Raw genomic sequence first — 182,117 nt, 5'->3', positions numbered from 1 at the left:
GCATCGGTAGGGTCGTTAGATTGGATAATATCAAGGTTCTCAAATTCAGTCTGAGAGATGATAAGCTCAGGCGTTACCACACGCTGAGTGAGAAACTCAAATAATCCCTGCGGTGCAGTATAGTTAAGATGATAATAAGAAGATAAAGTAGGCTGCGAATCCGTATCGATCATTAAAGTCCGAATACCATGATCTGCACAAAATGCGCCAATATTTGCAACGTTAGTTGACTTTGTTACGCCACCTTTAGTGGACATGCCAGTAACAATAAAAGAATGGTCTTGATGGGTCATAATTAATATCCTATTCGTTAAGAATGAATATCAAACATCTTATTACCTATCAAAAATCACACAGAATAGAAGATTTGAAATGGTGCCCGAGGCCAGACTTGAACTGGCACGCCCCGAAAGGCGAGGGATTTTAAATCCCTTGCGTCTACCGATTCCGCCACTCGGGCACAACGCATTTTTTATTTAAGATTGGAGCGGGAAACGAGGCTCGAACTCGCGACCCCGACCTTGGCAAGGTCGTGCTCTACCAACTGAGCTATTCCCGCATTGTTTTCAACTTTTTGCTTTTGCTTCATGTCGTCAACGAGTGCGCATTTTACGGATTTAAATCCCGCTGTCAAATAGAAATTTAAAAAAAATATTCATTTGCCTAAAAATGGTGCAATTAGTTCAATTTAACGTCAAATTTAGTACATAAAATTCTTTAATTACAATATTCTGAAATTCGCGTATAATGCGCGTACTCTCAAAGTGCGGTAAAAAATGTCTGTTTTTGACCGCACCTTATTGATTAAATAGGAACATAAAATGACATTATCAACAAAACAAAAACAATATTTAAAAGGCTTGGCGCATCACTTAAATCCCGTTGTGATGTTAGGGGGCAATGGATTAACTGAAGGCGTATTAGCTGAAATTGATAACGCGCTGTCTCATCATGAACTTATCAAAGTAAAAGTAGCTGGTGCAGATCGTGAGACAAAACAATTGATTATTGATGCGATTATTCGTGAAACACAGGCAGAAGCGGTACAAACCATTGGACATGTAGTTGTGTTATACCGCGAAAGCGAAGAAAAGAAAATCACGCTTCCGCGTAAATAATACAGTCTTAAAAACTCACACTTTTCTGTGAGTTTTTATATTTATTGAGCGGATATTATGCAACAAAACGATCAAACTCACACATTAGAAGATATTATTTCAATCTTTAATGCCTGTTTTGCCGATGAATTTAACACACGCTTAATCAAAGGCGGTGATGAACCCATTTATATTCCGGCCAACCACAAATCAGAAGGCTATGAGGTTTTGCCCTACAATGCCATTTATTTTGCCCGCGGTTTTTATAGTAGTGCCTTGCACGAAATTGCCCATTGGCTGGTTGCGGGAGAAGAACGCCGTAAGTTAGAAGATTTTGGTTATTGGTATGAACCCGATGGTCGCTCAGCTGAACGCCAACGGGATTTTGAAAAAGTGGAAGTGAAACCGCAAGCTATAGAATGGGTGTTAGCAACCGCAGCAGGTTTTCGCTATTTTGCCAGTGCAGATAATCTAAATGGTCAGCCTGGTGATTCAACGCCCTTTAAACAAGCCGTGTATGCACAAGTAAAAGAATATGCTGAACGTGGTTATTTACCTAAACGGGCAGAAAAATTACGCAAAGCCTTAGCAGAATTTTATGGTACAGAAAATACCATTAATTTAGCGCAATTTGATATCACAAAAATTTAATTAAGAGGGACACATGAAAAAAACAACATTAGCCATTGCAATTATTGCCGGACTAGGGATCCTTTGGACCGGTGGCGCTTACTATACGGGGCAAAAAGCAGAAACTGAACTGCAAGCGTTATTTGAGAAAGACAACCAAGAAATTCGAAAAGTATTGGCAACAAGCGGCATTCCCTTACAAATTGCCAATACCAATTTGAAATTTGAGCGCGGTATCTTTAGCTCTGATATTTCTTATGATTTGGAAATTACCGCAGAAAATGGTGAAAAAACCGTATTACCGTTTTCAGGCATATTCTACCATGGCCCATTGCCTTTAAATTTAGTGAAAAAATTCAATTTTGTGCCAGCCATGTTTTCTGCTGACGCTGCATTATTGAAAAATGCACAAACAGAAAAATGGTTTGCCAATAACAGCCATCCATTTACCACAGAATTAACGTTCGGTTACGACAAAAATTTTAAAGGGAAATTTATCTCAAAATTAAATGGGGTAATACATGAAAAAGCTAAATTAACCCTAGATATGCAAGCGGTCTCTGAAGGTAATTATAAACAGGCAGGAAAAATCAAATTAAATATCAAAGACTTTAACATTCAAAATACCGAGCTAAATGATACGGATGTATTAACCCTAAATGACGCAAAAGTAGAAATTAATGGCGAAAAACCGGCAGGCAATCTCAAATATTTAGCAAATAGTTCTATTGTATTTAATGCTGAAAAAATTGCGCTTAATGCAATTGATGCTGAAGGTGAAAAAATTAGCTTCAATACTCAAAATGCAGAGTTTAAATATCAATTAGCCGTAAAAGATCAATTTGTTGATTATGCGTTAGCTTATAAACTCGATAAGATTAATGTTAATGGTATTGATATTGGCAAATTACAAAGTGATACGGAAGCCAATCATATTGACGCCAATGCGGCAGAAAAATCACTGGATAATTATTTAAATTACCATGGTGAAGTGCCACCGTCAGTTTCGCAAGAAATCGGTTTAGCGGTAATTTCTAATGAACCGCAGTTAAAAGAAAAAGGCTTTAAATTTGAACGTGAAAGCGGTCAATTTACTGCAGATTTAGATATTCATCTCGCTAAATTAGATCTCGCAAAACTTAATCAAAATGCCAATTTATTAGGTTTATTTAAAAATTTCACCATTAATGCTTCTTTAGATAAAGCATTATTCCTTGATGTGATTTCTCAAGTTGCACAACAGGAAGAACAACTCACGAAAGAAGAGGCAGATAAACAAGCACAAGCTATGTTAGATAACTTGATTCATGATGGTGTTAAAAATAATATTATTGTAGAAGATGGTAATAAATTGAAATTAAATGCGAAGCTTGAAGGGGAATATCTAAACTTCAATGGTCAGAAAATTTCAAACCAAGAATTACAAGGAATGTTATTCTTATTAATGTTAGGAATGGGGAATTTCTAATTTTATATAAAATAGCGCGGTCAAAAATCATTGTGTTTTTGACCGCACTTTCTTAGATATTGTTTATTGTTCTGCAATCACATTCAACACGCGTTTATCCGAAATCGGGTATTTTGTTCCCAGCTGTTGTGCAAACAAACTGACGCGCAATTCTTCAATCATATAGCGAATTTCCAGCACATCTGCGCTCTGTGGTTTGGATTTTGGCAGTTTTGCCAAAAGCTGTTGATACGCCTGTTGGCACTGCTCTACGCGAAGCATGGCAGCGCGATCTCGGTTTACATCTTGCGCTAATTTATCGATACGTTTATCAATCGCTTGCAAATAACGATGAATATCAGGCAAACGTGCGTAGCCCGTTTTGGCGACAAAATTCGGGTAAATCAATCCGGCTAATTGGGATTTAATATCCGACAAGGCAAACGCCATGGTAAAATCCATTTTGCCTTTCAGTCGCTTATTAATCTCAAAGGTCAGGGTAAGCAGTTTTTCTACTTGTTGCGCAATATCCACCGTGATGTCATTTAGATTTTCTCGCACGTAATCACGCAATTTTTCAAAATCCTGTTCGTTCCAAACAAAACCGCCAAAATCCGCAATCAGTTTGTCCACCGCACACGCGATACAATCATCAATTAAATCCAACACTTTGCCAAAGGGCGTAAAATACAGCCCTAACTTGGATTTATTCGGTAATTTTTCGTGCAAATATTTGATGGGCGATGGCACATTGAGCAAAATCAAACGGCGCAAACCCTGTTGCATTGCTACGGATTGCTCATACTCGGTCTCAAATAATTTAATGCCCACCGCTTCTTTTTCATCGGTAATGGCTGGAAAGGCTTTGACGGTAAAGCCTTGTTTTTTCTGCTCAAACACCTGCGGCAGCGCATCGAAATTCCAAATATGAATGCCCGATTGCTCAATGCCGTCATCTGCCACCGCGGAAATGCTTTGTTGAACTTGGTCTTTTAAGCTAAATTTCAACTCATCCAAATCCATACTTTCCGCAATTTTTTTGCCTTTTTCATCAATCACACGAAACGTCATTCGCAAGTGCGGTGCAATTTCCGCTAATTTCCACTCTTCCACTTCTACGCTCACGCCTGTCATGCGGCGAAATTCATAGCTTAAGGTTTCCGCCAGTGGCTTATCAAAATTTGTCACGCGCCCTAAAAAAGCCTCCGCATAATTCGGCGCGGGCACAAAGTTACGGCGCAAAGATTTTGGTAAGGCTTTAATTAAGGCAACGATCAATTCGTGGCGCAAACCCGGGATTTGCCAGTCAAAACCTTGCATTTCAATTTGATTGAGCAACGGCAAGGGAATATGCACCGTCACACCGTCCGCGTCTGTGCCCGGTTCAAATTGATAGGTTAATTTTAATTTCAAATTCCCCTGATGCCACCAATTTGGGAAATCTAATTGGCTGACTTTTTGCGCATCATCATTGATTAAAAAGGATTTTTCAAAATTCAATAATTCAGGATCTTTCGCACTCGCCTTTTTCCACCAGCTATCAAAATGTTTTTGCGATACTACATCCGTGCCAATTCGCTCATCATAAAATTCAAACAAAGTGCGGTCGTCCACCAAAATATCGCGGCGGCGAGATTTATGTTCCAAATCTTCCACTTCGCGAATGAGCTTTTGATTTTCAAAGAAGAATTTATGGCGCGTGTTCCAATCCCCTTCCACTAACGCAGATTGAATAAAGATCTCGCGACTGGTTTTCGGATCAAGGGAACCGTAATTCACCGCTCGCCCATTCACAATCGGCACGCCATACAAACTCACTTTTTCATCAGCCACCACTTGCCCACGAGATTTTGACCAACGAGGTTCCGCATAGGATTTTTTCACCAAATGCTCTGCCAGCGGCTCAATCCATTCAGGCTCGATTTCCGCCACCATTCTCCCCCAAAGTTTGCTGGTTTCCACCAATTCCGCTGCCATTACCCATTTAGGCTGTTTTTTGAAAAGGGCTGAATTAGGGAAAATCGCAAAATGGGCATTGCGCGCGCCAAGGTAACTTTGTTTTTCGCTTTCTTTCAAACCAATGTGCGAGAGCAAACCGCTTAAAAGTGCGGTGTGAATTTGTTGATATTCTGCAGGCTCCGAATTAATCGGCAAGCCCATTTCGCGCACAGTCAGGCGAATTTGATGATAAATATCTTGCCATTCACGAATACGCAAATAGTTCAAATAATCTTTCCGGCATTGACGGCGGAATTGATTTTTACTCAAGGCTTTTTGTTGCTCTTGAATGTAATGCCATAAATTTAAAAACGCCAAGAAGTCAGATTTTTTATCGGCAAAACGGCGATGTTTTTCATCGCTGGCTTGTTGTTTCTCTTGCGGACGTTCACGCGGATCTTGAATGGACAATGCCGCCACAATAATCATCACTTCATAAACTGCCCCTAAATTGACCGCACTTAGCAACATTTTGGCAAGGCGCGGATCAACTGGCAATTGAGCGAGTAGCTTACCTTCCGCCGTTAATTGTCGTTTTTCGCCAAATTTAGTTGATTTAAATTCAAACGCCCCCAATTCTTCCAATAATTTTATTCCGTCTTGAATATGACGCTTATCAGGCGCATCCACAAAAGGAAATGCCTCAATATCATCCAACCCGAGTGCCGTCATTTGCAAAATGACGGATGCTAAATTGGTACGCAAAATTTCAGGATCGGTAAACTCAGGGCGGTTGTTAAAATCGTCTTCCGAATATAAACGAATACAAATCCCTTCCGACACACGTCCGCAACGCCCTTTGCGCTGGTTGGCTGAAGCTTGGGAAATGGGCTCGATAGGCAAACGCTGCACTTTGGTACGGTAACTGTAACGAGAAATTCGTGCCGTTCCAGGATCGATAACATATTTAATTCCCGGGACGGTTAAAGAAGTTTCCGCCACGTTGGTGGCAAGAACAATGCGATTTAGCCCACTTGGATGGAAAATTTTATTTTGTTCTTGTGCCGATAAGCGCGCAAAGAGCGGTAAAATTTCCGTGTGTTTTAAATTCTGTTTTTCTAAGGCTTCAGCAGTATCGCGAATTTCGCGTTCACCACTTAAGAAAATCAAAATATCGCCACGCCCTTCTGCTTGTAGTTCATCTACCGCATTGAGAATGCCTTGCAGTTGATCCTGTTCGCCTTCTTCGTCATTCAACTCCACAATGGGGCGATAACGCACTTCCACAGGATAAATTCGCCCTGAAACTTCGATAATCGGCGCGTTATTAAAATGGCGCGAGAAACGTTCTACATCAATGGTTGCTGATGTAATAATCACTTTAAGATCGGGACGGCGCGGTAAAAGTTGTTTCAGATAACCTAAGATAAAATCGTTGTTGAGACTGCGTTCATGAGCTTCGTCAATAATTAAGGTGTCATATTGATTTAAAAAACGATCTGTCTGAATTTCAGCCAATAAAATACCGTCAGTCATCAATTTAACTTGGGTCTGTTCGCTGATTTGATCGTTAAAACGTACTTTATAACCCACAACGCCGCCCGGTTCCGTATTCAGTTCTTCCGCAATACGCATTGCCACTGAACGTGCGGCAATTCGGCGTGGTTGGGTATGACCAATCAGCCCTTTTGTGCCTAGCCCTAATTCCAAACACATTTTGGGCAGTTGGGTCGTTTTACCTGAGCCCGTTTCCCCCGCAATCACCACCACTTGATTTTCAGCAATCAACTTTTGAATTTCGGCTTTACGTTGACTAACAGGCAAATTCTCAGGAAATTCGATATTTTTCACCGCACTTTTACGCTGCGCCAAGCGCGCTTGCGCTAATTGAATTTGCGCTTGAATTTCTGCCGCTACCGCTTGTTGATTTTCCGCTTTTTTAATATTGCCAATGCCTTTAATGCGTGCAGACAAACGGCGGTAGTCGATATTCATTACGTCCGTCAGTTGGGTTAAAAGTTGTTTTTGAATAGGATTTAAAGGCTGTTTATGCTGAAACTTTGCCATATTATTTGACTCCCAACATCAACGACAAAATCCCCGCCGCAATTAATGGCCCTACAGGAATACCGCCTAAAAACGCCACACCGAGTACCGTTCCGATCATTAAACCTGTCAGCAAAATAGGTTGTGATCCCATTAAATTAACACCACGACCGGCAAACCAAGCCACTAACATTCCAACCCCTAAAGCAAGAAACATTTTCCAATGAAACAAAGACGCTAAACTTGGGATTTGTACTTTTCCTGTCACAATGGGTGCCAACACACCGATGGTTAAAATAATAATGCCAATATTCAGTCCATTCTTCTCAAAAAACGGAATGTATTTCGACAAAAAAGTTTGTTGCATTAACAGCAAAACAGCGGCTGAAATGGTAATTGAGCTGTTTTGGCTAAGCACACCGAGTAAAATAAGCACAACCAATAATAAGGCAATAGAATTAAACTGAATTGACATAAAATCTCCAAAGTGCGGTGAATTTTGTGAAAATTTTTGAAGAATTATAGCAAATTTTGCCATTCAGCGATTTTTTTATTTGGTCAGAATGACTAGAATAGAGACAGAAATCATTCATTGGACAATATTATGGACATTGCGCTTATTCTTGCCAGTAAAATCACCGAACTCACGCTCATTGTCTTGCTTGGCTATGCTTTAGTGAAAAGCAAATTATTAACCTCAAAAGACAGTTATCCCCTTTCCATTATTGGGCTTTATATTATTAGCCCCGCGGTCATGATCAAAGCCTTCCAAATTGATTACACCCCTGAATTATTGCGCGGTTTGCTGCTTTCTTTTTCGATGGCGGTCATTTTGCATATTATTTTGATTATTATCGGCGTCATCCTGAAAAAAACGTTAAAACTCGATCCTATTGAACACGCCGCCTCTATTTATTCCAATTCAGGGAATTTGATTATCCCGTTGGTAATGTCGATGTTTGGGCAGGAATGGGTAATTTATGCGACCTGCTTTATTGTGGTGCAGACTTTTTTATTTTGGACGCACTGTCGCAGTATTCTGTGTGGTAAAGGCGAATTATCTTTAAGTAAGATTATTAAAAATATCAATATCTTATCTATTGTTATTGGCGCAACCTTATTTGCCTTTCAAATTAAATTGCCCCCAATTATGATTGGCACAATGACTGCCGTAGGTTCCTTTATTGGCCCAAATGCCATGTTGATTGCAGGTATGTTAATTGCTTCTATCCCTATTCGTTCGATTTTGTCTTCCCGCCGAATTTATTTGGTTACCTTGTTACGGTTATTAATTATCCCTGTTTGTTTAATGGGAATTATTAAACTTTGTGGTTTCGCCCATTATGCTGAAAACGGCGAAACCATTGCAATGATTAGCTTTTTAGCTACCATTAGCCCTGCCGCAGCAACGGTCACACAAATGGCATTGGTTTACGGTAAAAATGCACAAAAAGCCAGCGCCATTTATGGTGTGACAACCCTACTTTGCGTCATTACTATGCCGCTGATTATTGCGTTGTATCAAGTGATTTAATTTGCAATATAAAAATCCCAGTGCCATGACTGGGATTTTGTTATTCAAAATAAGTTTGTTTTCAACCGCACTTTAGGCAAGTAAACCAAGCTGGTTCACAATAAAGAGCAAGGCAAAACCGGTTAAGAAAATTAAACCCGCAATTGAAAGCCAGAATAAAGCCCCACGTACACGATGCTCGCCTTTTAAAACAAGAGATAGATTTAAGTAGGCAAATAATGGTGCAGAGACGAATGAAGCAATCATTGCAAAATTGAGCATAGGTTTTACTGCATTATTGAAATAGAAAATTAACGCTAGACCTGATAATGCTGCAACAACAAAAGCCATATTTAAGTAGCGCGGTGTACTTTCTTTGCGTTTTAATAATAAACGTAAGCTTTCCACATTGGTACGAGAATACCCGTCAATCACCGTAATGGTTGTGCCAAACATACACATAAAGGCAATGAAAGCAATTAAGCCACGCGCCCAATCACCGATTGTGCTGGCATACATATTGATAAGCTGTGCGATATATTTGCCACCATTTGCCATTTCTACAGCTTCGCCTGAGCCATATTGAACCAGCGCACCCAAAGCAACGAAAACAAGTGCTAAAATTGCCGTCCCAATAAAGCCTACGTTAAAGTCAAATACACCATCTTCGTGAGAAATTTTGGTAAAACGGCGTTTCGCTTGAACCCACATGGAATTGATTGCCGAGATCTCAATTGGCGCAGGCATCCATCCCATTAATGCCACGATAAAGCCTAAACCTAAAGGTCCTAAGTTCCAAGGTGATGGCGCAACAAAATCCGGTTGTACTACGCCGCTTGTCCCATTACGCATAAAGGCGATGAGAACCGCTACAACGGTAGTGACCGTGAGCGAAATCATAATGAGCTTAGAAAGGCTATCTAAAATACGATATTTCCCAAGTAATAGAATCGCTGTCGTCACAATAATCACGATTAAGCTTAAATTAGGAACCGGAATAGGTTCGGGTAATACAAAGGTTAAAATTGCCGCTGTTAATAGCCCTACCGCAGCCGTGTTAATGATTGTTGCGATCACGTTAAGAATAAAGAACAACCATAAATAAAAACGCCCTTTTTCTTGATAACCCTCAAGTAAAGTTTTGCCGCTATCAAGTGTATATTGTGCGCCAAAACGGAAAAATGGGTATTTAAATAGATTGGCTAGGATAATCAAGCCAACAAGTTGCCAACCGTACATAGCACCCGCTTGCGTTGACATAATGATATGGGAGCCACCAACGGCTGCAGACGCCATTAAAATACCAGGTCCTAGGGCTGATAACTTAGAACGCCATGAAGAAGTTTGAGTGTTCATAAATCTTTCCACTAAAAGTTTACAGTTATAAAGAAATAGGATTTTACTAATTTGGAAAAAATTTACAAATAAAATTTATAACAATTCAAAAGAATCTTAGGAAATTTTTGCTTTGCATGATATTGGAAATATGGCTGGGGTACTAGGATTCGAACCTAGGGATGCCGAGATCAAAACCCGGTGCCTTACCGCTTGGCGATACCCCAGTAGAGATGCATTTTGTATATGACTTGATGATATTGAATATATGGCTGGGGTACTAGGATTCGAACCTAGGGATGCCGAGATCAAAACCCGGTGCCTTACCGCTTGGCGATACCCCAATTATGAATTAACCACTATTTTGACTGCAAGCTGATAAATGGTGCGGAAGGAGGGACTTGAACCCACACGCACAGGCGCCAGAACCTAAATCTGGTGCGTCTACCAATTTCGCCACTTCCGCAACAAATAAAAATAAATATGGTGGCTACAGCGAGATTCGAACTTGCGACCCCAACATTATGAGTGTTGTGCTCTAACCGGCTGAGCTATGTAGCCACGTTTATTTTCATTTTTTATTTTGCGTTACCGTCATCGGCTTTGCGGAGCGTATTATGCTGATTACGCCCCGACTCGTCAACTCTTTTTTTCAAATTTTTATGATTTTCTATTTGTTCGCATAGAGATTAAACAATTTGATTTAATTCTAAACACTTAAACTCTTCTAATCTTAACGCACAAATGGATTGTGGGCTTTTTCTTGACCAATTGTGGTGGCAGGCCCATGCCCCGCAATCACAATCATATCATCGGGCAAGGTATATAATTTAGAACGAATGGAATGCAACAATTCTTCATGATTGCCACCCGGAAAATCGGTACGTCCAATGCTTTGTTTAAATAACACATCTCCTGCAAAAATAACTTTTTGGCTATGTTCAACAAATCCCACATGGCCGGGGGTATGGCCCGGTAAATGTTTTACTTCAAATTGATAACCTGCTACAGCCAAAATTTCGCCATCTTGATCTAGCCAACGATCGGGTAAAAAACTATCTATTTCAAATAACCCAAATTGGCGAGATTGTTGCGGTAATGCTTGGAACCAATATTCATCCGCATGATGAGGCCCTATAATTTCAACCCCAAAATGGGCTTTTAGCTGTGGTGCTGCGCCCACATGATCTAAATGTCCATGGGTCAATAAAATCGCTTGCAAATTCAGTTCTAATTCCTCGATTCGCTTAATGAGTTTTTGCGCTTCACCGCCCGGATCAATAATTGCGGCATTTTTCTCATCATCCCAAATCAAAGAACAATTTTGCTGAAACGCGGTTACAGGAATAATTTCAATGTTCATCATTTAACCTTTTGACTCTTCTTATAAACAAAAACCGCACCGAAAGTGCGGTCTAACTTAATTCAATTTTTAACTTCCCGCCCAAGTTCGAACAGGACCTGTATCAATATGTACAAAATTACTTTGCGGATAAAATCCCACGCCACCGTTATTCAAACTTTGTGCAGCATGGCGGACCTTAGCTAAGGATACGCCATCAATACGAAAATCAATAGCTTGTCCTTTCATATGATAACTATTGCTCGCCACCCCACGACTACGGCGATGCATCGCGGCATTGCTTATCGGAGAACGATAACCACAAATAATTTGAATTTCCGTATTACGCACGCCTAACAGACCTTGAAGACGGTAAAATTTATGGAATAAGCGCGGATCCATTCTGTGAACTTGATTATTTCGTTTATCGCGCATAAACCAATCTAATTTGCGTAATGCGGATGAAGCAAAGCCCTTTTCTTCATGAAATTCAGAACTAAAATATTCACCCGTATTGATATTACGCATACGTAAAATACGAGGTTTAGGCGTTGAAACCGCCGCTAAAAGTTGCGAGGGAAGCATAGCACCCACACCGAGTGCAATCCCCCCCAAAGCAAGCCATTTACGGCGGCTATGATTAATTTCTGTCATAAAAATTCCTATTTACAGTTTTGTGTTAACTGAGACATCTTAACCTAATAGGTCTCAGTATATCATTAAAGATATTTTCGGATTGTGTTCCAGTTCACAAAATCAGGATTAAATCCTGAATCATAACCGTAAATATCAGGTAAAGTCTGTACTTTACCATTCTCAACCCAAGTCGTCACATAATAAAGATAAACCGGGTTATTTGATTTAATCGTCACCGAAGTCGTTTTCTTGCTGCTTAAAACTTGCTGCTTTTTATCCGCACTCCAGCCGGCTTCTTTCAATAAAATGGTGGCAAGTTCATCCGATTTATCCACACGCACACATCCCGAACTTAACGCACGATCTTTTTTATTAAATAAACCATGGTTAGGGGTGTCATGTAAATAAATAGCATCTGAACTTGGCATATTAAATTTAAAACGACCTAAAGCACTTTGATCCCCTGCAGCTTGACGAATACGATATGGAAACTTCGCCCCTACAGTTACCCAATTGATATTATATGGATTAACCGTATTTCCTTTACCGTCAAGAATAGTATAGCCATTACGCTCAAGATAACCCGGATCACGTTTAACCTTCGGCACAATGTCTTCATTAATTAAACGAGTTGGTGCGTTCCAAGGTGGATTAACCACAACATTGCTTAATTTACTTGACATCACAGGCGTTCGGCGTGCGTTTTTCCCTACAATAACACGCGAATTTAATACTAAATGCCCATCGCGATAATAATTCACCTGATAACTTGGAATATTAACAAATAACCCATTATGGAAATCAGGAATCACCCGTAAACGCTGAGCATTAATCGCAAGTTTAACTAACGTAGTGTTATTGCTGCCACCTTGTTTCAGACTTTCCGCAAGGCGATTCAAGGTTTGAATATACAGCGTATTTGTATTTGCCAGACTTTTAACAAAAGCAAAATGTTGATTATTTTTAACCGCACTTAACCACGCATTAATTTGAGATTGCTCAGGTAACTGGGCTTTATATGAATTCATTGCATAAAGCCAGCCTTGTGCTGCATTAGCCACATGGTTGCTATAATACATATAGTCTAAAAAAGCATCGGTTAACAAAATATCATGTGCTAAGCTTTCGGGTGTTGCTACCGTTTCACTAATTGCTTCTAATGAACGGGCTGAGCGAATTGACACACCGGCCGCTACCATCGCAGCATATTCACGTAAAAATTGTTGCTCTGCCGCGTTGTCTTGCCATAATAGTTTAAATTCATTATCTGCATAGATTTTTGCTACAACAGACTTAAATTGCAGCTCATGCTGACCAACCATTTCGGTTAGTTTGGCTTCTGCTTTTTCTTGTTTTTGACGTTCAATTTCTTGATTTGCCGCAGCAATATCAATATTTTCACGGTTACCCATTTGTGGAAAATAATCGGAAATCGTACAACTTGTACACAACCCCGACACTAAAACCATCAAAGGCGTAATTTTATTTAATGAGCGTTTAGAATGTATCATCTTAATCGTTCTAAATATAACTAAAAAACACACCGCACTTTAAACAAAAGTGCGGTTAATCTTTATCATTTTTTATCCGTTGCAACGGCATTTTCAGATTGCTGCATTTTCGCGAAATCTGCTGCAATTTTTTCTGCTTCTTTCAAGAAGAAATCAGGCGCTTCATAGTCTTTCGGTAAATCATTAATATTTTTCAACGCTTTTTTCCCTTCTCGTTTAAAGCGTTCATTAATATTTTGTAGATGACGCGCCTCATCGGCATCATTTTCCGCCTTACGTTTCGCAAAATTTAAAGACTCAAATTTACGATCTCGACGGGCATCTCGGATTTTCAAATCTTTATTTAAGGCAATAAATTCAGGATCTTTTGCCATACGTTCTATATGATTTTGTGTTAATGTATCAATCACATTACGTGCATCGCCCGCCGAAGAATAATTTGCCGCCGGAATTTTATCCCAAGGTAATGCATTATCTTCTTTTTCTTCACCCGTTTCTTTCGGATCAATGGTTTCAGGGAAATTAATGTCCGCCGCCACACCTTTCATTTGCGTGCTACCACCATTAATACGATAGAATTTTTGGATGGTATATTGGATAAAACCAAGAGGATCCTGATCCAAATCATACACAAAATTCAAAGAACGACTTTGCTGCACCGTCCCTTTACCAAAGGTATTTTGACCAATCACAATACCACGATTGTAATCTTGGATAGCGGCAGAGAAAATTTCGGAAGCTGACGCACTATGACGATTGACCATAACAAGCAATGGACCGGAATAAACCTGTTTGTTATCAGGATCTTCGTGAACACGAATACGATTATAAGCATCACGAACTTGAACTACCGGCCCTTCTGCAATAAATAATCCACTTAATTCAACGGCTTCCGTTAATGCGCCACCACCATTTTCACGTAAATCAATAATCAACGCCGTGGCTTTTTTCGCTTTCATTTCATCTAGCAACTTGCGCACATCAACAGTTAAACCAATATAGAAAGTTGGGATTTTTATCGTTGCGACCATTTCCCCATCAACCTTCTCTACCGTTAATTTTGCCGCGCTGTCTTCGATACGCACCTTATCACGCACAAGGGTAATAATTCGGCTTTTTCCGCCTTTTGCCCCTTCCACTTCTAAGCGGACTTTCGAACCTTTTTTACCCTTAATTTTATCGACAACATCTTCCAAACGCCAACCGATAACATCTTCAATTTCACCTGTTGCTTGCCCTACGCCAATAATTTTATCGCCTGCTTTTAATTTTTTACTGCGATCTGCCGGTGCCCCCGGAACAAGAGATTGAATAATGGTTTCATCATCTTCCTGACGTAAAGTCGCACCAATACCTTCCAAAGATAAGTTCATACTTTCATTGAAACTTTTCGCCGTGCGCGGTGCAAGATAACTAGTATGCGGATCAATTTCTCGTGCAAACGCATTTAAGAACATTTGAGTCACATCATCTGATTTTGCTTGAGTCAAACGACGAATGGCAAGGTTATAACGCTTGGTCAATTTTTTCTTCACTTCAGCCCAAGATTTACCTTTTAACTTCAGCGCAATAACATCATTTTCTACACGCTGTTTCCAAAGCACGTTTGCTTCTTCAATGTTTTTAGGATAAGCCGCTTTTTTACGATCAATTTCAATTTGCTCATCATCAGATAAATTAGGCTCTTTATCCAATAAACTTAACGCATATTCATAACGTTCATAACGGCGTTTGGTCAGTAAATCATAAATCGCAAAAGCCGCATCCAACTTGCCTTCGTTGAGTTCATCATCCAATAAAGAACCATACTTACTACGCAATTCGTCCACGTCTGATTGTAAAAAAGTATTATGACTATAATCCAAGAAATCTAAATAACGATCAAAGATCTTCTGCGAAAAAGCATCATCTAACTGAAATTTACGATAGTGAGATTGGGTTAAACGTGTTGTTACACGTTTAGTCGCCAAAGCATTTTCCTCAGTGGGTTGTAATGAAACAATCTCATTGGCTTTAATAGTCGGTTTAACCGCTACTGCATAAGAACTTAAGACAATACTTGCAATCGCAAGATAAGTTTTGGTCAATTTGAACGTCATTGCGTTTCCTTATAATTGGACTTTCCTAATAAAGAAAAACATCGTCGAGCCCGAGACAACCACGATGTGAGAAGATATGCCCTATAATGACCTGCATCATAGAGCAATTATTTCTAAGCAAATAAGCGATCAGCACTCACGCTAATCACCAAGCCATTTTCCAATTGCACACGAGCCGTTTCTTTTAACACATCAAGCACCACCGCTTTTTGCGTATGCTCGCCAGCTTTTACTTTAACATTAGCACCTTTTTCAAGGGTTGAAAAATCAAGTGCGGTTAATTCTGCTCTTGGTTTTGGCGTACGTGCCGGTTTATCGCTTTCCGCTTTTTTATGTACCGGTTTACGTGCACGTTTTTTCTGCGTAACTTTCGCTGCTTTTTTCTCTGCTGCTCGTTTTTCTGCAACTTTCGCTTTGGCTTCTGCAAGCTGTTGCGCAGCATGTTCTGCATGTTCTTGCTCTAACACACCTGCCGGATTGCCTTGTAAATCCACGCGCTCCGCACCTAAACGGCAACCGTGTAAATAACGCCAGTTTGACGTATATTGACGCAAGGCATGACGTAACTGTGTTTTACTCACATGTTCATCATCCTTTAACGCTTCAGCTAAATCTTGAAATAAACCGATTTTTAACGGTTTTGCTTCCCCTTCAACAGAGAAACATAATGGGAATTTTTCTGCCAAATATTCAATAACGGCTTTATTATTGGTTAACTTTGCACTTTCAGCAGATTGAGCTTCCGGCACTTGAACTTCGTTTTGAACGTCAGTCATTTCTGATCCTATTTAATGGTAAATCTTGCGCGTATTCTATCCCACTTCCCCAAAGGTCGCAACGGATTATTATTGATCAACCAAGCTCATCAAATCCCACAAATATTTAACCGCACTTTTGCATTTCACCTGAGAACTATTATAAAATGCTCAGCGTTCTAATTCAGGCTGAGCACATAAAACAATATAAAACATCCATGGCAAAATATATCCAACCCACCACCCAAATTCAGCACATTGCTCGCTGTGGCGAATGCGATGAATTGGTGGCTATATCAGGATTAGAAAAAGGGCAACATGCCGAATGTCCACGCTGCCACCACAATTTACAATCCAAAGATCGTTGGTCGCTTAAACGCTGTTCAATTATTGCGATTTCCATTCTGATCTTGATGCCATTTTCACTCAACTACCCACTTCTGAGTGTCGATTTAATTGGCGATAAAGTAGACGCTTCTATTTGGGGTGGTATATGGAAAATGGCTATCGAAGGTTATCCTGTGACGGCCTTTATGGTCTTTTTAACCGCCGTATTTGCGCCTATTAGTTTTTGTCTTGCGGTCATTATTTTGCGTGGGTGCCAAATTATCAAACGCAAACCACGTAACCTTTTAATTGCCATTGATTATTTAAAACCTTGGGTGATGTTTGATATTTATCTTGTGGCACTTGGTGTAACGGCTTTTAAAGTGCGTGATTATGCGTCTTTATCCATTGACAGTTATCTTATCGCGTTTATCGCAACCGCTATTTTAATGACATTGCTTTTTGCCAAAATTAATCCAAGGGAACTGTGGAATGATTTTTATCCACAACATTTACGCCTTAGCCCTGAACAAACAGAAAAACTCAGGGAAAATCCACCGCACTTTTGTTATAGCTGTGATTACACCTTTATTCGCCCATTACATGATCACAAGGGACGAGATATTTGCCCCCGTTGCAACAGCCTATTAAATCGAACTGCAAGCATGAGTCTGCAACAAACTTGGGCACCTTTACTGGCGGGTATTGTGATGTTATTCCCAGCCAATTTTTATCCAATTTCTTATACATTTATGAATAACATCCCCACAGGCGACACTCTGATTTCAGGTGTAATCAGCTTTATCAATATGGGCAGCTATTTTGTTGCTTTTATTGTTTTTGCCGCCAGTATATTTGTCCCTATCAGTAAAGCGGTCATTATGCTTTATTTACTCGCCAGTATTCATTTTAACTGGCAACATTCGATAAAATGGCAAATGCGCTTGTTCCACATTATTCATTTTGTGGGGCGTTGGTCGATGTTAGATTTATTTGTATTAGCTCTCATGATGTCTTTAGTGACACGCGGACAAATTATCAGCTTCTCTGTAGGCCCTGCCGCAGTTTACTTTGGTGCATCCGTATTTTTGACCATGATAGCTACCACCAATTTTGATAGTCGTTTACTTTGGAAAATTTATGACAAACCAGCAAAATAAGTTACCCGAACACATTCAAACTGCAAAAGTGCGTCAATCTCGCCGCATTTCCCCGTTTTGGCTGTTGCCTATTATCGCCTTAATTATTGGTGCAACGCTCTTTTTTCAGATTATAAAAGAGCAAGGGGACACCATTACCATTACCTTTGCTCATGGCGATGGTCTTGTTGCGAATAAAACCCAAATTCGCTATCAAGGGTTACAAATCGGCGTAGTCAAAAAAGTGAGTTTTACTGAAGATCTCAAAAAAGTCGAAGTGCAAGCCAATATTTACCCGGAAGCGAAAACGGTTTTGCGTGAAAATACCAAATTTTGGCTCGTACAACCTAACGCTTCTCTCGCAGGAATTTCAGGTTTAGATACCCTCATTTCGGGCAACTATATCACCTTGCAACCCGGCGATGGCAGTTATCAAGATGAATTTACCGCAGAAACCGAAGGACCGATTGCGCAAATCAATGAAGGCGACCTACTCATTCGTTTAATCAGCAATGATCTTGGTTCAATATCCGTAGGTTCCTCTGTTTTTTATAAAAAAATGCCGGTAGGAAAGGTAATGAATTACCGCTTTACCAAAGATCAGAAAGCGATTGAAATCGATATCGTGATTGAAAAAGCCTATACCAACTTAGTCAAAAAAGACAGTCACTTTTGGAACATTAGCGGTGTAAAAGCAGATATTGGAATGAATGGAATCCAATTAGATATGGATAGCCTTGCTGCTGTCGTACAAGGTGCTGTTGCCTTTGACTCACCTGAACAAAGTGAAACAGCTGTTCAAAATGAAAAATTTACACTTTACCCGAATTTACAAGCAGCACAACGAGGAATAGAAATCGATGTTGTATTACCTAATGTGGCCGGATTACGGGCAGGAAGTACCAGTGTATTTTACCAAAATATTCAAATCGGTACGCTTTCACAACTGGAAGATGCTGAAGCGTCAAAACCAACAATCAAAGGAATACTTTTAATTAATCCAAGTAATCGAGATTTATTAAAAACAAATACTCAATTTGTATTACGCAAACCGAATATTAATTTAGGCAAATTAGGGAATTTGCCTGAGTTATTGCGCGGACAATATATTGATGTGATCGCAGGTGATGGCGATAACACAACAACATTTACAGTAATTAACGAAAAAGAATTATTACTGAACCAACCCGATACATTAGTCATAAATTTAACCGCCCCTGAAACCTATGGAATCAGCGAAGGACAAGAAATTTACTACAATAGTTTAAGCATTGGTCAATTAGTGGAGCAACAAATTAATACCGATGGTGTTACCTTTAAAGCCGCAATATCTCATCAATACCGCCACTTAATTCATGGGGATACGCAATTTATTGCGGCATCTAATCTTGATGTAAATGTTGGTATAGAAGGGGTTCGCTTTGAAGCGGCTTCCCCTGAAAAATGGCTACAAGGCGGTGTGCGCATTATTAACAACAAAAACCAAGGTGAAGCCAAAACAAGTTACCCGCTTTATCAAAATATGAGTAATGCGGAAGCGGGCATTACCACCAACCAGCTTACACCAAGCATTACACTTACCACGAATAATTTACCAAGTATTAGCCAACATTCCGTGGTTCTATATCGTCAATATGAAGTCGGTAAAATTCTAGATATTCGTCCGATGAAATCACACTTTGATGTAGATGTGTATATTTACCCGAAATATCGCCATCTCTTAACCGATAAAAGTCTGTTTTGGGTAGAAAGTGCAGCGCAAATTGATATTACACCCAAAGGTATCAGTATTCAGGCAACGCCTATTTCCCGTTCATTAAAAGGCGCGATTAGTTTTGATAATTCAGGCTCAAGCAAAAATACTACGCTTTATGAGAATGAACTACGCGCCAAATCTGCGGGGCAAGTGATCACCCTAACCGCCAATGACGCGAAAAATCTAAGTAAAGGGATGAGCCTGCGCTATATGGGGCTCTCTGTTGGTGAGATCGAAAGTATTACTTTAGATACGAAAGCCAATAAAATCATTGCCAAAGCCTTAATGAACCCGAGTTATATGAATATCGTGGCAAAAGAAGGATCGCAGTTCCAAGTGATTTCACCTAAAATTTCAGCCGGCGGTATTGATAATTTAGATAGCTTATTACAGCCCTATATTGATATTGATGTAGGAAATGGCGCACGCAAAACCCAATTCCCGCTAAATGACAGTAATAACGAGCAACAATTCAAAGTCTCGAGCGGTTTTCCTATTACCTTGGAAGCCGGTGACGCCTCTAATTTAAGTGTAGGCGCACCGGTCATGTACCGTGGTGTCGATGTGGGAAAAATCAAAAATATAGAATTAAATAGCCTAGGCGATCGTGTATTAATTCATATTTTGATCACCCATAAATATGCCCACTTGGTACGTCAAAATTCAGAATTCTGGGTGTCATCAGGCTACTCAGCGGGTTTAGGTTGGTCGGGTATTGAAGTCAATACAGGCTCAATGCAACAGCTACTTAAAGGCGGTATCGCCTTTTCTACTCCATCCGGCACGGTAGTTCAACCGCAAGCCAAGGCGAATCAACGCTTCTTGCTACAAGAACGCCGCCCGAATGACGCTAAACAATGGAATTCAGGGGCAATGCCAACAAATTAAGCTAAAAAATGACCGCACTTTTTTCAGAAGTGCGGTCAAATTATTATGGATTTTCCACGGCTAATTCCGCTATTTTTACGATCACATTCACCGCGCTTTCCATGCCTTCAAGGGTAATTAACTCATGCTTACTATGGAAATTATAACCCCCCGTGAAAATATTCGGACAAGCTAGCCCTTTCTCTGCTAACCAAGCCCCATCTGTGCCGCCACGAATTGGTTTATGTAAAGGTTCTATGCCACATTCACGCATGGCACGATCCGCCAATTCAATGGATTGTGGGACTCTTTGAACTGTCTGATACATATTTTTATAGCTATCTGTGATTTCCAACTCGACTTTCTGACGTAAGCCTTTCGTTTGATTAAACTGTGCCACTGCCTTTTCCATAAACGCTTTGCGCTGTTCAAATTTTTGTGCCTCAAAATCACGAATTAAATAATGCAATTCGACTTTTTCCACATCCCCCACAAAGCGACTTAAATGAAAAAAGCCCTCTTTCTCCGAAGTTTTCTCTGGCGTTTCATCACTAGGAAAAGCTTGTTGAAACTCACAAGCTAAGGTTAATGCATTAATCATTTTCCCAGTGGCGTAACCTGTATGCATATTACGCCCATAAATCGTCACTTTCGCACTCGCGCCATTAAAATTTTCGTATTCCAGCTCGCCAACTTCCCCCCCATCTATGGTGTAAGCCCAATCGCAAACAAAATCCTCCATCGAAAAGAATTTCATCCCCAATCCAATTTCTTCATCGGGGGTAAATGCCACTCGAATATGACAATGGGGAAGATTTTGTTGTTTCAACACAGAAAGTGCGGTCATAATTTCGGCAATTCCCGCTTTATTATCCGCGCCCAACAGCGTAGTGCCATCAGCAACGATTAAGGTTTTGCCGATATGCTGATGTAAAAATGAATAAAATACAGGGCTAATAAATTCATCCCCAACGCCCAAAGCAATATCACCGCCGCGGTAATTTTCAATCACTTCAGCACGAACATGCTTCCCGCTACATTCAGGGGATGTATCAAGATGTGCAAGCAAACCAATGGTTGGCGCGTTCGGCACATTGGCAGGCAATAATGCGGTTAACACCCCATGTTTCGTTAATTTAACATTTTCAAGCCCAAGGGTACGTAGTTCTTGTTCAAGTTGCTTGGCTAATTTTAATTGCCCTGATGTGGTCGGTGAAGATTTTCCATTTAGTTTAGATTGCGTATCAAATTCGGTATAACTTAAAAATCGTCCTAATAAGGCGTTACGAAATGACATAGATATTCCCTTTTACTCAACGTTAATGACGAGTAAATTTACCAATTTTTTCACCGCACTTTTTTGATATATAACAAAGATTTTTACTAAATCTAGAAAAAATGGCTTTTTTATACGCGAGATCAATCTTTTTTCATAAAAAAATGCCCCAAAAGGTAATAATGGCTTTCATTTATCCCCCTTTGCCTTTATCATTAGCATTCAAATTGTATCTTGGTGTCTGCAAGGATTTGCAGATGTATTTCTTTCATCTTTTCTCAATCACATTACAGTGAATTAATGTTATTGACTAGGAGAAACCAAAGCTAGTGGAAACAACGACTAAAAAGCCTATCGTTGAGCTTCGTGCATTGAAAAAAGCTTACGGCGATAACACAATTATTAATGATTTCAACTTAACGATTAATAATGGTGAATTCGTGACAATTCTTGGTCCGTCAGGTTGCGGTAAAACAACGGTTTTACGCTTAATTGCGGGGTTTGAAGAAGCGAATGGTGGCCAAATTATTATTGATGGTGAAGATGTGACAAACATTCCTGCCGAGCATCGTCATGTTAACACGGTGTTCCAAAGTTATGCGCTATTCCCGCATATGACCATCTTTGATAATGTGGCGTTTGGTTTACGTATGCAAAAAGTACCGGAAAACGAAATCAAAACACGTGTACTTGAAGCATTACGTATGGTTCAATTGGAAGAAATGGCTGATCGTAAGCCAACCCAACTTTCAGGCGGTCAACAACAACGTATCGCTATCGCGCGCGCGGTGGTTAATAAGCCGAAAGTATTGTTATTAGACGAATCTTTATCTGCATTAGATTACAAATTACGTAAACAAATGCAAAATGAGTTGAAATCCCTTCAACGTAAACTGGGTATTACCTTTATCTTCGTTACACACGATCAAGAAGAAGCATTAACTATGTCTGACCGTATTATCGTGTTACGCAAAGGTAATATTGAACAAGACGGCTCACCACGTGAAATTTACGAAGAACCACGCAATTTATTCGTGGCAAAATTTATCGGTGAAATCAATATTTTTGATGCAACAGTGATTGAACGTGTTGATGCACAACGTGTTCGTGCCAATGTGGAAGGGCGTATTTGTGACATTTACGTTGAACAAGAAGTTAAACCTAATCAAAAACTTAAAGTATTGTTACGCCCTGAAGACGTATTACTTGAAGAATTGGATGATGATGAGCAATCCAGCAAAATCATCGGTCATATTCGCGAACGTAACTATAAAGGAATGACCCTTGAATCCACCGTTGAATTAGATCACAACGGTAAAATGGTGCTAGTTAGCGAATTCTTTAATGAAGACGATCCAAATATCGATCACTCGTTAGATCAAAAAGTGGGCGTAACTTGGATTGAAAAATGGGAAGTGGTCTTAAACGATGAAGACGAATAAATTTCAAAAAATTGTCGTTGCTATCATCTTTGCGTGGCTGATCTTCTTTGTTTTTGCACCAAACTTTTTGGTGTTTTTGGTCAGCTTCTTAACGAAAGATACCAGCAACTTTTACGCGCTGCCATTTACCTTTGAGAACTACACCCGCCTATTTGAGCCGCTTTATGGTACAGTGGTGTGGAACTCATTGTATATGTCAGTCATCGCAACGCTACTTTGCCTTGTCATTGGTTATCCCTTTGCCTTTATGATGACCAAAATCAATGCAAAATATCGCCCGATTTTAATGTTTTTGCTCGTGCTTCCATTTTGGACAAACTCATTAATTCGTATTTATGGCATGAAAGTCTTCTTAGGCGTAAAAGGCATTCTTAACTCATTCTTACTTTCAATCGGTTTAATTAGCGAGCCTATTCGTATTTTGAATACAGAAGTAGCGGTCATTATTGGCTTAGTTTATTTATTATTGCCATTTATGATTTTACCGCTCTACTCTGCCATTGAAAAATTAGACTTACGCCTATTAGAAGCGGCAAAAGACTTGGGTGCAAACGCGTTCCAACGCTTTGTGAAAATTATTATTCCACTCACCATGCCGGGCATCGTTTCAGGCTGCTTGCTTGTTTTACTTCCTGCCATGGGGATGTTCTATGTTGCCGACTTATTGGGTGGCGCAAAAGTATTGCTTGTGGGTAATGTGATTAAGAGTGAATTCTTAGTATCACGCAACTGGCCATTTGGTGCCGCAATCAGTATCGGCTTAACCATTTTAATGGCGTTATTAATCTTCGTTTACTACAAAGCGAATAAATTACTGAATAAGAAAGTGGAGTTAGAATAATGGGTCGCATACTACGTAGTTTCTTTATGTTGGTTGTGTACGCCTATTTGTACATTCCAATTGTGATTTTAGTCGGCAATTCTTTCAATGAAGACCGTTATGGCTTGAGTTGGAAAGGATTTAGCTGGAACTGGTACGAGCGTTTATTTAATAACGACACACTCATTCAAGCGGCAATCCATTCTGTTGTTATCGCGTTTGTAGGCGCAACCTTAGCCACGATTATTGGCGGTTTAACAGCAATTGCCCTTTACCGTTACAAATTCCGCGGTAAACAGGCGGTAAGTGGAATGTTATTTGTGGTCATGATGTCACCTGATATTGTTATGGCAGTATCCTTATTGGCATTATTTATGATGGTCGGTATCTCGCTTGGCTTCTGGTCATTATTACTGGCACACATTACATTCTGTTTACCTTATGTCGTTGTCAGCGTGTATTCTCGCTTAAAAGGCTTTGATGTACGTATGTTAGAAGCCGCGCGCGACTTAGGTGCAAGTGAAATCACCATTTTACGTAAAATCATTCTGCCACTTGCCTTACCGGCAATTGTGTCAGGTTGGTTATTAAGCTTCACGCTTTCTCTTGATGACGTTGTGGTTTCATCTTTTGTTAGTGGTGCAAGCTATGAAATTTTACCGCTGAAAATTTACTCTTTGGTAAAAACAGGTGTGACCCCTGAAGTGAACGCCTTAGCAACCATTATGATCGTTTTATCACTGGCTTTAGTGTTAATTGGTCAACTCATTGGTAGAAAAGGAAAAGAGTAAAAACTCCGGCTAGACAGACCGTACTTTTAGCCTTACAATAGCGCCCGACCGTTAAGCTAGCTATTAGCCTAAAGTCAGGCGTTTTTTTATGTATTCTTTTTAAGAATACGGGTACTAAAATAGACTCATTGGAGAAAATCTAAATGAAAAAATTAGCAGGTCTTTTCGCGGCTAGCTTAGTAGCAGTTGCGGTGACAGGTTGTAATGACAAGGAAAGCAAAACTGACGCTGCAAACAATGCGCAAGCACAAGCTTCAGAAGAAAAAGTGGTAAATCTGTACACTTGGACTGAATATGTTCCGGACGGTTTATTAGATGAATTCACCAAAGAAACCGGCATCAAAGTAAATGCTTCCAGCCTTGAATCCAACGAAACCATGTACGCAAAAGTAAAATTACAAGGTGCAGGTGATGACGGCTATGACGTGATTGCACCATCAAACTACTTTGTGTCAAAAATGGCTCGTGAAGGGATGTTAAAAGAATTAGATCACAGCAAATTACCAGTTATCGCAGAGCTTGATCCTGATTGGTTAGACAAACCTTATGACAAAGGCAACAAATACAGCTTACCACAATTATTAGGTGCACCGGGTATCGCTTATAACGTGAAAACTTACAAAGGTTCTGATTTCACGTCTTGGGCTGATTTATGGAAACCTGAATTTGCCGGTAAAGTACAATTATTAGATGACGCACGCGAAGTCTTCAACATTGCGTTATTAAAATTAGGCTTAGATCCAAACACTACCAAACCTGAAGAAATCAAAGCCGCTTACGAAGAATTATTGAAATTACGCCCAAATGTACTTTCATTTAACTCTGACAACCCGGCAAACTCATTTATTTCAGGTGAAGTAGAAGTGGGTCAATTGTGGAACGGCTCTGTTCGCATTGCGAAAAAAGAAGCCCCGGGTACCATTGATATGGTGTTCCCAAAAGAAGGTCCGGTTTTATGGGTTGATACATTGGCAATCCCTGCGAATGCCAAACACCCGGAAGCAGCACACAAACTTATCAACTATTTGTTAAGTGAAAATGTGTCTGAAAAATTAACTTTAGAAATTGGCTACCCAACTTCTAACTTAAAAGCGAAAGCGAAATTACCGGCTGAAATCACCAACGATCCGGCAATTTACCCAACAGCGGAAGTATTGCAAAAATCACATTGGCAAGATGACGTAGGCGAAGCTGTTGAGCTTTACGAAAAATACTATCAAGAATTAAAAGCAGCAAAATAATGTTGGCTTAATCCAAACAAAACCCCGAAAGCAATTTCGGGGTTTCTTTTTGGTGTTGCAGACAAAGTGCGGTCAAAAATTTACGTGTTTTTTACCACCCAACAATTATGAATTTGCTTATTACGTTCAAAATCAAGAGGTAAGGTTTTGGCTGAAATTTCCACTGCACTTAATCCCAATTCGGATAAGCCATCAAAATCCATTTTGAACCCACGTTTATTATTGGAAAAAATAATCGTGCCGTCTTGGCGTAAAATACGTTTTAGGTTTTTCATTAATTTAATATGATCACGTTGTACATCCCAGCTATCTTCCATTCGTTTAGAATTTGAAAAGGTAGGCGGATCCACAAAAATAAAATCAAACTGACGATCACAACGTTCAAGCCATTGCAAGCAATCCGCTTGAATAAGTTTATGTTGCTTACCATCCACATCATTTAAAATTAAATTCTGCTCAGCCCAATTCAAATAAGTATTTGACATATCAACGGTTGTTGTAGATTTTGCACCGCCTAATGCCGCATGAACTGTCGCCGATCCTGTATAAGCAAAAAGGTTTAGAAAGTCTTTGCCTTTTGCCATTTCACCGACCATTTTTCGTGTTAAACGGTGATCCAAAAATAACCCGGTATCCAAATAATCCGTTAAATTAACCCACAATTTTGCGCCGTATTCATTCACATAAAAATACTCGCCTTTATTGGCTAATTTTTCATATTGATTAGTGCCTTTTTGTTTTTGACGCACTTTTAAAATCAATTTATTGGTTTCGACACCTGTTACCGACAGTGTTGCCGTTACTGCGTCTAACAAACGTTGACGCGCTTTATTTTCGTCAATATTTTTCGGCGCCACGTATTCTTGCACCACAATATGATCGCCATAGCGATCTACCGCTAAATTATATTCAGGCAAATCGGCATCGTATAAACGATACGCATCAATTCCCTGCTGTTTTGCCCATTTTTCAATTTTCTTACTATTTTTTTGCAAGCGATTAGCAAAATCCACCGCTACATTTGCAGATGGTGAAAAAGCTAAATTTTCTACCGCACTTTCTTGCGAATTTTGCGTCAAAGCGCGGTCAGAAATTTGATAGTTTTTTTGAATACAATCCAAAGGGCCATTTTTCGCTTTAAATTGACGGAATGAACGCATACGCAAACAATCCAACAAGCCTTCTTCGCTACTAAAAATTGACGCATTCCAACCGCCAAATTGCTGTTTGATCCGTTGCCCAAACACAGAATATAACGCAATTAAAGCTGGCGTTGTGCCTAGACGTTCCCCATAAGGCGGATTACAAACCAAGGTACCTTTATCTCCGGTTTCAACAGGATTTTTCAACGCCGCCACATCCCCTTGTTTAAATTGAATAAGATGGGCAACACCTGCATTCTTCGCGTTACGTTGCGCTTTTTGCAACACACGATGATCTAAGTCGAAGCCATAGAAATGGGGCTGTGGATTTTTATTAAATTCAGTCTCTGCCATTTCCACGGCGTCCGCTTTCACCTTATCCCAAGCTGCTTGATTATGATCTTTCCAAAAATCAAAGCCCCAATGCATACGATGTAATTGCGGTGCGATCTTCGCTTCCATTTGCGCTGCTTCAATTAACAAGGTTCCCGAACCACACATCGGATCCACCAACGGTGTGCCCTGTTGCCAACCTGAACGTAAAACGATAGCTGCCGCTAAAGTTTCACGTAATGGTGCTGCCCCTGTATCTTCACGATAACCACGAAAATGCAATGCTTCACCGCTTAAATCCAACGAAATAATCAAAGTTTCACGGTTTAAATAGGCGTGAATACGAACATCAGGATTGTCTTTATCTACGCTCGGGCGTGATAATCCTTGACGTTCAAAATAATCCACAATACCATCTTTAACGCGCATTGCGCCAAATTGACTGTGGCGAATTTCACGGTTTGTGCCGTTAAAATCCACGAAAAAATGCACTTTTTCGTCAAATTGTGCTAACCAATGGTAACTCACTACCGCGCCATATAAATCCAAATCACTGTAAATTTTGGTTTCAATTAAGGGCAACAGTACGCGCGAAGCTAAACGCGACCACATCAACACACGGTATTGTGTTTCATCATCGGCAAGAAAATGCACGCCACCTTGTGCAACCTTACATTCTGTCGCACCCAGTTCAGTTAACTCCACTTTTAATAATTCTTCAAAACCACGAGACGTGGTCGCAAAAAGTGCTTTCATTCGATTTCTCTCAACTAGAAAATTTGGCGAATTATAGCAAATATGCGTTAAAATGACCGCACTTTCATTGAGTATTCATTTATTTTTTGCTTGCATAGGATTAAAAATGCATATATATTCAAAATAAATGAATAATTATCTAAAAAGGAATAGCTATGCGCAGCACGGAATTAGTTCAATGGTTTAGACAATCCACGCCTTATGTGAATATGCACCGTGGTAAAACCTTTGTGATTATGCTTGATGGCGACACCATTGCCAGCGATAATTTTATTAATATTATCAGTGACATACGATTACTACATAGCCTAGGCATTAAATTAATCATTGTTTTCGGCGCGCGCTTCCAAATTAATGAATTGTTGCTCAAACATAATATTCAACCGCAATATCACAAAAACATTCGTGTCACCGATTTACGCACGTTAGAGCTTGTTAAACAAGCGGCGGGTATGTTGAATTACGACATCACATCGCGTCTTTCCATGCGACTTCCCCATTCACCGCTTTTAAATGTAGTGAGTAGCAACTTTATTCTTGCGCAACCTATCGGTGTTGACGATGGTGTGGATTATATGCTGAGTGGCAAATTGCGCCGTATTGAAGTAGAAAATATTAAGCAACAATTAGAAAAAGATGCCATTGTGCTTATCGGCCCTGTTGCCCCATCTGTAACGGGTGAAAGTTTTAATTTACCTTTTGAAGAAATCGCCACGCAAGTGGCTATTAAACTCAAAGCGGAAAAATTAATCGGTTTTAGTTCAACCCAAGGGATTTTAGATGATAACGGCATTTCAATTCCTGATTTAAAACCGCAAGATGCCGCCATTTATTTGCAAAAATTCATCGAACAAGATCAATATCACAGCTCTCAAGCCCGATTCTTGCAGGCGGCAATTGATGTATGTCGCGCCGGCGTACACCGTTCGCATTTATTAAGCTACGAAGAAGACGGCTCCTTATTGCAAGAATTGTTTACCCGTGATGGTGTGGGCACGCAGCTTTCCATGGAAAATTCTGAAGATATTCGTATTGCCACCGCGCGCGATATTCCAAGTCTGCTCGAACTTATTCATCCGTTGGAACAGCAAGGTATTTTGGTCAAACGGTCACGCGAACAGTTGGAAATGGAAATCAGCCGTTACACCATTATCGATCGCGATGGCGTGATTATTGCTTGCGCTGCGCTGAATGTCTATGAAGAAGAGAAAATGGCGGAAATGGCATGCGTTGCGGTTCATCCGGACTACCGCAGCTCATCTCGCGGCGATATTTTGCTCGAGGAAATCCAAAAACGCGCGCGAGATTTAGGCATTGAAAAATTGTTCGTCTTAACCACACGTACCGTACATTGGTTCCAAGAACGGGGTTTTAGAATGGCAAATGTGGAGGATCTGCCAAAAGACAAACGCGATCATTATAACTATCAACGCCGTTCAAAAATTCTCATTCAGGATTTGGTGGACGAGAAGTTGTAAGAAAATATCTGGATTAGAGAGATACAATCCCAGAGAACTGATTAGTTCATCTTTGTGAATCACCTAGCACGAGCTGTGCTAGGTTCGTTAAGCCTAGCCCCGCCGGGGCTGAAAGGAAGAGCCGCAGAGCTGCTCAGATTAAAGAGCCCTATACGGCTCGTATAGGGCTATGTTCACCTATCTACAACTTCCGTCTTAAGGACACTTCTCCACCATTAAAGGTCAAACATTGTTCACCATTGTTGCGTATTAATTGTAAATATCCCCGTTCATCAATACCCTGCTCAATCCCTGAAATCACTTCTTTCTCCGTAATCACATTTACTTCTTCGCCAAAGAATTCATCACATAACAACCATTTTTGCTGAAATTCAGCGGTAATGCCTTGCTGCTCAAAATATTCCAGCGCAGTAACGACTTCTTGAATCACCGTGCAAAGCAACAAAGTGCGGTCAATTTTAGGCAAAATTTCATTCAAATTTGCCCAAGGCTGATCAATTTGGTTGCTGTCTTTGGGAATCGCCACATTAATGCCCACGCCAATAACCAAATTCAATTTTCCATTTTCACTATTGGCAATTTCAATCAAAATCCCGGCCAACTTCTTCCCATTCAGCAAAACATCATTAGGCCATTTCAACATTGCCCCACATCCGCCTAATTTTTTGATGGCATCCACAATCGCCATGCCCACAACCAAACTTAAGCCATCAATAGGCTTACGCGCGTCCACTTGCCAAATTAAACTAAAAATAGCTTGGCTCCCAAATGGCGATTGCCATTGGCGACCACGGCGACCTCGCCCTGCGGTTTGGTGTTCCGTCAAACAAATATCCCCTTTATTCAGCCGTCCTTGATTGGCTAGCATAAATTGGTTGGTGGAATTAATGATAGGATGATAAATCACCTTATAATGAGGAAAAGTTTGTTGAATTTTCTCCGCACTTATCAGTGCCGTTTGGGCGATAAGTTTCACTTCGCCAAAACGCGTATCAATTTGAATACCCTGTTCTTGCAAGGCTGAAATTTCTGCTAAAAGCTGTGCGTCATTTAGGGATAAAAGTGCGGTCAATTTTTCAAAAGAATGGGGCTGACAATCCGCCAACAGGTTTAATAGCTGAACCATAAAATTTCTCATAGGAAAACGTTTGGCTTATTTTTGCATATTCTGCAAAAAAGATAAAATTTTCCGTTCACAACCGCATTGAAAATCTGTATAATCCCGCCGCAATATTTAACTTACAACTTAAAAGAGAGAATATTGCAATGGCACTTCGAATCAAATCTGAGGCATTAACGTTTGACGATGTTTTACTCGTCCCGGCCCATTCAACCGTGTTACCTAACACTGCGGATCTTTCCACTCAATTAACTAAAACTATTCGTTTAAATATCCCAATGCTTTCCGCAGCGATGGATACCGTAACCGAAACCAAATTAGCGATCTCTTTAGCGCAAGAAGGTGGTATCGGTTTTATTCACAAAAATATGTCTATCGAGCGCCAAGCAGATCGTGTACGTAAAGTGAAAAAATTTGAAAGCGGTATCGTTACCGAACCTGTAACCGTTTCGCCTGAATTAACGTTAGGTGAACTGGCTGAATTAGTGAAGAAAAATGGTTTTGCCGGCTACCCTGTTGTAGATAAAGAAGGCAATTTAGTCGGTATTATTACAGGTCGTGATACCCGTTTCGTGCGTGACTTAAGCAAGCCGGTATCGAAAGTGATGACGCCAAAAGAACGCCTTGTTACCGTTAAAGAAAATGCGACACGTGAAGAAATCTTAGATTTAATGCACGAACACCGCGTGGAAAAAGTGTTAATGGTTGATGACAGCTTTAAATTAAAAGGGATGATTACCGTTAAAGATTTCCAAAAAGCAGAACAAAAACCAAACGCTTGTAAAGACGAATTTGGTCGTTTACGCGTTGGGGCGGCAGTGGGCGCAGGTCCGGGCAATGAAGAACGTATTGAAGCTTTAGTGCAAGCCGGTGTGGACGTGCTTTTAATTGACTCTTCACACGGTCATTCTGAAGGTGTGTTACAACGTGTGCGTGAAACCCGTGCGAAATACCCGAACTTACCAATCGTGGCAGGAAACGTAGCGACCGCAGAAGGGGCTATCGCCCTTGCTGATGCGGGCGCAAGTGCGGTGAAAGTGGGTATCGGTCCGGGTTCAATTTGTACCACACGTATCGTAACCGGCGTGGGTGTTCCACAAATTACTGCCATTGCAGAAGCCGCAGCGGCATTAGAAGGTCGTGGTATTCCTGTAATTGCAGACGGCGGTATCCGCTACTCAGGCGATATTTCAAAAGCCATTGCTGCCGGTGCAAGCTGTGTAATGGTAGGTTCAATGTTTGCAGGAACAGAAGAAGCACCGGGCGAAATCGAGCTTTACCAAGGTCGTGCCTTCAAGTCTTACCGTGGTATGGGTTCATTAGGTGCGATGAGTAAAGGTTCTTCAGACCGTTACTTCCAATCAGATAATGCAGCGGACAAACTCGTGCCTGAAGGTATCGAAGGTCGTATTCCGTACAAAGGTTTCTTAAAAGAAATCATCCACCAACAAATGGGCGGTTTACGTTCTTGTATGGGCTTAACTGGTTCTGCGACTATCGAAGATTTACGTACAAAAGCACAGTTCGTACGCATTAGTGGTGCAGGTATTAAAGAAAGCCACGTTCACGATGTAACCATTACGAAAGAAGCGCCTAACTATCGTATGGGCTAATCTTTAAATCAACTCGTAGGGTGGGCATCCTTGCCCACCTTTTCTAGTTTTTTATTATTTTGCAAAATTTTCTGAAAATTTAACCGCTTGAAATCTAATATGGACATTAAACTTTTTGAACACAAAGAAGTCCGTTCCGTTTGGGACGAAGAGCAAGAAAAATGGTATTTTTCGATTATTGATGTCATCGAAGTTTTGACAGAAAGCCCTAATCCAAGAAAATACTGGAGTGTATTGAAAACAAGGCTTAAGAAGGAAGGAAGTCAGTTGGCTACAAATTGTAGTCAACTGAAATTGAAAGCTGCCGATGGTAAATTTTATAAAAGCGATGTAGCCGATGTACCGCAACTACTGCGCTTAATTCAATCCATTCCGTCCCCGAAAGCTGAGCCATTTAAACTTTGGTTAGCACAAGTGGGAAGTGAGCGTTTAGATGAATTGCAAGATCCGGAACTTACTATCAACCGAGCAATGCAGGATTACTTGCGATTAGGCTATTCGGAAAATTGGATTAACCAGCGTTTAAAAAGCATTGAAATTCGTAAGGAATTAACGGACGAATGGAAACGTGTCGGTGTGAAAGAAGGGCAACAATTTGCCGTTTTAACCGATATTATTACCAAAGCGTGGAGTGGAAAAACCACTAAAGAATATAAGCAATTCAAAGGGTTAAAGAAAGAAAACTTACGCGATAATATGACGAACACAGAGCTCATTCTCAATATGTTAGCCGAAGCCTCAGTCAAAGATATTTCGCAAGCGGTAAACCCTGAAACCTTTGAAGAAAATCAAAAAGTCGCTGAACAAGGCGGAAATGTCGCCAAAGTCGCTTTACAAGAGTTAGAGAGCAAAACGGGAAAAAAAGTGGTGAGCGATTTATCTGCGAAGAAAATGATTGCGGAAAGTAAGAAGAAGTTGAAATAAAATGAGGTTGAAAATTGTAAAATATTACACAAGTTACTCTAGCTATTTTCCGTTTTTATAGCCAGTTTTATTAGATACAGATGAACAAGAACTATGAATATGACAAAGGAAAAAATATTAAATCAAGCTAGCAAAAAACGCCATCATTATTTACCTATTGTATATTCTAAGCAATGGATAGATAAAAAGGGTAAACTGACGATAGAACCTAAAAATGGGAAACAGTATAAATCCAAACCCGAAAGGTGCTTTTTTGAAAACGATCTTCATTTATTAACATTTATTACAGGACAGCAAATTCACACGATAGAAAATTTATATAAAGATTTTTTAGAATCTGAATATGGTTTAGAAACTAAAAATTTTCTAAAAAATTTATATGAAACATCTAGGTGGTTAGAGCTACTTACTCAAGATGACTTAACAATCTATATTAAAAAACATAACCTGATTCATTTTATTGAAGCAAGGTTAACAGAATCTGAATTAAAAGATATAAATAAAATAAAGCAAATACTTTTATCAAACCTTATTGAAGATGAGTTTTCAGCAATTGAGACTAATTACGGAGAATTTATAAATAATCTACCAAAGATTATTCAGGAACATAAAATTAGTCAAACAGACATTCAGTTCATGTTATTATTTGCCATTTTACAAAAATTCAGAAGTAATTATTTTTTAGGTAAAAAACTAAAGAATCTTAATGATAATAATATTCCATTAATATTATTAGCCTATATTGAATATAAAAAATTCATACTAGATCTATTTAAGTTCGAAATTCATGTGGATATAGCTTATAATGATTCTGGGGAATATATTTTGACTTCTGATTCCCCTTTTATTACAAGTACTAAAGAATTTAATAAAAACGCTCAGATATGCAGTGATTATATTTTTCCTATATCACCTTTACATCTGGCAATAATATCTAAAAGAAAAGAAGTGAATATCCAAAATAACCCGAACAAAGGTATTCATATTTGTATTGGTAAATTAATTTGTAAATCTCTGATTAAAGAAGTTAATAAATTAATATCAACTTCTGTTCATAATCAGTTAATAATTCCTAATGTAACATAAGAGACAAAAATGACAAACATCCACAACCACAAAATCTTAATCCTTGACTTTGGTTCACAATATACCCAACTGATCGCACGTCGTGTGCGTGAAATCGGGGTTTACTGTGAGCTTTGGGCTTGGGACGTGACGGAAGAACAGATCCGTGAATTTAACCCGACAGGGATTATTCTTTCAGGTGGTCCTGAAAGTACCACTGAAGAAAATAGCCCACGTGCACCTGAATATGTGTTTAACGCTGGCGTGCCAGTGCTTGGCATTTGCTACGGTATGCAAACTATGGCGATGCAGTTAGGCGGTTTAACGGAAACTTCAGATCGCCGTGAATTTGGCTATGCATCTGTTGAGTTAAAAGCAACTGATAGCTTATTTGCAAAATTGAACGATGATTTGACCGCTTCTCAACCAAAATTAGACGTTTGGATGAGCCACGGCGATAAAGTTACCCGTTTACCGTCAAACTTCCAAGTGACAGGCGTCACCCCAACTTGCCCAATTGCGGCAATGTCGGACGAAAGTCGCCGTTTCTATGGTGTGCAGTTCCACCCAGAAGTGACCCATACAAAAAGCGGTTTAGAACTACTGAAAAATTTCGTGGTCGGCATTTGTGGCTGCGAAACCAAATGGACAGCGGAAAATATCATTGAAGATGCCGTGGCTCGCATTAAAGCGCAAGTTGGCGATGATGAAGTGATTTTAGGCTTATCCGGCGGCGTGGACTCGTCTGTGACCGCTCTACTTTTACACCGTGCGATCGGCAAAAACTTGCACTGCGTATTCGTGGATAACGGCTTATTACGCTTAAACGAAGGCGATCAAGTGATGGAAATGTTCGGCGATAAATTTGGTTTGAACATTGTCCGTGTAAACGCCGAAGATCGTTTCTTAGATGCCCTTAAAGGCATTGATGAACCTGAAGCGAAACGCAAAACCATCGGTAAAGTGTTCGTTGATGTGTTTGATGATGAGTCGAAAAAATTGACTTCAGTAAAATGGCTAGCACAAGGCACAATCTACCCAGATGTGATCGAATCCGCTGCCAGCAAAACAGGCAAAGCACACGTGATCAAATCACACCATAACGTAGGTGGCTTACCAGATTATATGAAATTAGGCTTAGTTGAGCCATTGCGTGAATTGTTCAAAGACGAAGTGCGTAAAATCGGCTTGGCACTAGGCTTGCCGGCAGAAATGCTCAACCGCCACCCATTCCCAGGCCCAGGCTTAGGCGTGCGTGTGTTGGGTGAAATCAAAAAAGAATACTGCGATTTAGTCCGCCGTGCCGATGCGATCTTTATGGAAGAACTCCACGCATCAGGCTGGTACTACAAAGTCAGCCAAGCCTTTACCGTGTTCCTACCGGTCAAATCTGTGGGCGTAATGGGCGATGGGCGTAAATATGATTGGGTTGTTTCATTGCGTGCAGTAGAAACTATCGACTTTATGACCGCACATTGGGCGCACTTACCATACGATTTACTCGGCAAAATCTCCAACCGTATTATCAACGAAGTGAATGGCATTTCTCGTGTGGTGTATGACGTTTCAGGTAAACCACCTGCAACGATTGAATGGGAATAAAAACTCCGCTTTTCATACCTTTTCAATTCATTTCAAAATCAACCAAAAGCCTTGTGGAAACAAGGCTTTTCTATTTCATACCATTTCATAGCATTTCACATTAGTTCATTTTTCTGACGGTGTTTTTGACGGTATAGTATTGTCAATATCGACAAAAAGATTGAAAATACCGTCAAATCAATGACGGTAAAAATGACGTAAAATGCTAACAGATACAAAAATCAAATCTCTTAAACCTAAAGACAAAGTTTATAAAGTCGCTGATCGTGATGGGCTGTATGTTTCTGTCTCTACGGCTGGCACGGTAACATTTCGCTATGACTAATCACAAATTGCATTAAGTATATCAATCACAATGAACAATCATAATATCTTGGAATGATTTGCCGATGTCATCTTTTGACATTGGTGCGGTCATAATGTTCATAGCTTGCTATGAATCAAGATATTTGTACTCTGTGATGAGCGGGTTGAACTCGGTGACTTCGCCATCATCTTCAGTTCCTGTCCCGATCGCATAGGTAACATTCATTGAGCCGTCTTGGTTCATTGAGAAACCTGAGATAGTTGAATACACTGAGGTTAAGATTTTATTAAAAGTTGTCATAATGGACTCCTTGTTAGTTTGTTTAGATAAAAGAAAACCCCGAGAGCTTTCACTTTCGGGGTAGGTTGATAAAATTAAACCGCCACGTGTGCGGTTTTCGATTGCGGATCGATTAAATCAACAAGCTTCATAATCACTTCATCAATTAAATCATCTTCCGCTTTTGTGGCTTAAAGGACAAATTTAATGGTCAAAACCTCGTTAAAATCTTAACGTAAAAGGATTTAACGACAAATTTGTCTATTACACCAACGTAAGTCTTGTGTAAAAAAACGCTGAAATGCCTTATGGTTCGACAAGCTCACCAATCGCCATTTCAGCTTTATACAATTTCGGAAACTAATTTAAGTGCGGTTTAATTTATTTCCGAATTAACACTATTTGCTTTGTCCAATTCTTATCTCAAATTAAAAAATTGAAACAGCTAAAACAATAATCAAGGCTAATGATAATAATGTCATCATCATTGAATAACCAAAATCGCTCATTTATTTTCTCCATTTGTTATTGTTAAACGATTGCATTCTAGCAGTTATCTGCAATTTTTCCATATTAATTTTACTGTATTGCCGATATAATAGCGCAAATTTCAAAGGAGAATGCGATGGCTACGATTAAAGATGTTGCAAAATTAGCGGGGGTTTCAACCACCACGGTCTCACATGTCATTAATGAAACTCGCCATGTGGCAGATGAAACCAAACAAATTGTCTTAAAAGCAATCGAAGAACTGCATTATTCACCCAGTGCTGTGGCACGTAGTTTAAAAGTAAATACCACAAAATCCATTGGGATGATTGTCACTACCAGCGAAGCCCCTTACTTTGCTGAGATTATTCATGCGGTGGAAGATCAATGTTATCGTCAAGGTTATTCCCTGTTTTTATGTAATACCCAAAATAACCCTGAAAAGATTAAAAATCACGTGGATATGCTTGCTAAAAAGCGTGTGGACGGTATTTTGGTGATGTGTTCCGAATACAAAGCAGATAGCTTGGATTTACTCAAAGGATTTAATGCGATTCCGATGGTGGTGATGGATTGGGGTCCTTTAAATCCTAATACGGATCGCATTTTAGATAACAGTTTTGAAGGGGGCTATTTAGCCGGGAAACATTTGGTTGATAACGGTCACACTGAAATTGGTTATTTAAGCGCAGAATTAACCAAAACAACGGCAAGAAAACGGTACGAAGGCTTTTTAAAAGCGTTACATGAAGCGGGGTTACAAATGAACCCTGATTGGTTATTAGAAGGATCCTTTGAGCCTGAAGATGGCTATGAATGCATGAACCGTTTGCTTGCACAACCTAAATGCCCCACTGCGGTCTTCTGTTGTAACGATATTATGGCGTTCGGCGCGATTTCCGCGATTACCGAAAAAGGCTTGCGTGTTCCTGATGATATTTCAATCATTGGTTATGATAATGTGCATATTTCCCGTTTCTGCGCACCGCCTTTAACCACCATTCACCAATCTAAAGCACGTTTAGGGGAACAGGCGTTAAAACTCTTATTTGACCGCATTAACACCAAATCCGATGAACGCAGTACCATTGAAATTCATCCTGAATTGGTGATTCGTAAATCGGTGAAAAAACGGAATTAAATATAAAAAACTATCGGTTTGCAAATAGTTCTAGATTGCTGGCAAAGTTTATCTTTGAGAAACCACCTAGCACGAGCCGTGCTAGGTTCGTTAAACCTAGCCCCGCTGGGGCTGAACAGCGCGGCTCAGATTAAATAACCCTATACGGCTTGATCAGCTTTGTATAGGGTGTACGGCGGTCTGAACAAATTTCTCTATTACACCAGTGCGGTTAATTTTTAGCTATTTTCTGGCATTTCTTTTCTGAAAATATCCTCTTCTTCCAAGGTTTGCAAACGAGCAATCGCTTCGCGGTAAGAAATTTCAAGGCTTTCGCGGCTTGTGGCTAGCACACCTTGGTCAATTAAATAACCGTCATTGACGTCATAAACCCAACCGTGTAATGATAATTTAGCCCCACGCGCCCAAGCATCTTGCACAATAGAAGAGCGGCCTAAGTTGTAAACCTGTTCGGCAACATTGAGCTTGGTGAGCATATCCGCGCGTTTTTCAGGGGATAATTTGCCGATTAAACTACTGTGTTTAAACCAAATATCGCGAATATGTAGCAACCAGTTATTCGCCAGCCCCACATCTTGCTTTGTGATCGCTGCTTTGATCCCCCCACAATTGGTATGACCGCAAATAATAATATGCTCAATATTTAGCACATCCACCGCATATTGCACCACAGATAAACAGTTTAAATCCGTATGGATCACTTGGTTGGCAATATTTCGGTGAACAAATAATTCCCCCGGCCCTAGATTGGTTAATTTTTCCGCAGGAACGCGGCTGTCCGAACAACCGATCCAAAGAAAATCCGGTGTTTGACGTTCAGCAAGCTCGCGAAAATAATCGTCATTTTCTTCGCGCATTCGGATTGCCCAACTGTGGTTGTTGGCAAAAAGTTGTTCAATTTTTTTCATAAGCTTTCCTTTAAAGTGACAGCAAATTAGAGATTACGAAATTTCATAGCAAGGCACATAGGCATCGCCTGTTGGCAATTTCATTCGATGTTGTTCAACAAAACTTTGCAATAAAATATCCATTTTTTTCATTAGATTTTCATCGCCGCGTAATTGAAATTTTCCGTATTTTTCAATGTTATCTTGGGTTTCCGACTTAATATTTCCCGCAACAATACCTGAAAAGGCACGGCGTAAATTTGCCGCTAAATCCACCGCACTTTGGTTTAAGTGCAGGTTTAAATTTGCCATATTTTCATGGGTTGGAATAAACGGATGTTGAAATGCAGGATCGATTTTTAATGACCAGTTAAATCCATAGCTGTCCGCATTATCGTAACGTTGTTTTTTCACATCAATCATCGCCTTACGCATATGGCGTGCCACCGCAGCAGGATCATCAATGATAATTTCATATAACTTTTGCGCTTCTTTTCCCAACGTTTCTCCCACAAAACGGTCAATCGCGGCAAAATAATCGGCACATTCTTTGGGGCCGGTGAGAATTAACGGCAAATGTTGGGTTTGATTTTCAGGGTTCAGTTTAATGCCCAAAATAAACATAAATTCTTCAAAGGTGCCCGGGCCGCCGGGGAAAATAATAATACCATGTCCCATGCGCACAAAGGCTTCAAGGCGTTTTTCAATATCGGGCATAATAATCAATTCATTGACAATCGGGTTAGGCGGCTCGGAGGCAATAATCGATGGCTCGGTAATACCAATAAAACGCCCATTTTTGAAGCGTTGATTAGCATGCCCGATTGCCGCCCCTTTCATTGGTGCTTCCATCACGCCCGTCCCACAACCTGTAATAATATTAAGCTCACGATGCCCAAGCTCTAAACCGACCGCGCGGCAATATTGATATTCTGTTTGGCTGATAGAATGTCCGCCCCAACACACCACCAAATTCGGTTCTTCGCCTACGATCAGGGCTTTCGCGTTGCGCAAAATACTAAAAACCTGATTTGTGATGGCTTCGCCTGTTTGTGCGTCGTTTAAGCCAAAACGTTGCATCATTGCGTTTACAAATAAAATATCCCGCAACACCGCAAAAAGATGATATTGAATATTACGAATCATCACATCATCCACAAACGCCGTTTCGGGTGGATTGTGTAATTCCAACGCCACACCACGTTCACGAGCAAGCAGCTGAATATCAAAATCAGCATATTTGCCCAACAATGCACGGCTATCGTCTGTGACTGCGCCCGAGTTTAATACGGCGAGAGAGCAGTTTCGGTAGAGCTGATAAAGCGGCGATTGTGCTTGTTTGGTTAATTGTTCCACTTCAGCATGGGACAGCAAATCCATACTGCCTTTCGGGTTAACGTAGTGAATATGGCTCATATTTAAAATCCTTTTAAATTGTTTTCATTACTGACGTGCAAGGCGATTGTTTTGCGGCACGGTTTCAAAATTGGAGCGGAAAGGATTAATATCCAAACCACCGCGGCGCGTGTAGCGCGCGTAAACGCTGAGTTTTTCGGGCTTAGCAAAGGTCATTAAATCGCAAAAAATCCGTTCTACACATTGTTCGTGGAATTCATTATGCTGGCGGAAAGACACGAGATAACGCAACAATTTTTCCCGATCAATTTGTTTGCCTACATAATGAATTTGTACCGAACCCCAATCGGGTTGGCTGGTAATTAAGCAGTTTGATTTTAGTAAGTGGCTAACGAGCGTTTCTTCCACCGTATTTTCATTTACGCTATTTTCCAAAAGAGTGGCATCAAAACCATAATCGTCAATTTCAATATCCTGCTCATCAATACATTCGCCCTGTAATTGAGCAATCGGTTGCGCATTATAAAACGCCAGCGGATTTAACCGCACTTTGACATCCCCTTTGGCACATTCACTTAAATCTTGCTGCATAATGCGTTGAACTTCGTCAAATGTGCTAAATTTGGTTTGGTTAAAGCTATTTAAATACAATTTAAAACTTTTCGACTCAATCAAATTTTCAGAGCGAAAATCAATTTCAACATCGGCGATCGCCACTTGCGGCAACCCTTTAGGATTGAGCCAAGAAATTTCATACGCCGTCCAAATATCGCTACCTTGCGTAAAGGGCTGTTGCGCGGTAATCCCTAATCCATCGCGGTTTAAGGCGCGCGGCACAGGTTGTAATAATGTGCGGTCATATTCCGCTTTATATTCGGTTTTTTGTCCCAATTTGAGATTGTTTAATTGGCTTTCGTAATTCATAAAAAGTTCCAAGAGAGATTTGATACTAAACGGCAATCATCGCATTTAAAATGGAAAAGGTCAAAAAGTGGTTGTGCTAATGTCCAATCGCCGCCACATTTAGGACATTTTCGTTGTTGCTCGCTCTGTAAATTCTTGCCGCCCACGCGGTATAAATAATAGAAAGTCGGAATCTGTGTTTCTTGTTCAATTTCTCGGGCAAGGTAATAACCATGCTTGAAGGTGTTGCTTTGAATATCGGAAATTTCTGTTAATGCTTGATTTTCCAGCACCGATCCGTTCATTTGCAATTGATCACAAGCCTGCCAGTTTTCTTGCCATTTGATTACATCCATACTTAAGTGCGGTTGATTTTTGAGTTGTTTGTACAAGGGAATAGGCGCCAAACTATCACCGCTATGCAAGGGTGAACAAACCTGCAAATGGGTAGTATAAAGCACTTGCCATTCGGGTTTTTCTTGTTCAAACGTTACATCGGAATTTAAATCTTCGCCCACAATGTGAAAACTATCTAAAAATAAACCGCGCTTTTCCGCTTGCGCCAAGGCTTGATCGACTTCAACATTGTTATTTTCAAGTAAAAGGCTGGATTGCTCTGGGCAAATCACACGGGTTGCCAGCCCCATTTCCCCTTCTTGCTCAGCCATAAAAACAGGAATTTCGCGCCCGATAATTTGCCCATTATATCGCCACTGATCAATTACACGATTGATAAAAGGGACTTGCGCTAAAAGGGGAGCGGAGTGTTTATTTTGGAAAAATACTTCAACCAGATACATTTTCTTTCTTAATTTCGTTAGAATACGTCAACGTTTAACATCTTAACCTATTGAGAGAATTTATGCCAATTCGACAAAAAACACGTCAACATTTAACCGCGCTTCAAACGGTCATGAATGAACTGGATTTATGGCAAATTGAAGCGCCTAGTGAAGAAGCTTTTGCCAGCACCGAGCCGTTCGCCATTGATCGCATGAGTGCCACCGAATGGTTGCAATGGATTTTTATTCCGCGTATGCACGCCCTTTGCGAAAGCCAACATCCATTGCCAAGCCAAATCGCCATTTCGCCTTATATTGAAGAAGCCCTAAAGAAACACGAGCGTTTACAAGATTTGCTCAAACCCTTGCTTGAACTGGAAGAATTACTGAAAAATCAATGATGTTAGAAATTCTGTATCAAGATGCGTATTTGGTGGCAGTCAATAAACCCGCCGGAATGTTGGTGCATCGCAGTTGGTTGGATCGTCATGAAACACAGTTTGTTATGCAAACGCTGCGCGATCAAATCGGGCAGTATGTTTTTCCTATTCATCGTTTAGATCGCCCAACCTCGGGCGTGTTGTTATTTGCCTTGAATAGCGAAATGGCTAACTTGCTTTGTCTGCAATTTGAAGAAAAAACCGTAGAAAAAAGCTATCTTGCCGTAGTGCGTGGTTATTTAACAGGTTCGGCACAGATTGATTATCCCCTTAAAATTCAATTGGATAAAATTGCAGATAAATTTGCGCAAGAGGATAAAGAACCACAAAGTGCGGTGACAAATTACACCGGTTTGCAAACCGTAGAAATGCCTTGGGCAATCGGCAAATATCAAACGGCGCGTTATTCTTTAGTACGATTAATGCCACAAACAGGGCGGAAACACCAATTACGCCGTCATATGAAGCATATTTTTCACCCTATCCTTGGCGACACGCAATATGGCGATTTACACCAAAATCGCGGATTGAGCGAGAAAACAGGGGTATCAAGATTAATGCTACATGCAGAGACATTAAGCTTTGATCACCCGATTACACAGGAAAGAATCGAAATCCGCGCAGGATTGGATGAACAATGGAAAAAACTAATGACGGAATTTGGCTGGTAAACAGTTGAAATATCCGGTACATTTCGGCAGAATAAATAAGCATAACGGATTAAATAAAAGACGTAAGGTATTGTTTATACAGGATTTTCTAAATAGAAAAAGTTGCTAACATTTAAAGAAAATAAACATTAGCAACTGTTTTGTCTATTTGAGCTGTTTTTGGTGTAATAGCAACAAATTTACCTATTACACCAAACCTATCAGCTATCCGATAGTTTTTTAGTTACTTATTTCACCATACTTTCCAAAAGCTTCACCGCTAAACAAGCTAAATTAAAACGCTGTTCATCTGCTACAGACCAAAATTCAAGCCCGTTTTCCACCGCACTTAAGCCGCTCAAATGCAATTTAACGTTGTCTTCACTGCTCTCTTGTTCGCCATTCAACACCGGTGTAATGAGGTTTTCTTCCACCTGAATCAAGGCATTTTCCTGCCATTGGCTACGCAATGCATCTACATCTAATTCATACGCCGAAAGTGCGGTGACTTTTTGCGCCATTCCGTAAAATACGGGCACTTGAATCGAATGGAATACCACAGGGGTTGCCGGGAAGATTTTTTGCCATTGTTGGCTTAAATTCACCGCACTTTGTGGGAAAACATCAAAGGCCAAACGTTGTTCGTTTTCATCCAATGGGATACCGTTTAATAAACGTGCTGTTTGCCCGGCTAATTTGGATACGGTTTCACTGTCCGTATAAGATGCCGGCAACATGGATGTCGCTACAATTTGATCTAATTGAATTTGTTCAATCAGCGGTGACAAACTCAATGCTAATTGAGCTACTTGTGGATCCGGCATGGCTACGATGTTACGTTGTTGAATAGACGCAATGTCCTCATCATTTACCGTTGGCACCACAACAGGTACACCGGCAATATTTGCAGTTACGCCTTTCATATCAATCACGACACAACCGGATTCCGCGGCATTGGCAATATGTGCGGCTTGTTGTGCATGACCGGCAAAAAGCAAATAATCAAAATCCGACCAATCAACCTCGTCAGTAGTCAGCTGTGCAACCGCTTTATTATTAAAGCGTACGCCTTGTTCTTCGTTAAACGGAATGATTTCAACAATGGCTAACTTATTGATATTTAAATCACTTTGTGCCAAATACTCACTGAGTTTTTCACAAAGTTCAAATTCTGCGGCAATGGCAATATTTAATGCTGTCATTTTTATTATCTCGATTATAAATGGGCGGCTATTTTACTGATATTTCAGCCGATGTTCTAGCAAAAGCGCATGTATTATGGCTCTGAGCGCGTATCTTCTTCCGGATATTCTTCTATGGTCACAGGGATAGTCAGTTGTTTGTCACCACGTAAAATCAACAAGGGTACCGTGGTATTCGGTCTGGTATTACTGATTAAATCCATTAACTGCGAAGGCGATCCAATCGCTTGTTCACCATATTTTAAAATCACATCATTTTCTTTTAATCCCGCTTTTTGTGCCGGACCATTAGGTTTAAGGGCATCGATCATGATCCCTTCCCCATAATCACGCTCTTGCCCATTGCTGTATAAAATATTGGTACTCACGCCCAAATAACCACGAATAACGCGCCCATCTCTTAAAATGCGTTGTACCACATCATTAACCACACTAATGGGAATCGCAAATCCTAAACCTTCAGCCGTCTCTACTTCATTTTTTCCGATCGTCAAGGTATTGATTCCAATTAATTCCCCTAATGAATTAATTAACGCGCCCCCTGAATTTCCTTTATTAATCGATGCATCTGTTTGAATAAAATTTTGACGTCCTACGGTTTCACCAATGGCATTACGACCTGTGCCGCTAATAATCCCTTGTGATACGCTCTGCCCTAAGTTATAAGGATTACCAATGGCTAAGGCAATATCCCCCACATGAACAAGGCGTTTAGGATTTTGTAGAATAGTGGGCAAATTTTCCCCATAAATACGTAACACCGCAAGATCGGTCAAGCTATCCACCCCCACTAAGGTCGCTTCATAGGCACGGCCATCTTGCAAAAGAATAATCACCTGATCCGCCATTTGGATCACATGCTTATTCGTCACCACCAACCCATCTGCCGACATAATCACCCCTGAACCTAATTCACTGGTGATCACATCCCCTGCATCTAAGTTATTTTCGCTCACAAAAGACTGATTATAAACATTCACCACTGCCGGCGCGGCTAAACGTACCGCCTGTTTAAAAGACATCACTTCATTCGTTAAGGGCAACAAGGAATTCCCCATAAAACGCGGGGCAACAAATAAAATCAGTGCGGCACAAACTAACCCAATTAAAGCAGATTGTAGTAATTTCTTAATCATTATCTTCCCTTATATAAACCGTTTTTAAATCTGCCCCAATTTTAACCGCACTTTGTAAAGCCCATTTTGGCGCATCTTTCAACTCCGTTACATTCGGTAAGCGACACAATCCTCGCGCTTTATCACCTAACAATTTTGGTGCAATATAGACAATTAACTCATCCACTAAATTTTCTTCAATCAACGCACCGGCTAAAGTAGCCCCTGCTTCACCCCAAACCGTATTAATTTGACGTTGCCCTAAAATGCGCATCACATTAAACAGCGTGGTCGGATTATCCGTAATCTCCACGATAATTTCTTCACAAAAATCAGGAAAATCCGTTAAATCACGCGCTCTATCGCTCACTAACCAAACGGGCGAATTCGTTTCAAATAATTTATGCTGCGGTTGGACACGATGTTGAAAATCTAAAATTACTCGCACAGGTTGGCGTAGATTTTCTGCCGGATATTCCCTTTTTATCTCTTCAGGCAGTTCATTCCAACGCACCGTTAAACTCGGGTTATCCATTTCAACAGTAACGCCGGTGGAAAGAATCGCGGAAGCCTGCGCACGCCCAACCTGCACATCAGCACGCGCTTGACATCCTGTAATCCATTGGCTTTCACCATTTTCCATCGCAGTACGTCCATCTAAACTCATCGCCAATTTCAATTGCACAAAAGGCAAACCTGTACGCATACGTTTTAAAAAGCCCTTATTCAAGCCTTCTGCCTTTTCTGCCAATAAACCGACCGCACTTTCAACACCGGCATCATAAAGCATTTTCAACCCACGCCCTGCCACTTCAGGGTTAGGATCTCGCATAGCGGCAATGACTTTCGTCACACCGGCATTGATCAAACCTAAGGCACAAGGCGGTGTACGCCCATAATGAGAACAAGGCTCAAGAGTCACATAAGCCGTTGCCCCTTTTGCTTGCTCTCCTGCGGCACCTAATGCCATCACTTCCGCATGCGGTTCCCCTGCTTTATAGTGAAAACCTTCCCCCACAATTTCACCGTGTTTAACCAATACACAGCCGACTGAAGGGTTGGGTGTTGTCGTAAAACGTCCTTGCTTAGCTAACTCAATAGCACGTTGCATAAATTGTTCGTCTTGTGGGGTAAATTGGCTCATCATTAATCCTTTAATTTCTCGATTTCTTTGGTGAACTCGTTGATATTATCAAAACTTAAATACACAGATGCAAAGCGTATATAAGCGACTTTATCCAGTTTTTTCAGCTCAGCCATCACTAAATTGCCCACCAGTTTACTTGGCACTTCTCTCTCACCGGTGGCTTGTAAATAATGAATAATATGACCAATAGATTTCTCAAGGTCATCTTCACTCACAGGGCGTTTGCCCACGGCATGCTGCATACTGCGGCGTAATTTGTCTTCATTAAATGGCTCGCGAGAACCGTCTGTTTTCACAATTTTGGGCACAACAAGCTCTGCGGTCTCAAATGTCGTAAAGCGTTCACGACAATGAGTACATTCACGCCGCCGCCTTACTTGATAACCTTCTGACACCAAACGGCTATCAATCACTTTCGTTTCTTCTGTTGAACAAAATGGACAATGCATAATTTTCCTTCACTTCTTTGCAAAGAGTTTGATTTAGTCTAGCAAAATTTAGCTTCAAATTCGATATAATCCCAACACTAATCACATTAAAGAAGGAAAAAACAATGAAAGTAACCAGCTCTGCCATTGTCAATGGTGCATTTGAAGATAAATACGGCAAACGTGGAACCCAATTTACTCCAAACGGCATGCCTAGTTATTCCATTCCGTTCCAAATTGAAGACGCGCCAGAAGGAACAAAATCCTTTGCGGTGGTGCTCGAAGATAAAGATGCCATTACCGCCAGCGGTTTTGTTTGGATCCATTGGCTTATCGCCAACCTTGCGCGTACATCTGTTGCTGAAAATGAAAGCCAAAGCGCGGTGGATTTTGTGCAAGGTGCCAATACTTGGGCAAGTAAACTCGGTAATTTCAGCATTGAAGAAGCTTCTGCTTACGGTGGTATGGCACCACCAAATTGCTTACACCGTTATGAATTAATTGTGTATGCCCTTGATACTAAATTAGATTTAGCTCAAGGTTTCCGTTTTAACGATCTCCATTTTGCCATGCAAGGTCATATTTTGGATCAAGCAGTTGTGATGGGGACTTATGATGTGTAAGTCAAAATAGCGTCTAATGCCACGAGTTTTTTCGTGGCTTTTTTCTTTTTGGTTTTGCATTTAGTAAAAAAATACCTTACCATTTAACTCGGCTTTAAACACAAACTCACACATAAGGATTTTATTATGTCATTTGCAAATCAAAAAATAGGCGAAATTGCCGTTGCAATTCCAAGTTCAACAAAACTGTTCCGCGAATATGGTTTAGATTTTTGTTGTGGTGGCGCAGTTGAACTGGCTCAAGCCGCAAAACAAAAAGGCATTGAGCTCGCTGAATTAGAAGCTCGTTTATTGGAATTACAACAAACGGATACAAGAGAGACAACAGATTGGACACAGGCAAGTTATACGGATTTTACGGCGCATTTAGTCAAACGTTTCCACGATACTCACCGTACGCAATTGCCGGAACTCATTGAATTAGCAGAAAAAGTTGAACGTGTACACGGCGATCGTGACGATGCACCTATTGGCTTAACGGCAGCCTTACAAGCAATTTATGACGAACTGCGTCAACATATGATGAAAGAAGAGCAAATTCTTTTCCCGATGATTTGTGCAGGCAATTATGCCATGGCTTGTATGCCAATTCGTGTAATGGAAATGGAACACGAAGGAATGGGCGAACAACTGGAAGTATTAACGTCTCTAACCCATCATTTTACCCCGCCTACTGACGCCTGTTCATCTTGGTTGGCACTTTATGCCGGTGTAGCAAAATTTGCGGAAGATTTAATTGAGCATACCCATTTGGAAAATAATATTTTATTCCCACACGTCCGTGCTGAGGTTTAAATAACAAACAAAAAAGTGCGGTGAAATTAACCGCACTTTTGTTAGCAATGATATTAATGCTCTCTTGTTTTAAAGAACGTCACATCAGGATAGCGTTCTTGCGCAAGGTTGAGATTGACCATGGTTGGGGCGATGTAGGTTAAATTATCCCCACCGTCTAACGCCAAATTTTGCTCATTTTTACGCTTAAATTCTTCAAATTTCTTCGCGTCAGTACATTCCACCCAACGAGCGGTTGCCACGTTCACGTTTTCATAAATCGCTTCCACGTTGTATTCCGATTTCAAACGCGAAACCACCACATCAAACTGCAACACACCGACTGCGCCAACGATTAAATCGTTGTTCATTAGCGGACGGAAAACCTGTACGGCACCTTCTTCTGAAAGTTGTACCAAACCTTTAAGCAATTGTTTTTGCTTCAATGGATCTTTTAAACGAATACGGCGGAATAATTCAGGTGCGAAGTTTGGAATACCTGTAAATTTCATTTCTTCGCCTTGGGTGAACGTGTCGCCGATTTGGATGGTACCGTGATTATGTAAACCGATAATATCGCCGGCATAGGCTTCTTCCGCATGGGAACGGTCGCCCGCCATAAAGGTTAAGGCATCAGAAATCACCACATCTTTGCCAATGCGCACATGTTTTAATTTCATCCCTTTTTCATATTTACCCGAGACGACACGCATAAACGCCACGCGGTCGCGATGTTTCGGATCCATATTGGCTTGGATTTTAAACACAAAGCCACTGAATTTTTCTTCTGAACTTTCCACTAAACGCACGTCCGTTTGGCGCGGTTGCGGTTTTGGCGCCCATTGGGTTAAACCGTCTAAAAAATGATCTACCCCAAAGTTACCCAAAGCGGTTCCAAAGAAAACCGGGGTTAATTCACCACTGATAAATAAATCGTGGTCAAATTCATTGGACGCGCCTTTCACCAACTCTAATTCATCGCGCAGTTGTTGCGCTAAATCATCGCCCACCGCCGCGTCTAAATCCGGATTATTTAAACCTTTAACAATGCGTACTTCTTGAATGGTGGAGCCTTGTCCTGTTTGGTATAAATAGGTTTCATCTTTATATAAATGATAAACCCCTTTAAATAATTTACCGCAACCAATCGGCCAAGTAATAGGCGCACAATGAATATTCAACACGCTTTCAACTTCGTCCAATAATTCCATTGGATCACGAATATCGCGGTCGAGTTTGTTCATAAAGGTTAAAATTGGCGTGTCGCGCAAACGCGTAACTTCCATTAATTTGATGGTGCGCTCTTCTACCCCTTTTGCCGCATCAATCACCATTAAGCAGCTGTCAACGGCGGTCAATGTGCGATAGGTATCTTCCGAGAAGTCTTCGTGCCCCGGGGTATCCAGTAAATTTACTAAGCAGTCGTTATAAGGGAATTGCATCACAGAAGTGGTAATTGAAATACCCCGTTGTTTCTCCATTTCCATCCAGTCTGATTTTGCGTGGGCAGTGGAACCTTTGCCTTTTACGGAACCGGCCGTTTGAATGGCATTTCCGTATAACAATACTTTTTCTGTAATGGTGGTTTTACCCGCATCGGGGTGAGAAATAATCGCGAATGTGCGACGTTTATCAACTTGTTGTGGATAGGTCATTGTTATTCTTTTTCCGTTATAAAAATCGGGGCGTATTGTCGGCTATTTTAGCTTGAAGTGCAAGCTAAAACCGTATAGCAAACGTTTGCAAAGTGCGGTATACTTTTGGGCAGTTTTTAAAATACAATATCAACAAGGACAAACACAATGACCGAATTAAGTTTAAAAAAAATCTACTCCGGAAAAGTACGTGATCTTTATGAAATTGATGATAAACGTATGTTGATGGTGGCGACAGATCGCCTTTCTGCTTTCGATGTAATTTTAGATGATCCTATTCCGCGTAAAGGCGAAATTTTGACCCAAATTTCTAATTTTTGGTTTAAGAAATTAGAACACATTATGCCAAATCATTTTACCGGTGACAGTGTTTATGATGTGTTACCCAAAGAAGAAGCGGATTTAGTCAAAGATCGCGCGGTGGTTTGTAAACGTCTTACGCCGGTTAAAATTGAGAGTATTGTGCGCGGTTATTTGACCGGTTCAGGTTTAAAAGACTATAACAAAACAGGGACGATTTGTGGCTTAAAATTACCTGAGGGTTTGGTTGAAGCGAGCAAATTACCACAACCGATTTTTACGCCATCCAGCAAAGCAGAAGTGGGCGATCACGATATTAATATTTCTTATGAAGAATGTGAGCGTCAAATTGGTGCCGAACTTGCTGCCAAAGTACGTGATGCTGCGATTGCGCTTTATACGGAAGCGGCAAATTTTGCCTTAACCAAAGGCATTATTATTTGCGACACCAAATTTGAATTCGGTTTAGATGAAAACGGCACATTGACGTTAATGGATGAAGTGTTAACCCCTGATTCAAGCCGTTTTTGGTCAGTGGAAACCTATAAAGAAGGCACCAATCCACCGTCTTTTGACAAACAATTTGTGCGCGATTGGTTAGAAAATAGCGGTTGGAACAAACAAGCCCCGGCGCCGAAAGTACCGGCGGATGTGATTGAAAAAACCGTAGCGAAATACCAAGAAGCGTTGGATTTGTTGTCCAAATAACCCCAAAGAACTGTAGGGGCGAAATATTTTTCGCCCTGACATTCCACGATATTTTGGGGCAAAAAATGTTTTGCCCCTACAAGGAACATTATGCGATCAGTAGCCATTGTTGGATTAGGTTGGTTTGGTTTACCTTTAGCCCGTGATTTGCGTAATCTGGGTTGGGATGTAAAAGGCAGTAAACGCACGCCTGAAGGGGTGGAAGAAATGCGTTTATGGCGACTTGAAACCTATCAGCTTGAACTCACCCCTGACATCAATGCCGATCCTGACGACCTTTATGCGCTCTTGTCTGTGGACAGCCTTGTGATTAATTTACCGCCTAGCTCACATTTCTTCGATCCTGATGTTTATATGCGAAGTATTGAGAATTTGGTGAATGAAGCCTTATTGTATGGGGTGCAGCATATTATCTTTATCAGCACGACATCCGTTTTTCCCCAAGCACATGGCGAATTTACGGAATTGAGCGCGGCAGATGAAAACTCTGTTTTCTATCAAATCGAACAAATGCTTTTTCAGTTTGAAGATTTGGATATTGATATTTTACGCTTTGGCGGATTAATTGGTGATGATCGTCATCCTGTCCATACGATGAGCGGAAAATCCTATGAACAAGGCAACAGCCCTGTGAATTTGGTGCATTTAGAAGACTGTTCACGCGCCGTTCAAAGTTTACTCGAAACCCCAAGTGGTCATCGTTTATATCATTTGGTCGCGCCACAACATCCTACGCGTGCCGAATATTATACCGCCATGGCGGAAAAACTTGCCATAAATCCACCGCACTTTGACTGCCAAGACTCGGATTTACAGCGCATTGTCCACGGCAATAAAATCTGTGATGAGTTAGAATTTGTCTATCAATATCCTGATCCTTACTTGATGATAAAATCGCCCTGTTGATTTTCATCCCAAACTCAAAGGGGAATGGATGAGAAAAAGACCAACAAAATTGGGGGCGCGATGTTGGTGACAAAACCAAAACTAATAGCAAGTGGCACCACTTCCATTCCGCCTGAACGTTGGATAATCGGAAGTGTACAGTCTAAGGCTGTGGCGCCGGCTAGTCCGACCGCCGTTGAACGATAGTGAAACATAAATAACGGAATCACAAACAGGCTTACAATTTCACGCATCAAATCGTTAAAAAAGGCAATGCTTCCAAATATCGGGCCCCAAGCATCATTAATCACCACGCTGGATAAAGAATACCAGCCTAATCCTGATGAAATCGCCAAACCTTGCGTTAACGGTAAATTCAGCGCGTAAGCAGAAAATACGCCGCCCACTAACGAGGTCATAATCATGATCAACCCTGTGTAAATGCCGCGTTTATTAAACAACACTTCACGCAAAGAAATGCCATTATTCCGCAATTGAATCCCCACAAAGAAAATCAAAGTGACTAACACATAAGTGCTCGCATGTAATGGCAATGCAAAATATCCATAACTCAAAAAACCAAACACAAAGCCCAACACAACCATTGAGCAAAGTTTGGCACTATCTAAAAGCAATTTCCAACGCGGCGGTAAATTGGAACCGAGATGCTTTAATGGCGCCGGTTTAAGCTTATCAAAAATAACCAGCCCAATAATATTGCAGCTCATAATAATCAAAGCAAAGGTCAAGGCAGAGAAACCAATATTAGGCAGTTTGCTGAAGACATCTTCAATTTGCCCTAAAGACACGCCCATCACAAATAAAATCGCATAAAGTAATATCATCACCATCCGATTAATGCGGCTCAGTAATTTTTCATTGTGAGTTTTGATTAAATAGCCCAACAACATGGGGGCTAAAACAATTAATAATCCTTCAAACATCTTTTTTATCTCTTGAAAATAAAGTGTGGTCTGTTTATGCTTATTCTAACTTAAAACGAATGGAACTCAACGAATGTATTTACGCCAACTGGAAATTATGGGCTTTCGCGGCATTAATCGCCTTTCTATTCACTTACGTCCCAACATGCTCTTAATCGGGGAAAATGCTTGGGGAAAATCGAGCTTATTGGCGGCATTAAGTTTAATTCTAAACGGTAAAAATACGCTCTATCAGTTTACTGCTGAAGATTTTCACCAATCGCAAGAACCGCAAAATATTACCTTGCTCTTTACCTTTTCTGAACGTGATGCTCAAGAAAATGATGCGCCACAAAATGAAGCATTGCAGCATGTTTTTGTGCCCCACGATGATGGTTTAGATCGCATTTATTTACGCGTCACCGGTGAACAACAAGGAACGCAAATTGAAACCCATTATTCTTTTTTAAATGCGCAAGGTGAAACCATCGAGCTGAAAAGTGCGGTGAATATTGCTCTTATTTTGATTAACCGCTACCCGATTTATCGCCTGCGCGATGCTCGTCTTCATGCACAAAGTGCCCAACAAGCCGCGACTTTCTGCAATAGAGTTGAACAACATTCTTGTCGTGAATTACGGGCTGTTGGCGTCTTGCTACAACATTACTTTATGCGAACGCCTTTAGAAGATCCGGTCTTTGATTCCACCAATTTATGGAATGATCTCAAAGCCTTATGCGCTAAATTAAAGCAAGATGGTCAACGTCAGTTACAACACCAATTGTTGCATTTTTTAACCTCATTACTCATGCTTGAACGCCATGCCGAAACAACGCATGCGGTTCACCCTATTCTTATTTTTGAAGATCCTGAAGCCCGCTTACACCCAAGAATGGTAACCATCTTGTGGGAACTCACCCAATATCTGCCCATTCAACGTATTACCACAACCAATTCAGTCGAACTGATTTCTCAAGCGTCATTACGCGATATTTGCCGACTGGTTCGTTATACAGATCGCACACGCGCTTATCAGCTTGACCGCCGCGATCTGAGCAAAGAAGATTTACGCCGTTTAACCTTTCATATTCATCATAATCGCAGTCTCGCCTTATTTTCTCGCACCTGGATTTTAGTGGAAGGCGAAACTGAAGTGTGGCTTTTATCTGAAATCGCCGCATTACTCGGCATCAATCTTGCCATGGAAGGGATTCGCATTGTGGAATTTGCCCAATCCGGTTTACGCCCTTTAATTAAGTATGCGCAAGCCATGGGCATTGAATGGTACGCCTTGACGGATGGCGATGAAGCAGGACGAAAATACGCGGAAATCGTGAAATCCATGCTTAATGAGCAGGAAAAATTGGATGATCGCTTAACCCTTTTACCGCGTAGTGATATTGAGCATTTCTTTTATGTGGAAGGATTTAATCAGGTTTTTGTTCGTCTTGCCCATTGGATTCCGCAAAATAATGCCTACCCGATGAATAAAATTATTCAGCGCGCCATTCAACGGACGTCTAAACCTGATTTAGCGATAGCCATTTCTAATGAAATCGAAAAACGGGGAACACAATCCATCCCATTATTGTTTAAACGATTATTTTCCAAGGTATTAAATCTCACCAGAACCCAGTAAATAAAGCCTATTTATTTATACAGCGAATTATGATAAAGTGCGGTCAATAAAAACTATGTTTAAATTGACCGCGCTTTGATGAAAAAGGCTACTCGAAAGATTATTCATATTGATATGGACTGTTTCTACGCTGCTGTAGAAATGCGTGAAGATCCAACCCTTGTTGGCAAACCTGTTGCTGTAGGCGGAACCAGTCGCCAACGGGGCGTTCTGACCACCTGTAACTACGAAGCGCGCAAATTTGGTTGTCGTAGCGCGATGCCTACGGCGCAGGCGGTTAAACTTTGTCCTAACCTTATTTTGCTTCCTGTCAGAATGGAATTATACAAAGCGGTTTCCGCACAAATTCATGCCATCTTTCGCCGTTATACGGATATTATTGAGCCCCTTTCTCTGGATGAAGCCTATTTGGATGTGACAGATTGCCCGCAATGCTCAGGATCCGCAACGTGGATCGCGCAAGAAATCCGCCAAGCGATTTTTGATGAGTTGCATCTCACCGCTTCTGCCGGCATTGCGCCATTAAAATTTCTTGCCAAAATTGCTTCAGACCAAAATAAACCCAATGGGCAATGCGTGGTTCGCCCTAATGATGTTGAACAATTTGTTGCTACCCTGCCCTTACATAAAATTCCAGGGGTTGGAAAAATAACATCTGAACATTTGCGAAAAATGGGATTAGAAACCTGTCGTGACGTTCAAAAATTAAGCTTGCCTATTCTGGTCAATCAATTCGGCAAAATGGGCAAACGCATTTGGGATTTTAGTCATGGTATTGATGAACGGGAAGTACAACCCCATCGCGAACGAAAATCCGTGGGCGTTGAACGAACCTTATCTTATAACATTTCAACCCTTGAAGAAGCACAAGATATTTTAACCGCACTTTATCCTGAATTAGAACGCCGCACATTGCGCGCTAAACCTGATATTCCTTTACACCATTATCGAAAAATGGGGGTAAAACTCAAATTTGAGGATTTCCATGTCACCACCCTTGAAAAAAGTGCGGTGGAATTTAGCCTTGAAACCTTTCGGCAATTATTAGAAAAAATATGGGAAAGATGTCATGGACGAGCGGTTCGGTTGGTGGGGGTTCATGTTATTGTACCTGAAGAATCTAATGAAATTCAGTTAGGGTTGCTTTAAGCAAAAGTTCATAAATTCAACATTGAAGACATCACTTTTTCTTGCCGAAAGAAATAAATTGTATAAAATTTTATACATTATGAATAAAAAAAATAATCGAAAACCAATCCATTGGGTTGGCTCTGCTCTCGATGATATTCGAGAATTTCCCGATAACATTAAGCGTGAAAGCATTACAGGAGCAAGCAAAATGATTGATACTCAAATTCGCCATACCACAGACGCTAACGGTAATGTCTTTGCTGATTTAGGTTTTGCGCCACAAGAAGCTCAACAATTAAAATCTGCTAGTGAACAACTTAAATTTCTGTTTATTTCGTAGCTGTGTTAAAGGATAAGAAATCACCCAAAATCAACATTAATTCACGTTGTGAGAATTGATGGCGATATTGCACCGCTTGCTCTTTGGTTTTACAGCCATAACAAGAGGCGTACACAAAACCGTTGAGCTTTTGCGCTACCGTTAATAATTCCGTGGTGACCTCTTGAGTGTCGTATTTCGGCACAATAAAAATGCGCGGCTTAACACCGGTTACCGCTTGCGCCACTAAAAAGGCTTTCAAGCCGGTGTATTGACCGTTTTCATCTACACCACCAATCACATTCGCTTTCTTCCACGCGAACCACAATCACTTTAGTGTTGGTGATATCCACAATACCGTCAAGGGCGCGCGCAAGGGTGCCGGTTTTGCCCGCTTTGGCAATCACACTTGACGTAATGCCTGTGAGTAAGGTGGGTTTGTTTAAAGGAAAGGTTTCCGCGTCCGCCAACGATTTCCACGGTTCTTTGCGCCAAGAGCGTTTCTGTTTGTAAAACGCCAAATAAATTTGAGTTGGATTAACCATTTTGATACGTCTCCACCAACTGGTTCATTTGTTGAATAATGTCATCAAAATTGGTCTGTATTGCGGTTTCGCTCAAACCGTCTTTTTTCAACTCATATTTACGCATGCGTTGATTGGCAAGCTCAACCTGCAATCTTTCCAAACCTGCCGCCTGTTGCAAAATCAGTTGTGTTGCCGCTTGGTTGGTAATACCGGCTTTTTCTGCAAAATCCGTAATATAACGACTGGCTTCGCCTTGATAATTTGCCACTTGAAAGGCTATAAATATCATGCATTGACCGCATCGCCTTTGGTGAAAGACGTCAATATCACCAGTCCCCCCCAGGAAAGGTGCAAGTGACGTTGCTTTCTACGGTGGATAAAGGCGTTGCGGATCAAACGCTTATTAACACCGTTAAAACCACGCTCAATGCGGAAGATGTGCGACCGTTAACGGATAGTGCAAGAAGTCATTCGGTTTGAACCCTATAAACTTCTTGAAAGTTAACCGCACTTTTGAAGCGCAAAGCACACTATATAAATGGTGTGCTTTTTATTTTGATGTAATAAAAATTATTCTAAATAAATAAGGTATTGTTTTTCCTTAAATTATTAATTATTCCCTAATTGTATTATATCAACTTACTAGATAATACAAAGGTAGAAATTTTATTTTTCGCCATTTTTCACGCATTCCACGTCTGAAAAATCGCAGTCAAAGCCTCGCCTCGCCCGCACAGTAAAAGTGCATGTTTTTACGCAAATCTTAAAAGGCGATCCAACCAAGCGAGATCTAGCGCGATTTAGATCTTTACATTCAGATCTTTTTACGCAGATTTATGCAAAATTATGCATTTTTTTATTGATTAAAATCAAAAAACTTTCAAAAAGTTTACCACGCTCAAATTTGCGTTTTTAGTGAACCGAATTTCTATTACTTATTGAATTATACTAAATAACAATGCCGACCCTAGGCACCACCGGTAAGTATCATGAATAAAAAGCCACTTGAAAAAGTGGCTTTTTTATTTGGCAAGAGCAACTAAAAATCAATAACTTACGTGCAGAATATTGCAATTATGTATATTTAATCACTCATATTGTTTACATGTCTTTACTGTTCATTTATGATCTGTTTAGATCATAAATGAAGATAATTTACACCCAAAAAACAGGAATAAGAAATGGCAACAATCATCAAGAGAAACGGCGCATGGCGCGCTAACATCTGTTCAAGCGCGGTGAGTTTTTCTAAAATTTCTTGATTTATCGTTTCCATAATAACCTCTACTTTATGTCATTAAATGACTAAATTTAAGATAATAAAAAATACACACAATACATATAAACTTATTGGCAAATTCTTAAAGGTAAGTACAATACGCACAAAAGCAGCAAGGGAGCATAAAGATGTGGATAGTAAAACCATAATTAAAATGATTGAAGCGGATGGTTGGTTCTTAGTTTCAACAAGTGGAAACCATCATCAATTCAAACATCAACTAAACAAGGTCGAGTAACAGCGCCACATCCTAAAAAGGATTTAAAAAAAGGACTGAACTTTCAATACTTAAACAAGCCGGGCTAAAATAGCCCTGCTATACCTAAAAGGACAAAATATGTTATATCCAATTGCAATTGAACCCGGTGACGAAACTCACGCTTACGGCGTTATTGTCCCTGACATTCCCGGGTGCTTCTCTGCCGGTGATACTCTCGAAGAAGCATATAAAAATGTCAAAGAAGCCATCGTATTTCACCTTGAAGGATTAGTTGAAGATGGCGAAGAGATTCCATTGCCAACCAGTATCGAAAATCATCGTAATAACCCTGATTTTACCGATTACGGTATGTTTTTTGGGGTTGTTGACGTTGATATTAGCCATTTTCTCGGCAAAGCTGAACGTATCAATATCACGCTTCCTAGTTATTTAATTAAACGCATTGATGATTTTGTTGCGGTTCATAAAGAATATAAAAACCGCAGTAATTTTTTAGCTAAAATCGCTTCAGATAAAATTTTAAACCCCTAAACATAGGGGCTTATACACCGCGCGCACCGTCAGGAAAATCAATCACATTTTCGTCAGGCGCATGGCTTGGTGCATTTTGGGTATAAATGCCCACCAAAATAACCGCGGTAGTCAGTTCACCGCTTGACGCCAAAATCGCGCATTGTTCGCCCACGCTAGGCGCAGACCACGTGCGCACATTGCCCGCGCGAGCGGTCACCCAAGGCAACCAATCCGTTAAAATCCCACCGGATTTTACTTTGGCTTTAGCATGGGCAAAATCCACTTCGGCAATGGTACCCAAGCGGACGATGTTTTCTATTCTGCGGTTTAAATCTGCGGTCATAAATGCCTAAAGTGCGGTTAAATTTAAGGGCATTTTGGCAAGGTTGGGAAAATGGTGCGAGCGTGGGGGAATGTGAAAGAGAGAAAGACAAAAGCAAGATACGTTTATTGGGGATATAAAAATCCCCTGATAAAATCAGGGGATGCGCTTTAAGATTTAACAGGCTTTTGAGTTCCTTCAGCCTTGGCTTTTTGGTAGGCTTGACGAAATTCATTTAATTTTTTTCGTTTTAATTCAGCGGCAGTCATTTTTTTCATCATTCATTCCTTAATAGTTTGGGGTTTTCACGATAAAACAATCTTGCTCATCGCCTAAGTCCATTATTGGTACAAAGTCTGCCATAAGCACACTAGGTTTGCAACACATTTTCCGATACATTCGCGCTAAGGATGGGCGTTCTGCAATAAATACATAACCATTTGGCTTAAACAATAAATAATGTTCTAACATTAATCTTTCAAGATGTTCTTTTAGCTCTTTAATTTCATTTTTTCCAAAATCATGATCTATAGGTGGTGCATATAAATCATCATGACCTAGTTCAATGTAACTTTTTACGGCAAATTTGAAAGAATATATTTTTTTATTTTGAATAATTGGGGCAATTTCTTGATTTTCTGTTAAAAAATCCAAGGTGTCTTTATCATCAGAAAAAATTGCTATATAGGTGACATCACCTACTTTGAAATCAGCGGATACATAAGATATGCCACTGTCAGTATCTTGGGTTGTTATAAAATCATATTTAAACATGTTGTCGTCATTTTTCCTTTTTCGCTGATCCTAGCAATTATCGTTAAAATAGACAACAAAAAAGGGCAAACGCCCTTTTCCTGTTATTCACGGTCTCGGTAAGATGACCGTGCTTTGGCTTGTTGTTGATATTGAATTTGTGCCAGTTGACGGGCGATTTCGCGCGCGATGGCTTTTTCATCTTGCCCTTGTGCCGCGTTCACTTCGATAGTGATGTTCATCGGTTGGGTCACTTGCACCGCTTGGGTTTGCGTTGGGCGCAATGGCGCGCGGTCGTCCACTTTTATAGGTTGTGCCATTGCCACGCTGACCCCTAACCCTGTGGCAAGTACGGCATTTTTACCATAATTCAACGCGTTCAATAATGGCGTACCAAGGCGCGATGTGGCTGCTTTGGTCATTACATATTCCCCACCGTGCACAATGCCTTTGGGTTCATATTTGCCACCGTCACCGGTATAACCACCGTTGGCGTAGCCTTTGACGAGACCGCCCACCTATTTATTTTCTAGTTTAGGCTTAGGTTGGCTTAATGTGTCATAGGCTTGATCTGTCGCCACCTGTGCAATAGTGGTTGCACTATTCACGCTAACTTCTTTAATATACTTGTCAAGTAAGTCCGAAAATGTGATGTTAGGGGTTCTGTTGTAATAGTCGTTGGACAGTATTTTGTTTTCTATGTCATAGGCCCATGCTTGCGCTTCGGCTTTTGTGCGAAAATATGCCGACTTAGTGATGCCTTTTTTTCTTACTTGAACGCGCCATTTACCATTAACTTTATTGAATGTTGCCATGTTTCTTTACCTTAAATTTTTGGAACAATTTTGGAACAAATTAACTTCATTTATGATCTAAACAGATCATAAATGAACAGTAAAGACATGTAAACAATATTAGTGATTAAATATACATAATTGCAGTATTCTGCACGTAACTTATTGAGTTTTAGTTTCTTTTGCCAAATAAAAAAGCCACTTTTTCAAGTGACTTTTTATTCATGATACTTACCGGTGGTGCCTAGGGTCGGACTCGAACCGACACGCTTTTAAGGGCGGCGGATTTTGAATCCGCTGCGTCTACCAATTTCGCCACCCAGGCTTCACTGGTAAGTATCAAGTGTGTTGAATTGGTATGCATTATACGAAGATTCAAAAACCTTGCAAGCATTAATTTTAGATTTGTGATTGTTCGCTTTAAAATTCACCAAATTTAACCGCACTTTCGATGTGAATCTCAAAAGTGCGGTTTGTTTTTGTTGAGTTTTACGCTTTTTGTTTCATCGCTGGGAATAGGATGACATCGCGAATTGAAGGGGCGTTAGCAAAAATCATAGCTAAACGGTCGATACCTAAACCTTCGCCTGCTGTTGGTGGTAAGCCGTGTTCAAGGGCAACCACAAAGTCTTCGTCTTTAAACATTGCTTCATCATCGCCGGCGTCTTTAGCCGCAACTTGTGCGTCAAAACGTTCTGCTTGATCTTCGGCGTCATTTAATTCAGAGAAACCGTTACCAATTTCACGTCCACCGATGAATAATTCAAAACGGTCTGTTACTTCAGGGTTTTCATCATTACGGCGTGCAAGTGGTGAAATTTCTGCCGGGTGTGCCATTAAGAACGTTGGTTGAATTAATTGGTGTTCAGCCACTTCTTCAAAAATGGCGTTCACCACAGAGCCTAATCCCCAAGATTTTTGGATTTCAATACCTAAACCTTTGGCAATTTCTACCGATTTTTCAAAGTTATCTAAGTCTGCACGTGTAATGCCGTTGCCGTATTTTACGATAGCATCGTGCATCGTAATACGCTCAAACGGTTTGCCGAAATCAAACACGTATTCGCCATAAGGCACGGTTGTTGTACCTAAAATATCTAAGGCTAATTTACGTAGTAATTCTTCCGTATTGTCCATTAAATCGTGGTAATCCGCATAAGCTTGGTAGTATTCGATCATGGTAAATTCAGGGTTGTGACGAACAGAAACCCCTTCGTTACGGAAGTTACGGTTTAATTCAAAAACGCGCTCAAAACCACCCACCACTAAGCGTTTTAAATAAAGCTCCGGTGCGATACGTAAATACATATCCACGTCTAAGGCGTTGTGGTGCGTAATGAACGGTTTTGCCGCTGCGCCGCCCGGAATCACTTGAAGCATTGGGGTTTCTACTTCGATAAAGTTTTTCTCTAAGAAGAATTGACGAATGCCTGAAACCACTTGAGAGCGGATCATAAAAGTGCGGCGTGATTCTTCGTTAGAAATTAAATCTAAATAGCGTTGGCGATAGCGGGTTTCTTGGTCCGTTAAACCTTGCACTTTGTTGGGTAATGGGCGAAGGGATTTGGTTAATAATTCCACTTCTGAAGCGCGAACAGTTAATTCACCTGTTTTTGTTTTAAATAACGCACCAGACACACCAACAATGTCCCCTAAATCCCATAAGCTGACGTAATCGCTATAAACGCCTTCAGCCAGGTTATCGCGTGCAACGTAAAGTTGGATTTGACCGGTCACATCTTGAATAGTGAAAAAGGACGCTTTGCCCATCACGCGTTTGAGCATAATACGCCCGGCGACTTTAACCTGATTATCTTGCTCTTTTAAGGTTTCAGCATCAATTTCATCATATTGCTGATGTAAATCTTTAGCATAAGCATCGCGGCGGAATGTATTAGGGAAAGCATTACCGCGTGCACGTAATGTGGCTAATTTTTCGCGGCGAGCGATCATTTCGCCATTAAGATCTAATTCTTGAGTTTGTTGTTCTGACATTATGGTTTCCTTTCTTTACTATAAACCGGCTTTTAAGCTGGCTTCGATAAATTTATCTAAATCGCCGTCTAATACCGCTTGCGTATTACGGTTTTCGACACCTGTGCGAAGATCTTTAATGCGACTATCATCAAGCACATAAGAACGAATTTGGCTTCCCCAGCCAATATCCGATTTATTTTCTTCCATGGCTTGTTTTTCCGCATTTTTCTTCATCATTTCCATTTCAAACAATTTCGCTTTCAGTTGTTTCATGGCTTGATCTTTATTCTGATGTTGCGAACGACCGTTTTGGCATTGCACCACGATACCACTTGGAATATGCGTAATTCGCACCGCACTTTCGGTTTTGTTTACATGCTGACCGCCTGCGCCTGAAGCACGATAAACATCAATGCGCAAATCCGCAGGGTTAATATCAATTTCAATATTGTCATCAATTTCAGGATAAACGAACGCAGCGGCAAAAGATGTATGACGGCGGTTGTTGCTGTCAAAAGGGCTTTTACGCACTAAGCGATGGATACCGGTTTCCGTACGTAACCAACCGAAGGCATATTCGCCTGAAACTTTGATAGTTGCTGATTTTAATCCCGCCACATCCCCATCAGACACTTCGATAAGTTCCGCCTTGAAGCCTTTACTTTCCGCCCAGCGCAAATACATCCGCAATAGCATTTCCGTCCAATCTTGTGCTTCTGTACCGCCAGAACCCGCCTGCAGATCCACATAACAATCCGCTGCATCATGTTCACCGCTAAACATACGGCGAAACTCCAACATGGCAAGACGTTGTTCTAATTCATCAAGTTCCGCCACAGCTTCATTAAAGGTTTGTTCGTCTTCGCCTTCAATCGCAAGTTCAAGCAAACCGTCCACATCTTCTAATCCTTGATCGAGTTTTTTAATGGTATCGACCACGATTTCTAAGGCGGAACGTTCTTTTCCTAAAGCTTGTGCTTTTTCAGGTTCATTCCAAATATCAGGTTGTTCGAGTTCGGCATTGACTTCTTCCAATCGTTCTACTTTGGCATCGAAGTCAAAGATACCCCCTAAGCACCGCTGTGCGTTCAGCGAGATCGGCAATTTTGTTTTTTACTGGATTAATTTCAAACATTTTGGTTTGTTTACCGTCAAAATTAAGTCAAAAATAAGGCGTGATTATAGGTGTTTTCCGCTTTTTTTTCTACTAGAAAATCGGTTATCAGTTGCACTCTCCATGAATCTCTCTATAATTTCAACTTTCTGACTTATTTTAGGAACGCAAAATGAAAAAATTATTAACCGCACTTTCAGTGGCAATGATTTCCATGAACAGCATTGCGGATGACGCAGCGATTATTAAAAATTTAAAACAACTTGGTGCAGAACAGGTTGAAGTTAAATCATCACCGATTAAGGGGTTAAAAACTGCGGTGACAGATCAAGGCATTTTATATGTCTCAGAAGACGGTAAATATGTTTTGCAAGGCAAATTGTTTGAATTAAACGGCAATAAGATTGTAGATGTTTCCGCTAAAGCGTTGATGGCAACCTTAGAAAGCTATGAAAATGAAATGATTGTTTATCCGGCAAAAAATGAAAAACACGTTGTGACCGTTTTTATGGATATTACCTGCGGTTATTGCCATAAATTGCACTCGCAAATTAAGGAATACAACGATTTAGGCATTACCTTGCGTTATTTAGCTTTTCCACGCAAAGGAATGGATAAAACAGCAGAACAAATGGAAGCTATTTTTACGGCTAAAGATAAAGCTTATGCCTTAAATGAAGCAGAAAAAGGCAACTTACCGACACAATTAAAAACACCTAATATCGTGAAAAAACATTACGACTTAGGCGTACAATTTGGGGTACGCGGCACGCCAAGTATTGTCACATCAACAGGCGAACTTATCGGCGGCTATCTTGCACCAAAAGAATTGCTAGCGGCACTTGAAGGATAAACAGTTTCTTATTTTCAACTTGAAAAAAAGAAAGAGAGTTTTATAATACGAAGAAAGGGGCAGTTGCCTACCCCTTGTTGTAGTCGGAAATGCTTAATATGCTGGCGGGCAAAAAAGCATAAACAACACAAAAATTAGGATAAAAATCCATAATTTAGGCATCGTCAAATGTCCTTAGCTGACACAAAAAGTTGGACTTAATGGTCAGAAGGTGCTTTTAACCCCTGTCAGCATCAGGGTTAAAAGCCCTGACCGACCAACGAAAATTATAGATAAAAGAGCTGTTGATTTCAACAGCTTTTTTCTTTATCCCTTTGTTGTAGAGCCGCTTTTAACCGGCTCATTTAATTCGGAATGAAGCTAGAAATTTTTTCTGCTTCTATAAATTATTATGAATAAAATCATCCAACGCCGTGATATTCCCAAGGGAACGCCTGTTTGTGAAGATATTTTGCTCGATCGCATTTATCGTTCTCGTCATATTCAACACAGCCAAGAATTAGATCATCGATTGCAATCTATGCATTCTCCCTTTTTGTTAAAAGGGATGAAAAGTGCGGTAGAAATGTTGGCAATTTCTCGCGATAAGAAGATTATTATTGTAGGTGATTTTGATGCGGATGGCGCAACCAGCACTGCGCTAATGGTCACCGCTTTGCGCCAGCTAGGTTTTACCAATGTCCATTTTCTGATTCCTAATCGTTTTGAACAAGGTTATGGTTTGAGTATTCCTGTGGCGGAAATGGCCATTGAGCAGGGCGTTGAGTTGCTAATTACGGTTGATAATGGTGTGTCATCTTTAGACGGCGTGGCTTTTCTCAAATCGCATGCTGTGCAAGTTATTGTGACAGATCATCATTTACCGCCGGAAACCCTACCTGATGCAGACGCGATTGTTAACCCGAATTTAACGGGTTGTGAATTTCCGTCTAAATCTTTGGCAGGCGTTGGGGTCGCCTTTTATGTGATGCTGGCGTTGCGCGCAAAATTTCGTGAAATGGGGATTTTTGATGAAAAAACGCAGCCTAATTTTAGTGATTTATTAGATCTTGTGGCATTGGGAACCATTGCCGATGTGGTGCCGTTGGATCAAAATAACCGTATTTTAGCCCATCAAGGGTTAGCGCGCATTAAAGCCTCTCGCTGTCGTTATGGTATTCGCGCTTTGGTTGAAGTAGCGAATAAAGATCTAACCCGGCTGACCGCCAGTGATCTTGGTTTTTCCATTGCGCCACGTTTAAATGCCGCCGGGCGGTTGGACAATATGTCTGTCGGTGTAGAATTATTGTTGGCGGAAAGTATGGAAACCGCGCGCGCCTTGGCGTTAGAGTTGGATAGCTTAAATCAAACGCGTAAAGAAATTGAGCAAGGCATGAAGCAAGAAGCCCTTGAAATTTGCCGAAAATTAACCGCACTTCAAGGCAAGACAAACCAACTTCCGCTTGGGGTGGCCTTATATCAATCGGACTGGCATCAAGGCGTATTAGGCATTTTAGCCTCTCGAATTAAAGATCAATTTCATCGCCCGGTGGTGGCTTTTGCGCAAGATAGCGCAGGGATTCTCAAAGGCTCTGCGCGTTCTGTGGAAGGTTTGCATATGCGCGATGCGTTAGAGCAGGTGCATCAACGCCATCCAGATATGATCCTGAAATTTGGCGGGCATGCAATGGCGGCAGGATTGAGTATTCGGGAAGAATTATTCGAGCAATTCCAATCTGCCTTTGATCATGTGGTGACGGAATGGTTAGGCGATGATGAACTCAAGGGAACCTTGTGGACGGACGGTGAATTAGAACCCGCGTTAATGAATGTGCAAACGGCGGAAAAACTGCGCGCGGCTGGGCCTTGGGGGCAAGCTTTCCCTGAACCTGTTTTTGATGGCGAGTTTAAATTGTTGCAGCAGCGATTGGTTGGCGAGCGGCATTTGAAAATGTTGCTAGAACCAATGCAAGGGGGACAATTATTAGATGCCATTGCTTTCAATGTAGATACGCGCTATTATCCCGACCTTTCTATTCGTCACGCCAGATTGGTCTATAAACTGGATATTAATGAATTTCGTGGTAATCGCGATGTGCAGTTGTTAGTGGATTATATTGAGCCTTTAGCATAATGAGATTTTGGCATTTTTTGATTTTCTTCTGTTGCGTTTCTCAATCTTTTGCCATTGAGTCGTTGTCGCCCCCTGAAGAAAATCAATTTGAAGAAGGCAAAGATTATTTTACTTATGATAAAGCGATTGAGATAGATGAAAAACGGGATGGGAAAATCATTATCCAGTCGTTTTTTGACTACGATTGCCGCAATTGTTCGAGTGTGCAAGATATTTTAGAACTTTATGCGCAAATTAATGCAAGTCATGTGATTTATCGAGAATATCCTGTCGCCCTTGAAAATAATGAATTTTCTGCCCGCACTTTTTATGCGTTACAAGCCGTTGGGCGCACGGATGTGTCTGATAAACTGCTGTTTGAAACCATGGATAAAGCGCAATTTATTGCTTTGTCTCAATTTGAGAACTTGCTGGTATGGTTAGAAAAGCAAGGGGTAGATGGGCAAACATTTAAAGAAATGTATTTATCGCCTGAAATTTCAGAAGCGGCACAACAAAGTATTGCAATGACGGAAAAATATGGCGTGTTTACCTATCCTTATGTGGTGATTAATGGCGAATATGTGTTAACCAGCAGCACGCTTTATAATGATGATTATACTTTCGCGGTATTGGATTTTTTAACGAACAAAATTGGATTAAAGAGTAAACGGTAACAAAAGATGAAAATAGCTATTGTTGGCGCGATGGCGCAAGAAGTGGAAATTTTAGCGGGATTAATGACGGATAAAACGGAACAGAAAGTGGGAAGTGCGGTCATTTTTGAAGGGAAAATTAACGGCAAACCTGTAGCGTTGTTACAATCGGGAATCGGTAAAGTAGCGGCAGCGATGGGGACGACAGCATTATTGCAATTGGCTAAACCTGATGTAGTGATTAACACGGGATCTGCAGGCGGCGTGGCGCAAGGGTTAAGTGTTGGCGACATCGTTATTTCCACAGAAACCGCTTATCATGATGCCGATGTGACAGCCTTTGGTTACGCCAAAGGTCAGTTGCCGGCTTGCCCACCGACCTTTAAATCGGCAGAAAATTTAACCGCACTTGCGGAGAAAATTGCCACAGCACAAGGGCATCATGTGAAATTTGGTTTAATTTGTTCGGGGGATAGTTTTATTGCCGGTGGCGAGCGTTTAGCGCAAATTAAATCGGATTTCCCAACGGTTACCGCCGTTGAAATGGAAGCGGCGGCAATTGCCCATGTATGCCATGCTTTTAATGTGCCTTTTGTGGTGGTTCGTGCCATTTCAGATGCTGGCGATGGGCAAGCAAGTATGTCCTTTGAAGAATTCTTACCCCTTGCCGCGAAAATGTCATCAGAGATGGTATTAGGACTGTTAGAGCAGCTTTAGTTTTATTTTTTCTAACCCTGTATTCGTACAGGGTTTATTTTTGATAGGTGTTTAAATGAGCTTTTTTCGTTTTATTAAGCAAGGGCAAAAATACGCGGATACTTGGCTGATGCATCCCACCTTAGGCGCAATTTTCCCGGAAAACCGCATTATTCGAGCCACAAAATTTGCGCAAAAATTTATGCCGTTTTTGGCGGTATTTTCCGTGGTTTGGCAGCAAATTTACGCAAAAACCAATAATACCGCTTTTTCTATTGCCATTTTAACCGCGCTTTTTGCCCTTTGTATTCCTTTTCAAGGGCTTTATTGGTTGGGAAAACGGGCTCAAACCGCGTTACCCACTCAAAGTGCGGTTAAATTTCAGCAAATTTCACAGCAATTGCAGCAAAAACATGTCGTTATAAAAAAGGTAGAGAATCCTACCTATCAAGATTTAGCGGAATTATTGCGTCTCGCAGAAAAACATCTAGGGGCGGAATTTTGGCAGGAACTATGATGTAAAATTATTTTATTTTCCTACTACGCAAACGATTACTTTTTTTGTAAAATAGCGCCTGTTTCTTTTTCCTTATATTGGGATTATTTGAATGATTGATTATATTATCATCGCAATTATTGCCTTTTCTTTGATTGTCAGCTTGTTTCGAGGCTTTGTTCGTGAAGTGACATCCTTAGCCAGTTGGACCTGTGCTTTTATCGTAGCAAGCCAGTTTTATCCAAATCTCGCTAGTTTCTTAACGCAAATTGAGTCTGAATATATTCGCAACGGGGCGGCGATTGCTATTTTATTCGTGTCAACGCTCATCGTTGGCGCGGTGGTGAATTACGTTGTTGGTCAACTTGTGGATAAAACAGGACTTTCCGGCACCGATCGCGTGTTAGGCGCCTGTTTTGGATTTTTACGTGGTGTGTTGATTGTGGCGGCATTGTTATTTTTTGCGGATATCTTTACCAATCTTAATCAACAAGAGATGTGGAAAGCATCAAAATTAATTCCGCATTTTGCTTTTATTGAACAATGGTTCTTCGAGCAAATGCAAGCAAATTCAAGTTTTTTAAATTTACCTACGATTAAATAAGAGGATTGCCAAATGTGTGGTATTGTTGGGATTGTGAGTCAAACTCCGGTAAATCAGTCAATTTATGATGCCTTGATGGTGTTGCAGCATCGTGGTCAAGATGCGGCAGGCATTGTGACCGTAGATGAAACGCATTGCTTTCATTTACGAAAAGCGAATGGCTTAGTGGCAGATGTGTTCCAACAAGTCCATATGGAACGCTTAAAAGGCAATGCAGGTTTAGGGCATGTTCGTTATCCGACCGCGGGAAGTTCCAGTGAATTTGAAGCGCAGCCTTTTTATGTGAACTCACCTTACGGTTTAACCTTGGTTCACAATGGTAACTTAACCAATTCGGAAGAACTGAAAGAAAAGCTGTTCCACGAAGCACGCCGTCATATTAATACCAAATCTGATTCAGAAGCCTTACTCAATATTTTGGCTTATCACATTGACCAAATTCATAAACAAGAATTAGAACCGACCGATATTTTTGCCGCTATTAAAGCCACCAATAAAGATATTCGTGGTGCTTATGCTTGTGTGGCAATGATTATTGATCACGGTTTAGTGGCATTCCGCGATCCAAATGGCATTCGCCCATTGGTTTTAGGTCAACGCGAAGAAAATGGCAAAATGGAATATATGTTTGCTTCCGAAACGGTTGCTTTAGATACCGTGGGTTTTGAATTTGTGCGTGATATTAAACCCGGTGAAGCGGTGTACGTGACCTTTGATGGCGAGATTTATTCTGAAATCTGTGCTGAAAACACCAAATTGACTCCTTGTATTTTCGAGTACGTTTACTTTGCCCGTCCGGATTCAACCATTGACGGCGTGTCTGTTTATGCGGCACGTGTCCATATGGGCGAACGTTTGGGACAAAAAATTGCCCGCGAATGGAAAGATTTAGATATTGATGTGGTGATTCCGGTGCCTGAAACCTCTAACGATATTGCGTTACGTATCGCTACGATATTAGGGGTTCCATATCGTCAAGGCTTCGTGAAAAACCGTTACGTGGGACGCACATTTATTATGCCGGGGCAAACACAACGCGTTAGCGCGGTACGTCGTAAACTCAATACCATTTCATCTGAATTTAAAGGCAAAAATGTTTTACTGGTGGACGATTCGATTGTTCGTGGTACCACGTCAGAGCAAATTGTGGATATGGCTCGCGCCGCGGGGGCGAATAAAATTTATTTTGCTTCAGCCGCCCCTGAAATTCGCTATCCGAATGTGTATGGTATTGATATGCCAACGAAACATGAGCTGATTGCTTACGGGCGTGATGTAGATGAAATCGCGAAATTAATTGGTGTAGATAAATTGATTTTCCAAGATTTAGCCTCGCTTGAAATTTCTGTTCAACAGGAAAATCCACATATTCGCGAATTTGATGCGTCAGTCTTTACAGGGAAATATGTGACAGGTGATATTACATTAGAATATCTCGATAGCATTGCCACCCAACGTAATGACAAAGCGAAAACCAAATCAAAATAAAGACGAAAACGCGCTGCAATGGCGCGTTTCAGACCGCTGACAAACATCTAGACATCTTGCTAGAGATTTGATCTAATAGGCATATCGAAAAAGGAAGGTGTAATAGCAACAAATTTGTCTATTACACCGTATTTTTATCAGTCACGTTTACGGCTTAACAACCACCAAGTGATTAATAAAAACATTAGGCTTGGTAATAATGCGCCTATCAATGGCGTCACATTATAAACTAATGTCAGCGGGCCAAATATTTCATTGACCACGTAGAAAAAGAAACCAAAACAAATACCCGTAACAATTCGCGCACCTGCTGTCACACTTCTTAATGGACCAAAAATAAAAGAAAGTGCCAACATCATCATCACGCCCACAGAAATCGGCTGAAATAATTTACGCCAATACGTGAGTTCAAATTTTTTACTGTCCTGCCCTGTTTGTTTTAAAAATGCAATATATTCGGACAGTCCTGAAATAGAAAGTGAGGTTGGACGAATGGAAACAATTCCTAATTTGTCCGGTGTTAATGAAGTTTTCCATTCTTTGGTGAGATAATTTTTCGTTTCAATTTTTTCTTTTGAAATTTCCGAAACATTTAATTGTTTAAAAGACCAAGCCTCGCCAGTATAGTTTGCAGTATTAGCATGGCTGACACTTTGCAACTGACGCGCATCATCGAAATGGTAAATATAGACATTTTGTAAACTTGTATTATCCGTTACGCGCTGGATATAAATAAAATCATTGCCATCTTTTGCCCAAATTCCATTTTTTATGGACATCATTGAACCGCCAGATACCGCTCTAGCGCGCATATCACGTGCATATTGTTCTGTTTGTGGAATACCCCACTCGCCAATCACCATGGTCAGGAGAACCAATGGTAAGGCAGTTTTCATCACAGCAAGACCGATTTTTAAACGAGAAAATCCTGCCGATTGCATGACAACTAGCTCACTACGACTGGCTAGATTACCTAGCGCGATCAATGCCCCCAATAATGCTGCCATCGGGAAAAAGGTTTCAATATCTTTCGGCATGGTTAACACAGTATAAGCGATGGCTTGTAGCATATCGTATGTACCGCGTCCAATACTGCGAAATTGTTCCACAAATTTAATGATGGCAGATAAACCGACTAACACCAACAGAGTAGCAAAAATTGTCCCTAAAATACTTTTACCGATATAACGCTCTAACGTATTCATTTGTTATCCTTATGCTACTTTGCGGCGAAACAAATTGCGAATTTTATACATAAACGCACTTTCCCAGCTGTTTAAGATAATCCCAATCATCAAAAATAAAATGCTGACTAATGGCATAAAAATACTTGCATCTAATTTATCAGCTCCACCCGCTGATTTTAATGAACTTTGAGCGAGAAAATAAATGAGATATAACATTAATGCCGGTAACATCTTGGCAAAACGACCTTGGCGTGGATTAACTCGGCTTAATGGGACGGCAATTAACGCCATTAATGGCACGGCAATCACCAACACAATACGCCAATGAAACTCTGCTTTCATCGCCGGCGTATCTCCCTTTAACAGCTCGTTAAACGTTAAGGTTTCTGCTTCTGAATTTTCATTATTTGTGGCTTGATAGCCTAAGTAAGCTTGATATTCTTCAAAATGCGTAATACGAAAATCCGGCAATGCCACCGAACCTTCCACGCGCTGGCTATTTTGTAGATTTAAAATTTGATCCCCGTTCGGCAACGATTTTAATTCACCTTTTTCCGCTGTAATCACAGAAGGTTTTGAATTGGCTTTTTCTTTGGTTTGAAACAAATAGATATCTTTAATTTGATTATTTTCGATATGGTTGATAAATAAAACAAAGTCATTGTTATTTGATGTCATAAATTGACCCGCTGAAAGCGCGGACATTTTAGGATTAGCTTTGGCATCATCAATGATTTCAGCTTGTTTTTTAATCGCCCAAGGCGAGAGCCAAAAGGCATTATAAGCCGCCAATGCCCCTGTAAAGAATGAAAGCATTAGGGCAACTTTCACCAAAATACGAGAACCTACCCCACAGGCGCGCATCACCGTGATTTCGCTTTCTGCATATAAGCGACCTAAGGTGAGCAACAGTGCAATAAACAAACACAATGGCAACATCAATTGCGCCATCGTAGGCATACCAAGTCCTAATAATGACATGACCAAATCCGCGGGCACATTGCCACTTGCCGCCGAACCCAACACGCGTACAAGTTGCTGACAAAAGAAAATCAGCAATAAAATAAATAAAATAGCGATCTGTGTTTTGAGCACTTCTTTGGTTAAATACTTGGTTAAAATCACGTTATCTCTTTTTCCGCTTGCAATTTAATTCAATTTCATTCATTTTATGACCGCTTCATAAGCGATGAAGTTCAGTCAAATTTAGCCGCTTATAATAGCTTATTTTCAAATGTAAAAATAGTAGGAAACAACATGAAATATTCAGCAAATTTAACCGCACTTCATACTGCTGATGCGGTATGGGTTGCCATTTTTGAAGACGGTGTTTTATCAGAAACCGCGCAACAATTTGATACGCAAGGCGAAATTAGCGCACTGATTAAGTGCGGTGAAATTTCAGGGAAAATCGGTGAAACCTCACTCTTGCGTCAAGGTTCACAACGCATTTTCTTAGTGGGCGCAGGTAAACCGCAAGAAATCACTGAACGCCAATTCAAACAAATGGTACAAAAAGCCTTCCAAGCAACCAAAGCAACGTCCGCGAAAAACTTATTCAATGGGTTAACAGATGTAAAAATTAAGGGACGCGATCTCTATTGGAATGTGCGTTTTGCCATTGAAACCTTGGAAGCGGAAAGTTACGTGTTTGATCAATTTAAAAGCCAAAAAGCGGAGACTTTCGCCTTAGAAAACGTATTTTTTGCCATCGAAACCGAAGAAGTACAACGCGCTATCCAACAGGCTTGCGCCGTAGCATTAGGGGTAAAATTGGCTCGTGATGTAGCAAATTGTCCGCCGAATGTGTGCAATCCGAAATATTTAGCCGACCAAGCCGAAACCTTAGAAAAACGCACCGCACTTGTTAAAACAACGGTGTTAGGTGAAAAAGAAATGGCGGAATTGGGGATGAATGCTTACTTGGGTGTGTCGCAAGGTGCTAAAAATGAAGCTCAACTTGCCATTATGGAATATCGTAATCACCCAAATCCTAACGCCAAACCTATTGTGTTGGTGGGCAAAGGCTTAACTTTTGATGCGGGCGGTATTTCTCTCAAACCTGCGGCGGAAATGGATGAGATGAAATACGATATGTGCGGCGCAGCATCGGTTTATGGGGTGATGAATGCTCTCGTGGAATTACAGTTGCCATTAAATGTCATTGGCGTATTGGCCGGCTGCGAAAACTTGCCTGATGGCAATGCTTACCGTCCGGGGGATATTTTGACCACCATGAATGGGCTAACCGTTGAAGTGTTAAATACCGATGCGGAAGGGCGTTTGGTTTTATGCGATACCTTAACCTATGTGGAACGCTTTGAACCTGAATGTGTGATTGATGTCGCTACCTTAACGGGGGCTTGTGTGGTCGCCTTAGGTCAACACAATAGCGGCTTAGTGTCCACCGATGATACGCTCGCTGAAGCCTTATTCAACGCATCACAACAAACCCAAGATAAAGCTTGGCGTTTACCGTTAAGCGAAGAATATCAAGAACAGCTTAAATCACCGTTTGCGGATCTTGCCAATATTGGCGGACGCTGGGGCGGCGCGATTACGGCAGGGGCATTTTTATCGAACTTCACGAAAAAATACCCTTGGGCGCATTTAGATATTGCCGGAACAGCGTGGTTACAAGGTGCCAATAAAGGCGCAACAGGACGACCGGTGGGGTTATTGACGCAATTCTTAATGAATCAATGCCAATAAAGCGGCACAAAAAAGGGCAAGTCATCTTGCCCTTTAATTCGCCCTAAACCGCGGTCAAATTTTTCACCGTTTTTTCCGCCACATCATCCAACATAGCTTGACGTTCTGCATCAGTAATACCATATAAGCGACCGAATAAACGATGTTCAATCTCTGTAATGCCGCAAAAATTAAACAAACCATTAACCAAACAAATATCTAAGGCTTTGGCATAACCATTGGCTTGATATTCGGCTTCATTGCTGCCCATATTAATAAATTGCTGAATTTTTTTGCTTTGAAGCAATCCCACCGAACCCTTTGCATCCGTTTTATAAGCAAATCCATGACTTAACACGCGATCAAGATAGCCCTTTAAAATCGCCGGAAAGCCCATCCACCATAAAGGATAAATCAAAGTGATAAAATCGGCGTCACGAATATATTGCTGCTCCTGCAAGATTTCAGAGGACAATTCACCGTTCATTTCCACCGCGCTTAACACCGGGTTGAAATTCATCGCGTAAAGATCTCGAATCACCACTTTCGCCCCAACTTGCCGGCTTGCCGCGACAACGCGCTCTACCATCGCGGAAGTAAAACTCGTAGGGTTGGGATGGGCAAAAATAATTAAATGATTTTTCATAAAGGATTCCTAAAAAATTTAATGAGATGAGCATTGAACAACATCAAAGCGCATCTCATAGAAAAAGTATGTTCAATATATTAAAACTTATCTACCGTCAACGTAATGCCTTGTACGTGTTTTACTTCTACGCGATCACCGACCTGTAAATCTTCGCCTTGAATACGCCACGTAGTGTCGCCAAAGCGTCCACGTCCGATACCGTTTGCCGCCATTTCTTCAACCACACCTTTTGCACCGATTAACGCATGATCCCGTTGATTTAGCACAGATTGTTGATCATCCGCTTTATCTCGGCTGTGTTGGTATTTCCACCAAATCACACTTAAAATCGTGGCTAAAACCGCGTAAAGCACACCTAAGGTTGTTAACGACAAGGCGGGAACTAATGCCATCAGCCCAGCCACCACAATAGCGGCAAGTCCCCACCAAAGAAGGAAAATCCCTGGGACAACAATTTCAGCAATCAGCAATAGAAAGCCTAAAATCAACCAATGCCATTCTGTCCACGTGGAAAACCATTGTGCAGAAAACATGTCCATAAACAATCCTTATTTTTTATCGCCTTTCAACAGCTCTGCAATGCCCGCCACGGAGCCCATTAAATTGCTCGCTTCAAGCGGCATTAGCACCACTTTACTATTCTCCGAACCACCAATTTCTTTTAATGCTTCTGTATATTTTTGTGCAATAAAGTAATTAATGGCTTTGGTATCACCATTCGCAATGGCGTCAGATACCATTTGGGTCGCTTTAGCTTCCGCTTCTGCTGCACGTTCACGGGCTTCCGCTTGCAAAATGGCTTCTTGTTTTTCCCCTTCGGCTTTTAAAATGCGCGATTGTTTTTCCCCTTCCGCGCGTAAAATTTGCGCTTGGCGAACCCCTTCCGCTTCCAAAATTTCGGCGCGTTTATTACGTTCCGCTTTCATTTGTGCGTTCATCGCTTCGCTTAATTCACGTGGTGGACGCACATCGCGGATTTCAATACGCGTGACTTTAATCCCCCAAGGATTGGTGGCTTCATCCACAATAGAAAGTAAACGACCGTTAATGCTGTCTCGTTGTGATAGCATTTCGTCTAATTCCATTCCCCCTAACACTGTACGAATATTCGTCATAACAAGGTTGATAATGGCTTGCTCAAGGTGATTCACTTCATAAGCCGCGCTACGCGCATCAATTACTTGCACGAAACACACCGCGTCAATCGACACGTTCGCATTATCCTTTGAAATCACTTCTTGCGATGGAATATCTAACACCTGTTCCATCATATTGATCTTACGCCCAACACGATCCACAAATGGCACCACAAAATTTAACCCCGGGGTTAAGGTTTTGGTATAACGCCCAAAACGTTCAATAGTCCAATGATACCCTTGCGGCACGGCTTTTACTGTGGAATAAAGCACAAAGACCACAAGCACAATAAATACAATCGTTGCAATTGGAAGTTCTTCCATTTCAGACTCCTTACTGAATTGTTAAATTGACGTAAAAACTATAACAAATTACACCGCACTTTGTACATATTTATAACCATCCTTTTCAGGAACAAATTCAAATACATGCGTAATACAACTTGGCGCATCCTGATCTTGGTGAGAAACAAAGAGTAACTGTGTTTCACTATTGATAACAAGTTGATCAATAAAATTCTTAACTAACTTACGGTTTAAGCCATCCAATCCTTGCAATGGCTCATCTAAAATCAACACAGGCGGATGTTTAACCATCGCTCTCGCAATTAACAACAATCGCTGCTGCCCCCATGATAAAGAACGAAATGGCTTTTTCGCAAGTGCGGTCAAATTCAACCGCGAAAGCCATTGCATCGCTTTAATATGCAAAGCATCAGGCACTTGCTGATAAACACCAATGCTGTCAAAAAAACCGGAAAGAACCACATCTAATGCGGAACTATTTACACGATAATCCATATGCAGTTGGCTACTGACATAACCTATTTTGGCTTTAATCTCCCAAATGGTTTCACCACTGCCACGCTGTTGCCCAAACAGGATCACATGATTGCTAAAGGCTTGCGGATGATCGCCTGTAATTAATGATAACAAGGTGGATTTTCCTGCGCCATTAGGGCCTTTAATCCACCAATGTTGCTTCGGTTCCACGCGCCAAGAAAGGTTATTGAGAATACATTTATCGCCATATTGAATTTTGACATTTTGCAACTCAAAGTGCGGTTGATTTTCAGGTAGTTTTATTCTCGGCATCGCACTCTCAGGCAATGCCACATCCAACGCCGTTTCTGCATATTGTAGCTGCTGAAAAATACTCTGTTGTTCAATCTGTTGACGTTCACCTTGTAAAATTAATTCGAGATTATCCAAAATCGCAATATTTTCCGCCCCACTTGGAATGTCGCCAAAGCGATTGACAATTAACACCAATGCCATTTTTTCTCTCAGTTGATGAAGCAAGGCTGTCCAATCCTGTACAGATTGATGATCCAAGCCTTCAAAAGGTTCGTCTAAAATCAATAAATCAGGTTCATTTACCAAAGCTTGAGCCAATAATACTTTGCGACTCTCTCCTGTAGAAAGTTGCATAAATGGACGATCGAGTAATGGGGTGATATGCAAATATTCTGCATACGCTTTACAAAGCGCATGGTTTTCTGCCCCATTTAGAATGACCTGTCGCGCTGTTTTACCGAAATCATCGGGGCTAACCATATCATTATTGCGATCTTTAAAGGTTTGTTCTAAAAAGCGTTGTTGCTGTTCAAAGGAAAGCAAACTGATACGATAAAACTGATTTTGATATTCGCCTGAATAAACAGGAAGATTGCCTTTTAATGCCAAAGAAAAAGCGGTTTTACCACTCCCATTACTACCAATTACGACCCAATAATCTTTCGGCTGAATGATAAAGTGCGGTAAATTTAAGAAGCGATTTTGATGTAATTTAAATTGTGCGTTTTCAATATATAACATAAACATATCCTGTTTTACTCAAAATTGAAGAAACAAAAAAGCGACCACAGTGAAAACTGAAGCCGCTTTTTTAACCAATCAATTAGGCGTTATTTTTACGCTCTTCCGCCATACAAACTGCCGCAGTAAATAATACGTCAGTTGATGAGTTCAAGGCAGTTTCCGTTGAATCTTGCAATACACCAATAACAAAACCCACTGCTATCACTTGTGCCGCAACATCACCATTGATACCAAATAAGCTACAAGCTAACGGAATCAATAACAGTGAGCCACCAGCCACCCCAGAAGCACCGCAAGCACAAACAGCAGAAACAACGCTTAATAAAATAGCGGTTGGAATAGATACCGGAATACCTAGGGTTTGTACTGCCGCTAAAGTCAATACAGTAATTGTAATCGCCGCACCCGCCATATTAATGGTCGCCCCTAATGGAATTGAAACAGAATAAGTTTCTTCATCCAAACCTAATTCTTCTGCTAAATCAATATTAACTGGAATATTTGCCGCCGAGCTACGTGTGAAGAATGCCGTTAAACCACTGACACTCACACATTTCCACACTAACGGATACGGATTACGGCGAATTTTCCAATAAACAATAATTGGGTTGACAACAAATGCCACAAAGAACATTGCACCTAATAAAACCAGTAATAAATGACCATAATCTAAAAGTGCTTTTAATCCTTTATCCGCTAACGTTGCCGCGACTAAACCAAAAATACCAAATGGCGCAAGACTAATCACTAAGTGAACAATTTTTGATACCGCTTCGGCAAAATCATTAAATGCATTTTTGGTCGTATCTGCAGCGTGGCGCAAAGCAAGACCTAGAGCAATTGCCCAAGCTAAGATACCGATAAAGTTACTTGTTGCGATAGCTTCAACTGGATTGGCGAAAATATTAGAAATTACCACCGCAAAAACTTCTGTCACACTTCCTGGAGGCGAAAGAGAATCTGCTGCTGTTGATAATGGAATGTACATTGGGAATAGGAAGCTTGCCAATACAGCAATAACTGACGCACCAAAAGTACCAATAACGTAAAGTACAACGATATCTTTCATATTGCTTTTCGAGCCAACTTTTTTATTCGCAATCGCCGCAATCACAAGCACAAAAATTAAAATTGGTGCAACCGCACGCAAACCTTTAACAAATAACGCGCCTAGAAGCCCTACTTTTTCAGCTAAATTAAAGCCGAAAACCGGCTCTAAATCAGGGCTGATCAATGCTGCAATCACACCGAGAATTAAACCCACGACAATACGTTTCACTAAACTGCCGTGGAAGAAAAGAGAAATAAAACGTGAACTAGCCATAATTAAATCACATAAGTTACGCAAGCGTTTGCTTGCTGGTTAAACACAAGGATCATGAGATCCAACGGAGACTTAAAGATAGCCTAAAATTCACATAAAAGAAACTGAAAATTACAAATTTATTGTCATGAAAAGAAAATATCTAAAAAAAGATTGAAAAAAACGTTGACTAACTATTTTTAAATACAGTATTATACACCTGTTCAAATAAACAAGCTGATTTAATAAATAGTTGTTTTACGGTATTTATACGGAGATGAATAGGAGCTAATTATGCACTATACAAAAACTAACTCTATGATTGCTAATGATTTCTCATACAACCCGCTTCCATTTTTTGATGATATGGTGGATGGTGGAAATGCATCAATATCCTATAGTCGTAAATTAGATCTCAATTTATACTGTATTAAACATCCTCAACAAACCTGTTTTATTCGCGTAACCAATCCCGATATGATTGCTTGGGGTATTGAACAAGGCGATATGCTTGTGGTTGAAAAACAGGATGAATTACATGAAGGTGATTTAATCGTCATTGAACAAAATCACCGAATGGAAATTTATGAATTTGTTGTTCACAGCAATGGGGAATTTGTTCTCTTTGCGCTCAGCTCTAAAGCCACGAATATTAAAACCGACGATATTGCTAAATTAAATATCATTGGCACCGTCACCAACACCATTCACCAAATAAAACCGCGTACTCGTCATTTGATGAAATTCGCGGCTTAACTGTAAAAAAAGGACTAAGTTCCATAAACACAGAACTGAGTCCCCAAACCTAATACGTTAAAAAATAAAATTTTCTTTCAAGATTATTTTTTCTCAGCCTGATCAGCTTTACCGTATTTTTCTACTAAAACTTTATCTAACTCAGCTAACGCTTTTGCAGAAGTTTGTAATTCACTCACTTGCGCTTGTAATGCTGTTTTCTCTTCTTCCGTTAATGGTTTAACTGAAGCTCTTACAGATTTCAAGGTCACATCAGCAGACAACACTAACAATGCTTTGCTTTTATCTTTAAACTCTTTGATTTCTTTGCTTTTCACATCTACTTTATCTAATGAGTCGATAATCGCTTTTGCACCATCTTCATATTTTTTCAATAGTACATCAACATCTTCAGGTGTTTTCACTTGTGCTAATGACGCTTGGAATTCACCTAACAATTTTTGTTGAACAGGCTGTTGTTGTTGATTCCATTCTAAGATTTTATTGTAATCTGCTTTTGGATCATCACCACAAGCTGTAATACCGAATGCTAAAACTAATGTAGCAACGAATTTGATAAATTTATTCATAATAAATCTGTCCTTAATAACTAAAAAAGATTAAATTGCCCACCCAAAAGCATAGAAAGCGACTAATGCAATTGCAATTAAGACCGTTCCTACGTTTAAGTTCTTGATATCACCTGAAACAATGCGACCAATCACAAGTGCCGCAAAGCCAAGCATGATGCCTGTAACGATATTTGCAGTCAAGACAATAAATACCGCGCAAACTAAACCACTCATCGCACCCACAAAATCAGCAAAGTCTAATTTGCTCACATTGCTTAACATGAGTAAACCAACATACATTAATGCCGGCGCAGTGGCATAATTAGGCACTAAATTTGCAATAGGTTGGAAAAATAGCATCAATAAGAAACCAATCCCCACCACAACCGCTGTAATACCGGTCTTACCACCTGCAGCTGTACCTGCGGCAGATTCAATATAAACAGCAGCCGGCGCCGTACCAAAGACACCAGACATTAAACTGCCCACAGAGTCAGATGTTAAGGCTTTGCCACCATTAATGATTTGCCCATCTTTATCTAATAGGTTAGCCTGTCCGGCAACTGCACGGATCGTACCTGTTGCATCAAATACCGCTGTCATTACAAGCGCGAATACCACAGGTAAAATCGCAGGTTGTAATGCACCTTGAATATCCAATGCTAAGAAAAGTGATTGCTCTCCGAAAGTTGGCATTTTAAAAATTTCGCCACCAAATTTCACATTGGGATCAAAAATTAAACCAACAATAGTAATTGCAATAATCACCCATAAAATTGCACCTTTTACTTGCAATTTTTCTAAGCCAATAATTGCCGCTAATCCAAGTAACGACATCATCACAGGGAATGACGTAAATTCACCGAATTTAACCGGAAGTCCTGCTTGGTTGCCAACAACCGCACCGACACCATTTGCTGCAATTAAAAGCAAAAATAAACCAATCCCAATACCTGCACCATGCGCAATACTTGCCGGAAGGTTACGTAAAATCCAAGAACGAATTCCTGTCGCGGAAATTACGGTAAATACTAACCCCATTAAAAATACGGCACCTAATGCCACAGGGATACTCACTTGTTGACCTAGCACTAAGCTAAATGCGGTAAATGCCGTCAATGAAATGGCACAACCAATCGCCATTGGTGCATTCGCCCATAAACCGATTAAAATCGATCCTAAACCGGACACCAAACAAGTCGCAATAAATACGCTCTCAGCAGGAAAACCTGCCGCACCAAGCATATTTGGCACAACAATCACAGAATAAACCATCGCTAAAAACGTGGTTAAGCCTGCAATAATCTCTTGTCGAACATTCGAGCCACGAGCTGAAAGTTCAAACGTTTTTTCTAAAGACATAAGTCACCTTTTTGATTAAAAGTCAAAACCGCGCGTATTGTACCGAAAAGAGCCTAATTATGAAAGTAAAACACCTTAAACTGCGGTTAAAAATAATGGATTTTTCACAAATCTACTTTTGCTTGCTTATTAAAGGATCTATACTTGTCATCTCTTTATACTGTCAAAAGGAATGATCTATGGCAATCTTAGTAACCGGTGGTGCCGGATATATCGGCTCACATACCTTAGTCGAATTATTAAACAACAATCGTGATGTTGTGGTGTTGGATAATCTTTGTAATTCCTCGCCAAAATCCCTTGAGCGCGTAAAGCAAATTACGGGTAAATCGGTAACATTCTATGAAGGCGATATTCTAGATAGTACATTATTACAACGCATTTTTGCAGAAAACAGCATTGATGCAGTGATTCACTTCGCAGGCTTAAAAGCCGTAGGTGAAAGTGTTCAAAAGCCGATTGAATACTATCGTAATAACGTAACCGGTTCACTTAATCTCATCCAAGAAATGCGTAAAGCCGGCGTGTGGAATTTTATTTTCAGTTCATCATCAACGGTTTATGGCGATCCTGAACGTATTCCTGTCACAGAAGATTGCAAAGTGGGCGGCACAACCAACCCATACGGCACATCAAAATTAATGGTAGAACAAATTTTAATGGACATTGCTAAAGCCGTGCCTGAATTTAGCATTACCCTACTTCGCTATTTCAACCCTGTTGGTGCTCACGAAAGTGGATTGATCGGTGAAGATCCAAATGGTATTCCAAATAACCTTATGCCGTACATCAGTCAAGTGGCGATTGGTAAACTGAAAGAATTATCTATTTTCGGTAACGATTACGACACCCAAGACGGCACAGGCGTGCGTGATTATATCCACGTTGTGGATTTAGCCGTTGGTCACGTCAAAGCCTTAAATCGTCACGAAAATGACCGCGGTTTGCATATTTATAACCTAGGTACCGGCGTGGGTTATTCCGTTTTAGACATGGTTAACGCGTTCAATAACGCGAATGGTATTGAAATCCCTTATAAATTTGCGCCACGCCGCGCCGGGGATATTGCCGTCAACTATGCAGATGCCGGCCGAGCGGCAAAAGAATTGGGTTGGAAAGCAGAACGTGGTCTGGAACAAATGATGAAAGACACTTGGAACTGGCAAAAAAACAACCCGAAAGGCTATAAAGATTAATCAAATTCCAGTTTGATTACTACCTAGCGCGAGCCGTGCTAGGTTTGTTAAACTCAGCCCCGCTGGGCTGAATAGAAGAGCCGCAGAGCGGCTCAGATTAAATAACCCTATACGGCTCGTATAGGGTTTATCAATATTCGGCAGGGCGACATATTCGCCCCTTTTTATTATGCAAAAACAATCATCGCTTATTTCTCAAATATTTAGCCGTAATATGCTTATTTGCGTATTCACGGGTTTTAGCTCAGGGCTCCCCCTGTATATTATCACTTCCCTACTGCCTATTTGGCTGCGCTCAGAGCAAGTCGATTTAGAATCTCTCGGCTACTTTACTGCGGTAACCTTACCCTTTACGTGGAAATTTCTATGGTCACCTTTATTGGATCGCTATGTTCCGCCATTTTTAGGTCGCCGCCGTGGTTGGATGTTCATTTCCCAAGTATTGCTGCTTATTTCCTTGGCATTATTCGGATTTTTAGATCCCAAAACCCACTTTGGGCTAACGCTCATTGCCGGACTTGCCACCCTTTGCTCCTTTTTCTCTGCCAGCCAAGATATTGTGTTAGACGCGTTCCGCCGCGAAATCTTATCTGACGCTGATCTCGGTTTAGGAAACAGTATTCACGTGAATGCTTATCGCGTATCAGGCTTAATTCCAGGTTCATTATCTCTCATTTTGTCTGATCATCTCCCTTGGCAAACAGTCTTTATTATCACCGCGCTTTTTATGCTACCGGGGATTCTAATGACCTTATTTCTGAGCCGTGAACCCCAAATTGAACTCAAAACAAACCGTACGTTAAAAGAAAATGTGTTCGAACCCTTTAACGAATTCTTTAGCCGTAAAGGACTATGGGGCGCGCTAGGCATTCTTGCCTTTATTTTTCTCTATAAACTGGGCGACAGTATGGCAACGGCACTCATTTCCCCTTTTTACTACGATATGGGCTTTTCCAAAACCCAAATTGGCATTGTGGCTAAAAATGCCTCCCTATGGCCAATGGTTATCGCTAGCATTGTTGGCGGCGTGATTATGCTCAAAATCGGGATCAATAAAGCGTTATGGCTATTTGGATTCGTACAAATTATTACTATTTTAGGCTTTGCTTGGCTCGCCAATCACGGACGCTTTGAGCAAATTGGCACATACGAACTCACCGCATTAAGCTTGGTTATTGCGGCTGAATTTATTGGTGTAGGACTCGGCACATCGGCTTTTGTCGCCTTTATGGCACGTGAAACCAACCCACTTTACACCGCAACCCAACTGGCTTTATTCACCAGCCTATCAGCCTTGCCTAGAGCAACGATTAACACGCAAGCAGGCGCATTAATCGAATATTTCGGTTATTACCATTATTTTTGGTTCTGCTTTTTCTTGGCCATCCCTGGTATGATTTGCTTAATTTGGGTGGCGCCGTGGCGTGAAAAAATTAAGATTGGATAACACAGCAAAAACCATTATAATAAAAACGTTCAGGGCTAGCGCTCCCCGAACGTTAGGGTCTGTTTATCTTTCAATAAAAGGCTGCGGCGGAGCTTATTTTTTGCCCAATCAAGGCAAAAAAACTGCCGTTTAGTCATTCTAAACAAAGTTTTTTTAACACAGAGTGGGCAAAAAAGAAGCCCGCCCCTTCGGGTTGTGCCTAAAAAGGCCATCGGCGTTGTTGTAAAACTTGTAAATAGTCCCGCTATTAACTGCGTTTTACGCCTAGCCGATGGCCTTTTTAGGCGACAACGCAGCTTTTTATTGAAAGATAAACAGACCCTAAGGTTATTCTGCAATAAGCCAGTTCCAGTGCTACTATGTAGCAATAGGCACAACAGAATAACAATGATTAAACGAATAATTCGTTTCATATCATGCTCCTTGTGAAAATAAATCACAAGATCTGCTACAGCCCCGCTAGCTGCGAACTGGCGGGACTGCTAGCAGACCCACCTACGCCATTTCAAGCGCACCATCATTATACATAAATACTATACTTTTGAACAGTCATTATCTCGTTATTCATTTGCATTTTCTCTAAATTCACGTTAAAGTAACCGCACTTTTTATTCAGGAGAACAATCATGAAAATTATCCTTTTAGGCGCACCCGGTGCAGGTAAAGGCACTCAAGCACAATTTATTATGAATAAATTCGGCATCCCACAAATCTCAACCGGCGATATGCTTCGCGCAGCAATCAAAGCAGGAACCGAATTAGGTAAACAAGCGAAAACCTTAATGGATGCGGGTCAACTCGTTCCTGACGATTTAATTATCGCATTAGTACAGGATCGCGTTGCACAACCGGATTGCGCAAAAGGCTTCTTATTAGACGGTTTCCCACGCACAATCCCACAAGCTGACGCACTAAAAGCAGTAGGCGTAAGCATTGACTATGTTTTAGAATTTGATGTGCCGGATGACGTGATCGTGGAACGTATGAGCGGTCGCCGCGTACACCCGGCTTCAGGTCGTTCATACCACGTGGTTTACAACCCACCAAAAGTGGAAGGCAAAGATGACGTAACCGGTGAAGATTTAATTATCCGTGCAGACGATAAACCGGAAACAGTTTTAGATCGCTTAAAAGTCTATCACACTACGACTAAACCACTGGTTGACTACTATCAAGCAGAAGCCAAAGCAGACAACACAAAATACTTCCGTTTAGACGGTACACAAAAAGTGGAAGATGTCAGTGCGGAATTAGATAAAATCTTAGCCTAAACATCAAAAATAAGATAAAACAAAAACCCCTATACAGCTCATGTTGTATAGGGGTTAATTACAAGTGCGGTTAATAAAACGCTGTTTTTACGGCTTATCTTTTACCTAACTGCGGTAATACTGAATCTTTACCGGCAACTAATAAGCCCGCTTGTGAGTACACACCTAATTTATTGCGCGTATCCACAATGTCTAAGTTACGCATGGTTAATTGACCAATACGATCTACCGGATCAAATGGCGCATCTTCGACTTTTTCCATACTTAAACGTTCAGCGACATAAGTTAAGTTTGGTGAAACAGTATCTAAGATGGAATAGTCATTACCACGGCGTAATTCAAGGGTCACTTCACCGGTAATCGCGCGCGCAACCCAACGTTGTGCCGTTTCACGAAGCATTAAGGCTTGTGGGTCAAACCAACGACCTTGGTATAACAAACGACCTAAACGTAAACCGTTAATACGGTATTGTTCAATCGTATCTTCGTTATGAATACCGGTCACTAAACGCTCATAAGCAATATGTAATAACGCCATTCCCGGGGCTTCATAAATACCACGTGATTTCGCTTCAATGATACGGTTTTCAATTTGGTCAGACATACCTAAACCATGGCGACCGCCGATACGGTTTGCTTCTAAGAATAATTCAACGGCATCAGAGAATGTTTTACCGTTTAACGCCACCGGCACACCTTCTTCAAAACGAACGGTCACGGTTTCCGCTTTTACTTCAACATTTTCATCCCAGAATGCAACGCCCATAATTGGTTTTACAATTTTAATGCCCGTGCTTAATAACTCTAAATCTTTCGCTTCATGCGTTGCACCAAGCATATTAGAGTCTGTTGAATAAGCTTTTTCCACTGACATTTTGTAGTTAAAGCCGTTCGCAATTAAGAATTCAGACATCTCATGACGACCGCCCAATTCATCAATAAATTGTTGGTCTAACCAAGGTTTATAAATTCTTAAATTTGGGTTTGTTAATAAACCATAACGATAGAAACGTTCAATATCGTTACCTTTAAAGGTAGAACCATCACCCCAAATATTTACATCATCTTCTTTCATTGCCGCAACAAGCATTGTCCCTGTTACCGCACGACCCAATGGAGTTGTGTTAAAATAGGTAATACCACCTGTTGAAACATGGAACGCACCTGATTGAATTGCGGCAATACCTTCATGGGCAAGTTGCGTACGGCAATCAATTAAACGGGCGTTTTCTGCACCATATTCCATCGCTTTGCGTGGAATTTCATTATAATCATCTTCATCAGGTTGACCTAGGTTTGCCGTATAAGCATAAGGCACCGCGCCCTTTTGGCGCATCCATAACAATGCGGCAGAAGTATCTAAACCACCGGAAAAAGCGATCCCCACTTTTTCGCCTTTTGGAAGACTTTGTAAAATTGTGTTTGACATGTTTATTTTCCTACTAGTTAAGCGTTTGCAAGTCGGCATATTATGCGTGTAAATCGCTTTTTTTTCAATAAATTTGACCGCACTTTGACAATAAAAAATAATGCTTACCCACTCTCCTTTACATCAAATAAACGCAATACAAACAAAACTACATCGATTTTGCAACATAATCTTCCAGCACTTGGTTCATTCGACTTTGCCACCCTTTGCCTGTGGCCTTAAAAGCGTCAATGACTTTACTCGAATAACGAATGGTTACACTGACTTTTTTCTCTTCTACAGGAGGACGACCGCGTTTGCGTTCGCGAGACCAAAGAACCAATTGCTGTAATTCCGGAGGCATTTCTTCAAATTTTAATGCCCGTTTAAAATCTTCATCCGTCCATTCCGGGCTTTCATCATCAATAAATTGATCCGCATCATCGTAATAGGGATCAGCTAATTGTTCTTCTAGTGTTTTGATCTTCATAATATGCTCTCACTTCTCTGTTATCTGACGTAAGTTGATGTCCACATTAAACTCTCCTTTTCTATTTTCGTCAATATTTGTAACTACAAAAATCACTTCGATATTATGTTATTTACAGATTTAAGAGAAACATCAGATTTTAGATTAAATCTCGATCCTGCAAGGACATATTGCCTATGTCCGAAAATGCGAAAACAGCGTGAGATTTATGTAGGGTGGGCATCCTTGCCCACCGAAAATATCATCGAATATAAATGGTGGGCAGGAATGCCCACCCTACATTTCTTAATCACCAAATAATGGATTTTCAGGATCATCTTCTTTTGGAAATGGAACGTGAATAGGCGAATAACCTACAATCACAATCTCAGTTTCTGATAATTTTCGGTAGTGAATAACGGCTGCTGATGTTAACCCGTCTAAATTCAATTTAAGCTGATAGGTTAATGCTCGGATTGGAACATTAGGATCAAATTCACCACAATGGTAATGCCAAAAATTAAAGGCTTGATAGCTTTCCGTATCAGGAATAATATCTAAGTTGTCATCTAACCAAGATGGTTTATTTTTTCCTAGTAATGCTTTGTCATTTGAAACATATTCAACAAAATCAAGTAATAACTCAAACTGTACTTCATTCAAAAATGGAAAATCGACAAATTTAGTATTATTGGTTTTACCCAATTTAAACTCATCAGAAATTAGCACATCAATCGCCATATTAGTGCCCTAACAATGCTTGTCTAATTTCATCACGATTTGAACCATGTTTAATCATAATACTTGCTGGTGAATTTACTCGAGACAGCAAAATATGATCCGCTTCTTTTTTGTATTCAATCGCTTGATAAAGTTGGTTTGTCTTTTCTACCGTTTTAGCAAAATTATCAAGCAATTCAACATCGGCTTCAGCTGAAAAATGCGAACGTAAGCCATTTAATAGATGTTCAGATTGTTTTAACAAAGCGGCAATATCAATACCTTCTAGACGTTCAAATACCGAATGATCTTGAGAAGCCATTTTATAAAAAGTATCAAGCAACGCTTCTGCAACAATAACAATTTCTCGCAACTCAGATTTCATTGAAATTTGTTGTTGCTCTACTGTCTGTAAAGTATTTGTAGCCTGCATTTGGAATGATAACGGCACAATCGCTAGAGCTGAGCTAATCGCGACACTCGCCAAATTGAGTGAAAACATAATATCTCTCCTATTTGTTGTCGTCATTTTATACAATATTTCATCAAAATCAAAACAAAAACCCGATCCTAAGATCGGGTTTGAGATTTTAGCTAATCAACTGATTAGAAGTATACGCGAACACCAACACCGTAACGATGATCTTTCGCTTTTGCTGTGCCATCAGCGTATCCAGTTACACCAGCACCCTCAATTTTAGCTTTGCTGTTAGCTTTAACATGTGAATATGCATATTCAGCATAAGTCACAACATTTGGAGTAAATGCATAGTCTGTACCAAGGATAAATACGTTTTCAGTTAATTTACCACCGTTTTCAACGCTTAACTTACCAGCAACAGAACGTAAGAAGTTCGCATCACGCACATCGAATGCTAAACCATCTGTGTCGCCTTTATATACGTTGTGTTCCCATGCTGTATATACAGAAGCGTTTTCTAAGTAGTTGTATTTCGCTGCAACTTCTAAGAATTTACCTTTACCTGCGTCTGTATGACCATTTTCAAATTTAGTTTCGCCGTATTCTACGCCAAACTCAGCCGGACCATAACCTAATTTAGAAGCCACACGCCATGCTTTTTCTTGTGAACCAGTTACATTAGAGGCTGTGTCATCATCATACTTAGTTACTGTATAACCTGCATTTAAGTTTGCTTTTAAGCCAGAGAAGTTACCTTCATAGAAAGCTACAGCATTGTAACCATATTTAAGTTTACTGCTATCTTGAACCATAACGGTTTTACCGTTAGCATCTTTAACTACATTACCGTCAGCATCAAGTTTTGCTGTCGTTGCTTGGTTATCATCTTTTGTTGATTGACCAAACACATAGTCAGCACCAAAGCCTAATTTTTGACCTTCTGCGATTTGAAAATCAGTAGAACGGAAAGAAAGAACTTTATCGCCGCCATCTAATACGTTGTTGTTGCCGCCAAAGATATAAGCGTTATCGTTGATTTGGATCGCATCACCGTTAGTATCTTGTTTACCGAATGTTACACGACCGATATCTTTCGCTTCAAAACCTAACCATAATTTGTTAGTTTTGATATTGTTAAATGATTGTTGAGTATCCCAACGGTCGCCACCATCGTTAAAACGTAAACGAGTGAATGCGATTGCTTTTAAGCCGTTGCCTAAATCGTGTTGTGCTTTGAATTCGATACGAGATTCGTTGTTACGTAAATCGGTACGTTCGTTTTCGTTGAATTTACCAATCATAACATCTAAACGACCGCCAACATCAACTGTTGTGCCTTCGTTGTTATAAACTGTTGTTGCGCTTGCAGACGCTGCTGCTGCCGCTACTACTAATGCTACTAATGTCTTTTTCATAATTTAATTCCTTATCAGAATTTATTTTTATAACAATTTCCATTTGAACTTTCAGCAAAACTAAAAGTCAAACATCGCTTAAATCCTTAAGCAGCCGAGATATTGCCAAAGAAAAATTATGCCGTCAATAAAAGTTCCCGAGAATTTCTCAAAAATCTGATCAAGATCACATTTTTTATGTAAACGATTGCTTTTTTGATTATTTTCTAAACACTTTCACATTGGCAAAGCCATTTTCTTTTAAATATAAGGCTTGCAACTTGCTCATCACGCCGCGTTCGCAATACAACACATAATTTTTGCTTTGATCTAAACTGCCAAATTGAGATGACAATTTGTAGAACGGCATTAATTTCACTTCATAACCGTCCAATTCAAAAGGGGCTTCATCGGTTTCTTCCGGGCTGCGAATATCTAAAATAATGTCGTTGTCGCTTAAAACTGACACCGCGTCCACTTCCACCACTTCGCGCTCAGTTTGTTCCGCAATGTCGCGAATATCCAAATATTGCGCATTTTCCACCGCACTTTGTAGCACATCAAAGTTAAAATGCTGCTCTTCTGCTAAGATTTTTTCACGAATAGCTTTCACCGTTGGATTTTTAGAAATCACCCCACAGAATTCAGGCATAGATTTAGCAATATCATCCGTACCAATTTCACGCGCCATAGCAATAATTTGCTCTTTGTCGTGGGTAATCAATGGGCGCAACACCAAGGCGTCCGCCGCTTCATCAATTAAACGCAAATTGGTTAAGGTTTGGCTTGAAACCTGCCCAAGGGCTTCGCCTGTAACAATGGCTTCAATGTTAAAGCGTTCCGCCACTTTGCTCGCCGCGCGCACCATCATACGTTTTAACACCACGCCCATTTGCCCATTATCAATTTTCTCAAGGATCTCGCCTACGACATCTTCAAAATTAATGGCAATAAAACGGACTTTGTGTGACGTGCTATAACGGCTCCAAATATGATACGCCATTTGTTTCACCCCAATTTCATGAGCAGCACCGCCTAAATTGAAGAAACAATAATGCACACGAGAACCGCGGCGAATTAACATATAACTCGACACGCCCGAATCGAAACCGCCCGAAATTAAGGATAAAACATCTTCTTGCGTACCAATGGGGTAACCGCCGATACCTGCGTGGCGCGCGTTAATAAAGAGCAATTTATCGTCTTCCACTTCAAGACGAACCGTCACATCGGGATTTTTTAACTTCACTTTCGCACTTTCAATATGTTGGTTCAACCCACCGCCCACATAACGTTCAATTTCCAAGGAACTAAAGCTATGTTTGCCACGGCGTTTCGCGCGTACGCAGAAAGTTTTTCCGTCTAATTCGTCACGCATACGCGCCAAGGTTTGCTCAAAAATATTGTGCAAATCCGTAAAAGGCTGTTCTTCCACTTCTAAAAAATGGTGGATTCCCGGAATACGTTGCAAGGTATCAATAATTTCTGACTTGCGATCTTCTTGTTGTGAACGCACTTCAATAAAATCCCAATGGCGCACTACGGCAACGTCAAAATCACGGGTTAACACATTGCGGATATTGCTGGTTAAAATTTTGATAAAACGCTTACGAACACTGTCGCTTTTAATCATAATTTCAGGAAAAAGTTTAACGATAAATTTCATGGTCATCTCTCTGATAAAAAATTTCGGTGATTATACCGATTTATCCCCAAAATAAAAACCGCTGCCTAAGCAACGGTTTTTATTCGATAGAAAGTTAAGCGACAGCAATCAAAATACCATCATCACGCAACGGTAATAACTCACCCACGGCAAACAACCGCGATCCTGCTTTTTCAGCAGCGGCTTTTACTCGCTCAACTGCCTCTGGGCGAACGGCAATCAGTAAACCACCTGAAGTTTGCGGATCACATAAGATCGCTTTCTGTTGTGCTGTTATTGGGCTAATTTTGTCACCATAACTATCAAAGTTACGCTGAGTACCACCGGGTACACAGCCTTTTTCAATATATTCCACAACGCCATCAAGGGTTTGAATTTTATCAAAATTGACCACCGCACTGACGCCTGAACCTTCGCAAATTTCACGCAAATGTCCCAATAAACCAAAGCCTGTGACATCGGTCATCGCCGTTACGCCATCAATTTCAGCGAATGCCGAACCCACAAGATTCATTTCACACATCGTTTTTGCCGCTAGTCCTTGATGTTCGGCTTTGAGCTTGCCTTTTTTCTCCGCCGTGGTCAGTACGCCAATCCCCAACGGCTTAGTTAAAAATAGCTGATTACCTACTTCTGCAGAAGCATTTTTCTTCACTTTATCCGTGCTAATGACGCCCGTGACGGCTAAACCAAAAATGGGTTCCGGTGCATCAATTGAATGTCCGCCTGCTAACGCAATCCCTGCTTTTTGGCAAGCAAAACGACCACCGTCTACAATGCGCTGCGCCACTTCCGGTGGTAATAATTTAATCGGAAATCCCAAAATCGCCACGGCCATAATAGGCTTACCGCCCATTGCAAAAATATCGCTAATGGCGTTGGTTGCCGCAATTTGTCCAAATTCAAAAGGATCATCCACAATGGGCATAAAGAAATCCGTAGTACTAATAATCCCAATCCCATTGCCAATATCATACACCGCGGCATCATCCGCTGTATCATTCCCGACTAACAAATTCGGGTCTACAAACGTATTCAGTTGAGTTTGCAAAATCGTCCCTAATACCTTAGGAGATATCTTGCAGCCACAACCTGCGCCATGGCTATATTGGGTTAAACGAATGGTATTTGCCACCGTGTCGTTCAACGCCCCTTGAAGTGCGGTCAAATCTTCTTCCATTTTAGCTGTCCTTTTTTAATGAACGTTATGGGATTATACGCCTTTTACAAAATCCCTGCCAACTCGAAAAATGCGCGATAGGCGGCGGCTTTTTTCTCTAAGCTCAAGGGATAAGCGCGTGATGTGGAAGGAACCCGATATAATTTCAACGCACGCCCTGCAAAAGGAAAATCAATAAATTCGTTGGTTTTAGGCTCTTTTAATTTTTCAGGCACAAGACTAAACAAGGCTTCCGTGGCTTTGCCTCCCGTGGTAAAAATCCATTGGCAATGGGGAATTTGTTTAAGAACATCCGCCAGCGGCACAGGCTCGACAATCTTTAAAAATTTATCAGAAGCATTACCTTGTTCTCGAATGGCTTTCCACACCGTTGGGCAAGAAGCAATGCCACGTTCCATTAAAAATGCTTTTATACGTTCGGCATCAAATCTCTTTTCACCTTTGACTTGAAAATATTCCTTATCATTAAAAAAGATCAAACCATAAATCCGCCACATATCATTTTGAAAATTGGGATAATGAAACTCCATACAACGTTTCTCGGCAGTTGGCGGAAAGGTTCCCATCATCATCACCGTGGCTTTTGGTGGTAATACAGGTGGAAACGGATGGGTTTCAATAAGTGGTTCTAACATAAAAATTCTCTCTTTTTTACCGCACTTTTTTGCAAAATCGTGACTGTTAACTATGCAAAGTCTCAAAAATAGTTTCCGCTAAGGATTTTGAAATCCCCGGCACGGACGCAATTTCATCCAAAGTGGCGTTTTTCACGCCTTGCATGCCACCCAAATATTTCAGCAATGCCTGACGGCGTTTTGCGCCTACGCCTTCAATGGTTTCTAACCCGCTTTGAGTAAAGGCTTTTTGCCGTTTTTTACGGTGTCCTGTAATGGCATGATGATGACTTTCATCGCGAATATGTTGGATCAAATGCAAGGCTAAACTATCAGGATCTAAATTCACTTCTCGTCCTTCCTTGCTCAAAATCAGCGTTTCCTGCCCGGCTCGGCGATCAACGCCCTTTGCCACCCCAATTAAGTGCGGTCGGTTTTTATCCCATTTTACATTCAATTCGCGAAATACTTGCAAGGCGCGATTAAGTTGCCCTTTGCCGCCGTCAATAAAAATAATATCCGGGATTTTTTCAGGCTCTAAATCACGGTCGTAGCGTTTTTTCAAGGCTTGCTCCATGGCAGCATAATCGTCTCCCCCCGTAATCCCTTCGATATTAAAACGGCGGTAATCAGATTTAAGTGGCCCGGCATCGTTAAAGACTACACAAGAAGCAATGGTTTGCTCGCCCATGGTATGACTAATATCAAAACATTCCATTCGCTTGATTTTTTCAATACCCAGCAATGCCTGCAAGGCTTGATAACGCTCGCTAATTAAGGTGGTTTCTTTTAATTTTAATGCCAAAGCGGCATTGGCGTTCATTTGCGCCAATTGCAAATATTTCGACTTCGTCCCTTTGGTGTTGTCTTGAATACTGACTTTACGCCCTACTTGTTCCGTTAACAGGGTTTCGATTTCTTCTTTTGCCTCTAATTTGTGATCCACAATAATGCTATTTGGCACGGTGCGCCCTTGGTGGGCTTGCAAATAAAATTGCCCCACAAAGGTCGCGGTCAATTCCGATAAATCCGTATTGGCCGGCACTTTCGGGAAATATGAACGATTGCCCAACACTTTGCCTTGACGAATAAATAACACCTGCACGCAAGCCACGCCGTGTTGATAAGCAATGGACAAAATATCCATATCGTCCAATCGTTCGTTGCTCACAAATTGTTTTTCTGTTACCGCGCGCACTGCCTGAATTTGATCGCGATAACGCGCGGCATTTTCAAAATTCAGCGCTTGGCTGGCTTGTTCCATTTTGCCAATTAAATGATCTAACACTTGCTGATCTTTGCCTTGCAAGAACAAGCGCGCATAATCCACTTGTGCGTTATAGTCTTCATCGCTCACAAGCCCTTCCACACAAGGCGCGGCGCAACGCCCGATTTGATATTGCAAACAAGGGCGCGAACGGTTTTTATACACGGAATTTTCACATTGACGAATCGGAAACAACTTTTGCAATAACGACAAGGTTTCACGCACCGCGCCGGCGTGTGGATAAGGCCCGAAATATTCCCCGATGACTTTTTTGGATCCCCGATAAGCGGTAATCCGCGGATGGCGTTCTTTGGTCAGCAAAATATAAGGATAGGATTTATCATCACGCAATAAGACGTTATAGCGCGGTTGGTAGGTTTTAATGTAATTATGCTCAAGCAGCAACGCTTCCGTTTCCGATGTGGTAATGGTGGTTTCAATACGCGCAATCGCCGCCACTAAGGCTTCGGTTTTTTTGCTGCTTAAATTAGTACGAAAATAGCTGGATAATCGTTTTTTGAGATCCTTGGCTTTCCCCACATAAATCACCGTATCGTTTTTATCAAACATACGGTACACGCCGGGATCGTTAGTCACATTTTTTAGGAAGGTTTTATGGTCGAACATAATAGTTAATTCAAGCACTTAGATACAATAAAACCCTTGCAAAATAAACAAGGGTTTACATTATTCTCATCGGAATGTGGCAAATTATGCCGAATTCAAGCTTAAATGGCAACTAATGATACTGTCTACCAATATTAAAGGTTAAAGTCGCATAATGTTTTGCTTTTTGGCATTGTTGTGGGTCTTTAAATGGCACTTCGTGTGTAATTTGTGCCTTCCAAAATCCTTGACGAAGCGGAATAATATCCACTGTGCCATCATCCCCCGTGATATCTGAAAAGGCTTGGGCTTCTACTTTATGGGTTTTCGTGTTATCTGCAGTATCAAAACCATCAAAGGTTGCCGTTAAGGTGGCGCCTGCTAAAGGTTCACCGCGGAATAACACTTTGACTTTAAAACGATCACTGACATTGATATTGGCCGGGTTATCCATCGGCACAATTTCCAGTTCATGGCCGATTTGTTTGGTAATCACATCAATACCCGCACTTTCATGCCCAACATTCACAATATTTTTGCCATACATCGATGTTAACTCGCAATAGCTTGCATTGGGTGTGTCTTTCATATCTGCTTGTTTCCAACCCTCGGCATTTTTTGACCAAAAGGTGGGCTTGTATTCTGCCGCCACAATATAACTACCTTCTTTAACAGGTTTTTCCGTTTCAAAGTGATAGTTATGTTCACCTTTTTGCACTAATTTCTGTTTTCCCGTTTGGGTAAACAAGGTCACACCACGATCAAAAAAGCTTAAACGTTTTTCAGGGATCGTTTCTAAGGTTGGAAATTCCCCATAACCTAAATCTGCTTTTAAAATTTCATCACCGTGCGTGTGATCGGTTTGCATCCAAACTCGGTGCGCTTGTGCTGAAAATGCACTTGCAACAAGGGTTAAAAATAAAACTGTTTTTCTCATTAGATGACCTTTCCTATTGATAAAAGATAAAAGGAAAATAAGCATAACGGCAAAATTTACCTTTGTAAATAGGAATAGTTATCAAATGAAAATCTAGTTAAACTTGTTGTACAAAATCGCCCGCACTTTTTCTAAGTCTTCAGGGGTGTCTACGCCTACGGCGGGGGTTTCTTTGGCAAGTTCAACGTGAATACGTTCGCCATGCCACAACACGCGCAATTGTTCCAAACTTTCGATTTGCTCTAAGGCTGTCGGTTGCCATTGAACATATTGTTTAATAAAACCTGCGCGATAAGCATAAATGCCAATATGGCGCAAATAATGATCGCCTAATTGTAATTCTTCAATGGATTTCGTTTTCGCTGCCACGGGCGCAAATTCATCGCGGTTCCACGGAATCACCGCACGCGAAAAATACAACACATAGCCGTCTTTATCCGTTAGCACTTTCACCGCATTCGGGTTAAAGAGCTCTTCCGGCTCTTGAATTTTAACCGCCAAACTTGCCATTTTTACCTTGAATTTGGCGAGATTTTCCGCTACTTGCGCCACAATCACTGGGGGGATCAATGGCTCATCCCCTTGGATATTAACGATAATTTCATCATCTGCAATACCCAATTTTTCCACCACTTCCGCTAGGCGTTCCGTGCCTGAATTGTGTTTTTCTGAAGTCATGCAAACTTCGCCGCCAAATTTTTCTACAGCGTTTTTTACATCTTCGTTATCTGTTGCCACAACAACACGGCTTGCCCCTGATTGTTGCGCTTTTTCCCAAACATGTTGGATCATCGGTTTGCCTGCAATATCCGCCAATGGTTTCCCAGGTAAACGGCTAGACGCAAAACGAGCTGGAATAATTACAGTAAATTGTGTCATTTTATTTTCCTTTCGCAATTTGTTCGATTTTATCTAAAAGTGCGGTGGCTTTTTGCCCCGAAATATCCGCATCAACAGGCACATACCACCAATTTTGCTGCGCAAATTGACCGCACTTTACGGCGTCTTTTTCGGTCATCAACAGTGGTTCATTGTCATTAAATTGGCTCAATTGTTGTGCACTAAACTGTTGATGATCTTGGAAAGCTTGCGCCTGCGTTAATTGAATACCCAAGCCTTGCAACATATCAAAAAAGCGTTGTGGGTTGCCAATGCCCGCTAAGGCAGAAGCCTGTTTAAAATCTTTTAATAAACACTTCTTATGGCTCACTAAATTGATAGCATAATTCGGCACCAGAGTCATAACGGCATCAGTATATTGGTTTTCACCGCCATTGGTAATCACCAAATCCACGCTTGCCAATCGCGCCGCGGTTTCTCGTAACGGCCCGGCGGGCAAGACAAAACCATTGCCTAAGGCGCGTTTGGCATCCATTACCACAATTTCAATATCACGTTGCAGTTTGTAATGTTGTAAACCGTCATCACTAATAATCACATCGCAATGCTGTTGCTTTAATAACAATTCAATGGCGTCTTGGCGATTCGCCGAAATACAAACCGGCACGCCGGTTCGTTTGGCAATTAAAACCGGTTCATCGCCCCCTTGAATAGGATCGGTTTCTGCGCTCACCAATAAGGGATAAACCTTAGATTGGCTACCATAACCGCGCGAAATCACACCGCACTTTAAACCGCGCGCTTGTAATTGTTGCACCAACCACACCACAACAGGGGTTTTGCCGTTTCCGCCCACGGACAAATTGCCCACTATCACCACAGGCACCGGCGCGCGATACGACTTTAATATACCCAGTTTAAAGAGCGCATAACGAACACGGCTAATCAGCCAAAATAAGCAAGAGAATGGCAAGAGAAAATAGGCAATGATGGAATTTGAGTACCAGAATTTCATTGTTTGTCCTAAATACAAAAAATGGGCGAATGTGATTCGCCCCTATAAATTAATGACTAAATTGCATGGCGTGCAATTGTTTGTATGCGCCGTTTTGGGCTAAAAGTGCGGTGTGATTTCCGCGCTCTTTAATTTCCCCATTTTCAATCACCAAAATTTCATCGGCATTATCAATGGTCGATAAACGATGGGCGATCACCACCACAGTACGATCTTTTTGTAAGGCCTCAAGGGCTAATTGAATCGCGCGCTCTGATTCCGTGTCTAACGCGGAAGTGGCTTCATCCAAAATCAACACCGGGGAATTACGCAATAAGGCGCGCGCAATGGCTAAACGTTGGCGTTGACCGCCTGATAAACTGGCACCATTTTCCCCAATCACCGTATCCAGCCCATGTTCCATTTTTTCAATAAATTCCATGGCATAAGCGGCTTTGGCGGCTTCAATAATTTGCTCGCGGCTATATTTATCTTTCGCGGCATAAGCAATATTGTTAGCAATGGTATCGTTAAATAAATGCACCTGTTGAGAAACAATGGCACATTGTTCACGTAAATTGCTCAATTTGTAGTCTTGAATATTGACGCCATCTAACAACACTTCCCCGGATTTCACATCGTAAAAACGCGTTAACAAGCTGGCAATGGTGGATTTGCCGGAACCGGAACGCCCAACCAACGCCACTGTTTTGCCTTGTGGAATAAAAAAATTAATATTTTTTAAAGCTAACTCATCTTTGCCTTCGTAAGCAAAAGACACATTTTTAAATTCCACATCGCCTTTGGCGCGTTCAACGACTTTGGTGCCGGCATCTTTTTCGGTCTCTAAATCCAAGAAATCAAATAAGGTTTGACAAGCCGCCATCCCGCGCTGGAACTGGGAGTTGACGTTGGTCAAGGATTTTAATGGGCGCATCATCGCCATCATGGAAGAAAACACCACAGTAAAGGATCCTGCGGTTAAATCTTCAATTTCAAGCCCTTCGATAGTCGCAATATACAACACCGCCGAAAGGGCAAAAGAAGCGATTAATTGCACTAAACCATCTGCCACACCGTCCGCTTTCACTATTTTCAACCCTTTGCGGCGCATATCATCGCTTACGTGATCAAATCGTTGGCTTTCCACTTCATAACCGCCATAAGACAAAATCACTTTATGCCCTTTGATCATCTGTTCGGTCGATGTAGTTAACTCGCCCATGGCACTTTGAATATTACGGCTTAACTCGCGGAAACGTTTAGACACGACACCAATTAAACCACCAATAATCGGGGCAAGTGCAAATAGTACCAGCGATAATTGCCAACTGGTGTAAATCATCACCGTAAACAGAGACACCAAATACACGCCTTCACGCACAATGGTAACCAACGCGCTGGATGATGAATTTGCCACCATTTCTGTATCGTAAGTCACCCGAGAAAGTAAACGCCCTGCAGGGTTTTGATCAAAATAAGTCACCGGCATCACCATCATATGACGGAACAAACGGCGGCGAATGGTCATCACTACATTGCTTGACACCCAAGATAAGGCATAGGCAGAAAAATAGTTCGTAATACCACGAAAGAAAATAAACACAACGACCAATAACGCCATTAATTTCAAAAAGCTATGATCTGCGTTACCAAAGCCGTCATCCAGCAACGGTTTAAGCAAATAAATTAGCCCTGAATCAATCAAGGCGTTTAAGATCAACATAATCGCCCCGCCAATCAACGCCCATTTATAAGGCTTAATGGTCGGCCACAAGCGTTTAAAGGTTTTAATGGTGGAAATATCTTTTTCTTTGGTCATAATGCATATCTAAGTTCATAAAAATTGCGCGCATTGTACCTGTTATTTCGATCTTTCGCCAATAAATCCACGATACCAAGGGGAAAAATCCGATCTCGCACTCTGCAATCTCATGGCGTTTTTATCAAATTCCACGGAAATTTGCCCTAAAACCGCAGTATTTTTCACCGCACTTCCCACCGACTCTAACCTTGCCACTACATCTTTATTCGGAAAATGCCAAGGGTTCCAACGCCCACTGGAAATCAACGCGATTTTTGGTTGAATGTGTTGCACAAAAGCCGCGCCGGTTGAGGTTTTGCTGCCGTGATGCCCCACTTGCAAAACATCAATTTGGGGTAATGCAGCTAAAATTCGCTGTTCCGTTGCGCTATCGGCATCGCCTGTTAATAGCACCTTGAATCGCCCATCCGTCACTAAAACAACGCAAGAATGGGGATTGTCCGCGCGCGCTACGTTTTCTGTGGGTGATAACACGTCAAAGGCTAATCCTTGCCAACGCCATTGTAGCCCTGCAAGGCATAAAGTGCGGTCTGTTTTGCCATAATTTTGCGCGGAAGCATTCAACAAATATGCCTGAGGATAAGCCGCTAAAATATCCTTTGCACCGCCGGAATGATCATTATCGTCATGGCTTAAAATCACCCCATCCAACTCAAGACCTTGTCGTTGTAAATAAGGCAAAATTTCCGTTTTCGCCATGGAACCGCCCGCCCAGCTTGCCCCTGTGTCATATAACCAAGCATGATGATTTTTCACAATCAAGGTAGCAAGTCCTTGCCCGATATCTAAGGTTTCTACACGCCAATGGGGTTCTGTGATTTTTTGAACCCCAACCGTCATCAAACAAAAAAAGGCAAGCCATCCCCCTAAAACGCTAATACGTTGTCGCCATAAACTTGGAAAAGAATGAACAACTTCGCTATTTATGATACTGCCCTTATTTTTAGTGTTTTGGGGAACATAAATCTTATTCATCAACCGGATAAACAGCAACGCCAATATTGCCGTGACAATCAGGCTGGTTTGCAAACTGATGGTTTGCCAACCGTCTTCAAACCATGCCACAACCCTTGTGATCTGTTCTGCAAGAAAATGGCTGAGCTGCCAAGAATACAATATGCCCCCTGTCAACGCGGCAAATAAGGTGACGGGCACCAAGAAGAAACTATAAAACGGCACGGCAATTAAATTGGCGACAAATCCATTGAAAGAGAAGCCCGCAAAAATCATGAGTTGAATCGGCGTAAACAACCAAAATAAGCCCAATTGCAAATGAATTAAACCTAAAATCCACCGCACTTTTGACGGCAAGGGTTTGCCTTTCCATAAAATTAACCTTAAGGGAAAGACTTGGTACCATAAAATTAAACTCGCCACCGCCCCCACGGACAACCAAAAACCGGCGGACAAAATCATCATAGGATCGCACAGCAACAAGAGCGCGATAACACGTAGAAAAAGTTGCCACGGTGTATAATAACGCCGCCCGATTTTTACCAGCAAAACCAATAATAACGCCAATGCCGCGCGGAAAGTTGGAATCGCAAATCCGGCTAATTCCGCGTAAATAATGGCTAAAACCACACCGGTTATCAGGGGGAAAATAGGGCTGATATTGTGGGTGGGGAATAGCAATTGAACGCCACGCGCTATGCCAAAACCCAATAACATGGCTAAACCAATATGCAATCCTGAAATGGCAATTAAATGAGCGGTATTGGTTTGCTGATAATGCTGCCAAGTTTCAGGCAAAAGCCACGCGCGCTCGCCAAATCCCAAGGCGAGTAATAAGCCTTGCTGTGGCAGGTTTTGCGTATCTGTTAACGCTTGATTTAAGCGTTTTTCGCGCCAAGAAAAATCATCCCGAATTTTCACCGCGCTTTTTGTAGTCGCTGTTGCCGTAATGCCTTTGGAAAAATACCATTGTTGTCGATCAAAGCCGCCTTGATTTAAGCGGGATGAAAGCGGTCGCATGCGTAGCTCTGCCGACCAAATTTCCCCAAGTTTTGGTTTTTCTTGTAACCGCCATTGAAGATAAATTCGCTGCCCTTTTTCATTGGAAACGATCAAGGTTTGGTAATCTTGCTGATGTAAAATTTCATCAATGCGAATTTCAGTGCGGATAGTTTCAACCTTAACGTCCTTCGCTGTGCGATATAAATTGAAGGCTTGAGATTGAAAATAGGTAAAAAACCCTATGCCTATGGCGAAATAAAAAAGCGATTGTCTTAGGTTTTTTGGGGGGGTTAAGTGTTTTGTTTGCTTACCCCATAAAAATGCAAGACTCAGGATCGCCACCATCACCCCGCAACCAATTTGCCAAGGAAAAAACAAAAAAGCCGGCATCCATAGCAACATCAATGCCATGGTAATGATCATAAAAGCCAATTTATCTAAATTTAATTGCATGTTAACCGCGCATGTTTTTTCTCTTTACTGTGATCAATTTCATTGCTTAAAGCAAAATCTTTCGTCAAAAATTGGAAGCTAGATCACAAAACGATATTTTTCTCGTTATTTTTTTGTCAAAAAAAGTAAATTCATTTGCTTAATTGGGGAAGTTCTGCTATTTATATGCGCTTTAAAAAGTACGAGTAGATTTTACGCTTTACTTTATAGTCTATTTCTTTGTGGGCAGTACGTAATTTTTATTCCTTGCTGTTCGACAGGACGTATTTGTTGATTGGAGAAAAACAACATGACAGCAACAAACAAATCATCTCTTAGCCTTTTAGCATTAGCTGGCGTAGAACCATACCAAGAAAAAGTTGGCGAAGAATACATGAATGAGAAGCAAGTGCTTCACTTCAAAAAAATTCTTGAAGCTTGGCGTGATCAAATTATTGAAGAAACTTCACGTACCGTTACACATATGCAAGATGAAGCGGCAAACTTCCCTGATCCTGCTGACCGTGCAACACAAGAAGAAGAATTTAGCCTCGAGTTACGTGCGCGTGATCGTGAACGTAAATTAATGAAAAAAATTGAAAGCACCCTTAAAAAGTTAGAAACGGAAGATTTCGGCTATTGCGAATCTTGTGGTGTTGAAATTGGTATTCGCCGCTTAGAAGCGCGTCCGACTGCGGATTTATGTATCGATTGCAAAACCCTAGCTGAAGTTCGTGAAAAACAAATGGGTTTTTAATCACTTTAAGGAAATTTAGTGGCATGAATATGCCTACTCAGATTGCTGACAAAGTTTTATTTAATATTTTAATATGAAATGACTGTAGGGGCGAAACATCTTTCGCCCGGATTTATCATGATTATTTTTGGGCGAAAAATATTTCGCCCCTACAACATTATTTAGGTTTGTCAGTACTCTGAGTGGGCATTGTGAATATGCCCACTCTTTTTTATTTTGGAGAACCGTTATTTTAACTTACATCAAAAATTTGCTTGTACGAAAAGGGCAAAAAAAACAAGAACAAAATGAACCGCACTTTGCGTCCGCCAAAGCGACCCATTCTGCTCGTTCAACCGCAAAAAGCCTAAAATCAGAAAAACAAGCGGCGCATTACAACAAACACATCATTAAGGCAACCCAAGTAGGGATTAACCCACGTATGATTAGCAAAAATGCCTTAGCGGTGGTGGAAAAACTCAACCGTCACGGCTACGAAGCTTATGTGGTGGGCGGTTGTTTGCGTGATTTATTGTTAGGCAAAAATCCGAAAGATTTTGACGTAGCAACCAATGCTCGACCGGAACAAATTCAGGCAGTGTTCCAACGTCAATGCCGTTTAGTAGGACGCCGTTTCCGTTTAGCCCATGTGATGTTTGGGCGCGATATTATTGAAGTCGCCACCTTCCGCGCTAATCATACCGAGAGCAAAAACGACAATCACGCTCGTCAAAATGAAGATGGTATGTTATTACGCGATAACGTTTACGGCACCTTGGAACAAGATGCCGAACGCCGTGATTTTACCGTCAATGCCCTTTATTACAGCCCAAAAGATAACGTTATTCACGATTATTTTAACGGTATTGAAGATCTCAAGGCGGGGAAATTGCGCCTGATTGGCGATCCTGTGACGCGCTATCAAGAAGATCCTGTGCGTATGCTTCGCTCTATTCGTTTTATGGCGAAACTGGATATGTTCTTGGAAAAACCTAGCGAAAAGCCGATTCGCGAATTAGCGCATTTGCTAAAAAATATTCCGCCTGCCCGTTTATTTGATGAAAGTCTCAAATTATTACAGGCCGGATTTGGGGTAAAAACCTATCAGTTACTGCGTGAATATGGCTTGTTTGAGCAACTTTTTCCTGCGCTCATGCCGTTTTTCACGGAAAAAGGTGATAGCCTTGCAGAACGCATGATTTTAAAAGCACTGACATCAACGGATGAACGGGTTGCCGATAAATTGCGTATTAACCCGGCTTTCTTATTCGCGGCGTTCTTTTGGTATCCACTGCGTGAAAAAGTGGAAATACTCAAAAATGAAGGCGGTTTAAATAATCACGATGCTTATGCGTTGGCAAGCAACGAGATTTTAGACCAATTTTGCACCGCACTTGCTGCGCCACGCCGCCATACGGCTGTGATTCGGGATATTTGGTTTTTACAGTTGCAATTAATGAAACGTGCGGGCAAACAACCTGAACGCACTATGGCGCATTTAAAATTCCGCGCCGCTTATGATTTGTTGGCAATGCGTGCTGAAGTGGAAGGGGGCGAAGCGATTGAATTAGCCACTTGGTGGCATGAATATCAATTCAGCAATATTGAGCAACGTGATGCCTTGGTGCAAGAGCAAAATAAAAAAGCGCCTAAACCGAAAAAACGTTATTACCGCACCCGTAAAAAACGTAAACCCAAAGCAATGGATTAATTTATGACAACGGCTTATATCGCTCTGGGGAGTAACTTAAATGAACCCGTGGCACAACTTGATGCCGCGGTTTTGGCTATTTCACAGTTAGCTCAAACTCAATGCATTCAGGTAAGTCCCTATTACGGCAGCAAGCCTATGGGCCCGCAAGATCAACCTGATTATGTCAATGCGGTCTTAAGTATTGAAACGCAGCTTGAGCCATTGACTTTACTGGATGAATTGCAACGGATTGAAAACGAACAGGGGCGCGTGAGATTACGCCGTTGGGGTGAGCGGACATTAGATTTAGATATTTTGTTGTATGGCAAGATTGAAATGCAAACGGAGCGTTTAACGCTCCCTCATTATGATATGCAACATCGTGAGTTTGTGATTGTGCCTTTGTTTGATATTGCGCCAGAATTGGTTTTGCCCAATGGAAGTGCGGTGAAAAATTTGCGAGAAAATTTCAATTCTCACAATATGGTATTGGTCAAACCAGCTAAATAATTTGCCTTGAATATAAACAAATTCGGGTTATAATAACGCCACTTATGCAACTCCCTAATGCATAAGTACTCATATTAATGAAAATGCGGCTTCCCCTAGGCTGCATTTTTTATTGAATTTATAGGGCGGACTCCACGAACAGGCTCCAATTCCACAATTTAACTCCACTATTCAATTCTTCAATTCTGCTCTTCAATCCCACTCCGGATTTTCCCTTCAAAGGCATCATAATCCACCAAAAAGGCATCATGTCCATAGTCTGAAGCAAATTCGTAATATTGCAAGTTAACCCCAGCCTGCTCCAATGCGGCTTTGCTTTTATGCAAATCTACCATTTTAAAGAGCTGATCATTGGTCACTGCCACCAAAGTATAACGTGCTTTAATGCGAGATAATGCCGCTTTCATATTTTCAAAGCCCACGGCAGGATCATAAAGATCTAAGGCGCGCAATAAATGCAAATAACTGTTGGCATCAAAGCGATCCAAAAATTTTTTACCTTGATAGCTAAGATAACTTTCCACTTGAAAATAATCGCCCCAAAATTGGCTTTCCGCTTTCGTTGCACGTCCAAAAGCTTTGGCAAGTTGAATATCTGTGCGATAAGTTAACATCCCCAACATTCGCGCAATCGCCAGCCCTTTTGCCGGCGGTTCGCCATCATAATAATCCCCACCATTAAAATTCGGATCATTAATAATCGCCTGACGCATAACGTGATTAAAGCCGATAGCTTCTGCGCTAAAGGTTAAAGATGAACATAAATTGACCACATTATCTAAAAAATCAGGATAATAAATCGCCCATTGAGTGGCTTGCATACCGCCAAAAGATCCACCAATAACCGCATGAAGATGAGAAATGCCCAAATAATCAATCAGTGCTTTTTGCACCCGAACAATATCTTGTACCACAATATGCGGAAATTGACTGCCAAAGGGTTTGCCTGTTCGGGGATTCATGGATGCCGGCCCAGTTGTGCCTTTACAACCCCCTAGCACGTTGGAACAAATAAAGAAATATTTTGAGGTATCAAAGGCAAGCCCTGCGCCCATAAATTGTTGCCACCAGCCATCCTGTTGACCTTCGGCAAAATAAGGCTCGGCATCCCCTGTTAAGGCATGGCAAAGTAAAATGGCATTGCTTTTATCCGCATTTAATGTGCCATAGGTTTGATAAGCCACTTCTATATTTTCAAGTTGCTCACCAAAAATCAAATGCAACGGCTGCTCGGTAAAAAGCGTGACTTTCTGTACTGCCATGAAACTATCCGAAGTAAATTAAAAAATAAATGATAAACTACCTATGTCATGCGATCTTGTCAAGAAAATTTAGACGTCTAAACGGCTAAAATCATATCGACCCAAATTTAAACTTGAATTTCACCGCACTTTTCTTTAAGGTTAGGGCATTGAAAATGAAGATGTATTCGTAAATGCCATTATCCATTATTCCAATTCTGACTAAAGTGCGGTCGTTTTTCAGGTCATTTCCTGTAAAACGCCTTTTTCTATGGGGAATGGGATCGTTCATTATTTTGGGGACAATAATTACGGCGATTGATCGCGGTATTGCCTATTATATGAAGAATGAGATTTATACAGACATCAACCAAATTCCCTACCGACCTTATGGCTTAATTTTGGGGACGGCAAAATATGTGTCAAAAGGCGTGCCTAATCAATTCTATGAACAACGTATCAAAGCCGCACAGGCGTTATTTTCCGCTGAAAAATTAGATTATTTATTGCTCAGTGGCGATAATCGCACCTTGCAATACAATGAGCCCAAAACCATGAAGCGCGATTTACGGAAAATGGGAATTAGTGAACAATTTTTATTTTCCGATTACGCAGGCTTTCGCACCTTAGATAGCATTATCCGCGCCAAAGAAGTGTTTCAGGCAGAACCGATGACCATTGTGACCCAGCGTTTTCACTGCGAACGCGCCTTATTTATTGCCAAATATTATCATATCAACGCCATTTGTTTTGCCGCAGATACGCCTTATCCTTTTTCAATGACACGCGTTCGCGAAGCCTTGGCGCGTGTGTTGATGTTGTGGGAATTATTTATCGAAAAACAACCGCACTTTTTAGGCAATCCGGAACCGCTTCCACCGCCGATTACGCCGTAAACACTGTTGGTATTGAAAAAACAGCACCTACCACACCTATTCACCCCATCAAAAATTTTTTATTGTTATCATACCCCAAAACTAGGATAATACGCGTTTATCTTTATCTCGCGATTTTCGGTTTATTGGCTATTATGGAATATATTTTACTTATCATTTCCACCGCACTGATCAACAACTTTGTGTTGGTGAAATTTTTAGGGCTTTGTCCGTTTATGGGGGTATCTAAAAAAGTGGATACCGCCATTGGAATGGGATTGGCGACTATGTTTGTGTTAACGGTAGCATCCCTTTGTGCCTACCTTGTTGACGCTTATTTATTAAAGCCGCTCAATGCAGAATTTTTGCGCACGTTGGTCTTTATTCTGGTCATTGCCGTTGTGGTGCAATTTACCGAAATGGTGATCAATAAAACCAGCCCAACCCTTTATCGTTTACTGGGGATTTTCTTACCCTTAATTACCACCAACTGCGCGGTGTTAGGGGTGGCTTTGCTTAATATCAATCTTGCCCATAATTTAGTGCAATCTGTGATTTATGGTTTTGGCGCGTCCCTAGGTTTTGCTTTGGTTCTAGTGTTATTTGCTTCTCTGCGCGAACGTCTGGCGGGAGCGGATATTCCGTTGCCTTTCCGCGGTGCTTCTATCGCGCTCATTACCGCAGGCTTAATGTCCCTTGCCTTTATGGGATTTGCCGGATTAGTGAGAGCTTAAGATGATGATTTATACCTTGCTTTTATCTATCGCCGTCCTTGCCTTGATTTTTGGGGCAATTTTAGGCTTTGCGTCCATTAAACTTAAAGTGGAAGCGGATCCCTTGGCAGAAAAAATTGATGCCATTTTGCCGCAAAGTCAATGCGGGCAATGTGGCTATCCCGGTTGTAAACCCTACGCTGAAGCCATTGTTAATGGTGATGAGATCACGAAATGTATTCCTGGCGGGCAACCCACGGTCGTCAAAATTGCGGAAATTTTAGGTGTGGATGTGCCTGCTATGGATGGCGTTGAAGCCCCTGAAATGAAAGTGGCGTTTATTGATGAAAATATGTGTATTGGTTGCACAAAATGTATTCAAGCCTGCCCTGTGGATGCCATTATTGGCACAAATAAAGCCATGCACACGGTGATTCCCGACCTTTGTACCGGTTGCGAACTCTGTGTCGCACCTTGCCCAACGGATTGTATTTCCATGAAAAAAGTGGAGCAACATTTAGATAACTGGGACTGGAAAATGGCGAGTCAGATCATTCCTGTGAAAACAATTGAAACCGTGGCGGAAGGAGAAAAAGAATGACCGATGTAATTAGCCGCTACAATTCAGGTAAGCTTTGGGATTTTGCAGGGGGAATTCATCCGCCTGAAATGAAATCCCAATCTAATCAAACGCCTATTACGCACGCGCCTTTAGCAACGCATTTTTATGTACCGGTGAAACAACATGCCGGAAGTGCGGGCAATATTTTGGTCAACGTGGGCGATACGGTACTCAAAGGGCAAGCTTTAACCCAAGGGGATGGCTTACGCGCCTTGCCTGTTCACGCACCAACTTCCGGCAAAATCGTAGCCATTGCGCCCCATATCGCCGCTCACCCATCAGGTTTATCTGAACTCTCGATTCATATTGAAGCGGACGGATTGGATCAATGGCGCGAGCAATGTCCAGTAGATGACTTTTTGCAATTATCCCCTGAACAACTTATTCAAAAAATTTATGGCGCAGGGATTGCAGGGTTAGGTGGCGCGGTATTTCCAACGGCAGCCAAAGTGGATGCGGCACAAAATAAAGTGAAGTTATTGATTATTAATGGCGCGGAATGTGAACCCTATATTACTTGTGACGACAGATTAATGCGCGATTATGCCGAGGAAATTATCGAAGGCTGTCGTATTTTACGTTATATCTTGCGCCCTGAAAAAATGGTTATCGCCATTGAAGACAATAAACCCGAAGCCATCCAAGCATTAAAACATGCGTTGCATGGCGCCAATGACATTGATATTCGCGTGATTCCAACCAAATATCCTTCGGGTGCGGCAAAACAATTAATTCAAATTCTAACGGGAATGGAAGTGCCTAGCGGTCAGCGTTCATCCAGTATCGGCGTATTAATGCAAAATGTCGGCACGGTTTTTGCCATTAAACGCGCAGTGATTAATGATGAGCCGTTAATTGAACGCGTAGTGACCTTAACGGGTGACAAAATTCCAAACAAAGGCAATCAATGGGTGCGTTTTGGAACACCAATCCACTTTTTATTGGAAAAGGCGGGTTATCAAGCGGATACGCGCTTCCCTGTTTTCGTGGGCGGGCCAATGATGGGGTTAATGGTGCCTGACCTAACGGCACCGGTAACCAAAACCGCCAACTGTTTGCTGGCACCTGATCATTTTGAATATGACCCACTGGCAACAGAGCAATCTTGTATCCGCTGTTCCGCCTGTTCGGACGCTTGCCCTGTGCATTTAATGCCGCAGCAAATGTACTGGTATTCCCGCGCGGAAGACCACGACAACGCGAAAAAGCAAAATATTATGGATTGTATTGAATGTGGTTTATGTGCTTACGTTTGCCCAAGTCATATCCCATTAATTCAGTATTTCCGTCAAGAAAAAGCCAAAATTTGGGACATTGCGGATAAAGCGAAAAAATCGGAAGAAGCCAAAGTTCGTTTTGAAGCCCGTCAGGCCCGCCTTGAGCAAGAAGCCAAAGCACGCCAAGCGCGTAGCCAACGCGCGGCTGCTGCGCGCCGCGAAGAAGTTGCCGCAAATCAAGGGGAAGACCCGGTAAAAGCCGCCCTTGAACGCTTAAAAGCCAAAAAAGCAGGCGAAGCTACAACCATCAATGCGGATGCCAAAATCAAAACCATTATCGGCAAAAATGGGGAAACCTTGCCTGATAACGCAGATTTAATGGCACAACGCAAAGCCCGCCGTCTTGCGCGTCAACAAGAATTAGACCAGTCAAAGGTAACAAATGGCGCGTGCGGTTCAATTCCTGAAACGGAAAAAAACGCAGAAAATTCAACCGCACTTGATCCGAAAAAAGCTGCGGTAGCGGCTGCCCTTGCACGTGCCAAAGCAAAAAAAGCCGCGCAACAGCAAAATACAGAAACCACACCGCAATCAACACAAAGCGCGGTAGAAAATACGACTGTTTCTACATCTGAAACACCAGCAGAAACGGATCCGAAAAAAGCCGCTGTTGCCGCAGCCATTGCGCGAGCAAAAGCGAAAAAAGCGCAACAACAAAATACAGAAAGCGCACCGCAATCACCGCAAAGTGTGGTTGAAAATACGACTGTTTCTACATCTGAAACGCCAGCAGAAACGGATCCGAAAAAAGCCGCTGTTGCCGCTGCGATTGCCCGAGCAAAAGCGAAAAAAGCAGCGCAACAACAAAATACAGAAACCACACCGCAATCATCGCAAAGTGCGGTTGAAAATACGACTGTTTCTGAACCTGAAACTGCGCAAGAAACGGATCCGAAAAAAGCCGCTGTTGCCGCAGCCATTGCGCGTGCGAAAGCGAAAAAAGCGGCGCAACAGACTAAGACTTATTGATGTTTTGTGCTTATAAAAGAGAGGCTTTGCCACTCTAATTCTCAGCCCCAAAGGGGCTGATTTATGCGTAACCCGGTATGGCTCTGCCATGCCAGGATATTAAATAAACACCTATTGATGATTTTGCACTCTCAAAACATCAACAAGTCCTAATAAAGAAAAGGAAAATAAACACGAATGTTTAAACTAACCAGTTCCCCCCATATTCATTCCGGTAAGCTCACGGCGCGCATTATGCTGTGGGTGATTTTTGCTATGTTGCCCGCCTTGGTGACACAGATTTATTTCTTTGGTTTTGGGGTACTTATTCAATCTTTTTTAGCCATTGCCGCCGCGGTATTTTTAGAATTTATCGTCACAAAATTGCGCAAAAAAAAGGCGCTTTTTTACATTAGCGATTTTAGTGTGATTTTAACCGCACTTATTTTGGCGACGGCCATTCCGCCTTACGCCCCTTACTGGCTTGTTTTAATTGGCATTTTTGCTGCCGTGATATTCGGTAAACAGGTTTATGGCGGATTAGGGCAAAACCTGTTTAATCCTGCCATGGTCGGTTATGTAGTGTTGCTAATTTCATTTCCGGTGCAAATGACAAATTGGATGCCTCCGATTGCGTTATTAAACGAACCGCCGACTTTGTCAGACAGCTTTAGCCTGATTTTTTCAGGTATCACCAGTGATGGTTTTAGCTTATCGCAACTCACTTCATCTATTGATGCGGTCAGTTCTGCGACACCATTGGACAGCGTTAAAACAGGGATCAAAGCAGGCGCGGCGTCTCTAAGTGAAATCAGCCGTTCACCTATTTTTGCCGACATTCTTCCCCTTGGGGCGAGAGAAAGTTTAGAGGGCATTGGCTGGACACAGGTCAATATCGCCTTTCTCGTGGGGGGGATTTTCTTGATTTGGAAGAAAATTATTCATTGGCAAATTCCGGTGGCATTTTTGACCGCGCTTTTTGCGATGAGTGCCTTTAACTATTTTTACTCGCCATTTGGCACTAACCCGTTCTTCCAACTGGTAAGCGGTGCGGCAATGTTCGGGGCATTTTTTATTGCCACGGATCCTGTTTCAGCGCCGGTTACACCGCGTGGGAAATGGATTTTTGGATTGCTGGTAGGCGTACTCGTGGGCATTATTCGCTTTTACGGCAACTACCCTGATGGCGTAGCGTTCGCGGTATTATTAGCCAATATTTGTGTGCCGCTGATTGATCAATACACACGTCCAAGAGTGACAGGTTACGGTTTAAAAGGGGGGCATTAAGATGAATATGGGAAAAATTTCCGCCAAATACGGTGCGTTGCTTGCCTTAGTTGCCTTACTTTGTACCGCGATTTCTAGTGGCATTTATTTCTTAACCAAAGGCAAAATTGATGAAGCCATTGCTAAGCAACAGCAGGAATTATTGGCGCAAGTATTGCCGTCAAACTATTACGATAATGACATTATGGCAAACTGCGAAGTTTCGCCGTCTCGTGAAATTGATAAAATTTGTACCGCACTTTTGCAAGGCAACATTAATGCTTACGTGGTGGAAGCGACTGCACCTGACGGCTATTCCGGCAATATTCGTTTATTGTTTGGAATGACCACCGGCGGGGAAATTTTAGGCGTTCGGGTATTGGAACATAAAGAAACCCCAGGGTTGGGCGATAAAATCGAAACCCGAATTTCCCATTGGATCTTAAGTTTTAATCACAAAAAAATTTCCCAAGACAATCTGCAAGATTGGGCAGTGAAAAAAGATGGCGGTAAATTTGATCAATTTGCCGGAGCAACCATTACGCCACGCGCCATTGTGAATCAAGTAAAACGTTCCGCATTAGAAATTTTAAATACACAAAAATAATATGACAGAAAAACAACCTTCAATTTGGCGAGAATTACTCAGCCAAGGGTTATGGCGCAATAACCCGGCTATCGTACAATTACTCGGGCTTTGTCCGTTATTGGCGGTGTCCAATACTGCCACCAACGCGCTCGGTTTAGGTTTGGCGACTTTGTTGGTGTTGGTTTGTACCAATACCATGATTTCCCTTTTCCGCCGGCAAATTCCCCATGAAATCCGCATTCCTATTTACGTGATGATTATTGCCACTACGGTAACCGCGGTGCAATTATTGATGAATGCTTATACTTACAGCCTTTATCAATCCCTTGGGATTTTTATTCCGCTGATTGTGACCAACTGTATCGTGATTGGGCGAGCTGAAGCCTTTGCGTCTAAAAATAGCGTTATGCACGCGGCATTTGATGGTTTCGCCATGGGGTTGGGCATGACCTTAAGTTTATTCGTCTTAGGGGCGTTGCGTGAAATTATCGGCAACGGCACGTTGTTTGACGGAATTCATTTATTACTCGGCGATTGGGCAAAATCACTCCGTATTGAATTTTTCCATAATGACAGTAATTTGTTGCTTGCTATTTTACCGCCTGGCGCATTTATTGGCTTGGGCATTATTTTAGCCGCTAAAAATATCCGGGAATCGCGTAAATCATGAACCAACAAAAACGCATTGAAATTCTGACACGTTTGCGTGACAACAATCCCCACCCGACTACGGAATTGAATTTTAGTTCGCCCTTTGAATTATTAATTGCGGTGATTTTATCGGCACAGGCAACCGACAAAGGGGTGAATAAAGCCACGGATAAATTATTCCCTGTTGCCAATACCCCCGAAGCTATTTATGCCTTGGGTGTGGACGGTTTGAAAGAATATATTAAAACCATTGGCTTATTTAACAGCAAAGCGGAAAATATTATTAAAACCTGTAAGGATCTGATTGAAAAACATAACAGCCAAGTGCCGGAAGATCGCGCGGCGTTAGAAGCCTTGGCCGGCGTGGGGCGCAAAACGGCTAATGTCGTGTTAAATACGGCCTTCGGACACCCGACCATTGCCGTGGACACCCATATTTTCCGTGTCGCCAATCGTACCGGATTTGCGGTCGGTAAAAATGTGGTGGAAGTGGAAAATAAATTGCTTAAAGTGGTTCCTGCGGAATTTAAAGTGGACGTACATCATTGGTTAATTTTGCACGGTCGCTATACTTGTATTGCCCGAAAACCACGCTGCGGTTCTTGTATTATTGAAGATTTGTGTGAATTCAAAGAAAAAACGGATGTGTAATGAACATTAATGAAGTAGCAAAACGCACAGATTTAACGCCCAAAGCCATTCGTTTTTACGAAGAAAAGGGGCTCATTACCCCGCCTGCGCGCGCGGCTAATGGCTATCGAACCTACAATCAAACCCACATCGAAGAACTCAACTTGTTACATCAAGCCCGCCAAGTGGGATTTTCTTTGTCTGAATGTAAGGATTTATTAGAGCTTTATAAAAACCCCCACCGCCGCAGTGCCGATGTAAAATCCCGAACATTGGTTCGCATCGCTGAAATTGACAACCAAATCAAGCAATTACAATCTATGCGCACATTACTCACCGATCTAGCCAACCAATGCCCTGGGGATGATAGCGAACATTGCCCGATTATTGAGGGGTTGAGTGGGAAATGTTGTGGTGATTCTTTGTTTTAGTGATGGTTTTAGTTGCTGTTATCAACTTTTAAAAAAGAAAAAGAGAGATTAAAAAATCTCTCTTTTATTTTTATAACCCTCTTAAATTTTGTAATTGATTAAAGAATCTGGATTGATCCTTTTGTTGTACATTTAATTGGTTAAATAATTTATCAATCTTTTTTAACATATTCTTATCTTGACTTCTTTGAGCAAAAAGATCACGATTTTGCTTAAAGTTATTTAACATATTTTGATAATAGTCTAAATATGCATCTAAAATTTTGGCATTATAGTTTCTATTTTCCAAAATGTCATGTAAATAAACATCATTATTTTTAAAAACTTTGTGATGTTCTTCAAACAAGTCATTAAAAGGGACAAGTTTTGAATTATCTTTAAATTGTTTGGCAATGGCATTATCATATTTTTTAGCAGCTACAATTTTTTCTAATAAACGATTTTGTTTATCTGGTAATGTTTTGGCTTTTTCTGGATAATAGTCCTTACCTTTAAATGTTAACACATAAACTGTTTGAACAATTTTTTCAGTGTTTGCTTCTGTTTCTGCTTTTGATTTAGCACTGCTTGTACTACAAGAGCAAAGAAGTATTGTTGAAAACAAAGCAATTAATAATTTTTTCATAAAAAATCTCCAAAGGTTAAAAGACTAAAAGATTAAAGTAAAAGCTTTAAGGGGTTAAAGGCTAAATTCTATCAAACCATCAAGTTATGAGATTGATTTTACTCAAAAAAAGAGCAAAATTAAAGCAAAAATCTCAAAATCTTCTAAAATGCCCCTAAAATCAATTTTAAGCCATTTTTGACTAAACTAAGGGGAAGATAAGGCTCACCCCTAAAAAGTTGCTTAGAATTGATTTGAGAGAGCCTATTTTCACTAAAATTTATTTTCAGCAGAAAAAGATCTGAAAATGATCTTTTTTTTGAAAAAAAGGCTAAAAGATCTAAATTTCTATTGTTTTGGTTAAAACTTACACTAAACTAAGGGGAAAATCTACTGATTTTGCCCTATTTTAACTAACTCCCCTTTAATTTTTTTGTGAGAAAGGCAACAGACTTAAACCTTGATACAGTATAGGTAAACTACAAACAACTTAACCGCGCTTTTAATGCTTGTTTTTCACTTTCCGTTAATGCCATGCCGTTTTTATTGGTTAACATAAAAAAGTCTTCCGCTTTTTCGCCAATGGTGCTGATTTTGGCATTCAACAAATTCAGTTCTAATTCCGCGAAAATTTGGCTGACTTCAGCCAACAACCCGACTTTATCTAAAGCAAATAATTCCATTTCTGTGCGATCCCGTCTATTGTTATCCAAAAAACGCACTTCCGTTTTTACGCTAAAATGTTGCAGTTTTTGATTGCCTAACAGACTCACCTTCGGCGTTTTTCCTGTGCGTAAGGTATCTGTCACCGCTTGTTCTAATTCACGGCGCCGATGATTTTTTAAAGCAACCCCATTCAATTCTGTCACAACAAAAGTATCCAATACGTAGCCATCTAAACTGGTACTAATTTGCGCGCTATGAATACTCAATTTCTTCGCTGCAACGGTGCCGGCGACTTTATGGAATAGTTGCACTTGATCCTGACAATACAGGAACATATCTGTCCCGCCTTGAGAAAAGCGATTACTGATTTTAACTAAAATATCCTCGGAAAAATCTGCCAACAAGGTCGCATGCCAAGCGAGCTGTTTCGGCGTGTTACGTAAAAAATAATCATCGGAACAACGCATCCATAGCGGCATGACATCGTCCATAACACCTTGAGATTGCAACAAATCCAACGCGCGTTTTTTGTTTTCTTCCACTTGTTCCGCAGTATCTAAGAGAGAATCCATCCCTTGATTAAATTGTTGACGCGTATATTCATAAAGGCCGGCAAATAACGATCGCTTCCAGTTATTCCACAGGGTGCTATTGGTGGCGCAAATATCTGCCACCGTTAAACAAATCAGCAAATCTAACCGCACTTTATTCTGCACTTGTTCCGCAAAATGCATCACCACTTCGGGATCATGAATATCGCGCCGCTGAGCTGTCACGGACATTAATAAATGCTCTTCCACAAGCCAAACCAAGGTCGCTATTTCACGATTATCAAACCCATGCAAACGGGCAAATTCTGCCACATCCACCGCCCCCAATTGAGCATGGTCGCCACCGCGCCCTTTCGCAATATCATGAAATAACGCGGCAATATAAAGTAAAGTGCGGTCAGAATTGCGAGAGAAAATGACCGAGCACAAAGGATGCTGTTCTCGCTGGCTTTCGTCTAAAAAGCTTTCCAATTTTTGCAACACACGAATCGTATGTTCATCTACCGTATATTGGTGAAAAAGATCAAATTGCATTAAGCCTTCAATCGCTTTCCATTGGGGTAAATAAGCGGTGAGCACGCCATATTTGTGCATAGGCGAAATAGCGCGCGCAATGGCATTTCGTTGATTAAATAAACGTAAAAATTTCTCTCGTGCTAAAGGAAATGAACTTAATGGCTCACTAATTTGGCTTAATGCAGAATATAATTTGCGCAAGGTTGCCGAATGAATTTCCGCTTGCGCTTGTTGAGTATAATGGGCAAATAAATCCAAAATGGTATCGGGTTGCTCCATAAAAATATGCTCATTTAAAAGCACGATTTCATGGTTTAGCAAACCAAAATGCGCATCCAAGGGGATAATATCAGTGGCTTTTATCGGGGTGAGAAAATGTTCGCGATAATGTTTGGTGAGAATATCGCTTAAACTGGAAATTTGTTGTAACGCCTGGAAAAATTGTTTCATCATTTTTTCCACGCCTTGATTTTTATCTCCGTGAAAACCAAGTAATTCCGCCACTTTAATTTGACGGTCAAATAACAGGCGATTGTCGTAACGCTTCAAAATTAAATGCAAAGCAAACCGCACTTTAAATAAAAATTGCTGGCTTTGCTGCAAACGCTCATATTCTTCAGGATAAATAAACCCCGATTGCAAAATTTCTTCCAAGGTTAAGGCATTGGTGTGGCGTAAAGCGATCCAATAAATAAGATGCAAATCCCGTAAACCGCCCGGGCTATATTTAATATCGGGTTCAAGGTTATAACTCGTATTATGATAGCGTTCATAACGCGCATTTTTTTCTTGAATTTTGGCGTTAAAAAAAGTTTCACGATCCCAAAAATCAGGCTGCCATAAAAGTGCGGTCAATTTTTCAAATAATTTTGCGTTACCGATTAACAAACGGCTTTCAAGCAAATTCGTGGCAATAGTAATATCCTGCCGCCCTTCACTGTCGCATTCCGCCAATGTCCGCACTGATGCCCCCACATCAAAGCCACAATCCCACAAAAACTGGATAAACGCACTCACTTTTTGCTCAATTTCAGGGGAATTTCTCTCTTCGCTCAAAATCAGAAAATCAAGATCCGACATCGGAAACATTTCCTTACGCCCATATCCGCCCACGGCAATTAACGCTAAATCTGAATTATCCAATTCAAACTGCGCCCAAAGCTGTTTCAGCAAATTGTCACAGAATAAAGTGCGGTCAGAAATTAACTGATTTACATCCGCTTGCAGAAAATGGGCTAACTCAGTTTGTTTGAGCGTGTCTTTTTGGAATTTGATATTTTGTGGTGTCAATAACATATTAGAATGGGAAAAAGTGGCGTTTGGTGAGCTTGTCGAACCATTAGCCACTGCGCTCGGTTTAGCTAATAAGCTATTCGAATTCAAAAAAGTGGCGCTTGGTGAGCTTGTCGAACCATTAGCCACTATGCTCGGTTTAGCTAGTTCAACTAAACGATCAAAATTTTCAGAAATCAATGCTTCTTTCTTTGCCTTAGTCCAACCCTGTATCTGTTTTTCTCTGTGATAGGCTTGCTCAATCGTCTCAAAATCTTCACAATAGACTAATTCTACAGGTAAACGCTTTCGAGTATAATTCGCACCTAAACCATTTTGGTGTTCATATATCCGTCCCTCAAGATCTCTCGTACTTCCTGTATAATAACTACCGTCCGCACATTTTAGAATATACATCCACCCTATCATTTTTACCTCATGCAGATATATTGGCGGGCTAATCAGCCGTGGTTCGACAGGCTCACCAAACGGCTAACCCTGAGCAATAAATTCTCGGTTACACATTCACCATAACACGCGAAATACGGCCGGCTTTTTCTTCTTCTTCGCGAATGGTCATCACTTCACAACCGTTGTCAGTCACCACGATTTGATGTTCATATTGTGCGCTGTGGCTACGATCTTTGGTTTTCACCGTCCAACCATCGCCCATTAAACGGGTTTCTTTTTTGCCTGCGTTAATCATTGGCTCAATGGTAAAGACCATACCTTTTTGCAAAATCACACCACCATCATCGGCGTAATAATGCAACACTTGGGGTTCGCAATGGAATTCGGTACCGATACCATGTCCGCAATATTCGCGTACCACGCTAAACCCTTGACTTTCCGTGTATTTTTGCACGGCCTTACCAATTTCATTTAAACGCACACCGGGCTTCACGGCACGTAATCCCACATAAAGGGCTTCTTGTGCTGCTTCCACGAGTTTTTTGCTGCGAATAGGTGGCTCGCCGACAATATACATTTTTGAGTTATCGCCGTAATAACCGTCTTTAATCACCGTCACATCAATATTGAGAATATCGCCGTCTTTTAAAATACGGTCATCGCTTGGAATGCCGTGACACACCACTTCGTTGATTGAAATACACGTAGCTTTTGGAAAACCGTGATAATTCAATGGAGCAGGAATGGTGCCTTGCACATTCACCATATAATCATGACAAATACGATCGAGTTCGCCTGTGCTCACCCCTGCTTTCACATAGGGTTCAATCATCACCAATACATCTTGTGCTAATCGGCAGGCTTCGCGTAATTTTACAATTTCTTCTTCGTTTCTTAATGGAATACTCATAAACTCTCCTTAAAAATGTCCGCGTATCATATCATATAAGCAGGATAGGCGAAAATATCCTTGAACGTTCTTGTGGGTTATTGGATAATAAACCGCTATTTATGACAGATTTTATAGGAAAGCACATTATGACAGATATTTCAGTTCCCCTTAATTTTACTGATGCCGCCGCAAACAAAGTGAAAGCATTAATTACAGAAGAAGAAAACGCCAATTTAAAATTACGCGTCTATATTACCGGCGGTGGCTGTAGCGGTTTCCAATACGGTTTTACTTTTGATGAAAAAGTCAACGATGGGGACTTAACCGTAGAAAACGCAGGCGTGAATTTAGTAGTTGATCCAATGAGTTTGCAATATTTAATTGGCGCAACGGTAGATTACACAGAAGGTTTAGAAGGTTCGCGTTTTGTGGTACAAAACCCAAATGCTTCCAGCACTTGTGGTTGCGGTTCATCATTTAGTATCTAATTTTCAGGCTATGGATTTCCAATTTACACACTTTCAGGGCAATGTGATGGCAAAATGTTCAATGGAACATATTGCCGTGGCAAATTGGTTTAATACAGAATTACCCCATAATTCTCAGTTAATTTCCACCGCACTTAATGCTATTCAACAAGCAAAAAAACGTCTTTGTGAACAAGAAATGACATTAATTGGCAAAGAATATAGCTTGTTTATTAATGCGGATGAAGTCATGGTCAGAGCGAATAATTTAGCCTTTACCGTTAGTGATGAACTCGAACCGGATTTTCACTATTACGATGAAGAAAGCATTGCATTTTGCGGCTTAGAAGACTTTGAGCATTTTCTTCTCGCCTATCAGGATTTTACTCATAGCCGCTAAAGTGCGGTTATTTTTTTAGGAATATGAGCAACCATGTCAGCACAAGCAAATAAAGATCATACTCACCTGACAAAACCATGGTATAAAACCTGGAAAGGTACTGCAGCAAAATTTGCCTTAACCGCAGCTGCGTTAGCGACCTTTTACGGCATTTATTTAGACGGACAAATTCGTGCCAAAATGGATGGGCAAATTTGGCGATTACCGGCGGAAGTTTATAGCCGCATTGAAAGCATCCGCGTTGAAGATAAGCTGTCACTGGAACAGATCAAGCAAATTTTACTGGATAATGACTACCGTCAAACGACCCTAATCGCCGCCCCCGGTGATTTCAAAATTGAAGATGGCACCATTGTTTTATTACGCCGTTCATTTCCATTTCCAACAGGCGCGGAACCACAACGAGTGTTACGCCTGCGTTTTGCTCAAGGTAAATTAGCCACGATTGAAGATTTGGTTACAGTCAAAACCATACCTGAATTTCGTCTCGCACCAAAACTCATTGCCATGTTGCAATCTGATGAAGATAAAGAAGAACGTTTAGCGATCCCGTTGCAACAATACCCTCGTTTATTGATTGATGCCTTAATTTTAACGGAAGATCGCCGTTTTTATGAACATGGTGGCATTAGCCCATTAGGTATTGCGCGAGCCATGTACACCAATTTCCGTGCCGGACATACAGTGCAAGGTGGAAGTACACTGACACAACAGCTCGTTAAAAACCTGTTTTTAAGTAACGAACGCTCTTTAACACGAAAAATCAACGAAGCCTTTATGGCAATCATGTTGGATTTTCGTTATGAAAAAAACACCATTTTAGAAACCTATCTCAATGAGATTTATCTTGGTCAAAATGGGGATTCGCAGATTCATGGCTTTGAACTCGCCAGCCATTTTTATTTTGGCCATTCTGTGCGCGAAATCAGTCTTGATCAAATTGCCTTATTGGTGGGTATGGTAAAAGGCCCATCCCTTTACAACCCTTGGCGCAATCCTGCTCTCGCCCTTGAACGCCGTAATGTGGTCTTGCGTTTAATGGTTGAGCATAAAATGATTGATGAAGAACTTTATCAAACCCTAAGCAAACGTCCCCTTGGCGTTCAAACCAAAGGAAATATTGCTCGCAACTACCCTGCATTTATTCAGACATTACAAAGTGAATTGCGTGAAAACTTAGGGGAACAGCGCGATAATCAATTATTAGGCGCGCGAATTTTTACAACCCTTGATCCAAACCAACAACGTTATGCAGAGCAAGCGGTCTTAAATGGCACCGCAGAATTACAGCTTCAAACGAAAAACCCTGCCTTGCAATCGGCGATGGTAATCGCTGATTACAAACATGGGGAAATCCGCGCCATTGTGGGGGGAACTCAAATCAACTACGCGGGTTTTAACCGTGCTACCATGGCACAACGTCAAATTGGTTCATTGGTCAAACCATCGGTTTATTTAACCGCACTTTCACACCCTGATAAGTTCCGTTTAAATACGCCGATTAATAACCAACCGATTACCATTACGGTAAAAGGCAGCCCACCGTGGCAACCACGCAACTATGATCGCCATTATGGCGGTTCGGTTATGTTAGTGGATGCCTTAGCGCGTTCGCTTAATATTCCGACAGTCAATATTGGGATGAAAGTGGGCTTGAAAGAAGTGATTGCCACCCAAAAAGCCATGGGTTGGGATAAAGTGAAAATCCCACATGTGCCGGCAACCTTATTGGGCTCTTATTCTATTTCGCCTTATGATGTAACGAAGCTCTATCAAACCATTGCCAATAATGGGGGAAAAATTCAGCTCACTACAATTGATACGATCGCCACTCGCCAAGGGAAGGTGTTGTATCAACATAATACGCAACCTGAACAAGTTGTACCCGCAGAAGCCGCGTACCAAACCCTTTATGCCATGCAACAAGTGGTGGAACGTGGTACGGGACGTAGTCTAATGAACGACTATGCGGATCTACATTTAGCCGGCAAAACAGGCACAACCAATGACGCTCGTGATACTTGGTTTGTGGGCGTTGATGGCGAACACGTAACAACCGTTTGGGTGGGGCGGGATGATAATGGTGACACAAAACTGACCGGGGCAAGTGGCGCGCTACACTTATATAAAAACTACCTTGCTCGCGCTAACATAAAAGCCTTTAAACCTGAAAAACCACAAGCTATCAAAATGATTGGGATTAATAGCTACGGCAGTTGGAACTGCGCAAGCCCTGTACGTAATATTCCCGTTTGGATTGATAAAAACCAAAACTTCTGTGCAGGTAGTGAACCTGTTGATGCAATAAATGAATCCCCCGCAGTGAATTCAAGCAAACCGGCGCAATCAACAGAAACACCGTCTGCGACAAAAGCTGAAAGTCTGTGGGATGTATTGGATAACAAACCTAAATCACCGTCAATCATCGAAGAAGCACAGCCGGCAAGATAATCTCGTGAAAATGTAGATACAAGGGTGGGCAAGGATGCCCACTCTACTCGACTTCTTAAGAATTAACTTTTGTGCCAATACAACATAATAGCGGATAAAACAATGAACGCATTAACACTTTCATCTTACATTCAACAGCATTATGGCATTGAGCCTGAATATCCTTGGGCGAAATACCCTGATTATGCGGTGTTTCGTCATTCGTATCATCGCAAATGGTTTGCGCTATTGATGAACATTCCTGCCCATAAACTTGGGCTGGAAAATGACGCAGAAATTTGGGTGGTTAATGTGAAAGCCAAACCTAAAGAAATCGGTTCTTTGCGAATGATGAACGGCATTTACCCTGCTTATCATATGAATAAAGAGCATTGGTTGAGCCTGAATTTAGCTGAAATAAACGATAAATTGCTCTATGAATTGATAGATGAAAGTTTTTATTTGACGGCTAAGAAATAAAAGTGCGGTCGTTTTTGCAAAAGATTTTGCGAAAATGACCGCTTGCTTTTTAATCTAAAACATCATTACAAATCAAAAGTCTGAACCACATTAACGTGCAAACGTACATCAACATTGCCGCGTGTTGCGTTGGAGTATGGGCAAACGGCGTGAGCTTTTTCGATTAAGGTTTTCGCCTCTTCCAAACTCAAGCCTTCAACGGTAATGGTAATGTCTAAATCCAAACTAAATGCACCATCTGCTTTTTGTCCAATGCCTACGCCAACGGTGGTGCTTGATTTGGTGGGTTTTAAGCCTAAACTTGGGGCAACGTGGTTCATTGCACTATCAAAGCAAGCGGCATAGCCCATTGCAAAAAGTTGTTCAGGATTAGTGCCGACTTTACCACTTTCGTTTTGAAAGCCGACTAAATCAAAGCCGATAGAGCCGTCATCTACTTGAGTACGTCCGTCACGTCCGCCGGTTGCTGTTGCTGATGTTTTGTAAAAGATTTTCATATTTAACCTCATATTATTCGTACATTATTCTGTTTTTGAATGTGGCTATTATATTGAATTGCGCTTTCAAGCTATATATAATTTCTACAAATATCTTGCCTAATTCTCCAAATTATTATGCTTTCAGATAGTCAATTTAAACGCTTGTTACAGCTTATTCCCCATAATCAAACCTATCATTCTCCGATTAAAGGGCTGGTTATTCATCATAGCGATCAGCCGTTTTCCTATGAAAATGTGATTCAAGAGCCGAGTATTTGCATTGTGATAAACGGCGAGCGTGAAGTGCGGTTGGGAGAGCAGCATTTTTTGTTTGATCCGCAACATTTTATGTTCTGCCCTGTGGATATTCCGATGTGTGGCAAGATTACTAAGGCAAGCCCCGAAGAGCCTTTTGTGGTGTTATCAATGAAAATTGATTTACAAGCGGTGAATAAAATACTGTTAGAACAAACTTTGCCAGTTGCAAAATCCGAGATAAATCCTACCGCTTTCACGCAATGGCATTTAGAGAGTGAATTGAAAAATGCCTTTGCACGTTTATTGCTCTTGCACGAAAATCCAAGTGATATAGCATTTCTTGCACCGCTTATCCAACAGGAAATCTATTACCGATTACTCAAAGGCGAGCAGGGAAACAAATTGAAACAGATGGTGAGTTTTGGTTCAAATACGCAAAAAATCGCCAAAGCGACCCAGTATTTGCAACAGTATTTTCGTGAAACGGTGCGGATAGAAACGCTGGCGGAACTATGCGGAATGTCGCTGTCGGGCTTTCATCATCACTTTAAAGAAATCACCACACTATCGCCCCTACAATACCAAAAATCCCTGCGGCTAATGGAGGCGAAACGATTGATTTTACAAGAAAATATGGCGATTGCTGAAACCGCCTACCAAGTGGGCTACGAAAGCCCCAGTCAGTTTAGCCGAGAATACAAACGTTATTTTGGTGTAGCTCCGAGTGTGCAGGTTGGGGGATAAAGGTCGGTTGTTTTATATGCTGAATGGTGCGTTAGCAAACGCACCATTCTACTACTATAAAAAACAATCACGTTTATCGAATTAGTTCTAAGCGAGCGACACAATTCCGTCAATGGGCAACCCAAACGTTGAAACAATTTTTGGTGCAAGGTTATGTGCTTAACCAAAAACGTTTGCGGGGAAAAGGTGTGGAAGCCATTCGATAAAAGCCAAAAAGCACGCCAAACCGATAGAAGTTGCAGGAAAAATAATGTGAAAAGAAACGGTAAATGCAAACTGAATACGAGCCAGCATCAACGCCGTAAGACCGAGATCCATAAAAATACCCTAAATAAGAAAAATAGGGGTAAATTGTGGGGGAATAACAACAAAGCGTGAAGATACAATTTTTGTGGGGAAAAGTATAACAGATTGGTGAAAATGGAGAATTTTTATAGGATTGTTATAAAATAGGTTTATCTTTCAATAAAAGACGGCGTTATCGCCTAAAAAACATTTGCACCGCCCCATAAACTCCCCTACACTCTCTCCGTTTTTTTTCATTTTACTCAATTAGTATGGAACTTCGTTATTATCTTATTTTTGCTGTCGTTGCTCTTGTTTTACAATTATTTCTGTTTATTTTTGACCGCACTTTGCGTTGGCTTTTTCAGCCTGTGCTAAGTAAGAAAACGCTTTCTTTGTTGTCATCCTTGTTTTTTATTGGTGCTAACGCTGTTATTTTTTTGACCATTTTCCGCGTTTATCCGCAATTTCGAGTCAGTGCCTTCATCCTTGTTTTTTTGCTGTATAACAGCTTTATTGCGTTAGGGGGATGGGCGTTATTAACCTGTTGTAAAAGGGGACAAAACGTCACAAAATTTGACCGCACTTTATTTAACGGTACTTTGCGCCTGCTCTACCCTATCGCGCTGGCAAGTTTATTCGGTTTAAGCATTTATAATGCCTATACGCCTAATGTATTACATTATCAAATTCAAATTAACAAACCCTTGCCCGCGTTGCGCATTGGTGTGGCAAGCGATTTCCATTTAGGGACATTATTTGGTGGTAAGCAAATCGATGAACTCGCGGCAATCTTTAACCGTGAAAAAGTGGATTTGATCTTATTGCCGGGGGATATTATGGACGATAATGTCAACGCCTATTTAGCGGAAAAAATGCAACCCCATTTAGCAAAATTGAAAGCACCGCTTGGGGTATATGCCACGTTGGGCAATCATGATTTCTTTGGGGATAAAATCCGCGTTGCGCAAGAAATTCGTCAAGCTGGGTTGCAGCTATTGGAAGATGAAAGTGTGGTCGTAAATCATCAATTTGTCCTTATTGGACGAAATGATGAAATGGCGGTTAATCGTCCTGAAACCAAGACCTTGCTTCAAACGGTGGATACCAAGATGCCGATTTTTTTAATGGATCATCGCCCTACTGATGTGATGAAACATAGCCAATTACCTATTGATTTACAGGTGTCAGGGCATACGCACAAGGGGCAAATTTTTCCTGCCAATTTATTTACCATATTGATGTATGATTTGGCCTATGGTTATAAACAACTTGGCAATGGGCATTATTTTGTCACTTCAGGCTATGGCTTTTGGGGAATTCCTTTACGATTAGGATCGCAATCTGAAGTATTGATTATTGATGTCATTGGAAAATAATAAAACATAAATCTTGTGCAGTACATGCTGGAATGTCTTATGGTTCGACAAGCTCACCAACCGCCATTCCAGCTTTGTGCAAGTAATAAATAACACTTTTTTTGACCGCACTTTAGGCGTTATTAATGCCAAATGACATCACGTCTTCAATTCGCTCAGCCCCCAAGGCAATCATCAATAAACGATCCACCCCCAATGCCACACCGGAGGTATTCGGCATACCTGCTTGTAACGCTGCTAATAGGCGGTAATCAATTGCGCGTTGCGGTAAACCATATTTTTCGCGCTGACAATTATCTTGTTCAAAACGGCGTAACTGCTCTTTGGCATCCGTTAATTCATGGAAACCATTGGCAAGCTCTAAGCCTTTGTAATAAAACTCAAAACGTTCCGCCACGCGGTGATCTTCTGAGCTAATTTGCGCCAATGCCGCTTGTGTTGCAGGGAAATGATAGATGGCAACCGGACGGTCTTGCCCAATCTTAGGCTCTACAATTTCACTAAATAAAAACTGCAGTAACGTATCCCGTTCTTCGTCATCATCACACATAAAATGATGCGCTCTGGCGATTTCCACTAACTTAGCTCGCTCAACAGAAAGCGGATCTACGCCGACATATTCTTGGAAAGCAAACTGATAACTCATACTTTCCGCCGCAGGACAATCTAAAATCGATTGTAATAAATCATCCACTTCGTTAATTAAGCGATACATATCAAAGTGCGGTCGATACCATTCCAACATAGTGAATTCTGGGTTATGACGGCGCCCTGCTTCTTCATTACGAAAAACTTTGCAAAGTTGGAAAATCGCCCCGGAGCCTGCGGCAAGCAAGCGTTTCATATGATATTCCGGGCTAGTATTCAACCAAAGGGTTTTAGATTGTTCGCCTTGTGGGGCAATAAATTCTGTACTAAAAGTAGACAAATGCAAATCGGTAACACCAAATTCGCTGAGTACGGGGGTTTCCACCTCTAACACGCCGCGGTCACTAAAAAATTGGCGTATTTCGCGTATAATTTTGGCGCGTTTTAACAAGTTATCAATACTGGCTGACGGTTGCCATTGCTGTTCTGACATAATGATTCTCGGCTAATAAAAATATGGCTATTTTAGTGAATCGCTGTGGGTTAATCAATTTATCTGCCCGCTCTTTACTTTTAAATTATCATTTTTCATTCAAAGAAAATCCATTTTTTGCGTTAGATCACAAAAAGCGAAATTAATTAACAAAATAATAAAAAAGGGGTAGAAATTCAGAAGATTTATAGCGAAAATAGTAGCGTGATAGAGAAGCGCGGTTGAAATACGCCGTATTTTATCATCATTTTCTTTTTTACTATTATTGATTGGAGAAAAATATCGTGCAAACTGTTAATGTCGATATTGCGATTGTGGGTGCAGGTGGTGGCGGTTTACGTGCAGCGATTGCGGCAGCGGAAGCTAACCCAAACCTAAAAATCGCTTTAGTATCAAAAGTTTATCCAATGCGTAGCCATACCGTAGCAGCAGAAGGTGGTGCGGCAGCGGTTATCAAAGATGAAGATAGCTATGACAAACACTTCCAAGACACTGTTGCCGGTGGTGACTGGTTATGTGAACAAGATGTTGTTGAATATTTCGTACAACATTCCCCTGTTGAAATGACACAATTAGAGCGTTGGGGTTGCCCTTGGTCTCGTAAAGCAGACGGTGATGTTAACGTACGCCGTTTCGGTGGTATGAAAATTGAACGTACTTGGTTCGCTGCCGATAAAACGGGCTTCCACATGCTTCATACTCTTTTCCAAACCTCAATTCAATTCCCACAAATTCAACGTTTCGATGAACACTTCGTATTAGACATCTTAGTAGATGATGGTCACGCACGTGGTTTAGTGGCAATGAATATGATGGAAGGCACATTAGTGCAAATCAACGCCAATGCGGTTGTTATCGCAACAGGTGGTGGTTGCCGTGCATTCAAATTCAACACAAACGGCGGTATCGTAACAGGTGACGGCCTTTCAATGGCATATCGTCACGGTGTTCCACTTCGTGATATGGAATTCGTTCAATATCACCCAACAGGCTTACCAAATACAGGTATCTTAATGACCGAAGGTTGTCGTGGTGAAGGTGGTATCTTGGTGAACAAAAACGGTTACCGTTACTTACAAGACTATGGTCTAGGCCCTGAAACACCAATCGGTAAACCGGAAAACAAATATATGGAATTAGGTCCACGTGACAAAGTTTCACAAGCGTTCTGGCAAGAATGGAAAAAAGGTAACACACTCAAAACCGCAAAAGGCGTTGATGTGGTTCACTTAGACCTACGTCATTTAGGTGCAGACTACTTACATGAACGTTTACCGTTTATTTGTGAATTATCAAATGCTTATGAAGGTGTTGACCCGGTTAAAGAACCAATTCCGGTACGTCCTGTTGTTCACTATACCATGGGTGGTATCGAAATTGACTTCAACAGCGAAACTCGCATCAAAGGTTTATTTGCTGTGGGTGAATGTGCATCTTCAGGTCTTCACGGTGCAAACCGTTTAGGTTCTAACTCATTGGCAGAATTAGTGGTTTTAGGTCGTGTTGCAGGTGAATACGCGGCACAACGCGCAGTTGAAGCGCAACCTGCGAACCAAAGTGCGGTTGACGCACAAGCTAAAGATGTGGTGAAACGTTTAGAAGATCTTTACAACCAAGAAGGTACTGAAAACTGGGCGGATATCCGCGAAGAAATGGGTACGGCAATGGAAGAAGGTTGTGGTATTTACCGTGATGAAGCAAGCATGCAAACTGCGGTGAATAAAATCGCTGAATTGAAAGAGCGTTATAAACGTATCCGTATCCAAGACCGTTCAAGCGTATTTAACACCAACGTGCTTTATACCGTTGAATTAGGTTACATCTTAGACGTAGCACAATCTATCGCAAACTCTGCGATTGCACGTAAAGAATCTCGCGGTGCGCACCAACGCTTAGACTACACAGAACGTGATGATGTGAACTACTTAAAACACACATTGGCGTTCTACAACGGCGACGATGCACCACGCATTGATTACAGCCCAGTGAAAATCACGAAATCGCAACCGGCGAAACGTGTTTACGGTGCTGAAGCTGAAGCTCAAGAAAAAGCAGCAAAAGAAGCTGCACAAAAGGCATAAGGAGACGCAACAATGACGAATCAAGTAATGAACGTAGAAATCTTGCGTTACAATCCTGAAACTGACAAAGAGCCGCATTTGACAACCTATCAAGTGCCTTACGATAACCAAACATCATTATTAGATGCGTTAGGTTATATTAAAGACCGCTTAGAACCTGAACTATCTTACCGCTGGTCTTGCCGTATGGCGATTTGTGGTTCGTGCGGTATGATGGTGAACGGTATTCCTAAGTTAGCCTGTAAAACTTTCTTACGCGACTATAGCGGTCATATGCGTATTGAAGCTTTGGCAAACTTCCCAATCGAACGCGATTTGGTTGTAGATTTAAGTCACTTCATTGAAAGTTTAGAAAGCATTAAACCGTATATCATCGGTAACAAAATGCCTGAATTAGACGGCAAACCGCATGAAAATACAGAACTTGCGAAAAGCCGTACTAAACAAACACCAAAACAGTTGGAAAAATACCGCCAATTCTCAATGTGTATCAACTGTGGTTTATGTTACGCAGCTTGCCCACAATTCGGTTTAAACCCGGAATTCGTAGGCCCTGCAGCATTAACAATGGCTCACCGTTATAACTTAGATAACCGTGATAATGGTAAAGCAGAGCGTATGCCAATTATCAATGGTGAAAACGGTGTGTGGTCTTGTACATTCGTAGGCGCGTGTTCAGAAGTTTGTCCGAAACACGTAAACCCTGCGGCAGCGATTAACCAAGGTAAATTGGAAAGCGCGAAAGACTACTTAATCTCAATGTTAAAACCAAAAGCATAAGCGGGGAATACTATGAGCGAATTAACAAGTAAACGTAAAAAATACGTACGCGAAATCACCCCGACTTGGTGGAAAAGTTGGGATTTCTACAAATTCTATATGTTGCGCGAAGCTACCGCACTTCCAACAGTGTGGTTCTGCTTAGTGTTGCTTAAAGGTGTATTTGCGTTAGGTTCAAACACCTTTGAAACAGGATTTGTTGAATTCTTACAAAATCCGATTGTGGTGATCTTAAACTTAATTTCACTTGCAGCATTATTGTTACATGCGTTCACCTTATTCAATATGACGGGTGAAGTGATGTCCGGTACCACAGGAATTAAAGCTGATGTGATCAAAAAATCGCTTCAAGGTTTATTTGTGGTTGTTTCAATCCTTGGCTTAGTATTAGCCTTTATCTAGGGAGCAAAGAATATGAGCAATCAAAATCCACAACGCTCTAACGAGCCACCTGTATGGTTAATGTTTAGTGCCGGCGGTATGGTGAGCGGTCTTGCGTTCCCTGTATTAATTCTAATCCTAGGCGTATTATTACCATTCGGTATGATTAGCCCTGAAGGTATTATCGCATTTGCCCATCACTGGTTTGGTAAATTGGTCATCTTAGCATTGACTATTTTCCCAATGTGGGCAGGCTTACACCGTGTTCACCACGGTATGCACGATATTAAAGTGCATGTTCCGGCAGGCGGCTTCATCTTTTACGGATTAGCGGTACTTTACACTATTGTAGCCATTTGGGGCGTAGCGGCGATTTAATCATCATCCAATACAAAGGGCATAATGAAAATATTATGCCCTTTTTTATTGGTCAAAATACAACAAAATTTCACCGCACTTAACGGGATTTTTCCGCGCAATCTCACCAATTCTGATACAATACCAGTCCAAATATTTCATCATAAATAGGACAAAAAATGACGGGAATTTATAAGCTAACGGGAACATTACAAAATTACGTTTGGGGCGGTGAAGATTATCTTCCTAACTTAATTCACTTTAATAAAGAACCAAACACACAATATGCAGAATGGTGGCTGGGTGCGCATGTTTCTTCACCATCACAAATCGAAGTCAACGGCACAAATCAGTCTTTAATTGAATTTTTGAAGCAAAATCCAACCGCACTTGGTGAACAAAGCCGTCAAACGTTTGGGAATGAGCTGCCTTATTTACTCAAAATCCTTGACGTAAAAGCCCCACTCTCTATTCAACTTCACCCAACTAAAGCCGAAGCCGAACTCGGTTTTGCCGCTGAAAATGCGCGTGGTGTTGATTTAAAAGATCCAAAACGAACTTATAAAGACAACAACCATAAACCTGAAATGATGATCGCGTTATCTGATTTCTGGTTATTACACGGTTTCAAACCTAAAGCTCAAATTTTGGCAACCTTACGCGAAAAAGCCCATTTCTCCGAGCTTGCGGATCAATTAGAAAAACAAGATTTACACAGCTTCTATGCCAACATTATGCAAGCGGATCAAGCTCAACTCGAATCTTGGTTAAACCCTATTTTTGCGTCAAGAAAACAAGAAGATCTCTCGCCTGAAAACCCTGATTATTGGGTGCTTTACTGCCGTGATGCAATGCAAATCCCCGCAGATAAATTAGATGCGGGTTTGATGTGCTTCTATTTATTTAATATCGTTCACGTCCCACAAGGACAAGGCATTTACCAAGATGCAGGGATTCCACACGCCTATTTACGTGGTCAAAACATCGAATTAATGGCGTGTTCAGACAACGTCATCCGCGGTGGCTTAACACCAAAACACGTGGATATTCCGGAATTACTCAAAATTGTAGATTGCCGCGAAGTCATCCCAGAACTCATCCCTGCCGCCCCGCAAGGTAACGGCTCCCATGACTACTGGACACCCGCGAAAGATTTTGCCTTAGAAAACGTGAATTTTGCGCCAAATTTCAATATCCAATCCACAGCAAAAAATGCCACGATTTTATTTGTGATGGAAGGTAAATTAGAAATTCGCACTAATTCAACCGCACTTGAACTCACACAAGGCCAATCTGCCTTTATTTGTGCTGATACCGATTATGACATCATCGGCATGGAAAAAGGTTATTGTGTGCTTTCCAAATTACCTTAAACATACAAAAGGGCGAATTTCCATTCGCCCTAAAGTCTCTATTCCCTATGTAAGTAATATAGCGTTCCTTTTTGCCGCAATAGTTGAATTACTACTATTAAGCATTTTAACCTGTCATAAATTTAATTATTCATCGGCTTTTGTTTTTAACAAAGCGATAATTTCTTTCAATGCCACAATTTCCTCATTTTTCTGCATTAACATTTCATCTTTGTGCGCTATTGTCAGCTTTAATTTTTCAATTTCAGCAGTAAGGTTTTCAGGATTCCCATAATAGTTTGTGTTATTGGCATGTTCATTCATTAAAAACAGAACCCCTTTTCCTTCACTATGCATCAATTCTAATATGTCAATATTAAGGATTTGGGCAATCTGTTCAAGTTTATGCAAATTAAGCTTGGTTTCACCACGTTCAATTTTAGCGTAACCATTCGTTGACATATTCATTTTTGCCGCCATTTCTTCTTGTGACCATTGATTCATTTCTCGCATCATACGAATTTTCTCATTAACACTCACAAACTCCCCTCCATTGATTTGTCCACCCACAAATTGAGTAGCTTTGCCACACGATTTGTTGTTAGCAGAAGATTTATCCTACTTTTAAAATAGCTCGTATTTTACACATATTTTCCCTAAATAACACATTAAAATAAGGACTTTCTATGCGTTTGTCAGTTAAAACAGCAGCAATGGCAATTTTAGTTTCACTAGGTGTAACAGCTTGTAGCTCAGGCGGTGGTGGCGGTGGCTCATCTGCACCAACGAATAATCCAGAGCAAGCAAAACAAATCGAAGCCTTGAAAAAACAGGTGGAAGTAGAGCAACAAGCGGTTAAATCTGCACAAAATAGTGCAAATGAAGCAACCGAAAAAGTAAAAGCAGTAGAAGCGGCTAAAGCTAAGGCTGAAGATGAACTGGTAAAAGCACAGCAAGCGTTAAAAAATATAGAAACTGCGAATGCTACTGAAAAAGCGAAAGCTCAAGCGGCAGCAGATAAAGCAGCGAAAGATTTAGCTGAAGCAAATAAAGCGCTTGAAGCTGCGAAAGCAGAAACCTTAGCGGAACAAGCAAAAGCTCAAGCGGCTGCGGAGCAAGCTGCAAAAGACTTAGCCACAGCAAATAAAGCGCTTGAAGCTGCGAAAGCAGAAACCTTAACTGAACAAGCAAAAGCTCAAGAGGCTGCAGAGCAAGCTGCAAAAGACTTAGCCACAGCAAATAAAGCACTTGAAGCTGCGAAAGCAGAAACCTTAGCGGAACAAGCAAAAGCTCAAGCGGCTGCGGAGCAAGCTGCAAAAGACTTAGCCACAGCAAATAAAGCACTTGAAGCTGCGAAAGCAGAAACCTTAACGGAACAAGCGAAAGCCCAAGCGGCAGCAGATAAAGCAGCACAAGATTTAGCTGCAGCAAATAAAGCAGTTGAAGCTGCGAAAGCTGAAACCTTAGCGGAACAAGCAAAAGCTCAAGTGGCTGCGGAGCAAGCTGCAAAAGACTTAGCCACAGCAAATAAAGCGCTTGAAGTTGCGAAAGCAGAAACCTTAGCAGAACAAGAGAAAGCTCAACAAGATGTAGAAAAAGCAAAAGCCGAATTAGCAAAATTACAAGAAAAACAACTTTATTTGGATTCTACTTGGCGTTATTTAGGAGGATATGATACTGCCTCACAGCGAGCAACGATTGGTAGAAGTTCAGTAAAAATAGATCTTTCTAAATATCCAGAATCAGATGATGTAAGACAAATTGATGTTGTTAATGATGATGGTATAAATGTTGGAAAAGCATATTTTATTAACCAAGCATATTCAAGTTACGAGCAATTTATTCCTGATGATGTATCTTCTCAAACATACTATTCAGGAAATGATTTTGTATTTATCCCAACTGATGCTGCTAAATCATCGGCTATCCAAAATCGAATCCGTGCAACTTATACTGGATTAGCACTAGATCGCAATTATAACAATGATACGGATAGTAGTGGATCGGTAACTAAAGCTAAGTTTTCTTTAACTGCTGATTTTGCTCAAAATACGGTAGAAGGAGCTATTACTGAGCGTGAGAATGGGCGTGCGGATATCCAGTTAGAACAAGGTGTTATTAGTTCGCCAGTCACTAATCAATATATCAATATGCCATATATGGGATTTAGTGGGGTAGCTAAAACGACAAGAAAAAGCGGGGCAATCCGAACGGGTGAGTATATTGGATTCTTTGCTGGCCCAAATGCTGAAGAAGTGGTAGGTTCTGTTAATAACCTTGGTGGACTAACATCTTTTGGTGGCAAACGTCAATAATCAATCGTAGGATATAAATTCACCCCGCACATTAACAAGTTTTTTGTGTGGGTTTAATTCTTTAGATTGTACTTATTGTTCAAAGAAGACTACAATAGGACTACAAATGAGAAGGAGAATTCTAAATGAGTGAAACTTATATCCGAGCTAGAATTGATAATGGCATTAAAGATGAAGCAACCGCTGCACTAAAAGCAATGGGCTTAACGATGTCTGAATTCTTACGCATTGCGGTTACTCGTGTTGCAAAAGAAAAGGCAATACCGTTTGACGTAAAAGTGCCAAATGCCGTGACATTACAGGCAATGCAAGAAGCTCAAGAAATCTTAGATGAAAAACGTGCGTTAAAATCTGCGGAAGCATTATTTGATGAACTCGAAAACTCAACACACTAAACGTGCGGCTTTTCCTCGTTCAGCCGAATATACTAAAACCTTTCGTAAGGACTGGGAAAGACTGAATAAATCAGGGCGTTATAATATGCATACACTGAAAAAAGTAATGCTATTATTGATTGCAAATGATGAGCCATTACCTTCCGAATATTTAGATCATCCTTTAACGGGTAACTATGCCGGTTTTAGAGAATGTCATATTGGTGGGGATTTTTTGTTGATTTATGTTATTGATGAAAAATTAAATCAAATCGTCTTTTCCCGTGCAGGCACGCATTCAGAGTTATTCTGATTTTTAGCTTTAAGTGTAATTTGTTACTTCATCTTTAATGAAAACTTGTATAAATGCCTATTTTGGCATAGCAAATTACACTTAAACTTATGAAAAAATATCTCCCCCTTACCCTTTTTATCCCCCTAGTAGCAAACGCTACTCCCGAATTGGAAATCAAATCCGCCGAGCCTACATTACCACAACAAGCGGTTATTTTTTCAGAAAAATCCGCAAATAGTGAGGAAATCACTTTAACTAAAGAGCTTATTAGTAAGCCTGAACTGACTCGTCAAATGTTAAATCGGGCGATTGATAGCCGACAATTTCATTTATTGCCTGAACTGGTGTGGATTTATCAACAAACACCCAATCCCGATTTGATACTGATCGATTATGCCAACGGCATTATTTTGGCAAGTCAGGGGGAGTATAAAACGGCAATCGATCTCTATCGTGGCATTATTGCGAAACACCCTAATTTTCAGCCTGTGCGTTTTCGTTTAGCGCAGATGTTGTTTGAAGATCGGCAAAATGAAGCCGCACTTGCACAATTTCGTAAGTTACAAGCGGACGGATTACCACCGCAAATTGCAAATGGAGTGGAACAATATATTGCCGCTATTCAAAAACGTTCGGATTGGACATTCGACTTTGGTGTGAATTATTTGCACGAAAGCAATGTCAATAATGCCTCAAGCTCGCCTTATGTTCGGGTGGGGAATGTGCCGTTTAAGAAAACGGAAGAGTCGCTACCGCAATCGGCAAATGGGCTAAGTTATCATCTCAATTTGGCTAAAAATTGGAACGTCAGCGGTTCGCACTATCTGCATTTTGAGAACCAATTTAGCGGAAAATCCTATTGGGATAATCATCAATTTGACGATCAACAAAACCGTTCAAGTCTTGGCTACCAGTATCAAAATGCCCAAAGTCGTCTTTCCTTTTTGCCTTATTACGAAATGCGTTGGTATGGTAATCATCGCTACAATCACGGCTATGGAGTTCGAGTTGAAGCCGAACATTGGCTTACCTCCCAATGGCAACTTTCTACCGCAGGGGAAATGGGTAAGCTCAAACATCGGGGTGAAAATCAGCTGGCGGATAGCACAACATTATTTGGTTCTGCCACGCTACTTTATGCCTTTAATGCGAAAAGTTATCTCTATGGCGGTGTAGATGTGCTGCGAGATCGGACATTAGAGCGTTCTTTAGCCTCAAAACGCTATACAGGGCGAATCGGTTGGGGGCAAGAATGGTGGGGCGGCATTTCCAGCCGTATTCAGCTCAGTTATGGAAAGCGTGAATTTGACCAAGCTCACCGCATTTTTAATCAAGTACGTCAAGATAGAGAGTTAGGTCTGAACGTTACACTTTGGCATCGTAACCTGCATTTTTGGGGAATTACGCCGAAAATCAGCTATCAATATCAGCGTGTGAATTCAAATTTAGTGGATCTTTATTCATATAAACGAAATCGGGTTTATTTGAGTTTTGAGAAGACGTTTTAGTGATCAATCAAAAAAGCATCATTGCATTTGTAATAATAAGCTATCATCAAGGGCGAATTTCCATTCGCCCTACTCGCTTTACGCTCTGACAGAATAAACCTTAAATTTCCCATTCTTCGCCAGCACATCATGTGAACCAAAATATTGGTCAAGTAAATCAGGATAAGGCAAGAAAGCATTTGCCACAATGCGTAGCTCGCCGCCGTCTTTTAAATGCCATTTTGCCTGTTTAATCAATTCGTTCACGGCTCGATAAGCGGTATCAATGCCGTCATGGAACGGTGGATTAGAAATAATGAGATCAAATTTGTCTTGAATATGCGAAAACACGTCACTTGCCTGCACCTTACCATCTAACTGGTTTTCCGCTAAGGTTTTCTTCGCCGATTCAATTGCCATGGCGTGAATATCGGTCATCATAACATTGGCTTTCGGGTTTTGCTTTTTCAAATACGCGCCAATCACCCCTGCACCACAGCCTAAATCCAACACATCGCCATGAATATGCGTATCAATGGTTGAGAGCAATAATGCCGTACCATTATCCAATTCATTGGCACTAAATACCCCCGGTAAACTATAAATTCTTAGGTCATCCAACAGCGGATTCTCATAAAGCGTCCAATATTTATCTAATTGAAAGTGCGGTGTTTTTTGTAGTTGAAAATGATACAAGCCACAACGGCGCGCGCTATCAATTTTGCCCACCTCCCCCAATTCGCCCAACAATTTTTCTGCCGAACGCACACCACAACGATTTTCGCCAATGATCAATACTTCCTGTCCAACCTTTGCGTTGGCAAGCAATTGCATTAATTGGAATTGGACTTCCGCTTTGTTTTTTGTCCAATAATACACAATCAACTCCGCGGTTTTATCCAAACCAACCGAAAAATTCACCGCACTTTGCGTTTTGGCATAATCAAAATACCAAGACCAGATCTCAACATTTTTTGCCATTGGACGAATTTGTTGCGGAAAATCATCGTTAATGCCGCCCGCAAATAAAATGGTTTTATCTTGAAATAAATGTAAATGGCGTTCTAAAACTTGGCTTTCGAGAGAAATCATTTGGGAAAATCCTATAAGGTAGGCTAAAATTATCGGCATTATAACGGAAAACGGAAACCGAATGAACAGACGCGATTTGTTACTACAAGAAATGGGGATTACGCAATGGCAATTACGCCGGCCTGATGTGCTAAAAGGGGCGGTGAATATTCCTGTGTCACAAGAAATCCGTCTTATTGTCATTGCTGAAACGGCTTTAGATTTTGATGACCCCTTTTTATGGGATCTTTTGCGCAGTGTTGAAATACAGAAAAATGAATGTTTGCTTATCGATTTTGATCATGCCCAACATTTAAAGGTTCAACAACCGGTGTATTATTGGTTGTTGTCAGAAAACAGCGAAAAAATTCACCGCACTTTTGAACAATTGAAAACGGATAATAGCCCTCTTTGGCAAACGGAAGAACTGGTGAAATTGAAACAAAATGCCAAACAAAAGCGTGAACTTTGGCGACAAATTCAGCAATCATTTACCCAATCCGTTTAATTTGTCGGCAATTGCACGATTTTGACTTGCAATCTTAAATGAAAAGCGTATATTTACGCACATCAGACGCGGGGTGGAGCAGCTTGGTAGCTCGTCGGGCTCATAACCCGAAGGCCGTCGGTTCAAATCCGGCCCCCGCAACCAGAATTCAAAAAAGGCGTTAACTTCGGTTAACGCCTTTTGTCTATTCGGCTCTTTGCTAAATACAAATGGGCAGTTATCCCGCCACGCTAAAATGCACTACACTCGTGATGTATAATCCCCCACAGCCACCCATTTATAAGTGGTTAAGGCTTCTAATCCCATAGGGCCGCGGGCGTGCAGTTTTTGTGTGCTGACCGCCACTTCTGCGCCGAGACCAAATTGTCCGCCGTCAGTGAAACGGGTGCTCGCATTAACATAAACCGCGGCAGCATCCACTTGCACCACGAATTGACGTGCCAACTGCTGGCTTTCAGTTAAAATCGCTTCCGAATGTTGCGTGCCATATTCGCGAATGTGATCGATGGCGGCATGAATATCTTTAACCACCAATACATTCAAATTCGTGCAAAGCCATTCTTTACGCAAATCTTCATCTTGCACCGCCTGCACATCCGCACCAGCCTGTTTTAAAATATTCAGCGCAGTCGCATCTGCAAAATAGTTGACGTTTAAGTCTGCAGCGAGTTTTGGTAAAAATTCCGCGGCAATGCTCTCTTGAACCAACAAGGTTTCCAAGGTATTGCAGGTGCTAGGGCGTTGGGTTTTCGCATTTTTGATCACCGAAATTGCTCTATTTTGATCCGCACTTTGCTCTACAAAGGTATGACAAACCCCAATTCCGCCCACGATCACAGGGATGGTTGAATGTTGTTTACAAAGCTCATGTAAACTTGCGCCGCCGCGTGGAATAATCATATCCACATAACGATCCAACTTCAGCAATTCCATCACCAATGTGCGGTCGGGATCAGTAATCGCTTGTACCGCGGCTTTTGGTAAACCTGCCTGTTCAAGGGCGTGTTGCACGACATTAACTAAAATCTGATTGGAATGTTGTGTTTCTTTGCCACCACGTAAAATCACCGCGTTGCCTGTTTTTAAACAAAGGCTTGCCACATCAATGGTCACATTAGGGCGAGCTTCATAAATTGTACCGATCACACCAACGGGAACTCGCAAACGCTCTAATTTCAAACCACTATCTAACACGCCGCCATCAATAATTTTGCCCACCGGATCGGCTAAAGAAATCACATGACGCACATCATTAGCAATGCCTTTCAGACGCTCAGGGGTTAATAACAAACGATCAATAATCGCCTCGCTAATCCCTTTTTCTCTGGCATTTTCAATATCTTTTGCATTTTCACGCAAGATCTCATCTTGTTTGGCTTCCAGTTGATCCGCAATAATTTGTAACGCACGATTTTTTTCTTGGGTTGAAAGCTGACTTAGCTCAAAGGCAGCTTGACGTGCCGCTTTTCCCATTTCAATTAAATTGGTCATAATCCATTCCTTTATTTACGATTTCCCACAGCATACTCGATTTTTGGCGACAAAAAAAGTGCGGTGAAAAACATCATCGATTTTCACCGCACTTTGATTACATTTTACATTAATTATTTAGTATAACGCTTGAAAACTAAGGTTGCGTTTGTACCACCAAAACCGAAGCTGTTTGACATTACCGTTTGTAAGCCTGCGTTTTCTTTGGTTTCTGTAACAATATTTAAGCCTTGAGCTTGTTCATCTAAGGTTTCAATGTTGATGCTTGGTGCAATAAAATCATTGTGTAACATTAACAATGTATAAATCACTTCATGCGCCCCTGCTGCACCTAGTGAGTGACCTGTCATTGATTTTGTTGATGAAATTGCCGGCACCTTGTCACCGAAGACATTTTTAATCGCACCTAATTCTTTCACGTCACCTACCGGTGTTGATGTACCATGTACGTTGATGTAATCAATCGGGCTATCAACATTTGCCATCGCTTGTTTCATACAACGTTCTGCACCTTCACCGCTTGGTGCCACCATATCATAACCATCAGATGTTGCGCCATAACCTACGATTTCTGCGTAGATTTTTGCACCACGAGCTAACGCGTGTTCTAATTCTTCTACAACCACAACCGCGCCACCGCCAGCGATAACGAAACCATCACGGTTTGCATCATAAGCACGAGAAGCTTTTTCCGGGGTGTCATTGTATTTTGTTGAAAGTGCACCCATTGCATCAAACTCAGTCGCACATTCCCATGATAATTCTTCCGCACCACCGGCAAAGACGATGTCTTGTTTGCCTAATTGGATTAATTCCCAAGCGTGACCGATACAGTGTGCTGATGTTGCACAAGCTGAACTCATTGAATAGTTCACACCACGAATTTTATAAGGCGTAGCTAAGCAAGCTGACGCGCTTGACGCCATTGTTTTGGTTACGGCATAAGGACCAATGGCTTTTACGCCACGCGGGCCACGCACCGCATCACAAGCCACTAATTGGCTATGGGCAGAACCTGTACCCGCGCCAATAACCAAACCGGTACGGTCGTTCGATACTTGATCTTCTGTTAAGCCCGCGTCTTCAATAGCTTCTTTCATAGAAAGATAGGCATAAGCTGCTGCATCGCCCATAAAACGATACACTTTACGATCAATATGCTCAGAAGGATCTAATTTAATCGTCCCTGCGATATGGCTACGCATCCCCATTTCGATAAAGCTAGGCACAGTTTCAATCCCTGATTTACCTGCTTTTAATGACGCTAAAACTTCTTCTTTGTTGTTACCGATACTAGAGATAACACCGAAACCTGTGATAACAGCTCTTTTCATTCTTTATTTCCTTTGTTACTAGGTTATTTAAGGTTAAACTCGCCTTACACTTGTAAGCTGAACGCTAATTTACTATGAAATCAAAATAAATCAAGTTTTTATTACAACATTCGACCACTTTACGCAATTCTGCCTTATAATGCATGAATTACACCATAAAAGAAATCATTATGTTACACGTACAACCAGCAAAAATCCATTTTGATCACACTAACACGCCTATTTCTGATGCTTTCGATGATGTTTATTTCTCAAATCAGAACGGCTTAGCCGAAACGCAATATGTTTTTCTTGAAGGAAATCATTTATGGGAACGTTGGCAACAATTTAGTGAAAGCCATTTTGTCATTGCGGAAACAGGCTTTGGTACAGGACTAAATTTCTTTGCCACCACAACATTATTTCGGAAATTTCGCCAAGAAAATCCTAACTCGCCGCTTAAACGCTTGTTTTTCATTTCTTTTGAAAAACACCCTATTCCATTGGAAAATCTAATTCAAGCCCATCAAAGCTACCCTGAGTTTCAATCGCTTTCTGCCACTTTGCAATTAAATTGGCAAGATCCCATCTCAGGCTGCACACGTATACATTTCGAAGAAACCACACTGGATCTTTGGTTTGGCGATATTCAAACGCAACTGCCACAACTCGGGGATTATATGCAAAATCACGTAGATGCTTGGTTTTTGGATGGCTTTGCACCAAGCAAAAATCCCGACATGTGGAATGAACAAGTTTATGCTTTAATGCACCGTTACAGCAAAACCAACGGCACCTTTGCCACCTTTACGGCGGCAAGTGCGGTGCGAAAAGGGCTTGAAGCCGTGGGCTTCACAGTGGAAAAACGCAAAGGATTTGGTCATAAGCGAGAATGTTTAGCCGGCACAAAAAACAATCCGTCAGAGCAACATAGCCAAACCCCTTGGTATTTTCCGCAATCGGCGCAATTTAACGGACAGGCAGATATTGCCATTGTTGGCGGTGGAATTGCTTCACTTTTCACCGCACTTTCACTTTTAGAACGTGGTGCCAACGTCACTCTGTACTGCGAAGATGAAGCCCCTGCACTCAATGCCTCAGGCAATAAACAAGGGGCATTTTATCCCCAACTCAGCGATGACGATGTGAAAAATATCCGTTTCTACATTCACGCTTTTGCCTATGGGCACCAACGTTTACGCCAAGCAAAATTCAATAACATTGAATTTGAACACGAGATGTGCGGCGTTGCCTTATGTGGTTACGATGAAAAAAGTGCGGCGAAATTAGCGAAAGTGTCCGGTTATCACTGGTCGCCCGAATTATATCGTTCAATGACGGCAGAAGAACTCAGCGAAGCGATCGGATTGCCTGTGCCTTGTGGCGGTGGGTTTATTCCCAAAGGCGCGTGGCTTGCTCCGCGTCAATTTGTGCAAAATAGTTTTGCCTATTTGCAAACCTTAGGCTTAACCATGAAAACATCACAAAAAATTACCGCACTTGAGCAAACGCAAGAGGGCTGGTTACTCTACAATGAAAATCAAGAAAAATGTAGCCACCATATTGTCGTGCTTGCCAATGGTTACAAAGTCAATCATTTTCCCCAAACGGAACAGCTACCGCTTTATCCTGTTCGCGGTCAAGTGAGCCAAATTCCAACGACAGAAAACTTACGCAAGCTCAAATCTGTGGTTTGTTATGACGGCTATTTAACCCCTGTAGATTATGCGCAAACCACCCATTGCATTGGTGCAAGCCATATTCGCGATTGTGATGATCGTCAATTTAGTGACGTTGAACAGCAAGAAAATCAACATAAAATCCAGAAAAATTTGGGTTTAGATTGGACGCAAGATGTGAACACGGGGAATAATCTCGCAAGAGTCGGCGTACGTTGTGCTGTGCGTGATCGTATTCCCATGGTGGGCAACGTGCCGAATTTTTCTGCTCAAGCCGAACAATATAAAAACCTGTTTAACTTGCGCCGCCGCAAACAGCCTATTCCACTTGCAGCCAATTACAAAAATCTTTACCTTATCGCGGCTCTCGGTTCGCGCGGTTTAACGTCTGCACCGCTTTTAGGCGAAACCCTTGCTTCGCTCATTTATGGCGAACCCTTGCCTTTAAGCGAAGATATTCTGCATGCCTTAAGCGCAAACCGTAGTTGGATGCGAAAATTACTGAAAGGGACAGCAGTTGCATAAATAAAGGGGGAATAGACAATTTGCCTATTCCCCCAAAAGATTATCAATGATATTCAATTACATCCAAGCATTGTTACGAATAATTCCGACCGCAATACCTTCGATTGAAAAATGCTCTGTTTCACGCAAATTCACCACAATAGGCTCAAACTCTTCGTTTTCGGCGTGAAGATAAATAACATCGCCTTTACGCTCTAAGCGTTTTACAGTGACTTCATCTTCAATACGCGCAACAATCACTTGACCATTTCGCACATCTTTTGTGCTGTGAACAGCAAGAAGATCACCATCCATAATGCCAATATTTTTCATGGATTGACCATACACTTTAAGCAAAAAATCTGCTTGTGGTTTAAACATATCAGGATCCACTTTGTACGTTCCTTCAATATGTTGTTCTGCCAAAATAGGCTCACCTGCTGCCACTTGCCCAATTAATGGTAATCCGTCTAATTCATCATTAGCGGCATCGAGTAATAAACGAATACCACGTGATGTACCTGCTAAGATTTCTACCGCACCTTTACGCGCAAGTGCTTTTAAATGCTCTTCGGCTGCATTCGGTGAACGGAAGCCTAATTCTCGTGAAATTTCTGCGCGCGTAGGCGGCATACCTGTTTTTTCAATATAACTTTTCAGAAAGTTGTAGACTTCTTGTTGACGCGCAGTCAATGGTTTACTTAATTTCATTTGCTCTCCTTACCCTTATATAGTATTTATTGCCATTATATACAGGCTGAAATTAATTTCAAGTTTTTATGTAAAAATTCTCAAGCTGTATGCTTTTCATAAAAAAACAGCTTCGTATTAATGAAGCTGTTTAGGGTCTATTAGCCGCGTTGAGCATTTTTCATAATGCGATCTTTCTGCATTTTCCATTCGCGTTCTTTAATATCTTCGCGTTTATCGTGTTGTTTTTTCCCTTTTGCCAAGCCAATTTTGACTTTTGCCCAAGCGCCTTTCCAGTAAAGCGAAAGCGCAAGAATGGTATATCCATCGCGATTAGCTTTACCAAATAAACTATCTAATTCACGTTTACTTAACAATAACTTACGTGTTCGGGTTGGATCGCAAACAACATGCGTTGAAGCCACGCTCAAAGGTTGAATATTTGCCCCAAACAGAAAAGCTTCGCCCTGATTAAAAATAACATAACTATCACTAATATTTGCTTTCCCTGCACGCATGGATTTCACTTCCCAGCCTTGCAGAGATAATCCCGCTTCAATTTCTTCTTCGATAAAGTAATCGTGTCGCGCACGTTTATTCAGCGCAATGGTATTTGAGCCTACTTTTTGTTTTTTCTTTGTCATATTTTTTTATTATCGCTTTTATTTGTTATGGTTTGTTTATTCTAATTCACCACAAAAACGGTAACCTTCCCCATGAATAGTCGCAATGATTTCAGGTGTTCCTTTGTGGTTCTCAAAATGTTTACGGATACGGCGAATCGTTACATCAACAGTTCGATCATTTTCTTTTAATTCACGCCCTGTCATTTTGTGTAATAGCTCTTCACGGGTTTGAATTTTTCCGGGGTTTTCGCAGAAATGAAGCATTGCACGAAATTCACTGCGTGGCAGTTTATATTCTTCCCCTTCCGGATTAATCAAGACATGTCGATTAATGTCTAAGATCCAACCGTTAAAACGATAAAACTCAACGATGCTTTGCGGCTCTTCGCTATTTTTCATGGTACGTTGTAATAAATTACGCGCACGAATAGCCAGCTCGCGTGGGTTAAATGGTTTAGTAATATAATCATCTGCCCCAATTTCTAAGCCAAGAATGCGATCAACTTCGTTATCTCTCCCGGTTAAAAACATTAAACCAATATTGGCTTTTTCACGAAGTTCTCGAGCCAACATTAACCCGTTTTTACCGGGTAAATTAATATCCATGACGACAAGATGAATCTCTTTTTCCGCTAAGATTTGGTTCATTTGTACCCCATCGGTCGCTTCAAAAACCTCATAACCTTCCGCTTCAAAAATACTTTTCAGCGTGGTTCTCGTAATCGTTTCATCTTCTACAATAAGAATATGTGGTGTTTTCATAACCATCCCTATAATCCCTAGTTTTAATTAGGGGTATTTTATATTTGCAACAAATTTGTAACAATAGGCAATGTCGTTTATTAGACATTTTTTATGATTTAGATCATAAAAATAAGAAAAGTGCGGTGTTTTTTTCTTTGTTCGGATAAAAAACGCACCAATAAAGGTGCGTATTATACGTCATAGCGAGATTAGAAAACGCGCTTATAAGGTTTAACAATAACCTCACCATAGACGCCGGCATCGACATAAGGATCTTGGCCAGCCCAGGTTTGTGCATCTTCGAGAGTGACGAATTTAGCAATCACCGTAGAACCCGTTACACTAGAGCCATCGGCAGACGGATTAGGGCCTGCCGTAAGAAGGCGATCTTCATCCTGTAATTGCTGTAAACGCGCTAAATGCTGTGGGCGAACAGCAAGGCGTTTTTCTAACGTATTGGGGATATCTTGAGCGAAAATAACAAAATAGTCCATATTTTCTCCTTTTGTTTGTGCATCTTACCCGCTTACATTAACCTAATAATGCAAGCGCCTGTTCTAACTCCGGATTATTTTCGGTTGGCACTGGACGCGGTTTGCCGTCTTTGTCGATGGCAACATAAGTAAAGAGTGCTTCCGTTACGCAATATCGATCTCGAACGCCTTCATAAACTTGTTTGATCCAAACTTCCATTTTAACTTGCATCGAAGTGCACCCAACTTTCAGTAACTTGCCGTAACAACAAACGACATCACCTACAGAAATAGGGCGTAGAAAAGTGATTTTATCCACGCAAACTGTTACAACTCGGCCTTTTGCAATTTCTTTCGCTAAAATTGCACCACCCATATCCATTTGCGACATAATCCAACCACCGAAAATATCGCCATTCGCGTTAGTATCTGATGGCATAGCCAGTGTACGTAAAATTAACGAACCATCTGGTTGGCGAACTTGTTTTTGTTCTGTCATAGCTTATTCTTTGTCCTTTGGAAGATAACGATAAATATAAACCCCTGTTGCCACAGTTGCAACGAGTGTCATAACAATAATGCCAAAAGATTTAAAATCAACCCAAATTTCTTCCGAATAATTTTGGCTGATATAAATATTTGTGAGCATGCAGATGATAAAGAAAACTGCCCAGCCGAGATTAAGTTTGTTCCAAACTTCAGACGGCAGTTCAAGTTCTTTACCCAGTAATTTCTGAATTAAAGGTGTTTTAAAACCAAATTGTGCGATTAATAGTACGCTTGCAAAAAGCGCGTAAACCAAGGTAACTTTCCATTGTAAGTATTTGACTTCATTAAAATAAGCCGTCAAAGCACCAAAAAATATCACCGCACTTCCCATGATAATTTGTTGTTTCTCAATGGTGCCATACTTAAATTTTAAAATAGCTAATTGAAGTGCGGTCGCAATCATCAAGGTTATTGCAGCCGCTTGAATACCGGAAAGTTTGTAAACCACAAAAAAGAGTATCAGTGGGATAAATTCGAGTAGTTGTTTCATTTAGTATTCGCCTGTTGTGTGAAAATGGTATAAAAACGATATGTTAATACAAGTGAGAACGTGTTAATGATCGCGCTCACTATAAATACGAGTAATAATGAGACGGTGTTCATCACAAAAAGCGTTAATTGAAAAATAAGTAATGGAAAGCAAAAATGCGTAATGAGGCAGTATAAAAACAATGTGCTACCGCGGCGCTGCGTCAATTTTAACATATTCGGAAGGGCATTTTTGAGATGACAATCCCCCATTAAATAAGCGATAGGCGCGAGACAAAAACGGACAAAAACAAAAATCCCCATGATAATCAATACCATAGCAAAAAAAGAAGGCGGTTGATTTTGGACAATGGCGTACACCCCATTGAGAATCCCCAGTCCGAGTGGAAGCAGACATAACATACTTAAAAGGAAAAAGCCTAAAAAACGGCGGAGTGTTTGTATTGCGGTGGTTTGCAAATTTAAATTTTTCCCTTGGCTAATATGATGAATTGCCACCAGTCCCCAGGCTGAAATAAAGAAGGGAACGATTTTTTGCACCAACATACTTATATCGTCTGCAACATTGTCAGAAACCATTGCTCGTGGTTGCTCCGGCGCAATAAATGTCAGTAACCACGTTACACCGACAAATATCAATACAAACGTCATAAAAAATTGGCGTTGATTGCGCACAAAGTTCCAACTCTCTTTAAATAGTAGCGTGAAGTTAATAGCCATAAAAATACCCTACATCGCATTAAAAATTTTGCGCCCATTATACCTACTTTATGTTGAAATGCCTAAAAAAGTGAAAAATTGATATGAATCAAAATTTGATAGAATGAGTAGCATAATAAAAACTGTTTAAAAGCAAAAAAGAAAATTTAACAAATTTTAAAAATTATGATCTTGATCACAGTTTTTATCCCCCAATAGGGGTATATTTAAGCTCCATATAAACACATAAAAAATTTAGGGATATTTATCCCCTTGATAATCATAGGAGTTCATTATGAAAAAAACAATGTTAACCTTAGGAATCGCAGCAACTTTAGTGAGCGGTGTCGCTTCTGCCCATGAAGCAGGTAGTTGGATTGTGCGTGCCGGTGCGGCACACGTTATGCCTACCCATGTAGAAAATACAGCGAATTCAGCTCATGATGCGTTAGGCTTGGATGTGAATTCAAATACACAACTTGGCTTAACAGGAACTTACATGATCACCGATAATATCGGTGTGGAATTATTAGCCGCAACGCCGTTTAGCCATGAAATTAAATTGCGTAGTGCTCTAGTTGCCAAAACGAAACATTTACCACCAAGCTTATATGCGCAATATTACTTCTTAAATAAAGACGCCAAAGCACGTCCGTATGTGGGCGCGGGTATTAACTATACCAATTTCTTTGATGAAACCGAGAAATTGACCGGTGTAACAGATTTAAAACTTCATGATTCTTGGGGGTTAGCATTAAACGCAGGTTTGGATATCAATTTAACAGATAAATTACTATTCAATACTGCCGTTTACTATGCAAAAATCAAAACTAAAGCAGACTTTAAACTTGGTGGTGTACAACATTCCCAAGATGTTCGTTTAGATCCGTTAGTATTCTTTATGGGGCTAGGTTATCGTTTCTAGCTTAGTCTCTAACTTAGGTTATTTATACCTTAGTTTATAGGGATATAGATATAATAGGTAGATTATTTGGGGTTAAGACCTTAACAGGAGTTAAGGTCTTTTTTATTGGGATATCATTTCTAATGGATACTCCTTCCCCTAATAGGTTTATGATGCAAGATCGAGCATCTCTTGGGCATTAGCCAATGCACTTTCCGTAATACTTGCGCCACCAAGCAGTTTTGCTAATGCCTTGACGCGCTCTTGGGCAGAAAGTGCGGTCATATTAGTTTCAGTTTTGCCGTCAATGGTAAATTTTTCTACGGTAAAATGATGATGACCTTGGCAAGCTACTTGTGGTAAATGAGTCACACAAATCACTTGGCATTTATTTCCTAAGTGACGCAACAGTTTACCCACTACGCTCGCTGTAGCACCGCTAATCCCTACGTCAATTTCATCGAAAATCAGTGTTGGAATAGCTGTTTTATCTGAAGTTAGTACCTGTATCGCTAAAGCAATACGTGAAAGTTCACCACCTGAAGCGGTTTTAGCTAATGGCTGAGCGGACTGCCCTAAATTACTTTGCAGATTAAAGACCACGCTATCTGCACCGTTGGCGGTAATTTTGTTGTAATCCGTTTCCAAATTCACAAAAAATTGTGCATTTTCCATTGCTAGTTGCTTAATTGATGCGGTGACTTCCGCCGCTAATTTATCTGCACCTTGTTGACGGCTTTGATGAAGTGCGGTGGCGGTTTGTTGCATTTGCTCAAAAGCTTGTTTTTCTTGCGCTAATAATTCTTCTTCACTTTCTGAAAAATCCACTAAAGCATTTAATTCATTTTTAAGGTTTTGATGAAATACCACGAGATCAGCAGGTTGAACATTATGTTTACGTGCAAGTTGAATAGCTTGTCCCATTCGAGTTTCAATTTCCTGTAGTAAATAAGGATCTTGTTCAATACCTGATGACAAACTATGCATGGTGCTTGTAGCTTCTTGCACCTGAATTAAAGCATCATTGAGCATGGTTTGAACATCGGCGTAATTCGGATCTAATGAGACTAATTCATCTAAATGCTGAGTCGCGCGATAAAGCAGGCTATCTACGCTGACCGTTTCATTTTCACTTAAAACCTGTAATACAGATTGTGAAAGTGCGGTCAATTCTTCGCTATTTGATAAACGTTTGTGATCTTCTTCTAATTCTAAAAATTCGTTAGGTTGAAGATTAAACTCATCTAACTCACTCACTTGATATTGTAAAAGTTGTTTTTTAGCTTCGTTCTCAGCGCATTTTTGTTTGAAACTTTTAACTTGCTGTTGGAGCGTTTTCCATTGTTGATAGTCTTTTTGCATTTGTGCCAATAACGGACTATGCGCACAAAAATTATCCAACGTTTCCAATTGAAAATCGCCTTTAAGCAATAGCTGTGAAGCATGTTGCCCATTAATGTGAATGAGATGTTGCCCGAGTTCTTTTAATTGCGCCACAGACACCGGTGTGCTATTAATAAACGCTTTTGAGCGTCCTTCATTATTAATAATGCGGCGTAAAATACAGCTTTCGGGATTATCTTGATCGTGCAATTCTTGCTCAGCAAGCCAATTTGCTGCGGGACTTTCAGGTTCAATAGTAAAGGTGGCACATACATCTGCGCGCTCTTGCCCTTCCCTTAGCATAGAAGCTTCCGTACGTTGCCCTAAGCATAAGCCTAGCGCATCAATCGCGATGGATTTTCCTGCCCCCGTTTCCCCTGTAATAACGGACATTCCTTTGGCGAGTTCAATATCTAAATGACGGACAATAGCAAAATTGTTGATAGTGAGTTGAGTGAGCATAGCAAAATCTCCTTTACTGTATGAAAATAAGTTTATCAGTATTTAAATATACAGTAAAGTAATTTTTTACAGTGGATTTTAGAAAAGTTTTTTCAGCCAACCCAATTTTGAACTTAACACATTGTAATAATTATAGTTTTGAAGATGTAACAAACGAAGTTTATAGGGTGATTTTTTTACAGTAATAATATCATCACTGTTAAAACCCAAGGTTAATTGACTGTCACACCCCACTTCTAACTGCGGTGTATTATATTCGGCGAAACGTAGCGAAATTTCGCTGTTGCCATCAATAACTAGCGGACGAGATGAGAGTGTATGTGGAAACATGGGCACGAGCGCAATGGCATTTAATTGTGGTGTTAAAATAGGGCCGCCGGCAGATAAAGAATAGGCGGTTGAGCCTGTTGGAGTGGCGATAATCAAACCATCGGAACGTTGGGAAAAGGCAAATTTATTGTCAATATACACATGAAAATCAATCATATGGGCAATTTTAGCGGGGTGGATTACGGCTTCGTTAATCGCATTACCAGTGGCAATGATTTCCCCATCGCGCACCACGTTCACTTCAAGCATAAAACGTTCTTCTACTACAAATTCGCCATTGAGACAGGCTTGTAATTGTGCATAGGCATTTTTGGGATCAATATCCGTTAAAAAGCCTAAATTTCCACGGTTAATGCCGATTAATGCCATACCATATTTAGATAAAATCCGAGCGCGTCCCAACATATTGCCATCGCCACCAATAACAATGCCCAGCTGCGCTTTTTGCCCAATTTCCTCAAGGTTTGCCCAATCGGATTTGGCGATATCCAATGCACTTCCGACTTCTTCTTCCACAAGGACTTGATAGCCACGTTCTTGCAACCAAAGATAGATATTTTTGTGCATTTGCAAGGTAACATCATGGCGCGGACGTCCCACTAACCCAATGGTTTTAAAGGAAGTGTGTAATGGATGATTAAGTTCTTGTTGGATTTCCATAGATTTTGCTTGAATTATCTAAAACAGCCCTTATATTACAACGAAACGAGCATGGCGCAAAGGTTAACATTCACAAAATCCTTTGCTAAAATGACCGCACTTTTATTGATAAAACGGAGAAAAGAATGTCTGAACAAGAATTAAAGCAAGAAAATGTGGCTGAAAACACAGAAGAATTAGAACAGCCTGAGGTTCAAGCAGAAGAAGCTGTGGCGGATCCTTTAGAAGAAGCGATTGCGCGCGTTCAAGAATTAGAAGAACAGCTTGCAGATGCCGCAAAAAAAGAACAAGATGCCTTATTGCGTGCTCGTGCAGAAGTGGATAACATCCGCCGCCGTGCAGAACAAGATGTGGAAAAAGCCCATAAATTTGCTTTAGAGAAATTTTCAAAAGATATTTTGAATACCATTGATAATCTTGAACGCGCCCTGGCAACACCTGCCAATAAAGAAGATGACGCAATCAAAGGCTTATTTGACGGCGTAGAATTAACGTTGAAAGAATTATTGGCGACAGTTGCACGTTTTGGCATTGAGCCTGTGGGCGTTGTGGGGGAAGCCTTTAATCCGGATTTACATCAAGCGATTTCCATGCAGCCTACAGAAGGTTTTGAAACAAACCAAATTACCACCGTGTTACAAAAAGGTTATTTATTAAATAATCGCGTTATTCGTCCGGCGATGGTCATGGTAGCGGCATAATTGCCCGAATTCTTAACAGATGATAAATAACAAAGTTGCTAGTTTTGTATTAGCAACTTTTTTATTCTGCTTGATAGCCAATATCCTCTAAAGTCGGCTTTTCTGCGCCTTGCTTGGCTAACTCATCACAAATTTCATTTTCACGATGTCCTGCATGTCCTTTGACCCATTTCCAAGCAATTTCATGGCGTTGAATTGCCGCATCAAGGGCAATCCATAAATCTTGGTTTTTAACCGGTTTCCCGGTGCTCGCTTTCCAATTATTTTTCTTCCAATTAAAAATCCACTGTGTAATACCGTTTTTCATATATTGGCTATCACTGCTTAGCGTAATTTTGCAGGGTTCTTTTAAACTTTCTAATGCTTCAATCACCGCGCGCAGTTCCATGCGGTTATTCGTGGTTTTAAAATAACCTTTTGAAATCGTTTTTTCATGTTGTTTATAACGCAATAAAATCCCAATGCCACCAGCACCAGGATTGCCTAAACAGGAACCGTCCGTAAAAATTTCAATGTATTTCTTCATAATCTGATACAATCGTTAAAATTATCAGGATCATACCGTAAATTGTGAGAATATTCTAATGACAACACCAAAAACAGAACATCAAATCGAACGCCAAATTGTACTTGATACCGAAACCACGGGGATGAACCAATTTGGTGCCCATTATGAAGGGCATTGCATTATTGAAATTGGTGCTGTAGAAATGATTAATCGTAAATATACCGGGCGTAAACTGCATCTGTATATCAAACCTGATCGCCCAGTCGATCCTGAAGCTATCCAAGTGCATGGGATCACGGATGAAATGTTGGCGGATAAACCCGATTTCCCCACTATTGCCCAAGAATTTATTGATTTTATCAAAGGCGCGGAATTACTGATTCATAACGCGCCCTTCGATGTGGGTTTTATGGATTATGAATTCAAAAAACACCATATTGATATCAAAACAGCGGATATTTGTGTTGTTACCGATACATTGCAGCTGGCTCGCCGTCAATATCCCGGCAAACGCAATAGCTTAGATGCACTTTGCGATCGCTTACATATCGACAACAGCAAACGTACGCTTCACGGGGCTTTGCTGGATGCGGAAATTTTAGGTGATGTCTATCTTGCCATGACAGGCGGGCAAGTGAGTTTGTTTGATGAAACAGAGCCACAAATACCTGAAATAGAAACGGAAAAAGTACAAATCATTGCAAAAAGTGCGGTTGAAATTGTAACAGATCTGAAAGTGTTACAACCCTCAGAAGAAGAACGCCTTGCGCACGAAGAACAAATAAAAGCGATTCAGAAAAAAAGTAAAGAAAATTGCATTTGGGTAAAACGCTTAATGCCACAAACTGAACAAGTAGAAACCGTGCATTAATTAATCAACTGTTTCAAATAATAAAAAAAAGGGTTGACGAAATTTACTTTGGCAAGTATTATTCGCTGCACTTAGCGGAGTGGTAGTTCAGCTGGTTAGAATACCTGCCTGTCACGCAGGGGGGCGCGGGTTCGAGTCCCGTCCATTCCGCCAATTTTTTTCATTTTAACTCCTTAATATAAATTAGCTGCGGAGTGGTAGTTCAGCTGGTTAGAATACCTGCCTGTCACGCAGGGGGTCGCGGGTTCGAGTCCCGTCCATTCCGCCAATATTTAGAAAGCACAGTTTTCAAAACTGTGCTTTTATTTTTTGTATTATTTTCAATATATTGATCTTCATCATTTTCATTCATCACATTAACTTGTACAATAAACACGTTTTACTCAATGTAGTTTATAGTTGATTTTCTATAAATTAACAGCAAGTATAAACCTCTCCAATTTATTTTAACTTTCGATATCATTAAGGTTTCATTATGAAAATTTCAAAATGGCCTATGGTTGCAGGTGCTGCACTTGGTATCATTGCTCCACTTCTAACCTACAATGGCAACCCGGCAAACATGGGGTTCTGCGCCGCATGTTTTTTACGTGACACTGCAGGCTCTATCGGGCTTCATCAAGCCGCTCCGTTACAATACATCCGCCCTGAGTTAATCGGTTTAATTTTGGGTGCATTAATCAGTGCATTGCTATCTAAAGAGTTCAAACCACGTGGTGGTTCTGCACCCTTTACCCGATTTTTTCTCGGTATTTTCGCCATGATTGGCGCCTTAGTATTTTTAGGTTGCCCATGGCGTGCTTATTTGCGCTTAGGTGGTGGGGATTTAACCGCCATAGCCGGAATTGCGGGCTTATTTGTTGGTGTACTGGGTGGAATTTTCTTTGCCAACAAAGGATTTTCCTTAGGGAAAGCCAAAGAACAATCAACAATCATTGGCTTCCTACCCATTATCATCGCGCTCCTACTATTTCTAGGTTTGCTGAGCCAATTTAGCTTGGGTGAAGGCTTGCCACTCTATTTTTCACAAAAAGGGCCTGCTGCTCAACATGCTAATCTATGGCTTTCTCTTGGTGCAGGTTTGATCTTAGGCGTCCTTATGCAAAAATCCCGTTTTTGTTCAATCGGCGCATTCCGTAATATGGTTTTATTCAAAGATCCGACTTTATTAAGTGGCGTGATTGCACTCGTTCTATTTGCAATGCTCACCAATTATTCCCTAGGGCAATTTCATTTAGGATTTGAAAAACAACCAATTGCTCACAATCAATGGCTTTGGAATTTCTTGGGTATGGCATTATGTGGGCTTTGCTTCGCCTTAGGTGGCGGCTGCCCCGGTAAGCATCTCGTTCACCTTGGTGAAGGCGATAATAATTCCAGTATGTTTATTTTAGGTATGCTTGTTGGTGCTGCCGCTGCACATCGCCTAAGCCTTGCGGCTTCAGGTGCCGGCATTAGCGAATATTCGCCTTACGCGTTACTGGCTGGCTTTATATTCTGTATTTACATTGGCTTAACAAGAAAATCTGCAGTCTAGGCCTTAAAGTGCGGTTAAAAATAATGAAATTTTAACCGCACTTTCCCCCATTTTCAGCGACTTTATTTCTCATCTTTAGGAAAATCCGCTATAATGCCCGATTATTTATTTTGCGCTTGAGCATTTAATCCAAGTGCTACTTTTCTAATTTATTGAGGTTTTTTATGACTACGCCAGTCGTTGCCCTAGTGGGTCGCCCTAATGTTGGCAAATCCACATTATTCAACCGATTAACACGCACACGTGACGCCCTTGTTGCCGACTTTCCAGGTCTAACACGCGACCGTAAATACGGTCAAGCCAATATTGCAGGCTATGATTTTATCGTTATCGATACAGGCGGTATTGATGGCTCTGAAGAAGGTGTGGAAGAAAAAATGGCGGAGCAATCTTTGCTTGCTATCGAAGAAGCGGATGTGGTTTTATTTCTCGTTGATGCTCGTGCAGGATTAACACCGGCAGATATCGGTATCGCCCATTATCTACGCCAACGCCAGAACAAAACCACGGTTGTGGTTGCCAACAAAACAGATGGTATTGATGCCGACAGCCATTGTGCTGAATTCTATCAATTAGGTTTAGGGGATATTGCACAAATTGCGGCAGCCCAAGGTCGCGGGGTAACCCAGCTTATGGAAGATGTCCTTGCGCCATTAGCCGCTAAGATGAATGAAGAAAGTGCGGTAGAAAATACAGAAGATTCAGCGCAAGATGAATGGGATAGTGATTTCGACTTTTCTGACGATAACGACACCGCGCTCCTTGATGAAGCGTTGGAAGAAGAAAACGAAGAGCCAGAAGATAAGAACATTAAAATTGCCATTGTGGGACGTCCAAATGTTGGAAAATCCACCTTAACCAACCGTATTCTAGGTGAAGATCGCGTGGTCGTTTATGATTTACCCGGCACAACACGCGATAGTATTTATATCCCCATGGAACGCGATGGACAACATTACACCATCATTGATACCGCTGGCGTGCGTAAACGCGGAAAAGTCCATTTAGCAGTTGAAAAATTCTCCGTGATTAAAACGTTGCAAGCGATTCAAGATGCCAATGTGGTGTTATTAACCATTGATGCGCGCGAAGGTATTTCAGACCAAGATCTTTCTTTGCTTGGCTTTATTTTGAACGCAGGACGCTCTTTAGTGATCGTGGTCAATAAATGGGATGGTTTGGATCAAGAGATCAAAGATCGCGTTAAATCAGAACTTGACCGCCGCCTTGATTTCATTGACTTTGCTCGTGTGCATTTTATTTCTGCTTTACACGGTAGCGGTGTCGGGAATTTATTTGACAGCGTTCGCGAAGCTTACGCTTGTGCAACGCAAAAAATGACAACCTCAATGCTCACACGTATCCTACAAATGGCTACAGATGAACATCAACCACCAATGATGAGTGGTCGCCGTATCAAATTAAAATACGCACACCCAGGTGGCTACAACCCGCCGATTATCGTTGTACACGGCAACCAAATTGAACGTTTACCTGATAGCTATAAGCGTTATTTATCAAATTATTATCGCCGTAGCTTAAAAATTATCGGCTCACCAATTCGTCTTCTATTCCAAGAAGGTAACAACCCATTTGCAGGAAAACGTAATAAATTGACACCAAGCCAATTACGTAAACGTAAGCGTTTAATGAAGTTTATCAAAAAATCGAAACGTTAGGCTTGTGGATGTTTCAAGATTGTAAAATCATCAATAGGTGTTTATTGGTGTAATAGACAAATTTGTTGCTATTACACCAAAACGATAACGGCTTTCTATTCAATAATAAAATGCCATCTGAAATTAAGTTTCAGATGGCATTTCTCACAGCTACCCCAACAAAAACGCCCCAATATGCTGATGCACAATGCCATCAATATTATCCTGCCAAAAATCGTCCATGGTTATCACATATTTTGGGTAGTTATCTGCAATGGCTTGCAAAGGCGAAAATTCTCGCTGAACGTTTTGCTCGCTTTCCAATTTATACGCCACTTGGATATAAATTTTTTCGTTTTGTTTTTGGGCGATAAAGTCAATTTCTTGCGTCCCCAATTTACCAATATACACTTGATAGCCACGGCGTTTGAGTTCTAAATAAACCAAATTTTCCAAAATACCCGAAATCAAACTGGTGCGAAAACCCATTGTGGCGTAAAGCAAGGACACATCGCCCAAATAAAATTTTTCTTGGGTTTTCAAAATCTCTTTGCCTTTAATATCAAATCGTTCAACACGGTGCAAAATAAAGGCACTTTCTAATGCTTTCAAATAATTATAAACGGTATTTAAATCTACTTTTCGCTGTTGGCTTTTGAAATAATCCGCTACATTTTTGCCTGAAAACGTGTTGCCGATATTGTCAAAAGCATATTTCACAATGCGTTCCAATAGCTCCACATCGCGAATTTTGTGGCGTTGTACCGTATCTCGCAAAATCACGGACGCATAGATATCTTGCACAATTTTGTAGACGGTTTCGGTTTCATAATCGGCGGTATGCACCATTGGAAAACCGCCTTTACACAAATATTCTGTGAAAAGTGCGGTGGAGTTTTGAATGATTTGCTGTGTGTATCCTGCCTTAAAATCTAAAAATTCTTGATACGACAGCGTAAAAATGGGAATTTCCACATAACGCCCAGCGAGATAAGTCGCCAATTCAGACGACAATAAATGTGAATTTGAACCTGTGATATACAAGTCAAGATTGAAATCCACCATAAACGCATTGACGGTTTTTTCCCAGTCTGCCACCTCCTGAATTTCATCAAGCAAAAGGTAGTATTTTTCGGCAGTCTGAATTTTTTCTTTTACCAAAGCATAGAGTTTGTCGGCAGTTTTAAAATCAGCAAAGGCAAAACTTTCAAAATTGATATGAATGACTTGTTGTTCGGCAATGCCTTGTGCCAATAATTCCGCTTGTAAAAGCTTGATGACCGTAGATTTTCCTGAACGGCGAATGCCTGTAATCACTTTGATTAAAGGCATATTGATGAAAGGTTTAAGTTGTTTGAGATAGTTGGGACGGTTAATCATCTTAAATTATTTTGGGTTACGTTCATAATTTAAGTGAATTTTATCATTTATTTATGGTTATAACCATAAAAATACAGCAAATTAAAAGTGTTTTTATGGAAAGAATAAAAACACTTTGTCATATACTCATTTCAGTATTAGCTAATGCTAATTTTATTGAGAGTTATTAGGCTAAAAGGATGCTGCTTGCGTTAACAACAAATTAGCAATAGTTTGAACTCCTATTCCCGTAGCGCCCGTTGCCCATAAATCACTGGCTGACTTGCGATAGGTGGCGGAACAATCAATATGCAACCAATTTTGCTGATAATTTTCCACAAAGTAAGACAAAAAGGCTGTTGCAGTGCTCGCGCCTGCACTTACAGCAACCGAACTCGTATTCGAAATTTTGGCAAAAGAAGAGCTAATTTGCTCACGGTGAAATGACTCAAAAGGCAAACGCCAAAATGGTTCTTGTTCATCCTGAGCCGAACGCAATAAAGCCGAAACTAACTCATCATCCATAGAAAGCACCGAATGATAGTCATTTCCTACCGCAATTTTCGCCGCACCTGTTAAGGTAGCCGCATCTAAAATAAACTGTGCTTTCTGCTCACTGGCGAGAATTAAACCATCCGCTAAAGCTAAACGCCCTTCCGCATCTGTATTCATAATTTCTGCCGTTACGTCATTACGATAAGTAATTACATCGCCCAGTTTAAATGCATTATGACTAACCATATTTTCTGCGCAGCATAAATATAATTTCACACGCTGTGTCAACCCGCGTGCAATAGCAAGCCCTAATGCGCCCACCAACAATGCAGCACCGCCCATATCGGATTTCATGCTTTCCATAAAATTACTTGGCTTAATGCTATAACCACCGCTATCAAAGGTAATCCCTTTCCCCACTAAGCACGCGAATACCGGAGCATCTTCATCCCCCGTTGGATTGAAATCCAGTTGCAACAAAGCCGGCGGATTCGCCGAACCTTTCCCGACCGCCCAAATTCCCTGATAATTTTGTTCTAATAACGTTTCTCCGGAAATAACCTCAAATTTGACCGCACTTTCACGCTCAACCTGTTCAGCCTGCTCAGAAATAAAATCAACAGATCGTCTCACAAGCTCAATAGGGGTAATAACTGATGAAGATAAATTAATGATTTCTCTAACAAAATCCCCACATTGAATTCGAGCAAGCAATTCATCATGATCCTCGCCTAACTCAGGAAACTCCACCGCCCAATCTTGTTTCGCGGTATAAAAACCTTGATAAAATACCCAACAATATTCTAATTGCCAAAGCTCACCCACTAACTCTACGTCTTTAATCCCCTGCCCTCGTAATTTACGTGCTGCTTTTTGAACAAAAGTGCGGTGATTCTTCTCGTTATTTTGCGCAAGATGAATAATCGCCTGCTCACCATTAAAACTTAATAAGGCATTATCACCCCAAGCTTGAGATGCTTTTTCAGTTGAAAGTAAAATCTGCATTGCCATATAAACTCCCTAAAAAGAAAAACTGATACAGTATGCCTTACTATATCAGTTTTTCTAGGGCTTGTTGATGCTTTGATGTTGCAAAATCATCAATAGGTATTTATTTAATATCCCAGCATAGCTGTTTTTTAATGCCCATTTAACTCAATCCGCGTTTACAATTAACCGATTTAGGCGTAAAGCGGCGTGATATGAAAGGTTTGATTTTGTTCTATTTGCCACAAATCATAATCAGCCTGCATACCAAGCCACATACTTGGGCTGTTATTTAACGCAAGTCCGATACGAGTTGCCATTTCAGGTGTAATGGCGGTTTTACCATTGAGAATACGAGAGAGCGAAATACGAGAAACACCCAGTTTTTGAGCAACGTCCCCCACTTTCATTCCGTCAATATATTCTCTTAATACTAAACCCGGATGCGGTGGATTATGCATTTTCATAGTATCTCCTAGTGATAATCTTGATAATCAACGATTTCAGCGTGCCCATTTTCAAATTTAAAGGTAATACGCCAGTTTCCGTTTACGGTAATTGACCAATGCTCTTTGAGATGACCTTTTAATGGATGTAATCGCCAACAGGGCGCATTCATATCTTGTGGACAAGTCGCACGATTGAGTGCATCTAGTTGTAGCCGTAATTTCGTTGCATGTTTGGCTTGAATACCTGCGGTTGAACCTGTGGTAAAAAATCGTTCAAGCCCCTTGTGTTTAAACGATAAAATCATTTCCAGCCTCTTTGTATACAGAAAGTATACATTTTAAAAGCGTTTTGTAAAGTAGTGTGGTTATCTTAATCCTAAGGAGAGCTGTTTACTAAAGGTTATTTTGCTGATGGGTGTGGTTGTCAATATCACATAATGAAATTCTCTTTATCTAGTAGTAATTTAATTCGATTAAAGATTGTAAGGGGACAAAGGCTGATATTCAAAAAGGAAGTATTAGGCTCACTGCTTTTGTGACTAAACTTCTGTAAAGTCTGTTTATAATAGTGCAATAGAGACATAGTAGACAAATTTGTTGTCTATGACCATTTTATCTACTATGCCTTTTATTCATTGGACGAATTAATCAAATAAAACCGCATCTTGTAGCCGTTTACCCGCTAAATCCTTCGCCGATAAACTCGGTTCGCCATCTAGCGGCCATTCAATCCCAACCGTTGGGTCATTCCAAATCAAAGAATGTTCTGCTTTAGGATTATAATAATCCGTACATTTATAAGTAAATTCTGCGGTTTCGGTCAATACATAAAAACCGTGCGCAAAACCTTCTGGTACCCATAATTGACGTTTATTTTCAGCAGATAGAATTTCGCCAACCCATTGCCCAAAGGTTGGTGAGTTTTTACGTAAATCTACGGCAACATCAAAAACTGCGCCTTGTACAACACGAACTAACTTGCCTTGTGTGTTTTCAGTTTGGTAGTGCAAACCTCGTAAAACGCCTTTGATTGATTTTGAATGGTTTTCTTGTACAAAAGTACGATCTGCCACATTTTGTTTAAACCATTCATCACGGAAAGTCTCCATAAAAAAGCCACGTTCATCACCAAAAACTTGTGGCTCTAATAATTTCACGTCAGGAATGTTTGTTTCAATAATTTTCATGATGCGTATGCCTTAATGTTTTTTAATGCTTTCTGCCAATCACTTGGTTCAATGTTAAAGGTTTGCTTAATTTTCGTCAAATCCAAACGTGAATTTGCCGGGCGTTTGGCCGGTGTTGGGTATTCCGCTGTGGTAATTGCTTTTAAGTGCGGTTGTTTTTCAAGAAGTTTTTGCGATTCTGCTTCAACAAAAATTGCGTTGGCGAACTCATACCAACTCACATAAGGCTTGCCTGTAAAATGATAAACGCCAAAAGCATTTTCTTTGCCAGCAAGAATTTGATTAGCAATTTCAATTAATGCTTTTGCAATATCACCTGCGTAGGTTGGGCCACCAAATTGATCGCCCACAATACCTAAACTATCACGATCTTTTGCTAAACGAAGCATTGTTTTGACAAAATTATGTCCGTGTTCGCCAAATACCCAAGCAGTACGTAAAATGATAGAGCGAGGATTTGCTTGTTGAACGGCAATTTCGCCTTCTAATTTTGTACGCCCATAAACACCTTGTGGATTGGTTTGATCCTCTTCTTTATATTCGCCCGAGCCAGTGCCTTCAAACACATAGTCGGTAGAAATATGCAAGATAATCGCACCAATTTCATTAGCCGCTTCGGCAAGATATTGTGGGCCTTTAACATTGATTGCTTCTGATAGCTCAACTTCACTTTCAGCACGATCAACCGCCGTATGTGCTGCGGCATTGATAATGACATCGGGCTTAAAAGTTTCAACGATTTTTTTCACCGCACTTTGATCGGTAATATCTAACTCATCTCGATCTACCGCTAAAATTTCAGCTTTGCCGGTTAATTGCTGCGTTAAACAATGTCCAACCTGCCCTTTTGCGCCGGTAATTAAGAACTTCGCCATTATTTACCACCTTTGACTAAACGTAATAAATACTGACCATATTCATTTTTTGCCATTGGTTTCGCAAGGGTTTCAACTTGTTGAGAAGTAAGCCAGCCATTACGCCAAGCAATTTCTTCCAAACAAGCCACATGTAAATTCTGCAAACTTTGTACTGTTTTTACAAAGGAGGCGGCATCGTGTAAGCTATCGTGAGTTCCTGTATCTAGCCATGCAAAACCACGACCTAAAATTTGAACATTCAACGAACCATCTTTTAAATAAAGATCATTTAGATCGGTAATTTCCAACTCACCACGTGCCGAAGGTTTGACTTGCTTAGCAAACTCAACCACCCGATTATCGTAGAAATACAATCCTGTGACGGCATAATTGGATTTAGGTTTAGCGGGTTTCTCTTCAATTGAAATCGCTTTTAAATTTTCATCAAACTCCACCACACCAAAACGCTCAGGATCTCGGACTTGATACCCAAATACCGCCGCACCCTTCTGTTCAACTTGTTCAACAGCGGCTTTTAATGCAGCGGTAAAATGCTGACCGTAAAAAATATTATCGCCAAGCACCAAACAAACACTGTCATTGCCGATAAATTCTTCACCAATCAAGAACGCTTGTGCTAAACCGTCAGGGCTTGGTTGGATCGCATATTGCAGATGGATACCAAAATCAGAACCATCGCCGAGTAAACGCTTAAATGCCTCATTATCTTCAGGTGTAGTGATGATCAATACATCACGAATGCCCGCTAACATCAATACTGATAACGGATAATAAATCATCGGTTTATCATAAACAGGAAGAAGTTGCTTTGATACACCACGGGTGATCGGATACAAGCGAGTGCCTGAACCGCCTGCGAGAATTATGCCTTTCATATATTTTCTCTTAATTTTCATTTAATTGTTTGGCTATTGCTAAACGTTCTTTAGCCTCAATTAAACTTTTGTGTAACTGTTGTTCTAATAATTCTTTAGGTGGTAATTCTGTCCAATATTCTGCGACCAAGATTCCACTTTGTGAAAGCTGTAAAAGCTCTACTTGTTCTTTACTATTTTCAGCACATAAAATTAGCCCAATAGGCGACTCTTCCCCATCTTGACGCTCATACTTATTTAGCCAGTTAAGGTAGAGTTCCATTTGTCCTTTATCTTGTGCTTTAAATTTTCCGACTTTTAACTCTATAGCAACCAATCTCCTTAATTTTCGATGGAAAAATAAGAGATCTAAATAGAAATCCTCACCATCAATAATCATACGCTTTTGACGTTCAACAAACGCAAAGCCCTTGCCAAGTTCTAAAATAAACTGTTCTAATTCTTGTAAAATAGCCAGTTCTAAGTCTCTTTCTAAATACCCGGAAGGTAAATTAAGAAAATCTAATAAATAAGGTTCCTTAAAAGTATCTAATGGCAAAACAGGTGAATGTTTTGCTTGGAAATTAGCAAGTTGAGTACGCTCAAAAGCTTTAGTTTCAATATTTCTACGTAATTCACGAACACTGAGCTTAGATTCAAACGCTAAATTTGCATAGAATCTTTTTGCATCCTTATTCTTAAGCGGAAGTAACTCAACGATATGAGACCAACTTAATTTAATAAAAATATTGCCATCATTTTCTAAGCTCGGCACTTCATTAGCAAATTGCATCATACGGCGCAAATTACGTAATGAAAAATTTCGCCCATACTTCTCTGTTAATTGTGTCGACAATGTCGACACAATTTTTTGCCCATATTCAGCTCTTTCATTTAATAATACGTCATTGTTTATCTTTTGCCCTACGTGCCAAAATAAAGCCACAAGCGAACTATTTGCATAACTAATAACATGTCGTTGAGCTTTATCTATCAGTAGAGATAATTCAGTAAATAAATTATCCGTATTAATTAAATCATTCATCTTAATTTATTTAATCCCCAAACGTTCTAAATTATAAGAACCATCTAATACACGGCTCCACCATTTTTTGTTATTTAAGTACCATTCCACGGTTTTACGAATACCGGTTTCAAAAGTTTCTCGTGGTTTCCAGCCTAATTCCTTACCAATTTTGGTGGCATCAATCGCATAACGCACATCGTGCCCTGGGCGGTCAGTTACATAAGTGATTAAATCTTCATATTTCGCCACGCCAGCCGGTTTATTCGGAACAAGTTCTTCCAATAAGCCACAAATTGTACGAACCACTTCGATATTTGCTTTTTCATTATGTCCGCCAATATTATAGGTTTCGCCCACAACACCTTCCGTAACCACTTTATATAGCGCACGAGCGTGATCTTCCACAAATAACCAATCACGAATTTGCATACCATTGCCATACACTGGCAATTTTTTCCCTTCTAATGCATTTAAAATCATTAATGGAATGAGCTTTTCAGGGAAATGGAACGGACCATAGTTATTTGAGCAGTTAGTGACAATGGTTGGTAATCCATAAGTACGTAACCAAGCACGCACTAAGTGATCGCTGGAGGCTTTTGACGCTGAATATGGGCTAGATGGTGCATAAGGCGTTGTTTCGGTGAAAAGATCGTCTGTTCCTTCCAAATCCCCATAAACCTCATCGGTTGAAATATGGTGGAAGCGGAAAGCGGATTTTCTTTCTTCAGGCAAGTTATTCCAATAGCTACGAGCCACTTCTAATAAGGTGTAAGTACCAACGATATTGGTTTCAATAAACGCAGCCGGCCCGTCAATAGAACGATCCACGTGGCTTTCTGCCGCAAGGTGCATCACTGCGTCAGGTTGATGTTGCGCAAAAACACGTTCTAATGCGGCTTTATCGCAAATATCAACTTGTTCAAAAGCATAACGTGGATTATTTTCGACCGCTTCGAGTGATTCTAAATTCCCTGCATAGGTTAATTTATCTACGTTAATCACCGAATCTTGAGTGTCGTTAATGATATGGCGAACGACTGCAGAGCCAATAAAGCCTGCGCCACCTGTTACTAAAATTTTTTTTGTCATTTTATTTTTCTCGATATAATCATTATTTTTAATTTGTCATATAACTTATTTAAGCAATATTAATAAGCTAACTTAATTGTGCAACTCGCCAAATTGTTTTAGCTTGATTTGCAAGCCATCTTTGCCAAGATGATATTGTTTGAGGTGTCCACTCAGTATATTGTTCTGCTAATTTTTTGGTTAATGCAAAATGACTTTCTTTAAGAATTTCTCGTTTCTGAGAATATTCAGCAACCCCTAGTTTTCTATTGGCATTTGATTGTAACAAAGTCATATTTCCCAAACGATAAGTCAATGCATTCATTTCTTCATAGCTGAAATTCCCCCAATTATCTGGTGCATTTTGAGGTAAGATATGTTCAATATTAAAAGTATCACTTGAAAAATCAATTTCTACGCTATTTGAAATATAGTGTTCAATTTCACATAAAATGAAACGTACTAATTGAGTGCTTCTAGAATCTGTTGTTTTAATCACTTTTTCTGCAAAATCTCTGCTGAAACGTTGATCATCAATATAAACCGATTTTAATAAACCTAATGCTTGATTTGCATTAGTAATTTTTTTCTTATTTATATGCTCAACAACATTATTATAAGCTCGTTCTAATTCGGCAGGGCTATACGTACCTATCGTATTATATCTAAAAGAAATTACCATAATAGCATAGAGTAATTTGGTAAAATTCTCTCTATCAAATTCACGCTTTGCACTTAACAATAAGGAAAATGGCTGACGAACTCGGAAAAGTTTCAATATATTTACCAAACGTTTATCTTCTAGCGACCAATCAGAAATATCAGGGGAAGATAAAGACAAATAGGTATCTAAATCCTCTTCCATTCCTCTCAATAATGCAAAAACAGCTGCTCTATCTCGAATATTATTTCGAATTACTTTGAACAATTCTGTATGTCGAGTGAATTTATTTCGACTATTCCAATAAATACGTAAAAAATCAGGAAATTTTTCTGACTGAAGACGATTGACTATATTTTCCCAACGCTCTTCTAAATTTCTTAATTCGTGAGTATTTTCTTGATTTTTATCTAAAATAGAAAAAAGATAATTTTTTAATAAATCAGTCGAAGAAAGACGAACACCACGAGAATTAAGTGTTTCAAATACTTTATAAGCATTTAATTCATCAGAAACAGTAATTACCGTAAAAAATAAGTTATCGCTGATATATTCAACTAATTGTGCTAATCGAACACCTTCATTACCCTCTTCTCGATTTAAATATTGATCTACCTTTTGATAAAACCAATCAAATGCTTTACGCAATAAATGCTCTGAAGCTCTCAGTCCTCTTTGCGGTAATTTCGCTAATGGAACCAAATAATTCTGAAAATAATCATTATTATTACGGTTCAAGGTTAATTTAGGGCGAGAAACTAATGTAACAGGATCGAGATAGCCTATATATGTTTGACGAATTTGCTCTAAACGTCTTGCATTGGCATTAGCATCAATATTTTCATCAATTAAATCTTGAAGTTTTTTTAAAACCGCTAAAATTATTAATGTTGCTGTTGTTAAACGTTGTTGCCCATCAATAACATCAAATGATTTATCATCGGTGGATTGAAGAACCAAATAGCCCATATAATGAGCAGAGTCTGTGGATTCTTCAATAATTCCCATAATATCTACCCATAAATCTTCCCATTGTTCAGCATCCCAACTGTAATCACGCTGAAAACGAGGAATTTTATAAGTTAAGCCATTTCCAATAAGTTTTCTTAATGTATTATTTTCTGTTTTAAAATTTGTTGCTGTCATATTACATATACCCAAGTTCTCTATTCCTTCTTATGAAGCACCATCACGCTTTAGAACAACACCTATAGTTTTTAGCAATATCACAATATCATTCCATAAAGACCAATTTTTCATATACCAAACATCCATCTCAACACGGCTAGAAAAATCGACATCACTACGTCCACTTACTTGCCATAACCCTGTAACCCCAGGTTTAACGGCTAGTACTAAGGATGATTTTTGCCCAATATCCTCTTTTTCAATAATCATATATGGACGAGGTCCTACTAAACTCATATCTCCTTTAAGAACATTCAATAATTGAGGAATTTCATCTAATGAAGTTTTACGTAAAAAGGCACCAACTTTAGTAATACGGGGATCATTCATATATTTATGATATTTTTCATAATATTCTTTTTCTTCAGGGTGCTCTTTTAGCCATTGACTCATAAAAGATTGATCTGAATACATTGAACGAAATTTATAACATAAAAATTCTTTACCGTTTACGCCCAATCTTTTTTGTTTAAAAAAGACCTTACCTTTAGGCTCTTCAATTTTTATGATAATTGATATAAGCCCTAAAAGTGGAAGCCAAAAGATTGCTGATGCTAAAACCAGAAAATAATCTAATATACCTTTTATAACTTGATTTATTCGGCTAAGTAACTTATTTTCTAATGAGAAAATATTAGTCCTAGAGTTGAACATATTATAAATATAAGAATTTGAAAAATCGTAACCACTTAGCACAGGGGTAAATATAATTTCTCTACTATTACTTATATTATTTTCTATGATTTTATTTAATCTCTCTTTCTCTATTGACTGCCCGTCAATAAAGATAACGCCTCTATCTAATCCCGAAGATTTTACATAACCTAAATAATGATCCTCAAACAATTGATTTTTAAAAAATTCATTATCGCTAATAACTTTTGCAGGTTTGCGCCAAAAGCCTATTCTGAATAAAAAGTTTTTAAGGAAAAACTTTGAAATAGGGATACATATCGAACAACAGAAAAAAATCAGAATTAATGTGCTTCTAGAGTAATATTCTGCATTTTGTCCTAATGCCAAACTAGAGAATATAAGTAGGAATGACAGAATACTCGCCTTAAAAACTAATTTGCTTTCATGCCAAAAATCAAATCTTTTAGTATAAACACCGAAATAATATAATATAATTACTAAAGTAATATATACTGAGTAGAATCCCAAATAAGAATAATCAATATAAGGAATATCAAAAAATAGATTTAACAGTTTCCTAAAAGAAACGGCTATAAAAATAGCGAAGAATATAGCAATAAAATCAAATAATAGCAAAAATAAAGCACATATATATCTATTCATAAATAATTCTCTTACGTATTTATAATTTAAATCGTTTTATGTAATCTGAGACATCGTAAAGACAGTCAAAATTTTTCTCTAAAGTATCTAAATCTAATTCCCATATTTTCTGACAGCTATCTAAATCCTCTAAAAATAAACTTGGAAACCTTGTTTTGATTACTTTAGCAGGAATGCCACCAACGATATTATAATCTTCAACATCTTTAGTTACCACGCTCCCTGCAGCTATAACAGCGCCATTTCCTATTCTAACCCCTCTCTTTATGATAACATTTGTTCCGATCCAAACATCATTTCCAATAAATGTCTTTATATTTTTATCCAGTTCTTGTTCTTCTTTTAAATGTACATTAAATTTTAGTCTCTCTTTATAAACTTTATTATACAGTATAGGATGAGTAGTAATAAAATTTATATTATGGTTCATTGGTGCAATAATAACCCCCGAAGCAATAGAACAAAAACTTCCTACTTCAGTATTGCTTTCTATATACACCTTATTCATAGAAGTATTAGTATAAGTGAAGTCGCCTATAGATACATTCTCTTGAATAATTGTATCTTTCCCTATCCAACAATATTTTCCACAAATAAAACCATTCCAGTTAATACTACTCGATTCTATTTTTGTACCTAGCTTATTATAAGCTCTACGCATAGAAAAGTTTTTAATTAAGCCATTAATCTTTCGATAAAAAATCTAAATACTCTGATAAAAAACAATTTTCTACCTCTTTAATTTAGTTGATAAAACATCCAAAACATAGGAAATATTTTTCTCTTTCATAATATATAATAAAAATAAATATGCCATATAAAATAATACAGAAGAAACTAAAATTTTAAAAAGATTATTTTCAAAATATATAATATAACTGCTAATAGGAACGGTTATACATAGTGTAACTATACAAGCAATAGCTATTTTTGTATATTCTATTTTCCTGAAAATATTTACAAGCATACTTCTTAGCATATACATTTGTATCAATAATACTAAAATTTCTGCCGACAAAAGAGAAATAGCACTACCTAATGCTCCTAGTTTGGGAACTAATATAAAATTAAGAGTTATATTTAAGATGGCTGCACAAAAGATAGATAAAAAGAATTGTTTATCTTTCTTTAAGGGTAATAAAACCTGAACGCCTAAAACATTGGTTATCCCTGTAACTACAATTCCCCAAATGATTACTTTTAAAATTAGAATTGAATTAATAAAATCATTACCAACTAAAACGGATATTACTTCTTGAGAGTATACATAGAAAAATACTGCTGTTGGGAAAGAAATGAAAATAATAAAACTCATTGATTTATTCAGTACATCAATAAATTCTTCCATTAAATTATTCTCAATATAGTATGATAACCTAGGCATCAAAACTACACCTAATGCTACAATAAAAGTAAGTAAAATCCCCTTTACTCGTAACGCAACGCTGAATATACCAACATTTTGATGATTAGATAGAAAACCTAAAATTGTTTCATTAGCCGTGATATATAACGCATATGAAAGTGATGTTAAGCAAAGAAAAAGCATTGGAAGAAAATGTTTTCTTAATTCATAATTTTCATAGCGTTTAAAAAAGATTATTTTTCTAGCATTTATTAAATTTAAAATACTAGAGCCTACTAATGCAAATACAGAAATCCCTGCAAAATAGATATAATCACCCTTATCTTTAACAAAAATAAAGATTAAAGCTAGTGATATAAACTTAAATATAATACTTCTAATTGTAATATATTGATAGTTCTCAATTCCTTTATAAAGCCACTCAATTCCGAGTACTGTAAATAAAATAGATAATGAAACAACTAAAAATAGCGAAAAATCTTGGTGGATTCTAGCTACAGAGTATAATAGTATAAAAAATAAAATGTAGGAAATCCCTGCCATAATTAAATTTATGATAAAGATTTCATGCACAGTTTTTGATAATCGTTCTTTATCATCTCGAGCTTGCGCACAAGCTCTAACACCATATCCAACAACACCAAATGTAGCTATCACTGAGAAATATTCAATAATAGATTGAGCAAAAGCAACCCTCCCTACTCCCTCAGGCAATAACACCCGAGATACATAAGGAAAAGTAATTAAAGGAAAAAGGAAATTTGATGTTGTAAGAATCAAATTCATAATAAAGTTATACTTTATGCCTTTAACATTTAACTTCATAATATAGTATTTCCTCTAATTCTAAAATACTTAGAATATATTTTTAATCTTTTTTAAAAACATAATTTGTTTATCTCCTAATACCATCTTTAAAAAAGACTTAAACTTCATACTCATTGGTTGCCAAGTTGCATCGTAATGATGTATAGAATATGTATTATTTGTTATTTTTAGTTCTTTCGTCTGATAATTCATAGGACAAAAATACTCTGTAGGGAATATAGAAATGTCTTTTACTACTTGTTTTGAATTATCGAAAGAAAAGTCATATTTTTTCAGTAGATCTGTAGTAATTTTGACACAGGTAATAATATTATTGGTATCAAAATCGATTTTACGATAAAAATCCATGTTTTCTTTAATAAACCAATGACCTTTTTGAGCACCAAATCCCAACCCAGTATTTACTAGCCCTGGTAATTCCATTGCTAAAAAGCATTGATTTACAAGTAAAGGATCTAGGTTCTTTAATAGCTCTACGTCAGTATCTAAATAAATACCACCTTCAGAGTATATAATATCTAATCTAGCATAATCAGAAACAAAAGCATATTTTTTAGCTTGATAGGCTTGCTGAATAAAGGGTATTTTATTTACATCATAATTACTCTCATTCCATTCAATAATTTCATAATCTGGACAAAATTTTTTCCAAGATTTAATGCATTTTTTTACGCTATTTGGCAAGGGTTTTCCACCAAACCAGCAATAATGAATTTTTTTAGGGATCATTTTAGTTCTCAATAATAGTTATAAATTAATTAAATTATATGGATATGCACCAAACCAACCGTTATATAATACTCCATAAAACAATGTGGATATATACATAATAAAAATTATAGAAATAATAAGAATTTTATTAAATCTATATTTTGATAAATATATTAATTCAGGAATAAATAAAATAGACACTGGTACAAAATAATATTGCCATCTTGAAGCAAGAGGAATTGACAATGAGAGTAACGCAGTAATCCAAGCTATCACTTGCAAATTAAATAAGATAATAAATCTCTTAGATAAAACGGAATTATATACTCTGTAAAAATAAATGCCTAAGCAGCCAACAATAGATGTATAAATGATACTTGATACTGTAGGTACTACAACGAGTTCCTCCGAACCTAAATAGAAAGAATATCTTGTCATAGATAGTAGGGTATAGAAAGTATTTTCAATCAAATTATTAGCTAACATAAAGAATAAGATAACAGTTAGAATTAATTTACTACTATATTTTTTTCTAACAATCCAATAAATAGGTAAAGCTACTATTGCTGTATAATGAAATAGAAAAGCTAAGAAAATAGATAGTAAATATTTTCTAATATCTTCCTTTATAATATATTTAAATGACCAAAATATAATAGAAGCTGCAATATATTGTCTTAAACCATTAAAAGTATCAAAGAATGTACCTGTTATGAAGAATAGAAAAATACTCAACGGTACACTCTTAGAGATACTAAGTATCCCATGATAATAGAAAAAAAGTATCACTAACGCTATAATACCAAAATAAATAATGGTATTATTAGATAAGATAGATATGAGCTCTATTAGATATAAAAAACCAACCTCTATAGATTTTACGGATTCATAAGAACCGTATGTGTAAATAGAGTGGAACATATCCTCATACATAAGATAATCTGCACCATTATCATACCTTAATGAAGATACTATCAAAGGAGGTATTAACGATAAAAAGATAAAAAAATATCGCAACCTACCTTTTGCAAGATAACCGAAGAAACAACTTATGAAACAACAGAGTATATATATTTCCATAGAATTTATCTTAGCTAATACCCTTACAACGTTTGTATAAAGAATATAAAGGATTATAAATATTAAATAGATAAGCAAATAAGAGTATCTGAGATTTTCTAATCTTATTAATAAATTTGCAATTTAATACTGGCATCGTGTTATTTCTCGCAAATTGTCTAACTTTTTTAATAAGTTCTTGATCGTTCTTACAGCCTCTTAGCATCATATTAATGAACACAATCTCCCAAGTAATTTTACCCACAACTAAATCTGCCTTAATATTAGGATATTTATTTACAAGAAATTGATATTCTTCATTAATTGCGTGATATAAATCATAGGTTCTATCATTAAATACCGAATGTCCAATAGATCCTTCTCGCTTAAAATAATAATATTTCGGTAAAGGATTAAATACTACGTTATCTGCAAGATCTAAGATTTTATAGATAGTGAGTTGATCTTCAAATAACTTTCCTTCTGGGAAACGAATATCTTTCCATAATTCAATATTATACAATTTTCCACAGGCACAAGGTGTTAAATAATCATTAAATAAAAAACAACTTAATGCTTCTTCTCTAGACAAAAGAGATTTTTCAGTTTGATGAGAGTTTTTGATCAATCGTCCATCGCTATATTCTTGATAAAAAATAATAGCACTTACATCTGCATTATCTTGTTTAAGATCAGTATATAAAGTGCTGATCATATCGCTTTCGATCCAATCATCACTATCTACAAAAGAAATATATTTTCCTTTTGCTATCTCAATCCCTGCATTTCTTGCCGAAGATAACCCACCATTTTTTTTGTGAATGACCGTGATATTAGAATGTTTTTGTGCATACTCATCACAAATTTGACCACAATTATCTGTAGCCCCGTCATCTACTAAGATGATTTCTAAGTTAGGATAATCTTGTGCCAAAATACTATCTATACATTTTCTTAAATATACTTCAACATTGTATATAGGTACTATTACAGAAATTAAGTCTTTTTTCATTTATCAAACCTATTAATCTTTATAAATTCCTAAATTTCCTTTGAAAGCATCTTTAATTGCTTTCATTGCATAAGCTAAATATTCTTTCTTATTATCAAATAAGAAAACAATCTTAAAAAATTTATATGCTATAGTTTTTAGCATAAAATAACTTTTTATATTTAAAATACACCATAATAAATTACGTATTTGATAATAATATCTAAGAGGAGAAGCTACTCCTACAGAAAATTGTTTCCCTCTAAATTTAAAAAGCGGTAAACTTTCAGCTGGGGCGTGTTGCAAAATTGCTTTATTGCATTGGATAGTCTTGAAACCTAATTTATGCAATCTAAAGAAATATTCCCAATCAACAACATCAAGGAATAAATCCTCATTAAACTTACCAATTATTTCAAACTTTTTGCTAAAAAAAAGTGTTCCTGATTGCATAGTTATTAGCTTTTCTTCATGATCAAGAGAAGAATTTTTTCTAAGCTGAATTACCCTATCCGTTTTGTAACTTGGAGATAGTGCTGCAATATTTTTTATATCATTATGCTGAATAAATTCCTTATAAACCTCAACTAAATTATTGTAAAAACAACTGTCTTGATCCATTGTAATAATATATTCAAAATTAAGCTCAATACTCTTTGTTACACCTATATTCAATGCGTAAGCAATACCTGTATTATTAAATAAGGGTAAATATATTAAATGATATTTTTCTTTCAATTCACTAAAGAGAGTTGAATTATCAATATCAGAATTATCAACAATAATAACCTTATCAACAAAGTTAATATAAGTTTCAATATTTTTTACAACTTCATTGCTAGGATTATAACAAACTACAATACAAGATACTTTATTATCCATATTATTTCTCTAAGATACTTTGAAAAATATTTTCCATTTCTTTTATTTTATCTGCTATATAAAATCTATTTCTCAAATAATTATAGGAATTTTCAATAATTTTATTTCTTAAATTAAGATTATTTCTAAATATATTGGATTTTATAATAGCATTTTCTAAATCATTTTCTTCAATAAGAAATCCAGTATCAGCATCTATAATAACATCATTAATTCCACCAATATTAGTTGCAAGTACAGGCTTCTTGTGTGCCAAATATTCTACAATAGCAAGGCTTAAGCCTTCCCATCTTGAAAATAACACCGCTTGATCAAATAAATTTAAATACATTTCCGGGTTATTTACCCACCCTGTAATAAGAATATTTTTACCTAAATCATACTCAGTAATTTTTTGCTCAACTACATTTCTTAATTCACCATCACCAACCATAATAAAGTAAGTATCAGGATAAAGTTTTAAAATTTCTCTTGCAAACTCTAGGAAAAATAAAGGGTTTTTCTGTTCACTTAACCGCCCAATCATACCAATTACATATTTATCACTAATATCTATTGGCAGTGAAGCAACTTTATTAGATACCGTTATTTCTATACCATTATAGACTAAACTTAATTTATCACTACGGATACCAATATCTTTAGCTGACTGATATTCAGATTTAGAAATAAGAATTAATTTATCGGTTAGTAATGAAAGTATCTTCTCTATAAATGTATACACTTTCTTTTTCAAAGGTGATACATTCATTTTAAATGACCAACCATGCGGATTATATACTACCTTACATTTCAAACCTATCGCTGCAATTCTTCCAATAACTCCCGCAAATGTACTGTGTAAATACAAAATATCGGGTGCTTCTTGATTGAGAATTTTTCTTACTAAGAAAATATTTTTTAGTAATTTAAATGGAGAAAATGATTGGCTAATATCCAATTGATAAAATTTATTTGTTTTATCTATATAATCGTCTTTATTGAGACTAGGTGTCCCAATAACAACATTTTCAAATTGAGATTTATCTGAATATTTTAAATAGAGACGTAAATATCTATCTACGCCTCCACCAACTTGACTAAAATGCAGTATCTTAATTTTTTTCATAAGTATCTTTTCTATTTAATAAATAAGCAATAGAAAGGAATAAACAAGATAATAATCCGCCTATTACTGCTCCAATAACTAGAATAATCGCTCTTTTCGGCTTATCTTTTGTTACAGGATAATCCGGACTTGCCTGATAGCTAAACGTATTCGCCTTAGCTTCTTTTATCTTCATTAATAATGGCTCTAATTCTTTTAGTTGAGCTGTAACCTCATAATATCTAGGTGGGTAAACAATGGCTTCTTGATTTAATACATCAATTTGCGCTTTTAAGTATTTCTCACCTAACATAAATAAATAAGAGCCATCACTTAATTTAGAGTCTGTAAGTGGTAATTTTACTTCTGACATTGCTAGCGCTTGAATCGCACTGTCGCTTGCGGAATTAAATGATTTTGCATAATCCTTAATTCCTGCTTCTTGGGCAATTTTTAGAGCATTATTCAAATTTTCTAATTGAATTCGCTTTTGGATCGTTAAATCACGCTCAAATTTTGTCTTTTCATAATTTAAATCAGAAACAACTTCGTTAAACCCAATTAAAAAATCATCTAATTCAATACGATAGGCTACTTGACCTGTAAAAGCAATAAATTGTTGTAATATATCCTGAGCTTCTATTGGTGTTTCTGTCGCAAAACTAATTTTACGCCATTGTGCATCAGGTTCTTTTTTTAGGTCAGGTTTAGTAACAACCAAATCTTTAGTCATAAGCTCTGAAAGAATGATTCTTTTATCCTGCTCTTTTTTCCCTTCGGAAAGTTTTTTGTAAAGGCTTGATTGTTCAAAGAAAGCTTTGCGTTCATCTAACGCATTAGAAGTTAAATTAAATTTCTCAAATAGCTCTTTTTTTAACTTATTAACATCAAATTCCTGCCCTAAGATACGAGCATATTCCTTACGAATATTGAAATAACTCCCTAAATCAGAAACTTTGGGCTCAATGACTTCTGCTGTAGAAGTCCATTGCTCTTTTGCTGTAAATGCATAAACCCCAGCGATTACTGTAAATATAAAGGTAGAAATAAGAATCCAGATTTTCTTATCCCAAAGTGTTTTTAAGAGTTCAATTAAATCAATTTCATCATTTTTTTGTTCTACTAAATTTGACATTTAATCCTCGTTTAACATATTTATATTATTAATGACTTAATCTAAATTTATTCTTCACTTTAAGAAAGTTATTTAAAATCTCACATAAACTCATACTAGAGAGTGTAAATCTTGAATATCTTTTGTAAAGCTAATCAAGCACTCAATATCACTATCCTTTGTAGAATCTACTCTGAACGCTAATTTAAATAAACCATCTAAAGGTTTATCAAGTAATTGGGAAGTTTCCAATATTTTAGATTTCACTCTTTCATATCCTATAGACTCTACTAATAACAATAAAGCCAATTCAAAAGTATAAACTCTATTTTCAAAGTCTTTAGAAAAGTCTGTTTGCTTTATTGCTCTTAAAAATCGTTTATCCCCTGTGGCTAAATAGGCGGAAGGATTTTCAATCATTTTTGTAGCTAAAATAGCTTCTCCAGAATCAATATCACTAACAGTGCTAAATTGCTCTAATAACCCTATATCTATAGAAGAGATTTTTTGAAATTGAGCAACTAACTCTAATACCGCTCGATGTATATCGCTATCCTTAGTATATTTCTTTAACTGCGCAGGTAAAGAATACACTGTTGATTCTGTAATATAGACTTGATTATTTTCTACTCTCAATAACTTTAAAAAATCAGGTAGTAATCCTGATAAACCTAATTTAACCAGAATATCATTATCAGATAATAACAACATTCTAAGCAGCCTTATTGAGAGAAGACGTAATAACTCGCATAGGGTGTTTAAAATCCCCCATTGTCTCAAAATCTAGCCGTTCTAACATTACCTCTTTGCAGATTGCAGGATCATTTGAACTAATATTTAGCTTCTCCTTAATAATCTTTAATGCCGAATTAGCCAATGCCCAATTATCCATTGAATGACCAATATTTAATACTAAATGAGCAGGATCGATATTCCTTTCTTTTCCTGTGGAAATACAAGCCTCCGCAATAGAGCTAGCATTACGACTTCTTGTTGTAAAATGATAAGTTGATCCTGTTAATATTTCTAAGGCAATGTCATTAGCTTCTTTTTCATTTTTTTCAATGCCTTTTGGAGAAATACGTTCATCAACCACTATACTATCTTTTGTATGTTCTGCCAAAATATGACCTAGCTCGTGTGCTAAATCAAATACCAAATAACCATATTTATGCTGACTTGTTAAAATAATTACCGGGCGATTATTTATTTCTATAGCAAGTCCCTGCATTTTTTTATAATTTTTAAGATTTAAATGTAGAACCGGAATACCTATTTCCCAACAAAATTCTACTAATGTACGAAAATCGATCCACTTATTTCCTCTAGACAGTAATGTTTCACGCACTTTCTTTGCCGTTAATCCATCATAACGTTTTTCTGCACTAAAACCTCGTAAAGTTGCTTTTGCTGCAACAGTTGATAATGCAACGGCTATATCTAACTCAGCAGTATTTATATTACCTTTTGCTTTAAAATTAGATAATGGCAAATCAAAACAAGCTTTTTCTTCTGAAATAAGTGATTTCAAATTAATACTTAATGATTTAGATAATAATACCGCAGCTTCTAAAAAGCCTGATTGTGTTTTAGCAATATTATCATTCCACCATTCGGGTAAAATAGCTTGGATATCTTTCTTTTTAAAACCTAACGCTATAATTTTATTATATAAGGTTTTCATTTCAAATTGATTTGCCATAAAAAACCTCCTTATCACAATTATCTCAAATAAATTTTCTAACTGGATTATTTAGCATATTTCTAAAAATATGCAACATGTTAATACCCCCTGATTTGCTAGTTTTATTATTTAAAGCATTAATCAGTATATTAGAATCTAAAAAAACAATGCCTAATCTTGTTACCCTGCAAAATTTAATACTCGAAACAGATTGCTTATCTCTATATATTAATATTTAATTGATATGAATTAAGCTCTTTTCCAAATTCTGTTCGCCTACTCCAACACCACTTTCCCAATATACCCTAAATTACGATATTTTTGGGCATAATCAATACCGTACCCCACCACAAATTCATCAGGGATTTCAAAGCCCACCCATTCTACAGGTACTTGAACTTCGCGGCGTGACGGTTTGTCTAGTAAGGTGCAAATTGCTAAGCTTTCAGGTTCACGTAAATTGAGAATAGCGCGGACTTTTTCAAGCGTATAGCCTGTATCGATAATATCTTCCACGATGAGAACATGCTCGCCTTTAATATCACCATTTAAATCCTGTGTGATTTTTACATCATGGTTTGTAGTCATACCGCTGCCGTAGCTGGATGTGGTCATAAATTCAATTTCAACAGGTAACTTAAGTTCGCGAACAAGGTCCGCCATAAACATAAATGATCCGCGAAGTAAGCCAACAACAATAAGCTTATCAACTTGTTTTTGTTGATAAAAAGCGGTTATTTGCTCTCCTAATGCGACAATTCTAGACCGCACTTTTTGTTCTGAAATTAATACGTCAACATGATGTTTTTGCATAAAAAACCTAATAAATTCCCAACTGCATTTATATAATAAAGATTTTTCTATTATACCTATTTCCGGCGCATGTATGCAATGTTATATTGTTCCTTACTTCACACAACTACCATACCACTAACAGTGCTTTCACCGCAGAATCCCGTGACCAATCTTGCATTTCCAACAGTTGAACCAAATCAGCTCACCCAAGTGCGGTCAAAAATTCGTTAAAAGCTATTGGATAAAGCGGTAAAATGTATTTTTGTTTGTTATCGTGAAAAATTTGTTAAAAATAAGTAAAATTTACTATCTTTCACTCAAAAAATTCTATAAAATTTCAAAAATTTTGTTAAATAGATAACAAGTTCGATTTTATCTGTTTAGGATTTAAGCGGCTTCTAAGTTGTAAGCCATTTGATTCACCCACTTAAAAAGGAAAGTACTATGTCGGAAAACTTAACCCATGACGTAGACCCAATCGAAACTCAAGATTGGTTACAATCACTTGATTCATTAATCCGTGAAGAAGGCGTTGAGCGTGCAAAATTTATCATTGAAGAATTGATGAGCAAAGCGCGTGTTGATGGTGTTTCTTTGCCGTCAGGCACCACAACCGCCTATGTTAACACTATCCCTGTCTCTGAACAGCCGGTTTATCCGGGTGACCAAAAAATTGAACGCCGTATTCGTTCAGCGGTACGCTGGAATGCCATTGCGATGGTGTTACGTAGTCAGAAGAAAGATTTGGATTTAGGTGGTCATATTTCGACTTTCCAATCTGCTGCTTCAATGTATGAAGTTTGTTTTAACCATTTCTTTAAAGGTGCTACTGAGAAAAACGGTGGTGATTTAGTGTTCTTCCAAGGGCATGCGGCGCCAGGTATTTACGCACGTGCATTTGTTGAAGGTCGTATCACGGAAGAACAAATGGATAACTTCCGTCAAGAAGCCTTTGCAGATGGTTTATCTTCTTACCCACACCCTAAATTAATGCCTGATTTCTGGCAATTCTCAACGGTTTCAATGGGTTTAGGCCCAGTGAATGCAATTCGTCAAGCGCGTTTCTTAAAATATTTAGATAACCGTGGCTTAAAAGATACCAAAGATCAAAAAGTTTACGCGTTCTTAGGCGATGGTGAAATGGACGAAATCGAATCTAAAGGCGATTTGAGTTTTGCGGCACGTGAAGGTTTAGATAACTTAATTTTCACGATTAGCTGTAACTTACAACGTTTAGATGGTCCAGTTCATGGTAATGGTAAGATCGTTCAAGAATTAGAAGCCTTGTTTACCGGTGCTGGCTGGGAAGTGATTAAAGTCCTTTGGGCAAGCAACTGGGATAAATTACTGGAAAAAGATACGTCCGGTAAATTAAAACAATTAATGATGGAAGTAGTTGATGGCGACTATTTGACCTTCAAATCTAAAAATGGCGCTTATGTTCGTGAACACTTCTTTGGTCGTTACCCTGAAACTGCAGCATTAGTGGCTGACATGACAGACGATGAAATCTGGGCATTACGCCGTGGTGCGCATGATACTGAAAAACTTTATGCGGCTTATGAACGTGCGCAAAAAGCAGATAAACCGGTTGTAATTTTAGTTCACCAAGTTAAAGGCTATAAAATTCCTGAAGCTGAAAGTAAAAACACCGCACATCAATCCAAGAAAATGTCATTAGAGAGCTTAAAAGGCTTCCGTGATCATTTCCATTTACCATTAACTGATGAACAAGTGGAAAACTTGGAATACATTAAATTCCCTGAAGGTTCTGAAGAATATAATTATTTACACGGCAGACGTAAAGCCTTAAATGGTTATGTTCCTGCTCGCCGTGCAAAATTTGATGTGGAATATAAAGTTCCGGCATTGGAAGAATTCCAAGCGTTACTTGATGAGCAACCACGTGGTATTTCAACCACAATGGCATTTGTGCGTGTATTAAATATTTTATTAAAAGATAAAAATATTGGTAAAACCATTGTGCCAATTCTTGCGGATGAAGCCCGTACCTTTGGTATGGAAGGGATGTTCCGTCAAGTGGGTATTTATAGCCCACAAGGTCAGGTTTATGTACCATCAGACCGTGATTTAGTGGCTTACTACCGTGAAGCAACAGATGGTCAAATCTTGCAAGAAGGGATCAATGAGTTAGGCGCAACCTCATCTTGGGTTGCGGCAGCGACATCTTACTCAGTAAGCAATCAACCAATGATTCCGTTCTTCATCTATTACTCTATGTTTGGTTTCCAACGTGTGGGCGATATGATGTGGTTGGCGGGTGACCAATTAGCGCGTGGTTTCATGGTGGGGGGTACTTCGGGTCGTACAACCTTAAATGGTGAAGGTTTACAACATGAAGATGGTCATAGCCATATTCAAGCAGGCATTATCCCTAACTGTATTACCTATGATCCGTCATTCGCTTTCGAAGTCGCTGTGATCATGCAAGATGGTATCAACCGTATGTACGGTGAAAAACAAGAAGATGTGTTCTATTACATGACCACATTAAATGAAATCACTGAGCAACCAGCGATGCCGGCAGGTGCTGAAGAAGGTATCCGTAAAGGCCTTTATAAATTTGAAACCGTTGAAGGTAAAGGCAAAGGTCACGTTCAATTATTAGGTTCTGGCGCAATTATGCGTTTAGTTCGTGAAGCTGCACGTATTCTTGCAAATGACTATGGTATTACCGCAGATGTCTTCTCTGCACCGTCATTTAATGAGTTAGGTCGTGATGGTAACGATGCTGCACGTTGGAACTTGTTGCACCCAACTGAAACACCTCGTGTACCATACGTTGCACAAGTATTAGCGGATCTCCCTACTGTTGCTGCAACCGACTATGTAAAAGCTTATGCAGATCAAATTCGTGCATTCGTACCAACTAAACACTATCATGTGTTAGGTACAGATGGTTTCGGTCGTTCAGACAGCCGTGCAAACTTACGTGAACACTTTGAAGTGGATGAACGTTACATTGTTGTTGCTGCGTTATCGCAATTAGCGAAAGAAGGCACAGTAACGACTCAAGTGGTTGCAGACGCCATTGCGAAATTCGGCTTGAATGTAGATCGTATTAATCCGTTATACGCATAATTAATTGTAGCAACTGTGTTCAACAAAAAAATTTTTATTCAATTTTAATCCATAGTTTCTGTGGATA

At 40.0% G+C, this 182,117-nt stretch carries 170 protein-coding genes, 10 tRNA genes and 5 pseudogenes; 80 read left to right on the top strand and 105 right to left on the bottom strand.

What is annotated here, in order from left to right:
* The 3 genes from E7T07_RS05460 to E7T07_RS05450 form a co-directional block, all read right to left on the bottom strand.
* Positions 1–293: ParA family protein (locus E7T07_RS05460; RefSeq protein ID WP_167874937.1), on the bottom strand; the 293-nt coding region annotated here is incomplete at its 3' end.
* An 80-nt stretch (positions 294–373) separates the two neighbouring features.
* Positions 374–460, bottom strand: a tRNA-Leu gene (locus E7T07_RS05455).
* A 23-nt stretch (positions 461–483) separates the two neighbouring features.
* Positions 484–559 (bottom strand) — tRNA-Gly (locus tag E7T07_RS05450).
* Between the two features lie 262 nt (positions 560–821).
* On the opposite strand from E7T07_RS05450, the gene yhbY reads away from it, so the two are divergent.
* From yhbY to E7T07_RS05435, 3 genes are read left to right on the top strand one after another with little or no spacing between them, the layout of a single operon-like run.
* Positions 822–1,118 (top strand): ribosome assembly RNA-binding protein YhbY, encoded by a 297-nt coding sequence (gene yhbY / locus E7T07_RS05445; protein ID WP_135709881.1) that lies wholly within the window; start codon positions 822–824, stop codon positions 1,116–1,118.
* Between the two features lie 57 nt (positions 1,119–1,175).
* Positions 1,176–1,748, top strand: coding sequence for an elongation factor P hydroxylase (locus tag E7T07_RS05440; protein WP_135709880.1), 573 nt, complete (start codon positions 1,176–1,178; stop codon positions 1,746–1,748).
* 13 nt (positions 1,749–1,761) lie between these two features.
* Entirely contained in the window at positions 1,762–3,195 is a 1,434-nt protein-coding gene (locus E7T07_RS05435; RefSeq protein WP_135709879.1) for a YdgA family protein, read from the top strand.
* A gap of 63 nt (positions 3,196–3,258) precedes the next feature.
* Here the strand turns inward: E7T07_RS05435 and hrpA are convergent, their stop codons facing one another.
* Positions 3,259–7,179 carry an ATP-dependent RNA helicase HrpA gene (gene hrpA, locus E7T07_RS05430; RefSeq protein WP_135709878.1) on the bottom strand — a complete coding sequence of 1,307 codons (3,921 nt, stop codon included), beginning with the start codon at positions 7,177–7,179 and terminating at the stop codon, positions 3,259–3,261.
* 1 nt (position 7,180) lies between these two features.
* On the bottom strand, positions 7,181–7,633 hold the full coding sequence (locus E7T07_RS05425) for a DUF441 domain-containing protein (RefSeq protein WP_135709877.1): 453 nt from the start codon (positions 7,631–7,633) through the stop codon (positions 7,181–7,183).
* Between the two features lie 129 nt (positions 7,634–7,762).
* On the opposite strand from E7T07_RS05425, the gene E7T07_RS05420 reads away from it, so the two are divergent.
* On the top strand, positions 7,763–8,692 hold the full coding sequence (locus E7T07_RS05420) for an AEC family transporter (protein WP_135709876.1): 930 nt from the start codon (positions 7,763–7,765) through the stop codon (positions 8,690–8,692).
* Positions 8,693–8,764: 72 nt separating this feature from the next.
* Here the strand turns inward: E7T07_RS05420 and E7T07_RS05415 are convergent, their stop codons facing one another.
* From E7T07_RS05415 to proQ, 10 genes are all read right to left on the bottom strand, one after another.
* Positions 8,765–10,027: an Nramp family divalent metal transporter gene (locus E7T07_RS05415; RefSeq protein WP_135709875.1), complete on the bottom strand. Its 1,263-nt coding sequence runs from the start codon at positions 10,025–10,027 to the stop codon at positions 8,765–8,767.
* Positions 10,028–10,158: 131 nt separating this feature from the next.
* Positions 10,159–10,233: transfer RNA gene (locus E7T07_RS05410), tRNA-Gln, on the bottom strand.
* A 42-nt stretch (positions 10,234–10,275) separates the two neighbouring features.
* Positions 10,276–10,350 (bottom strand) — tRNA-Gln (locus tag E7T07_RS05405).
* Positions 10,351–10,389: 39 nt separating this feature from the next.
* Positions 10,390–10,472 (bottom strand) — tRNA-Leu (locus tag E7T07_RS05400).
* A gap of 18 nt (positions 10,473–10,490) precedes the next feature.
* Positions 10,491–10,567: transfer RNA gene (locus E7T07_RS05395), tRNA-Met, on the bottom strand.
* Positions 10,568–10,739: 172 nt separating this feature from the next.
* Positions 10,740–11,369, bottom strand: a complete 630-nt coding sequence (locus tag E7T07_RS05390; RefSeq protein ID WP_135709874.1) for an MBL fold metallo-hydrolase — start codon at positions 11,367–11,369, stop codon at positions 10,740–10,742.
* Positions 11,370–11,438: 69 nt separating this feature from the next.
* A complete protein-coding gene (gene mepK, locus E7T07_RS05385) occupies positions 11,439–12,002 on the bottom strand; it encodes a peptidoglycan L,D-endopeptidase MepK (protein WP_135709873.1) in 564 nt (187 codons plus the stop codon).
* Positions 12,003–12,067: 65 nt separating this feature from the next.
* On the bottom strand, positions 12,068–13,495 hold the full coding sequence (locus E7T07_RS05380) for a L,D-transpeptidase family protein (RefSeq protein WP_135709872.1): 1,428 nt from the start codon (positions 13,493–13,495) through the stop codon (positions 12,068–12,070).
* A 65-nt stretch (positions 13,496–13,560) separates the two neighbouring features.
* Entirely contained in the window at positions 13,561–15,594 is a 2,034-nt protein-coding gene (gene prc, locus E7T07_RS05375) for a carboxy terminal-processing peptidase (RefSeq protein ID WP_135709871.1), read from the bottom strand.
* A 113-nt stretch (positions 15,595–15,707) separates the two neighbouring features.
* The gene (gene proQ, locus E7T07_RS05370) at positions 15,708–16,370 is read right to left on the bottom strand and encodes an RNA chaperone ProQ (protein ID WP_135709870.1); all 663 of its coding nucleotides are present in this window, start codon (positions 16,368–16,370) and stop codon (positions 15,708–15,710) included.
* 197 nt (positions 16,371–16,567) lie between these two features.
* Here proQ and E7T07_RS05365 point away from each other — a divergent pair, with 197 nt between their 5' ends.
* Both E7T07_RS05365 and E7T07_RS05360 read left to right on the top strand, forming a co-directional pair.
* Positions 16,568–17,836, top strand: a complete 1,269-nt coding sequence (locus tag E7T07_RS05365; RefSeq protein WP_135709869.1) for a paraquat-inducible protein A — start codon at positions 16,568–16,570, stop codon at positions 17,834–17,836.
* Positions 17,817–20,459 (top strand): PqiB family protein, encoded by a 2,643-nt coding sequence (locus tag E7T07_RS05360; RefSeq protein ID WP_135709868.1) that lies wholly within the window; start codon positions 17,817–17,819, stop codon positions 20,457–20,459. The genes E7T07_RS05365 and E7T07_RS05360 overlap by 20 nt, the downstream gene beginning before the upstream one ends.
* 43 nt (positions 20,460–20,502) lie before the next feature.
* Here the strand turns inward: E7T07_RS05360 and pepT are convergent, their stop codons facing one another.
* Complete coding sequence (gene pepT / locus E7T07_RS05355) at positions 20,503–21,735, bottom strand: peptidase T (protein ID WP_135709867.1); 1,233 nt, start codon at positions 21,733–21,735, stop codon at positions 20,503–20,505.
* Positions 21,736–22,043: 308 nt separating this feature from the next.
* Here pepT and potA point away from each other — a divergent pair, with 308 nt between their 5' ends.
* The 4 genes from potA (at position 22,044) to E7T07_RS05335 (ending at position 26,008) form a co-directional block, all read left to right on the top strand.
* Positions 22,044–23,156, top strand: coding sequence for a spermidine/putrescine ABC transporter ATP-binding protein PotA (gene potA / locus E7T07_RS05350; protein ID WP_135709866.1), 1,113 nt, complete (start codon positions 22,044–22,046; stop codon positions 23,154–23,156).
* Positions 23,143–23,997: a spermidine/putrescine ABC transporter permease PotB gene (gene potB, locus E7T07_RS05345; RefSeq protein ID WP_135709865.1), complete on the top strand. Its 855-nt coding sequence runs from the start codon at positions 23,143–23,145 to the stop codon at positions 23,995–23,997. Before potA ends, potB begins: the two co-directional genes overlap by 14 nt.
* Entirely contained in the window at positions 23,997–24,767 is a 771-nt protein-coding gene (gene potC / locus E7T07_RS05340) for a spermidine/putrescine ABC transporter permease PotC (RefSeq protein ID WP_135709864.1), read from the top strand. Before potB ends, potC begins: the two co-directional genes overlap by 1 nt.
* Before the next feature lie 143 nt (positions 24,768–24,910).
* A complete protein-coding gene (locus tag E7T07_RS05335) occupies positions 24,911–26,008 on the top strand; it encodes an extracellular solute-binding protein (RefSeq protein WP_135709863.1) in 1,098 nt (365 codons plus the stop codon).
* Between the two features lie 80 nt (positions 26,009–26,088).
* On the opposite strand, the gene rlmKL is transcribed toward E7T07_RS05335, so the two are convergent.
* A complete protein-coding gene (rlmKL, locus tag E7T07_RS05330; RefSeq protein WP_135709862.1) occupies positions 26,089–28,239 on the bottom strand; it encodes a bifunctional 23S rRNA (guanine(2069)-N(7))-methyltransferase RlmK/23S rRNA (guanine(2445)-N(2))-methyltransferase RlmL in 2,151 nt (716 codons plus the stop codon).
* A 155-nt stretch (positions 28,240–28,394) separates the two neighbouring features.
* Between rlmKL and argA the strand changes: the two genes are divergently transcribed.
* Positions 28,395–29,717 (top strand): amino-acid N-acetyltransferase, encoded by a 1,323-nt coding sequence (argA, locus tag E7T07_RS05325; protein ID WP_135709861.1) that lies wholly within the window; start codon positions 28,395–28,397, stop codon positions 29,715–29,717.
* Between the two features lie 181 nt (positions 29,718–29,898).
* On the opposite strand, the gene birA is transcribed toward argA, so the two are convergent.
* The gene (birA, locus tag E7T07_RS05320; protein WP_135709860.1) at positions 29,899–30,843 is read right to left on the bottom strand and encodes a bifunctional biotin--[acetyl-CoA-carboxylase] ligase/biotin operon repressor BirA; all 945 of its coding nucleotides are present in this window, start codon (positions 30,841–30,843) and stop codon (positions 29,899–29,901) included.
* A gap of 140 nt (positions 30,844–30,983) precedes the next feature.
* Here birA and guaB point away from each other — a divergent pair, with 140 nt between their 5' ends.
* The 5 genes from guaB (at position 30,984) to E7T07_RS05295 (ending at position 36,366) form a co-directional block, all read left to right on the top strand.
* A complete protein-coding gene (guaB, locus tag E7T07_RS05315) occupies positions 30,984–32,450 on the top strand; it encodes an IMP dehydrogenase (RefSeq protein ID WP_005817800.1) in 1,467 nt (488 codons plus the stop codon).
* Between the two features lie 99 nt (positions 32,451–32,549).
* A complete protein-coding gene (locus E7T07_RS05310) occupies positions 32,550–33,374 on the top strand; it encodes a BRO family protein (protein ID WP_135709859.1) in 825 nt (274 codons plus the stop codon).
* A gap of 99 nt (positions 33,375–33,473) precedes the next feature.
* Positions 33,474–34,460, top strand: coding sequence for a DUF4238 domain-containing protein (locus E7T07_RS05305; RefSeq protein WP_167874936.1), 987 nt, complete (start codon positions 33,474–33,476; stop codon positions 34,458–34,460).
* A gap of 9 nt (positions 34,461–34,469) precedes the next feature.
* The gene (gene guaA, locus E7T07_RS05300) at positions 34,470–36,041 is read left to right on the top strand and encodes a glutamine-hydrolyzing GMP synthase (protein ID WP_135709857.1); all 1,572 of its coding nucleotides are present in this window, start codon (positions 34,470–34,472) and stop codon (positions 36,039–36,041) included.
* Positions 36,042–36,243: 202 nt separating this feature from the next.
* A complete protein-coding gene (locus E7T07_RS05295) occupies positions 36,244–36,366 on the top strand; it encodes an Arm DNA-binding domain-containing protein (protein ID WP_246046143.1) in 123 nt (40 codons plus the stop codon).
* Between the two features lie 108 nt (positions 36,367–36,474).
* Here the strand turns inward: E7T07_RS05295 and E7T07_RS05290 are convergent, their stop codons facing one another.
* A complete protein-coding gene (locus E7T07_RS05290) occupies positions 36,475–36,648 on the bottom strand; it encodes a hypothetical protein (protein ID WP_246046141.1) in 174 nt (57 codons plus the stop codon).
* A 604-nt stretch (positions 36,649–37,252) separates the two neighbouring features.
* Here E7T07_RS05290 and purR point away from each other — a divergent pair.
* Positions 37,253–38,257 (top strand): HTH-type transcriptional repressor PurR, encoded by a 1,005-nt coding sequence (purR, locus tag E7T07_RS05285; RefSeq protein ID WP_135709856.1) that lies wholly within the window; start codon positions 37,253–37,255, stop codon positions 38,255–38,257.
* 218 nt (positions 38,258–38,475) lie between these two features.
* On the opposite strand, the gene can is transcribed toward purR, so the two are convergent.
* From can to E7T07_RS05265, 4 genes are read right to left on the bottom strand one after another with little or no spacing between them, the layout of a single operon-like run.
* Positions 38,476–39,165, bottom strand: a complete 690-nt coding sequence (gene can / locus E7T07_RS05280; RefSeq protein WP_135709855.1) for a carbonate dehydratase — start codon at positions 39,163–39,165, stop codon at positions 38,476–38,478.
* Positions 39,166–39,198: 33 nt separating this feature from the next.
* Positions 39,199–40,560, bottom strand: a complete 1,362-nt coding sequence (ppnN, locus tag E7T07_RS05275) for a nucleotide 5'-monophosphate nucleosidase PpnN (RefSeq protein ID WP_135709854.1) — start codon at positions 40,558–40,560, stop codon at positions 39,199–39,201.
* Between the two features lie 27 nt (positions 40,561–40,587).
* A complete protein-coding gene (queF, locus tag E7T07_RS05270; RefSeq protein WP_135709853.1) occupies positions 40,588–41,424 on the bottom strand; it encodes an NADPH-dependent 7-cyano-7-deazaguanine reductase QueF in 837 nt (278 codons plus the stop codon).
* Positions 41,421–42,203, bottom strand: coding sequence for a Zn-ribbon-containing protein (locus E7T07_RS05265; RefSeq protein WP_135709852.1), 783 nt, complete (start codon positions 42,201–42,203; stop codon positions 41,421–41,423). Before E7T07_RS05265 ends, queF begins: the two co-directional genes overlap by 4 nt.
* A 68-nt stretch (positions 42,204–42,271) precedes the next feature.
* On the opposite strand from E7T07_RS05265, the gene E7T07_RS05260 reads away from it, so the two are divergent.
* Positions 42,272–42,586 carry a YqcC family protein gene (locus E7T07_RS05260; RefSeq protein ID WP_135709894.1) on the top strand — a complete coding sequence of 105 codons (315 nt, stop codon included), beginning with the start codon at positions 42,272–42,274 and terminating at the stop codon, positions 42,584–42,586.
* Positions 42,586–43,296: a tRNA pseudouridine(65) synthase TruC gene (gene truC, locus E7T07_RS05255; RefSeq protein WP_135709893.1), complete on the top strand. Its 711-nt coding sequence runs from the start codon at positions 42,586–42,588 to the stop codon at positions 43,294–43,296. Before E7T07_RS05260 ends, truC begins: the two co-directional genes overlap by 1 nt.
* A gap of 227 nt (positions 43,297–43,523) precedes the next feature.
* Here truC and E7T07_RS05250 read toward each other — a convergent pair whose 3' ends face one another.
* The 4 genes from E7T07_RS05250 to nrdR form a co-directional block, all read right to left on the bottom strand.
* The gene (locus E7T07_RS05250) at positions 43,524–44,477 is read right to left on the bottom strand and encodes an oxidoreductase (RefSeq protein ID WP_135709851.1); all 954 of its coding nucleotides are present in this window, start codon (positions 44,475–44,477) and stop codon (positions 43,524–43,526) included.
* Positions 44,478–44,551: 74 nt separating this feature from the next.
* The gene (gene degS / locus E7T07_RS05245) at positions 44,552–45,613 is read right to left on the bottom strand and encodes an outer membrane-stress sensor serine endopeptidase DegS (protein ID WP_135709850.1); all 1,062 of its coding nucleotides are present in this window, start codon (positions 45,611–45,613) and stop codon (positions 44,552–44,554) included.
* Positions 45,606–46,736 (bottom strand): bifunctional diaminohydroxyphosphoribosylaminopyrimidine deaminase/5-amino-6-(5-phosphoribosylamino)uracil reductase RibD, encoded by a 1,131-nt coding sequence (ribD, locus tag E7T07_RS05240; RefSeq protein WP_135709849.1) that lies wholly within the window; start codon positions 46,734–46,736, stop codon positions 45,606–45,608. Before ribD ends, degS begins: the two co-directional genes overlap by 8 nt.
* A gap of 2 nt (positions 46,737–46,738) precedes the next feature.
* Positions 46,739–47,188, bottom strand: a complete 450-nt coding sequence (gene nrdR / locus E7T07_RS05235; RefSeq protein WP_135709848.1) for a transcriptional regulator NrdR — start codon at positions 47,186–47,188, stop codon at positions 46,739–46,741.
* A 104-nt stretch (positions 47,189–47,292) separates the two neighbouring features.
* Between nrdR and E7T07_RS05230 the strand changes: the two genes are divergently transcribed.
* Together E7T07_RS05230 and ytfE are read left to right on the top strand one after the other, a co-directional pair.
* The gene (locus E7T07_RS05230) at positions 47,293–47,790 is read left to right on the top strand and encodes a YbhB/YbcL family Raf kinase inhibitor-like protein (protein ID WP_135709847.1); all 498 of its coding nucleotides are present in this window, start codon (positions 47,293–47,295) and stop codon (positions 47,788–47,790) included.
* Between the two features lie 126 nt (positions 47,791–47,916).
* Positions 47,917–48,585 (top strand): iron-sulfur cluster repair protein YtfE, encoded by a 669-nt coding sequence (ytfE, locus tag E7T07_RS05225; RefSeq protein ID WP_135709846.1) that lies wholly within the window; start codon positions 47,917–47,919, stop codon positions 48,583–48,585.
* A 53-nt stretch (positions 48,586–48,638) separates the two neighbouring features.
* On the opposite strand, the gene prfC is transcribed toward ytfE, so the two are convergent.
* On the bottom strand, positions 48,639–50,219 hold the full coding sequence (gene prfC / locus E7T07_RS05220) for a peptide chain release factor 3 (protein WP_135709845.1): 1,581 nt from the start codon (positions 50,217–50,219) through the stop codon (positions 48,639–48,641).
* 147 nt (positions 50,220–50,366) lie between these two features.
* On the opposite strand from prfC, the gene E7T07_RS05215 reads away from it, so the two are divergent.
* The gene (locus E7T07_RS05215; RefSeq protein WP_135709844.1) at positions 50,367–51,227 is read left to right on the top strand and encodes a phosphoribosylaminoimidazolesuccinocarboxamide synthase; all 861 of its coding nucleotides are present in this window, start codon (positions 50,367–50,369) and stop codon (positions 51,225–51,227) included.
* A 90-nt stretch (positions 51,228–51,317) separates the two neighbouring features.
* Entirely contained in the window at positions 51,318–52,133 is an 816-nt protein-coding gene (locus tag E7T07_RS05210; RefSeq protein WP_135709843.1) for a Rossmann-fold NAD(P)-binding domain-containing protein, read from the top strand.
* A gap of 14 nt (positions 52,134–52,147) precedes the next feature.
* On the opposite strand, the gene E7T07_RS05205 is transcribed toward E7T07_RS05210, so the two are convergent.
* Positions 52,148–53,056, bottom strand: a complete 909-nt coding sequence (locus tag E7T07_RS05205; protein WP_135709842.1) for a LysO family transporter — start codon at positions 53,054–53,056, stop codon at positions 52,148–52,150.
* Positions 53,057–53,129: 73 nt separating this feature from the next.
* Here E7T07_RS05205 and E7T07_RS05200 point away from each other — a divergent pair, with 73 nt between their 5' ends.
* From E7T07_RS05200 to E7T07_RS11255, 3 genes are all read left to right on the top strand, one after another.
* Positions 53,130–54,674 (top strand): DUF2813 domain-containing protein, encoded by a 1,545-nt coding sequence (locus E7T07_RS05200; RefSeq protein ID WP_135709841.1) that lies wholly within the window; start codon positions 53,130–53,132, stop codon positions 54,672–54,674.
* A 78-nt stretch (positions 54,675–54,752) separates the two neighbouring features.
* On the top strand, positions 54,753–55,823 hold the full coding sequence (gene dinB, locus E7T07_RS05195; RefSeq protein ID WP_135709840.1) for a DNA polymerase IV: 1,071 nt from the start codon (positions 54,753–54,755) through the stop codon (positions 55,821–55,823).
* Positions 55,824–55,902: 79 nt separating this feature from the next.
* Positions 55,903–56,145, top strand: coding sequence for a hypothetical protein (locus E7T07_RS11255; protein WP_246046140.1), 243 nt, complete (start codon positions 55,903–55,905; stop codon positions 56,143–56,145).
* Here E7T07_RS11255 and E7T07_RS11210 read toward each other — a convergent pair.
* Positions 56,138–56,591 (bottom strand): annotated as a pseudogene (locus tag E7T07_RS11210) (phage tail sheath subtilisin-like domain-containing protein); the annotation flags it as partial. The gene E7T07_RS11255 and the pseudogene E7T07_RS11210 sit on opposite strands and share 8 nt — an antisense overlap.
* 70 nt (positions 56,592–56,661) lie before the next feature.
* Positions 56,662–56,928 (bottom strand): annotated as a pseudogene (locus tag E7T07_RS05180) (hypothetical protein); the annotation flags it as partial.
* A gap of 77 nt (positions 56,929–57,005) precedes the next feature.
* On the opposite strand from E7T07_RS05180, the gene E7T07_RS11175 reads away from it, so the two are divergent.
* Positions 57,006–57,131: a hypothetical protein gene (locus E7T07_RS11175; protein WP_281279612.1), complete on the top strand. Its 126-nt coding sequence runs from the start codon at positions 57,006–57,008 to the stop codon at positions 57,129–57,131.
* 658 nt (positions 57,132–57,789) lie between these two features.
* Here the strand turns inward: E7T07_RS11175 and E7T07_RS10965 are convergent.
* Positions 57,790–57,927, bottom strand: coding sequence for a hypothetical protein (locus E7T07_RS10965; RefSeq protein ID WP_167874935.1), 138 nt, complete (start codon positions 57,925–57,927; stop codon positions 57,790–57,792).
* 157 nt (positions 57,928–58,084) lie between these two features.
* Between E7T07_RS10965 and E7T07_RS11090 the strand changes: the two are divergent.
* A pseudogene (locus tag E7T07_RS11090) lies at positions 58,085–58,241 on the top strand (type II toxin-antitoxin system HicA family toxin).
* 26 nt (positions 58,242–58,267) lie between these two features.
* Positions 58,268–58,681: a type II toxin-antitoxin system HicB family antitoxin gene (locus E7T07_RS05165; protein WP_135709837.1), complete on the top strand. Its 414-nt coding sequence runs from the start codon at positions 58,268–58,270 to the stop codon at positions 58,679–58,681.
* Between the two features lie 19 nt (positions 58,682–58,700).
* On the opposite strand, the pseudogene E7T07_RS05160 reads toward E7T07_RS05165, so the two are convergent.
* The 7 genes and pseudogenes from E7T07_RS05160 to prfB form a co-directional block, all read right to left on the bottom strand.
* Positions 58,701–59,006: pseudogene (locus E7T07_RS05160) on the bottom strand (phage baseplate assembly protein V); the annotation flags it as partial.
* 267 nt (positions 59,007–59,273) lie between these two features.
* Positions 59,274–59,759, bottom strand: coding sequence for a helicase (locus E7T07_RS05155; protein WP_135709835.1), 486 nt, complete (start codon positions 59,757–59,759; stop codon positions 59,274–59,276).
* A gap of 83 nt (positions 59,760–59,842) precedes the next feature.
* A complete protein-coding gene (locus E7T07_RS05150; protein WP_135709834.1) occupies positions 59,843–60,256 on the bottom strand; it encodes a hypothetical protein in 414 nt (137 codons plus the stop codon).
* Positions 60,257–60,553, bottom strand: a complete 297-nt coding sequence (locus tag E7T07_RS05145) for a hypothetical protein (RefSeq protein WP_180338716.1) — start codon at positions 60,551–60,553, stop codon at positions 60,257–60,259.
* Between the two features lie 217 nt (positions 60,554–60,770).
* Positions 60,771–60,857: transfer RNA gene (locus tag E7T07_RS05140), tRNA-Leu, on the bottom strand.
* Positions 60,858–61,021: 164 nt separating this feature from the next.
* A complete protein-coding gene (gene lysS, locus E7T07_RS05135; RefSeq protein WP_135709833.1) occupies positions 61,022–62,527 on the bottom strand; it encodes a lysine--tRNA ligase in 1,506 nt (501 codons plus the stop codon).
* Positions 62,528–62,545: 18 nt separating this feature from the next.
* A protein-coding gene (prfB, locus tag E7T07_RS05130) for a peptide chain release factor 2 (RefSeq protein WP_135709832.1) occupies positions 62,546–63,644 on the bottom strand; the annotation gives its coding sequence in 2 pieces (ribosomal slippage) (positions 62,546–63,568 and positions 63,570–63,644; 1,098 coding nt in all).
* Between the two features lie 151 nt (positions 63,645–63,795).
* On the opposite strand from prfB, the gene dsbC reads away from it, so the two are divergent.
* The 7 genes from dsbC to purF all read left to right on the top strand — a co-directional run bounded on the left by dsbC (position 63,796) and on the right by purF (position 70,508).
* The gene (dsbC, locus tag E7T07_RS05125) at positions 63,796–64,476 is read left to right on the top strand and encodes a bifunctional protein-disulfide isomerase/oxidoreductase DsbC (protein WP_135709831.1); all 681 of its coding nucleotides are present in this window, start codon (positions 63,796–63,798) and stop codon (positions 64,474–64,476) included.
* A gap of 391 nt (positions 64,477–64,867) precedes the next feature.
* Positions 64,868–66,589, top strand: a complete 1,722-nt coding sequence (gene recJ / locus E7T07_RS05120; protein WP_135709830.1) for a single-stranded-DNA-specific exonuclease RecJ — start codon at positions 64,868–64,870, stop codon at positions 66,587–66,589.
* Positions 66,589–67,245, top strand: coding sequence for a thiol:disulfide interchange protein DsbA/DsbL (locus E7T07_RS05115; protein ID WP_135709829.1), 657 nt, complete (start codon positions 66,589–66,591; stop codon positions 67,243–67,245). Before recJ ends, E7T07_RS05115 begins: the two co-directional genes overlap by 1 nt.
* Positions 67,246–67,251: 6 nt before the next feature.
* Entirely contained in the window at positions 67,252–67,941 is a 690-nt protein-coding gene (locus E7T07_RS05110; RefSeq protein ID WP_135709828.1) for a 5'-methylthioadenosine/adenosylhomocysteine nucleosidase, read from the top strand.
* A gap of 55 nt (positions 67,942–67,996) precedes the next feature.
* Positions 67,997–68,437, top strand: coding sequence for a terminus macrodomain insulation protein YfbV (gene yfbV, locus E7T07_RS05105; RefSeq protein ID WP_135709827.1), 441 nt, complete (start codon positions 67,997–67,999; stop codon positions 68,435–68,437).
* A 91-nt stretch (positions 68,438–68,528) separates the two neighbouring features.
* The gene (locus tag E7T07_RS05100) at positions 68,529–69,020 is read left to right on the top strand and encodes a CvpA family protein (protein ID WP_135709826.1); all 492 of its coding nucleotides are present in this window, start codon (positions 68,529–68,531) and stop codon (positions 69,018–69,020) included.
* 12 nt (positions 69,021–69,032) lie between these two features.
* Entirely contained in the window at positions 69,033–70,508 is a 1,476-nt protein-coding gene (gene purF, locus E7T07_RS05095) for an amidophosphoribosyltransferase (RefSeq protein ID WP_135709825.1), read from the top strand.
* A 137-nt stretch (positions 70,509–70,645) separates the two neighbouring features.
* On the opposite strand, the gene lptG is transcribed toward purF, so the two are convergent.
* Together lptG and lptF are read right to left on the bottom strand one after the other, a co-directional pair.
* Positions 70,646–71,713, bottom strand: coding sequence for an LPS export ABC transporter permease LptG (gene lptG, locus E7T07_RS05090; RefSeq protein WP_135709824.1), 1,068 nt, complete (start codon positions 71,711–71,713; stop codon positions 70,646–70,648).
* Between the two features lie 9 nt (positions 71,714–71,722).
* The gene (gene lptF / locus E7T07_RS05085; RefSeq protein WP_135709823.1) at positions 71,723–72,820 is read right to left on the bottom strand and encodes an LPS export ABC transporter permease LptF; all 1,098 of its coding nucleotides are present in this window, start codon (positions 72,818–72,820) and stop codon (positions 71,723–71,725) included.
* Positions 72,821–72,952: 132 nt separating this feature from the next.
* Between lptF and E7T07_RS05080 the strand changes: the two genes are divergently transcribed.
* On the top strand, positions 72,953–74,407 hold the full coding sequence (locus tag E7T07_RS05080; RefSeq protein WP_135709822.1) for a leucyl aminopeptidase: 1,455 nt from the start codon (positions 72,953–72,955) through the stop codon (positions 74,405–74,407).
* A 43-nt stretch (positions 74,408–74,450) separates the two neighbouring features.
* On the opposite strand, the gene E7T07_RS05075 is transcribed toward E7T07_RS05080, so the two are convergent.
* The 5 genes from E7T07_RS05075 to sstT all read right to left on the bottom strand — a co-directional run bounded on the left by E7T07_RS05075 (position 74,451) and on the right by sstT (position 79,316).
* A complete protein-coding gene (locus tag E7T07_RS05075) occupies positions 74,451–75,032 on the bottom strand; it encodes an NAD(P)H-dependent oxidoreductase (protein WP_135709821.1) in 582 nt (193 codons plus the stop codon).
* A gap of 80 nt (positions 75,033–75,112) precedes the next feature.
* Positions 75,113–75,574, bottom strand: coding sequence for an NfeD family protein (locus E7T07_RS05070; protein WP_246046133.1), 462 nt, complete (start codon positions 75,572–75,574; stop codon positions 75,113–75,115).
* Between the two features lie 9 nt (positions 75,575–75,583).
* Positions 75,584–76,495, bottom strand: a complete 912-nt coding sequence (locus tag E7T07_RS05065) for an SPFH domain-containing protein (protein ID WP_135709820.1) — start codon at positions 76,493–76,495, stop codon at positions 75,584–75,586.
* A 48-nt stretch (positions 76,496–76,543) separates the two neighbouring features.
* On the bottom strand, positions 76,544–77,995 hold the full coding sequence (modF, locus tag E7T07_RS05060) for a molybdate ABC transporter ATP-binding protein ModF (RefSeq protein WP_135709819.1): 1,452 nt from the start codon (positions 77,993–77,995) through the stop codon (positions 76,544–76,546).
* Positions 77,996–78,071: 76 nt separating this feature from the next.
* Positions 78,072–79,316 carry a serine/threonine transporter SstT gene (gene sstT / locus E7T07_RS05055; protein WP_135709818.1) on the bottom strand — a complete coding sequence of 415 codons (1,245 nt, stop codon included), beginning with the start codon at positions 79,314–79,316 and terminating at the stop codon, positions 78,072–78,074.
* A gap of 273 nt (positions 79,317–79,589) precedes the next feature.
* Here sstT and E7T07_RS05050 point away from each other — a divergent pair, with 273 nt between their 5' ends.
* Positions 79,590–80,051, top strand: a complete 462-nt coding sequence (locus tag E7T07_RS05050) for a LexA family protein (protein WP_135709817.1) — start codon at positions 79,590–79,592, stop codon at positions 80,049–80,051.
* A gap of 83 nt (positions 80,052–80,134) precedes the next feature.
* Here E7T07_RS05050 and E7T07_RS05045 read toward each other — a convergent pair whose 3' ends face one another.
* Both E7T07_RS05045 and E7T07_RS05040 read right to left on the bottom strand, forming a co-directional pair.
* Entirely contained in the window at positions 80,135–80,620 is a 486-nt protein-coding gene (locus E7T07_RS05045; protein WP_135709816.1) for a PM1805 family lipoprotein, read from the bottom strand.
* Between the two features lie 30 nt (positions 80,621–80,650).
* A complete protein-coding gene (locus E7T07_RS05040; protein ID WP_135709815.1) occupies positions 80,651–81,964 on the bottom strand; it encodes an NCS2 family permease in 1,314 nt (437 codons plus the stop codon).
* A gap of 179 nt (positions 81,965–82,143) precedes the next feature.
* Here E7T07_RS05040 and galE point away from each other — a divergent pair, with 179 nt between their 5' ends.
* The 3 genes from galE to adk all read left to right on the top strand — a co-directional run bounded on the left by galE (position 82,144) and on the right by adk (position 85,878).
* Complete coding sequence (gene galE / locus E7T07_RS05035) at positions 82,144–83,160, top strand: UDP-glucose 4-epimerase GalE (RefSeq protein ID WP_135709814.1); 1,017 nt, start codon at positions 82,144–82,146, stop codon at positions 83,158–83,160.
* A 169-nt stretch (positions 83,161–83,329) separates the two neighbouring features.
* Positions 83,330–84,607 carry an AmpG family muropeptide MFS transporter gene (locus tag E7T07_RS05030; RefSeq protein ID WP_135709813.1) on the top strand — a complete coding sequence of 426 codons (1,278 nt, stop codon included), beginning with the start codon at positions 83,330–83,332 and terminating at the stop codon, positions 84,605–84,607.
* 626 nt (positions 84,608–85,233) lie between these two features.
* The gene (gene adk / locus E7T07_RS05020; RefSeq protein ID WP_135709811.1) at positions 85,234–85,878 is read left to right on the top strand and encodes an adenylate kinase; all 645 of its coding nucleotides are present in this window, start codon (positions 85,234–85,236) and stop codon (positions 85,876–85,878) included.
* 94 nt (positions 85,879–85,972) lie between these two features.
* Here the strand turns inward: adk and argG are convergent, their stop codons facing one another.
* The 14 genes from argG to E7T07_RS04950 form a co-directional block, all read right to left on the bottom strand.
* On the bottom strand, positions 85,973–87,307 hold the full coding sequence (gene argG, locus E7T07_RS05015; protein WP_135709810.1) for an argininosuccinate synthase: 1,335 nt from the start codon (positions 87,305–87,307) through the stop codon (positions 85,973–85,975).
* Positions 87,308–87,455: 148 nt separating this feature from the next.
* On the bottom strand, positions 87,456–87,776 hold the full coding sequence (locus tag E7T07_RS05010; protein ID WP_135709809.1) for a BrnA antitoxin family protein: 321 nt from the start codon (positions 87,774–87,776) through the stop codon (positions 87,456–87,458).
* Positions 87,777–88,061: 285 nt separating this feature from the next.
* A complete protein-coding gene (locus tag E7T07_RS05005; protein ID WP_135709808.1) occupies positions 88,062–88,496 on the bottom strand; it encodes a hypothetical protein in 435 nt (144 codons plus the stop codon).
* 1 nt (position 88,497) lies between these two features.
* Complete coding sequence (locus E7T07_RS05000; RefSeq protein WP_135709807.1) at positions 88,498–88,977, bottom strand: hypothetical protein; 480 nt, start codon at positions 88,975–88,977, stop codon at positions 88,498–88,500.
* Between the two features lie 104 nt (positions 88,978–89,081).
* A complete protein-coding gene (locus E7T07_RS04995; protein WP_135709806.1) occupies positions 89,082–90,311 on the bottom strand; it encodes a porin in 1,230 nt (409 codons plus the stop codon).
* A gap of 199 nt (positions 90,312–90,510) precedes the next feature.
* Positions 90,511–91,956 (bottom strand): tRNA uracil 4-sulfurtransferase ThiI, encoded by a 1,446-nt coding sequence (thiI, locus tag E7T07_RS04990; RefSeq protein WP_135709805.1) that lies wholly within the window; start codon positions 91,954–91,956, stop codon positions 90,511–90,513.
* Between the two features lie 94 nt (positions 91,957–92,050).
* Complete coding sequence (gene selD / locus E7T07_RS04985; protein ID WP_135709891.1) at positions 92,051–93,091, bottom strand: selenide, water dikinase SelD; 1,041 nt, start codon at positions 93,089–93,091, stop codon at positions 92,051–92,053.
* A gap of 89 nt (positions 93,092–93,180) precedes the next feature.
* Entirely contained in the window at positions 93,181–93,771 is a 591-nt protein-coding gene (locus E7T07_RS04980; protein ID WP_135709804.1) for a DNA glycosylase, read from the bottom strand.
* 46 nt (positions 93,772–93,817) lie between these two features.
* On the bottom strand, positions 93,818–95,644 hold the full coding sequence (gene uvrC, locus E7T07_RS04975; protein ID WP_135709890.1) for an excinuclease ABC subunit UvrC: 1,827 nt from the start codon (positions 95,642–95,644) through the stop codon (positions 93,818–93,820).
* Between the two features lie 112 nt (positions 95,645–95,756).
* Positions 95,757–96,560: a DUF4198 domain-containing protein gene (locus E7T07_RS04970; RefSeq protein ID WP_135709803.1), complete on the bottom strand. Its 804-nt coding sequence runs from the start codon at positions 96,558–96,560 to the stop codon at positions 95,757–95,759.
* Positions 96,561–96,653: 93 nt separating this feature from the next.
* A complete protein-coding gene (gene kdsB / locus E7T07_RS04965) occupies positions 96,654–97,439 on the bottom strand; it encodes a 3-deoxy-manno-octulosonate cytidylyltransferase (RefSeq protein ID WP_135709802.1) in 786 nt (261 codons plus the stop codon).
* A gap of 1 nt (position 97,440) precedes the next feature.
* Positions 97,441–98,415, bottom strand: coding sequence for a tetraacyldisaccharide 4'-kinase (gene lpxK, locus E7T07_RS04960; protein ID WP_135709801.1), 975 nt, complete (start codon positions 98,413–98,415; stop codon positions 97,441–97,443).
* Positions 98,416–98,464: 49 nt separating this feature from the next.
* Complete coding sequence (gene msbA / locus E7T07_RS04955) at positions 98,465–100,216, bottom strand: lipid A ABC transporter ATP-binding protein/permease MsbA (RefSeq protein ID WP_135709800.1); 1,752 nt, start codon at positions 100,214–100,216, stop codon at positions 98,465–98,467.
* Positions 100,217–100,258: 42 nt separating this feature from the next.
* The gene (locus E7T07_RS04950) at positions 100,259–102,628 is read right to left on the bottom strand and encodes a DNA internalization-related competence protein ComEC/Rec2 (protein ID WP_135709799.1); all 2,370 of its coding nucleotides are present in this window, start codon (positions 102,626–102,628) and stop codon (positions 100,259–100,261) included.
* Between the two features lie 289 nt (positions 102,629–102,917).
* Here E7T07_RS04950 and dksA point away from each other — a divergent pair, with 289 nt between their 5' ends.
* The 3 genes from dksA to folK all read left to right on the top strand — a co-directional run bounded on the left by dksA (position 102,918) and on the right by folK (position 105,546).
* The gene (dksA, locus tag E7T07_RS04945) at positions 102,918–103,364 is read left to right on the top strand and encodes an RNA polymerase-binding protein DksA (protein ID WP_135709798.1); all 447 of its coding nucleotides are present in this window, start codon (positions 102,918–102,920) and stop codon (positions 103,362–103,364) included.
* A gap of 385 nt (positions 103,365–103,749) precedes the next feature.
* Entirely contained in the window at positions 103,750–105,054 is a 1,305-nt protein-coding gene (pcnB, locus tag E7T07_RS04940) for a polynucleotide adenylyltransferase PcnB (protein WP_273314258.1), read from the top strand.
* 3 nt (positions 105,055–105,057) lie between these two features.
* A complete protein-coding gene (gene folK / locus E7T07_RS04935) occupies positions 105,058–105,546 on the top strand; it encodes a 2-amino-4-hydroxy-6-hydroxymethyldihydropteridine diphosphokinase (RefSeq protein ID WP_135709796.1) in 489 nt (162 codons plus the stop codon).
* 179 nt (positions 105,547–105,725) lie between these two features.
* Here the strand turns inward: folK and metX are convergent, their stop codons facing one another.
* On the bottom strand, positions 105,726–106,808 hold the full coding sequence (gene metX, locus E7T07_RS04930; protein ID WP_135709795.1) for a homoserine O-acetyltransferase MetX: 1,083 nt from the start codon (positions 106,806–106,808) through the stop codon (positions 105,726–105,728).
* 173 nt (positions 106,809–106,981) lie between these two features.
* On the opposite strand from metX, the gene E7T07_RS04925 reads away from it, so the two are divergent.
* The 9 genes from E7T07_RS04925 (at position 106,982) to cueR (ending at position 114,789) form a co-directional block, all read left to right on the top strand.
* On the top strand, positions 106,982–107,683 hold the full coding sequence (locus E7T07_RS04925; RefSeq protein WP_425455032.1) for a SanA/YdcF family protein: 702 nt from the start codon (positions 106,982–106,984) through the stop codon (positions 107,681–107,683).
* 131 nt (positions 107,684–107,814) lie between these two features.
* The gene (gene rsxA, locus E7T07_RS04920) at positions 107,815–108,396 is read left to right on the top strand and encodes an electron transport complex subunit RsxA (protein WP_135709888.1); all 582 of its coding nucleotides are present in this window, start codon (positions 107,815–107,817) and stop codon (positions 108,394–108,396) included.
* Position 108,397: 1 nt separating this feature from the next.
* A complete protein-coding gene (gene rsxB / locus E7T07_RS04915) occupies positions 108,398–108,976 on the top strand; it encodes an electron transport complex subunit RsxB (protein ID WP_167874934.1) in 579 nt (192 codons plus the stop codon).
* Positions 108,973–111,243, top strand: coding sequence for an electron transport complex subunit RsxC (rsxC, locus tag E7T07_RS04910; protein WP_135709794.1), 2,271 nt, complete (start codon positions 108,973–108,975; stop codon positions 111,241–111,243). The genes rsxB and rsxC overlap by 4 nt, the downstream gene beginning before the upstream one ends.
* A gap of 177 nt (positions 111,244–111,420) precedes the next feature.
* The gene (gene rsxD, locus E7T07_RS04905) at positions 111,421–112,509 is read left to right on the top strand and encodes an electron transport complex subunit RsxD (protein WP_135709793.1); all 1,089 of its coding nucleotides are present in this window, start codon (positions 111,421–111,423) and stop codon (positions 112,507–112,509) included.
* A gap of 1 nt (position 112,510) precedes the next feature.
* Positions 112,511–113,095, top strand: coding sequence for an electron transport complex subunit RsxG (gene rsxG / locus E7T07_RS04900; protein ID WP_135709792.1), 585 nt, complete (start codon positions 112,511–112,513; stop codon positions 113,093–113,095).
* A gap of 1 nt (position 113,096) precedes the next feature.
* Entirely contained in the window at positions 113,097–113,747 is a 651-nt protein-coding gene (locus E7T07_RS04895) for an electron transport complex subunit E (protein WP_135709791.1), read from the top strand.
* Positions 113,744–114,379: an endonuclease III gene (gene nth / locus E7T07_RS04890; RefSeq protein WP_135709790.1), complete on the top strand. Its 636-nt coding sequence runs from the start codon at positions 113,744–113,746 to the stop codon at positions 114,377–114,379. Before E7T07_RS04895 ends, nth begins: the two co-directional genes overlap by 4 nt.
* Positions 114,379–114,789 carry a Cu(I)-responsive transcriptional regulator gene (cueR, locus tag E7T07_RS04885; protein ID WP_135709789.1) on the top strand — a complete coding sequence of 137 codons (411 nt, stop codon included), beginning with the start codon at positions 114,379–114,381 and terminating at the stop codon, positions 114,787–114,789. The genes nth and cueR overlap by 1 nt, the downstream gene beginning before the upstream one ends.
* 70 nt (positions 114,790–114,859) lie before the next feature.
* Here cueR and E7T07_RS04880 read toward each other — a convergent pair whose 3' ends face one another.
* The 3 genes from E7T07_RS04880 to map form a co-directional block, all read right to left on the bottom strand.
* On the bottom strand, positions 114,860–115,414 hold the full coding sequence (locus tag E7T07_RS04880) for a hypothetical protein (RefSeq protein ID WP_005819935.1): 555 nt from the start codon (positions 115,412–115,414) through the stop codon (positions 114,860–114,862).
* Between the two features lie 458 nt (positions 115,415–115,872).
* Entirely contained in the window at positions 115,873–118,815 is a 2,943-nt protein-coding gene (glnD, locus tag E7T07_RS04875; protein ID WP_180338715.1) for a bifunctional uridylyltransferase/uridylyl-removing protein GlnD, read from the bottom strand.
* Between the two features lie 100 nt (positions 118,816–118,915).
* Positions 118,916–119,719 carry a type I methionyl aminopeptidase gene (gene map, locus E7T07_RS04870; RefSeq protein ID WP_135709787.1) on the bottom strand — a complete coding sequence of 268 codons (804 nt, stop codon included), beginning with the start codon at positions 119,717–119,719 and terminating at the stop codon, positions 118,916–118,918.
* A gap of 128 nt (positions 119,720–119,847) precedes the next feature.
* Between map and erpA the strand changes: the two genes are divergently transcribed.
* The 4 genes from erpA to E7T07_RS04850 all read left to right on the top strand — a co-directional run bounded on the left by erpA (position 119,848) and on the right by E7T07_RS04850 (position 123,478).
* Positions 119,848–120,189, top strand: coding sequence for an iron-sulfur cluster insertion protein ErpA (gene erpA / locus E7T07_RS04865; RefSeq protein ID WP_135709786.1), 342 nt, complete (start codon positions 119,848–119,850; stop codon positions 120,187–120,189).
* A gap of 10 nt (positions 120,190–120,199) precedes the next feature.
* The gene (locus E7T07_RS04860; protein ID WP_135709886.1) at positions 120,200–120,568 is read left to right on the top strand and encodes a YacL family protein; all 369 of its coding nucleotides are present in this window, start codon (positions 120,200–120,202) and stop codon (positions 120,566–120,568) included.
* Between the two features lie 33 nt (positions 120,569–120,601).
* Positions 120,602–123,019, top strand: coding sequence for a penicillin-binding protein 1B (gene mrcB, locus E7T07_RS04855; protein WP_135709785.1), 2,418 nt, complete (start codon positions 120,602–120,604; stop codon positions 123,017–123,019).
* 102 nt (positions 123,020–123,121) lie between these two features.
* Positions 123,122–123,478, top strand: a complete 357-nt coding sequence (locus tag E7T07_RS04850; RefSeq protein WP_135709784.1) for an MmcQ/YjbR family DNA-binding protein — start codon at positions 123,122–123,124, stop codon at positions 123,476–123,478.
* Between the two features lie 65 nt (positions 123,479–123,543).
* Here E7T07_RS04850 and E7T07_RS04845 read toward each other — a convergent pair whose 3' ends face one another.
* On the bottom strand, positions 123,544–123,975 hold the full coding sequence (locus tag E7T07_RS04845; protein WP_135709783.1) for an organic hydroperoxide resistance protein: 432 nt from the start codon (positions 123,973–123,975) through the stop codon (positions 123,544–123,546).
* Between the two features lie 117 nt (positions 123,976–124,092).
* On the opposite strand from E7T07_RS04845, the gene E7T07_RS04840 reads away from it, so the two are divergent.
* Complete coding sequence (locus E7T07_RS04840) at positions 124,093–124,959, top strand: AraC family transcriptional regulator (protein WP_135709782.1); 867 nt, start codon at positions 124,093–124,095, stop codon at positions 124,957–124,959.
* Between the two features lie 74 nt (positions 124,960–125,033).
* Positions 125,034–125,153 (top strand): annotated as a pseudogene (rhuM, locus tag E7T07_RS04835) (RhuM family protein); the annotation flags it as partial.
* Here rhuM and E7T07_RS04830 read toward each other — a convergent pair.
* Positions 125,119–125,253: a cytochrome ubiquinol oxidase subunit I gene (locus E7T07_RS04830; RefSeq protein ID WP_246046148.1), complete on the bottom strand. Its 135-nt coding sequence runs from the start codon at positions 125,251–125,253 to the stop codon at positions 125,119–125,121. The pseudogene rhuM and the gene E7T07_RS04830 overlap by 35 nt on opposite strands.
* 263 nt (positions 125,254–125,516) lie before the next feature.
* Here E7T07_RS04830 and E7T07_RS04825 point away from each other — a divergent pair, with 263 nt between their 5' ends.
* Positions 125,517–126,623, top strand: a complete 1,107-nt coding sequence (locus E7T07_RS04825) for a metallophosphoesterase (protein ID WP_135709781.1) — start codon at positions 125,517–125,519, stop codon at positions 126,621–126,623.
* Positions 126,624–126,735: 112 nt separating this feature from the next.
* On the opposite strand, the gene epmA is transcribed toward E7T07_RS04825, so the two are convergent.
* Positions 126,736–127,704 carry an elongation factor P--(R)-beta-lysine ligase gene (gene epmA, locus E7T07_RS04820; RefSeq protein WP_180338714.1) on the bottom strand — a complete coding sequence of 323 codons (969 nt, stop codon included), beginning with the start codon at positions 127,702–127,704 and terminating at the stop codon, positions 126,736–126,738.
* A gap of 284 nt (positions 127,705–127,988) precedes the next feature.
* Here epmA and frdA point away from each other — a divergent pair, with 284 nt between their 5' ends.
* The 5 genes from frdA (at position 127,989) to manA (ending at position 132,676) form a co-directional block, all read left to right on the top strand.
* Positions 127,989–129,785 (top strand): fumarate reductase (quinol) flavoprotein subunit, encoded by a 1,797-nt coding sequence (gene frdA, locus E7T07_RS04815; RefSeq protein WP_135709779.1) that lies wholly within the window; start codon positions 127,989–127,991, stop codon positions 129,783–129,785.
* Positions 129,786–129,797: 12 nt separating this feature from the next.
* A complete protein-coding gene (locus tag E7T07_RS04810) occupies positions 129,798–130,565 on the top strand; it encodes a succinate dehydrogenase/fumarate reductase iron-sulfur subunit (protein WP_135709778.1) in 768 nt (255 codons plus the stop codon).
* Positions 130,566–130,577: 12 nt separating this feature from the next.
* Entirely contained in the window at positions 130,578–130,967 is a 390-nt protein-coding gene (gene frdC / locus E7T07_RS04805) for a fumarate reductase subunit FrdC (RefSeq protein WP_135709777.1), read from the top strand.
* A 12-nt stretch (positions 130,968–130,979) separates the two neighbouring features.
* Positions 130,980–131,324: a fumarate reductase subunit FrdD gene (gene frdD / locus E7T07_RS04800; protein ID WP_135709776.1), complete on the top strand. Its 345-nt coding sequence runs from the start codon at positions 130,980–130,982 to the stop codon at positions 131,322–131,324.
* A 158-nt stretch (positions 131,325–131,482) separates the two neighbouring features.
* Positions 131,483–132,676, top strand: coding sequence for a mannose-6-phosphate isomerase, class I (gene manA, locus E7T07_RS04795; protein WP_135709775.1), 1,194 nt, complete (start codon positions 131,483–131,485; stop codon positions 132,674–132,676).
* 126 nt (positions 132,677–132,802) lie between these two features.
* On the opposite strand, the gene E7T07_RS04790 is transcribed toward manA, so the two are convergent.
* Complete coding sequence (locus tag E7T07_RS04790) at positions 132,803–133,195, bottom strand: helix-turn-helix domain-containing protein (RefSeq protein WP_135709885.1); 393 nt, start codon at positions 133,193–133,195, stop codon at positions 132,803–132,805.
* A 146-nt stretch (positions 133,196–133,341) separates the two neighbouring features.
* Between E7T07_RS04790 and E7T07_RS04785 the strand changes: the two genes are divergently transcribed.
* From E7T07_RS04785 to E7T07_RS04770, 4 genes are all read left to right on the top strand, one after another.
* Positions 133,342–134,970: a factor H binding protein domain-containing protein gene (locus E7T07_RS04785; protein WP_135709774.1), complete on the top strand. Its 1,629-nt coding sequence runs from the start codon at positions 133,342–133,344 to the stop codon at positions 134,968–134,970.
* A 125-nt stretch (positions 134,971–135,095) separates the two neighbouring features.
* Positions 135,096–135,365 carry a type II toxin-antitoxin system RelB/DinJ family antitoxin gene (locus tag E7T07_RS04780; RefSeq protein WP_135709773.1) on the top strand — a complete coding sequence of 90 codons (270 nt, stop codon included), beginning with the start codon at positions 135,096–135,098 and terminating at the stop codon, positions 135,363–135,365.
* The gene (locus tag E7T07_RS04775; RefSeq protein WP_135709772.1) at positions 135,340–135,657 is read left to right on the top strand and encodes a type II toxin-antitoxin system YafQ family toxin; all 318 of its coding nucleotides are present in this window, start codon (positions 135,340–135,342) and stop codon (positions 135,655–135,657) included. The genes E7T07_RS04780 and E7T07_RS04775 overlap by 26 nt, the downstream gene beginning before the upstream one ends.
* Positions 135,658–135,746: 89 nt before the next feature.
* Entirely contained in the window at positions 135,747–137,147 is a 1,401-nt protein-coding gene (locus E7T07_RS04770; protein WP_135709771.1) for a surface lipoprotein assembly modifier, read from the top strand.
* Between the two features lie 78 nt (positions 137,148–137,225).
* Here the strand turns inward: E7T07_RS04770 and rsmC are convergent, their stop codons facing one another.
* On the bottom strand, positions 137,226–138,218 hold the full coding sequence (rsmC, locus tag E7T07_RS04765) for a 16S rRNA (guanine(1207)-N(2))-methyltransferase RsmC (protein ID WP_135709770.1): 993 nt from the start codon (positions 138,216–138,218) through the stop codon (positions 137,226–137,228).
* Between the two features lie 61 nt (positions 138,219–138,279).
* On the opposite strand from rsmC, the gene E7T07_RS04760 reads away from it, so the two are divergent.
* A complete protein-coding gene (locus E7T07_RS04760; RefSeq protein WP_135709769.1) occupies positions 138,280–138,705 on the top strand; it encodes a DNA polymerase III subunit psi in 426 nt (141 codons plus the stop codon).
* Between the two features lie 67 nt (positions 138,706–138,772).
* Positions 138,773–138,849, top strand: a tRNA-Met gene (locus tag E7T07_RS04755).
* 96 nt (positions 138,850–138,945) lie between these two features.
* Here E7T07_RS04755 and proA read toward each other — a convergent pair.
* The gene (gene proA / locus E7T07_RS04750) at positions 138,946–140,196 is read right to left on the bottom strand and encodes a glutamate-5-semialdehyde dehydrogenase (protein WP_135709768.1); all 1,251 of its coding nucleotides are present in this window, start codon (positions 140,194–140,196) and stop codon (positions 138,946–138,948) included.
* 113 nt (positions 140,197–140,309) lie between these two features.
* Positions 140,310–141,530, bottom strand: a complete 1,221-nt coding sequence (gene fabB, locus E7T07_RS04745; RefSeq protein ID WP_135709767.1) for a beta-ketoacyl-ACP synthase I — start codon at positions 141,528–141,530, stop codon at positions 140,310–140,312.
* A 170-nt stretch (positions 141,531–141,700) separates the two neighbouring features.
* Here fabB and mnmC point away from each other — a divergent pair, with 170 nt between their 5' ends.
* Positions 141,701–143,713: a bifunctional tRNA (5-methylaminomethyl-2-thiouridine)(34)-methyltransferase MnmC2/FAD-dependent 5-carboxymethylaminomethyl-2-thiouridine(34) oxidoreductase MnmC1 gene (gene mnmC / locus E7T07_RS04740; RefSeq protein WP_135709766.1), complete on the top strand. Its 2,013-nt coding sequence runs from the start codon at positions 141,701–141,703 to the stop codon at positions 143,711–143,713.
* A 57-nt stretch (positions 143,714–143,770) separates the two neighbouring features.
* Here the strand turns inward: mnmC and lexA are convergent, their stop codons facing one another.
* From lexA to E7T07_RS04705, 7 genes are all read right to left on the bottom strand, one after another.
* Positions 143,771–144,403 carry a transcriptional repressor LexA gene (gene lexA, locus E7T07_RS04735; protein WP_135709765.1) on the bottom strand — a complete coding sequence of 211 codons (633 nt, stop codon included), beginning with the start codon at positions 144,401–144,403 and terminating at the stop codon, positions 143,771–143,773.
* A 140-nt stretch (positions 144,404–144,543) separates the two neighbouring features.
* Entirely contained in the window at positions 144,544–145,026 is a 483-nt protein-coding gene (gene smpB, locus E7T07_RS04730) for an SsrA-binding protein SmpB (RefSeq protein ID WP_135709764.1), read from the bottom strand.
* A 36-nt stretch (positions 145,027–145,062) separates the two neighbouring features.
* Entirely contained in the window at positions 145,063–145,770 is a 708-nt protein-coding gene (gene arcA, locus E7T07_RS04725; protein ID WP_135709763.1) for a two-component system response regulator ArcA, read from the bottom strand.
* A 191-nt stretch (positions 145,771–145,961) separates the two neighbouring features.
* Complete coding sequence (locus E7T07_RS04720; RefSeq protein WP_135709762.1) at positions 145,962–146,246, bottom strand: YciI family protein; 285 nt, start codon at positions 146,244–146,246, stop codon at positions 145,962–145,964.
* A 37-nt stretch (positions 146,247–146,283) separates the two neighbouring features.
* Positions 146,284–146,724 carry an acyl-CoA thioester hydrolase YciA gene (gene yciA / locus E7T07_RS04715; protein ID WP_135709761.1) on the bottom strand — a complete coding sequence of 147 codons (441 nt, stop codon included), beginning with the start codon at positions 146,722–146,724 and terminating at the stop codon, positions 146,284–146,286.
* 3 nt (positions 146,725–146,727) lie between these two features.
* A complete protein-coding gene (locus E7T07_RS04710; RefSeq protein ID WP_135709760.1) occupies positions 146,728–147,264 on the bottom strand; it encodes a septation protein A in 537 nt (178 codons plus the stop codon).
* Positions 147,261–147,914 (bottom strand): hypothetical protein, encoded by a 654-nt coding sequence (locus E7T07_RS04705; protein WP_167874933.1) that lies wholly within the window; start codon positions 147,912–147,914, stop codon positions 147,261–147,263. Before E7T07_RS04705 ends, E7T07_RS04710 begins: the two co-directional genes overlap by 4 nt.
* A 343-nt stretch (positions 147,915–148,257) precedes the next feature.
* On the opposite strand from E7T07_RS04705, the gene E7T07_RS04700 reads away from it, so the two are divergent.
* On the top strand, positions 148,258–148,887 hold the full coding sequence (locus E7T07_RS04700; protein WP_135709758.1) for an OmpW family outer membrane protein: 630 nt from the start codon (positions 148,258–148,260) through the stop codon (positions 148,885–148,887).
* Positions 148,888–149,034: 147 nt separating this feature from the next.
* Here the strand turns inward: E7T07_RS04700 and recN are convergent, their stop codons facing one another.
* Complete coding sequence (recN, locus tag E7T07_RS04695) at positions 149,035–150,711, bottom strand: DNA repair protein RecN (protein ID WP_135709757.1); 1,677 nt, start codon at positions 150,709–150,711, stop codon at positions 149,035–149,037.
* 78 nt (positions 150,712–150,789) lie between these two features.
* A complete protein-coding gene (locus E7T07_RS04690) occupies positions 150,790–151,701 on the bottom strand; it encodes an NAD(+) kinase (protein WP_135709756.1) in 912 nt (303 codons plus the stop codon).
* A 125-nt stretch (positions 151,702–151,826) separates the two neighbouring features.
* On the opposite strand from E7T07_RS04690, the gene grpE reads away from it, so the two are divergent.
* Positions 151,827–152,402 (top strand): nucleotide exchange factor GrpE, encoded by a 576-nt coding sequence (grpE, locus tag E7T07_RS04685; protein WP_135709755.1) that lies wholly within the window; start codon positions 151,827–151,829, stop codon positions 152,400–152,402.
* Positions 152,403–152,463: 61 nt separating this feature from the next.
* On the opposite strand, the gene rnhA is transcribed toward grpE, so the two are convergent.
* A complete protein-coding gene (gene rnhA / locus E7T07_RS04680) occupies positions 152,464–152,928 on the bottom strand; it encodes a ribonuclease HI (RefSeq protein ID WP_135709754.1) in 465 nt (154 codons plus the stop codon).
* A gap of 58 nt (positions 152,929–152,986) precedes the next feature.
* Here rnhA and dnaQ point away from each other — a divergent pair, with 58 nt between their 5' ends.
* The 5 genes from dnaQ to der all read left to right on the top strand — a co-directional run bounded on the left by dnaQ (position 152,987) and on the right by der (position 156,997).
* Positions 152,987–153,781: a DNA polymerase III subunit epsilon gene (gene dnaQ, locus E7T07_RS04675; RefSeq protein WP_135709753.1), complete on the top strand. Its 795-nt coding sequence runs from the start codon at positions 152,987–152,989 to the stop codon at positions 153,779–153,781.
* Positions 153,782–153,857: 76 nt separating this feature from the next.
* A tRNA-Asp gene (locus E7T07_RS04670) sits at positions 153,858–153,934 on the top strand.
* A 38-nt stretch (positions 153,935–153,972) separates the two neighbouring features.
* Positions 153,973–154,049: transfer RNA gene (locus E7T07_RS04665), tRNA-Asp, on the top strand.
* A 207-nt stretch (positions 154,050–154,256) separates the two neighbouring features.
* Positions 154,257–155,318 carry a YedE family putative selenium transporter gene (gene yedE / locus E7T07_RS04660; RefSeq protein ID WP_135709752.1) on the top strand — a complete coding sequence of 354 codons (1,062 nt, stop codon included), beginning with the start codon at positions 154,257–154,259 and terminating at the stop codon, positions 155,316–155,318.
* Between the two features lie 164 nt (positions 155,319–155,482).
* Positions 155,483–156,997, top strand: coding sequence for a ribosome biogenesis GTPase Der (der, locus tag E7T07_RS04655; RefSeq protein ID WP_135709751.1), 1,515 nt, complete (start codon positions 155,483–155,485; stop codon positions 156,995–156,997).
* Positions 156,998–157,147: 150 nt separating this feature from the next.
* Here the strand turns inward: der and E7T07_RS04650 are convergent, their stop codons facing one another.
* The 22 genes from E7T07_RS04650 to hpt all read right to left on the bottom strand — a co-directional run bounded on the left by E7T07_RS04650 (position 157,148) and on the right by hpt (position 178,966).
* Positions 157,148–158,356 carry an ATP-binding protein gene (locus tag E7T07_RS04650; protein WP_135709750.1) on the bottom strand — a complete coding sequence of 403 codons (1,209 nt, stop codon included), beginning with the start codon at positions 158,354–158,356 and terminating at the stop codon, positions 157,148–157,150.
* A gap of 171 nt (positions 158,357–158,527) precedes the next feature.
* Positions 158,528–159,835, bottom strand: coding sequence for an aminopeptidase PepB (pepB, locus tag E7T07_RS04645; RefSeq protein ID WP_135709884.1), 1,308 nt, complete (start codon positions 159,833–159,835; stop codon positions 158,528–158,530).
* Positions 159,836–160,011: 176 nt separating this feature from the next.
* Positions 160,012–160,284 (bottom strand): HigA family addiction module antitoxin, encoded by a 273-nt coding sequence (locus tag E7T07_RS04640; protein ID WP_180338713.1) that lies wholly within the window; start codon positions 160,282–160,284, stop codon positions 160,012–160,014.
* An 8-nt stretch (positions 160,285–160,292) separates the two neighbouring features.
* Entirely contained in the window at positions 160,293–160,571 is a 279-nt protein-coding gene (locus tag E7T07_RS04635; protein WP_135709749.1) for a type II toxin-antitoxin system RelE/ParE family toxin, read from the bottom strand.
* 339 nt (positions 160,572–160,910) lie between these two features.
* Complete coding sequence (gene rfbC, locus E7T07_RS04630; protein WP_135709748.1) at positions 160,911–161,453, bottom strand: dTDP-4-dehydrorhamnose 3,5-epimerase; 543 nt, start codon at positions 161,451–161,453, stop codon at positions 160,911–160,913.
* The gene (gene rfbD / locus E7T07_RS04625; protein WP_135709747.1) at positions 161,450–162,328 is read right to left on the bottom strand and encodes a dTDP-4-dehydrorhamnose reductase; all 879 of its coding nucleotides are present in this window, start codon (positions 162,326–162,328) and stop codon (positions 161,450–161,452) included. Before rfbD ends, rfbC begins: the two co-directional genes overlap by 4 nt.
* A complete protein-coding gene (rfbA, locus tag E7T07_RS04620; protein ID WP_135709746.1) occupies positions 162,328–163,206 on the bottom strand; it encodes a glucose-1-phosphate thymidylyltransferase RfbA in 879 nt (292 codons plus the stop codon). The genes rfbD and rfbA overlap by 1 nt, the downstream gene beginning before the upstream one ends.
* A gap of 10 nt (positions 163,207–163,216) precedes the next feature.
* Positions 163,217–164,230: a PDDEXK nuclease domain-containing protein gene (locus E7T07_RS04615; protein ID WP_135709745.1), complete on the bottom strand. Its 1,014-nt coding sequence runs from the start codon at positions 164,228–164,230 to the stop codon at positions 163,217–163,219.
* 6 nt (positions 164,231–164,236) lie between these two features.
* Positions 164,237–165,304 (bottom strand): dTDP-glucose 4,6-dehydratase, encoded by a 1,068-nt coding sequence (gene rffG, locus E7T07_RS04610; RefSeq protein ID WP_135709744.1) that lies wholly within the window; start codon positions 165,302–165,304, stop codon positions 164,237–164,239.
* A gap of 67 nt (positions 165,305–165,371) precedes the next feature.
* Positions 165,372–167,090, bottom strand: coding sequence for a DUF262 domain-containing protein (locus tag E7T07_RS04605; protein ID WP_135709743.1), 1,719 nt, complete (start codon positions 167,088–167,090; stop codon positions 165,372–165,374).
* Positions 167,091–167,120: 30 nt separating this feature from the next.
* The gene (locus tag E7T07_RS04600) at positions 167,121–168,431 is read right to left on the bottom strand and encodes a sugar transferase (RefSeq protein WP_135709742.1); all 1,311 of its coding nucleotides are present in this window, start codon (positions 168,429–168,431) and stop codon (positions 167,121–167,123) included.
* A 19-nt stretch (positions 168,432–168,450) separates the two neighbouring features.
* Positions 168,451–169,092, bottom strand: a complete 642-nt coding sequence (locus E7T07_RS11205; RefSeq protein WP_135709741.1) for a CatB-related O-acetyltransferase — start codon at positions 169,090–169,092, stop codon at positions 168,451–168,453.
* Positions 169,093–169,161: 69 nt separating this feature from the next.
* A complete protein-coding gene (locus tag E7T07_RS04590; protein WP_135709740.1) occupies positions 169,162–170,622 on the bottom strand; it encodes a flippase in 1,461 nt (486 codons plus the stop codon).
* Between the two features lie 30 nt (positions 170,623–170,652).
* Entirely contained in the window at positions 170,653–171,354 is a 702-nt protein-coding gene (locus tag E7T07_RS04585; RefSeq protein ID WP_135709739.1) for a glycosyltransferase family 32 protein, read from the bottom strand.
* An 18-nt stretch (positions 171,355–171,372) separates the two neighbouring features.
* Positions 171,373–172,416 (bottom strand): EpsG family protein, encoded by a 1,044-nt coding sequence (locus tag E7T07_RS04580; RefSeq protein ID WP_135709738.1) that lies wholly within the window; start codon positions 172,414–172,416, stop codon positions 171,373–171,375.
* Positions 172,417–172,426: 10 nt separating this feature from the next.
* Positions 172,427–173,407: a glycosyltransferase family 2 protein gene (locus tag E7T07_RS04575; protein WP_135709737.1), complete on the bottom strand. Its 981-nt coding sequence runs from the start codon at positions 173,405–173,407 to the stop codon at positions 172,427–172,429.
* A gap of 12 nt (positions 173,408–173,419) precedes the next feature.
* Positions 173,420–174,268 carry a glycosyltransferase gene (locus E7T07_RS04570; RefSeq protein WP_135709736.1) on the bottom strand — a complete coding sequence of 283 codons (849 nt, stop codon included), beginning with the start codon at positions 174,266–174,268 and terminating at the stop codon, positions 173,420–173,422.
* Between the two features lies 1 nt (position 174,269).
* Entirely contained in the window at positions 174,270–175,376 is a 1,107-nt protein-coding gene (locus E7T07_RS04565; protein WP_210403512.1) for a glycosyltransferase family 4 protein, read from the bottom strand.
* The gene (locus tag E7T07_RS04560; RefSeq protein WP_135709735.1) at positions 175,363–176,490 is read right to left on the bottom strand and encodes an LPS O-antigen chain length determinant protein WzzB; all 1,128 of its coding nucleotides are present in this window, start codon (positions 176,488–176,490) and stop codon (positions 175,363–175,365) included. The genes E7T07_RS04565 and E7T07_RS04560 overlap by 14 nt, the downstream gene beginning before the upstream one ends.
* 90 nt (positions 176,491–176,580) lie before the next feature.
* Positions 176,581–177,180: a hypothetical protein gene (locus E7T07_RS04555; RefSeq protein ID WP_135709734.1), complete on the bottom strand. Its 600-nt coding sequence runs from the start codon at positions 177,178–177,180 to the stop codon at positions 176,581–176,583.
* 1 nt (position 177,181) lies between these two features.
* Positions 177,182–178,171 carry an ImmA/IrrE family metallo-endopeptidase gene (locus E7T07_RS04550; RefSeq protein ID WP_135709733.1) on the bottom strand — a complete coding sequence of 330 codons (990 nt, stop codon included), beginning with the start codon at positions 178,169–178,171 and terminating at the stop codon, positions 177,182–177,184.
* Between the two features lie 258 nt (positions 178,172–178,429).
* The gene (gene hpt, locus E7T07_RS04545; protein ID WP_135709732.1) at positions 178,430–178,966 is read right to left on the bottom strand and encodes a hypoxanthine phosphoribosyltransferase; all 537 of its coding nucleotides are present in this window, start codon (positions 178,964–178,966) and stop codon (positions 178,430–178,432) included.
* A 426-nt stretch (positions 178,967–179,392) separates the two neighbouring features.
* Here hpt and aceE point away from each other — a divergent pair, with 426 nt between their 5' ends.
* Entirely contained in the window at positions 179,393–182,050 is a 2,658-nt protein-coding gene (aceE, locus tag E7T07_RS04540) for a pyruvate dehydrogenase (acetyl-transferring), homodimeric type (RefSeq protein ID WP_135709731.1), read from the top strand.
* Positions 182,051–182,117 lie beyond the last annotated feature (67 nt).

Origin of the sequence: Actinobacillus porcinus, from assembly GCF_901764995.1 — a bacterium.
GTDB lineage: Bacteria > Pseudomonadota > Gammaproteobacteria > Enterobacterales > Pasteurellaceae > Exercitatus > Exercitatus porcinus.
Note: the sequence above shows the minus strand (reverse complement) of the source record. Positions and strands in the feature narration are given on the sequence as shown.

Coding starts and splice junctions, on each gene's coding strand:
- yhbY (WP_135709881.1), top strand. CDS start 822: ATGACATTATCAACAAAACAAAAACAATATTTAAAAGGCTTGGCGCAT.
- E7T07_RS05440 (WP_135709880.1), top strand. CDS start 1,176: ATGCAACAAAACGATCAAACTCACACATTAGAAGATATTATTTCAATC.
- E7T07_RS05435 (WP_135709879.1), top strand. CDS start 1,762: ATGAAAAAAACAACATTAGCCATTGCAATTATTGCCGGACTAGGGATC.
- hrpA (WP_135709878.1), bottom strand. CDS start 7,179: ATGGCAAAGTTTCAGCATAAACAGCCTTTAAATCCTATTCAAAAACAA.
- E7T07_RS05425 (WP_135709877.1), bottom strand. CDS start 7,633: ATGTCAATTCAGTTTAATTCTATTGCCTTATTATTGGTTGTGCTTATT.
- E7T07_RS05420 (WP_135709876.1), top strand. CDS start 7,763: ATGGACATTGCGCTTATTCTTGCCAGTAAAATCACCGAACTCACGCTC.
- E7T07_RS05415 (WP_135709875.1), bottom strand. CDS start 10,027: ATGAACACTCAAACTTCTTCATGGCGTTCTAAGTTATCAGCCCTAGGA.
- E7T07_RS05390 (WP_135709874.1), bottom strand. CDS start 11,369: ATGAACATTGAAATTATTCCTGTAACCGCGTTTCAGCAAAATTGTTCT.
- mepK (WP_135709873.1), bottom strand. CDS start 12,002: ATGACAGAAATTAATCATAGCCGCCGTAAATGGCTTGCTTTGGGGGGG.
- E7T07_RS05380 (WP_135709872.1), bottom strand. CDS start 13,495: ATGATACATTCTAAACGCTCATTAAATAAAATTACGCCTTTGATGGTT.
- prc (WP_135709871.1), bottom strand. CDS start 15,594: ATGACGTTCAAATTGACCAAAACTTATCTTGCGATTGCAAGTATTGTC.
- proQ (WP_135709870.1), bottom strand. CDS start 16,370: ATGACTGACGTTCAAAACGAAGTTCAAGTGCCGGAAGCTCAATCTGCT.
- E7T07_RS05365 (WP_135709869.1), top strand. CDS start 16,568: ATGGCAAAATATATCCAACCCACCACCCAAATTCAGCACATTGCTCGC.
- E7T07_RS05360 (WP_135709868.1), top strand. CDS start 17,817: ATGACAAACCAGCAAAATAAGTTACCCGAACACATTCAAACTGCAAAA.
- pepT (WP_135709867.1), bottom strand. CDS start 21,735: ATGTCATTTCGTAACGCCTTATTAGGACGATTTTTAAGTTATACCGAA.
- potB (WP_135709865.1), top strand. CDS start 23,143: ATGAAGACGAATAAATTTCAAAAAATTGTCGTTGCTATCATCTTTGCG.
- potC (WP_135709864.1), top strand. CDS start 23,997: ATGGGTCGCATACTACGTAGTTTCTTTATGTTGGTTGTGTACGCCTAT.
- E7T07_RS05335 (WP_135709863.1), top strand. CDS start 24,911: ATGAAAAAATTAGCAGGTCTTTTCGCGGCTAGCTTAGTAGCAGTTGCG.
- rlmKL (WP_135709862.1), bottom strand. CDS start 28,239: ATGAAAGCACTTTTTGCGACCACGTCTCGTGGTTTTGAAGAATTATTA.
- argA (WP_135709861.1), top strand. CDS start 28,395: ATGCGCAGCACGGAATTAGTTCAATGGTTTAGACAATCCACGCCTTAT.
- birA (WP_135709860.1), bottom strand. CDS start 30,843: ATGGTTCAGCTATTAAACCTGTTGGCGGATTGTCAGCCCCATTCTTTT.
- guaB (WP_005817800.1), top strand. CDS start 30,984: ATGGCACTTCGAATCAAATCTGAGGCATTAACGTTTGACGATGTTTTA.
- E7T07_RS05310 (WP_135709859.1), top strand. CDS start 32,550: ATGGACATTAAACTTTTTGAACACAAAGAAGTCCGTTCCGTTTGGGAC.
- E7T07_RS05305 (WP_167874936.1), top strand. CDS start 33,474: ATGACAAAGGAAAAAATATTAAATCAAGCTAGCAAAAAACGCCATCAT.
- guaA (WP_135709857.1), top strand. CDS start 34,470: ATGACAAACATCCACAACCACAAAATCTTAATCCTTGACTTTGGTTCA.
- E7T07_RS05295 (WP_246046143.1), top strand. CDS start 36,244: ATGCTAACAGATACAAAAATCAAATCTCTTAAACCTAAAGACAAAGTT.
- E7T07_RS05290 (WP_246046141.1), bottom strand. CDS start 36,648: ATGACAACTTTTAATAAAATCTTAACCTCAGTGTATTCAACTATCTCA.
- purR (WP_135709856.1), top strand. CDS start 37,253: ATGGCTACGATTAAAGATGTTGCAAAATTAGCGGGGGTTTCAACCACC.
- can (WP_135709855.1), bottom strand. CDS start 39,165: ATGAAAAAAATTGAACAACTTTTTGCCAACAACCACAGTTGGGCAATC.
- ppnN (WP_135709854.1), bottom strand. CDS start 40,560: ATGAGCCATATTCACTACGTTAACCCGAAAGGCAGTATGGATTTGCTG.
- queF (WP_135709853.1), bottom strand. CDS start 41,424: ATGAATTACGAAAGCCAATTAAACAATCTCAAATTGGGACAAAAAACC.
- E7T07_RS05265 (WP_135709852.1), bottom strand. CDS start 42,203: ATGTATCTGGTTGAAGTATTTTTCCAAAATAAACACTCCGCTCCCCTT.
- truC (WP_135709893.1), top strand. CDS start 42,586: ATGTTAGAAATTCTGTATCAAGATGCGTATTTGGTGGCAGTCAATAAA.
- E7T07_RS05250 (WP_135709851.1), bottom strand. CDS start 44,477: ATGACAGCATTAAATATTGCCATTGCCGCAGAATTTGAACTTTGTGAA.
- degS (WP_135709850.1), bottom strand. CDS start 45,613: ATGATTAAGAAATTACTACAATCTGCTTTAATTGGGTTAGTTTGTGCC.
- ribD (WP_135709849.1), bottom strand. CDS start 46,736: ATGAGCCAATTTACCCCACAAGACGAACAATTTATGCAACGTGCTATT.
- nrdR (WP_135709848.1), bottom strand. CDS start 47,188: ATGCATTGTCCATTTTGTTCAACAGAAGAAACGAAAGTGATTGATAGC.
- E7T07_RS05230 (WP_135709847.1), top strand. CDS start 47,293: ATGAAAGTAACCAGCTCTGCCATTGTCAATGGTGCATTTGAAGATAAA.
- ytfE (WP_135709846.1), top strand. CDS start 47,917: ATGTCATTTGCAAATCAAAAAATAGGCGAAATTGCCGTTGCAATTCCA.
- prfC (WP_135709845.1), bottom strand. CDS start 50,219: ATGACCTATCCACAACAAGTTGATAAACGTCGCACATTCGCGATTATT.
- E7T07_RS05215 (WP_135709844.1), top strand. CDS start 50,367: ATGACCGAATTAAGTTTAAAAAAAATCTACTCCGGAAAAGTACGTGAT.
- E7T07_RS05210 (WP_135709843.1), top strand. CDS start 51,318: ATGCGATCAGTAGCCATTGTTGGATTAGGTTGGTTTGGTTTACCTTTA.
- E7T07_RS05205 (WP_135709842.1), bottom strand. CDS start 53,056: ATGTTTGAAGGATTATTAATTGTTTTAGCCCCCATGTTGTTGGGCTAT.
- E7T07_RS05200 (WP_135709841.1), top strand. CDS start 53,130: ATGTATTTACGCCAACTGGAAATTATGGGCTTTCGCGGCATTAATCGC.
- dinB (WP_135709840.1), top strand. CDS start 54,753: ATGAAAAAGGCTACTCGAAAGATTATTCATATTGATATGGACTGTTTC.
- E7T07_RS11255 (WP_246046140.1), top strand. CDS start 55,903: ATGAATAAAAAAAATAATCGAAAACCAATCCATTGGGTTGGCTCTGCT.
- E7T07_RS10965 (WP_167874935.1), bottom strand. CDS start 57,927: ATGGAAACGATAAATCAAGAAATTTTAGAAAAACTCACCGCGCTTGAA.
- E7T07_RS05165 (WP_135709837.1), top strand. CDS start 58,268: ATGTTATATCCAATTGCAATTGAACCCGGTGACGAAACTCACGCTTAC.
- E7T07_RS05155 (WP_135709835.1), bottom strand. CDS start 59,759: ATGTTTAAATATGATTTTATAACAACCCAAGATACTGACAGTGGCATA.
- E7T07_RS05145 (WP_180338716.1), bottom strand. CDS start 60,553: ATGGCAACATTCAATAAAGTTAATGGTAAATGGCGCGTTCAAGTAAGA.
- lysS (WP_135709833.1), bottom strand. CDS start 62,527: ATGTCAGAACAACAAACTCAAGAATTAGATCTTAATGGCGAAATGATC.
- dsbC (WP_135709831.1), top strand. CDS start 63,796: ATGAAAAAATTATTAACCGCACTTTCAGTGGCAATGATTTCCATGAAC.
- recJ (WP_135709830.1), top strand. CDS start 64,868: ATGAATAAAATCATCCAACGCCGTGATATTCCCAAGGGAACGCCTGTT.
- E7T07_RS05115 (WP_135709829.1), top strand. CDS start 66,589: ATGAGATTTTGGCATTTTTTGATTTTCTTCTGTTGCGTTTCTCAATCT.
- E7T07_RS05110 (WP_135709828.1), top strand. CDS start 67,252: ATGAAAATAGCTATTGTTGGCGCGATGGCGCAAGAAGTGGAAATTTTA.
- yfbV (WP_135709827.1), top strand. CDS start 67,997: ATGAGCTTTTTTCGTTTTATTAAGCAAGGGCAAAAATACGCGGATACT.
- E7T07_RS05100 (WP_135709826.1), top strand. CDS start 68,529: ATGATTGATTATATTATCATCGCAATTATTGCCTTTTCTTTGATTGTC.
- purF (WP_135709825.1), top strand. CDS start 69,033: ATGTGTGGTATTGTTGGGATTGTGAGTCAAACTCCGGTAAATCAGTCA.
- lptG (WP_135709824.1), bottom strand. CDS start 71,713: ATGAATACGTTAGAGCGTTATATCGGTAAAAGTATTTTAGGGACAATT.
- E7T07_RS05080 (WP_135709822.1), top strand. CDS start 72,953: ATGAAATATTCAGCAAATTTAACCGCACTTCATACTGCTGATGCGGTA.
- E7T07_RS05075 (WP_135709821.1), bottom strand. CDS start 75,032: ATGAAAAATCATTTAATTATTTTTGCCCATCCCAACCCTACGAGTTTT.
- E7T07_RS05070 (WP_246046133.1), bottom strand. CDS start 75,574: ATGGACATGTTTTCTGCACAATGGTTTTCCACGTGGACAGAATGGCAT.
- E7T07_RS05065 (WP_135709820.1), bottom strand. CDS start 76,495: ATGGAAGAACTTCCAATTGCAACGATTGTATTTATTGTGCTTGTGGTC.
- modF (WP_135709819.1), bottom strand. CDS start 77,995: ATGTTTATGTTATATATTGAAAACGCACAATTTAAATTACATCAAAAT.
- sstT (WP_135709818.1), bottom strand. CDS start 79,316: ATGGCTAGTTCACGTTTTATTTCTCTTTTCTTCCACGGCAGTTTAGTG.
- E7T07_RS05050 (WP_135709817.1), top strand. CDS start 79,590: ATGCACTATACAAAAACTAACTCTATGATTGCTAATGATTTCTCATAC.
- E7T07_RS05045 (WP_135709816.1), bottom strand. CDS start 80,620: ATGAATAAATTTATCAAATTCGTTGCTACATTAGTTTTAGCATTCGGT.
- E7T07_RS05040 (WP_135709815.1), bottom strand. CDS start 81,964: ATGTCTTTAGAAAAAACGTTTGAACTTTCAGCTCGTGGCTCGAATGTT.
- galE (WP_135709814.1), top strand. CDS start 82,144: ATGGCAATCTTAGTAACCGGTGGTGCCGGATATATCGGCTCACATACC.
- E7T07_RS05030 (WP_135709813.1), top strand. CDS start 83,330: ATGCAAAAACAATCATCGCTTATTTCTCAAATATTTAGCCGTAATATG.
- adk (WP_135709811.1), top strand. CDS start 85,234: ATGAAAATTATCCTTTTAGGCGCACCCGGTGCAGGTAAAGGCACTCAA.
- argG (WP_135709810.1), bottom strand. CDS start 87,307: ATGTCAAACACAATTTTACAAAGTCTTCCAAAAGGCGAAAAAGTGGGG.
- E7T07_RS05010 (WP_135709809.1), bottom strand. CDS start 87,776: ATGAAGATCAAAACACTAGAAGAACAATTAGCTGATCCCTATTACGAT.
- E7T07_RS05005 (WP_135709808.1), bottom strand. CDS start 88,496: ATGGCGATTGATGTGCTAATTTCTGATGAGTTTAAATTGGGTAAAACC.
- E7T07_RS05000 (WP_135709807.1), bottom strand. CDS start 88,977: ATGTTTTCACTCAATTTGGCGAGTGTCGCGATTAGCTCAGCTCTAGCG.
- E7T07_RS04995 (WP_135709806.1), bottom strand. CDS start 90,311: ATGAAAAAGACATTAGTAGCATTAGTAGTAGCGGCAGCAGCAGCGTCT.
- thiI (WP_135709805.1), bottom strand. CDS start 91,956: ATGAAATTTATCGTTAAACTTTTTCCTGAAATTATGATTAAAAGCGAC.
- E7T07_RS04980 (WP_135709804.1), bottom strand. CDS start 93,771: ATGTTAGAACCACTTATTGAAACCCATCCGTTTCCACCTGTATTACCA.
- uvrC (WP_135709890.1), bottom strand. CDS start 95,644: ATGTTCGACCATAAAACCTTCCTAAAAAATGTGACTAACGATCCCGGC.
- E7T07_RS04970 (WP_135709803.1), bottom strand. CDS start 96,560: ATGAGAAAAACAGTTTTATTTTTAACCCTTGTTGCAAGTGCATTTTCA.
- kdsB (WP_135709802.1), bottom strand. CDS start 97,439: ATGACACAATTTACTGTAATTATTCCAGCTCGTTTTGCGTCTAGCCGT.
- lpxK (WP_135709801.1), bottom strand. CDS start 98,415: ATGAAATTCTGGTACTCAAATTCCATCATTGCCTATTTTCTCTTGCCA.
- msbA (WP_135709800.1), bottom strand. CDS start 100,216: ATGACCAAAGAAAAAGATATTTCCACCATTAAAACCTTTAAACGCTTG.
- E7T07_RS04950 (WP_135709799.1), bottom strand. CDS start 102,628: ATGCAATTAAATTTAGATAAATTGGCTTTTATGATCATTACCATGGCA.
- dksA (WP_135709798.1), top strand. CDS start 102,918: ATGACAGCAACAAACAAATCATCTCTTAGCCTTTTAGCATTAGCTGGC.
- folK (WP_135709796.1), top strand. CDS start 105,058: ATGACAACGGCTTATATCGCTCTGGGGAGTAACTTAAATGAACCCGTG.
- metX (WP_135709795.1), bottom strand. CDS start 106,808: ATGGCAGTACAGAAAGTCACGCTTTTTACCGAGCAGCCGTTGCATTTG.
- E7T07_RS04925 (WP_425455032.1), top strand. CDS start 106,982: ATGCCATTATCCATTATTCCAATTCTGACTAAAGTGCGGTCGTTTTTC.
- rsxB (WP_167874934.1), top strand. CDS start 108,398: ATGATGATTTATACCTTGCTTTTATCTATCGCCGTCCTTGCCTTGATT.
- rsxC (WP_135709794.1), top strand. CDS start 108,973: ATGACCGATGTAATTAGCCGCTACAATTCAGGTAAGCTTTGGGATTTT.
- rsxD (WP_135709793.1), top strand. CDS start 111,421: ATGTTTAAACTAACCAGTTCCCCCCATATTCATTCCGGTAAGCTCACG.
- rsxG (WP_135709792.1), top strand. CDS start 112,511: ATGAATATGGGAAAAATTTCCGCCAAATACGGTGCGTTGCTTGCCTTA.
- E7T07_RS04895 (WP_135709791.1), top strand. CDS start 113,097: ATGACAGAAAAACAACCTTCAATTTGGCGAGAATTACTCAGCCAAGGG.
- nth (WP_135709790.1), top strand. CDS start 113,744: ATGAACCAACAAAAACGCATTGAAATTCTGACACGTTTGCGTGACAAC.
- cueR (WP_135709789.1), top strand. CDS start 114,379: ATGAACATTAATGAAGTAGCAAAACGCACAGATTTAACGCCCAAAGCC.
- E7T07_RS04880 (WP_005819935.1), bottom strand. CDS start 115,414: ATGAAAAAATTATTAATTGCTTTGTTTTCAACAATACTTCTTTGCTCT.
- glnD (WP_180338715.1), bottom strand. CDS start 118,815: ATGTATATTCTAAAATGTGCGGACGGTAGTTATTATACAGGAAGTACG.
- map (WP_135709787.1), bottom strand. CDS start 119,719: ATGAGTATTCCATTAAGAAACGAAGAAGAAATTGTAAAATTACGCGAA.
- erpA (WP_135709786.1), top strand. CDS start 119,848: ATGACAGATATTTCAGTTCCCCTTAATTTTACTGATGCCGCCGCAAAC.
- E7T07_RS04860 (WP_135709886.1), top strand. CDS start 120,200: ATGGATTTCCAATTTACACACTTTCAGGGCAATGTGATGGCAAAATGT.
- mrcB (WP_135709785.1), top strand. CDS start 120,602: ATGTCAGCACAAGCAAATAAAGATCATACTCACCTGACAAAACCATGG.
- E7T07_RS04850 (WP_135709784.1), top strand. CDS start 123,122: ATGAACGCATTAACACTTTCATCTTACATTCAACAGCATTATGGCATT.
- E7T07_RS04845 (WP_135709783.1), bottom strand. CDS start 123,975: ATGAAAATCTTTTACAAAACATCAGCAACAGCAACCGGCGGACGTGAC.
- E7T07_RS04840 (WP_135709782.1), top strand. CDS start 124,093: ATGCTTTCAGATAGTCAATTTAAACGCTTGTTACAGCTTATTCCCCAT.
- E7T07_RS04830 (WP_246046148.1), bottom strand. CDS start 125,253: ATGCTGGCTCGTATTCAGTTTGCATTTACCGTTTCTTTTCACATTATT.
- E7T07_RS04825 (WP_135709781.1), top strand. CDS start 125,517: ATGGAACTTCGTTATTATCTTATTTTTGCTGTCGTTGCTCTTGTTTTA.
- epmA (WP_180338714.1), bottom strand. CDS start 127,704: ATGTCAGAACAGCAATGGCAACCGTCAGCCAGTATTGATAACTTGTTA.
- E7T07_RS04810 (WP_135709778.1), top strand. CDS start 129,798: ATGACGAATCAAGTAATGAACGTAGAAATCTTGCGTTACAATCCTGAA.
- frdC (WP_135709777.1), top strand. CDS start 130,578: ATGAGCGAATTAACAAGTAAACGTAAAAAATACGTACGCGAAATCACC.
- frdD (WP_135709776.1), top strand. CDS start 130,980: ATGAGCAATCAAAATCCACAACGCTCTAACGAGCCACCTGTATGGTTA.
- manA (WP_135709775.1), top strand. CDS start 131,483: ATGACGGGAATTTATAAGCTAACGGGAACATTACAAAATTACGTTTGG.
- E7T07_RS04785 (WP_135709774.1), top strand. CDS start 133,342: ATGCGTTTGTCAGTTAAAACAGCAGCAATGGCAATTTTAGTTTCACTA.
- E7T07_RS04780 (WP_135709773.1), top strand. CDS start 135,096: ATGAGTGAAACTTATATCCGAGCTAGAATTGATAATGGCATTAAAGAT.
- E7T07_RS04775 (WP_135709772.1), top strand. CDS start 135,340: ATGAACTCGAAAACTCAACACACTAAACGTGCGGCTTTTCCTCGTTCA.
- E7T07_RS04770 (WP_135709771.1), top strand. CDS start 135,747: ATGAAAAAATATCTCCCCCTTACCCTTTTTATCCCCCTAGTAGCAAAC.
- rsmC (WP_135709770.1), bottom strand. CDS start 138,218: ATGATTTCTCTCGAAAGCCAAGTTTTAGAACGCCATTTACATTTATTT.
- E7T07_RS04760 (WP_135709769.1), top strand. CDS start 138,280: ATGAACAGACGCGATTTGTTACTACAAGAAATGGGGATTACGCAATGG.
- proA (WP_135709768.1), bottom strand. CDS start 140,196: ATGACCAATTTAATTGAAATGGGAAAAGCGGCACGTCAAGCTGCCTTT.
- fabB (WP_135709767.1), bottom strand. CDS start 141,530: ATGAAAAGAGCTGTTATCACAGGTTTCGGTGTTATCTCTAGTATCGGT.
- mnmC (WP_135709766.1), top strand. CDS start 141,701: ATGTTACACGTACAACCAGCAAAAATCCATTTTGATCACACTAACACG.
- lexA (WP_135709765.1), bottom strand. CDS start 144,403: ATGAAATTAAGTAAACCATTGACTGCGCGTCAACAAGAAGTCTACAAC.
- smpB (WP_135709764.1), bottom strand. CDS start 145,026: ATGACAAAGAAAAAACAAAAAGTAGGCTCAAATACCATTGCGCTGAAT.
- arcA (WP_135709763.1), bottom strand. CDS start 145,770: ATGAAAACACCACATATTCTTATTGTAGAAGATGAAACGATTACGAGA.
- E7T07_RS04720 (WP_135709762.1), bottom strand. CDS start 146,246: ATGGACTATTTTGTTATTTTCGCTCAAGATATCCCCAATACGTTAGAA.
- yciA (WP_135709761.1), bottom strand. CDS start 146,724: ATGACAGAACAAAAACAAGTTCGCCAACCAGATGGTTCGTTAATTTTA.
- E7T07_RS04710 (WP_135709760.1), bottom strand. CDS start 147,264: ATGAAACAACTACTCGAATTTATCCCACTGATACTCTTTTTTGTGGTT.
- E7T07_RS04705 (WP_167874933.1), bottom strand. CDS start 147,914: ATGACGTTTGTATTGATATTTGTCGGTGTAACGTGGTTACTGACATTT.
- E7T07_RS04700 (WP_135709758.1), top strand. CDS start 148,258: ATGAAAAAAACAATGTTAACCTTAGGAATCGCAGCAACTTTAGTGAGC.
- recN (WP_135709757.1), bottom strand. CDS start 150,711: ATGCTCACTCAACTCACTATCAACAATTTTGCTATTGTCCGTCATTTA.
- E7T07_RS04690 (WP_135709756.1), bottom strand. CDS start 151,701: ATGGAAATCCAACAAGAACTTAATCATCCATTACACACTTCCTTTAAA.
- grpE (WP_135709755.1), top strand. CDS start 151,827: ATGTCTGAACAAGAATTAAAGCAAGAAAATGTGGCTGAAAACACAGAA.
- rnhA (WP_135709754.1), bottom strand. CDS start 152,928: ATGAAGAAATACATTGAAATTTTTACGGACGGTTCCTGTTTAGGCAAT.
- dnaQ (WP_135709753.1), top strand. CDS start 152,987: ATGACAACACCAAAAACAGAACATCAAATCGAACGCCAAATTGTACTT.
- yedE (WP_135709752.1), top strand. CDS start 154,257: ATGAAAATTTCAAAATGGCCTATGGTTGCAGGTGCTGCACTTGGTATC.
- der (WP_135709751.1), top strand. CDS start 155,483: ATGACTACGCCAGTCGTTGCCCTAGTGGGTCGCCCTAATGTTGGCAAA.
- E7T07_RS04650 (WP_135709750.1), bottom strand. CDS start 158,356: ATGATTAACCGTCCCAACTATCTCAAACAACTTAAACCTTTCATCAAT.
- pepB (WP_135709884.1), bottom strand. CDS start 159,835: ATGCAGATTTTACTTTCAACTGAAAAAGCATCTCAAGCTTGGGGTGAT.
- E7T07_RS04640 (WP_180338713.1), bottom strand. CDS start 160,284: ATGAAAATGCATAATCCACCGCATCCGGGTTTAGTATTAAGAGAATAT.
- E7T07_RS04635 (WP_135709749.1), bottom strand. CDS start 160,571: ATGATTTTATCGTTTAAACACAAGGGGCTTGAACGATTTTTTACCACA.
- rfbC (WP_135709748.1), bottom strand. CDS start 161,453: ATGAAAATTATTGAAACAAACATTCCTGACGTGAAATTATTAGAGCCA.
- rfbD (WP_135709747.1), bottom strand. CDS start 162,328: ATGGCGAAGTTCTTAATTACCGGCGCAAAAGGGCAGGTTGGACATTGT.
- rfbA (WP_135709746.1), bottom strand. CDS start 163,206: ATGAAAGGCATAATTCTCGCAGGCGGTTCAGGCACTCGCTTGTATCCG.
- E7T07_RS04615 (WP_135709745.1), bottom strand. CDS start 164,230: ATGAATGATTTAATTAATACGGATAATTTATTTACTGAATTATCTCTA.
- rffG (WP_135709744.1), bottom strand. CDS start 165,304: ATGACAAAAAAAATTTTAGTAACAGGTGGCGCAGGCTTTATTGGCTCT.
- E7T07_RS04605 (WP_135709743.1), bottom strand. CDS start 167,090: ATGACAGCAACAAATTTTAAAACAGAAAATAATACATTAAGAAAACTT.
- E7T07_RS04600 (WP_135709742.1), bottom strand. CDS start 168,431: ATGAATAGATATATATGTGCTTTATTTTTGCTATTATTTGATTTTATT.
- E7T07_RS11205 (WP_135709741.1), bottom strand. CDS start 169,092: ATGCGTAGAGCTTATAATAAGCTAGGTACAAAAATAGAATCGAGTAGT.
- E7T07_RS04590 (WP_135709740.1), bottom strand. CDS start 170,622: ATGAAGTTAAATGTTAAAGGCATAAAGTATAACTTTATTATGAATTTG.
- E7T07_RS04585 (WP_135709739.1), bottom strand. CDS start 171,354: ATGATCCCTAAAAAAATTCATTATTGCTGGTTTGGTGGAAAACCCTTG.
- E7T07_RS04580 (WP_135709738.1), bottom strand. CDS start 172,416: ATGGAAATATATATACTCTGTTGTTTCATAAGTTGTTTCTTCGGTTAT.
- E7T07_RS04575 (WP_135709737.1), bottom strand. CDS start 173,407: ATGAAAAAAGACTTAATTTCTGTAATAGTACCTATATACAATGTTGAA.
- E7T07_RS04570 (WP_135709736.1), bottom strand. CDS start 174,268: ATGGATAATAAAGTATCTTGTATTGTAGTTTGTTATAATCCTAGCAAT.
- E7T07_RS04565 (WP_210403512.1), bottom strand. CDS start 175,376: ATGAAAAAAATTAAGATACTGCATTTTAGTCAAGTTGGTGGAGGCGTA.
- E7T07_RS04560 (WP_135709735.1), bottom strand. CDS start 176,490: ATGTCAAATTTAGTAGAACAAAAAAATGATGAAATTGATTTAATTGAA.
- E7T07_RS04555 (WP_135709734.1), bottom strand. CDS start 177,180: ATGTTGTTATTATCTGATAATGATATTCTGGTTAAATTAGGTTTATCA.
- E7T07_RS04550 (WP_135709733.1), bottom strand. CDS start 178,171: ATGGCAAATCAATTTGAAATGAAAACCTTATATAATAAAATTATAGCG.
- hpt (WP_135709732.1), bottom strand. CDS start 178,966: ATGCAAAAACATCATGTTGACGTATTAATTTCAGAACAAAAAGTGCGG.
- aceE (WP_135709731.1), top strand. CDS start 179,393: ATGTCGGAAAACTTAACCCATGACGTAGACCCAATCGAAACTCAAGAT.